This is a genomic window from Paenibacillus sp. FSL E2-0178, from assembly GCF_038593005.1.
Taxonomy (GTDB): domain Bacteria; phylum Bacillota; class Bacilli; order Paenibacillales; family Paenibacillaceae; genus Paenibacillus_AQ; species Paenibacillus_AQ phytohabitans.
This window is the reverse complement of sequence record NZ_CP151953.1, coordinates 1,153,430-1,384,115: the sequence shown is the minus strand read 5'-3', so window position 1 is coordinate 1,384,115 and position 230,686 is coordinate 1,153,430. Positions and strand designations below refer to the sequence as shown.

Sequence of the window (230,686 nt, the reverse complement as noted above, 5' to 3'; positions counted from 1 at the left end):
TGTAGCCAAGACCATGGCGGCATTCGTAGAAGTCCAGATCGCGTTTTACCGGCATCCAGCCCGGAGTCCAGAAATCACCGTCATCATACAGATAGTAGTAGCGGCCGCCTGTATCCAGCGGAATATTGTTATACCGGTAACGGGTAAGTCTTCTCATGCGCGCATCGCGGTAGAAGGTGTAACCACCGGCAGTATTAGAGATGAGGCCGAAAAATTGCTCGTTGCCGAGGTAGTTGATCCATGGATAAGGTGTTTTTGGGGTGTTGATTACATACTCTTTGCGGGTGTCGTCAAAAGTTCCGAATTTCATTAGAGACAAGTCTCCTTTCAATTGTGAACGCGCGTTTACAAAGCTGAGAAAAAATTCCCTCGGGGTAAGGGATTTTTCTGTACTAGAACATTACTGCTTCGGCGGCTGGCAGGAATCTCTTGCCACCAGACGTGCCGGGAAACTGATCGTGCTGAAGGTCGGCTGCTGTGAATCGCACAGCTCGATGACCTTCTCGACAGCAGCCTTGGACATTTCGTAAATCGGCAGACGGACGGAGGTCAGCTTGGGATGAATCCGGGAAGCGAGCTGCACATCATCAAACCCCGCGATTGACATATCCTCCGGCACGGAAATGCCATGCTCAGAGAACGCTTCCATGGCCGAAATAGCCATATCATCATTGGAAGAGAAGAATGCAGTCGGCAGCGGGCCGCGGGAATTCAGCAGCTTCTTCACCTCTTCATAGGCGGTTTCCTTGAGGAAATCACCCTGTAGGATGAAATTCTCATTCAGCGCAAGCCCATGACGCTTCAGCGTATCCTCGTATGCCATATAGCGTTCCCGTCCGGAGTACGTGTTCATCCGTCCGCAGATCATGCCAATTTCTTCATGGCCGAGACCGATCAGGTACTCGATGGCCTCAACCGTACCCTCATAGTCCTTGGAATTCACTATAGCCAGATGATTGCGGTCCAGATGCTCCGACATAATCTCCGAAATGTCATAATCAATCAGCACAAGCGGTGAGTCGAGACCGACCATTTCCCGGACAATCTCGATATCCTTCTGGGTGCCGACTATAATGCCGCCGTCAATCCGTTTCTGCAGGAAAGCCTGCTTCACCTTCAGGAAGTCGTCGGGAGAATATACGGTATGAATCAGAACATAACAGCCGCGGGCATTCGCTGTGTCGACAACGGCATCAACGAACGGTGCGAAGTAGTTATTCTGATAGATCCGTGTCGCGTTCTCTTTCTCGTTCATGCTGATGGCAAAAAGCCCGATCGTATCGGTCTTCTTGCCGGCCAGAGCCCGGGCGAAGCTGTTAGGCTCGTACTGATGCTGTTCAATGATCTTCAGCACCTTGGCCCGGGTCTCCTCAGGGACATTGGAATAGTTGTTGATCACACGGGATACTGTGCTTCGCGAAACCCCGGCTAGCTTGGCAATATCTTCGCTTCGCATGGTGTACCCCCTCTATTGTAAACGCGCGTTTATGAACTCATTGTAAAATAAACCGGCGCGAAAATCAATCGTCCGCCCAAATAATTTTGCCTTGAAATATAAGAAAGGTTAGTTATACGCCAAACTTTATCCTTCAATTGCTGGCTGAAAGTAATCCCGCCCTTTGAGGACGGAATAACCGTTTCCACTTGCCGGATTCTCCGATCTGCGTTACAAATAAATGCATCAGGAAAAAAGAGATGCTGGAGAGGACGAAACAGATGATTATACAGGAAATAGATTCGCAGACACGCAGGGAGAAGGAGGGATTGCCATCTTTTATTCGTTAAAAAACCGCCTGATCGCGTTCTTCGTTGTGCTGCTGGTACTATCCTTCGGCACGATGTCGCTGCTGCTGTTCAACCAGTCACGCTCCATTATCCGCTCCTATATCGAATCCTCGGCACTGGAGAAAATGGACGAGTACGGCTCATTTATTAACATGGCCCTGCAGCAGAGCTATGACTTGTCCTCTCTGGTCTACAACAGCGATATCACCCAGAGGTGGGATGCCCAGCTGTCCAATCCGGCTTCAACCGAAGGGCAGAAGATGCTCTCCAATATCACCATGAGCAAGTTCCTGACCCAGACTACCAACAATTATTCGATTGTCTCCTCAGTGACCATCTACCGTCAGGAAGGGATGCGGATCGGTGCCGATAACCAGGTCGTTACGGATGCTTCGTTCAAGCAGGAGACGTGGTACCGCAATTTCATTGAGCACAGCAATCACTGGGTTCCGGCCCATACGGATCAGGTGGAGATTAAAGGAGCCAAGCCGTATGAGGTGGTGAGCCTGCTGCTGCCGATCGGGATTTTTGAGCCGTCGCTGGCCAAGAATGTGATGAAAGTCAACATCAAGGCGGACTTCCTGCTGGAGCCGCTGAATCGTATACACCTTGGTGAAAGCGGTACCATATTTTTGCTCAACCAGCAGGGAAATCCGATTCTGTCACAGCAGGAGTACAGCACTTATCCTGAAGCAGCGGCGGAGGTCCGGCGGGTCCGTGCAGGCAAAGCCGCGCAAGGCGTTGTCTACCTGAAGGATCAGAAGGGCGCCTCACATATTCTGGTCTACAAAAAGCTGGCAATCACCAACTGGCTGCTGGTCGGCTTTGTCTCTGAACAGGATCTGTATGCCAAGCTGTTCAAGCTCCGCAACAGCATTATTGTATTCGCTTCCCTGATGCTGATTGCCGCCTTTGTACTGGCGTACTGGATTTCTTACGGTATTACCAAGCCCCTGTCCCGTCTGGTGTCAGCCATGCGGCATGTCCAGAAAGGGGATTTCGCCCAGGCCGAGCGGCTCACTCCGCCGGAACGCAGGATACGGAACGAGGTTGACTACGCTACCGACACCTTCCGGAGTATGGTCAAGCAGCTGAGGTATCTGATACGAACCGAGTTTGAACAGAAGCTGCTGCGCCAGCAGGCAGAATATAAAGCGCTGCTGATGCAGATCAATCCCCACTTCCTGTTCAATACCCTGGAGCTGATGAGCAGTCTGGCTATCCAGCAGCGGACGAAGGAGACGGTTACGGTCATTGAGTCACTCGGAAAAATGCTCAGGTTCTCGCTGCGCATTAGCGAGGATCTAATCCCGCTGCGCGAGGAGCTGAAGTATGTCCGCTATTATATGTCCATTCTGGACATCCGCTTCGGCCCGGGTCTCGATCTGCGGATCGAAGAGGCGGGGGAGCTTGACGATCTGGAAATCGTCAAGTTCCTGCTCCAGCCGCTGATCGAGAATGCGGTGAAATACAGCTTCATTCACCAGGCGAATGCCAGGGTACGGATCACGGTAAGACAAGATAAGGAGCGGCTGTATCTTGCTGTTGCCGATAACGGCATCGGAATGGCTCCGGAGCTGCTCCGCGAGCTGAATGATCAGGCCATGCGCCAGCAGCTGGAGCAGCTGCTGCAGAGCAAGACCCATCAGATTGGACTGCGCAATGTGCTGGCCAGATGCTGGCTGTATTATGGCGATTTATTCAGCTTCAGGATAGATTCTAGCGAACAGCAGGGCACCAGCATCGAGCTGAGTCTGCCCATTCAGAGGAGGAATGAAGATGTATCGCGTATTGATCGTGGATGATGAACCGGAAATCCGCCAGGGCTTACGCCTGAAGGCGGACTGGGCTGGCCTGAATCTGTCAGTGATCGGTGAGGCAGGGAATGGCATGGAGGCAATGGAACGGCTGGCTTGTGAGGCGGTTGACATCGTAATCACAGATATGAACATGCCTGTGATGAACGGCGTGTCTTTTCTTGAGGATTGCCGCAGGCTCTATCCGGAGCTGAAGCTGATCGTAATTACCGGCTATGAGGATTTTCATTACGCCAGAGCGGCTGTCCGTAATCAGGCGCGTGATTATCTGCTGAAGCCGGTAGCTGCCGATGAGCTGATGGCCGTATTGCAGAAGGTGAAGGAAGAGCTTGACCGGGAGCGTAATGACCGTGATCAGCAGGCCGTAATCCAGTGGCGGCTATCCCAGTATTACATGGAGATGAAAGAGCATTTCCTTGTTCAGCTTGTCAAGGAGGACGTAGAGCAGGTGGATGCGCTGAAAGAGCGTGCCGCACTCTTTGAGCTGGGTGAATGGGATTTGACGGGAATTCATGTTGCGACAGCCGGACTCAGAGAACGGACGGGGGAGGCTCCGCAGCTGCCTGAGCGTACGCCCGGCATGCTGCGCCTGCCGTTTGAACTGCTGGGCAGGGAATTCGCGGGCAGGTACGGCAGCGGCTGCCTGGTGTTCCGCGATCCGAACTACCCCGGACTGGTTCACTATATTCTGCGGGAGGGTCTGACGGATATACCGCAGTTCTGTGCAGATTTGGCTGCTTGTATCTCTGCACATCTGGGCTTTGCTCCGGTCATCGGCTACGGTGGCGTCAAGTACGGATTCCGGCAGTGGAAGGAAGGTTATATGGAGTCGCTTCTGGCCTGGAATCTCTCGGAGAATGCCGCTTATCCTCCGGCTGAAGGAAAGTCCGAGCCCGGAGCAGTGCTTACTGAGGAGCTGACACGGACTCTGCGCCGCCTGCTGATTCAGGGGGAGTGGAGCTGCTTCGGCCAGACGGTCCGGCAGGAGCTTCAGCAGGCCTTCTCCCAGTCACGTTCCCGTTTCGTGAAGCTGATCTTTCAGCTCTATCTGCTTGTGGACGGAGCGGATGGGGCGCCTGCACATGGGAACGGTCATGCCCAGCAGCTGTGGCTCCATCCGGAGATGGTCCATAAGCTTGACTCTGTAGACAAGGCGGAGCATTTCCTGCTGGAGCTGGCCGGACGCGCACACCGTCAACTGCAGGAAGCAGGTGACCCCGATGATTCGGTAATCCGCACAGCGACGCAGTATATCGATAGCAATTACATGTATGATCTGAATTTGACCCAGCTGGCCAAACGGTTCAATTACAATTCGTCCTATTTCTCGGAGCTGTTCAAAGCCAAGGTAGGCCGAAGCTTCATGGCCTATTTGACCGACATCCGGATGGCCCAGGCCACCCATCTGCTGGTGAGCACAACCCTTGGTCTATGGGACATTGCCGAGCTTACCGGATTCTCGAATGCCAGCTACTTCAGCTCCAAATTCAAGAAGATGTACGGGATTGCCCCATCGGACTTCCGCCTGAACCCACCTGAAAAATTCAATAGTGAGCAGCCGAAGAAATAGCATTCAAGCGGGCTGCGCTACTTTCTATAATGAGCCTATATCCATTAAGAAGGAGAAGGCGCATATGAAGACAGCATACAAATCGGCTTTATGGAGAAGGAGCGGCACCGCTTACCTGTTCCTGCTCCCCTGGCTGATCGGCTTTTTCGGACTGACACTTGGCCCCATGCTGGGATCCTTTTATCTGTCCCTGACCAAGTACAACCTGCTCAATGCCCCGGTATGGCTGGGCTTTGACAATTACAGGCACATCTTCACGGCAGACGAATACTTCTACAAATCTCTTACGGTGACTTTCAAATACGTGCTTTTTTCGGTTCCGCTCAAAATGGCCTTCGCCCTTCTGGTCGCTATCGTGTTGAACAAAGGCATCCGGGCGCTGGGCATCTACAGAACGGTGTACTACATTCCTTCCCTGCTGGGAGGAAGTGTGGCGATCGCCATCGTATGGCGGCAGATTTTTGACGGGGAAGGCCTGATCAACCACTTCTTAAGCTGGTTCGGGATTGAAGGTCCGGCCTGGATCGCCCATCCGAGCTACATTCTCTCCACCATCGTTACCTTGTCCGTCTGGCAATTTGGTTCCGCGATGGTCATATTCCTGGCCGGAATCAAGCAGATTCCTGCGGACCTGTACGAAGCGGCACAGGTGGACGGGGCTGGTAAGCTGCGGCAGTTCGGCAAAATAACGCTGCCCATGCTGTCACCGGTAATCTTTTTCAACCTGGTCATGGGGATTATCAACTCCTTCCAGGTGTTTACCCCGGGGTATGTCATTGGGGACGGACGCGGCGGTCCGGTAAATTCAACGCTGTTCTATACGCTCTATCTGTATCTAAAAGGCTTCTCATTCTTCGATATGGGCTATGCCGCCGCTCTGGCGTGGATCATGCTGATCATCATCGGCCTGTTTACCTCGATTGTGTTCGTGACCTCCAGGTTCTGGGTGTTCTACGGCGACGGAAAGGACGGGCGATAAATCATGGATGATCAAAAGACGATATTTAAGCTCGGCAAGCATGGTCTCATCATTCTGTTTGGGCTGCTGATGCTCTATCCGGTGCTGTGGCTGCTGTCGAGTTCCTTTAAACCGAATGAGCTGATCTTCTCTGATCCCGGTCTGTGGCCGGCGAGGTTTACTCTGGAGAACTATGTGAATGGCTGGAAGGGGCTTCAGGGTATCTCGTTCAGCCGCTTTTTCCTCAACTCTGCTACCATCTCCGTGCTGTCGGTGATCGGCAATATTCTCACCTGCTCTTTGGCGGCATACGCGTTCGCCCGGCTGGAGTTCCGTCTCAAGAGTGTGCTGTTTGCCTGCATGCTGGTGACGATTATGCTTCCTTACCATGTGCTGCTGATTCCGCAATATATTATTTTCAGCAAGCTGGACTGGGTGAACACCTACTTACCTCTGATCGTACCGAAATGGCTGGCGCATGACTCGTTCTTCGTGCTGCTGATGATCCAGTTTATCCGCGGCATTCCGAAGGAGCTGGATGAAAGTGCAACGATTGACGGCTGCGGACAAGGCCAGCTGTACTTCCGGATCATTATCCCGCTGCTGGTTCCGGCGCTGATCACAACGGCAATCTTTACTTTTATCTGGACGTGGGATGATTTCTTCAGCCAGATGATCTATTTGAGCCGCATCAATCTGTTCACCGTTCAACTGGGCATACGCTCACTCTATGATCCCTCCGGATCATCCGACTGGGGCGCGCTCCTGGCGATGTCAGTGCTCTCGCTTGTGCCGATCATGACCATCTTCCTTCTCTTCCAAAAGCATTTCCTGGAGGGCATCGCTACGACCGGTTTGAAATAACAGGGCTCTACTGAAATGCAGACCCGAAAAAACCACTAGCGGAGACCCGAAGAAATGAAATTCAACTCCGGTCAAGAAATGATTAGGATGGGAATGCAAGCGATTACAACTATTTTTGGGGGGGCATTTCGATGAGAAAAATCTTAGGTCTTACACTGGCCGCAATGCTGCTGGTCGCAACGACCGCCTGTTCGGGCGGCAATAACGGCAAACCTGCAACCGGCAGTTCAGACACTGCAGAGCCGTCTGTGGATCAGGTCGAGCTACGGATTATGTGGTGGGGCGATCAGAAGCGGGCAGACAAGACGAACGAGGCGCTGCGCAAATTCGAGGAGAAATATCCGAATATCAAAGTGGTCGGGGAGTTCGCTCCAAACTCCGGGTACTTTGACAAGCTGAACACCCAGTTGGCTTCGGGGACAGCACCGGATGTATTTTTCCTTGGAGGCAACGTAACGGATTACGCGGATAAAGGGGTACTGCTGGATCTTCAGCCTTATGTCGGCAAAGAGCTTGATCTGACGGATATGGATCAGACGATGGTGGAATACGGAACGCTGGGAGGCAAGCTGGTTCATATCTCTGCCGGAGCAAATGCCAGAGGGATGGTCATCAACACCGAGCTGTTCAAAAAAGCGGGAATGGACATTCCTGCGGATGGCTGGAGCTGGGAAGATTACGCCAGGATCAGCAAAGAGATCTCCGGGAAGCTGGGCAAGGGCTATTACGGCACCTACAACTTTACTGTTGAGGGCATGGACATCTATATGAAGCAGCGCGGCAAGCAGGTCTATGATATGGAGAAAGACGCACTTGGCTTCGAACAGCAGGATGCCGAGGATTGGTTCAACTACTGGAACGACATGTCTAAAAACGGCGGGATGGTTACACCGTCCCTCCAGGTGTCTAATCCTCCGGGAGATACGAGTAAATCACTGGTGGTCACCGGTAAAGTGGCGATGAGCCTGATTCCGTCCAACCAGTTCGCCGCCCATCAGAATCTGATCCAGGATACACTGACGATGGTTCAGGTCCCGCGGGGTCCTAAGGGAACAGGTGTCGTATTCGAATCCAGCCAGGGCTTGTCCGGGTATGCGAAGACAGAGCATCCGAAGGAAGTGGCCACATTGATGAACTACTGGATCAATGACCCCGATGCCGCGCAGATTCTCGGCAGTGACCGCGGAGTCCCTGTTACCTCCAAGATGCGTGACCTCCTGATGAAGGATGCCACTCCGCTGGAGCAGACCGTATACGACTTCACGAGCCGGGTATCTGAGGCGACGAAGAAAGAGCCTTTTGCCATCAGCTACAATCCGCCAAGCTTCACCGAATTCACCAAGCTGGCTGAAACTGCTGTGCAGGAGATCGGTTTCGAGCAGAAGGATGTGAAACAGGGAGTGGAGGATTTCTATAAAGGCGCTACGCAGATTTTTGGCAGCAAATAAGGAGTTTACCGGAAGCAGACTGCCCGGGCAGTCTGCTTCTCTGTGTAGGGAAGACTGCGAAGATACAGGAGGGAAGTACATGACCAGGGACTTATTACAACAGCTCCGCGAAGTAACGGCTGATGACCGGATTGGAGTGCTCAAGAAGGCGGCGGACCGTGGCGCTATGGAGCAATGGAGGCAGTCGGGAGTTGCTTTTGCCGCCTCATCGGAAGCGATGGAGAATGTCTATTACTCCGGATTGCATAAGCTTATGGATTGTATCGTGCCGATGGACGGCAACGGCCATGTTCTGCACGAAGGAGGTGTCTATCTCGGCAGCTGGCTGGAGAGTACGGGAACCATCAGCGCTGAGCTGCTGTCACGCTTTATGCCGGAGGTGGCGGAAGCGACCTTTTGCCTGTTCGCCGATTATCAGCGTGAGGATGGACTGATCCCTTACAAAGTAACCCCTGCGGGGCCGGCTTACCGTCAGATCCAGATGGTGACCCCGCTGGCCCGGAGTGTCTGGAATCATTATGTGCAGAACGGACGTAACAGGATGTTCCTCAGCTCGATGTACCAGGCGATGAGCAGATTCGACGAGTGGCTGGCCAGCTGGCGCGATACACGAGGAACAGGCTGCGTGGAGGCCTTCTGTACCTTTGATACCGGACATGATCTGTCCCCGCGTTTCTGGCATATTCCCGATACGCCACATCTGGACGATGCGGCGCAATGTAACCCGGATTCACCACTGCTGCCTTTTCTGGCCCCAGATTTAACGGCCAATGTCTACTGCCAGCGGCTGTATCTGTCCCGAATAGCAGAGGAACTTGGAGAGGATGGAACCGTGTGGGATGCCAAAGCTGCGGCCAGCAGACAGAGCCTCTTCAGCCATTGCTATGACGAAGAAGATGAGTTCTTCTATGACCGTGACCGCGGAGGCCGGTTTGTGCGTGTACAGTCGGATGTGCTGCTGCGTGTGCTGGCCTGCGAAGTGGGAGACCGCGATTTCTTTGATGCTGCACTCCGGCGTTATTTGCTGAATACCAGCAAGTTCTTCACCAAATATCCGTTCACCTCCATAGCGATGGACGACCCCCGGTTTGATCCGTTCTCCAGCTACAACACCTGGGGCGGCTCATCCAACTTCCTCAGTATCATCCGCGCGGCGCATGCCTTTGAGCATCATGGGCGTTATGTCGAGTTGACCTGGGTAATGCTGCCTATTCTCGCTGCGCTGTCGCGGATGACACGATTTGCCCAGACGTTAAGCCCTTGGACAGGAGAAGAGGGCTATACGGAAACGTATTCTCCGGCCATTCTGTGCCTGCTGGATTATGTGGAGCGGCTATGCGGGATTATGCCGGTTGCCGGGGAGGAGCTATGGTTCACCGGACTGCTTCCTTATGATATGGATCATGGCCAGGAGGTGGCCCATGAGATAGGATACCGCCGGGCGGTAGATGGAGCAGTCTATGAGCTGATCACTACCCGCCAGGGGGCGATAATCTACCGGGACATGGAGGAGTACATGGCCTTTCCGTTTGGAGTCCGCGTAATCACGGACCGGAGCGGACAGCTGCTGAAGCTTATCGGGATGAGTATCCGCGAAGTCGGGGGCAGCATCTGTTATCAGGGCAAGAGCCTCCCGTTCACGATTAAGGGCAATGAACAGCTGGAGTATGCGGATGGCGGATTCAGGAGCATCAGCGATATAGGAGTGGTGCTGCCGGAATACCGGTAATTAGGTTGAACTTTACGCATTCGCTCCTCCAGTTCCAATATTCACCTTTGTTCCTTATGACCTAGTGTACTTTCCTAAGTACACCTTATATAAATATTGGCTTGCAGCGTGTGTGGTAGAAAGGAGAGTTAGAAATGATAGATAACAACAGCTTACAGATCAGAGATCCGTTTGTGCTGCCGCTTGCCGGACAAGGACAAGGACAAGGACAAGGACAAGGACAGGGACAGGGACAGGGACAAGGCCAAGGACAAGGACAAGGACTCTACTATTTGTATGGCAGCACCGACAGCAATATCTGGGGCAAGGGAACGGGATTCGACGCCTACACAAGCAAGGATCTGGAGCAATGGGAGGGACCATTCCCGATATTCCGGCCGGAGGCGGATTTCTACGCCGAGCAGAATTTCTGGGCTCCGGAAGTCTATGCTTACGGCCAGAGCTACATCATGTTCGCCACCTTCCGGCGCAAAGACAATGACCTGCTGGGGACGGCTGTGCTTGCTTCGACACATCCGCTTGGTCCGTTTACCCCGCATAGCGAAGGGCCGGTGACCCCGAAGGACTGGAGCTCCCTGGACGGAACGCTCTATATAGATAAGCAGGACCAGCCATGGATGGTCTTCTGTCATGAGTGGCAGCAGACTGGAGACGGGGAGGTCTGCGCTATACGGTTAACGGAGGACCTGCGGAGTGCGGAAGGAGGGCCGGTTATTCTATTCCGGGCATCGGAAGCCCCATGGTCAACACCGTTTGTATCCAAGCGGTATGCGGATCAGCTCAATTATGTAACAGATGGGCCATTTCTGTTCAGGTCAAGTGACGATGATACGTTGTATCTGCTATGGGCCAGCTTCATTAATAACACCTATGCGCTGGGCATTGCCCGTTCCGGGAGCGGTGAGATAACCGGACCGTGGATTCATCAGGAGGAGGCACTCTATCAGAAGGACGGCGGACACGCGATGGTATTCCGGACCTTCGGCGATAAGCTGATGCTGGCGATCCATACACCGAATCAGACTCCCGACGAACGGCCGGTATTTCTGGAGCTGGAAGAGAGCGGCGGTGTGATGAGAATGAAGGAATAGGTGTTGGAACGCTTTTAAGCAATCTGATTCCACCAGCTCTACGCCGGACACCGTGCCAGAATGGCAGGTTGTCTGCTAAGAGACGCTCGCTTCATGTTTAACTGTATTTTGTACAACTAAAACGGGCAATTTTTGCCCCGTGGGAGTTTTAGCTGCACTTCATACAACTAAAATTAACAGCTACGCCCCAAACGAACACTTTTCTCAATCTTAGTTGTACAGAATACACTTATCCTAGCTCATCCGGCTTTTCGCCGTCTTTTAACTGCACGAAATACAACTATTCCTTATGTAGTAAGTATAAAACCTCGTTGCGAAGGGAACGTACGTTTTGCTATAGTGGCCTCATGATTAATGATTTTACTATAGAGGAGATGTATTCCAATGCAGCTGGGTTGTACGTATCTAATCGTCCGTGATATGAAGGGTTCCATTGCATTTTATGAAGCGTTGCTGAATATGAAAGCAGATTCCCGCAAGCTGGAGCGTTGGGCACAATTCCACTGCGGGAACACACTCGCGTTATGGAATCCGGAATTCGATAAGGAATTGATCCGCACGAACAGCGATGTGTCGGAGCATTTTAATGAGGCGTATTTGAATTATAAGCAAGAAAGTGAGGTTCGATACGGGAATAATGTGATCCTTAACTTCAATGTTACTGATTTGAATGCAGAGTATGAGCGGGTGAAGTCACTGGATATCGGAGCAGTATCTGAGATTTTCTATATCAATGTTGTGCGGCCTTATCATTGCTTCATGATTGAAGACCCGGATGGGAATCTAATCGAAATCACAGGAGATTATCATACAGAATCTATTAAATTCTAAATATTTACAAGGGAAAATATACCTGATATATTAAAAATGCTCATATAGACCGTTTTGAGAGGGAAGGAGACTTGCTTATAGACTCCAATCTGCCGGATAGTGTGAAGTGCAAATAGTCTGCTGCTCTGTTGAGCCGGACTTCGCCAAGCGAGTGCTGTGCGTTTCGTTCAGACCGATTCCCCTATACCCAAAGAATTAAGGAGGATATTAATAAATGCGAAAATTAAAAACATTGATCGTGTTTCTCTTCGCAGCAAGTTTCTTGTGGGTCTCCGCTCCTTCTGCGCATGCCCTTTCTCTGGCGCCGGGATTTAATTCGCCAGTAACTCTTACTCTGCAGCCGGGACAAACCACATATTTGCTCTGTACAGCCTCCGCCAAAACGATTAAAGCCGTTGTAGAGAAGCAATCGGATACGGGTAAAGTGACGGGTCCCTATTACTTTAATATTACCAACCGCGGCCAAATCCAAATGGGCACAATGAGTGGTGCCAGTGCTGTACAGGATCTGTATTTCAGCTATTGGGACGGCAGTGCCGGAAATGCGCTGCTCTACCTGAATGCAACGGATACTACGGTTCCCATTCAGGTGAAAGTGACCTTTTATAATTTAAGCAATTAGTATAATAGAGCTAGCGATACGCTGCCAAAAGAAAAAAGATTGCTATTCCATTGCGGAGTAGCAATCTTTTTAGGTTATAAGAGATTATTCAATGTTAATGCTCCATTGTCCGTCTGCTTCAACGGCAAAGACATAAATCCCGTCTGATTCAATGCTTTCGGCCGTAGAGCCCGAATAGTTGCCAACTTCATTGACCAGCAGGAGACTGTCATTCACCTTGACAACAAAATTGGATTCTCCTACATGCTTGGATGTGAACCGGGTCAGCTTGCTTTGCAGCCTCGCAAAAACAACATCATTCCCCTTGCCGGTTAATTTGACCGGAGCGCTCTTAATGTTATCAGGTATGCTCTGAGTAATATCAGCCTTCCATGAGCCATCTGATTCTACATTCAGCATGTATTTCCCGTCTTCCGGAATCACCACTAAGGATTTTCCCTTGTAAGGTCCAATTTCATTCACCAGCATCTCCTTGGAATTTCCTGTTTCATCGTATAGATAAATAACGAAATTCGAATCGCCAGCATCTGTTGCTTCCACAATTGCAATACCGCTCTTTAAATTGAAGAAGTCAGTAGCCTGATCGCTTTTTCCTTTGAGATGAATGATATCATCAGGTGCTGCCACAGGCTCAGGTGCAGCTGATGCAGCCGCAGCTGATGCAGCCGCAGCTGATGCAGCCGCAGCTGATGCAGGTATACCTTGGTATAAAGGCAACAACTCAGTATATAGTTTCTCAACAGTTGCCTTGTCATCCTTTTGTATGGCAATGGCCATTTCCTTAAATTTGCTTTGATTTTCTTTAGTTAGAAACTCAAGGCTTTTGAGAATAACTTCTTGAGCTTCGTCTCTAATTTCTTGGGACAGGTCTTTTTCCAGAAAATTCTTGGCCAAATTTAGTGCTCTAGCTCCAAATTCCTGATCTAAATCGGAATACGTTACAATTTCCCCGCCTTCTGCCGGTTCTACGGTCGGGACTGGTGTTGGCGTGGGATCTGGGTATCTGCTAACCACTGACGCCGGGATAACTCCCCCTATTTTCGTGAAAAGCTTCTTCACATTTTGTATATCATCTTTCTCGATAGAGTCAGCGATTTCCAGGTAAGTATATTTATCCTCTTCACTTTCTCTGGCCTTCACCCGGATCTTCTCGGCGATATCCTTGGATGCTTCAGTATTCCAGGAACTGGTGCCAAAGCTCTCTAGGTATTCCAGCGTCTTATCCTCCACTGAATAATTTGCAAGCGGCGGCGTAGGAGTAGTAGTAGCAGTTGCAGTTGCAGATTGGGTAACATCGGCAGGAGAACCGCCACATCCAGTTATTGCAACCGGTAAGCACAGCAGAGCAAAAGCCATAGTGATCTTAACTAAATTTGTTTTCATAAGTAATTTCCCCCAGATTCGTAATAAAGCAAAATCATTATAGCGAAAATGGATTATTATTACTATTAATTTTAATAGAACTCTAAATAGAACTCTCAATAGAACTTTAAATTACCCCATCTCCCCCGGCAGCTTTGTCACATGACTCATTTACAAATAGTTCCACAAGAAATATGCTATGCTTATTTAATACTGAGTAATCACAAGGAGGACAACTGATGAAAGGGGCTTACCTGAAGTATTTTGGCGTGGCGATCATCGTGCTGGGGGTATTTGCTTGTATTCCAGTGGGATTCCACTTGGGCGGTGTGCTTGGTGTTGTAATCTTTCTCGCCGTTTCCTGCATAGCCGGTATGTTTTTTATTGGCTTTGGTGAACTTGTCTATTCCCTGCAGCGCATTGAGCTGGAGATTGCCGGGGAACGTCCGCAGTATGATCCTTTGACCGGACAATCTCAGGTACCACCCAAAGATAACAGCCGCTAATCAGCCGCTGATCATGCATGCACAGTTTGAAATTTAATCTGATTTGTCCAACCTCATAAACTCCTCTAGCATATTCTATGAGTAGAAGATTAGAGAGGAGGAATCACCATGGCAACGATTATCGACACAGGGGCCAGTACTGCGACAACGGGCAGTCAGACTGTATCTATTCCAATTCTTTCACCTGCGGGCAATTTGATCTTGGCCGAGTTTGGCCTTGCTACTGTAACTTCGGGGGTTGTATTACTGAGTGCCTCCATCGGATTTCAAACTACGCTCGGCGTACCCAATGTGGTCTTCACATTGTACCGGGACGGGCAGCCCATCTTCAATATGGGCTCCAGCGGCCTTGCGCTTTTGGCCATTCAGCCTATTACTATTGCTTATATGGATAGAAGTGTACCCGCTGGTTATCATGCATACAGCTTGGGTGTCGCCAATAACAGTCTTAATATCCTGCTCAATGCAGCCAGTGTTACGGGACCCGTGACATTCTCAGGAACCTCCATCGGATAAAAGAAATGCATAGAACAAACCCGCTGAACTCCGGTCCGGCGGTTTTTTTGAGTGTATATACAATTTGTTCCAAAGCAATTATGATTTACTTAAAGATTCTGAATTATATACGAGGAGAGGGGCTGTAAGAAATGATGGCAACAGGTTTTGGGTCATTGCTTGCCGGTAGTTTTAGTATATTTTTCTTTTTAGTCTGGCTGGCATGTCTGGGGCTCGGTATTTATTTATTCGTTCTGGTAGTGAAGCTCGCGCGCAGAGGAATTGTTGCATTGGATCTGTACAATCATGCCAAGAATCTGGAAATCCGCAACCATTACGAATCCGTTCACAAAAAAGATGAGTTCTAAATGATACATAGCGGCATTGGAATTGGAATTGGAAGTATGGATGCCCTGCCGGAAGGCGGGGTGTTTTTTTGTATTTCGGCGGATTCTCAGCCATTTGCATATTATGGTAAGATTTATTATACTCCCAGTATGTAAGTTTTAAATTTGAAATACATGGAGAGGAGTTTGATCGGGTGAAAAAGAAATTAACCGCTGCGCTGACTGTTTTTGCTGTACTTGGAGGAATGGGGACGGGGGTATACGCCGGAGCCAATCTGCAGGAGATCAAAGCTTTTCTGAACCCGGGAATTAAATTCAAGGTAGATGGCCAGCCTGTGCAGCTGAAGAATAGCAGCGGTGCAGTGATCGCTCCGATTTCTTATAAGGATACTACGTATCTGCCAGTCCGGTCTGTGTCGGATCTGCTCGGAGTTACCGTTAAATTCGATGCCGCCTCCAATACCATTTCATTAGGCGAGCAGACGGAAGGAGTCTCCATTGCAGCCGGTTTTGACTCCTCATACCATACCAAAGATCCTGACAAAACTGTCTATAAAGATAAGGACTATAAAGATGTCCATTTCGATAATGGCAGCGGCACTCGCGGCAGCTCGTTCATGCTCTACCCGAACAAGAAATATCAGAAGCTGTACATTCAGGTAGCGGCGATCGGCACTGATATTAAAGACTTTACCGTGCAAGACAGCGATACGGATACGGTGCTTAAGAAGCTGAACATTACCCCTGAAGAAGGGCTCGTAACCGTAGAGGTGGACATTGCCGGAGTAAGCTCTATCTATGTAACCGGAGACGTACAAGACGGCTCATCCATGTTCGTTCCATTGACTACTTCCTATTATAAATAACTATAGAAGAACCCGGGAGACTTTTGTCTCTCGGGTCTATTTTTTGTTGGCAGGGGTAGCTGTGACAGAAGTGTCGTATCCCCGGTCGGTCACATAATTCTCTATGCTCCAAATCCCCAGCTTCGCAGACTTAGCCTTTTTCTCAGTGGCTCTGAGCTGATCCACATATTTCACATCCGGCGGATACACGGCAACCCTGGCCAGACCCTCTGCGACCAGCATTTCATTCACCATCTCATCACCGAGATAGACATAAGCCAGAACCCGGCCGTATTGATCACGTTCAGACACATCCATTTCGACCCTAACCGTTTGCCCGTTCAGAAGCTCCATTAAGTACTCGCTGGCCTCAGGGCCAAAGGGCTGAACCGGTGTATTGGCGCGCTTGGTTTCAGGAGTATCAATGAGCAGGAGCCGGATTTTGTCTACCGAACCATCTTCGAACTTAACTTTGAAAGTATCTCCGTCGGTTACCGATAGAACTTCTGCCTGAGAAGGATATGTAAGAACAATTGTGTCCAGTGTTTCAAAGTTATTGTCCGGTTCATCTTTCGACAGGACAGCTGTCACCAACGAAATCGTAAGAGCAAATACAATCAAGCCGTACCTGGTAAGCTTCTTACCGTTATTAGATTGGAACATGTGTTAATGACTCCTTTGCCGTGAATATATCATTCCGGTTCACTCAGCCGGAGGATCTTTTGGATCATTCTTAGATTTGCCGGGTCTAGAGAAAACAACTCCAAAGGCAATACCCAAGGCTATGCCCAAAGGCAAATTATCAAAAGCCATCCAAAACACTATACCAAAGCATAAGCCCAGGGCGATGCCTTGGGAGGAGTCTTTTTTCTTATCCATATCCATGTCTCCTTGAATAGATGTAATTAAATCAATCAGCTGATTGGCGGAATAGCATAAAGGGTATTATCCGGTAAGCCTGCATATCTTACTGGCAATGTTAGGCCTAGAACGCTTAAGGAGTGAAGCTGTGTATACCAAAAAACTAATCTTGACCTTATCGATGATGTTATCCATGTTGGCAGTGAATGCCTGCAGTAATCAGCCGGATGTGCCTGCAACTGATTCTATGCAGACCTCTGCACCGTCCGCCGGGAACAATGGAGTTACGGCTCAGCCGGATGCTTCTGCTGCTTCCCAAGAGCTGCCGGAGAATCTGCCGGAGGATTTCCCGCTGCCGGAGGATGTTCAAATCAAGCTATCCCATTCTGAAGAGAACGAAGGCAAAAAGACAGCTCTTCTGATCTTCACCACAACGCAAAGCATGGATACAGTATCGAAGCTCTATCAGGATTATTTCTCTTCAAGACTCGGAAGCGATTCTGCGCAGACCCTTGATGACAAGAACCTGATTATCCAGGGTACCACCAAAGACAATAAGCAGAGCTGGTCGATCATCGGCGGTTCTTTGGCTTCCCAGGAAGGTACTGTAGAGCTAAATGTAACATGGGCGGAATTATAAATTAACAATCCTGTTTAGCGATGAACATCCGTTGGTGTATGGTCAGGAGAGACCGGCGGATGTTCTGTTTGTATTAGTGTATTTTACCATACATTCCCCCGATATTAATCCCGCGTGGACCAGAGAAAGGCAGCAATAAGCCTGGATTCCCTTCACTTGTTACGCTTATCCCTAAGAGAAGCTGCAAAATAAAAGAGCCTGGCCATTAGCCAGACCCCTGAAATCCGGTCAATTACGCTGGAGTAACAAATATCCGCTGATGCTTGAGGTTTTTTTGCGGAACACGATTCTGAAACCGATGTCGTTGTCCTGAAGACAGGCTAAGGCCGTGCTAAGCAATCCGTTGGTTCTTAAGCTGGGCAAGCAGGGTTCGGCATTTCCGATAACCCGGCTGGCGGTAATTCTGCGTGCAGATCCGGGCACTAACGGGTTCCGGCTCCAATTGATTAACACCAAATCCGGCTGACGAGTCGCCATGCTAATCTACCCCTTTCTATTAAGGTTCTTTATATAGAATGCAGGGGAGAGAGTTTTGTGCTGGACAAAAGTACCGCCTCGCAGGAAATAAATAGTATACGCTATACCGGGTACAGTTATATAATTAATCTTGTGAATTATAATTATGTCAGGCGGTGTTGTGTTTTGTCGTGGGAACCTGTGGGGTTCATGTTTTTCTCAGGTATAGAGGCATTTTCTTTATATTTTTTAATCATGTGTTTGTTCAGATTTAGATTTCAGGAGCATGTATGGCAGGCTTTATCGTTAACCCTATTGATAAATCTTCAAAGCTATGTACTTCGCAATGATTTTACCTTAGGAAATATTATGCCTTTGGTTACAATAGGTTTCTTCGTTCTTTTCTTTGCTGTTTTTGTGAGAATGTCGTTGATCCTTTCATTATTGTCAACCATATCGGGTTATGTCATATTTGGTGTAGTGCAGACTGGGATTGCAATTCTTCTCTTTGGATCTATCGATGCTGCCAAGTCAGGTATAAGTAATGGGTACATACTGCAATCCGTAAGCGGGGTACTGATTATATCAGGGGCATGGTTAGTTTATCGCTTAGGTTATGGATTTAGTTTCGATTTGAATAAGCTTAAGTTTAAGTTTGAAGATATTTCGGTTATCCTGTTGATCATGCTTTTTCTGATCTCCATTTCATCAGTTCTATATTATAACGAGACTTACATTAATATTATTTACTTCGCGGTTACATCAGCTTACCTACTGTACTACGCCATCCGAAAGGATCAAAAAAGTGATTGAAAAACTATCTGCCCGCACAGCAAAAGCTATAAAAGAAGCGGTTCCGCATCATCCAACAAGTGAAGCAGTACTTAAATATGCGCTGGAAGGTATTTATAACGCTGTATTTATAATCGGCTTGACATTACTTCTCTCAATGATTACCGGTAATACCAAAGAAACGTTTATTATACTAGTAACCTTTGCGTTATTAAGGCAAACAAGTGGAGGAAAGCATCTTCAATCTGGCGTTCTATGCGTAGTAGTTACTACTTCGCTATTTACAGGAATGTCTTTTGTTAAGCCAGATGTACAAATGACGCAAATGCTAAACCTAATCAGTATTCTTCTTGTAGCCATGTACGCACCATCCAATATTGAGCATCAAAGTAGGATTCCTAAAAAGTATTACCCACTGTTAAAGCTAATAGCAGCTGTAATGATTGCGGCCAACTTCATTATTATATCTCCAACAGTATCGGTCAGTTTCTTTGTACAAGCGCTTACTCTGATTAAAACTCCACGAAGGGAGGTGAAATCCATTGACTAAAATTCTACAGAAGATGAATAAGAGCATCGTTTACGGATTGGCATCTTGTCTGTCGGTAGTAGCCTTGACGTTTGTCAGTACTGCAAGTATTCTGTATATTCATCAACCGAAAACTCCTTCAGAGTTATTGAAATAAGGAGCGGACAATTATGATTACATTATCAGTGACAAAAGATGTGAATGGCCAATCCGGTGTGGTTTCTCTGCCGATTGATGAAATCTTGTATATGCAGCACAGCAGCGGTTTGCGAAAAGTCGTTGTATACACAGAAGATGGAACCTATTATACGACAGGTCCCCTTAGCTATTGGTGTACAGCACTGAATAATAGCGGGTTCGAATTTTCGGTGGGAGACCGTACAGCGGCCATTAATGTGAGGAAGATCGTACGGATGAATGACTTTTTCAAAACAGCGTACTTTAATCTGACCAGCAAAAACGGCTGTATGCTGTCAAAAATAGGCTATGAGGATTTAAAGAAACAATTGGGAAGTGCAATTGAAAACATAGTATTTAACTAGCCACCCATTGGGTGGTTTTTTTAAGTATCAACCTAATCATCACTCAATCCCTTACCGTTCAAAATATGCGGCGTATACTTCTCAACCCGTGCTGTACGGGTTTTGGATTGTTTGGGGTCTGTGAAATAAGTGATATATTGTCTTTTTCGTCCGGGGGTTAGGGCTTCAAAGGCTGCTTGCAAATCCGGATTCTCATCGAGCTTTGTTTGAAACTCTTCAGGAATCTCATACTCCGTATCCTTCTTATAATCCACTTCCAGACCAGCGGTTTCAACCTCAATGGCATTATAGATATAGTCTTTAATAGTAGCTTCCCTATCGGCTATTTCTTGAACCGTAGTGAACCGGATCTGGCGCCCGGCCTGCACATTCTTGGTTTGCTGAATCAGAATGCCCTGGGGATCAGGCAGCAATGAGCCTTTGACGAACATAATCGCACAATATTCTTTGAATCCGTGGATTAGAGCGATATTCCCGCCTTGAAACGTATAACAAGGAACCCCCCACTTCAATTCCTCTGTCAGCTGACATCCAAGCAGGATCGTCCGGAGTTTCCCGTATTCTTCCTTCCATTGACTTGCTTTATTAAAGAAAAAATCCACTTTAGGATTCATTTCACTACCTGTCATTCAGGAACACCTCTCCTTATGATTTATATATTGTGATGGCTATCCTCACTGGCAACCTTACGCTCGAAGTCTGTGATGAAGTAACGGCCGGATTGAGTTAGCCTGCTGCCGGTAACAACGGCCATTTTTATGCGATTTAGTAAACCGCCCCGTTTAAAAGTAATATTAGTAGCCCAGTCTGCTTTATGTATCTCTTCCAGGGCAGCGTAGAAAGCTTTCTTACTAGTGCCTATTTCCCGGAATTCAGGCTCTTCTTCCTGCTCGATGTATTTTAAAATGAGATAGATGATGGCTTCATTTCTTTTGATGTTCATTAGATAGGTCCTCTCGGAGTAAGGAGTTTGTAGCAGGTGTCTGGTATAATATAACAAATATGAATAAATGCTATTCATACTACTGGCGGCGATTGGTATAACAATATCATTTTCGACTAGGAGGGTACAAGGATGGCTACTATTTTCAATGACAAGAACGTTTCGTTTGAACAAAGACAATCCCCGGTTCCTGAGTTTGCTTGGCATACAAGCAGGAAGCTGGCGGCGATGGCAGGGGCGAAGCAATTGCTTTTTGAGATCAGGTCGCTTGATCCAGGGAAGTATTCGTATCCATATCATTTCCATAGAAGTGTTGAAGAGGTATTTGTAATTATTTCAGGCCGGGCTACGCTCAGAACGCCAGCAGGGTTTCAGGAAGTGCAGGAAGGTGATACGGTGTTTTTTGAAACGGGGCCGGAAGGGGCACATCAATTATTTAATCATACCGCAGAGCCTTGCAGGTACTTGGATTTACGTACGAACCTGGGGATCGATATTTGCGAATATCCGGATTCCGGAAAGATCAACATTCTGCCGTACGAGGAAATCTATATGGCGGAAGAGCGGGTGGACTACTATGAAGGCGAGGACAATGTTGCGGAGAAATGGAAGTGAGCTGGCGTGCAGTCCGGGAGCAGGGTTAAAAGCCCTGCCGCCAGTAATGGTCCGCAGGGCTTTTTTTAATTTTTTAAATTACGCCTTCTCCTCCAATAGCGGTTGCTGTGAATGCTATAGGCCCAAAAAGATTTATAGGCAAGATACTATCATTTTGGATGATCAATTCATAGTTGTGGATTCCAAGATAAGGACCATCCACCCACAGAACATTTAATTGGATATCAGTGTTTGTAGTAAAACGAAAAAAGGAACTATAAATATCGACCCCGGCACGCCGGATGATAACTAAAAATTGACTATTAGCAAGTGCAGTAAGACTAAAGCTGCCTTTTAACTCGACTCTACTGGAGAAAGAGGCAGGATTAGCAGGACTAATATTTACTTGCGCTGTGGCTAGTGCCGCGCCTGCTCCAGGAATCCCCGCAACCGTTACAGCAGAATTGAACGGGTCTAACGGGATTTTTGCCTCTGAACCATAACTAATAATTGTCGCCATTTATCATCACTCCATTTCATCGGTATACGTTAATATATTGTAAATCCGCAAGTATATATTGGACGTAGTTCCTGATGATTATATACATTTAACTTAAAAAGAGAGAAATGAAATAACAGCAAGTAAAATCAAGTAAGGATCTTCCATTATCTTTAAAATAAATGTAGGGTGATTGAAACGGGGTGAAATGACGAATGTACGAGTGGCAGAAACAAATTCAAATCATCGTTGATGAAATAGACATATGTATTAAAAATTATAATGATGAAGCCTTGACACTACGCAATCTTTCCCGCAGGCTGGGTTATTCCGAATTTCATACTACGAGAAAATTCAAGGAAATATCGGGTATGCAATTTAGGGATTATCTGCGGCATAGAAAATTAGCCTTTGCGCTTAAAGAAGTTCGGGATAGTGAAAAAAGCCTTTTAGATATTGCCTTTAATTATGGCTTTTCATCACATGAAGCGTTTACCAGAGCCTTTAAGGGAACCTATGCTGTAACCCCAAGTAATTTCCGGAAAAATCCTAAGCCAGTCGTTCTTCGTACAAAATTAAACCCGTTTGACCGCTACTTTTTTGGATTGGGAGAGATTGGGATGATGAAATCTACAGATGATGTAAAAATTTATTTTGTAACCATTCCCGCTCACAAATTTTTGCACATTAAAAACTATGAGAGTAATGGGTACTGGGATTTTTGGCAAAAGCAAAATCTTATCCAGGGACAGGATTACGAAACCGTCTGCGGCTTACTCGATAGTATCAAGGGCAAATTGGATGACGATGGCGGGAGTGAAGCTAATGGGGGCAGCGGTCAGATTATGGCGTATATGAATGACCCGGACGGCAGACTGTGCGATTGGGGGATTCCGCGTACAGAGTGTTATGGTGCACGGCTTCCTTTGGATTATAAAGGCGAAGTACCACCACAAATGCTTATGGCTGATGTTCCGGAAGATAAATATATTGTATTTGAACATGGGCCATTCGATTATGAGCAGGAGAATCGTAGTGTGGAGGAAAAGATTGAACGGGTAATGGCAACTTTTGATTTTGCAGGCACGGGTTACTCATTTGATACTTCCCCCGGTAGAATGATTTACTTTTATTTTAATCCGGAACGGCATTTTAAGTACATCAGGCCCGTGCGGAGCCACCTTTAAAGAACACGCTCCCGCGGCTGGCAATATGCGCGTTTTGATTTATATGAAATAAAATAATTTCAGAAATTTAAAGGTCTCTGCTTTTAAAAGGGTGGCCTTTTTCTATGTCCTGGGATGTGGTTACGATAGGCGATCAGAGCGATTTACCCTAAGTGTGGATGGAACTTAAAAGGCATGAAGAATGACCGTTTCTGCACTTTGAACGGTGTTATCAACGTCTGCTGTTACGTAACAACCTCCAATAGTTTTGAGATAAGTTATGCAATTGCTCAAATCAATTCATCCGCGTGGTAGCATTCATTATATAGATCAATAGGGGCTGTTATAGCCCCTATTGATTACTTCCGTTTCTTACGGCCAATTAAGCCGCCAACTATCCCAAAGATCAAAATACCAACAAAGGCAAATACAATCCAAAAAGCTATACGCACAACAATCACTCCTTTGAATAAACAATACGATAATAGGTGGATTTTCGCAATGAAGGAGGCAGGAGCTATTGCCTTTTCTAGTCCATTTAAATCTACAGCATCGGAAAAAAGAATATGAAAAAGAGAAGAAGCATAATAATACTGCTTACTCTACTGATTACGAGATAAGCCTTACTTGGTTCGGAGTCGCCCTTTACCATCCAACCATAACGCGTGTACCAGCCCAATGACGGAAAGAAAATATTGATCAGTGAAAGTGCTATGAAAAGAATAGCGAAGCCCACCATCTTCACCAACTCCTTTATCAAATTTAGGCATGAGCGGAACCTCACTTATCTTTAGGGGGCTTTGGTTTCTCTGCCTCATACATGGAGACTCCAAATATAAGTCCTAACCCGCCACCAATGGCGATGTTATCAAAAACAATGGAGAATGCAATGCCAAAACTGATGCCTATAAAAAGCGCAGAGAGCAATCTTCTATTATATTTCAAAACGCAGCATCCTTTTCAATAATTTAACATTTGTACGCGGATCAGAGATTTTAGTTTCGAGGGGGCATAGCCCCAGGGAGGGAACAGACGTGAAGCACATAGTTCATCCTCTCTGCACCATCCGGATCAACCCAGGCGGACGAGAAGACACCGGCAGTAAGCTTCTCGGGGCTCAGGTGGAAAAGGCATAAAAAAAGAGCTGCTTTCGCAACTCTCTCATGAACTGCCATTTACTCTGGCATGATCCAAACGATCTCACAGATGCGTACAAAGAATTTTCTGCCTCTGGTATCCAATACAACGTGGTCTGGCTTTACATCCATCAAACAGCCGCTAATCCCGCCGCGAGTGGTTTCAAGTACCAACTGCTTACCTTTTACAGACATTAAGGTTTCAACGACATAGGGATCAATTGGATAGACCATGATGGCTTGCGGCATCTGTTGATGCATTGGATACATTTGATTATTCAGCACTTTGTTACCTCCCAAATGGTTATACCTCATGCTATGCAAACGCCTAATTAAAGAGCTAGGCGAGAGCCCATTTAAGATAGGTACTAAGCGATATGACACAAATACGTAAAAATAATAATTCAACGGAGGGAATGGTCTCGGACAATGTAGATTCTAATTGTATCGTAATCAGATCTATCACTCTGGAGTTGGGAAGGAGCACAACCATGAGCGAAGCAGGAAAAGTTTCCTTACCCACACCGGTTGAACATTTTACAGCAGGTTACTAAGGAGCTGTTGGCTGCTCTAGATTGAGCAAAATCATCGTCAATTATGTCACGAAAAGAGCATATTGTACATTCTGTCACTAGAAACTTCCGCAGATCGCAACCATGTCATTATTCCTCAATTTAACATTATGCATCAGATAACAAAGAAGATAGAGCAAAAAAGCCCCCAATGGATTAATCTCCAAAAGGGGGCTTAGTTTTAGTATTGCTTCTATCAACAATCTCAATTCCTTGTTCAATAATAATCTCGATTATTTTTACTTCTTGAATGCTCAGTTTTACTCCAAAATTCTCGCAAATGCTCTGGATCAGATTCAATGAAAGTGCCATTTTATCAGCTTTTGACATTGTGCCATTAGCATATGTATTCACATAGTCAATCACTTCGTCAGCAACATTCAAAACAAAGTTAACTTCATTTTTATACTTGTCTGCAATGGGTAGAATATCAATAACAAGCCTTTCAATATTGCTAAGACTCATGATCTGATCAAACTGTTTACTGGTTAGCAATCCTTTACGTTGAATCCAGGGAATAATAAAAAAGCCTGCTACAATGAGATTATTCTTCAGACGAAGCCATTAAGAGCATAGCTGTACATAATAAAGTGTTCACTATCCTTGAGAACGAAAGCGATGTTGATGCAGGTGTTATTGCTGCGAAAATCCATAGCAATTATCAGAATGAAATGTCTCATGATTACTTGATTGAGTGGTTAACCTTATTCCGAGAGGTTAGAGATACTTTTGCCAAACATATGAAAATACCCGAACTCAAAAATCGTGAACATGAATTCTGTTCAAAATGCAATTATCCTAAATACATTGATGAAGATTGTAGATTCGGCAGACTTTGCATCATCTAGTTTAGATATCTGTTGATAGGTCAGATCATACTTAGTAGCGAGATGTTAAAGTAGTCCCAAAAAGCACCCTCATTGTTCGTTCTATATCCATTGTCAACAGCATACTTAGCTGCTTCCATGGGTAGAAGAATAGTGTCGGTTAAGGTGCTAATTACCATTGCTAAACTGGTTGGTCCACAAGCCGAAGTCGCTATCGTTTAAGATTTATCATTTCGAATAGAATACTTGGTATTTTTCCAACGAGGATCTTTCAGACTGTAATATACGATTTCCTTCATTTTTTTAATATTCTCCTTTCAAATACTCCATGCTATAATCCAAGTGAGACGAGATTTTTGGGGATACTCTAGCCGGGTAGAACATTAATCCTCTTCTTTTTGCTGTTCTGTTTTGTCTTCTTGATTTGCTGTAGCCCGTTCCTGAAATATAGTGAACACCTTAGTGAATACTGGAGGGATTTTCAAATCCAATCTTCCGTAATTCTCAATAATTGAAACCCCTTCATTAGCCAACCAAAAGAAGATTGTTCCGTTCATAACAATTGTCATCCCTAGTGTTAAATCAATTCTGTGACCCAAAAACACCATAAGTAACATCATGCCTTTTTTTATCAAACCCCAGAATCCAACGCTACTTCTTAATCCTTTGCCGGATTTAATACTAGCTACACAGCCTGAGATATAATCAATTACAAACATCAACAATAAAATTTCCAACAAGCCACTCCAACCTCCAAATGCGTAAGATACTATTGTTCCAATAATGCCTGAAGCTGCATAGAGGAAGGTGTAGTCTCTATTGGCTAATAGTTTTAAATTTAAATCATTCACTTTACACTCTCCGAAATCAAAATAAAAAAGAGGGTGATAAAACCCCTCTTTCATCAACTCTTCTTATTAAAATAGTATTACAAAATTACGATTTCCTTGCCCTCGAACACTTATATAACTGTTCAAGTCTGCCACATTTCTTTTCTTAATCAATATTTCAGCAATAAGTTCATTTTCTCCGACTACTCTTGGAGAAAGATACCCAAATAACTCTGGACGATTAACACTTATCTCGCTATCGATTTGATTGACAGCTTTGACCATTAAATAACCGGAAATTTCATTGATTTTCTTTACATCGATTAATCCATCCAGATATTCTTTATCCTTTACGTACATTTCACCGTCTACCTCAGAGGTATACGTAACCGTTAGAACTGCACTTAAATCTGGATGTGAATACCCAAATGTTGAAGGTAGGTCTTCATAATAAGGAACCTCAATGGAACTATCTAGATACTCATTGCCAATTGCCCTAATGGTTATCGTTCCCTTTAAGTCAGGATGAGAATATCCAAGGGTAGAGTCTACGTCAAACTTATCGGGAACCTGGATTATACCATCCATGTCGATTTGATCTATGGCCCTTACAGTCAATAATCCCGCCATATCTCTTATCGATATGCTGAGTGTTGAATCCATAAATGATTCATACTCGGTTCGTACCGTCAACTCAGAATCCAGATAATTATTGGCTCTGGTGTGATCGGATACGGTCAGTGTTGAAGCTAAATCAGGTTTAGAGATTGCGAATAGAAAATTTATATCTTCCGTCATAGGTTTTGCAATAGTGATCAAACTTGCCAATGATATTTTAGGATCAATAGTTAATGAGGAGTCTATATCTGGTTTACTTGAACTAACATTTGACTCAACTTCCGTCATACTATGTACAGCTACAGTCAGTGTGGCATCGATTTCTGTATATTCACGTTTCTGGATCGTTAAAAATGAAAAGAGTTCTGGTTTTGAGATTGGTATCTTAGATGGAATGTCACTGTACAAGTAATCTGCTTGTCTATGTACATATAGATATGATTCTAAATTATATATTCCCACATCACTATCAACTGTCAACACACCAGAAATGTCATAGTTTTTTTTACCATAAACGAAGATACTTGATTCCATCTCAGAACGACCAATACTATAAACTTGGGAGGTTACATATTTGATGATTAATTGTGGTGATCGGTCAGATTCCCTGGTGAGGAATGTCAATCTGTTGTCGTCCGTAGTTGAGAGGATCAAACCATAGTTCTCCAACGTCCCTGATTGCCAACGTAACGCCGTTTCCATAATATCAAACTCAACATATCGATCAATGGTATTGATGGTGTATGAGTCATGCAGTAACTCTACAGAGTGTGGCTTATTAGCATCGGTGATTCCCAGTTCACGCCAGATCGTATTGGGTTGATGCAATGCAAGGTCGCTGTCTAAGGGGAAACTGGCATAATACAGTCTCAACTTTGCACTTTCAATGAATTTCAAATCAGGAATTGAATTTTGAAAATCTGCAAATTGCACAAAGGCACCAAATTCTTCGTCTGGGCTTTTTCCGGTTAACATACTACGTGTATCACCGTAGTTTATGGTTCTTAAATCATCTCTGCTTCGTGTGGTTGCGTCAGCTACAGGGGAGAGAGTAACTTCTACTCTCGGAGCCTCGAATAATTCAAATCCACCGAACATTTGATTATGGGGTCTAACCTCTATGTATGATTCCAAGAAATTCACAGCTATGGCTTCGATGCCACCTTGAATCTCTGTGTTCCCACGATACATCACATCTATCGAAGCATCGATGTCATGATGCTTTTCAACCTTAATCCCAATGACTGATCTTAAGTCATCACCATTGTGTTGTTTAATGACAAGATTGGCTTCGATGTCCTCATCGTTAGTACGGTATAAAACAAAACTGCCATCCATTTTATTGGATAGTCTATTTTTTATAGTGATAACACTACTAATATCATTTACTTCATCCACTTACACACTTCCTCTATCTCATTGTATTGAGATCTTGTTAAACTGGATCTGCTTTTGCTCTAATTTCAAACTGTCCATTGGCTGCTGTTGGTGCGGTTGCCTGGGTAACGATTCGAACATAAAATTCAAATTCTTCATCTGCATCAAAAAACATATTAAAAAGGAGTGGGTCTTCGGCGGAAAAAGGAAAGTTTGAACGTGATAATTCAATGGAAACGCCTGGAGGGAGTTTTTCCTTCACGATTTCTAAGAGGAGATTCTGCACTTTAACCCCTAACTGATTCTTAACGATAACTTTTTGTTCTAGGGTAGTCTGTCCTGCAAAGAGGGTTCCAAACTCTAACCGTTTTAAGATCTCTCCAAAGGAATTGGAGTAGAATTTCCCTGATTCGTCCTTAAACATAATACCTGAGTATGTCCCAACGAATGTCGTCTGCCAGGAATCGACTTGACCCCAATAATCTTTAAATTCGACCTTGAGCACATTTTCTTGCCCAAAGAGTACATCTTTTTCAGATAAATTAAGTTGGATGTTTTGTGGGGAGGGCAATAGGGGAGAGAATTCACCGAAATTTGGATAATAGTAATTCCCATTCAGTATGACTCTGTATTGTACTCTGCCTGTATCGGCATCATTTAATTGTCCAACCAATTTATTTCCCTGGAGTTGAAGTTGAATCGTTGCTGTCGTATTCAGTAGATAAAAAGCCACATCGTTAAACTGTACATCTTGAGTAGGAGCATTTGAAATCATCTTTAAATAATCCAATTGAGCCACTTCTCCGCTACGATGAATACTGTTGTCAAGGTAATAACCGATTCTTTTCAATCCAACCAAAGCACTTTCAGGAATCGAATTAATCGTATCTAGTGTCATGCCATTCTTTTTGATATTACTTTTATTCAATATATCAATGATTCTCCACTTTCCAAACTTATACACTTTCCATGTAGCTCCAGAGTCGAACGAAACAATGAACTTCATTGTACCTTCAGTCGTTTGGCTAATTTTACTTGCAACAAGTGATTTGATTGATCCATACGATACGATGTCAGCTGGACTAGCAATCAACTGTTCAAACGGTAAAGCTTCATAAGTTAACGTAGGTTCGCTGCCTACTCCAATATCCTGATTATCTGTCCAAGTTACCACTTCAAAATCTCCATTAATATCATCCAGTGGAGTATAGTTAGCTGTCACGGTTAAGTTTGCAGATGTTTTAGTTACATCATCCGTATAATATAAAACATCAACGGTATCACCTAGCTCATCATATAAACTAAATGGCTCAGTCTCCATTGTAATTACTGATTCCGTTTGAGTGGGGTTATCTGTATATTCAATGACCTTTATGGCTTTATTTTCCCATTCTTCTGCAAGTGTAAATGGTGTAGTTTCAATAGAAAATTGTGACTCTGTTTTGGCTGAATCATCGGTGTAATAACATAATTCAACATTTCCAGTGAGTTGAGACCATGCGGTCTCAGGTATTACCGACAATTCGCTGGCTGTATTGCCATTTAAATAATCTGTTTCCGTTGGAGTAAGTGTTGTTACAATTTGCCAAGCTGAACCAACATACTTCTTGTATGCGTTATTATTAAGTATTAAAACGCGATTAGCAAACGATACTTCCATTAACTCCATTTCCGTAAACCCAATGAAATTTGGACTTCCCTGATTTGCAGTTAAATTAATTCTATAATAACGAAACGATGTACCGTTTGAAAATGTGTAAATACGTTTAGTTTTTGCAGACCATGATGGCTCATTTATTCTGGTATCTAAAACAGTCCAAGCAGAACCATCATTTGAACCTTCGAAGGTCCAACTTTTAGGCATTGCTACATCTACACCACCCTCACTTCCAAGATACAACGTATATCTTCCTAAAACCTTCGCGACACCCAAGTCGATTTTAAGCCACCCCGTAGTTGTACCTACAGGAGTCAGCCATGTTGTAAAGGTTCCAGACATTCCTCTATCAAAAGCCCTCCAAGCGGGATAATTTGTAGCATCGTATTGCGATGATGCAGATATCACAAATGGAGATGGGACATTAGCTGCGGTCATCTGTGGAACTATATTTGCACTATATATTGGCATAAAATAATCCACTCCTATCTATTTTTTCATCTCAATAAAACAATCATTCTATTCAGATACATTTATGTGATTGACACGTTTTTAATCGGTACTTTTGAGGTATCTATTGATTGTTTAAATACTTTCCCTGATCCAAGAACAGTAGGGCTATCGTCAATAAAAACCCTTTCACTTATGCTCTCGCTCAAAGCAATTTCAGACCCATAGTCAATTCCATATTTCAAAAAATGACTCTCCGTAAGAGTAGAAACTTGAAGCAATTCTTTCTTATCAGCACCAAATATCTCCATTTCCATCACTCCTACATTGCTAGTTCCCAGATATGAAGTGATAATATTTAGTCGATAAAATTTATAAATATTTTTATTGCTGAATCTGTAGTTAATTACATCATAATTAAGATTAGGATGTGTTCCCGAGATTATATTTGTATAGTTCACATCGTCATTAGAGCCATAAAAAATGAAATCTTTTAATGAGGCCGATCCAGATGACACCAGAAATGCCATTAAAGAAATCCCATTAGTACGAATTGGTGCAGCAAATTCAAATTTTAGCCAATGCCCTCCAACCGGTGGTGCCGAATTTGTATACCATTGTGAGCGAGAAGCAACCGCGCCTCGATCAAATGCCTTCCATGGTTGATCATCACCATAAAAAATGCTGGAGGTAAGTTTAACAGAGTCTGATGTATTTGAAGCCATATGTGGCATAATATTGGTCGTTGATCTGATAGTTTTAAATGAGAAGAATTCATTATCCACCGACAATAAAAAAGAGTCGTGAAAGTCTCCTTCGCCTTCAACCCATGTTGTATTTACAAGAGTACCAACATTCCCATAAGTTGTAGTATCTGAGATGGTAAGGCCTCCGCCCTCATCCATTCTATAGTGAAGAATCAAACCATTCTCTTTTCCAGTCAAATAACTTCTCATGCTACTTTGTATTTCCAACTGTGTTTTCGCAACATTCCAAATTCTAAAATCGTCAATAGCACCATAGAAATAAGACAGCTCATTATAATACCAGTTACCAATAATCAGTGTTGCAAGGGATTGTGTAGCTCCTGTATAAGTTATGACTGTCGTTTGTTGCAGTACGCCATCCAAATACAATGTAATTTTCAAGCCATCACTAACCCCAGCCACATGATACCATTTATTCACATCTAGAGGACGAGTTGAGTATGCAGCAATGGTTGTTACTCCTTGTTTTGAAGCACCGAAAGTTAAAACGCCAGTCGCACTTATATCTATACCAATCACAAATTCATTAGTAGTATTTTTTTGTTTATTAAATACTGTCATTGTTGATCCGATTTTACTGATCTTTATCCAACATTCCAATGTAAATGCACTGGTTTGATTAAAATTCAGGACTGCATTTGTAGGCATGGTTACTTTGCTATTCCCGCTGAAATTAAGTGCATATGGATTACTTGTTGCCATTAAATCCTCTCCTTTGTATTTAAATAAAATAGAACACACCCATTAATTCAGATGTGTTCTATAAGTCATAATTAATAGTCACTACCCTAGCGTTATTTTGTTAATCTGACGCTTAGACATATCAACGATATGCTCATATATTTTTCCTGTGCTTAGAACAGTGCTGTCATCACTAACATGTAATAATTTCGAATAGTTCTTTGTCATTACTATGTTATCATTAACAATATTCCCATAAGTTATGAACGTATCTTCCTTATCGTTGCCTAGAAAGTTTGGATATTCTTCAATGATTTGTACGTTATATGCCAATCCATTGTCCCCGTTAGAAACTTGAGAGTTCCCCGTGTTTTTTACTATATTATCATTTAAACTTTTTTCAAAAGTGTAGAGACCATATACTAATTTCATCTCAGAATATAATTTGTTTTTGTAAGACTCTGCTGCTTCAGCATCGTATCCACTTTTAAATACAATATCTTTCAGATAGATTTCTCCAGCTGCACCTGATATGAGTACGTAAGCATTTGTAGCGGCAGCAGTTGCCATATTAGAACCAGTTATCGTAGCATTAGGCGTATTAAGATCGTCAATATATATGGAAAAACTATTATTACTACTATTTCTAGTCGTTACCAGATGTACAACAACATCATGCCAGCTTCCATCATTAATCCTTTTATTCGAGGTAACAGAGCTGTTTTTTGAGCCAATTGTCATGACTAAAAGTGTGCCATCTGACTGCAAAGATATCATGTATCCACCTGCGGATGAACCCGTACTTGTGTTAATTAACACTCCATATTTTGTACTTGTTGTTTTTATTCTAAACATTATGGCACTACCATGATTGTTCAATAATTGCGTGCTACTCGGAATAATGCTAATTGAAGAATTAGCATCTTTTAAATATGCCCCCTGATTTTGATTTATTGAAATGAATTTATTATTCCCTGTTGATGAAAGTAAGAACCTATTTGTTGGAACCCAATAGTCTAACAATTCTCCAGTATCGTTTATGTCTAGTGCATCCCAAGAAAACCCTGTTGAAGCGACAGGGTTATAAATTTCCACATAATGTTTTCCATCGACAAGACCCGTTTTTTCATATTGAAATATTTGTCGTGCTGTTGAAGAAGCGTATTGGGTGAAGCTTCCGACTTCAACATCGTCAATTTTAACCTTTAGTCCTGTTGAGAATGATGAGTATCCTGAAGCGATAACTCTAAATTTGGTTCCCTTGAACAAGAATTTCACAGAGCCATTTGATGTTGCTGTCTCCTGACTATTGCCTCCATATCCACTCGCGACATTCCCCCAAATTCCATAATAAATAAATTTACTATCTGTGTTGTCATATCTTTTCCAATCAGCTTCAGGGGCTGTTAATGCCTGTCCAATTGTTGCCATGATTGACCATCTCCCCTTTAATATATATTTCAACAAGTATAAATAAAAATGAGAAACGCTTTCAAACTATTAAATTTTTATATTCGTAATCTCAAACAACTTCTTCAAATCCACACTCTTTTTAAACACTTTCCCACTTCCTAATACAGAACCTGTTGCACCATTGTCACTCATAGCACTAACAAACGTTGTTGATTTTCTATCCATTATAGACAGATCGCTCATACCATTACTTTTAAAAGTGTCAGCTGAGGGGAAAGTAGTTGAGATTGTTTGCCAATGTGCTGGTGTTTCTGGAGTAGTAGACTCAACTGTGATTAATTGTAATTCACTTATTACAGAATATTGTGTTCCTGATTTCATAAGTATTCGATAATATCTATAATTCAAAGGATTATTAACTGTAAAAACCTTTGTTTCGCCAATGTTCCAAGCCGAAATTGTTTGCGAGTCAATCATGGACCATTCGCTTCCGTTAATACTCCCTTGAAAATCCCAATTGGACATATGTGACCCAACAGTGGCAAAATTATAGAGTACACTATATTTGTCAACTTTTTTCATTTCTCCCATATCAACCTGCAACCAACATGGATATTGCGATACACCATTTGCAAATGCAGTAGTAGACACTCCATCAAATGCGTAATATGCAGATTGAAATCCATTTACATTGTTTGAATTAGTTGATAGTGCGATAATACCATTTGCATCGGAAGCCATCTTCGGAATAATATTCTGTGTGTTTACTATTTCAGGAGTGCCCTCAACCCACTTTTTATATCCTCCATCAAACTTGAAAAGTGATCTTACCGATGTGGGTGTTTCTATGATTAATACGGGGCGGAAGGCGCTGTTACTTAAATTAGAAGATCCAACACTTGTCCAACCAGCTAAAGTCTTTCCTCTGACAACACGAGAAGAGGAAGAGGCTGTACTTGTTAATGTATAAAAATCGCCCGAGTTCCAATTCCAGACCCCATTATCTCCAGCTGTAATCATCCCATTTAGAGTAGAATTGACAATATATTTGTCCCATTCATTATCACTATCTGCTGACGAGACACCACCAGTTAGAAGACGAATGGAACCGCTAACCAACTCTTCATCTGTTTGATATCTTAGAAAGTCAATTTCAGATGTTCTCGCATATGCTCCTCCACCATTGGCAGTGATGACAATGCGATAAGAAGAATACGCTTCAGTATTTGAGATAGTATACGATCTAACTTGGTTATTGCTCCATCCTGTCACTCCTGTCTTTGTGTCTAAGGTTTTCCACGTTGAACCGTTGTTATTAGAACCCTCCAATCTCCATCCCTGCGGAGCATCTGTAGACATACTGCTTGCACCGCCCGTAATGACATAAGATTCAACAATATAAGGCGTTGGGGAATCATATCTGATCCACGAACCATTCCACGATTGACTAGTCGTTAACCAAACATTTGCAGTGGTTTTGTCAAACGCTTTCCAAGCAGGAGCATCCGTTGAGTAGACAGAGCTTGCCGAGGCCACTCCATAAGGTGTTGAATTGGAGGTCATCTTTGGAACAATACTCACGAGTTGTTTTGTAAGTGGTACACCCGATCCGCTTGCAATTCCAGCAGTATTCAACGTATCCCACGCAATTGCACTTTGCACATTTCTATCTGCAACTAATACTTTCTTTTTATTTACGTCCTCAACCATCAACCAATAAAAATCTCCGTTTGGCGTTGCAGAGCTTGCAGCAGGGATAAAATCAGAAGTCTCTATGCCTAAACCACTAAAACTACCAACGACACCGGATGTAGCTTGATAATGACAGCGGATACGCTTTCCTACTACAAGGTCGCTGATATTTGTAACTTCATCGGGGTGATATACCCGCGCATTTATATCTGTATCAAGAGCATCAAGGTAGATTGCTAAAGCTTTATTATTTATAATCTCAATAGTGTGAACAGAGTCAGATAATGCGAGCTTTTCATATACCAATGTCTGATATGCTGTTCCACTTGCACTGACGGTTGAAAACGTTTCTGCTACACCATCGATTTTGATAGTAACTTGATCAGTATAGGCGCTACCTGTTGCACAAATGATTCTCAATTTGGTACTCTGAAGCAGAAATTTCAGACTTCCATTCTGTACATTGGATAAAATTAAGGAGGCATTATATGCATTTGCTGGCGAATTGGATGACCACAATCCAGATGTCTTTAGGAAGGCGAATTGTGCATCATATCTTTTCCATCCACTTTCGGGGGTTGTTAACTGATCTCCTATAGTCAAATCAATGTCAATAGCGTCAAAAGCAATAACACCTGAAGTGTTAATTATTACTTCGTGTGTGCCCAATGCTAAGTCTAATATTTCATAGTTAACAACAGAATACTTAGCACTTGTAGAATATTGAGAAAAACCACCTCGATTAACCCCGTCAATAATAACATTATTTACATTTCCTGTAAGTCTGTCTAAGTTTACGTTGCCAATATATCTTAACTTTGTGCCATAAAACGAGAATATAATCCAATGGTTTCCGCTAGTTACATATTTTGAGGAACCTCCACTATTTGAACTAGTAGTATCAACAATCCAAGAAGAATCAAAGACAAAACGACTATCCGTTTCCTGAACTCTCTTCCATCCAAATTCTGGCGCAGTTAACTCTTGCCCAACGGCTCCGATATATCCGGTATCATCTATATCAATAGCGTCTATCCTTGTTCCAGTGCCCCCCACAGTAGAAACGATTGAAACTGTGTGCAACCCGAGTGACAAACCAGTTTTTTCGAACTGTAGTGCTTGGTATACGAGACTCCCATTTTGACTGAATGTATAGTCAGATCCGTCAATTGTTATGATAGTATTTGTTGGGTGATTTGTATAACGTGGCGCTATGAATCGCAACTTTGTTCCATAAAAAGAAAATGATATAGCAGCTGAACTTCCTATCGTAGCAGTGAATTTCATACTGCCACCATAGTGTGATGCATTGGTCTCAGTTGACCAAGTTCCTGTGTAAACAATCCCTAATGCTGTTTCATCATATCTTCTCCAACTAGCTTCAGGTGCCATCAATGATTCACCAATGTTTGTCATATATCACACCTCCTTATATTCTAGAACTGGCCGGAATCCATAAGTTGCTCCAGCTGAACTTGACGCTACAAACATAAGTCTTATGGCAGTAGTATTACTTCTCGAAATACGGATTGTTGCAGCTGCTAATGCCAAGGCAGGAGTGTCTTGTGTCCACGTAAAAACGCCACTCCAGTGAAATACATCATCCAGCGTCTTTCCAGTTTGAATTTTACCTACAGGGAAATTAACGATATATTTATCCCATTCATTATTTGTGGGCCATGCACCTTTAGACTGATCTGTGGTTGAGATATTACCATTAGCATCGGCATAAGCAACTCCACCAGTGAGAGAACGGAAGATTCCGGTCATTTCCATCAATTTAAACTCCCCGATACTCACAGGGGCATCACCATTATTATTCGAAAATATTTGCAGCCTGAATTTTGAATAGCTGGTCTTGTTTAAAAACAAAAAAGTTTTAGTAACACCTATTGTCCAATTTATAACTCCGACCCTCTCATCCAATACGACCCAATTAGAGCCATCCCAAGCTTCTAAATTGAAATTTTTAGGGGATTGTGCAGCTCGTCCCGCAAGGTCTGACGCAGGGGTTATTGAATAAGCTGTAATCAATTTAGAAGAAGGAAACTCATAGCTCAATGTGTGTGGCAACGAGGCTGTCCCTGTCGCCCATAACGTGCTAACAGACCCATCAAATGCTTTATATGCATCATTAGCTGCTGCGTAAATATTACTTGCACTCGCAACACCACTGGGAGCTGCATTAGAAGTCATTACAGGAATAAGATTTCCGCTATCCCAAGGTACTCCCTGAATTAATTTATTGGTGTTAAATGAATCCCAACTCCCCGTATTTTGCGTAACTCTATCCGCAATCAACAAACCTCTCGCTACCTTTATCATATAAAAGTAATAATTCGCAAAGCTATTTGCGTAAGGAATTCCAGCTGTTGGTAATTCTGTTGTTCCATTATTAAGCAGCCATGAGCCACCATTAAGTGACCCAACTTTGATATAATCTCCGACTTTCATTTCACTGACAGTTGTTCGAAGCTGCCCTGTAGTTGCTGGAGTCGCCATATACACATCACCCCTTTTCCAATAAACTTAATTTATCTATTTTTTTGAATGATGATTTAGGAATATTACCACTCATCATTTTTCCTTCACTAGTCCACGTTGTATCAAGATCATATTTATTTGCGTATACCGTTTTGAGTTCGAGAACACCACTTGTTGAATTGATGTAAGAATTATTGTATTTACCGTTTACATCAAACCCATCAATGGTAAATGTTTCATTACTTCTGATAGGAGAGATAACTATCTTTACACGAGCATAATAACCTACAGGTGTAGTAATAGCTCCTGTTGTTATACTTACCTGTTCCCAATCCGTCCAGGTAAAGCTATCTTGAGAGGACTGAGTATATATCGTATAATTGCCCGTTCCCGTAAGGGTTTTGGCAATATACTTAAAATGAGTTACTTTGTCTGCTATGCGGATTACTTCAGAGATCCAGTATCCTTCGGGGGGGAATATTGATATTCCCGAATCAGCTTTTGCTATCTCAACCAATTGGAGCTTTCCGTTTAAAAACTCCGTATTATTATGCGTTCCAAGACTGAGATCGAGGGGGATTCCTATTTCTTGTGTTGCCATTTATCTCACACCCTTAAATTGAGTTGAAGAAAGCATTATAAAAGGAACCCCTGATTTCCTCAATCTCTGAATCATCACTAAGCCTAAATACTAATGAATTATATTTGATATCTTTATGATTTCCACCCAAGAAGACTTCAATGGGGTAACTATTGGTTTGTATTACTGTTTTTATAGCATCAACTAATTCTGATTCCCCTCTGGCGTATGAAGAAGCGTATGTGCCAACAGGGATTGAAAACGTGTACTCATGAGAACCCGATAAAACAGTGATTTCATTGTTAGATGTGGTAACTACAGTTGTATCACCGATGGCTTTGTTGCCCCAAACGCGCTTATAATTGTCCGTATAAAAGTTTTCCACTACGTATCATTCCTTTGATTAAATTAATTCCCAGTTATAAATACCAGCTTGATTTTTGAGTAGGGGAGCATGGAGTTTATTTGCTACTGAACCATTGATCCTAAATACAAGTTCTCCATTCAGATCTTTATCCACGGATATTTTTATTTCTAAATAAGGTGGAATGTTTTTATCTTGTGGAATATGCAGTAGGTTTTTGAAGTTAATATTTACGTCTGACAAATCCATTGCCTTTTTGTAGCCTACGACATGAGCCACAATATTATTTCTGATTCTACCACTTGCGGTTTTTGATAAGAGCTTTCCGTCTCCAACAGCATCCTTGTATTGAATAATGTCATTATATAAAATTGTCCGACCTGTTAATGGATACTCAATACCATCCGCAATGTAAGACACTTGAATTCGATTTTTATTAATATTGAAGATTCCATTAGCAACATCAAAATAGATTTGCGATCCCATACCAATTAGACCGAAACGAATTAGTTTATTTTTGTCGATTCGGTAATAATCATTTTTTATTCTGGTATCAAATTCGTATTCTGCGAGGCATGAACCGTCCATATAATCCGCGATCCAGATGAAATTTTGTCCTTGTGGAACGGGGGAGAAGCGATATTGATTGTTTCCTAGAATCATAAATGACCTCCACATTGTATTGTTGAGAAATAAAAAAGAGACACAAAGTATGTGCCTCTCACAAATAGAATATAAAAATTATAGTAACCAATTAAACGTAACGGTAGCTGACACGAATTTTAAACGCTTGCTGCCCGGATTTTGCTTCCAGAGGTACATCCGCCTGAAGCGTGACTGTTACATAGTTACCAGCAGCATCTGCCGGAACACCATTGTTTTTAACCCCTAAAATCTCTTTTGTTCCAGGCTTAAGAGGTGTAGCGTACGTTGCACCTGTATTATCTTTTTTTGTCGTACCCGTTGTGCCGATTGGTTTTGTATAATCCTTACCAATACGTGAGGATTCTTGTGCAAGATCGGTTTCTCCAAGCGAATCGACCTGTGCATGGAACCAGTTATTTTTAACAACTTCAATTTCTGAGCCTACGGTATTACCGAGACCACCAGACATATCACGCGTTGTGATTGTACAGTCCTCCATTTTTGAAACATCCGTTGTTCCTCCGCCAGCACCATCGAATCTATTATTCCAAATGTTAAACGTATATGGTGTACTTACATCATCCGCATCGATGACACCAAAGTTGAAGGGCGTAGTAACAGGTGCAGAATGTGTTGCGTTCATCCAAGTTATTACAGGATTCATATATTTTTATCTCCTTCTATATTCTAATTTTTAAGCTAATCGTAATGTTGTAGATGCCTAACCCTTGAGTGTTCATATTAATCCTGAATATGTCTCCAGCACTTATAACCGTATTTTTAAACGTAACGAGTTTATCATCTAAATTTGCATTGGGCTCAAAGCGCAATCTCCGGTTCGTAACTTCAGCCCAATCCTTTAAATTCCTTGTTCGTTCCAGACTAATCTCCGTAACCATTTCTCCAGCAATCTCACAATATCCATTCATTTCAATGAGTTGACCCGCAAAAAGGAAGGGGATGAAATTTTCAATGACACCTTCTGTAAATTTGATCCGAACACGTCAATCTCAATCCATTGGTTGCCATCGTAACGATATCGCTTCCCATCCTTATGCAATACTCTCTACAGCAATTTGAATTTGCTTAATTACATCTTCGCCAGATTGAACTCAGACACGTGAATCGCTCCATGCAGCATATCACTGAGGTTGGCAACGATAATTTCAGTAATTTGATATTTTTGGCTGTATTCAATTGTTTTTGAAATGAGGGTGGAGAGACGATCACGGAATACATTAATATTGTAAGCATTGACCACAAAGAAATAGCACGATTTGTGCTGTTATCATTAGAGATTGGTGGAGAGGGGCGGAGAGGTTTCAATTTCTGAAGCTCTAAAATTGACTCGCTGATTTAATTTTTAAGGTTGTCAAAACGAGCTTCTTTGTAGATGAGTTGATTGTACTCTCTTTTTTGGTCTCGGAGACGCATAGTTTCTTTTTGGAGTTCAACCGTTGCATCGCGTATCTCCTGGACAACTACTTTGTTGCCATACTCAGAAAGGATAATTGGCTTAAATTCTATGTAGCTGTTATAGCGTTTACGCCAACGAGACTCGGAGTATTCTTCTTCACACTCGTCATTAAGAAGTTTGTCTGCTTGAGTCCAAGTAAGACCATATGCTTCTAGATTGTCACCAAGACGAATCAAAAAATCGTCTATAGTAGTATCAGACGATTCGCGTTTAATTATAATTGGAGTCATTCAATTACTCCTTCGGCTGGACAGGCAGATCCTCTTTAATAGAAATTGTTGCGTTTTTGCCGTTATAAGATTTCAGTTCCTCAAGTAAATCATAAACAAATACTCCGCTTTGATCTTCTTCGGTCACTTCCATAACCTCCGTATTAAGTAGCTCTTTAAACTGAATTGAATTGTTGCGCTTTGCTATATTTATCAAATCTCTCTTTCATGTTCTGATTTATGGTAAGTCGATAGCAGGGCACGTATCCAGATCTCTGGTAACTTACCACAGTAAGCGCGCGCGGAGCCTTTCCCACCTCTATCGACCTTCCAGTTGAGATATTTCATCTCTTGAATATGTATATTTTTTGATGAAACTATTGTTTATAAGATTAATTTACAGTTTTCTTCAATGCTGATGCTGGTTTAAAGGCCGGGGTTTTCGATGCAGGAATCGTGATGGCAGCCTGTGCTTTAGCGGTTTCTGGATCAATGCCTTGTTCTTTGAGATCTTTAAGGGTCTTTGGATTAAAACCAGGTCGTTCTTTACGCACACGTGTTTCGAATGTGCCGAATCCAAAGATACCGACCTTGCCACCTGCGGCGAGTGTGCTAGAAACTGTATCAAAAATGTTTTCTACCACTAGAGTTACATCTTTTTTATCCAACCCTGTTTTTGTTGTTACTCCAGTAATCAATTCTTGTTTATTCATTCTTATAAATCTCCCTTTAGTTTATGTTGTGGTTAATAGAGGTTTGATATACCCTTACCATATGTCTACCTCCGCACTTCATAAAAAACCTTTTATTATCAAGGAGGAAATGCATATATTTATTTTAAAGTGTGGAGTTTTTGGCTAAAAACGCCTTTAAAAATGTCTCTTTTTGAGTAGAATGAAGAGTGTTTAATAGTCTTGATGCAATATTTTCTTTCTTATTCTTAGTTAACTTACTTATCATTGAATACATCGTGTCTTCTCCAATAGTCAGCTTTCTAACAAAAAAACTGTAATATTTAATTATATCTTCAATCTTTCGTTCTCTTTCATTTTCGGTCATTTGTTTTGCATATGTATTATTTATCTTCGCATTCATGCTTTCGATATAATTATATATTTTTTGCTCTTGTTTCCTATCACTCTTACTAATTTCTTTCTTTAAAAGTAAATCCTCTAATGGAATATCATTTTTGCCGTTTCCTTTAGCAAGACTTTGCATTTCATTAAATAGAAAGTCCATAGGACATTTATAACTAGCTGTTAAGACATTATCAGACTGGCTTACATATTTCCAGAATAGAGGTTTCTCTTTTCTAAGTTCCTTGTATCTAGATATGTTTTCAATTTCTTTATTAATATTTATATCAAACATCTTTTTCGCCAGATCAATACATATACCAGACAACACCGTGACAACATCAATCTTTTTTAAAAGATTCTCTAATTGTTCTGTACCAAAGTTTTGATGGTACATGTCCCAATATCTAGACATACATAGTTGTCCAGTATTTACTGTTCGCCCTATGTACTTCTGACTATTAGATAACTCATTATCTATTGCAGCCATATCTTTATTACAAACATTATAATGTTTTTTGCTACTTGCTACATTGTTTATACAAACCTTGTATTTTCCGTATATTCGTTTAACGATGAATAATAGTTGTTCGTTATCGCTTAATAAAACCGTATCACTATCATAATCACAGCCTGAGAGAATATCCTGAAGGGGAAATCCAATTGCATTAACACAAACAATATTATCACTGAGATTAAAGTATCTGTCGATTTCGGGAGCTAGAATATTATTTGCAAGCAAGACGTTACTCGGACTTGTATGAGGATTTCTAAAACCTGTAATTTCTTTCTGGCCGAAAAGTTTTGTATATACTTCATTACTTTTTAATGCAATTGGTTTTGGATCTATGGTATCTAATAAGCCTATAGAATGATATAAAAATTCCAGAGGATTACCTAGCATTACACAATAGTCACCGGACAAACGAACCTTGCCATTTTTAATATGTGTAACATAACTGCTTATAATGTTCTTTCTAAAATTCCTAAATATCTTTGTGTTTACTAAATCGTGATTGATATCATATAGATCTGCAAACATTTCATTAGTATTCATGTCATTGGCATTATCTTTAATGTATTCAACAAATAATTCATCATTATTTTTAAGTTGTTCAATGTATGCTCTCTCGAATAATGTTAAGTAATGTATGTCTCTTTGAGTAAGGGGAAGGGAGTTTAACATTTGGTAGCTTATTTGTTGTAATACATTGCCACTCTCACCATAGCCACGTTTTGACCTTTTTTCACTTTTGCATACCCCAAATATACATTTATCTAATGAAATAATCTTTTTCCAATGATCCCACATTTTCTTATCTGTTCCCAATATTGAACTGAACTTTAAAGCCTTTAGACTACTCGGAGTAATGATTAGATGTACATCTTTTGCGAACATGAAGTCATTCTTAAACATAGTTGGGATTTTCCAATCGTTAAAAGGTATTCCCTCGGGGCAATTGTCTCTTAGAAAGTCTTGTATTTTACAATTGAAGGCTGCACTTTTAAACATGTGGTTTCTTAATAAGATCATTGATTTTCCATCTTTAAAGTACTTCTCGTCCAGAAGCGATTCACCATCAAAAAGACTGTTTTTGATATTCGATTCTTCCTCAAAACTGTCAAGGAAGCCATCGTTGCCAGTTCTAACTACACTGGTGTTCTGACGAAATATACTTTCAACATCATTAATGATAAGGATATTGCTGGAACTTATCTCAATGGTGCTCTCAATTGAAGAACCCACCAAGCTTTCATAAGCAAGAAGAGAGGGGTAATCAATTTTGTACTCTTTTGATCTTCCTCTGAATTCAAGTTTCATTCTAGACCACTTAATCATGGGTTCATAAAGCTTCTCTTTAATAAAAAGAACCTGTCCAATTCTTGATTTAGCACTTGATCGTTTATAAGGAACGTACTTGATTTTATTATATACAAATCCTTCAGAATACAACTTCAATCGCAAGTCGCTATAGGAGACTCCAGACCACTTTTCATCATTAATTTCAGAATTGATTAATTCAATGAATTCTTCAAGTTTCTCTTTATAATCCTTTTTGCTTTGCTCAAGGTTAGCTATTTTAACTTTAAGTCTCTTTATAATATTTAAGCCAGAATCAACTCTATGTTTGAATTTGATATTAATAATGTCGTTAGATAGAATTTTATCATTTGTTTTTTTCTTAAATGTTTTAATACCTAAATTGATTAGTTTATTAAGTTCTAAACTGGTTGGAATCATTCCTATGTATTTTAAATCTAATTCTCTACCTCTAACCATATGGTTATATATGTCACTCGCTTCAATGGAAGGGATGTATACAGGCTTGTGCAACTCAGTCAATAAATGCAACCTCCGATTTTAATTATTATGTTTATTAATTTGAGAATCTGATTTCTTCTTTCTTTAGTCGAGCATAATAATTATTATTTTTATGATTCTCTTTTTCATTCCAATAATCTCTATCATTGTATGTATTCAAATATTCTATACAGTCATCCAATCCCTCGAATATATAGGATGAAACATATCTTTCATCAATATATTCAGCTTCGCCGTCATAGTATTTCTCCTGCAGTGACTTCTTAATGTGCTTTATTTTTACCATTAATCGATTCTCCTCTTATGTATGTTTTGTTTTTATTCAGAAACATCGCCCCCAATATATTTTTGCTAAATGTTGTATGTGTGCTTCTGTGTGTAAAATATAACACCTGAACTTTTCTAAGTCAATAAATATTATTATATTTACTTTAAAAGAGAAAAACTTATAATTAAGACATGGTAATTGAGATATTAAAAACAACACTAAGGGGGATAAAATAAGAGTGCTGCAACTAATAATGTAGTGGGATTACACACCGGGAGTGTATGGGAGGATATTTAAGCTTTTATCTTAAAGTATGAAAAAGAAATGAATCGACAGCAACAATTTATGAGAGAGGATTACGCATGTTTTATCGATGGATAAAGATAAAAATGTTGAAACATTAATAGTTGATGATCTGGTTGTAAAAAACTCTGCTATAATTCGTTAGAGAAGAACACAGATTATGCAGCATCTACGATTAACAAGTATATGTCTCCAATTTTAAGTTTTACGAATTCCTGGAAATCAACGGCTACGAAATCAATGCAAAACATGTAAAAATTGATTTGCTAGATGTTGAAGTTAATAAAACTTGATCACAAGTCAAAAAGGTGGGGTATTAATGCAACTGGAAATGGCTGCAGATAAAATAATAAACGAAAAAATTGATAGAGTGAAAGAGGAGAGTTCTGAATAGTTGAATTCAGTTATTGAATTGGATTTACACCGATCGAAGGGTGTATCCTAAGAAAGAGGTATATAGTAGGAGATGTTGTATATCTATTTTCTTTGCAGAGAGCTGCTGTGATGAATGAGTAACATCCAGTGGATACATATGAAAAATGAATGCGTTAGAGACCCAACTTGTCAGCAATTGATTTTTGTTTACTGGTTTATTTAAAATGGTATTCTTTCGATAAGTTGGAGCGAATAGAATTCAATGTGGACAATAGCCATGTTAGATTTTACATCTCTATTCATGACAATAATACGCTCAAAAGATCCTATTTGAAACTACATAGCCATGGGTATATTAAAAATCCAATAAAAAATAGTTCAAAGTCAGCCTCTAAAGATAGGTTTATATAATGAAAAGATAAGTTCAGATTATGGATTTACGAGATTGCCGTTGTCTGTGCTATTCATGGTTAGGGATGGGGAAATTAACCAACAAGAGCTGAGAATGTTATATTACTTAGAGAGTAGAATTGCTAGACCTTCAAAATTATTCTGTTATCCCTCTAGAGAATTTATATGCAGTGAGTTAGGGATCAAATCTCCAAAAACAATCAGTACTATAACAGGGAGTTTATCTGAAAAGAAATTGATTAGAGTGGAAGAAGGAAGAGTAGGAACAACATTGCAATATGATGAAGAGGATAGATTGATTAGAACAAAGTTTAATAAAAACTATTTTGTTGAGGTAGATAAGATCGTTGATTACAACAATAAATTTAAAGACTGAACTACTGAGAGCGGTTAATAATATTGTGAAACAGAATGGTGTTAATTCTTTTACGACACAAGAAGTCTTGGATTTTATGAAAAGCAGAGGTGCTTTGTATAAAAATTCAACTATAAAAACTCATATCTGTTCCAAATGCTGTATTAATGCAAATAAAAACCATGCCACTGTATATAATGATTACAGAAGAATTGAAAATGGAAAGTATGAGTTAAGCAATGTGTAAACAATAAAGCGCTTAGTGAGAAATCACTTTGCGCTTTTCTTTGTTGTATAGGAAATTATACAATGCAAAAAAATGTGGATAACTCCGATGAAAAATAGAGGAGGGAGGAACGTGAAGAATCAGGGAATATGGAAGAAACTGCGAATCATCCAACAGATTCTAAAAGATCACTTTCATGGATTTATGGAAATGCACAGTCATCACCTGCCTGAGGGGCCCCATAGCAGCATCACGGAAACGGTGAATAAAGCGATACGCTGTGGCACCCGGGATATGGGCTATGCCAGATATGTGTGTAAGGGCTGCACGAAGGGAAAGCCGGAGCCAGTGTTTATTTGCTTTACGTGTAAAAGCCGTTTTTGTCATGGATGCGGGAAGAAATATACGGATGAGTGGGCGGAAAAGCAGCAAGAACGAATCCTAAATGTGCCGCATCGCCACATGGTGTTTACGGTACCTGAAGAATTACGTACGGTGTTCTTTCAAGACCGGCGAAAGTTGAATGAACTCAGTAACCGAGTCGCCAAGGTGATTCAATATTATTACCGGCAGAAAAACAAGAGTGAAAAATATAAAGTTGGTGTGATTACCGTGATTCATACCTTTGGCCGTGATATGGAATTCAACCCGTATATCCATGCGCTCATTACGGAAGGTGCGCTTGCCCGGAACAAAGAGTGGAAGAAGGTAGAATACATTTCGTATGAGTACTTGAGGAAATCGTGGCAGAAGTTACTCATGGATTTAATGCTAAAATGGTATCCAAAGGAAGAACGAGTAAAGGCACTGGTGAATGAGCTATACCAGCGGTACCCGAAGGGATTTTACGTGAATGCAGAGCAGCGAATGAACGATGCAAGGGGGGCCGCGAAATATATAGGGCGGTACTTAGCACGTCCGGGGATTGCAGAATACCATGTCGTGAGCTATGACTACCACAAGGTGCATTATTGGTACGAGGATCACCGAACGGGGAAAAGGGTGGATATGGTATCGCCGGTGATGAAATTTATCTACGATGTGGTGCAGCACATCCCTTCAAAGCATTTTCGAATGGTGGGGCGCTATGGTCTGGACAGCCGAGGGAAAAACAAAGAATCGCAGAAGGTCATTAATCTGTGGCGGTTCATGGTACATAAACAAATGGAGATGACTTTTCCAGCAGAAGAACGAAAGAAAAAGAGTTACCGCCAGCGGATGCTAGAGAGCTATGGTGAGACCCGATGCGCTGTCCATGCTGCAAGGAGCAAATGTTGCTTGTGGTGATTTGGGATGCAGAATATGGGCGAATTTATTATTATGACGAGGAGCGAGAATACGCAAACCAAAGAAAATGGGGGATGAGAAGAGATGGAAAAAGCACGAGGACAAGAGAACGAACAGGAACAAGCCAAAGAACTGGAACGATGGAATCCCTGGGAGGAATAAGAGGAGCCAGAGGTATGGATTGACTATGTGTGTGTGGAATGCGGAATGCTGGATCCCGTACCTGAATTTATAGTGGCCGAGTGTTCGTATGAACTGGAAGCCGGAGAATCCCCCGAGTTTTTCTGTCCGGCATGTAACGGAACGTTAGTAAGAAAAGAAGAGCCAGCGGACAAATAACCGCTGGCTAGAACGTTATTCACCCGTTAGGGTGATTTTGTTCTTATCCTTCGCTTTTCATTTTTATCATGAGTTCGATCATATCAATAATATTTTCTTTGTCGTCAGCGTTTAAGTGTCTACCTTTGAAATTAACCATGTCGTTACTATAGAGGAATGTTGTAATTTCATTCTCATGTCTTAATTGTTCTAACTTATATTTTTCTCTTGATTCATCAATGGTTGCGAATCTAATTTTACCGGGATTATCGAAATCTAAGTGCATTTGAGCGTCAACATAATTTGCAACTATTAACAACTCATTTGGATCTATATTATAGGTTTTTGCTAAGTTAATAAATGTCTCTGGTTTAGCTCTTACTGGCTTGCCAGTTGTGGGATGAAACCCTTTTTCTAGTGTTACTAGATAACTGTTACTGATATCACTAAGCTTTGCTGCGGTAGTCCTTGGCATATCTCCACGAAGTTTAATTAATAATCGCGCCATCTTCTCTGTGTCATATTCTCCAAACATTTGAAAGCCTCCGATTATAACACTGTAGAAATTTACTACACTGTTGCAATTTCAATTCAAGTGGTTTATATTACTAATATACTACATGTAGTAAATGTTTACAATGTAACAAGTGAAACATCTCCAAAACCACCTCAAAACATTCTAAGATTCTACTTTATGCGAACAAATGTTTGTGTTATCATTGCTATACATTATATCAAAGCTAAAAGGGGAACTGTCATGAATCAACATTTACCTGAAGTTACAATGTATTATGCTGCTGGAATTAGTGATGAGGGGATTATTAATGGCGAATACATATATGAGTCAATAGAGGCAGCAAATGCTTCAGGACTTGATTATACTACTGCAACCTGGGCGATTCTAAAAGATGCTGTAGGCAGAGGACAAGTATATCCTGAAAGAATTATTTTCACTCCGCAGGGGCGATTTATTTGGGAGGTCTTTTTTAACTGCAAGGAAGAGGAAGAATTTAATATTCCATATAAGTGTGTATACAGGGCTGTGGGTGCGCCTGTGTCGTTTTCAGAAGCTGTAGAGTACCATATGTTCTGGAACAAAGGATCTGAATTAGTTAGAATTAGAGTTGAAGCAGGAATGTATAAAGCCGTTATCAAGAATTGGAATGGTGATGTGGTGGTGATTAAGAGTTGACGCTAAGAGCGAAGACGTTAAAAGCTAAAAATAAAAATATGAATTAAATGATTCGTGTGATCTAATGATCTTAGTTAATTAGTACATAGTGTTCGGGCAAAAGAAGGAAAATGAATAGAAGTGATGAATAAAATATAGAATGAAATTTTAATTTCATTAAGAAGATGATATAGCTTTAGTATCGCGTGAACTAACTAATAGATTGAATAAAGGAGTGAAAATGAGCAATGCTCATTTAACAATTGTAAATGCAATACCAGAAACCAGCGAATATGTACAAAAAACTTAAATAAATATCAAAACGATAAGTTGTAATTTATAGATTACAGTGCTAACAAATACATGGAAAATTATGATTTTGATGATGAAGTTGCGCTAAAGCGTCATGCGAGGATCTATGAAGAACTGAGACAAGAGATTTTGATTACTGCAAGTTTCGTTGCCGAGAAATTACTCAAATAATTATGAGATGGCTATTTTACATAACACTCTTTAAGAGAGGATAGAGCTATGGATCAATTACAGACGATAGAAAAATTAGCTACCATGTATTTTACTATGGCCGAAGTACTCCAGCATCAACACATGATAATTCCTACCTAGATGGCTTAAATAATGCTTCATCTCTCCTGCAATCATTTATGCAAGAAATTAATGATTTGGGTTTAAGTTTTTCTGCTCCAGCAGATGCAGAGTTTAGTTCTTATGATTTAATTCTTAAACTTTGCCATAGATATCATATCATAGCCAGGCAGTTAAGAGCTAGGCACAGTATTAGACCTACTCTTGAAATCGAAGATAAATACGATGTTCAGGATTTATTTCATGCTCTAAATTTTACTTGATTTTGACGATGTAAGACCAGAAGAGTGGACACCAAGCTAAACAAGCAACTCTTCTCTAAAGGATGAAATGGAAGAGGTCATTTTTAATAAAAGATTTGAAAAACAAATTTATAGAAATAAATGAAGTTACACCCGAATTTGATTAATGACCTACTGGATCGGATATTAAAATACGAAAATGACTTAAAGTAAAAGGACTATTTTATGAGGTGACAGGTGACAGGATGAAGATTTCTTACAATTTGATTGGCTCTACTGGAGAATACCTTGTATGTGATGAGTTGGGGAAAAGAGGGATCTTAGGGCTTCTTACTCCTAAAAACAATCCCTTATTTGATATTGTTGCCACCAACGAATTAGGCACTAAACAATACTAATTCAAGTGAAGACTATGGCGAGTACTAATAAACAGGGCTGGAAACTCAGCGATAAAATATGTGTAAAGAAGAATATTGATAACTTATATGTGGTCTTAGTGAGATTGAAAGAGTTAAATAAGCCTGTTGAATATTATATCAATAAGTATGATGAATTAGCAGGAATAATTGATAGAAATTACTTAAAATACATGTCAACACCAAAAAGAAATGGAGAGTCTAAAGCAGATACTTCAATGAGGTGGCACAACTTCTACGATTTTTTGCCAGAAGACTATGTCAGATGCAATGCTTGGGAGTTATTAGGTTTTGAATAAAATTAAATACTCTTGAACAGGTGGTGAATTATATGAAAGTAAGGGTTGAATATGCTAAAAACAAACTCACAGGGACGGGTGGCATTTTACTAGAGAAGAGTTCTAGAATAATAGACATTGAATCTGATCCCTCAGATGAAAAAAGTGCTCGTGAAGAAATTAAGGAAATACTATGTGATTTGGAATCTTCTTGATGCTTTTAAAAATGATCTGGTAGGCCTATTGTCTTCGAAGGGTGAGTTTAAACAAGTAAATCGTGAAAAAGCAATAATTCTTATTAAAGCAATTGAAGGCATACAGCAAAAAAACAAGGAGTTGAAGGAGAGACTTTATCAAGTTAAAGAAATGTTAAGGTAGTATGAGTTGAGACAAGAGGGAGACAACTTTGTATGAAGATCTCACATTAACTTCCATTTGTGTTGGTGGTCCTGGCGGTTATCCTGTTCATACTATCTCAACCAATGAGCCAATAAAAATCAAATACGCAGATTATTACGCGATGTTGCTATTAAATTTAAAATTGAAGGAGAATTATCTAAGGGAGAGTGCAAAGATATCGGACATGGGAATAAAGCATATGATTACCTTTATGGCGACACTAAGTTGCTAGTATTGGTTAAGAGGCTTTCTATTATGGAATTTGAAAAAGAAAGTGATGATTTAAAGTTTGTGTCATTAAATCCTTATCTTTAGTAATCAAACTCTCTTAAGGTGGAGCAGGAATATGCAAAGAGATTTTATTAATTTAATTCAACACAGGCCGTGCAAACAATTTGGCAAGAAGATATAAAAGAAGATTTTAATATGAAGAGACTCTACAGAGAAGGTTCTTTGCAGAGTAGTTTTTATTATCATTTGAGAAGACGTATCGGAGATACTACACTCAATTATTATAATGCATTTCTTTATACTGAGTTTAGATATAAAGGCAAAAGAGTAGATCTTGCACTTGTAATTAGATACGATGATGACCAGTTTGTTCCTGTCGCTATATTTGAATTTAAATATCTTGCTATAGTTTCAGATGCTCTATTTATGAGAGATGTGGAAAAAGTATTAGACTTTATAGATTCTACAGATGAATGCATATATTATTTGGGCTTTATACAAGAAGCTGAATACTCAGATATGACTGATAATTTTAGTTGGCTAACTCAGGAACAAGCTGATATGTGTAAAGGAAGGTTAGTAGAGTTGACAGGCCTATCAAAGCCGAATGAAGAAGCTATGTGGATTGTAAGATAGTAAAATTGGCGTTTCATCATCATAACTCAATAGCTTTAAAATTAGAGACCCAATACATATTATAATCAAATATGTGGGTCTCTTTGTCGTCTTATTTTTATTTTCATCTTTGTCAATCCTTTTTAAAACGATGAAAATTGGTTGCTTTTTTTTATCTTTATAGTAAATTTAAAATTGGAGGTGAAAAGTGGATACAAAATTATATACAATGACTTATTCACTCAACAGTGGGATAAAAGGCACTGTGAACTTATCACCTAAACAAATTGAAGAGTGGATTAATTGTTACATAGAAAAGTCTAGCTATGTTACTATTATAGGTAAGGAATATTTTGGAATTAACTCCGTTCTAGTTGCTGATTTTAAAGTACATAATGCATACTCAGAACAGAGAATTGAAATTGAAGTTGTAAAGCAATTGTCAATGTTGAATGATGAATTAGTTGAAGCATATGATCAGAAAAAGTTAGAATAGTGGCCAAAGTTAATTGTAAATGCTGCAGTACGATTTATACTACAGAGCTTGATTATAAAATGCCTAGAACCTTATGTACAAAATGTAAACAAGAAGTTTATTTAGATAGAGATAAGGGAATAATATATACCAGCGAGGGCGAAGGCTATTTCTATTCAAATCAAGGGTTAGTGAAAAGTGAGGAGGAAATATGAAGCTTGATCAAGAATTAATATGCAAAATACAAAATATTGCAAAAGTCTCAGGCGGGTACTTGACAATTGATTTATATAATTTGAATAGAAAAGATTTACCATCTTGGAAAACTCTTAAAGCAAGACTGGATGGAATTGAGTTTAATGAATTAATAAAAAAATGTGATTCTTTAACGCAAGAAGAATTCCTGAAGATAAATTATCGTATTAAAGCAATCAGTAACATGAAGTTGTTAGGATTAGAATTTGGAGAAATTAGCAAGACACTTTATGATAGTCAAAATTTCGTTCCTAATTCATCATATATAACTAAAAATTATGGCTGGGAAGATATTGCAAAGGTTGCAAATGTGCGTTTAACAAATGGTTTTCTTAGTGAAGATGAACTTGTCAAACAACTTAAAGAAACTATTAAAGAGCTTGGATATGTTCCCACTAATGATGAGTATAGAACCTTAAACCTGAAACCAACAAGAAGTTCGTTAGAGACTATGAAATTATCATGGTCTGTAGCTATGCGCAAAGCTGGTTATAAACCCTATGGTCAAGCCGTAAAAGTGAAAGATAAAATATGTGCTGAACACAACTGTTATAGACAGTTCTCAGCAAATGATGAATCAGAGATATACTGTGAGAGCTGTTACAAACTAATTCGACAAAAGCTAGTAAAGCAATTAAAAACATATGATAAAAACGCATTAGAAAGCATCTGCCAAAAGTTAATATATACTAGCTCAAGTCAAAAGAGTATTTTAAGTATATTTTATGGAAACATCAAATAATTATATTAAATTAGAAATAAATTTAGTTTGTGATATACTTAAAAATAATCAGGAAAATGATTAGGACGGTGAAATGATGCTAAAAGATCGTGAAGAATTAGAATTAAACTTACAAGAACGTATACGTGAAATCAAACCATCTCGTAAGAAAACGAATCAAGTCAATAATATATTACGCGAATATGGTGTGCCACTTGGTACATACAGTGAGATTGTTAAAGGGGAGAAACCAATCTCAAATGTTCCAAGTTCCTTGTTGTGCCTAGTAACCGAAGCGCTACATATAACTACGGGTTACGGAGATATCGATCCTTTAGTTTGGTTTACAGATAAAGAAATTGACACTGCCAGAAAACAAACAATCAATATTTTCAAAGATGAGAGTAGAATTATGTTGCCATTAGCCATCGAAGATGTAACTTTTCTAGGCGATGCAAGCTACATAACAAAGATAGACATGCTATTCTTGGTTCAATTATTTCACTCACAACTAATAATTTATGATTTTGATACTCAAAGAAGCGCTAAATGGGTAAAAAGAAAAGATGGTGTCGTGCCAGTACCCGACATAAACATGAAAAGTGTTGAGGATATTGCATCGAGCATGGTAAATGAAACATATCTAGAGGATATGATTACTTTAAACATATACTCAGGCGAAGTAGAACCTTTGACATACAATCAAAAGTCTAAATTGCTAATAATTAATGAGGGAGCAGTAATAAGCATTCTGGATGGATTTCACCGCCTTCAAGGTGGAGTTAGAGCTATGACTATTAACCCTGAGCTTAAACAGACAATGATACTATCCATTAGATCTTATGATACTCAGACTGCTCAAAGATACTTTGGTCAGATTAATACAATCAATCCTGTTAAAATCGAAAGAAGAAAAGAGTTATTATCTGATCAACCATCAGACTTGGTGGTCCGTGATCTACAGCTGAAATCAGAGTTGAAAGGCAAAATTGCTTCTGCGTCAAACATCTCTGTTGCTGCTAAGCAGTTAACAACATTTGATATAATGTCCTACGCTATTGATAACGTGTTTAATCCAACTAATAAACTAGAGGCCAAGGAAACCGCAGAGTACCTCATCAACTACTATGATTACCTTCTTGGAAGTTTCGTTGATGAATTTCTTGAAAACCCCACAAAGTACCGAGAGACGTTTATTAATCATCCATTGATGTTTATTGGGTACACTGTGATCGCAAAGCATTTTCAAGAAGCGGATATAAACCCAAAAAATATTAAAGATTATGTAGAGAATTTAAACTTACGCAATGATGAGTTGACAGAACTATTTACCGATACACGTAGAGGTATCAACTCTCCAGTGTTAAGAAGAAAAGTGTTGAGTTATTTTAAATCACTTGTTGGTGGAGGAATAGACAATGTCGAATAAGATATATGATGAGAACTTTTTTAATGAAGAGCAAAAGGAGAGGTATCTCAAAGGATTACAAGAGTCTACATACAAAGCTTATTCTAGAATTTTAAAAAGGGCATCAAATATAGAAGAACAATTAAATAAAGATTTGTATAATTTCAATTTGTATGAAATAGGCCAGGTTATGAAAATGCTAGCCCCAACAACAATATCTGCATCAAATGTTGGCTTGGCATCGATGAAGGGTTATATTGACTGGGCAATAAAAAATGATCTCAGAGATGATAACATAAACCCATTGAGCGTAACGATGACTGATGAGTTTGTGAGGAGCTTTGTTGACACAACGAATCAATATTTATTTTCTTATGACGAGATAATTTCTATTATTGGGCGCATGGCAAACCCTCAAGATTCTGGGGTAGTTCTTTGTATTTACGAGGGGATAATGGGTAGAGAGTATAGTGAGATCAGAAACATCTTAAAAGATGACATTAAGGGTGAGGAGAATAAAATAACAGTTAAAGAAGAAACTTCAGAAGGATCACTTATACCTAGAGAGATCGAAATATCTGATCAATTAAAATCGCTACTTAGAAGAGCTGCATTACAGACCCACTATGACAAAAATAATGGAAACGCGGCAGAGAGATATGCTATTGGTTTATTAAACGAAACACCTTATGTATTTAGATCGATTAAATCAAATATTAGATATAATGATGCAATTCGAGGACCAGTCGTTTGGAATAGAATAAAGGCTGCTGCAGAGTGGTTTGGTTATCCATATCTCAATCCAATGAATATTCGAAATTCGGGTATGGTCAAATATGCAAATGATTTGTATATTGCAAGCGGTAAATTTGAGAGAGAAGAGATAGTTGCAGTATGTTATAAATTTGGAGTAACTTCGAAAATTACGACACGGCTAACAAAAAGTTTTCTGAATTTAGAAACGATTAATACGTTGTATCCAAAGGAATAAGCATTTAAAATCAAGGGAAGTGAGTTATAAAACTCGCTTCTCTTTTTGTTGTGAAAAATCATAATAAAAGAGTTGACTCTTTTCCAATCTGTGGTATCATAAATACATAAAGTGATTATCTTTAGTTTGATAAATGGACGGAGGAGTTAATTTGTTAGATGCTTTAGTATACATAATGTTTTCGATGGTTGATGGTTTAGCAATAATAATATTTGCCTTTGGTTCATTTAAGATTGATTTGAAAACTTATTGGAAGGAAATACCAATATCTTCTACTGTGATATCGGTTTGCAATTTTTTTCTGAGTCGTCATGATACTCTATCAAATTATTCACCAATCTTAAGTATGACTTTAATGTTTATATTTCTTCTATTCTTTTTTAGAATATCAGTTCTTTCTTCTGTTAGAATAACTGTAATTGGTTTTGTAGCTCAGACTCTAACCCAGGGAATTATGATTTATGCGACCTCATTATTAATCGGAAAAAACCTTGAAACTATTAAGAGCGATGATTTTCTAAGAAGCGCCTTGCAATTAATTAGTGGCATAGCTTTGGTATACATTAGTGTTTTATTAAGAAAGAATAGAAAATACTTTACAACACTACCCTATGATTATTCATATAAAATAAAATTCACCAAAACAAATGTAATTCTACTTTTTTCATCTGTCGTAGTTACTACAATAATTGTGAATCTTTTTAATTTTTCGAATTTTTTAATTGAATTGATAGTTTTATTATTTTGTTTCACTAATATTATAGCTTTAGAAACTAGAAAGGAGCTAAGAGAAGAAATTGATTAACCAACTTTCCGAAAACATTAGTGCCGCACTGGTAAAAAACTTCTCTGATCAAATGCCTCCACTTTCAAGAGTTAAGTATTCAATAAAATTACTGATTACAAACCTTCTTCCTGTATTATTACTTATTCTGTGCGTGGTGATTACTGGTGGTTTGGGACATTATTTGAAGGCGATCATAGCATTCTGTCTTCTTCGTCAAGTTTCTGGTGGATATCATATAAAAAATGCAGAATTGTGTGTAGTTGCTTCGACAGGGATTATTTATTTTATAGCAAACTATAGTTATTTGTTTGTTGGTTATGATAGTTTAATCAAAGCTGGCAGTTTGATTCTATGTCTATTGTTTTCTCCTTCGGGAATCAAAGACAGTACCAGGGTGGATAGTAAATATCATATTGCTTACAAGTTGATTTCTGTTCTTTTGATAGTATCTTCATATTTGATAAATGATATCACAATTAATTTGGCATTTTTTGTTCAAAGTCTTCTGTTAATTCGCTTGAAGGGAGGTGAAAAATCTTATGAAAAATAAATTCATTCTTAAATTTATGACCACTATTGGTGCATTTCTTTCGGCTGTTGCTTTGGTTCAAACAAGCACCGCAAGTTGGACCTTCTTGCATAGTGAACCCGTACCAGAAGATATGAAATAATAAACGAATTGCTTAGACGTACTTCAAAAAATATATATTAATTGAGGTGCGTCTTAATTACCCACACCTAAGAAGGGGGGATGTTTGTGTATGAGATCAATTATGGTCTGCAAGTGGGACGAAGAAAATATGGCTGATGAAGCAGAGTGGATTAATACAGAAGACATAGTTTTTTCAAATAGGGTCACCACAAAAAAAGAAAAACACGGTTTCATTATTTATAGAACCGCAAATGGACTTTATAGAAATTTTACCTCCATTGACAAGGAACATGCCTTGCTTGCCAAAGAAGACGGATTTATTAGAACCGATAGAGGGGTAATTGCAAATCTGAAAATGTCTCCTTCGCTAGACGAGAAGAACCGATTATTGGTCTTTAATATCGAAAATGAAAATGATGGTAATGATTTTGTAACAATTGCAGATAATAAACTTGATGTAGTTAAGGGTTACTTGAAGAAATTATTTAGTAGTAAGAAGTAAAAAGCGACATGATAATTTCATTTCGCGACAACATACGACAAAAGTTTACACTACTTACCAAATATGCATTATAGTCAAGAAAATTTGGTTACATAGTTAACTTGATTGCCAATAACTACTTATGAACGTAAAATATGGACAGGGATATTGTTAATCGAAATATCAAACATTAATTTTGTTTGTTAATATCCCTCCAATTTAAATAGAGGGGTTAGAAATTAGATGACTACAAACATAATTGAATCAATTAATATTGGAGCAAGTGCATTCGAATTCTGGAATCTGTTATTTTTTTTACTGAAAAAAGATAACGAGAAAAAGCAATTTGAGATCGAATGTACTGACAAAACGAGGGTTGAAATTGAAGAGCTTCTTTTTCGGCATAGATACAGATGTTTAGAAGAGGAGAAATATAATAATATAAATGAATTCATTATCTCTTATAATTTTAACATTAAAGATTCTCTGGAAAGACTTTTTCAGCAGCCACTGAATGACAGAATGCTCTCGAATTTTAACGGCGATCCTGAACAATTATACTTAATACATAGTGAGAGACCGAGAAGCTGGTTTATGGAATGCCTACTATACATGTAAGAAGTTTAGTTTAATGATGAGTTTTGTCGCGGGAATTCATCATTAAACTAAAGATATGTATTGACAATAATAAACTAAAGATATATATTTAATAAGCAGTCATGATGTTTATAAAAGAATACTTTTATCTAGAAAATTACCTGGGTCTCTCGTCTAATTGGTTAAGGCCCCTATCTCATAAATAGGATAATACCCGTTCAAGTCGGGTGGGACCCATAGAACCAAAAATACCATGCGATAATGCATGTTAAATATATAGCTTTACGAAAGTGAGGTTATAGATACTTTACTCTGTGAAGGTGGTGAGATGTTAAACTCAGCTTTGAACGATACATATAGAAGTGGGTAAGATCAATGCAACCAACATACGGGAATTTCGAAGTGAGAGGCATTGTGACCGGAATGTTAAACTCTAAAGCCTATAGCGTTGGAGATACACAGGAAGGGCAATGGAATAGAATTCAATTTGGTGTACGGGTTAGTAATAATGCATTCGTTTATGTTGAATTAATGGGTAATAAAACAAGTAAGTTGAAGATGTTTAAAGTTGATCCAATGACGAAAAAGTATGATAAAAATAATTACATAATGGTAAGCTGGGATGAAAAGTACAGTCAAAAGTATAAAAGATATAAATACCTTCAACCAGTGAAGATTAATCTTCTGGGCTTTGAGACTGAAGACGTTCAATTGATTGGATACGATGCTGCTGAATACCTCAGAGACAATCTGAAGGATGGTACATACATATTAATTAAAGGTTCGTTGCGATTTAATGATTATAAGGGAGATACGCAAGAAAGCTTTAATATCAATGAAATATATGTTATGGATGGTAGCGAATTATCAAATGAGGCTTATTTTGCTCAAGAGATTATTTATGTGGGGATTGAAGACATAAACAGATCGAAGTGCAAAGTAAATTCAAAAATGATTATTCGTAACTTTGACGGATTCGATATCATTCCATACTCTTTCATCATTAATAATAAAGATAGTAATATGAAAAGTGTTTTTGATTATTTTAAGGAAAATATTCAAATGGGATCGACTTTAAAAGTACATGGTCTAATTAGGAATTACGTTCCAATAACCTGGACAGATGAAGGACAAGAAATAATATGTGGTTCAGCCATCAAAGAATTAGAGATTACAGGCGGCAACACGTCTTCATTGATTCAAGCAAGATATAAACCGGAAGAATTAGAATCAAATGTTATTCAAGGATCACCGTTTGAAGATAATTCTCAGAAGCAAGATAGGGGAGTAAATAAGTTCGGCTTTTAATGAAAGGACGTGAGGGCATAAATATTTGTTCAATGCGAAGTCCACCGATGAAATGAAGTGCCGCAAAACTTATACTTAACACTATAAAACTTAATCTATACATATAGGAGAGATAATTTAAAAATGGCTAATGATAAAAAACAACTACAAGAGGGCATTAACACTATCCACATCGAGGGAATTGTCAAAGATATTCGAATTGAAGAAAAACCGATTAGTGGACAGGATGCTATTTCAGGAGAGGTTGATATTCAAGTAACTCCTGAGTCCATTCATACATTGAATGTATTTTCGTATAAGCTTAACCAAAAGAAAGAAGTGAGCGGACTATTTAAAACTCTAGTCACCATTAGAGATGAATACAAGACAATTGATGCTCATGGTATTGAAAATGCAGACAAAGTGCGGGTCGAAACATCTGGTGCGTTCGATAATGGGAAGGTTGGAAAGAATGAATATGCATCTCCAGACGGAGAGTGGAAATCATATCCGCGACTAACCGCTAAGTTTATTAATCGAATTAAGGCTGGAGAGGTTTTTGAACCACAGGCCAAGTTCACTCTTGAAGTTGCAGTTGCAGGAACAAAAGAGGAAACGCGAAATGGTGAAGAAACTGGCAGATTGATTTTGAAGGGGTACATTGTTAACTACCAAGAACAAAAGGATGATAGCAAGAAAATCTATCCATTTGATTTCATGGTCGAAAATCCAAAATCGGTGAGTTACGTACAAGATACTTATGAAAAGGGCCAGACAGTTAAGGTTTACGGAGATATCGTAAATACGAAGATTGTAACTAAGAAATTTGTTGAGGTTGGATTTGGTGAACCTCAAGAAGAGATCGAACGTAAAGAAGTTCGCGAATACATTATTATTGGTGGAACACCCCCATATGAGGATGACGATAAAAATGCGTACGATGTGGGACTTATTCGTGAAGCACTTAAAAAGCGTGATGCTGCTATTGAAAAGAAAAAGGAAGAAAAGAAAAAAGGGAATGCATCTTCTCAGAATAGCGGTTCGGGATTTGGGAAACCAGATCCATTCGCCAACTCAGATGCTAAAAAAGATCCGTTTGCTGATCCATTTAGTGCAGGTAAACCAATCGATCTCTCAGACGACGATCTGCCATTTTAATAAAATAGAAATATACATAAGATTTTAGATTGTGTTGGTGGTAGGTAATAAACTATCACCAATAATTTAAAACTAAAAACCAAATTATAGGGAGAGATTTTATACATATGTCAACATTAGATATTTTTAATCCACAGGTTTCTGTAGTAGCAAGAGGTCTTGAAGGAAAGATCATTACTATTTATGGGAGTAATAGTCTGGGAAAGACCAAACAAGCAACTCGACTAAAGAAACCATATTATTTGGGTTTTGAAAAAGGACTTAATGCGATTGCTGGTGTGCCTTTCGCCGCTATTAATTCATGGGCGGATTTCAAAAAGGTAAACAAACAGCTTACGCATAAATCAACAGTAGCAAAGGCTAGAGAGGTATACCAAACAATCATCTTTGATGAAGTGGAGGCTTCGGCACGTTATTGCTCGAAATACATCTGTGATAAATATGATTCAGATACTATTGCATCGGGACGCGAAGGCTTCGGTTTATGGAAGGAATATGAGACAGCTTACTGGGAAGAGATTGATAAGTTAATTGGGGCAGGATTTACGGTAGTATTTATTGCTCACCAAGAAGAAAGAAAAGATGGGAAGATTGTTCCTAAGGGCGATAAGCGCGCGCTGGCTCCCGTTATTGACAACAGCGATATTATTGTTCACCTCCGTTCTAATGGAGTAGACGAAAAGGGCAAGGTTATAAAGTCCTCGGCTTTCTTTGCTGAAACAAAAGATTTCTTTGCGAGAAGCCGTTTTGATTATATTCAAACTGGGCTGGAAGAGTTTACGGCTGAGGCACTTGAAGATGCTATCGTGAAGGCCATTGAACTTCAAGAGCAGGTGGAGGGTATTACTGCAGTTTCGTACATCCAACAAAAAGAAACTCTTAAATCTGAGGTTTTGGACTTTGATACTTTGAAAGCAAAAATCATTGAGGCCGGGAAGTTCTTACATGCTAATAACAAAGGTGATGTTGTTACAGAAATCATTGAGGACGGATTAGGTAAAGGCAGAAAAGTTACTGACTTTACCAAAAACCATATTGAAATGATGGTAGGCGTTCTAGATGATCTAAGCGATGTTGTGGACGAAGTTAAAGAGAAAATGAGTTCTAAAGTTGAATAATATATAGTTCCAATAAAAGACAGAGTTTATCAAGATTCAATAAAATAAAAATACATATGCCTCATCTTAATTGATGGGGCTTCATTTAAAAGTGGAGGTTACGATGCTAAAAGAGATCTTAACTTTAATGTTCACATTGGCTTTGCTGCATTCAAATATCCAAATCCAAAGTGAAGAAATTAAAGAAGCAAATAAAACAATTCCAATAGAGAAGAAAGTTGTTCAGACGGTCAAGGTCGAAAAAGAAAAGACGATTGCAAAAATTGAGCCAAAACCAGTAGTCAATGTAGAAGAAGAGAAGTGGGAAGTATACAACATAAGTGCCTATAGTAATGGGTACGAATCTACACAGAAGCAAAAGGGCGATCCTCTTTATGGAATTCAGGCCAATGGAGAGCGAACCGTACAAGGGAAATCAATCGCTTGCCCAAAATCTATGGAATTTGGAACCAAGGTTAAGATAAATGAATTAAACCATACATATGAATGCAGTGATCGAGGATCGGCAATAACAAAAGGCAAACTAGATATCTTCTTTGAAGATGTGAATGATGCTCTGGAATTTGGACGGCAATATCTACATGTGCAGATTATTAAGAAGGAAGTGGATTAATGAAAAAGTTTGTTTATATCTTAATGGGTTATAGCGGTAGTGGCAAGACAGAGATTGCCAAAGAGTTAGAAAAATATGGTTACAATGTATTGCAGTCATACACAACACGACAGCCGCGCTACAAAGGTGAATACGGGCATATGTTCTGTTCAGTCAATGAATATGAACAGTTTAAGGAAAAAGGCGAGGTAGCTGCATACAGTTTGATTGAAGGCAATCATTACTTTAGTACGAAGGAACAGATTTATAACACTCCGAAACTCATCTATATTTGTGATCCCGATGGAATTAAAGACTTGAAGGAGAAAATCACAGATATTGAATTCATCACAATTTATATCAAAGTAGATAAACATACTCGATGGAGACGCATGATTAGCCGTGGAGATGATGTTGTTAAGGTTATGGATCGTGTTACACAAGATGGAGAAAAATTCAAAAGAAAACGTTTCGACTATCAGGTCATCAACTATGAATTTGATAAGGCTGTCAAAATCATTAAGGGAATTATTGAGATTGAAAATGAACAGATTCTAAATTAAAGGGGGTGGTAATGATGTCAGTTAATTTGGATATTCTGAAAGAACTTCTTATGGATTGGGAGGATAATAATCTGACTTATAGTGACATGATCGAACTAAGAGATAAACTTAAAGATGCAAGAGAGGTAATTGAGGTTGAAATGGATAAGTACGAGGCTCAATAAAACTCAAGAATATACATATAAGAGTGTCAATTAATGCAATCAAATTCCTGTTTTATCAAGAGAGGAGAATACACAATTAATGGCCGAAGTAGATGCTGATTTGTATGAGTTTTTAAAAGAAAATGAAACTGGACTTTATCGGAAAAACGGCGAAGTGCTGAGTTACGTCTTGGTGGACTTTGATAGACTGTCCCAATTCGTAGAAGTGGTTGGCGAAGGATATTTTGATGAGAGTGGGGTAGGCGTAGTTATGAGGAATAGATACCTCGCAATTGAGTTAGATAGTTTCATTGAAGGATACAGCCATTATCTATCCAGTTACAAAAAATGTTTTGATGAGTGGGAAGAGTATGAGTCTGAAGTTTTAGAGATGGAGAAGCGATATAAATGAGCAAAGACCGTGACTTCGGTTTTGGCGTAAGCACTTGTACCAGATGTGGATCTGAAATGTATGAATCGGAAACATTGAGTAGATGTTTAAAGTGTTTGAAGTCAACACCTTGGGAAGTGCCAGTGAAAGAATATTATAAAAACAAAAATAATGATTGTGAGGAGAATGAATAAGTGAAATTCGGGCTGAAAACTATTGTGAACTATTTTTTATACAACAAAAAAACTGGCGAGAAATTGGTAGAGGTTGATATTAGCAATGATGAAACGCCGATCATTGAACTTGGAGATCAATTTAATATTAATGTTGATGTTGATGCGAATACATTTCTAAAGGCTGTTGCTTTCTCCGGCGAGATTGAACGCCTACATAAAATTCAAAGTCGAACAAAGAAACAACGCACAAAGAATAAACTACAGAAACGGATTGATACTTATGAAAAATAAATTTATTATTGTGAGTTTAGATGATTGGGAAGGTCTCTATTACAAGAATGAACTCCTTTCAGAGGGGCATGAGATCCGGCGAGATAAGTTGGTCAGACTAATGAAGCAGCATAAGGTATGGGATGTAGAATTTGAGTATTTGAATCAAGAGGGTGAAAACATTGTTCAAGCATACGCAAGTATGTTCAATACATATTCGGAAGCAAAGGCATACATAGAACAGTAAGGAGCGAGGTTATATGTGGACAAGAATGGTGTTCATGCTGCCCCTATTGTCATATGACTCCATGTGAATGCAGCACAGAAGGTGAGGAAAATAAAGATGAATCTATGTAATGGAACTGGTCAAATTGGTTATGCGATTGATTTAGATGATTACTGTCCATGTCCTGGTTGTGAGGCATGTGAAGATGATAATTGGAAACCAGGAGAAGATGCAGATGAGTAAACCAAGAGCAGTTAATAAGCATCATAAGATACCTTATGACGTTTATATTGGACGCGGATCAATTTGGGGAAACCCCTTTGTTATTGGCAAAGATGGGGATAGGAATGAAGTTATTTGTAAACATGCTGAGTGGATTTTGACGCAACCCCATCTCATGAGTAAAGTAAATGAGTTGAAAGGAAAGACACTTTGTTGTTACTGTTTACCCAAACCCTGTCATGGCGATACATTAATAAAACTAGCAGATGAGACTTGATATATCGTTGTTTGATTGGGGGTGTTGTTACGATGACCAATAAGAAAAGCGATCACAAGCATGAGTATGAGCTGATTGAGATTGAAAGTGATGGCTGGTTTACTCATGCAAAGACATGTAAAATTTGTGGTCAAGTTTACACTCGCTTGAGAATAATCAAGCTAGAAGACTTAAGATAAAATCATCAGTTTATTGGAAAGGACGAAGTTATAATGAACAAGACTTTGACAGATGACTTGTTGGAGATTGTCAGTGAGTATAAAAGATTATCTGAATTTATCGAGAATGAAGTACCATACAAATATGCTGAAGATATTAGGGGAGAACTGTATCTAGATACTTATCTTGATCAGGTTGAAGAGAGAATCAATAAGGCGATTATTCATGAGATTGAGGTGTAGGTCATGAATCGGAAATGGGAAATTGAAACTGTAAAGAATCTGGGAGAGCAAATTGGTTATGGTAATCTGATGGATATTGCTTCGGCCTTGTGGGGAATTAAACTTGAAGATGAGTATGGGATTAAGACTGGAGCATTTGTACCAACTATATTGCCCTGTCTGAAGAAAAGTGACAGAAAGAATGCTGAAGTGAGGTTTAACTCAATGATGGAGCATGTCAGAGAACTAATGAAATGAAACTTTCATAAAAAAAGACTCCCAAACTGGAAGTCATAAAAAGAATTTCTATGTATTTGCCCAAAAGAAGTTCTTAAATCCAGCATCTTGCTTACCTTTCTCGATTTGTTGACGTATAGCACTTTCTCCTCGATCGAGAATTTCAGCAATTACGGGAGCAATTTCAGTCATTTCCTGTACGCTGTTAATCTTCTTTGATACCCAGTCTAGCAAGGCAACTTCTTGAGGCGTATACGTTGATCCATGATTTGACATACATGATCCACTCCCCAATATTTGTATAAAGAAATTATACTACAAGCATATATAAAAAAGGAGATGAAATTTTGAATTATACTGCAATAGAACGCGAAGCAGTTTTAACCTATGATGAGGAATCGAACCAATACCACATCTTTTGCTCATCAGGAAAAGAACAAACCAGAATGCGTAAGGCAGGGTTTGAAGCATACAAAGAAGATGCAGAAGGCAATAAGTATTACCGTGTTGAACGTAATCAGATTTCATTTAGAGCCAAGAGCGATAGTAAGCGTGTATTAAGCCCTGAACGCAGAGCGGCATTGGCTGCTAACTTGGCAAAAGGCAGAGCCAATAAGAAAAAGTTAGAGGAGGAAAAATCATAGATATTGATACTAAAGTAAGGACTGAATCACAGCGATTAAAGATTCTCAACCTACTACGCTCTGCAGGAAGTAACGGAGTAACCAACATGGATTTAGTCAAGGTTGCTCTGCGATACAGCGCAAGAATCCAAGAGATGTATGTTGCAGGATACGAGATTAATGTTGAAGAATTGGCTGGCGGTTTGACTAAATACATATTGGTAAAAGAGCCTGAGACGAAAAAAGGTAAACCAGATAAGGCATTGAATGTTTTGATTGAAGGAATTAAAAATAAATATAATGGGAATGTGAGTATTGAACAATTGATTGAAGAGTTGAATAATAACAATTTTACTGTAAGACGGAATATTGGGACGTTTTGCTAAATTGAAAAGGAGATGATTAATTGAACGTAAAAGGTGAATTTATCAAAAGATTGGTCGATGAACTGAACGATGAAAATGAGAGAGGTAATCTTAATACACCTTTAAATGTATGCTATATGACTTCTGTTGTCGATCAACAGTTGGAAAAATGTAGTGAGTTTATTGAGGATATTACTATACATCGCTATGAAATAAATGGTTATGAATACGACAACACCGAAGGGTACACAAATGGCAAGATGAGAGTTCTCATTGAGAAACCGGACGAAGAGAAAAATAGTGAAATGACGTATGATGCATATTATGATTATTGCTATTACATTGAATTTGGTTATGATGAACGACACTGGGGTTACTGTGATTGCAATCCAGGGCATAAGGGTCTTAATGAAAAACACGGATGCTGTGGAAACGGGTGCGATTGGACTGCTCCTCAATTCTATCTAACTAAATCTGTATCTATGGGCGGTGGAAGATGGGATGGAATAGAGAGTGATTACTGGAGCTATGAAGAAAAATTTAATAATGACGAAAAGAATAAAAATACATATGTGGAAGAGATGAAAAAGAAGGCTGAAATCGAGAGATTAGAAACTTCGATCAAAGATGCTCAGGATCGACTAAAAGAGCTTCAATAGGATTTGATGAAAGGAGAATTTGATCAAGAAAAAAGAGCAACCATTAGAGTTGCTCCGAAGAAGAAAATTGCTTCAAATCATTGACTGAATAATTATTTGACTATAATAAAGACCTTTATAATTTGAAGCTTTAACTCTTGTGAGAGATTTATCAAAATACAAAATATGAATACGATTGGCTTCAGGAGTTAGTCTGATTATATCAAACTTCTCATTTGTTAATACCATTACTGCAATTCTTGTTCCGTCATGAAGCATATACATAGTACTTAAAATCATAAAATCTCCTCCAATAATAAAAAGTAATTTCTTTAAAAAAGTATTTACATTTTCTATTACTTTCAAACCTATTAGAGAGAAATATATGAAATTATTAATTGAAAAGGGGCATACGGTGAACAAATTCAAACGGCTTATGTTTAAATTAAATATATTAAAGAATACATACAAAACGCCTGAAGAAACACATGATGGAAAAATTAATAAGATCAATAATAATCTTCTATATGTTAAAGATGAACTCATTAAACTGCTACCCGAAGAATTGCAAAGAGAATTCCATGATAAGTCATACATATCTGGTGGCTGCATTTACAGCCTCTATCATGATAATGAACCAAAAGATTATGATTTTTTTGTGGAGTCGAATTATTTAGTTGAAAGACTTAGAGATTACTTTTTGAATCAAGCTACCTATAAAGGTGAACTTCGTAGCGGCGGACTGTACAAAGACATCAACGTGACTATTACTCAAAATGCAATTTCGCTAGGAAAATATCAAATCAATGGGTTGGAAAGCCCGCAGAGGTGATTAATCAATTTGATTTTAAACACAACATGACTTACTGGAAAGATGGCAAAGTTATTTGTTTGTGTGATTGGAAGTTTGTGAGAGGAAATAAGATCTTCTACAACGAGGGCAGAGCCAGGGACATTGTAGGAACTATTGTAAGGCTCCCACGTTTTGTTGAGCGAGGAATGACAGTAAGCAACAAAGAGATCAGTAAGATGCTTCTAAGGCTCAATGACGTTGGATTCAGCGAACGAGAGATTGAGATTCTAGAGAATAACCAGTTAGATCATTTTGGGTCATGAGAGGATTGAGTGTAAGATGAGTGTACTACGTTTTATTATTTCGGTTTTAATTATTTATCTAGTAATTGGTTTGTTATGGAGAGGTGTTGAAAAATTGATCTACGGACATGTGACACCAAGATACATAGACGATATTGTCTCCCTTATTTTATCCATTTCAATTTACTATAATATTAAATTCATTCACTTTGTAACAGCAATAAACAACCTTTTAAAATCCTGAATTTATCAAGAAAAGGAGTGAAGGAATGAAAGAATTATTGCCTGAACTGGGATCAGATATTCAATGGAATAATGGAAGATGGAGACTGGAAGATATCGAATTGTGTAATCCAATTGGCGTTAATTTGTCCTTTAAAGAGGGTGGGAGAATTCACTTCCATTTGCGTTCAAAGAATGGCTCAGCTAGAATTCCGGCAGTGAATTGCGAGATTATAAAATCATAAATTCAAGAGGAGAGAACTAATGAATATCAAGCATGTGACTAAAACATACGATTATCCTGCATCTACTGGTGATTTGGTTCTAACAAAAGATTCTAATGGAACGGAACATTATCTAATGTTTTGCAGTTCAGAGGCAAGTTCGGTGACAGATCCAGGTGGTTATAGCGTCTTTTATTTCACAAATATAAAAAGTGGTTATATCTTTGAACAGCAGATCCATGAAGACGATGAGATTGAAATAGGAACTGAGATTAACGGATGTGGTGTAGTCACAAAAATCATTCCCAACAAAAACATTGAGGTTTTACTGCATGAGACTTAATGAAATATAACTTTCATGAGAAAGGAAATGACAAATGTATAGATTAGAAAATCTTAAAAAAGATATCCTTGAACAACCCGAAGAGGTTGAGTTGATGTTATCTCATTTAGACAATATGATTACTCAAAGTGATGACGGCGATACATGGGTTACAGCAGAAGCAGCCGGAGAATTGATGGAAAAACTCAAAGATATTATTGATCATGGACAAATCGATAATGAGAAAGTGTATGGCTCCAATTCAAAGATTGAAAAGCTGGTTTTAGTTGAAGCAGATGATTGGTTGTATCCTGAAGAAATTGATAATACAGGTTTATGTTTAAGAATTCAATATTAAATCTATGTACATAAAAAGGAGCATTAAAAGTATGGATGTTAATCACTTTATTGAAACAACAATCAAAAATCTAGAGAGCAAAGGTCACAGGGAAATTCAATTCCTTAGTGCTCAGAATTGCACACTTGTTAAAAATGGAGTCCTTGAAACTTATTTAATTGAACATACCAATCTAGATAGTCACTATTATGAAATTAATCTAAATGAAATTGAACCTGGGATTGAGATCAAAGGAAGTAAAATCCGTATTTACAGTATTCCTAAAGGAAAACGAAAAGGAATTACAGCAAACTACAATATTGCATTAAAAGCGAATAAAAACTAAATTTTATCAAGAAACGAGGGAGTGATAGTTTGAATAGAGTAATGCGAAGACAAGGCAGATATTATCTGGGAGACCCAAACGAACAAGCATGTTACACCTTTACCTTTAGAGATGACGCTCCCGCTTCACTTGAGAGAAGTTTTATTGTCACCCTTGATTATGATACGGGTTGGAGTGGTTCTCCCTTAGAAATCGTAACTGAATTGGTAGAAATGTGGGGAGATTTCTTCATAGCACCGCAACTACCAAAAGCTATTGCAGTTATGGAGTACCTCAAAGCATGGGAGAGGCAAGATAAGATTGATTACTTGACTGAAGAGAAGAAACGAATTGAATCGCGAATCACAGAAATTATCGAAGAGTTGGAAGCGATGACTGAGATCTGATAAAACAGAAGTTTTATTAAAATGAAAATACATATAAATGGAGACGAGATTGATGACAAAACTATACGAGCTTGGAGATCAATACAGATCTTTTAATGAATTTGTAGATGCGGCATGGGATAATGTTGATATGACAGAAGATGACTTGCAAATGTATATTGATACGCTAGAAGCAATTGAAGACGAACTCAATAGTAAAGTTGAGAATATTACAAAGTTTATGAAAAACATTGAGGGTGATATTGAATCCTTTAAATCAGAGGAGGCACGACTTGCTAAGAAGCGCAGATACCTTCAGAATAAATTTGATGGGCTTAAAGCATATATGCAGAGTATACTTATTGCTAATAAGATCGATAAGGTAAATGCGGGTACTTTTAAAGTAAGTGTGCGTAAAACAAATCCGTCTGTTGGGATTTTAAATGAAGCAAAGATCCCGGCTGAGTTCAAAGTTGCACAGCCCCATAAACTGGATTCAAAGGCGCTTCTTGCTGCTTTGAAAAAGTTGGGCGAAGGTGAAACAATTGATGGAGCTACACTTATTACTGATAAAAAACATATCGTCATTAGTTAAAAAACTAAAAATAATAATATACATAATATACAAGATGATATAATTGACTCATGCAGGGTCAGTTATATCATTTTTCTGTAGAGGGAATACATAATGAGTGAACGAAAGCTCGGTCAAGATTTTGAAGAGCTGATTGAAAGGGCGAAGCAGAACCCAGAAATAAAAGCAGCTTTAGATCAGCCATATTATAAAAGTAGAGAGGAGATACTTGCATTAGCCGATAAGTGGGAAATTGAATATGAATTGGATAGCGACAACCCGGGGATTTTCATGGAAGACGAAGAAGGCATGGACAGGAAGGTTAGTATAGAGGATTTACTGTTTCTTTAAAATAGTTCTTTCATGGGGAAAAGGAGGTTTTAAACTTGTCTGAAGCAGAAGTTATTATGAGACGAAAAGCGAGAAGACTTAAGAATGCACAACTCAGACTTTCATACATAAAGTCGGATATAGCTCATTCAGATATGGATAAGAAAATGAAGGACTATGTTTTAAAACAAATTGACAAATTAAAGTTATATTTAAATAACGATGATAAGGAAGACAATCAATGGAACAGAAATAGATGATCAAAGGTCTATTTCATAAGGAGTGAAGAATGAGTTGAGAAAAATATCTGAGACGCAGTATAAGAAAATAATTGAGATGTTCAACGATCAAGTGGATAAAGAAGTGAGTGCTATGACAACAGTGTTATCTTCTTGGGGTAGAAATTCCGAAGTTTCAGGACTGGTTAATGCAGCAAATGATAAGAAAGATGAATTCATGAAGTTGTTTGAATAATATCTACTTCTGGAGGGTGTAAAATGAAGAAGGAAAAATTCGAAAGACAACAAGCACAGAAACTGGCAAAGAAAGAACATCAAAGACAAGACTACATAAATAATTTATCAACAGTGATGCTTACACCTGTTGATAATCAGATAATCAAATACATAAAAGAATATCGTTGGGAATGCCCTAATCATGATGGAACTTTTACTTTTTCTATGAAGATTAATGAGCAGTGGGGGCATCCTGTGGAGTTCGTATTTTGCGGAGTTTGTTGTAAGTATCACAATTATATTACTGAGGAGGAAGCGGTTTGATCTACATAACAGGTGACATTCATGGATCAGTTAGTGTAGCCAGTCGATTCAATACCAAGAACTTTCCACAAGGCAGAAATCTGACTAAACAAGATTACGTTATTATTGTCGGAGACTTCGGATTGCTCTGGGCCGATGATGCTGAAGATCGTTTCTGGATAAAATGGCTCACAAATAAACCTTGGACTACTCTATTCATAGATGGAAACCATGAAAACTTTAATCTCCTGGAATCTTATTCAGTCTCTGAATGGAATGGTGGAAAAGTTCATCATATTACACCGAGTATAATCCATTTAATGCGCGGCCAAGTATTTGAAATTGAAGGAAAGAAATTCTTCGCTTTTGGTGGAGCTGCTTCACACGATAAAGAACATAGAAAGGTAAACATATCATGGTGGGAACGAGAGATGCCCAACTATGCGGAGTATGAGGAGGGACTGAGAAACCTTGACAGGAATCATTGGGTAGTTGATTATGTCTTGACCCATACATGTTCTAATGACGCTCTACAATGGATTGTGCAGCGCTTTAAGATTAAAGTTGAAGTAGATAAAATGCATAAGTATTTCAATGAAGTTAAGTTCAAGTTGGAATATGATAAATGGTTCTTTGGGCATTTCCATCATGATGCCGAATTGCCTGATAATCAAAGATTGCTGTACAACGACAGGGTTAGAATTCTGTAATAAGGGTGGGGATAGTTTCATGGACGATTTTAAAAATTTGTATGACAACATTGAAGCAGAAGAGTTTAATATACAGACAATGATAAAAGAGTTTGAAGTGGTCTATGATAAGAAAACAAATGATTTTAGAAAGGAATTTGAAAGTAATGGTTGTGAAGGCAATGCAGACGAACAAATTTGGTATTTGATAAGTAGGTAAAAGGCACGTTTTATCAAGTTTTAGTTTCGAATCGCATATGCTAGTATAAAGACATATATTGGTATAGGGGGGATTTTGAAATGGAAATAGAACTGGTTAGCAAGGAAAGCCAATTGATAGAGAACGCGAAAAGGTTATATAGTTATCGAAATGGGATACATAGAGAATTTTATGTGAACTTGATCGCCAGAGGCGCAACTTTTGTAGTAGTTCAAGTTAATGATGAATTTATATTTGCTCCAAGTAGATTTGTTGGATATATAGATAACTCCTTTGAGAAATACGAATATGTTTCTCAAAAGACGGATAGTGGATTTGATGGTAGAACCACAAATCAGAAAATCTCAAAATTGCTTGGGAAAGACAGAGAAGACGCACTATTAGATGAGGAGTACTTGCGCTATTGTGAAAAGAATGAGATTGCACCAAACAATAAAAAACGTAAATATTGGCCCATGATAGTTGAGAATAATAGATCCATTGGTGATCCATTGGATTTATTTGATTCCTCGAATATTAAACCAATTACTAAACTTTCAGACATCATAAAAAACATTACTAGGGTACACAATGGCCTTGACTCAAAAATGACGGATTATTACAGAAATATAATTTATAAAGCAGAAAAAATTGTAGCTTTGAGTGTGAACGACTCATACTTTTTTGCACCTGCATTATACGCTGCTTTTACTGGTTATCAAGGCAATAACTTCATGTACTTAGAGTTGGATCAAGATGAATCAGAGAAAATTATTTCTGGACTACTAAACCAAAAGTTTAAAAAAAACCATCGTTTGGATGAACGGATTTTCATGTATTTGAAAAACACAGAAAAGAACTTTAAATATGCAATGCAAAGAGAATATTGTTACATTGATCTTGATGAATCAGACTACAAGTCTTTTGAACAATCATCTGAAACAGAAGAAAACCCAACAGAAAAAGAGAGAAATGTTAATACAAGAATAGGTCAAATAAAATTTAGATCGGCACTAATATCTAAATGGGGAGAATGCTCGGTCACAGGCTGTAAAACAATTGGTTTGCTTCGAGCATCTCATATCAAACCATGGATAGATAGTAATGACTATGAACGGCTAGATGTTTATAATGGCCTATTACTTATCCCTAATTTAGATTTGCTGTTCGACAAGGGGTACATTAGTTTTGACACAGAGGGAAGAATTCTTATTTCTAAAAAGCTTGATGAAAAAACAATGAAGATCATGAATGTTCATGATGGTATGTATGTATCTTTGTCATATGATCATCAGAGGTATATGGAATATCATAGAGAGTTTATATTTAAATCCTAGGCATTTTAAATGAAATTAAGGAGTGAAGTAAAGTGATAAAAATTGTTGAAGGCAATCTTCTTGAAGCGTCTGAGGATATCATAGGCCATCAGGTCAATTGTCAATCAGTGATGGGATCAGGCATCGCTAAATCCTTAAGAGATAAGTACTCTGAATTATACCCTTCCTATAAGCAGTTCTGCCAAAATCACAACTCACACGAGCTGCTTGGTAAATGTCAAATTGTTAAAACCGGCGACAAATACAGTGCCAATTTATTTGGACAATTGAATTATGGCAGACAGAAGGTTAGATACACGGATTATGATGCTCTGAGAAGCGCTCTAGTGAGCCTGAAGAGGCTTGCTGTAGATCACGATAGAACTGTTGCACTTCCCTGGATGATTGGTTGTGGTTTGGCTAATGGGGATTGGAATGTGGTTTATAAGATAATTGAGGAAGTATTTGAGGATTATGAAGTTAGTTTGTATAAATTGAAATGAGGGAGAAAGATGCCATACATTAAAAATAAGGATCTCGAACTATATCTGAAGTATTACTATTTTGCTGGATGTGTTACTGGCTATGGCTTTGATCATGAGTTAAGTCTAACGGAACAAGAAGAGAAAGCATTTGAGGAGTATCACAACAAAACAAAAATAGAAATATATAAGAAACGATGAAATGAACATTTCGTGGGGAAAAGGAGAACGAACATGAAGGACAAACACGGCTTAAGTCAGTATCGGCTAAATCATGCTAAGAGTTATGCTCAGAACTTTCTTGAAGCAGTAAATAAAATTGAGATGATGTGCCAGATGTCGGAACAAGGACTTGTTGATTATGGTGTTGCAGAAGGATTTATTGCTAGAAACATAAACGAACTCGATAAAAATTGGGAATATTTCAAAGGGTACATTGAACAGCGTGAAGACATGCGCTAAAGGAAGATAACCTATATATAATGAAAAGAGAGCGGGAATAATCCGCTCTCTATGAAACTTTAATATTTAGACCAAGATTCAAGGTTTCCATTATAAAAGTGTAAATAGGTATTTCCATAAATCCATTGTTCAATTCGAGTATTTTTACTGGTATAAGAATTTATATCATTTGGCCCGCCCCAGGATAACAGTACTTGCTCAGGGGTCATACCAACGGATATCTTTTGTTGAGCTATTTTATTCCACATATCCGTAGACCAACCAGGATAAGTTGATTTGGGATTCTCAGTGTAGAAATTGCTCTTTATACTTTCAAAAGGGTCATTCTTAATTGGGATTTTAAAAGTTACAGAAGCCCCACCATTACGTTTAGCAGCAATAAGTATTTCCCTGCCTTTAATTTTAACAGATGTAAAGTACACTTTTTCGATATTAATTAAAGGATTGGATGAGGGTAATTGTGTTTTATCAGCCCAATAATATTTCCCATTGTATCTAGCATTAATAAGCACGGTATCAAATTCAGTGCAAAACGAATCTGGAACTTCACTTATAGCCAACTCTTCAATAACTTTTCCATTTTTGAGTTGTATTTTAAAATTAGTTAAGCCAGAAATGGATTTTTCCATGCTAATAACCCACCCAGATATATCCTCATCGTAAACATACACTTTTTTACCCATAAATGATTTATGAAAGTCGTAAGTCACATTATTAATTTGATTGATTAGATTTTTTGATTTTGTCTCACCGTCAGCACTGCTCCACAAGAATAGAGAATTTGGATCATAAACATACTTTCCTGTAAAGCCAGTAACTTCGTATAACTTATTGAGAGTAATGTATGTAGTATTGTCATACAAAAATGTATCAGTCTGATTTATCGTCGATGTTTTGTTCTCTGTTTTTATAGTTATAGGGTTTGAAAAATTAACTGTTACTTTTGGTAATTCATTAAGCAGTTTAAGTGGAATATATGTGCCACTATATTTTGAAGTATCAATATTAAATGTTTTCTTAGGGGAAATAATAATTTGTCCATTAAAGAACACTGCTATCTCATCTGAGACATACGAGTCTGGGGGAATAACTTTTGATGAGGCTTCAATTCTAGTGGAGCAAGAGAAAAAAATAAGTATTATTAAGAAAGCAATGACTGAGGTAGGAATATTCTTTTTATACACTTGATTATCACTCCAAATGGTAATTTTAGTATGGTTATAAAATACCATATAATTTAGATTTATGAAATGAGATTGCAGAAAGGCGATGAAAATTGGGATTTTATAGGCTGAAAAGCCTCAAAATAGGCTCATTCAACATACTGCTGGACTGCTTCAACTAGCCTATTTAAAACTTCAATTGAGGTATTAATTATAGCTTGTGAAAAGTTTTCTAAAAATATGAGTTCATGATACGGATTAAGCGTTACAGTTCTTAAATCGCTCTTTCCAATGTCTTTTATTTTATAATGAAGCTCTTTATGGTGAACTGGATGTATCGATCCATTGTCATGAATTACTCTATTCCTTATTTTTATATAGAAGATTAAGTCTTCCCACGCAGAAATTTCATAAAGTGGTTTCATCGGGATTACTTCGTCTATGCTCTGAATAATGTTCTCAATTGTACTGTTTTTAAATCTCTTATTTTTGTATCCAGTGATTTTTAGGTTAGAGTTTTCTGTTATTGCCCTATGTATCTTGAGAAAAGTTTTTTCAAGGTTTGTTATGCTAGAAGTCAAAATTGAAGATCTGAGCAGATTTGGATATTCTGTATAGAGTTCCATTGCTCTACCACTATTATTATCCCAGAATTGTTCTTGCGCCTCTGGTGAATATTTTCTAGATATATCGTTTAATTGTTGCATGTAGTCATCAGTCATTTTTTTTATTAAGACTTCCATATCTTCCGAATATTCATTAAGTTTATCGAATTGAATTCGTGCCAATGCATACAAAAAACCTCTAAAAATCATATACTCAAAGCCTCCATTCATAATTTATATGTTTTAATATAACAGATAAGGAACGATAATAAAGGAAAACCCTTGTTTAGAACACTTGAAATATTATAAGTGATAAATTACCTTTTGCTTTAAGAACGTGTGTTCGGTGTATGATAATATTGACGAATACACATACACACGTTCTCACAAAGGGTTTTTTTGCATGGAAAAGAAGCAGAGGATCGTCATGCTGATTGACATGCAGAGCTTTTACGTAAGTATTGAAAAGTCAAAGCATCCAGAATACAAAGATAAGCCATTAGTTGTAGCGGGTGATCCAGCTAAAAGGTCAGGGATAATTCCTTAGCTAAGACTAGAGGTATAAAGACTGCAGAAGGTCTTTGGGAAGCTATAAAGAAATGTCCTGAGTTGGTTGTGGTGCGGCCCCACATGCAGGAGTACATTAATGTGTCGATGCAAATTGTTGAGATAATTGAATCATTTACTGACTTGGTTGAGCCATATAGTATCGATGAAATGTTTTGTGAGTTTCCAGGCTCGATGCATTTATTTGCTGATAATGCTTATGACTTGGCAAAGCAAATCCAAGCGAAAATATATAGTGAAACTGGAATTTACGCGCGCGCTGGAATTGGTGAGAACAAAATCTTAGCGAAGTTATGCTGTGACATGATTGCCAAGAAGATTCCTGGTGGAGTATTCGAGTTGAAGAAAGATGAGCTGGGTCAATGAATCTGGGATACTCCAGTTAGAGATATGTGGGGAATCGGCTCAAGAATGGAAAAACACTTATGGAAGATGGAGATTTTCACAATTGGTGATTTAGCTAAAACACCTTTAAGTGTGCTTCGTAAGAAGTGGAGAGTCAATGGTGAAGTCATTTGGAAAACAGCAAATGGCATGGACAACTCTCCAGTATCTGTTAACACTCACATCTGCAGAAGGATATAGGAAACGGCATGACACTGCCCAGGGATTACTATCTCGGGAGCGATATAGAAGTTGTGTTATTGGATATTTGTACGTAAGTTTGTCGCAGAGCAAGGAAAAAGGGGCTTATGGGGTCGGTTATATCGGTAGGCATAAGTGGCATTGATTTTGATCAGAAAACTGGTTTTCATCGACAAGTTAAGATAGCAGATCCAACAAATATTACTTTAGATGTATATAAAGTGGCTAAGAAGCTGTTTTATGATTACTGGGATAGACAGCCTGTTAGGAGAGTTGGAGTGTCCCTATCTGACTTGTTTGAGGATGAGACCTACCAGTTGACCCTGTTTGATAATAAAAAGCATATGAGGCCGTGGATAAGGTTATGGATGACATTAAGGACCGCTATGGAGATATAGCCATTCTTAGAGCTAGTCCATTAACGGACGCTGGTCAAGCCGTTGAAAGAGCAGCTAAAATAGGAGGTCATTACAAATGAGTAAGAAGCTGCAGGGCAATGGAATATGGGAATCAAGTAGAATGATGTTACCACAACATAAAGAGAGGATAAACGAACATAGGACGGCTTTGCAGAAGATTGTGAAGCCAACACTACATACAGACGAAATTGAAATAATTAATCAGAATATTTCTCTCTCCTTAAGTAATCGTGAACTAATTAAGGTGAAGATTTTTGGAGAGTATGAATATAGAGATATTATTGGAGTTGTAAAGTCAGTTAGTGGAATTTCAAACAAATTTAAAATTGAAATTGAGGATGGCTATGAATTTGTAGACTTTAATGAGGTCTTGTCGGTTGAGTTAATAGAATATGGGATAGATTTAATGTAAGGAGAGAATTATGGTGCAGATACCAACTGAAGAGGAACGCGAATTAATTAAATTACATTTAATAATGCCGTTTATGCTAGATGTACTCTAAGACAACATTAAGGCTACAAAAAACTCGCAGCTAAGATTTGGCGAGTTTTTTGTTTTGCATATGTAATTGTTAATGGATAAAGTGAGTCAGGAACACTTTGCAATCCGTCAGGAGCTAAGCAAAAGGGGAATCAAGATAATTGACCAGGCATGACAGAAATGAGCTTAGAGCTGATTTTATGCCGTGGATTTAAAGGAAGGAACGAAATGCTTATGGCTAGAATTAAGGCTGAACTAGAAATGAAAATTGCAGAGTATTTGAACATTGATTTATTGAGGTTAAGGAGGTAAAAGCTCGATCAAACTAAATATAGATATATACAATATAAAAATAATAGTGTATTGTAGTATATGAAAGAGAGGTAAAATTTAACTGGTTAACGAATACATATTGTGAGAAAACATTATATATCTGAGGTGATTTTTTTTGAACACGATGAGTTTTGATCACATATTTAATAATTTTGAACGCAATCTAATCGTAATTGATTATTGTAGACAGAACAGACATACTAGTGCGTTGTTGATTTTGGTCTATAGCAGTATTGATGCTATGGCTTCTTTGACAGTAGAGCTAGATAGAGAGGTACAACGTCAAGATTTTATTGACTGGATTAACAATTATTTTATTAATGAAATACCTGCACACAATATTGATGCTATTTCATTGTACGCAGCTCGTTGTTCAGTGCTTCACTCCCTAGGAAGCATTTCGAGGTTATCTAAAGACGGTCGAGCGCTTGAAGTAGGTTATTATTGGGAGAGTGGAGACTTGAAAGAACTGCCTGGAACTCTAAACAGGGTATTAGAGGGTGAACTGATTCTAATCGAAATTAACGATCTTGTGGAAGCTTTTAAAAAGTCAATAGAAAACTTCAAAAGCGCTATATTACAGAATCAACAATTGTCTACTACGGTTCAAAACAGAGGATTAAATGTTTTTTATGGTCATGGATTATAATGGTGATATAACCCGATCAAATAATACTTTCATGAGGAATGGATTATATGAAAAAGAACGAGAAGATGCCAGAAGAAATTAAAAGAAAGATCTCTAAAACACTAACGGGGCATGCAGTATCAGAATCAACACGTGAAAAATTGCAGATTGCATTTTTAGGTGTTCCAAGAGATCCAGCAGTTGTAGAAAACTTAAGGAAAAAGCTTAAAGGAAAACGTAAGGGGATAAAATTTTCTGAAGATCATAAAAACAAATTGAAAAAGGCTCGACAGAATTTATTGAATGATCCAGTTAAAGGTGCTGAGATAAGAAGAATAGCAAAGGAGACAGCCAGACTTCCTGATTCTGTTTGGGAAGAAGATAGTTTGGTTAAGCGGCGCGGAGAAAATCATGGTATGGCAAAGTTGAACTGGAATAAAGTTGATGAGATAAGAGATATGAAGAAAAATGGGATGACGAACTCTCAAATTCATGAAGAAGTATCAGCAACCTATGATGTTGCATTGTCAACTATTAAAGCAATAACCACCTTTAGGAACTGGAAACCAGAGAATAGACCATATAAGCATTAAAAGCGGATGAAACAATTCTTTTGTGAGGAGAGGAAAGATCGTGAGTAGTTCCTTTGACTGGTATGGAACAGGAATAAGTGCATTAATAAGTTTGGGATTGAGTTTAGTGACTTTTTCTCTAGGGGTTCGATCCGGGAAAGAAAGAACTGAGAGACTAAAGTTGAGAGAGAAATATAGAGAGATATTTGCTCATTTCAATAAGCTTAAAGAAGGAGTTGAAAATTATAAACCGATTAGCTGGGATAAGTTCTATGATTCGAAGACTCGGGAGTCAAAGCCATACTGTCGAGAACTCGTAAAGAACGGTGAGAGTTTAGAGCTATCAAGATCTCTATTTCCAAAAGTCGTAGACTTGGAAGAAAAAACATTGGGATTCGGATGGAAGTTTACTGAATTGTCAGAAAGCGCTGGCGATATTGTAATTGATGTATTGGAGAGAAGGGGAGTTTCTCTTAAAAAAGAACAATACAGAACAATAGTAGATTTTGAAGAAGGTAATAATGAAAGAGCCTCATACTATGAATTGAATCCAGTATTGTTAATGTCGGAAGAAAAACGTAACGAATGGAACCAAACGCTAGAAACGAGTGAAGCTGGTATCAACTTTACGTATTTGTATGAATCTAAAATCAAGTATTCAATTTATTTAAAAAAGAGCGACTTAATTAGGATAGGCTTACCTGATCTAATAAATCAAATCGGAGAACGAATATATAATGAAAATTTAGAACTAATTGAAGAGCAGAAGGCACTAATTGCAGAATTAAAAACCGTGCTTAAAAAAGTATCTAAATTAGCAAAGGAGCCGCACTCTTTTTGGGGAACGATAGGAAACACATTTAGAGACTTTTTTAGATGAAGTGAGTCTTTTACAAAAAAAGGAGTGGATTGTTTGCTGTGTGGATGGCTAGTTGTTGAAGAAAAACGCCCGAATAATTCAGACAGACAATTGCTTGTTGTGGCAAATGACGAAGACGAGGCACGAACTATTTCGGAGTTTGATCTAGATAAAATAGCCCATGTTATAAAATGGGATGGCAGAAGAAAGTTTTGGTACGGAGCAGGAGACTTTTCAATCGGTGAATATATTTCAAGGTTTAGCAATAGACCACATATTATTGATACTGATATGTTTTGTGATGTTGAATACTTATTAAAATCAAAGAAGAAAAAGAAAACAGTTAAAAAAACGGACAGTATTACTCTTGATGAAGCAATTAAGGAAATAAGGGGAATCATTAATAATACAGATGAATACATCAATGTTCCTGAAGAAATACAGAATGCAATTAGAAAAGCAGCGGAATATCGTGCGAATGCAGCCACTTATGAAGGTATTATTGAAGCGTGGTTCGATTCAATTGGTGCCTCTGAAGATGATGGGTTTAGAGATACATACATCGATTGTGTGCAACAAAACTATAACCCTGATGAGGCGATTAGACGCTTTGAAAATATGATTGAAGAGGATAACTATGATATCTGATGATCCTATTCTACATATTAATAAGGCTAAAGGTTACTTGAGGGTTGCTGAACATAATTCAAAAGAACGATCAAAATGGGCAATTGAAAGCATCGAAGAGGCAATATGGGAACTAGAACGAGCAAGAGATGCTCTTAAGAAAATACCACAAGATCATAAATGGGACATAAATTAACATGAAATTAGCCTTTCATGAGGAGATGAGCAAACATGTATAATGAAATTGCACTGTTTATTACCGATCATTTTCAAGTAAATAGAATTAATGTGGCCGCTACTATGGGAGTCTTCGCAGATGAAGATGGACTCTCTGAAATCATTGGAGAAATCGAAACCAGCTACTCTATCAAATTAAATGATTTAGAAAATGTTGCAGAAATGAAGATCCACGATTTTATCATTGCTGTTACAAATAGATTATAACATTGGGAGTGCTGATTAGATGGATATTCTTATTACTGTCTTTATTGCACCCGTAGTTGTTGCTGCCATTATTTCTGCCATTGTGTCAAGGTCGAATAATAACAAAACCATGTCTCTTAAATATATAACTGAAGAAAGAGCAGCGTGGAGAAAGGAAATTAAAGAAACGGTGTCGATGCTATATTCAGGAGATTATGGGAAAGGTGATCGTCCCACCCTGAAGGAATTAACAACTTTACTAATACTAAATCTAAATCCTCTCCAAGAAAAGGAGAATAGGCTTGACTTGCATATAATTAAATTATTAAAGGCTATAGAAAGTGGTAATGATAATATGGAAAACTTAGAAGATCTTAGAGATTGTGTTGGCATCCTGTTGAAACATGATTGGGAAAGATCAAAGAATGAAACCATGTCGTTTTTTACACGACTTCCAAAAAAGGAATATGAGAAGAGAACATTACGAGAATATTATTCAGAATGATAGCTCAAGATACAAACTGATAAAACCAATCTTTCATAAGGAAGGAAGCGAACAAATGATAGCAGGTATAGATAATCTCATGGATATAAAACCCCTCATTATTCGGATGCTGAACGAGGTCAATATCCCCACAAATAGTGAAGACATAAAGATAATTGATAGGGGAATACCTCACAAATCTACCTTTAAAGAAGGCAATATGTACATATACACATTTCATTATAATAATCAGTTTTTAAAAATCGGGAAAGTTGGGGGAAAAAGTAGGGCTAGATTCTATAGTCACCATTACAACCCTTCGCACACAGGCAGCAATCTGGCTAAGTCTATTTTAAATGACCACTTAATGAAGCAATATAATCTTACTGAAGCTACAGTAGGGGAATGGATTAAGAAGAATGTAGCGAGAGTAGATTTTGAAGTTAATTCGCAGTTGGGCATATTTGCGCTTAATCTAATTGAGTCGATCTTGCACTGTTTATTTCCGCCTAAGTATGAAGGCTTCGACAATCAGAGATTGTGAAATGTGAATTTCATTTAGATCATTAGGAGTGAATGAAAATGAAAAAAAGAAAGTGGGTTGTTAAATGCCCTGCTTGTAATGAAGAAGAAGAGGTAGAACTGGACGATGAATATACAGAAGAGGAACTGTATGAAAAGAAGATGTTGATTATTGATTCAAAAATAATCTCACACTGTGGGTCATGCCGAATTAATGGTAAGAGAGGGCTGTGATCCATTTATGAAGAAAATTAGAATCATAAATACAGACAATACCAAATGTTTTACTGTCGGAAAAGAGTACAATGTAATTGGGGAAAAAGATATTTCTGATGATGGATACAAATGTGAGGTTGTAATTGTAATTGATGATGAGGGAGACGAATTTCATATCTGCAATCAACAAGAAGCAACCTATGAAGTGATTAAATAAAATATGACTTTTACATACAAAGGAGAGAGTTTTCTGAAAAATAGCTCTATTGTACTTTATGGCCTTGCTGCTGGTTATATTTTGTTGGCCCTAGCTTCGTTAAAATTTGATGTTCCTAGTAACTATACTGCTGCTGCTGCCGTAATTGCTTTTTTTCTATCGGTTTTTGATTTTTTTAATATTACAAAAGAATTCACAAAGAATAATATAGGAAGAAAAATTCAAAGCATATTAGCATCTTCAACTTTGATATTTATAGTGATTTTAACGATTTGTTTATCATATTTGTTTGATGAGTTTCTCGATAAAGAATATGTAGATGTTATTAGTAACTATGTAACCTATGCAGCAATTGGAGTAGTGTTTATAACCAAGGGAATGGAAAATAGACATAAAAAAGATTGATAAAAGTGGCATTTATCGACTTGAGTTGAGTTTTACTATACTAAATAATAGGGAGACGATTTTATGGATAAGCATTCTGCATGGGAAAGACTGTATCTGGCCGTTGAATCACTAGCTAGTGGAGAAGGAGCAATTTTGTCACGACTAGAAAATGTCTATATGTCCCACATTCTAGCTTTGAACGAAAATGAATTTCAAGATGAAAAGGCAAAAACGTTATTCAAAGCAATAGTTAAGCCTATTGAAGATGGGAAAATGAGAAAAGGACAAATATTCGATCTTTCAAATGAAGAGGCGCGCCAAATTTCAAAAAACATTGTTTCATTGTTTATTAATATTATTGACCAAGATTGAAAACCTGATAAAACATACATTTTATGAAGAATGGTGGGGGGATATATGAAGAGAGACATGGATCTAATTATCAAAGTATTGAAGTACATAGAAGAACACAATACGGCTACCAATAGTATAGTTGTAGAAATCGAGGGTCACGAAAGTGTTGAGGATCGTGAAATTGTACAATATCAGGTCAAACTACTTAAGGATGCTGGATACGTTGAGGCTAAAGGAGGTCTAAATCCTTTTGAATTTTACGTTAGGAGTATGACATGGGAGGGGCATGAATTTCTTGATGCTGCTAGAAATGAAGTTGTTGTTAGTGAAGCTAAAGAGATTGCAAAGAAAAAAGGAATGGATTTTTTGAGTCTGCCTTTTGAGATAACAAAGGCATTGTTGGTAGATGTTGCGAAAAGATCTTTGTTCGGTTAAGCACGTAAATACTAAAATTAGCCTCGGAGGGATTGAGTGAAAATGAAAACAGTTATCTATTGTAGAGTCGGAAACAAATCACAAACAGTTGAAGTTCAAAAAAAATTCTGTATGCAAGCATTAGACCAAGGCGATGAACTTGTTGAATATTTGAGGATATAGGCTTCAGTGTTTAGGTTTTGATAGTCCAAGTTTATTGCAGCTCATGGAAGATGCAAGCGAAGATAAATTCGAAAAAGTTTTGGTATATGAACCCTCTAGGCTGTTTTGTAATACATCTAAGATATTGGAATTTAGAAACGGATTAGAACAAATGGGAATTGAACTGAAGTCTGCTAAGGGCGATTTTGAGGACTTGCATATCAGTATAAAATGAGGTGAAAATATGGGTGAGGAATTCAACTCAGAACAATTCTATATATTAGTGGGCAAGAACATAGAAAAATATCGCAAGCTTCAAAATGACACTCTGGAGTCTCTGGCTGGGAAAATGGGTCTGACAAAGAAAACAATCCATCGTTACGAGAACGGAGTCATTATGATAGATATTGAAAGATTAATACAAATTGCATCTGCACTAAACACATCTGTAGCGAAACTGACTGATGGGATTTTGATTTTTGACAAGACAAAGATGGTTAGATGAAATTTTCCTTTGACCAGAATATGGAGGTGAACGAATTGGTTACATACAAGTATATGCGTTCTGGAGGGTATGAAGAGATGCAAATCAAAACTATTGAGAGGGCTATGGGGTTGGCTGCTCTAAATTTTAGAGAGAATGTCGAACCAATTGAGATAGTTGACGACAACACAACATATTCAAAAGTAGAAATAAAGAACTATATTCGTCAGAACAACATTATTTAAGAGTTGATAAATTCTTTCTTTCAACAGGAATATTTTACCGCAAGATACTTTGAATTAAATAAAGTATTATTGAGAGGTAAAATAAACCAAATTGATTGGAGAGAATTACTATGAATAATAAGACAGCGAAGATTCAACTGGCTACATATAATCAATTTGGCGAATTTAGCTTCTATGTTGAGCGTGAACAGATCCAGAGTTACTTAGACAGTAAGTTGTCTGAAATGGAAGTCGATAAGTTTCTTGAAACATGTACATTCAAGGATACGAGAATGTTGTTTGATTGGATCAAAGAAAACTCTGTAAGAAAGGCAACAGAACAGGAGGAAGAATGAAAGTACACAACAGAGAGGCAGTTTTCAAAGCAGTATCTGGAAGCAAAAATAGAAATCTAAATGATGTGAATTCAGACAGAGATGTGAAATTCTTTGTGCTGCCAACATTTGAGGATCTGTATTTAGGTTCTCTTTATAAAAATTTTCAAGCCACAGAAGCCGAAGATATTGAAATTCATGATGTTAGGAAGCTAGGAAATTTGCTCATCAATTCAAATTTAACTTTCCTGGAATTGCTCTATTCGGTTGAAATAGATACGTATGGTTATCCAGAAATTGAACAGTTAATTAAGATGAGAGACAGAATTGCTACGATCAATTTAAGAAGCCTATTTAATAGCTGCTTTGGTATGTATAGAGGACAGATGAAGGATCTTACAACTCCAAACTCAGAATCACAGAAAGTTTTAATTGCTAAATACGGATACAATACGAAGAAGGCCATGATGTCACTCCATTTTTTATCGTTTTTAACAAAGTTTTATGTTTCTGATTTTAAAGATTTTAAGGGCGCAATCACATATGATGGCATTGGCAGAGAATGCATGATGGATATTAAACATGGGAAATATTCTCTCGATGAATTCAGAAAAATGGCAAACATTGACGAAGAGGTAGCTTTAGACCTAGAACAGAAATATTATGATGTACCTTTTGATAAGGAAACAGAACATCAACTTAGAACACTTTTACATAGGCTCGTTAAGAATCATTTGAAAACAATTTAAAAGTTTACTTTCACAGACAAAGGAGATATAAAGATGCAGCTTTATCAATTTTGGTGGTATGGAGCATATGAGGGAGAAACAGGAGAGCCTTTGGCTCATGAAAAGGTATTTTCCAGGGAAGACTTAGCAGGATTTATAAAAGAATCGAATTATATGTCAAGCATCGAAAAACTTGAGAAGTTCTTAATTGAAGAAAAAGGTTTTTACAAGCCCAATTGCATCAGGGTGGATGCAGATGATCCACTAAAAGATTGATAAAAGCTTGAGTTCATTAAAAATAAAAATATGTCATCAAACACCGTATTGTGTTATCTTGGCCTTGTGGCGATTCTATTACTCGGAGGTTAAATAAATTATGGCAACGGTTCAGAATTCACAACCACCAAAGGTCTTTATTTCTTACAGTTGGACAACACCTGAACATGAAGCATGGGTTTATGAACTCGCCCAACGTCTCATGGTTAGTGATGGCGTTGATGTTAAGCTAGACAAATGGGATTTAAAAGAAGGTAATGATAAGTTTGCTTTTATGGAGAGAATGGTTACATCTACAGAAATTGATAAAGTTCTTATCATATGTGATAAGGGATATCAAGAAAAGGCTAACGAAAATAAAGGTGGGGTAGGGACGGAGAAACTCTTAATCACTCCAGAAGTATTTGAAAGCGTTGAGCAGACAAAATTCCTTCCGATTGTTGCAGAACGCGATGAGACTGGCAAAGAATATCTTCCAAACTTTATCAAATCACGGATTTACATAGACCTGTCCCAAGAAGAGAAGTTTGAACAAAATTATGAACAATTAATTCGAAGTATATACAATGCCCCTTTGTATAAAAAACCTTCGCTTGGAACTCGCCCGACCTTTCTTGACGAAGAAGAAACTAATACTTATAGAACAACAAACATTATCAGACAGTTAAATAACGCCATTGATTCCAATCCTCGACGGGTAAAGGGACTGCTCAGAAACTTCAGCGATGCCTACATTGATGAATTAGATCAGTTGAGACTGTCGTATGAGGACTTTAAAGATAACATACAAGATGAAGTTATTGTGGAGAAAATCAATGAATCACTACCACTTCGAGATAATTTTATTAATATTGTAAAGATTATTTCTGATAATGAAAGTTTTGACGTAGAGTGGTTTGTAGATATTTTCGAAAGACTTCAACCATTTACATTCTTTAATGGTACAGGAACATTTTATGAGATACAATTCGATCAATACAATTTTTTGATTCATGAATTATTTATTTATACAGTTGCCATCTTATTAAAAAATGACGATTTTGATTCTTTGTCTTATATTTTAAATACGCAATATTACGTTCAGACAAGGAATCATGATGAAAAGGAAATCAACTATTTGAGGTTCAGACATTATCCTGCTAGTCTGGAGCAAAGGAATACAAGATTAGAGCTGAGAAAGGTAAGTCTCCATGCACTATTATACATTGAAAGATTGAATGAAAAAGTAATAAGTAAGAGTGAATTTACAGAAAGTGATTTGTTCCTGCATTATTATTCAAGCGTTCTTTTTAAAGACTTATACTACTCATGGTTCCCTGTGACTTATATTTATAGAGAACGCGAAGGTTATTCTTTGAAGTTCTTTGTGAAATTGAAATCTAAAAGAAGAGCCGAAAAAGTCGCTCCTCTTTTCAATAAGACTACAGTTGAAGAGTTGCGAACATTATTAAACTCATATGAGGAAAAAGGACGATACGGTTATAGTGAATCTTTTTCATCGGTTCCAAGACTTCAATCAATTATTAAACCAGATGAAATAGCTATTAATCCTTAGAGGTTAACTTATTGGAGAAGTAATAATGCTTTACTTCTCCAATGAAAGCCCGATTTTATTGAAAGAATGATGCAGTTAATAAAGGAGTGAGAGCAATTTACTACGAATTTATTGAACCTTATTATGCCATGATTAAGGCTGAATTCATCAATCATAGCGATAAAGCCGCTGAATTTACGGCTGTTCGAATTTATGAAGAGAATATTGTAAAATTGAAAGGATTTACCGACGCTTGTAATAGGTGACCGAACACTACTTTAATACAATAAAAAAGATTACAAAACCAAAAATAACTATATACATTACAAAATAAACATGGTATTCTAAAGGTGTAACAAAATACATAGGAGGATGATTATTTGAATTATCAATTTGAAAAGAATAAACTTTACAATTACTTGGGGCAGCATTTGGTCAATGTATTTAAGGAACAGAAGGTTTTTATTGCCGGAGGAACAATCAGTAGCCTGTTCAGTAACAGAGAAATAAATGATATTGATGTGTATTTTAGAAACGAAGACTCTCTAACTGAAATTATTGAAGCAGTTTGGGAAGATAGTGGAGATTGGATTAATGCACTAACTGAAAAAGCATTGCTTGTACGTGTTGCTGACACTGAGGTTCAATTTATCCATTTCAAATATTATGAGAAGGCCGAAAATATATTTGAAAGCTTTGATTATACGGTATGTATGGGAGCATTTGATTTTCAAACTGAGGAATTTATTTTACACGATGACTTCTTGAAACATAACTCTCAGAGAATTCTAAAGTTCAATAAGAATACGGACTTTCCTGTTGTTTCGCTGTTGCGTGTACATAAGTATAAGGAGAAAGGCTATAACATATCTAAGCCTGAGTTTCTGAGGGTTGCATTGAAATGTATGGATATGAAGATTAAAACTGTCGAAGAGCTGAAGAATCATCTTGGGGGAATGTATGGAGTTAACTACGACAAGCTGATCCAACTTAAAGAAGGTGAAGAATTCTCCATAGATCTAATCCTTGATAAAATCTCAGATATTACTCTAAGTGATGAGTATTTTATCGAACCTAAGAAAGTTGAATTTAAAGATATCGATGAAGTTATTCAACGAATTCAAAAGCAGCCAGTTAAGATTGTTCAAATCAATGAAAATACATATAGAGTCACCAGAAACGGAACCCTGAAAGAGATTGACTATAGTCCTAAAGAGACAATTGAAATTGAAGCAAGAGATTTTATTGAAGGTAGAAAGTTCTATAAGTTTGTGAATAAAGTTAATGGTAAGTACATGAGTCACTGGGATAAAGAATTTGAGTACAAAGTTGATAGTGCAGCAAAACCTAAAGAAGACAATTACCTTTACTTTAACGAAAAAGGTGAAATTCTGAAGTCTTTCTATCGAAATAACGGAGTTCTCTTGGAAGCATATATTCCGTTTGATTCGTTCCATTCTAAGAATTCAAGCTATGGAATTCTAACTAAGAAAGCATACATATTGCGTGAAGTTCCGAAGGAAGAATACGAAGCGTGGTCCCAGGATTAATAAGATAAAATCTCAGTTTTATAAGAAATGAAAATAATTATGTGGAGATGATTATTTGACAAAATTGGAATTTGAATTGACAGAACAGCAGGAGAAATTCTTAAAGGAATTTGCCGAGAAGCAGTATCCAGGAGCAGACGATAATGTGTGTACTGTAAACGCTATTCATGCAGTCGAAACTTATCGGCCACGCCATATTCCATATCATGAGGATTTTGTCGATTATTATGACGACCTTCCATTAATTTTTACAACTGATACCGATTATGACAATTGGCTTGATTCAGAAGTAAAAGCTGTACAAGAATGGTATGACGGTAGAGGGAAAGAGCCTGATATAAAAATTGTACCCTTTAAAGAATTAGAGTACAAAACAATTGAACTTAAGAATTCAGACGGAGACTTAGAAGAAGAGATTTTTGTTATGAATTATGATGACTATTTCAAAGCATATCGGATTAATTTTAGTGCTGCAGCTTGGTTGCAAGACAATTACGAGCCAGTGGCATTCTTCTTTATCCTTGATGAAGCAAAGCGATACATAGAATATCAAGGACATAATCTAACTAAGCCTAGAACATATACATATTCAAGCGGATAGTCAAATAACGGAGACTTTAATCATTTTAGAGATTTGTTGTTGAGTATGGGAGAGAAGTTGAATAAGGAGGCTAATGATAAATGAAATTAAAATTAATGTATGGGAATGTTGACGAAACTAGAAAAATATTGCAATCCGATCCATGCGCAAAAATATTTCAAGCCGAAACTTCCCAATATGGCGAAACTCTTTCTATTCAAGACGCAGAGGCAGTCATTGAATATTTTAAAGCCTGGATGACGGCGATTAAGTCCAACAATGAAACCAATTAAATCCCTCGATTTATCAAGAAAAAGGAGAAAATATGATACTTAGAAAGTACATTGAAAACCAAATGGCAGAGCTGAAGCAATCTCAAAAATATAAAGACGTTATATTCGCTCAAGCAAAAGATGTGGAGCTAAAAAGGTTTGGAACTAGTGAAGGATTCATTGCAATTAGTTCAGATATGGATAAAGGAGTAATAGGTACGAACCACAATTTTACGGATTTTACTGATGAATTCCAAAAAAAAGGAGTTAAAATTACTTATGTGGTATTAGAAAAGAGAAAAAGAAAATACACGGATCTAAATTTGTACGCAGTTTATAAATGAGGTATTTTATAAAGATGTTAAAGGAGTAAGAAGATGAGACGAGTTTAGAGAATGAAATTAGCCGACCATTAGATTGTGATCGGCGAGTTGAATCAATTAACTATTTAAGTTTTGCGATTAGAAATAACTGTATGTCTCTTTGCGCTGACGGGTTCATCACTGTAATTACCCATTGTTCTTTTGAACGCGGATAACTTTCTAACGCGAATGCGCGCTCTTCTCCTGCGATTGCGTATCCAGCACTTATGACATTCATTCCTTCAGAATTTAAAAAGTAAGTTACTGTTTCATTAGTACCAATCTTTCGATTTATCCACTTAAAGGAGAAAAATCCATGACCAAGGTCTTCATATGGTTCTGATGAACCTCTTCCCAGCTCAACTCTTCGAGCCACCCTGTTTTCCTGATCTTGTGGGCTGTAAGAATTAGGGTATTGATTTTGATGTGAATAATAATTAGTTGAATACATTAATTAATACACTCCTTTGCGTGATATTTGTAGTTTATTCTATTCTCGACTGAGAAAAATGGTGCATTGCCCATTGAATTTTCTTTTCTGTGAGGAATTGGTTTTTCATCTATTCAACTCTTTCTTCAACCTCCATAGACTATATTAGATCTTTAAAGTATGGGAAAGTACAAAATTTATATTTCAAGGTTGATTCAAAAAAAATGCAACATTAATGGTGACGAGGGTGTTCCTTTTAAATTTGTTATTCAATAGATACATAACTTACCTCTAAAATAGTGTATACGCAACTGATATACTATTAAGTGGGTGATAAATATGTTTGTATCTCCAATGCTTTTAAAATATGCGGAGGATAATAAACCATTTAATAGCGACAAATGGATTACAGAATTAAAGTTTGATGGGATCAGATTAATTCCCTCATATATAGAACGACCAAGATTATACACTCGCCATGAAAATGAGATTACTGCCAACTATCCAGAATTGATTGAGTCGTTTCCAGTACCCGAAGGAACAATTCTCGATTCAGAGTTGATTGTACTTGGTGAAGATGGTAAACCAGATCTTAAAGCAGCCATGGAGAGATTCAAATCCAGGAAGAGTAAGAACAAGTCTCATGTTGTTGTATTTGATATTATTAAATACAAAGGTAGGGACGTTACTGGTCTAACATTAACCGAGCGCAAAAAGATACTTGAAGACGCTTTTGAACCTAATGAATACTACTCTAAGTCAGTATATTGGCAGGGGATAGGTATCGAGTACTTTAAGGCTACTCAAAAACAAGGGCTTGAAGGAGTTGTTTTAAAACAAGCTGAGTCTAAATATGAGATAGGTAAGAAAAGCGGTAAGTGGCAAAAGGTAATTGCTTATGAGATGGATCAATTTTATTTGGCAGGATACAGTAAGGGCAAGAGTGGATGGTTACTATCTGATGGCAATAATGGAGTACGGGCCGAATCAGAATGAAAGAATTGCTGGTTATGAAATGATGAGAAAATACTTGACTAAAGAAACTAAAGATTATTTGTATTGTGAACCACTAATGCGCTGTCTTGTGAAACATAGAGGTTATTACAAGAGTGGTATGCTGCGTTTGCCTATATTTGAGAAATTCGTTATCTGAAGGAGGTGATATGTTGGCTGAACGTTTATTGAAGTGTCCAATTTGTAGTCAATACGGTAAGAAGGAGAATATGATCAGAGAGGAGGATAAACGGTATTATCATAAGGAATTCTGTCATGATAAGTGGAAAAAAGAGAAAGAGGCTACCAGGGTAGAAGTTCAACAGTGGGATGACCTCTATCAATACATAATCAAATTGCATGATGGTATTGTTCTTCCAAAAGGTAACATTACGCGGTTAAAGGACCTTAGGGCTGGGTTTGATACTAGATACGGTAAGAGGGAAAGACGGTATAGAACAGGGCCAGATTACGCACTGATGATTGAGGCATATAAATTGGCTGAAGACAGTATTAAAAGGTGTATTAATAATAAGCTAGATGGAAGCAATGACACAAGAGCTATCAATTATGGGATCAGTATTATGATTGATAAGTTGAACGATGCTTTTACAAGACGAAAAAAGAAAGAATATCATCGAGAACACCTTGAAAGAACTAAAGTGTCCAATCAAGATAAGAGCTTGAATACGGAAATGATAAAAAGTAAAAATAAAAATACTGATGAATTAGACATTAGTGCTTTTCTATAGGGGGATTTATTTATCAACTATATAGACGAATTTGTAACACCATCCAAGATACATGAATCTTTGTTTGTCGGATATTTATGGAGTTCACCAGCGCTTTATGAGAAATACAGAAATCATGAGATTACTAAAGATACTTTTACTGAGCCTATATGGTGGTTTTTTTACTATATCGGAAAAGAAATGTATCAAAATGGCATCAGAACCTTAGACGATACTACAGCATATTCATTTCTAACCTCACGCCCAATTGAAACAGGAAGAAAATCTTATTTTGAGTACTACAATCAATACGGTGGTTACAACTCTATTGAAGAGATTAAGGAAGAATGTAGAAGAGATAAAGGGAATGACGAATATCATTTTTCTGAAATTCAGAAATACGAAAGTTTGCGTAAGTTTCAAAGTGAAAGTTTGATCGATGTAACCAAGAAAGATTTAGTTATTAAATTAACAAAAATGACATTGAAACAATTGCAATCATTTTTTCAGTTTAAAACAAGTTCTATTTTCTCACATATCAACTGCGGAGAAGTGGTTGAATACAATCTCACTGACGATCTTGGAACAGCAATTGACAAGATGAACGAAGGTGAGGCAATGGGATTGCCACTTCATGACTCACCTAGACTTAGTAAGAAGATTAAAGGTTGGCGCAAAGGCGAATTGATATATTTAATCTTAAGTTCGGGAATTGGAAAAAGTTCGATTTTTATGGAGAAATTCATTATGGCCTTACTTGAGAATGATGAAAAGGGCATGATGTATGCCAACGAGGAGAATGTGTGGAAAGCACGAAACCTCATGCTGGCAACAATTTCATCTAAAATTCTACATAAACCAGTGAATCGTGAAAAATTAATCGAGGGCAATTTTGATCAAACGACGCTAGACAAATTAAACGCAGCAAAAGAATGGGTTGAGAAGAAACCTAAAGATATTATTAAGTTCTATGACCTGAAGAAGTACCGTGCAGAAGACGTTATAAGCCGAATACAGATGATGCGTCCACTTGGGTATGGATATGCCGGACTAGATACTTTCAAAGCTTCCTCATCGGCTGACATGGCTAGGTGGGAGGCGTTTAGTAACGATGCTCAAGCCATCTTTGACTGCATAAAAGCAGAAGCCAATAATGTAGGCATGCTTGCAACCGTACAATTGAAGATTGGTAAGGAATACCGCTACCTTGATATGAGCGCGATTGGAAAGTCACTTGAAATTGTTGAAGTTGCCTCTACTGTTCTAATGGGCAGATTGATTTTCGCAGATGAGTTTCCAGGACGTAAAGAAGCGCTGTTTACATACAACTGGAAGATTGATGATTTTGATGGCAAGTGGAAAAAAGAAGAATATAAACTCGATTCTGAAAAAACATATTTGATTCTCTTCATTAACAAGAACCGTTCAGGTGATACCTCCGAGCAAATCATTTTTGAAGTAAACTATGGCATAAATTCATTCAAGGAAGTTGCATACGCCCAGATGGGCAAGAAGTCAAATTCTCAGTTTTAATACACAGTTGTAAATACTCCTATGGGGGAGCTTAAATGAGTAACAATGATTTAAAATTAATTAAAGATAAGATCCTGGAAGATGGTAAAGTAGGAGAACTTCTTGATCTAATGGGTTGTGAGTATGTTGATAAAAAAAACAATCGATATGAAGCGCAATTACCTTTTAAATTTGAGTCTCCAAATAAACGATCTGTTCAAGTTTATCTCAATGAATCACTATCTAGCCGTATCCGAACATTGGGTGAATCAGATATAGATATCTATGGGCTAGTATCATACATAGTTTTTGATAGGTATTCTGAAGAAGAAAGACGAAATGACTTACCAAAAGCCAAACGATGGATATGTGAAAAATTGGGGTATGCGGAGTTCATAAATGGATCGTATACTCCAATGCCCACTAACGATCATCTTAAATGGCTTAGAGAGGTCAAGAAACAGAGAAAAAAGAAACGTAATCTTGAGAATGTTGAAAATCAAATTTACGAAGACGAAGTGTTAGATCAATACATAATGATGCCACATCAGGTCTATATTGATGAGGGAATTGCATACCAGACACAAGGTGAATTCCAAATAGGGTATGACCTTAAGAGCCAAAGAATTATCTTCCCGATCCATAATAGTTTCGGGGAGATTGTCTCTATAAAGGGTAGAACAATATTTGATAATTATGAGGAGCTGGACATTTACAAGTTCATGTATCTCATTAATTTCAACAAAATGATTGAACTTTACAATTGGCATCGTGCATTATTCTACATCCTTGAGACCAAGGAGGTGATTATTTACGAGGGCGAAAAAACATGCTGGTTAAGCAGTCAATATGGTTTTCGGAATTGTGTAGCTATAAGCGGAGACGACCTAAGTGAGTGGCAAGTATACATGATTAAAGGGCTTGGCAGCGATATAAACACGGTTATAGCTTTAGATAAAGACAAATCAATTGAAGCAGTAAAGAAGCAAGCTGCTAAGTTTGGCAAGACAAGAAATGTTTATGCTCTATGGGACAGTAAGAACTTGTATAGAGACAAAGAGAGTCCTACAGATCGTGGTGAAGATACTTTTAAGCAGTTCTATAATGAATGCAGATTTAAGATACATAATTGATGAAATATAGGTTTTATCAGGTCAGAATTGAGAGGAAGTGATTTTTATATTAACAAAATATCCGGTAGCTTCGGAATATGGAAAATATAGAGTAGATATCGAAGAATCATATAGTATCTTATCATATTATTCAGTTGTTCTGTTTCAAGAAAAGAAATTAAACAAAAATAAGATTAGGTTTGAAAAGGTGAGGGTGGATACTTATGATCTAAAAGATTGGGATTTTGATTTCGTTAGTATCGCAAAGGACATTGTGAAAAAATATGAGGAAATATCAGAACTGACAAGACAATTTAACAATAAGATTAATGATGCTGGCAAAAGCTTTGCTTTATGGAACGGGATTATTAATGAGTGAGGGGCCCTTAAAGCCTCTTTTTGTCATAGATATTTACTCAATAGTTGCCAACGTTTAACTTCTTCAAATTAGAGGTAAATATATAAGTTTATATAAACTAAAAATAAGCATTGACTTAATAAACTAAAGATATTAATATAATGATGTAACCGAGAGGAGATGTACCCTTGCATAATTCTCAAATTGAAATAAGCACCCAAGAATTTGAAGCTACAGAAATAGAGGAAGAAGCAGAATACGTCAAAATTATTAAGATACTGTTCCAGGGAGGGGATGTTACGACAGGAAAGATATATAAGGTTGAGAGGATGTACTACAATGATAATCCTTCAGACTTTCTTAATGGTGAGGCGTACGTAATAAACGATGTTGGAAAGCCATTCTTCGGAGCATTTAATATGTGTAGGACAGAAATGTATACATTAAAGAAAAAATAACTAAAACAACAGCAATATAAAAATAATACATAGCTTCACACCGAAGGTATTGCTGATAAATGGATAGAGGTTTTGTTGAAAACTACACATGACCTCTACTTTTATAATCAAAGATGGATTGCATCAAAATTAAGGGAGATGACTTGATTGTCAAAGACTTCAGTACAGATAGTAGAAAAGGTATCAAAGAAGAAAAAGCTTGAGACGAGTAAGAATCACCTTTATTGTTTGACTCACACATATGATAACGAACCGAGAAAGTATTGGGTGTCAGCGCCATATACACTTGATACATTCGATGTAATTGTGGCCTTCATTCAGTATGAATGCTCTGAGATTGAAGAGTCATTTGGCATGGATCAAGAAGATGTAATTAAGGTTTTAGAGAGATTCTATGGATGCAAAGAGCTTGAAACTCCTGATAGAATTTCTTACTACGAAGTTGATTTGTATGAGAATTGGGAAATGTTTTGTGGAACTGCCGACCAAATTCAGAGTATTGAGTTGCTGAAAAGAGAGGGCTTGAATGAGGTGCTTGCTGAGTTTGTAGAAGTATTTTATCAATCAAAACCAGAATGGAGACCTAAGAATGAATGCAGCACCGTTTAAAGCGTTGGAACCTGGAGATAAGGTTTGGTTTGAATCAGAAAAGCGACCATACATAGTCAAAGCATCGAACGAAATTTTCTCAATTTGTACTAAACCGTTTAATCTTCAGCACACTTGTCTTTATACGATCATTGACTGGCGGAAGGGAAAGCGAAATCGCAACAACATGATATTTAATCCCTACGATTACATGAGACAGACGGATATTGATGAATGTTTGCGTGATTTAACCAATCCTAATCATGGATGTGAGATCTCCCATAGAGGAGGATTAATTTAGATATTTTACATATTGAGCGTAAAAGGAAAGGAGATAAAATTTGTGTATTATCAACTCATAAAAAGGGGAATTAAAAATGGGATATATGACAACAATTACTATTCTGAATGATGGGTTTAGTCAAATCAAAGATAATCCAAAAGAATTTGTAGATAAGATTGGTGAAGGAATGAATGGAAATCGAAGATTTTTAGGATCTACTGAAATCAACAATGTTAATTCATTTGGTGTTGGAAACCATTGCAATAACGTAATCGTAGCAAAATCAAATCATGCCGATGATCCAAGATTGTTTATTTCATACCAGAACTCAATGGATACTATCGGTTGGGGAAATGATGATTCGACACATCTAGAATATCGCAAACGTTTAGTGAAGATTGCCAAAGGTATGATCCAATACGAGGAAGAGCAAATTAAGAAACTTGAGCAGCGAGAGTGCTAATCAAATTAGAATTTCGTGAAGTAATGATGAACAATGGAGGTGATAAATATGTGGGGAATGAAAGGAAATTGGTTCGAAGAAATTATCTTGGTTATACGGATTCTGCTTTTGTTAATGGTATGGGGCATTACCTACCCATTTCACAGAGGAAAGTGGATTATCTGACACTTGAATCTGAAGGGATGTGAGGCATTGGGAACATTCTGGACGATTGTTATTATCATTATCCTGGTGTTATGTGGAGTCGTTGTGATTACAGATGATTTTAACTGGTTTGATTGATACATAAAAATAAACAGAAGTGAAAATTGAGCATGAATACGTTAACTAAAGTTACTTATACCCCACCTTACGAGAGCGCCGAGCCTTACACAGTGTATGCTGTAAATTGTAAAAATCCTGAAAAGTCACATCTCGGTTGGTCACAGGGATATTATCACTGTACAAACTGCGGTGAAGGAAATCAATTTAGATTTTACGATGAATCCCCTTACCTATGTAAATGTCCAACTTGTAATACAGATTTCTTAGTGGTTGATGATACTGATTACGATGATTAATGATGAAGAATAGTTTTATCTGGAGGTTAATCAAATGAAAATCGATCTATCCGTTTTAAAGAATAAATTGTGGAGTTTGTATTATGAAGAATACCCAAATGGTAAATTGACAGATGATGAAGCAAGACTGATTTATGATTCAATGGTGGTGGTAAACTACGCTTTGAAGAATAATTATTGTATTGATATGACAGATTTATTGAATAGACCATGAAATAAGAGTTTGATCATGAATGGAGGTTAAATAATGGCAGTTACAGTTTACGTTTTGTATTTTAATGAGAGTCAATATGTTGATAGTCTTGACTTAAGCAGCAGAGAATGTAGCGTCATCGATGATCCAAAAAATGCTGAACATTTTAGCAAGTCAGAGGCTAGTTTTTATGCTGAAAGATTGGGTTGTTCATACAAGGCCATTGAAATTGAGGAACAGGAGGATATAAGTGAATGAATAAACCCACAAAATTAAATGATTTTATGTATGCCCTTATGAAGAAAGCATCTATGTATTCATTAAATGATTTTCTTGAGTATCAAGACATATCTCCAGAGGAATACGAAGAAATAGAGCAACACTTCTGGAAAGAATACGGTATTAGACTATAGATATAACCACACGAAAGAATAGTATTTTATTAAAAGATAAGGGAGAGTGCAAATTAATGGATGAAAATATGACCACAAGAAAATGTATTGAAAAAGCTAATACAGTGTTCTTTAAACTTGATAGTGGAATTTACTATGTATATAAAGATAGAAATGGGACTTTTTATGGAAAAGAGTGGGTCGGAGTAACCGAAGTCATTAACAAACTTCAAGTTACAGAGGTTTTAGTACTCGATAAGAATATGTCTGGTTCAGTCATTATTAAAAACTTTTAATAAATACATACTTTTATGAGAAGGGAGTGTCAGAATGTTATTGACGAAACCTTATACAATGAGTGTGAAGATATTTGAGTCAATTAAGAATTTAATTTATGTATAGAAAGGCAAAAATCATGTCTTAGATAGTAATGTTGTTTCAATGAACAATGGCTACTTGGTTACAGTTTGGGACGGAAGCAAGATCTTTGTGTCTACACAAGAACTGTATGGGGAAGAAGAAGCACCTAATCAAGTCGAGAAGGCATTTGCCTCAATACAATATCGGGTAGATGAGAATACTTCTAAGTTTCTTCTGAGAGCCAATTACAGATATATTTAAATGCCATAAAACTTATCTTTCATCAGAATGAGGAGGTGAACGAGGTAGTGGATATGAATGCCGTTGAGCAAACATTAAAAGATGTGGGAATTTACATTTACCATAAGGATGGTCGAATGAAAGAGTTTATTATGGTTTGGAGTGAGTTGTCGGACTTATGGATCACACTAAAAGATGATGAAAAAGCAGAGCTGTTGGTTAACCTGGAACTCAACTAATCCGTTGGAGAGTGATAGATTTGAACAGAAAAGTAAATATCAGAATCATCGACAAACTTACCGGACGCGAAAGCAAAGCATTGACGTATAAATTTATGGCAGCAATGAATAACAATGACAATATTACATTACCTGAAAAATTCAGAATAGCAATTCGATAAATACATAGAAAGGGTGATTATACATCGTCGCCTGGAAAAAGAAAATACCAATTATCCCATATGACGAAAAAGATAATTTGTATGCTAAGTTAGCCAAAATTAACGGAATTAAAGATATAGATGCATTCTTGAATCCATTGAGCAATGTAGTTCATAGTCCATATCTATTGAAGAACATTGATTTGGTCGCAGAAAGAATCATTAAAGCAATCAAAAACAATGAAAAGATATTCATTTATGGCGATGCCGACATGGACGGACTTTGCTCAGGAATCATCCTTTATAAATACTTATTGAATTTTAACAACAATCTTCAATTGCGTTATGTTGAGCGAAGTAGCGGACATGGAACTCAGTATATTATTAGTCAAATACCGGAAGACATTAATTTATACATAGCGGTGGATAGTAGCAGTAATGACATAAATGAAATGAAGCAATTAAGTGAAAATGGCATCGATTGTTTAATAATTGATCATCATACGATAATGAACGAGAATCCTTTTGCGACAATCGTTAACCCGCAACAAGAGGGATGTTTATATCCTAATAAGAATAGCTCAGGTGGACTCCTGGTCTGGAAACTATGTACTGTTCTTGATGATTATATGACCACTTATTATTCAAATGACTTCGTGGATCTTGCAGGATTCTCTTTGGCGGCCGATATGATGTCGATGAGAGAAATGGAGAACAGATATTTCTTCAAGAATGCTTTGAAGAATGTGAGACACGAAGGTCTGAAAGCATTGTTTACAGCGTTAAATAAAGAGATTAAAAACCTTTATGCAAATGATTTTATTTATGGTGTATCTCCTGCGATTACAGCAGCCACAAGAGCAAATAACATCCAGTTAGCAATTGATTTACTAATGTGTGATAAAGAATGTCCAGAGATCCCGAAACTGGTTAAAGAACTCATTAAGGTTAATGAGAAAAGAAAAGAGATTCAGTCTAAAGCATTAAGAAGGCTGAAGCCAATAATTAATTCTGAGAACAATTGCATAATAGTGCATGATCCTTCTATCGGAAAAGGATTTAATGGTCTTGTTGCACAAGATTTATCTAAATTCTACAATAAGCCAGCCATAGTGCTTGGTAATGGAACAGATGAAGGTACTTATGCAGGAAGCTTTCGTAGTGTAGATGAATTTCCAATGCTAGATTTATTGACTCAATGCAAGTATCCTACTTTCGCTGCAGGTCATCAGGGGGCAGGAGGAACTGGTGTAGAGATTTCTAATATGGACAATCTACAGAATGAACTAAATGAAGAACTGGAAAACCATACCTTTGATGATTCTCTGTTCTTTGATTTGGAGTTTCACGTCAATGAGATTGATGAAAAGTTTATTAAATACATAGCTGACTTTTACCGTGTCACAGGAAGCGGATTTAAAGATGGAAAGTTTCTAATTAAGGGATTGTTTATCTCTGACAAAAGACGTATGGGGGCATTAGGCAACACAATTAAAATAGATTGTGACTCACTAATACTCATGAAGTTTAAAGCAGAAGAAGAATTCCATGATTCTATTCCGGTATTCGCAGATATCGAAGCAATCGGTGCGTTGAATGTTAATGAATACAAAAGGTACGATAGACAGATGAAGCGATATCAAGTTGAGAAAACAAATCAACTGTTCATCGAAGATTTTAGAGAAGTGTAAAATAAATATAATAAAAGAACTTTTTTATAAAGAAAGGTGAGAAAATATGATCGTTAGTGAACCAGTAAAAGTAGAGGTTGAGATTGAGGATTTAACAACTGGCTGTACTTACAGATATAAAGGTAATTCTATAAATGATTGTGTAGGATATTTTCTTTCATTGTTTATAGGAAAAAGACCTTATAAAATAATACGCGCTAATGTTTTGTTGTCATAAGTAACGAAGAAGAAAAGCGTTGGTACTGAGATAAATAAAATACAAGATTTATCAAGAGTGAAGAAAGGATGGAATTATGTATTATTTACGTAAGGAACCAGAAGAAAAAAATATTCCTGAGATTACTAAGAACGATGGTTCAGTTATACCAGAAAGAAGGTTCATGAGCGAGGAAAGGGCTATCTACAAACACCATGACTTTTCACGTTTCTATCGAGGCACATTTAAAGGATTGAATGAAAAATATCAAGGCATGAAGGTCTATCAATGCAAGACACTTAAAAAAATTCTTGCACTAAGGGAGAGTACGTTCAACTACAGTGGCGAATACTTTGACGTTTTTGATGAGACCGGAAAGGTTGACATTGAATCAATGAAATAGTGGTTTTATCAAAGATAAACTTGAGGTGAAATTATGAAGAAAGCTTTAATTACAGTAACAATCACTCGGGAGGTTGAACTTGATCCAGAATTGTATTACGAGGGAATTACTGACGATGAAATGTTGAAGGAAGAAATAAAATATGTCTGAAATTGTTGCAGATGATGGATTTATGTGGTGGTTGGGTAGCTTTGGAAAGTCATCAGTTGAGGAAATCTGGAATGATGATGAACGGCTCTATATTCGATCTGTAGACGAAGATACCTTGGTTGAGAATGCCTGTGATAACTTGTGTGATGATCCAATCAATGAAGGCTTATCAGATGAAGAACTAGAGAAAAAAGCAGTAGCAACTGTTGATTTGTACGATTGGAAAAAAGTAATCTCGGTCAGAATCAATACACCGTAAAATGTACCTTTGATCAAGAAAGGAGTATTATATGAAAACACTTGGATGGTTTTTATCTTTGTTTTGGTTAGTAATGCTAATATTATTGATCGTTGGAGTTCAGCCGGATTATTTTGTAGTCGGCTGTGCTTTTCTAATATCTGCAATAAATAGTGTTCCAACAGAAAAATAATAGATGAGATGATCTTCTTTTCATTTTAGAAATTAATTAAATTATAGAAAGAACGGAGAAGTATTCATTTAGCAATGGAGACAATAGTTAGAACGACACAAAAACTCATTGACGGAAAGTGGCGACCAGTTGAATTTAAAGATATGAAAAGGGAAGATTATTTTCGTCAATTTGACAATATCGTCCCAGTCACAGATGAATCGGGGAACTCTATCTTTATTGCCTTAAGTAACCCATATTTCGGGAAAGATAATATATTAAGGATAGACTATGAAACTTGTTGACATAGTATAAATAACTAAAAATAATTATATATAAATTGTAGTTGAATTGATATTGCTGTATTAAGAAATAAAAATGATGGAACGTTGGGTACATTAGAGTATTCAATGTTTGGTGGCTCAGTTCATTTCTACGATGAAGAGAGTGGTGCTTTCGGTAAAACGTTGGGAGATCGCTTGGAAAACATTTATAAAGGGTGGGAAGTTGTAGATTTGCCCAATGGGTATGAAATTGGAGAATGGGGAGGAGTTAGAAAGACAAGTTGAAAACATACATAAGCTTAGCTGGAGCAATTTATGAAACATTTAAAGATGTGATTGGAACAAAAGAAGAAATACAATTACACGAAGATGTTTATGTAAAAAGAAAACTCAGAGATGTCATTGGAGCAAAGGAATTCAGAAGGTTCGATGAAATGGATGAAAAGTATTGGAATGATGCTTGGAGAGAATTTGATGTCATGACTTTTGAGAGGAGGTGAAAAATTGAACGAAGACATCAAGAATTATTTACTTAATGAGCCTTTAAACAGAGAATATGAAGCAATTAACACAATCGTTTCAACGCTATACTTTAATGATAACTCTGATTTTAAATCTGCACTTTGGGAAACATTGAACTATTTATTGGATGGAAAGATATCTGAGTATGCCGGAGACAGATTCCTAGCTGAATTGTACAGATTTATGAATGATGGCGATGACTAATAAAACAAGTCTTTCATGGGAAGTGAATATCAACAGGAGATGATAACTACGCTAGTAACAAAAAGAGATGGAACACAGGTTGAATTTAATAAACTGAAAATAGTTCAGGCAATATCAAATACGATGATGAGAACAGAAAAAGGTGTTGACGGAGAAGTCTTAAACAAAGTAACAGATAGAGTTATACATAGAATAAATGATTTAGAAACAGTCGATATCGAACATATTCAAGATGAAGTAATTACAGCTCTTATGTTGAGCAAAAGAAAAGATGTAGCGATTGAATACATAGGTTATAGAGAAGTACGAAGCCTTAAGCGAAGAGAACGAAGTGCTCTTGATAAGAAGGTGCAAGGGCTTTTGGATCGCACAAATACAGAAGTTATGAGTGAAAACTCTAATAAGGATAGTCAGACAATTCCTACTCAACGGGACTTGTTGGCCGGAATTATGGCTAAGGATTTTGCTCAAGCCTATATGATCCCTAAGCGAGTTGTAGAAGCACATAATAACGGAGACATCCATCAACACGACCAAGATTACTCTCCATATTTCCCATCTTACAACTGTATGTTAATTGACCTTAGAGAGATGTTGGAGAATGGATTTAAGTTAGGAAATGCACAAATTGAAACACCCAAATCTATTACAACCGCAGCGGCAGTAACAGCACAGATAATTGCTCAGGTATCAAGTCATATTTATGGTGGTAATACAATCAACGAGATTGACAAGGTATTAGCACCATATGTCAGCAAGTCGTTTGAAAAACACTTTAAGACTGGTATGGAATGGTTGTATAGCGCCGAAGCAGATCTTATCAATGCTCTCAATATTTCAGTAGATAATCTTGATATTGCGAGTCGCTTTCCAAGATGCTATGACTATGCTTTAAGACTTACTGAGAAAGAAACTCTAGATGCTTTTCAGTCACTAGAATATGAAATTAATACATTGGTTTCAGCTAATGGACAGACTCCCTTTTCAACTTTTGGATTCGGTAGAGGGACATCTTGGGAAGAGCGTCAAATCCAAATAGCTATTCTTAAGAACCGGATCAGGGGTTTGGGTAAAGAGGGTAAGACTCCGGTGTTTCCGAAGCTTATTTTCGCTCTTGAAGAAGGAGTTAATCTCAAACCTGAAGATCCAAACTATGATATTAAGAAGTTAGCTATTCGGTGCAGCACATTGCGCATGTATCCAGACATTCTTTCCGTACCAAAGGTTAAAGAGGTAACTGGGTCATTTAAGAACCCTATGGGATGCAGAAGTTTTCTTGGTAAATACATAGAAGATGAAAAAGAAATTCATGATGGACGCTTTAATATGGGCGTAACCACAATTAATCTGCCACGACTCGCTATTAAGGCGGACGGATCGGATTCGAAATTTTATAAGCTCTTAGATGAAATGCTTGAGGTATGTAAGGAAGCTCTGATGTATCGAATTGAACGACTTAAAGGAGTAAAAGCAAAAGTAGCACCAATTCTCTATATGGAGGGTGCAACAGGAGCAAGACTTCAAGCAGAAGATACAATTGATCGTTTGCTTGAGAATGGAAGGTCAAGTATTTCGCTTGGTTATATTGGAGTGCATGAGACTGTACTTTCACTGTTCGGGAAGCACATTTTTGATGATCTTGTCCTCAGACAAAAAGGTATAAACATAGTTAAATACCTAAGTAATAAAGCTGAAGAATGGAAAAGTGAAACTGGCTATGGTTTTAGTCTTTATTCGACTCCGGCAGAAAGCCTTTGCTATCGCTTCTGCAAATTGGATGGAGAGCAGTTTGGCGTAATTGACGGAATCACAGATAAGGGATATTACACAAATTCGTTTCATCTGGATGTAAACAAAAAAGCAACACCATTTGAAAAGATTGAATTCGAGCAAGAATATCCAAAGTATGCAAGTGGGGGCTTTATAACTTATTGTGAGTTTGATGCATTAGTAAAGAATCCTGAAGCGCTTGAAGCTGTATGGGACTTTGCTTATGAAAGAGTTCCTTACTTTGGAACAAACACGCCAGTAGATAAATGCCTTGAGTGTGGATTTGAAGGAGAATTTGCAGCAACAGTAACAGGGTTTGAGTGTCCTAATTGTGGTAATGGGAACCCGAAAACTTCTTCAGTTATTCGTAGATGTTGCGGCTATCTCTCGGAACCTTCGCAACGTCCCTTCAACAAGGGAAAGCAGCATGAGGTCATCTCAAGGATTAAGCATCAATGAACATTGCCGATTATAAACGTTTTGACGTAATAAATGGTCTGGGATTAAGGCATTCACTATACACATCAGGTTGCTCTCATCACTGTAAAGGATGTTTTAATGCTTCAATTTGGAACTTTAATTATGGAACGCCATTTACAGAAGAATTTGAAGATAGAATTATTGAAGATTTAAATATTGATTATGTTAAAATTTCTGGCCTTTCAATCCTGGGTGGGGAACCTCTACAAAATGTAGATGGTTTGCTTCCATTGGTAAAAAGAATAAAGGCTGAATGCGAGAAGAAAAATATTTGGATTTGGTCTGGTTATACATTTGAAGAGATAACCCAAAACAAGTTAATGAAAGAGTTATTGTCGTATTGCGATGTATTGATTGATGGACGGTTTGAACTTTCCAAGCGTGATTTAAACCTTAAATGGCGTGGCTCGACCAATCAACGCATTATCGATATTCAAAGTAGCTTATCAGAGAATAAAGCAGTTTTGTTTGCAAATTAAATTAATGGGTGGACGGATGGGGAATTTTAAACAATAGAGAGAAAGGAAGAAAAATTAGGTTGCAAAATTTGATTACGAAACGCAATGGAACGAGAGTCGATTTCAACGCAGATAAGATCACGAATGCTATTAAAAGAGCAGGAATTCAAACAGGAGAATTTGATATACCAGAAGCAAAAAGACTGACTCAGGGTGTCTTAGAATTAATAAAACTTAATGAGTACGATGAATTGACCGTTGAGAATGTGCAAGATTTAGTAGAAATGGTCTTGCTAAAATCAGAATATAAAATTACGGCGAAAGCATACATTATTTATCGTGAAAAACGAACACAGGCAAGAAAGCCCGATATTTTCAAATACCGTTTAAATTTGAAGCCATATGAATATCCCGAACTCATAGAGTACAAAGAAGCAATACAGCATTCGTACTGGCTTCATACTGAATTCAACTACACTTCGGACATTCATGATTTCAAATTTAGCGTAAGCAACAATGAGAGAAATGCAATCAAAAATGTAATGCTTGCCATTGCACAAGTTGAGGTTGCAGTTAAGACGTTTTGGGGAGATATATACCATCGTCTTCCGAAACCAGAGATTGGTGCGGTGGGACATACATTCGCAGAAAGCGAAGTTCGTCATCATGACGCATATTCACACCTACTTGAAATATTAGGATTGAATGAGGAATTCGAGAAAATCAAAGAGATTCCAGCTCTTAGTCAGCGCGTAGACTATTTAACAAAATCCGCTCAATTGGCTCGAACCGGTAATGATAAAGATTATGCCTTGTCCATCCTACTATTTTCATTGTTTATTGAGCACGTATCATTATTTTCTCAATTTCTGATTATCATGTCGTTTAATAAATATAGAAATATCTTTAAAGGTATGTCTAATGTGATTGAAGCTACCTCAAAAGAGGAGCAGGTTCATGGACTATTTGGAATTGAACTTATCAACATTATTCAAAGAGAGCATCCTGAATGGTTCGATAAGCAATTTGAGAGTGCAGTTTATCAAGCATGCCTTGATGCTTTTGACTCCGAAGAAATGGTAATAGATTGGATCTACGAATCAGGAGAATTAAGTTTTTTACCAAAAGAAATCGTTAAAGAATTTGTTAAGAATCGCCTTAACAACTCTTTGAAAAGTATCGGATATAAGCCTGTCTTTGATGTTAGTGAGAAATTGGTAGATGATACTGATTGGTTTGATGACGAGATAATTGGGACTAAACATGGTGACTTTTTTGTAAAACGTCAAATCAATTATACAAAGCGTACACGTAGCATTACTGGAGACGACTTATTCTAATACATAAAAAGATGGGATTGATAAAATATGAAGTGGTTAAATGAAAACAGTAAAAATTTCTTGTCTCGGGGTTATCTAACAGAAGGAGTTACAGCAGAACAGCGTATTCGTACAATTGCAAATACGGCTGAGAAGATTCTTGATATTGAAGGGTTTGCTGATAAATTTTACGGCTATATGGAAAGGGGATATTATTCACTCTCTTCTCCGGTATGGGCCAATTTTGGAATTGACAAAGGCTTGCCTATTAGTTGCTTTGGTTCTTACCTCTCGGATAATATGGGAGATATTCTATATACAACATCTGAAGTTGGAATGATGAGTAAATTTGGTGGAGGGACATCTGGATATTTCGGCAATCTTCGCCATCGAGGAGCACCAATCAAAGATAATGGAGAATCCTCTGGCGCAGTCCATTTCATGAAGTTGTTTGAATCTACTATGGATGTCGTTAGCCAAGGAAGTACAAGAAGAGGGAGATTTGCACCTTATCTACCTATTGATCATCCAGACATTGAAGAATTTTTGAAAATCGGAACCGAAGGCGACCCCATTCAAGAGTTGACGCATGGAGTAATTGTGACAGATAAATGGATGAATGCAATGGTGGCAGGAGACCCCGAAAAACGTGCTTTATGGGCAAAGGTTATTCAGAGACGCGTTGAGATTGGCTACCCATATATTTTCTTTGATGATGCAGTAAACAATAATACCGTTGATGTATACAAAGACAAGGAGTTGAAGATTTATGCGAGCAACCTTTGTTCCGAGGTTATGTTGCCAAGTAATGACGAATGGTCGTTCGTTTGCAATTTATCTTCAATGAATATTCTTCATTATGATGAATGGAAAGATACGGATGCAGTTGAAACTATGGTATTCTTCTTGGATGTAGTAATGACTGACTTTATTAACAAACTAGAAAAGATGCGTGACTCTGAAAGCAGAGAAGAAAACTTAGCATTTTATTTTATGGAGAAGACCTACAACTTTGCAAAGGCTAATCGTGCATTGGGAGTAGGAGCGCTGGGATGGCATTCTTACCTTCAATCAAAAATGATTCCATTTGAAAGTCTAGAAGCAGCCAAATTGAATTCTCGTATCTTCAGTTTGATTCAAAAGAGATCGCATGAAGCATCAAGAAAACTAGCGACACTTTATGGCGAACCAGAAGTATTAAAAGGATATGGAAGACGGAATGCTACCCTTACGGCCATTGCGCCAACCACAAGTTCTGCGTTCATTCTGGGTCAAGTTTCACAGAGTATTGAACCTATCTGGTCTAATTGTTATGTTAAAGATATTGCTAAAATCAAAGTAACAATTCAAAATCCATATCTAAAAGAAGTCCTGAAAACATATGACAAAGACATGAAAGAAGTATGGAATAGCATTCGAGATAATGACGGGTCTGTACAACACCTTGACTTTTTAAGTGATCATGAAAAAGAAGTGTTTAAAACGTTTAGTGAAATTGATCAATATGTAATTTTAGACCAAGCTTCAACTAGACAGTTGTTTTTGGATCAGAGCCAGTCTCTAAATATTACAGTTAACCCGAAAATGTCCGCTAAACAAATTAATGAACTCTATTTGTTTGCGTGGGAGAATAAGATTAAAACGCTGTATTATCAGCACAGTACAAATGCAGCGCAACAGTTTAGTAAAGATAAGCTATGTTCCTCATGTGAAGCATAATATATTCACATTTAAAAAAGAGGGCAGTAAAAAGCCCTCTTAATAAACATAAAAAGGGAGTAATCAATCAAATATGACAAACCAAATAAAACAACCATTTCATGAAAACAAAACACAATTTGAACAGGTAAGGGAGTTCCATGAGGCATTCAATTGTCCTGCTCCAGAGGTTCCAACTGAACTATCTGACAAACTAGCGGTTAACAGAGCATCATTCATTATGGAGGAGGTTATTGAGCTGCTTTATGCTACAGCAGGTAATGAAGAGCGGTTTGCTCAATTCTTCTCAGAGTTAATTTCTAATGCTGAAAAGACTTATGGTAAGCAGCTTACAAAGCCTTTTCCAGAGTACAAACTGATTGGTCAGATTGATGCTTTTACAGATATCCTCTATTTTGCTAATGGGGGCTTTGTTGAAACAGGAATTATTCCTGATGCTATTTTTAATACAGTACATCGAGCCAACATAGGGAAGATTTTCCCTGACGGTAAACCCCATTACAATGAAGTAGGAAAGGTTATCAAACCAGATAACTGGGAACAGGATCATGCTCCTGAACCGAAGATTTTGTCTGAGGTTGAACAGCAAATTGCATTGGGTAGTAAAAGATTTAAAAAAACAGAGGATTGACGGTGGATTGTTCCAACGTTTATCACATAATAAATCAAAAGGAGAGATTGAATGAACGTCCAACTTATTGCATACACACAACTATCAGATTCATTCAAAAAGCAAATTCAAAGCGACATCCAGTTTGAATACAATGAACGTGCAGCAATAGCGCTAACTGCTATTCGTACTTGTTATTCGCCAAATCCTCCATCAGAAATCCTTTCTCTTGAGGGTAATAAATACTTTGGCAATAAAGCTACCGATGGTAAAAGTGGGACTGAGGCAGACCGATTATTCCGCCATATCACTGGATCAGGCCACAGTAGTACGCTTGAACACCTTAACTATACTTTTGCGATTGAAGGAGTTAGCCGTGCCCTTATGGGACAATTAACGCGTCATAGACATCTATCTTTTTCAATTCAGAGTCAACGCTATGTTAGATTTGGAAGCGAAGATAGAAGTGGGGGATTTGCTTATGTAACTCCTCCAAGCGTTGAAAAGAATAAAGATGTTGTCGTTAATTACAATGATTTTGGCGACACAGAAACAGTGGGGGAAATATATGAAACATTAATGAAGAGATTGCAATCCGGTTATGACGATTTGAGGAAAGGAGGAGTGACGGCTGAAGACTGTCGTTCTATCTTACCCAATGCAGCAACTACAAACATTGTACTGACAGGCAATCTTCGCACTCTACTTGAATTTTATAATAAGCGAAAACCAGGAAAAGGCGCTCAGTATGAAATCACAGAATTGGCTGAAGGCATTAAATCAAAAATCATTGAGGTCGATGAATGGTTGACTGCATACTTTGAAGAGAAATAGAAAACAAACTAAAAATAACTATATACAAACAAACAATAATAATATATAATAAGACTCAGATAAGGCGCTAAGCCAGCATCTGAGTCTTTTCTTTAGAAAGGGAGCGATAAGATAAATTGCTAGTTCTACTCAACATTGTCCCAACACTAATTTTAGCCTCAATCCTGTATGTAAGAACTAAAAACATTTATTAGATCTATTGAGCCTCAATAAGTCTGCAGCCGTGACATTTTTTACTCATTCTGCATATCAATTATTGGATTCAATGTACTCACAGCATTATCAACTTCGATCATCACAAACATTGCCCCACAACCAGAGATAAGAACACCAATGATGTACATATACGCAGTTTTATTCAGCCCAGTATTTGAAGAATTAATCTGTAGAAAATATCTAACAAAGGTAATTAGTAAATTCTTTAACTGGTGGATTGCTGCTTTAATCAGTTCCTTGATATTTTCATCACTGCATTTTAACCTAACTGGTTTCCTGGGATACACATTTATTGGAATGGTCTGGTGCTATTATTGTCGCAAATCTAATAATATTCTTGTCCCAATCTTCAGTCATTTTTAATTCAACTACACGGCCATATTAATACAATCGCTGAAAGGGTGATCAATACATATATGAAATTAAGTAAAGAGGCCGAGATTCTTCTATCGCTTTGCTGGAAGAACGGTCAGAGAGCATCAACTACATTTATTATTGGTGACAGATACACATGGGAAGGTAAGGAATTTAAGCCAACTGAAAATACATATGAAGAACTTGAACGGTATCGTGAGAATGGAGAAAAGCAAGTTAAAATTTATCGCAATGGTAACTACGTAAATATTACTGGAGGAGTGTTGGAGAAATGAAAAAAATGTGGGTCAGATTTTTTCAAGAGCATTAGAGCAGAACATTATCATCTAGCATACGAGCAGGGACGATTTGACGAAAAAGTAGAGAGTATTTATGGGATTATCGATAATAAAACCGTGGAGGAATTTTATGAAAACTAAAGAGTTAAAAGTTAGTCATGTAGTAAGAGAGACGTATATGAAATATTGTTGGAGAAGTACAGCAAAATGTGAGTCGTTGTATGAGGTGGATTATAAAATTAGAAGAGCTGCCTACTTGGGAGCAGTTATTCAAACATATCCAGAGAAAGTTATTCATTATCACAATCTAAGGCTTGTCATTAAAGATAATAATATAATCGGTTTATCAATGAACAATGAAGAATACATAAAAGTCAGTGAGAAACGGAAATATACATATGATCAATTGAACGATAAAGTGTTGGTGTAGATTATGACAATGCTAACGATCAACAAAGAAAATACTTATAAGGCAACAATAACGGAAAAAGCAAACACTGGTTTCTACAGACTGACTATTCCTGCACCAGTTAGAAAAATCCTTCATGTTGGTCACGGTGACAAGGTGAGATTAGGAATTAAAGATAATGAACTAATTATGATTAAAAGTAATAATGGTTTAGGTATTGTAGTGAATAAAGATGGAAACATTCATCTTCCGATTCGCCTCAGTGAAAAATATATGATTGATACAGGGAATATTGCTTACTTCAATGTAGGGGAAGGTAGAGTTGTAGTTGAATTCTAGATACAGATTATACATACAGACGGAAGGTAGATGATATGTCAACTATACGTGAATATGAAGATAAACACTGGAAATGGATTGTGAGATATGAGTTCGATAAGAAGAGACTGTCTCGCAAGTCCAAGAAAGCTCTTAAAAGACATTTTGATGAGATGGCACAAGAGTATGAACACTCGGATGACTTCTTATTGATTGATCTTCCTGAGTGTGAAATCTGCAATGGAACTTGAAGAGATGACCTTAACGATTTAGACTGGTTATCCTTTGAAGATTGCTCGAATTGTTCAGGAACAGGGAAGATAGGCTGGAAATATGATGGATTCGGTAAAAAGCAACCGATTAGGCGTTTTTGAATAATAAGACTCGAAAAACACGCATGAAATAAGGCTTTTTTATTCCGAAAATGCTGATGAAATCCCAATTTTATAAAATCACTAAAAGGAGAAAAAAATGATGCAAATGATGCCGAGAGACTGGTAAAAGGATGAAGCACTCTTACAACTCTGTCAAAGAACAGCAGCAGATGAAAATGAAAAGCACGCTCTAAGTATTGGTTTGCACTGGCTCCAAGAAGCCAAGACATACAAACAGTCCTACGAGGCTGTCTTAAGGTATGCGGGCAGCGTTGAGGCCCGGGAACAACGGCTGAAAGAGGGGGTGGAGGACTTACTGGGGATATTTATTGATCACGGACATTGGGGCAGCGTTCCTGTAGATGGAGGATTTGTACACGCTCTTGAAGATTCGGACAGCGACACATTCCTTCGTGTAAGAGGCCTTTTATCCACCCTATACCCAGATACCCCAGCACCCACATTTAAGGAGGATAAGAACAATGACTAAGCTGAAGATTTCTGAACTTGAAAATGATTTTGAAGTCGGCCGGGAAGGATCTGAATATGAAAAATGGACTGTCGGGGAAATAAAGCACGAAATCATTAACCTTGGTGAACCGCATCATGAACACACAGACTGGTACACGCTTAAACCTGAGACATGGCGACCAGATGCTGAAAGTATGATTATCCAGTACATCGAAAATGAATATCAAGATATGTACGAAGATTGGGACGAACGGGCGAATGACTGCATAACGCCGGAACACATCGCAAAGATTCAAGCTGTACTGGATGATGCGTTTAAAGATGGCCATGCGACACAGTATTGGAGCTAGGATAAGCCAGTTGAAATTGATATCCTGCCTACCCCAGCACCCAAGGAGGGCGCACCTGATGATGAACCTATTTGATGATGTGAAGTGGTACGAATGGCTCTGGATATTTCCCGCCATGCTCTTCGTTGAAGTGGTAGTACGTCCAATCAGAAACCGGATCAGAAGAAGGGGATAGCTAATGTCAGATATTCTATATGCAATTCAGCAGCAACAATTAAATAAGACTTACGGTGAACTTAATGCGTAATTGGCTTTGCACTATGACCCAATGAAAGGAAATTCAGATGAAAGATATACTGAATTATGCGTATTGATAGAACGTTTTATCAATGATTTAGGGAATTTAATCGGATGAAAGACAAGTTTCATAAAAAAGCGGGAGTAATATTTACTCCCACCATCACGTTATAGGGTTAGTAATGATTAACTCTAGATTTTATTACAATCTCAGAGTAAGTGATGAATGTTTTCTAGAATCTCTATCACCTCCAACAGTTTGTCTTGATGTTCGTACAAGAAGAGCAATGTACGGTTTTTATTGATACTTCTCACCCAAAACTTTCTGCATACATTGTTCCAACCGTCTGAGACATTTTGTTTTTTCATCCCTGGTCCCTCCTACTTTTTAGAAGCGACCAATATATCTTTATCTCAAGTGAAATTTAAAAAATGTTCTGAACTGTACAGTCATCTCCGTCAAATAATTAATTGTTTTGTCTGCGCCTTCAGGTCGGCTACGCAGAAAATCCCAATCATCATTTTAATCAAGGAAGTGAGGCTATTATATGTTAAGTCAACAAAGGTTTAATGAAATTGAGTCTGACTATGGTTGCGGATACTATCAATTGTGTTGGGAAAAAGCCTGTCCTTGCGCAATAACGACTGAAAATAGAGGGCTATCAAAAGAAATATATGATAGGTTCATTGAAGAAAATGAAAAACTGACTGAAGATTTGTACGAAGATGGCTTCTATGATTTTTATAACGAAGAATACAACTGAAATATGATCAAATACCTGTTTCATCAAAACCAAAGAAAGGATTTAATTATGCATCTTGGAAGCAAAATGACCTATCCAACACATCGTGTTTATCTGTTCGGTCTCATCCCTGTAGGCTCTACTTGGATAGGCTATGGAAGTCGTAAAGACATTCGCCCCTGGATTAGATGGGCAGTTACAGTACGAAAATTTGAAAAATAAATATAAATAAAGGAGTAATACATGCAGCAATTTGAAATGAGAAGTTTTCTACAAAGGTTCACTAATGATGTCGATGATCTTCAAATTTATGATGTACTCAATGCATTGCCTTCAATCCGAAGCGGAGTATGGCTTGCAGGTGGTGCAATTAGAAAGACGCTACAAGGAATAAAAATTGATTCGGATTTTGACTTCTTCTTTAGAAGTAAAGAACAGTTCGATACATATGAGAAAGAATTGATTGCATTAGGAGCAAAATTAACACGCAAAACAGAGCCAAATCATACATATTGCCTTACGTTTAAGAACGAACCAGTCATGATTCAACTTATCAAAATCAATTACTACAAAGACGCAGAAGCAGTTATAGATTCATTTGATTTTACTATCACTCAATTTGCTTATGACGGAACCAATTTATATTGTGGTGATTACTCATTGTGGGATCTTCCAAGAAAGAAGCTGGCACTCAACAAGATGCCTTACGGTGTATCAACCATGCGGAGACTTATAAAGTATACCAATCAAGGGTTCACAGCCTGTGCAGGAGTAATGCAAAGCATTCTTCAGTCTGTAGTGGATGATCCTTCTGTAATTAATTCAGATGTAGTATCAATTGATTAGAAAATTCTCAGTAAACTATCTATTTCATAGGGAGAAAGGTTGGAGTGTAGTGGCTGATATTAATGATTTCGTTAAGAAACACGAACGGAGAGTGAATGAGATTATTCTAAAGGCTAAGGATGAAGATTTAGGTTCTATGTTGGCATATATGAGTGGATTTGCGGGCAATAACGAGTTTTTCGATGAAGTCTTCTGGAATGCCGTAGAGAATTATTTGTTTTAGTGGGGGGCTATTATTATGAAATTAGATAGTTGTGTTGGCTGTGGTAAAGAAAAACCTAAATTTGAATTAAGACCTTATGATAACGAATTACTGTGTAAGTGGTGTAGAAATCAGGAAGCATTGAATAAAGAGTTCAGTATACTTGAAGACAAAACCGAAATTATCACTGATAAAATTGTAGATGCTCAATCAGATCTTCTTTATTGGGAAGAAGGATTAAAATTGGCGAAAACAAAGCTTGAGGAAGCAAAAAATACACAGTTGTTTAATGAGCTGGATATTTTAAACTTTGATTGGAGTCGATGGATTATTGATGAACAAAAGGAGGAAACTCATTGAGCAAATTCGAACTAAGTTTGTCCAAGGAATATGTTCCTGATTGGACAGTTGTGGATGCTGTACGCGAATTATTTCAAAATGCTCTTGATCAACAGACTACAACCAAAGACAATACAATGTTTTTTAACTACGATGAACTAAACGAAACGTTATACATAGGTAACAAATTATCTGTACTTGATGTTAAAACGTTGCTCCTTGGCTCTTCAACTAAAAGAGATGATCCAAATACTATTGGTCAATTTGGCGAAGGTTATAAGATTGCTACACTCGTTTTAACACGGCTGAAAAAGAAAGTAACTTTCTTTAACTATGGAGCAAAGGAGGTTTGGGAGCCTCGATTTGTAAAATCACGCCGATACAATGGAGAAGAGATCCTTACATTTTTCGTAGATAAGAAGTACCCCTGGGCTAAGGTTCCAGACAACAATCTCACAATTGAAATCCAAGGTATCTACCCTCATGATTATGAACAGATTGTGGAATCCAACCTTCATCTGCAAGATGTTGGTAAGGTTATTGAAAGTACATATGGACGAATTCTTGAAGACGAACGATATGAGTCAAAGGTATTTGTAAATGGCCTCTTTGTGTGCGGTTATGAGAAGTATACGCAAGGGTATGACTTCAAGCCTGAATATATAAAGATTGACCGAGACAGAAAATTAGCAGATTCGTTTCAATTGGAATGGTTATCTTCAAAAATGCTGAGTGGGGTGGTCTCTGATAAGACTATTGATTTAATAAGGCAAGGAGCAGCAGATACGACATACATTCAACATAATTGGAGCTACAACACAAGAAAGGAATTGCCTGATAAGACCTTTCAATCATTTATTGATGAACACGGTGATAATGCAATTCCCGTAACAAATCAAGAAGAATTTACAAGGATAAATTCTATCGGCAAATACAACCCGGTCTTCGTTAATGAAACGTATAGTACAGTAATTAAATCAAGCGATGAATATGAGGAGCCAATATACGAACCAGCTCAGAGACAATCGACCAAATCAAAGTTAGAACTGTGGCTGAAGAATCATAAACAGAATCTAACCAAACGGTCAATCGGGAAGCTACAACATATCATTGAAGAAGTGACAGACTAAATTCGATATTCTAAGAAAAAATAAAGAAGGAAGGAAAAATAATGAATTTAAAGCAACTCAAGAGAGATCCGAAATTTAATAATGAGAACGCCATTGCCCTATATCGTAAAACATATGACCATGAGCTAAGAGAAGGTTTTTTCAAGAATAATGCTCCGCTTGTACAGCAACTCGCTAGAAAATGGTTTAATCCAAACTCCTTTCTGTCATATGACGATCTGATCAGTTTTGGTTTTGAAGGACTTTTAAAAGCCTTCAACTCATTTGATCAATCTAAAGGGATTAAATGCATTTCTTTCATTACACTATGCATTGAACGTGAATACATAAAAGCTTTAAGTAAACAAAAATTTAAAGGAAGAAGCAAATATAATATCGTTAGTCTTCAAAGTGAAATGAAAATAGATAAGAATTCAGGAGTTGAACACTATTTAGAAGATATTGTTAGCGATACAATACTGCCATCTTTAGAAGATGAAGTTATTCAATTAGTGTCTGAAGACGAATTTAATAAGATTCTAATAAACAAAATGAATGACAAGCAAAGAATGGTGGCATATAAGTTTTTTGTTGATGGCAAAACTTTTGAAGAAATTGGGCGTGAGGTTGGAATTACACGACAAAGAGCACACCAAATACATAAGAAAAACATCGATTTAATTAAATCAGATTTTAACAAGGAGATGGCATTATAAGAACATTAGTTATTAGTGATATTCACGGTTGCTATGACGAATTCAATGCTCTACTCACTAAAGCCAACTATGATCCACCCAATGATAAGCTCATCCTTTTAGGAGACTATGTAGACAGAGGCCATAAGAGCAAGCAAGTAATCGACCAAGTTATGAACATGATTAACCATGACAATGTTATTGCACTTCGCGGAAACCACGATCAGAGGATGCTGGACGCTATGACTCAGACAGATGCAACTTATGCTGCTCATTGGATTAGAAATGGAGCTATAAGCACGTTAATCAGTTATTGCGGAATGGATCTATTTGAAGAAGGTTTTGATTGGGATAAATTTGATGAGGCGAAGCGATTGATCAAAACTCATTCTTCGGAGCATCTTAATTTCCTAAGTGAGCTGCCTTACTATCACGAAACGGAGACACACATATTCGTTCATGCTGGAGTTGATCCATATAAGCAATCCTGGAAGGAAACGGGCAATGAAGACTTCATATGGATTCGAGAAATGTTTTATAAGCAGCCAAACATGAACACAGATAAGACAGTTATATTTGGACACACTCCAACACTTCACCTACAAGATAGCGCTGGAATTTGGTTTAGTGAAAAGGGAGAAAAGATAGGAGTGGATGGAGCTTGCGCATACGGCAAGCAGCTCAATCTTCTTGAGATTAATGAAGAGGGCTATAAAACACATTCGATAAATAAGGGAGAATCACTATGAAATGGCTAATCTGGTCTATTAGAACATGGTTCTGTAAACACAAATGGGAAACGTGAAGAAAAAATGTTTAGCACATATCACGTAGACTACAAACAGACAACAAGTAGAATGAGGGTTTCGGAAACGTGTAAGCATTGCGGTTGGCATCGTAAATATAACAAGTTTTGATGATATTTAGATGTTGTGAAGAAGAGCAAGAAACAGTAGAACCATATAGAACGTGTTTACTATTTGACTTTCCTAAATTCCAACATATAATAATCCTACCAAACTGGAAGGGGAGTTAAATAAATGAAAAAAAGAATGCTATCGTTAAATGAAATGAATTGGGCTGTCTCAGTAGTCATGAGTGTTTTTCTCTTGTTGTCTTTTGTAAAAGTTGAGTTTTATTTTCTGAGTCTTGCTTCAGTTTTATTGTGGGTGATTAAATACTATTATTTGAGATTTAAGTCACGTAAGTTACCTGGAAAGTCAATCTACAGGTCACGAATGTTAATTGAGATACACATGGGAAACAAAGCAAAGGGAGACTTTGATGTTTTTCTGTCAATGGTTGCTCAATCTGTTTTGTTTGCGCATGATAAAGGTTTAGATTGCGTTTTTTATGCTTATCATTTATCACCAAGAGCAATAAAAAAATATCTGGGCAATGTTGGAGAAATTAAGAAGACTACTGGATTCGAACGTTTTGCTCAGTTAGTTGGTAATAGGTTTTATAAAGATTATCTATCAACAAGGAGCAACAAACCAGTAAATCAATTATCGAGAGTATATATTAAGTGGAATAATATAAGTCCACAGGACATTACTCAGTTAAAAGCATTGGCTCAACTTGAACCCATTGTAGAAAAAGGAACAAAGAAAGATGCCTCATAAAATTCCAAATAAGGGGAGGTGTTAGTCTCCCTCAAAGAATTAATAGGAGAATAGCACATGAAAGATGAATTTCATGATGAAAGGAAGTGATTATATGATTATTAAATTTACTCAAGATGAAGTTCGAGAAATCGTTAAGAAGCACGTAGACACTCTTGGATTTAATTCTGTTGGAGTTAAAATTGTTTATCAAGATAGGAAGGATTACGAGTATTTCGGAGACCCCACACGACAAGATCGCAGGGAAATTAAAGTTAGACACTTTGATTGTATTGAAGTAGAAATTAAACCAGAAGAAATGTCTAAAAGATAGCGGCTGCTTTTATCAGGAGGAGGAAATGATGGACAACAAAAATGAAGTTATTTTTCAATGTAGAAAATGTGAACATAATCTATTTATTGAGGGTATCGATCTGAAATTGATTGATCGAATCTCAAAGATGGAATGTCGAAGCTGTGGAGAAGAGCCAGAAGAGAATTGGATTCTAGTTGGACTGGGAAACTCGGAAGAACAAAAAGATGATTATAATTGGCGATGAAATGTGACTTTCATAAAAAGTTGGAGGGAGAAATGAATAAAGAGCAGTTTGAAAAAGTGTATTGTTCAATATTTACTGAGCAAGACCACAATTATACCTATGCTTTTAAGAGATGGCTTGAATACTATTACGCTACAGAATTGTACGATAGAAGAGTATGCAGTGGATTTAACGAAAATCCCTTTAGGAGTAGAAGAACACGGAGCCATTTGTCGAAATGCAAAACTTCTCCACAACAATGTATTGTCTGACTTGAGAGCAAGAAACATTAAAGAGGATATATGGCGGTCTGCAAGAGATATGGCATTGAGATATTCACACGATGAGATTGAAAGATTGCTTACTGAATTAGCAGATAAAAACTGAATTTTATAAGGGATTAAGATTGACTGCTTAACCCCTCATGTCTGTTAGTTGTCGTTTTCCTGGTTAGAAAAGTAGTCTCTGAGCCTGTCCTTAACTGGTCTAATTAGTTCTGAGGTGGATGACTTAAGATCAAATAATTTTTGAACTTCGGCATTTAATTCTGGATCAGATAATAGGGGGTTAATTAGTTCAATGTTTAAATCTGCTGCAATCTCATTTGCATGCTTCAATATTTTAAAATAGTCTCTTTCAAAGCACACAAAAGATTGCTTACACTCTATCCCAGTGAGTATCTTCATATCTATACCATATGTATCATGCTTTGGTGAATATTTGATTTCTAGACTAAACTCAGTGATATCTTTATACATAATGAAACACATCCTTTCGATTTTATATAGAGATAAGCTTACAAATTATTAGTATTATTAGCAATAATTAAAATCTAATCAATTTTATATTTCGAATAAAACTTTGATTTCATATGAAGAGGTGAATTTATGATTGCTTTAACCAAGACTCAAATCTTAGAAATTGTCAGAGAACAACTGAGTATGCAACTTGGTCAGACACCAACAACAATTAAAACTAATATCAACTGGCTCAGATACGATAAATATGTTTTAGAGTGGACATATCGAAGATCTTGATGATTGCATTTTTAAATATCCTATTCTTGATAACTATGGTCAGATAGTAACTAAGTATATTACCTATCAAAAACTTGGGGGGGTTATTTCGAGGCAGCATCTAGAACTGATAAGGGTTGAATTCAAATTTAAGGTTCAAGATGGTGAGAGATTAAGAAATACATATAATAATAATGAGGTAATGGAATTAATTGATTTCAGCGCAAGGTATTTCATGATGATATAGCTAAATTTAAGAGTGATGAGCTAAGGGAATTAATAGATATGTCTTTGATGATAGGTGATAAAACTTGGTTTGAAGAACTAACAAATACATGCAGAAGCTTTTAAAGACAAAAATAAATATATTTTATTAATAATGACATTGTTATTTATATGTCAAAATAGTGAAATAAATACCTTAATATGGTTAAGATAAAAAAAGAATGGTATAGTTTGGATGTAGGCGCTTACAAATTTAGGAAAGGAGAATTTCTTTTTAAGATATTGGTGTTTCATAATAACACAAAGGAGAATGATAGGAATGAAATTTCGTAAAGGGATATTTCTTGCTGTCTTAACACTGGTGCTTATGATAACTTCATCTGCATATGCAGCCGGAGAGAATGTCCAGGGCATAGAAAACAAAGATCAAAAAAGCGCAGTTAGCATTCAAACTGCACAGATAGTTGGAGAACGTTTTCTTCAAGAATCTGGAATAGAAAATTGGAATCAATCTACTTTAGCATACTCAGAAACCTTTTATGATTTAGATGAAACAGAATCTGCATATTATTTCTTAGTTAACTTTGATAATAAACAAAATGGCTATATTGTTGTATCAGCCATTAAAGAGAGAGGGCCAATACTTCAATTTGGTCTAGGAACTCTCGAATTCGATAAAACGAAAGGTTCAAAAGGATACTTCTTAGGTCTGCAAATTATATATTCGGATAGCGGCAGTGAATTATTATCAAAAAGTGTTAACATTGATAATAAGTCATCAGAGCAAAACTCAGGATTGCGAACTCTCAAAAAGACACCGGAAAGCAGTGTCCCTGTCTGGGATAAATACCTATCTTCTGAAAAGTCAATTACTCCTATGGTCGTTTATCCTACATCAAAAGAACTTGCCTTAACACGTGTTTGGCAAAGAACTCCTGGAGTTAACCACCCAACAACTTCATGTGGCCCTGCTACCGCTGCTATGATCGTAAATTATTATAATTATGTAAGGGGATACTCCTTAAAAGGCTCTTATTATTATTTCGGAGATGCTGCCTTTATTAATCATTTGTACACTGACCTGGGTACGGGGAGTATAGGAACTTCTCTTTCATCTGCGTATACTGGTTTGTTAACTCATTTAAATCATGATTACACTCTTTATTTTAGAGGGATGTCATATAATTCTGGAGTTGGAAACTACGGAGTATATAAAGATGCAATTATGAGTAATAATCCAGTTGCAATTCGATATAATTATTTTGTAAGTAGTGATTCTTACACTAATTATCATTTTGTTGCCGGAAATGGATTCAAAACAGTTTCAGGTGTAGATTACTTTGGCGTCAAAGACCCAGATTATGGCGAAAACTATACTGCTACACAATGGATCAACTGGTTAACGAATGATGACGACTTTGGTATGATTCTAACATTCCCACAAACGTAGTAGTAGCCATCTCCGCTAGATAATAAATACTACTTATATCTTATATTTGTTTAGCGGAGTACCCATTTAAATGGAGGTATACTTATGAAACTGAAGCACTGGGTAACACTAATAGGTCTGATACTTTGTATTCTCTGTGTTTTTGCAGTAGACATTACTACCTTCAAGTACAGAGTAGGACGGGGGATTTCCGGAAATGGAAATCCTGGATTAATAGCATTGTCATTATCGTGGATATTTTTGTCTATAACTCTAACATTCCTCGTATTCATATTTGTGGGCTACATGAAAAGAATATCAAACAAATTAATTAAAATTGTAATTACAACTCTTTCTGTAATTATCCTAATCTCGATGGTTTTTGCAGAATTAAGAGTAATCAATATATTAGAAAAAAATTTAAATGGATTCTCAAGCGAAAGAGACTCCGTTGTTTTTCGTTTTAGTTTGATCAACCAATATACTAATACTTTATTCTATAATTGGCCCATCTTAATTTTTGGGATTTCATTGGCGTTATTTGTTTCTTGTCTTATTGTTTTAATTTGTAATAGGAAAAGTGGTAATTATTGAGTGTTTCTACTTATCTGCTGAGTGTTGATTGGTATGTCATTGATGAGAGTGATAAAGTGTGTTTGAGGAATTATCCAATATATATGATTTAATGTAATGTTTAAATAAACAAAAAATAACTATTCAAATATAAATAAAAGTGCTATAATTGAGTTAGTTAGAGGCTACATATAAGCACAAATAGCCTCATCTATACACTAAGGAGGTTATAGCATTGCTGCCACATTATGAATTAGACTTAGGATTTAGTTGGACAAAGGGAAGGTTTGGGAATAAATCTTATCTGCAGCCATCTATAATAGGCGAGTCAAAACCCATGTTTGAAATGAATGTTAGGCCTGATGATCATGTATTTAACGACAAATTATTTGTTGGAAACTTAGCTTTAAGACATAGCGATATCAAGTACTTTTCAATGCACAATAATAAATCGGAAGCTAAAACAAGTGAAGTAATATTAAAGACTGCCATTGGAAGTCTTGCGAGGTCAAATCCTATTAATCTACTTACGGGATTACCATTAAACTTCTACTTTAAGCAAAGAGATGAATTTGTGCAAACAATCATGAAACTCAACGATGCTCCACAATTTAAAGTTAGAAAAGGTAAGAGTAAAAGTTATGAATCGAAAATAACTATAAATGAATGTAAAATTGTCCCGCAGGGTTATGGAATTGCGATGGATTACATACTAAAAGCAGATGGAAGTATTGAACGACATAAAATAGCCAAATCAAAAGTACTAGTTGTAGATTTAGGTTTTTATACATTGGGATTAATTGGGCTGGATAAAATGGAAATAATGAAAGAATCTTCTGCTCATCTTTTAGGTGTTGATAATGCTTATAAGTTACTACAAACCTATTTGCAATCGCACATCGGAAAATCTCCTGCAAAATATGAATTAGATCCCTATGTTATGTCTGGAGTATATGAAGGGAGAAATATTGGGCATTTAATAAATAGAGCATTCAGAGCATTGGCTCAACAAATTCAAAATGAGATTGAAAGTTTAAATATTACTTTTGATTATTATCTGATTGGTGGTGGAGCAGCTCACTTAATTTATGAATACTTAGATCTTCCAAATAAAATACTGTTTGATCAACTTACTCAGCTAAATGGTTATGGAAAGATAAGTGCTCGCCTATGGAAATAGTAGCTAGAGCAAGGCTGAGGCCAGGAAAAGACAAAGATTTGATTAGAGCTTTTGAGGAGTTACCAGAGCACGAGGATAAAAGTGATGTAGTTAGAAAAGCATTAAGGTTATTGTTCTTTGGTACTCCCATTGAAAAGAATATAGAATTTACATGCCTCGTTGAAGGAGAAGAATCTGACGTTAAAATATTGATTGATGATGATAAATCGCTTGATGACATTTTAGATTCATTTTTAGGTGGAATATAAAAGTAGGCTAAGCCTACTTTATACATATAAGGATGCTCATATTTCGTCTAGGGGGTGGTGAAAAACGTTGATTTTAAAGGGTTTTTTGAGTCGAATTTGCTGATAATATCATTATTTTATCAAATGTTTAGAAAGGGGAATTTTCTATAGATAATTATGTAAAATATCATCTTCATTCTCATCTAAGCAATCCGTCCACATCGATGAGCGTCGATTCGGTTACTAAATTTGAACAATACATAGAAGCAGCAGAACAGGCACAAATGAGAACAATTTGCTTCTCTGAGCATGGTAATATCTTCAACTGGGTAAAAAAGAAACAGGCGCTAGAAAAGAAAAATATGAAATATATCCACGCTAATGAAGTATATCTCACTGAATACATAGATAAAGAAAAGGGCTTAATCCGTGATAATTACCATTACATGTTAATTAGTAAGAACTGGGATGGAGTACAAGAGTTGAACAGACTCACGTCTCTTTCTAATAACCAAGAAGATGGTCATAAATATTACAATCCGCGATTATCGTTCGATGATTTGTTTAACACTTCAGACAATATTATTATGACATCCGCTTGCCTCGCGTCCCCCCTGTGGAGAGCCATCAAGAACGATAACAAACAGATGATGAACAAGTTAATGGATTTCTTTGTAAATAATAAACATAGAATGTTTTTTGAGATTCAATATCATATGCATCCCGAACAAAAGCTATTCAATCAACATCTTTATGATCTATCAAAAACAACAGGTATCCCGCTTATCGCAGCTACAGATACCCACGCCCTAAATCAGTCTCATGCTGAAGCAAGAACAATACTAATGAAGGCTAAAAAGGCAACTTATGGAGACGAAGATGCTTTTGATTTAACATTTAAGACTTATCCAGAAATGGTTAAGATGTTTCAAGATCAAGATTCCGTTCCAAGAAATGTATATCTTGAGGCGATTCATAATACAAATGTGCTTGTAGATATGATTGATGAATTTAAAATAGATGATTCGCCTAAATACCCAAAGTTGCACGATGACTCAGAGAGAGTGTTTAAAGAAAAGATTAATATCGGAGTTGTAGATCGAGGCATAAATAAATTTCCTCCAGAAAAGAAACAGCAATATTTTGAACGAATAAGAGAAGAGTTTGATACATATAAGAAAGTCGGAGCAATAGATTACATGCTTCTACAAAAGGAAGTCGTGGATTGGGCGCATAAAAATGAGATATATCAGGGATATGGTAGAGGATCTGTTAATGGCAGTTTAATAGCATATCTGCTGAAGATTACAGAAATGGACAGTATTAAACATAAATTAAACTTTTTCCGATTCTTAAACCCCGAACGTATCTCACTTGCCGATATCGACCTGGATTGGCCCCCATCAAAGCGGCAAGAAGTTATAGATTATGTATCGACCATTCCAGGTATTCATTTTTCAGAAATCATTACTTTCAATACTGTAGCGCTCAAAGGAGCAATAAGAGAAATTGGTCGAGCATTAGACATGGATTTGTCAACCATAGATCAGATTGCAAAATCAGTTTATAAAAATGAGAAAAAAGAAGATGCGGTTGATTCAAAATACATAGAAATGTATCCAGAATTATTTAAATACGTTGAACTTGTCAAGGGAGTAATAGTAAGTATAGGATCTCACCCATCTGGTTATGTTGTTTCGCCAATCAGTCTTGAAGGGAATATCGGACTTTGCTTCACGAAGGAAAGTAAGTACCCTGTAAGTCAAATTAATATGAAAGAGCTTGACAGTTTAAATTATGTAAAACTAGATATTCTTGGACTGGATAATATTGAAATTATAAATGAAGCCTGTAAACTAACTGGGATCGACAGGCTAGTACCCGATAATATGAATGTTAACGATGAAGATGTGTGGAATTCAATTAGAGAGTCAGGCTTGGGTATATTTCAGTGGGAGAGTGCATCTGCTCAAGCATATTTGAAGGATTTACTTAGCGAAACAACCATAAAAAGAATTAAAGAACAGTACCCTGATTTTAACTATATTGAGTTGTTTTCTATTGGCAATGGTGCTATTCGTCCTTCTGGTGATTCATACAGACAGGCTTTGGCAAATGGCATTTTTAAAGACCATGGACACAAGGCGCTTAACGAATTCTTGAACAACACACTGGGCTATTTAGTCTATCAGGAACAAATTATGAACTTCTTAGTAGAGTTCTGTAATTTTTCTATGGCTGAGAGCGATTCTGTTCGTCGTGGGTTGTCAAAAAAAGAAGGCACTGAAGAATTTTTGCCTGAAATTAGAAAGCGTTTCGTCGATAAATTGAAAAGCGAATACAATGAAACTGAACAATCAGCACTTTCTATTCTCGATCCTTTTCTGCAAGTTATTGACGATGCACAGCGGTATGGTTTTTCAGATAATCACTCCAACCCTTATTCCCATATTGGATATGGAAATGGATATCTTAGATATTATTATCCATTGGCTTTCCTTACTGTCATGTTGAATATCAATAAAGACGACATTGATAAAACGGGACAGATCATAAATTATGCTAAAACAAGAGATATCAAGATCTCTCCGATTAAGTTTGGTAAATCAAATGCGAATTATTCTTATACCGAAGAAGACAGAACTATATATAAAGGTCTTGAATCAATCAAATTCCTTAACGCTAAAATAGCCGAGGAGCTTCTGTTGTTGAGAATAAATACTTATGAGTACTTTATTGATTTATTAGTTGATATCACAGAAAAAACATCAGTAAATACTCGACAACTTGATATCCTTATCAGGCTCAACTTCTTCTCGAAATTTGGAACGTGCGGATTATTACTTGCCATCTATAATGAATTTTCAAGTGGAAAAGTTCAGTATAAAAAGACTTATGTTGAAAAAACAAAACTTAAACGCCTAGAAGAGTTGAGGTCGGCTGAAGAAAGTATCCGATCATTAAATAATTACCTAGAACTACTACCAAATGAAGTCGTAATGTTTGAATCAGAGGTAACGGGATACATAACTACAACTTATCCAAATGTAGAATCAAACTGGTGTGTTGTAACGGACTTGGATACTAAATATAGTCCTAAATTGAAATTGTATCGTCTAAAAACAGGAGAAGAATACAATTTCAAAATGGACAAGAAAACCTTTAATAATAAAGATAAAAAGCTCGTCATTCAGAAAGGCGATATGATTGAGATTACAAGTCACCAAAAGAAGCAGCGTCAAGTGCCTGATGGTGCGGGAGGATTTAAGCCAACAGATCAAACCGATGTTTGGATTACTGGTTACACAAAATACATTCAAAAGGAGTCCGGTAAAAAATGAATGAACAAGAGTAATTCATAAAACTATCTAAGACATCTGTTGAGAAACTACTCGACCGCTCAATCTCAGACAATTATTATAAACTATTACTGACCGAATCTATGCATTATCTCTTAGAAACGAGAGATAATGAGATTTATGAATAAATATAATGATAACTACAATTTAGATATGTACCAAACTGCATATCACATTCACCACTTCCCCGATTCACAAGAAAGGGAGGTAATTGAATATTCAACTTGTGCGGGTTGCGGAGAGGTCATTACAATTTTTGAAATAGAATGTGGTGAGATTTTAGATATCTATGGTTTATCGGTACATGATGAAAGAGATTGCGTTAAAAAGGCAGTAGAAGCAAGAATATTTACGTTAACTGATAATAAAGGAGAATGATAGTTTGAATTTAGTAGGACATAACATGGCATTGGTAGAAGAATTGAAGAAATTTATGATTAAGCGAATTGAAGGGTTTAATAATAAAGGGTACATAAAAGAAGATAAATATGAAAAAATGCTGGATGAAGAAATAAAGTCATTTGATGAGCGATTGGAGACAATGCGCGAATGGCTGTAAAAGAAGGAAAGAAGTTTGAGGAGAACTTTCAGTCATCTGCTGAAAATGTTGATGAAAAAATTTTCTTTACGAGAATTAAGGATACTTTTATACCTCCAGATCTTCGGCAACGAGTAAAGGTAACTAAAAACGATTACGACTGTATGATGTTCGCTCGATCTCATTTATTTACACTGGAATTGAAGTCAACAAAAGAGAACAGGTTTAGCTTTGATGAAAGTATAATTAAGCAGCATCAAATTGATAAGTTAGTTGAAGCAAATACATATGAAGGTGTTATTTCAGGGTTTGTAATGAATTTCCGTGAGCCGCAAAATAGGGTGTTTTTTGTACCAATTCAAGAGTTTGTCAAATACCAATACATAGCACAAAACCAGATCAAAGAAAATAAGTATAAAGTAAAGATAAACAAATCGAGTATTCCAATTGGAATCTGCGAAGAGATTGGTATTGAGATTAAGGGATTTAAGAAGAAAGTAAACTGGCATTATCACATAAAGGAGTTTATCACGGAGGCAATTAACTCATTGCCCCAAACCGTTTGAGGACGCTGCAGAAGAGTCAAAGGAGGATTGGGGCAATTGTAGCACAAAGCTGAGAAAGGGGCTTAGAAAGCCTCTTATTACATTACAAGAGGGTGACAAACATTAATCTATAATTAGACAAGAAAGTCGTGAAACGGCTTCGTAATTTACCCGAACCGATGGAACCAAAAGATATTCAAGAATTCTTGGGATTGAGCAAGAACTCTACATATAATCTAATTGAATCGAAACAGTTCTACAGTATACGAGTCGGGAAATTGTATAAGATACCAAAGAGAAACTTCATAAAGTGGTACTTGGGTTAACGAACATAGGTGGCAGAAAATGCCCCCTATTTTTTTATTTTGAAAAGTTGCATTAAGGAAAGAATGTTGGACAGCTTTTTGCGCACCCCAGAATGCCCCCTGCTAATATGATATATGAAAAAAGTAAGTATAATATTGAAAGTAAGCAAACAAAAAACCCTTATGTATCAAGGGTTTTAAGCTGAGATATGGTATTAAACCTCTATAGGACGGATGGGGTTCGAACCCATGACCCCTACCCTGTCAAGATAGTGCTCTCCCGCTGAGCTACCGTCCTGCAACGAAATTTATAATACCATATGATGTGAGGGAATGGCAAGAATTTTTTATAACGAAGAAATAGGTTGGCTGATATATGGAATTTATTAGAGAATAAATAGGAGGCAGTACTATGCTACTCTGGGGAAGCGGATCACGGCGGAAGAGAAGAAGGTGGGCTGTGATTTGACAGGTTAGATTAACCCCTTTACTGGTGGTAGATGATAAGATAAGGTGCAGGTCCCGCTGAATGTGAGTGGGGCTTTTTTGCAGCGAAAAAGTTGAGCGACACAGAAAAGATTTTATAATATAATGATGGCGGTTGTCTGGGAATATCTCTCAATCATTCCATTATACATAATGAAGCCGAAGGAGTTCTTCTAATGATCGTAACTTTGCATGAATCTGAAATGCCTGAGGTTAGTCTTAAGTATGTTGTGATTGTCATGAAGCAAGGTGAAGACTGGGTTCTGGTGCGGCACCGCGAGCGGTCCACATGGGAATTTGCCGGAGGACATATTGAAGCAGGAGAGAGTCCTGATGAAGCTGCCGCCAGGGAGCTGTATGAGGAAACAGGCGCTGAGGCGTACAAGTTATACCCTATATGCGTATATTCGGTGAGAAGTGAAGAAGTACCCGCGAGCTACGGGATGCTGTACTTTGCAGCTGTAGATAAGTTCGGCCCCCTGCCCCCATATGAAATGGAGGAGATTCGCAGATTCAGAGAAATTCCGGAAACGGTTACGTATCCAGGGATATATCCGACGTTAATCGCGAGAGTAACAGAATATATCAAGCAACTGAGCGGAAATGCCAATGAAAGCAGATCTATTGAACAAGTGGAATTTGGTGCGCAATAATCCTACCATTGAACGGAGTGATTGCCGTGTCTATGCCTACTCATATTGTGGCGGTCGGCGGGATTGTTGAGAATGGGCAAGGAGAAATTTTGCTGGTCCGAACGTTTCATGGCGGCTGGGTGTTCCCCGGAGGTCAAGTGGAGTCAGGAGAGAACCTGATGGATGCGCTAACCCGTGAAATACAGGAGGAAAGTGGCATCCTCACTGTGGTTGACCAGCTGATCGGCGTGTATTCCAATACGGGGATGTACAAATGGCATGACGGTGTAACCGATGTCCCGACCAAAGTGATGCTGGACTATGTGTGCCGGCCAATCGGCGGGGCATTAGCAACATCGGATGAAACAGCGGAGAGCTGTTGGGTCAGCCGGGATAAAGTGCTTGAGATGATTACCAGCCCTGCTATCCGCACCCGTTATGAAGCTTATCTGGCATTTGACGGTACAGTCGCTTATATGGCCTACCAGACCAAGCCCGAATTTACAGTAAGTCTGAGCAGGAAGATATGATGCAGTACCATATAAGGAGATTATAGATGAACGTAGAATATGGGAAATTAACTTTTCTGGAGATTAAGCAAAAAGCAGCCGAAGGCTATATGGCTATTATTCCAACCGGCTGCACGGAGCAGCAGGGGCCGCATGCGACGGTGGATTTTGATATCTGGCTGGCTACCGAGCTGTCTATTGAAGCAGCAACTATGGCAAATTTGAGCTACGGTGTGAAGTCGCTGGTAATTCCGACGATTCCATTTGGTCCAACTCCTGAGCACCGTAATTACGGCTATGGCTACATCGACATCCCGCAGAAGGTGTATGAGGATGTGATCTATGCGGTTCTGGTTTCACTGGCTGACCAGGGCTTCAAGCAGCTGGTGATTATGCGCGGCTGCGGCGGACATATGCTGAACCAGGTGGCTGTGAAATTTAATCAGGATTATGCAGGAAAAGCCAGGGTTCATCTTCCGCATCATCCGTTCCATGAGGTCTGGTGTACACATGCCAATCCGCATATTCCGGGTGGTCATGCCGACAGCTTCACCACATCTCTGGGGCTCTACAAACATCCCGAGTGCATCCGTGAGGAGCTGATTGAGAATCCCGGCAGTACTGAACCGGATTGGGACGATCCCGGACTCGACTTCACCAGGTACTCGGCAACGGGTGTCATTGGCGATCCGACTCATGCCAGCGAAGAATTAGGACGCAAGCTGTGGAAGGGCTCTGTGGAGACTATCGCAGCCGAGCTGCAGAAGATTGCTGCACAGGCTGTTGAGATTAGTCAGGCTGAAGCTTCCAGGCAGTAATGGAAACATAGGCAAGCAGCAGAAAGAAAGACACGTGCGAGTTAGTTAAGCCCCATAGGCTTCGTCCAATTAACCGCGACAGCGGCTTGGAGAAGCAAGTGGGGTTATTTCTATTGATCGCGGTGCGACGCGAAGGGTGTTCTGCAGCTTTTTTTGCGAGAGATTATGTTATAGCTTCTCAAGTCCGAGTTCCGTGTAAGTTTGTGAACGGCAGAGAATAAGGTAGAATAGGGACACCAATTGCTGTGAGAAGAGGTTAGTTTATGAGCGATGAGAATTCGAAGTTCAAGCGGCTTGGAGAGTATCTGAAATCACGCCGGGACCGGCTGCAGCCTGAAGCTGCCGGGCTTAAGGAAACGAACAGCCAGCGCAGAACACCCGGACTACGGCGGGAGGAAGTGGCGATCCTGGCGGGTGTCAGCAGCACCTATTATACGTGGCTGGAGCAAGGCAGAGAAGTTACTGCTTCCCGAGAGATTATGGAGAGTCTAAGCCAGGCCCTGCGCTTGACGCCTGATGAGCGGACGCATCTGTTCGAGCTGTGGAATCCAGGGAATCCGGATCCAGTTCCTTCTATTAATACGGTGAGCCCCGGGCTGAATCCGCAGTGGCGGGATATTATCAGCCAGCTGTCTTATCCGTCTTTTATTACGAATGAGCGGTCCGAGGTTCTGGCCTGGAATGATAAGGCGGGTGAAGTTCTTAGCAATTTCGGGAAGCTGCCTGCTTCCGAGCGCATTATGCTCCGTCTATTGTTTCTCGATCAGGGGCTGCGCCGCCGGATGCTGAATTGGGAGGAGTTCGCGCTCTATTCAGTAGCTGTGTTCAGAACCTATTATGACATGCATCTGCACGATCCCTGGTACAAAGACATGGTAGTGAAGCTCTGTGAGGACAGTATGGATTTCGCAGAGATGTGGAAGCTGCACAACATTCAAGGCAAAAAAGTAAATCGCGTAGTCATACAAAGTCTAAGCACGAATCAGTCTGTGACCTATGACATCAACTCCGTTGCAAGTCTGGCCGATCATCCAGGTCTGCATATCTGTATTTATACACCTGTGGTGGCAGAGAGCTGAGAATCGAATGGAGTCACCTGGACGGCCGGTCTGCTTCTATTTCTGTGCTGTGCTGTTCTGTTCCCTGGTAATGATCTTACTAGCATAAACGTACTGTGGCTGCTCCATGGCAGGAAGGTTAGAATAGGGACATATCCGAAGAATCTTTCACCGGGAAAAGAGGGAGGCAACCAAATGCAGACAAGAACACTCGGAAACGAAGGGTTGACAGTATCGGCTCTGGGACTAGGAACAATGATGATGCCGGAGAACGAAGAGTCGGTAAAAGTGATCCATGGGGCACTCGACCTGGGAGTAACCCTGCTGGACACAGCAGATATCTATGGAGATTTCGCGCAGCAGCGTTTTGGCAGCAATGAGAGGCTCGTGGGCCGCGCGCTTAAGGGCAGACGGGATAAAGCGGTTATTGCGACCAAATTTGGCATTACGCATACTCAGGGCCCCAAGGGTGATCCGGCTTATATCAAAAAATCCGTAGATTCCAGCCTATACCATCTCGGTATGGATTATATTGATCTGTATTATCAGCACCGTCCTGATCCGAACACACCAATCGAGGAGACTATAGGCACGCTGGCTGAACTGGTCAAGGAAGGGAAAATCCGCTACATTGGCTTATCGGAAGCTTCGCCTGAGCTGATACGCCGTGCACATGCGGTACATCCCATTACGGCACTGCAGACAGAATATTCGCTCTGGAGCCGGGAGGTAGAGGATGAAATACTGCGGCTGGTCAAAGAACTGGGCATCGGATTCGTTCCTTATAGTCCGCTGGGCCGCGGATTTCTGACCGGTCAGATTAAAAGCTTTGACGACCTGCCGCCGGACGATTACCGCCGTAGCTACCCGCGGTTCCAGGGAGCGAATTTCGCCAGGAATCTCGAAGTGGTCTCGCTGATCGGGCAGATGGCAGCCGAGAAGGACTGTGCTCCTTCGCAGCTTGCACTGGCCTGGCTGCTTGCGCAGGGTGAGCAAATTGTGCCGATCCCGGGAACAAAGCGGCTGGATCGGGTGCAAGAGAATCTCGGTGCGTTGCAGGTAGTGTTGTCAGCGGATGATCTGGCCCGGATCGAGCGGATCTCCCCGCAGGGTGTTGCAGCCGGAGGGCGCTTTCCCGGCCATTAAGGGCTGAATAGTTGAGAGTTGCAGCAGCAGCATCAGCTACGCATTGAAATGCAATAACGTTCTTATCTGCACCGCTTGTTTTGTAAGCGGTCTGCGGATAAGGACGCTTTTATGAGTTGCACCGGCACATCACCAGTGTTCGGATTCTTGCGAAAACGGAAATAGGTAACAAGTAAAAGGTAGCAGGTGACAGGTGACAGGCGACAGGTGACAGGTGGCAGGTGTACTGGAGCAAGTGTTCATCGCAAAAGTGAAGCGGACTGAGATTCCGTTATTTTGTTCATTCTGCCCCAAAATGAGGGGCGGCGGGGCATATAAGAGATTCTCAGTCCGCTTGACCGGCGAATCTGCCTGATTTGCAGGAATAGAGGAATCTCAGTCCGCCTCATCAGCCAGCTGACGAGGAGATGATGAAGTTTTCCGCCTCAGCGCTGCAAGCTCTTAAGCCGCTCGGTTTCCTCCTCAATCCGCGCCACATCAATCCGTTCGAACAATAATTCCAGCCCCTGCACCCGCTGATGCGCCTGAACGGCTACCGGCTGCCAGACAGGCTGTTCAAGGGACAGAAACTCCCTGATCTTGCCGCAGGAGAACGGAATGAACGGGTTCAGCAGGTTGGACAGATTAGCGATGTTCTGTACACAGGTATACAGCGTGCTGGCACAGGCGGCGGGGTCATTCTTAATCTGCAGCCACGGCTGCTGCTGATCGAAATATTTGTTAGCCTGGCGGATATGGGTGAAGACATGCTCGAGCGCTTCTTTGAAGCTGCCCCCCTCAATAAGTCTCCCGGTCTCGCTGTACAGAGTATTAATGCTGCTGGCCCATGCGGCATCCAGTGTACCCTCAGGCACCTCGCCATTCCAGAACTTATTCACGAATACCAGACTGCGGTTGACGAAATTACCGAAGGCACCCAGCAGCTCGCTGTTATGGCAGTAGATGAATTCTCTCCAGGAGAAGTCGGCATCCCGTTTCTCGGGGCCGTTCGCTGTCAGGAAATACCGGATGGAATCCGGATTGTAGCGGCTGAGAATATCCGGCACCCAGACGGCCCAGTTACGGCTTGTGGAGAATTTCTCCCCTTCGAGAGTCATGTATTCACAGGAGAAGATGCGGTCCGGCAGATGAAGGTCTCCAGCACCCAGCAGCAGAGCCGGCCAGATCAGGCTGTGAAAAGGTACATTATCCTTGCCGTGCACATAATAGGCGGTAATGGGAGGGCTCCCGGCGTCCTTGTCCTCAGTGGATTCCAGCCAGAAATCCTCCCAGCCGTTGCCGGTCCCGGCAGCCCACTGCTTGCTGGCGGACAGATAGCCGCTCACGGCTTCGATCCACACATAGATTTTTTTGTCCGTGAAGCCATCGACGGGAACATCCACCCCCCAGTCCAGATCCCGCGTTGCAGCGCGGTCCTGCAGTCCTTCCAGCAGATATCTGCGGGTTAAACGCACAGCATTGTCTCTCCAGCCTTGCGCAGAATCTACGTATTCCGAGAGTGCGCTTTGGAAGCTGGATAGTGACAAATAATAATGCAGGGTGGAACGCAGCACCGGCGGGGTTCCGCAGATTTTGCAGGTACGCTCCAGCAGGTCAACCGGGTCGAGTATCGTAGAACAGTAATCACATTGGTCACCCCGGGCCTGCTGTCCGCAGACCGGGCAGATTCCCTCTACATAGCGGTCCGGCAAGTAGCGCTGATCCTGCTCACAGTAGCATTGGAGCGTTGACTTCTGGTACAGATGGCCGTTATCCAGCAGCTTAAGGAACAGCTCCTGCACCACACTGTGGTGATGCTCCTGATCGGTCCGGGTGTATAAGTCATAGGTGAATCCTAGTGTGCGGAAGCAATCTGTGAATTCCTGATGATATCTGCTGGCGAATTCACCAGGGGATACACCTTCCTGCGCTGCCTGTACAGCAACTGGAGTGCCGTGGCAGTCACTGCCGGAGACATAGAGTACAGCGTCTCCATTGGCACGGTGATAGCGGGCCAGGATATCTCCCGGCAGAAGACTTGCAAGCCTGCCCAGATGCAGGGAACCATTGGCATACGGCCAAGCCCCTCCGATAAAAATGTTTGTCATGTCATTGTCCTCCTATAAGTTTTGTTGACAGATGTTTCCTTGAAACGGCTTCGGGCAAAACCCGTTTCTGAGAACATGTTTAGGTTTCTAAGCGCACAAAAAAGACCCTCATCCCCAAAGGGACGAGAGCCTGTGCTCACGTGTTACCACCCAAATTCATCAATGCCTTGCGGCATCCACCTCTTCAGGTACGTCCGCATAAGCTTGCGGGTATACCCTAGCATGGTAACGGATGCGGGTTCCGGCGCAGCCTACTTCCCGTTATGCGGGCTTCGATGCGCAGCTCTGAGACCATATTCCCGTGGGTTTTCTTTGCTCCTTTTCAGCGGCCGGAGCTCTCTGTGAAAGAATTGCCAAGGTACTCTTTCTCTTCATAGCTATTGTGGTTATGCTAATTACTGGATATCATATATGCAGGTGATGGCTTATGTCAACACCGGATATAGAGATAAAGGAGAATGAGACTTTTGCCGGAAAAAAAGCAGGAAAAGAAAAGCTCAGGCATAATGGGGTGGCTTGGTAGCGTAGGGGTCCTGCTGCTGCTGAAGGGCAAAACTATTCTGTCTCTGCTTAAGCTGGGGAAGATAGCGGGTCCGTTAATTTCTATGGCGGTATCCATCTGGGCCTATGCACTGATCTCACCATGGCAATTTGCAGTGGGCTTCGTTGCCTTATTATTCGTTCATGAGATCGGCCATGTTATAGCAGCCAAACGGATCGGACTGCCGGTGAGCGCACCGCTGTTTGTTCCTTTTATGGGAGCACTCATTACGATGAAAAAACAACCGCTGGATGCCAGAGAGGAAGCCTACGTTGCTTTTGGAGGCCCCATTCTGGGGAGCATTGGCGCGGCCGCAGTATTCGGGGCAGCTTATTATTATCACAGCCCGCTGCTGTATTCACTGGCTTATGTCGGATTTTTTATTAACCTGATCAACCTGCTGCCGATTCATCCGCTGGATGGGGGAAGAATTGCCACTGCGGTTACCCGGTGGTTATGGCTGGTGGGTCTGGTTGGAGGTCTGGCAGTGATCATCTATCTGAAATCTATTCTGTTCGGTATTATCTGGCTGTTATTTGCCTATGACATGTACAAGAAATATATCAGCCGGCGCACGAAGAATCAGATGCATGCCGTATTGAAGAGCTTCCTGATACCGATTGAAGATTTGCAGGATCAAGGGTATCTGATTCCCGGACCTGAGCACAAAAGGGAACTGCCTTTTACCACCTACAGTGATTTGAACCGCCAGCAATATCTTGGTGTCCGCTGGGACAATCTGGACTACTACGGTACAACGACTATGCCAGTACAGTCTATTATCAGCAAAGTCCGGATCGTGCAGCTCGACCAGCTGTATGTAGATACTAAGCTGCAGCTGAAGATGCAGTGTGAGGTCAGTTTTACAGTGTTTGATAATGATAAATATTATGATGTGCCGGCCGCGTCACGCTGGAGATATGGTATTGCTTATTTTGTACTCGCAGGCTTTCTCGGCGTCATGATGTACCTTGTGCATATCGTTGGCAATGTAAATCTGTAAGGATTCGTTTATGAAGCCCCTGATTCGTCAAAGCTGTATAGAATTAAGAAGAACAGGGGGGGTACAACTATGCGCAAGTCATTCGTGTGGTGCGGGATCATTGGAGTGTGTGTGATGCTGGGGACGGCCGGATGTGCGGCTGGCGGTGAGGCTCCCGGATATACGGGGGTTCATAAGATGAGCGGGCTGGATGGCAGACTGGATACACCGGATGGTCTAATATCACCGGTTATGCAGGATGTGTACGACCGTTCGATTCCGGAAGAGGTGTATTCCATTCAATAGTCCGGAGGACGCGGCTTATCCGTCTTCCCTATCCCTGAAGACCTGAGGCTCTATACAGGATATTAAAAATTCTGTATAATGGCTCAATGTTGATTGGACCTACAGAGAGGGGCTAGAGGAGAATGGCAGTGGAAATCGTACATGTCACTACAGAGGAGCAGCTCCAGATGGCGCTTGCGATCCGCAATAAGGTATTTGTGGAGGAACAGAAGGTACCGGCCGAAGAGGAGATTGATGAATATGATGTGATCGGTGACAATGCGCATCATTTCCTGCTTAAGGAGAACGGGGAGCCGGCAGCTACCGGAAGACTGATTTATTACAAGGCACAGACCGCTAAAATGCAGCGGATTGCTGTTCACGAGCATTACCGGTCCAAGGGTTTCGGACGGATTTTGCTGCTCGCTATGGAGGGGCATGCCCGTGAACTAGGCCTGGTAGCCTCCATTCTCGACGCCCAGTGTCATGCAGAAGCCTTTTACAGCAAACTGGGCTATGAAGTAATTTCCCCGGAGCCCTTCTATGATGCCGGTATTCTTCACGTGAGAATGCAGAAAACGCTGTAATCAGCCCGGGTACATACTCTTTCGATTCTATGGACAAGCTATCTGTGAGCCAGATTGATGGCTAATCCTAGGCGCGAAGGAGAAGATCCTAAGTGATGAACAACGAACGTGAACGCTTTATTGCAGCTCAAAGAAACGGTGATGGTGATCTGACCAAGTTCCAGACCTCTTCCGGCCGTGTGCTGGATTATCAGCAGGCACTTCAGGAGGTTCAGTCCGGGAGTATTGCCGGAGTCAACGCATTCAAAGGGAAAGACGGCGAAATGTATATTCGCGGCGATGCAGATGGGGATCCTACCAACAATCTGGATCAGCTTCCGCAATTTTAACCAGGCATAGATAACAGGATGAAACGATGAAACGGCCGGACAAGCGTCTATTTTGATGCTAATGTCCGGCTTTTTTGTGTTGTGGAGTGGGCATATCTCCTCGGTATTTCTTAGATTGCACGCCGAAACCGGTTGCATAATGGTGTGTTTTTCTTTTCTACTGCAAAAAGAAATAATTCCCTGAATTCTGCGCAACTTGTAGAAGGGTTGGTAGTATACATTAACAGCATGAATTATTTGGAGGGGCTCTACAATGAGATGGAGAAAAATTGCTCTATGCGTGGTTGTGTTTTCCATGATGGGAAGCTCATATTTGTTCGCTGACGCTGTAAACCAGAAAATCAAAGTGTGGAGCAATGGAAAGGAAATAGCCGATGGGGGCTATTTGATTGACGGCAAGGCCTATATCCCTGCGAGAGAAGCGGGAGGTGTCGTCAGCTGGGACGGTTCAGGCAAAGTGACGATCCTCAAGCCTAATGTGCATATTGTGCTGTTCAAGGGCGATACGGTTTTCGGCAATGTAAACACAGGCAAGCTGAAGATGAAGATCCTTACCCAGGTTGACAGCCTGAAGGACAGCGTCTCAGCTGTGAAGGTGGCAATCACCGATCCGTCAGGGAATGTGAAGGATATTCTGGAGGATGCCGGCGGCTCGAAGAATGAGGACTTCTGGTTTTCCACCCCGGAATTCACCTATGATTTCAAAGAATCCGGCAAATACAGTGTTGGGTTCTTCATCAAGTCATCCAAGAGCGGAGATTACGTTCTTGTGTCAGAAAAGGTAGTTACGGCTTCGGCCAAGAATTAACCGGGGTCTGCAAATTGACCTGAACTTATCTTACGTGTTACGATACCAAATGTAGGATAATTCAATTTAAAGTGAGGTATTTCAATGAGCGATCACAAACATGAGCATGGCCATGAACATGGTGAAGCATGCGGTTGCGGACATGATCACGACCATGAGCACGAGGAGTTTGTGCTGACCTTGACGAACGAGCAGGGCGAAGATGTAGAGATGGTGCTGGTAGAAACGTTTGACGTAGGCGAGAAGTTATACGCACTGCTGCTCGAGCGCGAAAACCCTGAAGCAGACGGCATCATTCTGCGTATGGAAGAAGAAGACGAAGAAATGGTACTCTACAACATTGAAGATGAAGCTGAATGGAAAGCTGTTGAAGAAGCTTACAACGAGCTGCTGGCCCAGCAAGAATAGATTTCAGTGAATCAAGTACTTAGGCTTGCTGTCTTGGACAAGACAGCATCGCCTAATACAAAACCCCGATACTGTTACAGTATCGGGGTTTTGTATTGCTGCAGGGCCTGAGCCGATTAAGAAATCGGCTCAGCCTCTACAATTACTTTGATGTTGGTGATGCTGCGGTCCTCAGGGCCTTTGACCGGCAGGCCGATTTCCACATGGTCGATGATATAGTCAATGTTATCTTGGGTAATAACTTCACCAGGGAGAAGAATCGGGATGCCCGGCGGATAAACATAGATGAATTCTGCAATAATGTAGCCTGCAGACTCCCGGAAGGGAACCAGCTGTGTATCGGCGTAGAAGGCATCTCTCGGAATCAGGGCCAGCTGCGGAATATTCGGCACCTGCACCTTCATCTCATAGATCTCACCTTTGCTGTAATGGATCGCTGAGAGCACGCGCAGAGCGGCTAACAACTTATCTACCGATTCCTGGGTATCTCCAGGGGTAATCAGGCAAAGAATATTATACATGTCGCTGAGTTCTACTTCGATGTTATACTTCTGACGCAGCCAGTTCTCGGTTTCGTATCCGGTAATGCCCAGATGGCGGACGTGAATGTTAAGCTTAGTCGGGTCGAGATTAAAGGTTGCCTCTGTACCGAGAATTTCTTTACCGAAGCTGTACAAGCCTTCAATGCTGTTAATAGTGTCCCGGGCATAGTTGGATAAGGCGATGGTTCTTGAGGCCATCTCATGCCCGTTTAGCGCCAGATTGCGTCTGGAGGTATCCAGAGAAGCAAGCAGAATATATGAAGTTGAAGTTGTGGTCAGCATGCTGAGAATGGTTTGTACCCGCTGAGGGTTAACAAGACCTGTCTTGGCATTGAGATTCAGTACCGAGCTCTGCGTCATGGAGCCGCCCAGTTTATGCACGCTGGTTGCTGCCATATCCGCACCGGCCTGCATGGCCGATACCGGTAACTCCTCATGAAAATGAATCAATACTCCATGTGCCTCGTCCACAAGTACGGGAACCCCGTAACTGTGGGCCAGGTCGACAATCGAACGCAGGTCGGCGCACACGCCAAAATACGTCGGATTGATAACGAGGACACCTTTGGCATCCGGATGGCGCCTCAAAGCCCGTTCGAGCGAGCTTGTGGTTATGCCGTGGTCTATCCCAAGATTCTCATCCTGTACAGGAGAGACGAAAATAGGCTTGGCTCCGGAGAAAATAATGGCCGACATCACGGATTTGTGAATATTGCGCGGCACAATAATTTTATCTCCTTCTGAGCAGACAGAGAGGATCATAGTCATGATGGCATTGCTCGTGCCTTGTACACTGAAATACGTGTAATCGGCGCCGAAGGCCTCTGCAGCCAGCTTCTGAGCTTCAAGAATAACCCCGGTGGGCTGATGAAGATCATCAAGCGGTGCAATATTGATCAAATCTATGGATAGAGCGTTATCGCCGATAAACTCACGGAATTCGGCATCGGTCCCTAGCCCCTTCTTATGTCCCGGAATATGAAATTGAACTGGGTTTCCGGCGGCATGCTTTTTGAGAGCTGTGAAGAGGGGAGTTACATGTTGATCCATTTAATGCTGTCACAACCTTTCGCGAAGATTAGTTTTTTTCAAGCAAGCATCAGTATAACAAATCAATCAACATAATACTAGGATGTGATGAAATGTCTGGCAAAGTAGCGCAGCGTATGCATATCAATTTGGCCTCACCGTTCATTGTGGAGATGTGGGTCATTATTTTTCTGGTCGAATTCGTAAAAGGATCGCTGCTGGTAGCCCTGCTGCCAGTCTACATGGAGAATATTCTGGGCCTGTCGGTGACGGTGGTCGGCTTCGCCTTTGCCCTGCAGTATCTGGGAGATAATCTGTTCCGCAGCCCGTTCGGCTGGGTGATGGAGCGGATAGGCTACCGCTGGACGATGACAGGTGCACTGCTGCTGATTCTGGTGGCTGTCGGGCTGATCATCTATGCCAAAGATGCAACCACATTGTCTATTGCCTGTCTAGTCCTGGGCATCGGGACTTCGCCGTTATGGCCTTGTACTATGACAGGGATTACTGAACTTGCCGGTTCTACGGAAAGCGGCAGCAGCGGGGCGGCGATGGGCGCTGTGGAGATGGCGTCGCTGGCCGGCACCGGGATCGGCCCGATCATCGTCAATTTCATGATGGACCATGGCGGACAGAGCTACCGTACGGTCTTTCTGGTGCTGATGGGCTTCGCAGCTGCTGTAGTGGCTGTAGCGCTGCTGCTGCCTTCTAGAATTGGCGGCCATGCGCCTCATGTAGTCCGTGAGATGAATGCTGATGGAGCGGGTGCGCCACGTACGCCGCTGCGGCCGCTGCAGAGCCTGAAGCGGACTTGGCATCAGGTCAGAACTTCCCTGAAGGTAAGCCGGCTGCTCTTCCCGGCGCTGTTCCTGCAGGCTTTTGCCATCGGGCTCATGACCCCGGTGGTCACTTTGTTCGCCCGCTCCGAGCTGCATGTGACGCCTAACCAGTTCAGCCTGCTGCTGATTGCCGGGGGAGGCATCACCGTGCTGGCGCTGATTCCGGCGGGCAAGCTGGTTGATAAGATCGGGACATCGGTCTTCCTCAACATCGGCTTCCTGCTGGCAGCCTGTTCCCTGGCATTCTTCTCGCAGGTCCGCTGGCTACCGCTGGCCTTCGTTGCCGTGGCGATGGTCGGAATAAGCTATGCGCTTATTCTGCCGGCATGGAATGCCTTCCTGGCCAAGCAGGTTCCCAAGGGTGAGCGTGGGACGGTCTGGGGCCTGTTCCTGACGCTGCAGGGCTCAGGAATGGTCGCAGGTCCCGTGTTGTCCGGCAAGCTATGGGATTCCGTCAGCCATAGTGCGCCTTTTCTGGCCAGTGCAGGTGTAATGATCCTGCTCTTCGGCCTGCATCTGCTGATTGTCCACCGGACGAAGCTGAAGCAAGGCAGAGCGCATTAAGTGCTGTTTTTATTAAAGTATTAGAGGAAACACTAAAGCCGCAGACAGACCGGTAAACCTGGCTGCCTGCGGCTTTTATAGAGTTTGTTTTGCCAATTGATCAGGGAATGACGTCAAAAGTAGGGTCTGGCGTTTGGAAAAGGCGCAAAGCGGGTAAAAATAGTCAATAAACCAAGTTACCGCTACATAAAATGAAGTATAAAATAAGTGTAAGACGAATGCAAAATGATGGTGCGTATGTGGAGGTCCGGCAGTCAGTTCTACTTCTTAAGTTAGGCCATGAAACTGGCTATGCTGTAACCAAGCAGTTAGGGGGGAGTGCCGTGAACAAAAATGACGAAGTGGAGTACTGCAATCTGGAGCTCCGGTTTGACAGACAACATATCCAGGACTTGATTAAGGATCTGATAAAGGAAGGCTATTCCCTTTACTGGAGTGAGAATGAGAATGTTTTTCTTATTTCGGTGCGCACCGGACGCAAGCTTGTGAAGCTGCGCTTCCAGCGGATTAAGGATGGCTTCAAGCTGGTGGGAGATTATATGATCCGTGATGCGCGCCTGGCTGAATGGATGGAGAAGCTGATTGGTGATATGCGCGGCCATGCTGTAGTCAAACGTTTCCGCGACCGCCAGATTATTATTGAGAATATTCTATTCGGCGAAGTGATCCGCCTGGTGGAGATTTCCGGATATCAGCAACGTGTCCTGTACCAGAAGGGTCCGCTGCTATCCGACCAGGAACTGACGAAGCTGTTCTACTCTATTGAAGGCGAGGAGCGGATCCGTGACCGCCGGCTGGAGGTTGATGAGCAGCTGGACCGGCTGAGTGAAGCCATGCGCAATAAGGATTCTGCCGGAGTGGAGGCTTGCACCGCCAGGCTGAACATTCTGACCAGGGAGCTTGCCGCGCTTGAATGGTGAAATTGAATTGATTATCTTCTGTTCAAGGCATCCCGCTATGGGGTGCCTTGAACTTTGTAATGCAAGTTGCGTGCAGGGGTTCACTTCTGCGCTCAAAACCGTTAAAATAGTCATTGTGAGCAATTTCCCTGATTCTTAGGACTTTGTCAATGAAATTGATCTCTCTTTCGCAGGCGGAACTTTGCTGTCTCTGACAAAGGGTGGTATTCTTATACTGCGAGAAATGGATTTCACAAAAAATACAGGGTGCAAAGGGTGGAGAACCAGATGTCAAAACAACAAATCGGCGTCATTGGCTTGGCGGTAATGGGCAAAAATTTGGCTCTTAACATCGAGAGCAAAGGCTTTAGCGTATCCGTGTTTAACCGTTCCCCGGAGAAGACACATGATCTGGTCGCAGAAGCAGCAGGCAAGAACCTGGTAGGTACTTTCTCAGTTGAGGAGTTTGTACAATCCCTGGAAGTGCCGCGCAAAATCCTGATTATGGTTCAGGCGGGCAAAGCAACCGATGCTACCATTGAGCAGCTGCTGCCGTTCTTGGATCAAGGCGATATTATTATTGATGGCGGTAACGCTTATTTCCCTGACACCGTTCGCCGCAGCAAATATCTTGAGGACAAAGGCTTCCGTTTCGTAGGTACTGGCGTATCCGGCGGCGAAGAAGGCGCACTGAAAGGTCCTTCCATTATGCCTGGCGGTCAAGAAAGCGCGTATAAGCTGGTTGAACCTATTCTTACGGCTATTTCTGCCAAAGTGGACGGAGAGCCTTGCTGTACATATATCGGACCGGACGGTGCCGGGCACTATGTAAAAATGGTGCATAACGGCATTGAGTACGGCGACATGCAGCTGATCGGCGAAGCGTACCATTTGCTGAAAGATGTGCTGGGCCTGGATGCCAAGGAACTGCACAACACCTTCGCAGAGTGGAACAGCGGCGAGCTGGACAGCTACCTGATCGAAATCACAAAGGATATCTTCGCGCAGTATGACGAAGAAACCGGCAAACCAATGGTTGACGTCATCCTTGACGCTGCCGGACAAAAGGGTACCGGCAAATGGACAAGCCAAAGCTCGCTGGATCTCGGCGTGCCACTGTCCATGATCACCGAATCCGTATTCTCCCGCTTCCTGTCTGCAATGAAGGAAGAACGCGTTGAAGCCAGCAAAGTGCTGAGCGGTCCTGCTGCTGTAGCCTTCGATGGTGACAAGGCTGAATTCATCGAGAACGTGCGTAAAGCATTGTTCGCCAGCAAAATCGTATCGTATGCACAAGGCTTCGCACAGCTGCGTGTAGCTTCTGATGAATACGGCTGGGATCTGAAATATGGTGAACTGGCCAAGATCTGGCGCGGCGGCTGCATTATCCGCTCCCGGTTCCTGCAGAACATCACGGATGCCTATGCCAATAATGCAGACCTGAAGAACCTGCTGCTTGATCCGTTCTTCAAGGATGTTATGGATAACTACCAATCCGCATGGCGCAAAGTTATTGCCTCGGCCGTAACTCTGGGTATTCCGGTTCCCGGCTTCTCCAGTGCGCTTGCTTACTATGACAGCTACCGTACAGAACGTCTTCCAGCGAACCTGCTGCAGGCACAACGCGATTATTTCGGCGCCCACACCTTCAAGCGCGTGGACAAAGAAGGCGTGTTCCACCACAACTGGCTGGCTGAGTAACAGTAACCGCCCAGCTTAGGCTATAGAGAGCCCGAAATGCTTTTCGCTTCCTGCGGAGAGCTTTCGGGCTTTTTTGCACCTCTGCTGCATTGTGCAAACTTTTCACCCTGTGTTATGATATGACAAATGTCGCGGTTGGAGGTAGTTATGGCTGGGGATCAGGAAGAGCAGCAGAATATACGGGATATCACAGAGAACAGAAATATTATACTCGTCGGAATGATGGCTACGGGGAAGTCAACGGTAGGCGCTATGCTGGCTGAGGAGCTTGGATATGAACTGGTTGATCTGGATGCAGTGATTACGGAGAGTGAAGGCCGGAGTATTGCGGAGATTTTTGCCGCAGGCGGCGAAGAGGCCTTCCGGAAGATAGAATCGGCCGTACTGAAGCGGATGCTGCAGGGTGAACGCAGAATTATCTCTACAGGCGGAGGCGCAGTGCTTGCACCCGGTAATGCTGAGGTTATGCTTGAGCAGGGGCTTGTTGTGGCACTTACAGCCACTGAGGAAGCGATTATCGCCCGTGTCAGCGGGGATGAGAACCGGCCGCTGCTCGCCGGCAATGCCGCAGAACGGGTCCGCGCTATTATGGAGCAGCGCAGGGAAGCTTACCGTTTCGCGCACTGCACGGTCGATACAACGGAGCTGAATGTGGCCGAAGTCTCACAATATATTTTAATGCATTACCGCGCTTGAGCTTTTAAGTGTGTTTGCGTTCGTGATATAGACTAGGCTTGTTCGGTTTCATTCCATTCAATCATGCCGCCGCTCAGATTCGAGCCCTTAATGCCGAATTGCTGCAGATATTCGCAGACACGCTGGCTGCGGTTACCGGAACGGCAAATGAAGATGATCTCGGTATCAGCCGGAAGCTCTTCAGTCTGCTGCGGGATGAGGCCCATCGGGATATGCTGCGCACCGGGAATCATGCCGAAGGCAACCTCATCATCTTCGCGGACGTCGATCAGAACAAGCTCTTCGCCTGAAGCGATTCGCTCACGCAGTTCCTGCGGTGTAATCTGTGGGATTTCATTCATGGTTGTACCCTCTTTTCTGTCCTAATAGAATGTATCAATGATAACACAACTGCGGATTACCCTGTCAAACGGGGCCGTACATACAGAAACTATATTACTTTAAGGAGCGCTTAGATTATGGACGTTATTGTTAGGCCAACGCCGACGCTGCAAGGGGAATTCGGAGCTCTGTCATCCAAAAATTACACAACACGCTACCTGCTGGTAGCTGCCCTGTCGGAAGGTGTCAGCACGATTTATCATCCTGCGCACAGCGAGGACAGCGATGCCATCCGCAGATGTATCGCCGATCTCGGGGCTGTACTGACCGAAGATGAGGAGAAGATTGTAGTTCAGGGGTTCGGACGTCACCCGCGTGATGTCAAGGAACTGAATGTCGGGAATGCCGGTGCCGTGCTGCGCTTCCTGATGGCGGTTGCCGCGCTCAGCCCGGAGGTCACTTTCGTGAATACGTATCCGGATTCGCTCGGCAAACGCCCGCATGATGACCTGATTCAGGCGTTGGGCCAGCTAGGTGTAGAGGTGGAGCATAATAACGGAAGGCTGCCGATCACTATTCGCGGCGGCAAACCGCAGGGCGGACGGATTACCGTATCCGGTGCTGTAAGCTCACAGTATCTTAGTGCGCTGTTGTTCCTCACGCCGCTGTTAGAGGAAGATAGTGAAATTATCGTACTGGATGATCTGAAATCCAAAGTGGTCATCGGACAGACACTTGAAGTCATGGAGCAGGCCGGCATTACTGTACATGCTGCTGACGATTACATGTCCTTTAAGGTGCCGGGTAGGCAGGCTTATGCGGCCAAGTCCTACACGGTTCAGGGGGATTACCCGGGTTCGGCAGCCGTACTGGCTGCCGCAGCAGTGACGAAGTCGGATGTGACGATTCACCGTCTGGCTGAGAAGAGCAAGCAGGGGGAACGGGCGATTGTGGATGTGCTGCGGATGATGGAAGTGCCGCTCACGCATGAGAATGGTACCGTGCATGTGCAGGGCAACGGTATTCTGAAGGCGGTGGAATTCGATGGTGATGCCGCTACGGATGCTGTGCTGGCCATGGTGGCCGCTGCCGTATTCGCTGAAGGAACCTCGCGCTTCTACAACGTGGAGAATTTGCGTTATAAGGAATGCGACCGCATTACCGACTACCTGGCCGAGCTGACACGTGCCGGTGCAAAGGTGGAAGAGCGCCGAGATGAGATCATTGTCCATGGCACGCCTGAAGGTGTTGAAGGCGGTGTAACCATTAACGCGCATTATGATCACCGCGTAATTATGGCGCTTACTGTAGTGGGTCTCAGAGCCCGTCAGCCGCTGCGGATCAAGGATGCCCATCATGTCGCGAAGTCGTACCCGCAATACTTCGATCATCTGCGTTCGCTGGGTGCGAATGTGGAATGGGTAGAATAACAAAGGTGGGTCCGTTAAATATCAATCCGCTCACGGAGGATGATATTTCTCCGGTATCGGATCTTTATAAGCTTGCGATTACGGATGCGTTTGAAAGCGAAGGACTGGGTCACCTGCAGGGGGACATCCAGCAGGAGAGCGAATCCAAGATACGAATGGCAGCTGCTTCCTTGAATCCGCCGAATTCAGACACCTGGTTCTGGGTCGCGAGAATTGACGGTAGGGTTGTCGGCACCATTTCTTATGCTCCATGCGGAGAGGACATCAGGGTCTGTACCGGAAATCAGCTGGATGCTGTAGGCGAGCTGGGCAGTCTGTATGTTTTGCCTGAATATCAGGGGCAAGGGATTGGGTCGGCTTTGATTGAGGAACTGATGGTGTTTCTAAGGAAGCAGGGCATCACTCAGTTCTGCCTGGACAGCGGCTACAGACGTGCACAAACCAGGTGGCAGCGGAAATTCGGAGAACCCTATGTGATAGTTAAGGATTATTGGGGTCCGGATTCTGTCCATATGGTCTGGCTGTGTACGGTGAGCTGAGGGTTCTGCCGCACTAACGGAACCGCATCTCCGGCCGCCCGGCTTCTAACCGGCCTGTTTAAGAATGGATTCGGCCGTTGCGGGAGTCATGTGAATTTGGAACTTGGTACGCTCCGCTGTATGATGTATTTATAACGAACATCTAACCACGGGAAGGGGAAATACACATGAGCTTTGAGAATCCAAGCAGGGAAGAAATCGGAGATATTCTGGCTGGAGCAGGCAATATTGCCGTAGTCGGCCTATCCGACAAAACCGACCGCACCTCTTATATGGTCGCAGGCGCCATGCAGAGCCGGGGCTACCGGATTATTCCGGTCAATCCGTCGGTAGACGGAGAGATCCTGGGCGAGAAATGCTATCACACGCTGGCGGAAATTCCTGAGCCGGTGGATATTGTGAATGTATTCCGCCGCAGTGAATACTGCGCGGCTGTAGCGCAGGAAGCCGCGGATATCGGCGCGCGCGTGCTCTGGCTGCAGCAGGGCATCATCAGCCAGGAGGCGGCTGACATCGCCGCTGCACACGGCATGATCGCCATCATGGACCGCTGCATCAAGGTGGAAGAAGCGATTACGGTGAAGGGTCGGAGCCGGGGATAAGTGCTCGGTTGCAGCTGGTTGAAGGAGCTCATAGGGGAGCCGGAGTAAGCTCCGGCTTCTGGTTTTCATAATCCGGAATGCTGGAACGGTGCGAAGCCTTGGAATCCGAATGTTACTCATGCAGAATATAGATTTTATTGATTGCGATTGCTATACTTGAAACAGACGAAGAACGTCCTTTACTCCATTTCATGGGGGAAGGGCGTTTTTTTATTTTACGGGAGGTCATTCATATGGACTTTGAACAGGCACATTGCACGTTTATTGAGATGCATACTAATGAAAGAGCTGGTGAACGGCGGGGGAGGCTGGTGCGTGGACACAATTATGCGGAGAAACTGTTTTTACAGAATGTATGGTGGCCGCTGTTTGAGTCGCTGGAGCATCTGCATCCCGAATACGAAGTGTATGACTGGAACCGCAAGTCGCAATTTTTGGATTTTGCTTTTCTGCCTGCAAGCGGCAGCCGTTTCGGAATTGAATGCGATGGTTTTCAGAGTCATGTTAAAGACGTGGACCGTGAAAAATTCAGCTATGCACTTAACAGGGATACCTTCTTAACGGGAATGGGCTGGAAAATGCTACATTTCTCATTCGACGATATCCAGCAGCGTCCGGAGGTATGCCGGATGCTGCTGCAGCTGGCGTTAGCACCTTATTTAGCCCGGAGTACTGCCGCTCAGCATTTGATTTCTGAAGAGATGGATGTGTTAAGACTGGCATGGCGGATTGCACGGCCGCTTCGTCCCAAGGATGTGACTGAATATTTACACATCAATTTCCGGACGGCGCGCAAGCTGCTGATTGCCTTGAGTGATAAAGGACTGCTTAAACCTGTATTTTCAAAGGAACGGGTACGGTACTACGAGGTTAGCACAATGCGGTCCGATATCGTATGGTGACTTCAGAACACTCAGAACACTCAGAACACTCAGAACACTCAGAACACTCAGAACACTCAGAACACCCAGAACACCCTTCCTTTGCGTGACAACTAGTAATGTTTTAGATTAAGGTTACGCCAATGACAGCTGATCAATGCTGAAGTTCCTACTTTTACTGCTAAAGTTTTTAGGCCGTCCGTTGTACTAGGAGATAAGTGTATCTAGTACAACTAAAATGCGCTCTACAGGGGGTTTTTCAGGAATAACTGCACTTCGTACAATTAAAAAACCGATTTTTGCGATTTTAGCGGAATTGGACCTGAATAGTTGTACAGAATGCAATTAAAATAAAATATAAGATCTCCAAGTCAAATATAGTTGTACAAACTACACTTATTCAGTCGCAGAAGTCGCAGAAGTCGCAGAAGTCGCAGAAGTCGCAGAAGTCGCAGAAGTCGCAGAAGTCGCAGAAGTCGCAGGAGTCGCAGCAGTCGCAGGAGTCGCAGGAGTCGCAGCAGTCGCAGGAGTCGCAGGAGTCGCAGCAGTCGCAGGAGTCGCAGGAGTCGCAGGAGTCGCAGGAGTCGCAGAAGTCGCAGGAGTCCTGTGACTGACCTCTATTGCAGAGGATAGTTTGTGTCAGGTATAAGTATCCGGGTAATCGCCCCCGGGCCAGGCTATCCTTGCTGTGTTTGTTTACACGTATTCTTTTGACAAAAACTGCTGCAGCGCTTACCATTCAATATAGAAAGAAAGGAGAGGGTCACCTTGAATTGGCTCGGATCTTTGCAGCAGTTAGGCAGAGCCATTATGCTTCCTACCATGGTGCTTCCGGCGGCGGCCATCTTGCTGAGTCTGGGCAGCTTACCGTGGTCTGCATGGGGACTTTCTTCGGTATCCGAAGTGACGACATACGCGGGGCAAGGAATATTCTATTTCATGCCTTATTTGTTTGCTGTCGGTGTGGCGTGGGGATTGTCCAATCAGGCCGGACCGGCCGGACTGGCGGCGCTCGCAGGGATGTTCACTTATGACCGGATTGTTTCCAACATGGGAGACGGGGCTGTACAGCCTGCAACATTAATTGGTATTATCCTCGGGATTGTAGCCGGCGTAGCGCATAACCGGTTTAAGAATATCAAACTGCCGGAGGCGATCCAGTTTTTCGGAGGGTCGCGTTTTGTACTGCTTTTTATGGGTTTGTTCTCCGCACTGTTCGCCTGGGTGATGCTTGGCGTATCCCCGCTGCTCCAGGAGCTGCTGAATGATCTCTTCAGGGGCGTGCAGGTTACCGGCGGATATGGAGTATTTGTCTACGGGGTATTATACAGGGTGCTGACGGCCTTTGGCCTGCATCATATTCTCAATAATGTATTCTGGTTTCAGCTGGGCTCCTTCACGACGCCTGACGGAAGTGCGGTCGTGCAAGGGGATTTGCCGCGTTTTTTTGCGGGAGACCCTACAGCGGGAATCTTCATGGCCGGGCTGTTCCCGATCATGATGTTTGCCCTGCCGGCGATCGCCTTTGCTATTATTCAGGAAGCGCGCGAGGACCTCAAGCCGAAGATTAAGAAGACTTTTTTGCGTGCCGCTTTGGTCTGCTTTCTGACCGGGGTGTCGGAACAGATTGAGTTCGCGTTTCTGTTCGCTTCACCCTATTTGTTCGCGCTGCATGTAGTCATGTCCGGCCTTGCCATGGTACTGACCTACTCGCTCGGCATTCATCACGGGTTCTCGTATTCGGCAGGTGCGATCGATTTCTTCCTCAATCTGCATCTGTCCCAGCGGGCCTGGCTGCTGATTCCGATCGGGATCGGCTATGGCATTGTCTACTATAATGTGTTCCGCTGGGCGATACGCCGCTTCCAGATTCCTACACCGGGCCGCGAAGAAGGGTCCGAGCTGGGGGACTGGGCGGGGAATATACCATATCAGGCTCCGCTGATTCTGGAGGCGCTGGGCGGCAAAGAGAATATCGTACAGGTACAGGCCTGCATCACCCGGCTAAGATTAACTGTGCATAACGACCGTTTGATAGATACAGGAGCACTCAAGGGGCTTGGCTCCGCAGGCATCATCAAGCTGGGCGGCGGCAACGTGCAGGTCGTCTTCGGTACATACTCGGAGCTGATCCGCGAAGAGATTGACAAGCTGATGCTGCGCGATTTGCCTCAGGTACTGTTCAGCTCGCCCATCCAGGGCCGGATGATGCCGATCGAAGAGGTGCCGGATCATATTTTCGCCGCGAAGCTGGTTGGGGACGGAGTAGCCTTTTTCCCGGAAAAAGGAGAGCTGGTCTCGCCCGTATTCGGCAAGGTGATGCATGTATACCCTACAATGCACGCAGTGGGCATTTCTACACCCGAAGGGCTTGAGGTGCTTATGCATATAGGGATTGATACTTCGCAGCTTAAAGGGCCGTTTGAGGCGCTTGTACAGGAGGGTGACAGCGTGGAGCCCGGGCAGCTGCTGGTCAGATTTGATCTGGCTTTCCTGAAGGAGCATGCCGCTTCACTCGCTACACCTATGGTCATTACCAATCCGGACCGCGTAAAATCCTGGAGCTATGCTCCATTTAAAAATGTTAAAAAGGGGCAGTCATCAGTCATGTCCGTTGTTCTACACGAAAGTAATGTTGGAGGGATCGAAGCATGATACAAGGCATAGGCGCCGCAGCAGGTGTTGCCATCGGGAAGGCCTTTGTCTTGCCGAACTGGGAATGGAGTCTGCCGGACACCCAGGTGAATCCGGTGGATCTGGCTAAGGAGTTTGAACGTTTATACGAAGGGATCCGCACCTCCAAGGATGAGATCGAATTTATCAAAAGAGAATTCCGGGAGGTCGTCGGGCCGGAGGAATCGAGTATTTTTGATGCCCATCTGGCGATCCTGGACGACCCTGTGTTCATGAGCGAAATCCGCGGCATTATCGAACGCCAGTATAAAGCGGCCGAGGTGGCGGTTAAGGAAGCCATTGACCATTTTGTAGCTATGTTCGATCTGCTGGACGATGAGTATATGAAGGAGCGGGCGGTGGATATCAAGGATGTCGGCAACCGTCTGCTGAAGCATCTGCTGGGTGCGCCGGAAGTTACCCTTCCGTCGGATACACAGCCTTATATTCTTGTGGCGAAGGAGCTCTCTCCGTCCCAGCTGGCGCATTTGAACCCGGCCTATGTGCTGGGCATTGTCACGATGATGGGCGGCAAGACTTCGCATTCCTCCATCATGGCCCGGGCGCTCGGCATTCCGCTGGTCGCGGGCCTGGAGAACAAAATCATTACCCCCATTCAGACCGGGGACATGCTGGTGCTCGACGGGGAGACCGGAGCTGTGATGCTCCATCCGGATGAGTCCACCGTGCGGGATTTCACCTCCAGACGTGCCAAGCAGCTCAAAAAGCGGGAACAGCTGGAGCTGCTCGCTACCGTTGAAGCGTTCACCAAGGACGGCGTATCCCTGCGTCTGGCCGGCAATATCAGCTCTGTGAAGGAGCTTAATATGGCGCTGAAATATGGAGCCGAAGGTGTGGGGCTGTTCCGTACGGAGTTTCTGTATATGGACCGTAATACGTTCCCGACGGAAGATGAACAGTTTGAAGTCTATAAGCTTGTAGCTGAAAAAGTCGGCAAGGAATCTGTCGTCATCCGCACCCTGGATATCGGAGGAGACAAGCATCTGGATTACTTCCAGCTGCCGGAGGAGCAGAATCCGTTCCTCGGCTACCGCGCCATCCGCATCAGTCTGGACCGCAAGGACATGTTCAAGACTCAGATGACGGCCATTCTGCGGGCCAGCCATTACGGCAATGTCCGCATGATGTTCCCGATGATCTCCTCCGTAGAAGAGGTTCAGGCTGCCAAAGCCGTGCTGGAGGAAGTGAAAAGCGAGCTGGACAGCCGGGGGATTCCATATGACCGCAAGCTACCTGTAGGCATTATGATTGAGGTACCAGCCGCTGTTATGATTGCCGATCTGCTGGCGGAGGAAGTGGATTTCTTCAGTATCGGCACGAATGATCTGGTGCAGTACGTACTTGCTGTGGACCGGATGAATGAGCAGATTGCCCATATGTATCATCCCTACCATCCGGCAGTGCTGCGCATGATCAAGATGACCGTGGATGCGGCCCGCAGCGTAGGGATCGATGTCAGTGTGTGCGGTGAGATGGCCGCAGATGAACGGTCATTACCGCTCTGGCTGGAGCTCGGAATCAGTGTGCTGAGCATGTCGCCTCAGGCGCTGCTTAAGGTGAAGCACCGTACCCTGAACACGCTGGCTTCCGAAGCCAGAGAAGTTGCCAAGCTCTGCTTCCGTAACCGGACCAGCTCGGAGACAGAGGAGCAGCTGAGTGCCTTTGCCGGGCGCAGCGGAATTACGCTGGGTGCAGGCGGGGACTCCAAAGAAAAAACGTCATAACCATTAACGGGCACACATAATGAGCTTATCTAATATAAAGTCCGGCGTGGTGGTCAACCCATACACGCCGGGCTTTTTGCTGTGAATCACAGCTGTTACAGACTCCTCAAAGAGAGAATTTCTAACCCGTTTATCTTATTTGTCCCAAAAAAGTAAAACCGTTTGCGGCGCTGCGCAGTCAGTATATACAGAAATCAAAAAAAACAGAGGGAGGATGCGGGATGGAGAATGTTTGGGAAGGCGAGCGGATGCGGGTCTTAAATGAGCAGGAGCAGCTGTTCATCAGCCGGGTGCTAGAGCAGAAGAAAATACTGTACAGCATAGCCTATAGCTACTTACGGAGCGAGGCGGAGGCACTTGAAGTTGTGCAGGAAACTACATATAGAGCCTGGGTCAAGCGTGGGAGTCTGAAGGATACGGACCGGTTTGCGCCCTGGCTGACAAGAATTCTGATCAACTGCTGTAAGGATGAATTGAAGCGGAGGAAACGTCTTGCGTCTCCTGGTCCGGTTCCGGTTAGCGGCGGCCTGCAGGAGATGACCAGTGACCGTAAGCTGGATATGGAGCAGGCGCTGAATGGGGTCAAGCCGAAATACCGCCAGGTGCTTGTACTGAAGTATTACCGGGATATGACACTGACCGAAATCGCCGAGGTGCTGGGCAAGCCTGAAGGGACGGTCAAAACTTGGCTGAACAAGGGACTGAAACAGCTGCGCAACAAAATGAGAATTAGAGGAGGACTATAGGATGGCTACGAGTGAAGAAACACTGCTGAAGGAGTATTATCACAGTCTGTCAGTCGAAGCGGATGAAATTGCTGAGCTGAAGCTGAATGCTGCAATTCGCAAGGGGATAACCCGGTCGCAGAGATTCAATATGTCTCTAAAAGCGCGTTATGTTTTGGGTTCGGTGGCTATGCTGGCGATTCTGCTGCTGTTCGTTTTTCCTTGGGGGAGCGAGGCTTTGAAGCCGCGAAGTGGTGCTTTGAGTTCGCAGGTAACGGTGCAGGATATGAAGTGGTTCGAAGCTTACAGCAAAGTTGCCGGAAGTGATTCTACAGTTAATTCAGCATTGGCGGCAGGTCTCATTAAGCCGATAAGCGGCGCAACAGCAGAGACGGATGGGTATGTTCTGACAGTGGAAGCCGTTGCAGCAGACAGGATGGGAATCCTCTTTTTCTATAAGCTGGAGAATAAGAACTTAAGTGCATCTGCTTATTCGCTCTCAGTGACTACAGTCGCAGATATAGAACTAGGACAAGGGGCTTACTTCAGCAGTAATCCGAAAGCTGTATCTGGAGTAACACGAGGATACCAGAAAGCACTTTGGAACCGCAATTATACGAAGCTGCCGGAGCGGATGGCGGTAAAGCTGAGTGTGGTGGGGCCGGTAGGCGGGGTGGTCGATGGCATACAGAACTTTGCGACAACCAATGAGGTGTATGTCCCGATCACCATTGAGCAGAATGCTGTTGCACAGTCCGGAGAGACCGTATCCATTAACCGGACTATGGAAATCGCTGGCCAGGATGTTGAGATCGGAGACGTATATATAGCTGCAACTGGCATCTATGTGGAAACTGCATACAGCCCGCAGAATTCCGTGGAAATATTCGGTCTGAACAGCCCTCATATTCTGCTTGGAGGCGGTAATGATTTCACTGCATTGTATTCAAAAGCAACGATTAATGTTGAGGGCAAACAGTTCCTCATGTTCCCGGGAAGTGAATTATCGTTAGGCACCATGAAGCTGCAAATTGATGGTGTCGTCGGTCTTGAGAAATCCGCCCAGGAGCTGATAGTAGATACGGATAAGAAGCAAATTATCAAAGGACCTGACGACCGCCTGCGGATAACCGCTGCGTCTAATACTCATAGCTTGATTATGGAATACCAAAGACCCAGCAATAAAAGCGCTGGCTATATTGCAAATGTAATTCTGGATCGAACATTTAAGGACGGAGCAGGCAAATTGCATACGGCTACGTATAATTCCGCGGTGCCTACTATTGATCCTGCTCATGCTGATGAGAAGGTTCCTCCGATTCAGTATGGATACAAGCTGGGAACGGCTGAGCTGCCGCAGCCTTTGACTTTCAAGATCATCAGTTACCCGAATCTGATAAAAGGGTCAGCAGAGCTTACTCTTCGCAAATAACACAATGTAATTTAAAAAGCCCTGCTCGCCGCTACAGCGGAGAACAGGGCTCTTCATGTATCTTCACGTATTAGTATCACTTAATTTCAATAGGTTACATCTTATTCCCCCGCCAGCGCATCGCAGAAAGCCTTGCCGTAAGGCGGCAGATCTGGCGGACGGCGGGCGGAAATGATATGTCCGTCGGTTACCACAGGCTCGTCCTTCCAGATGGCTCCGGCATTCTCCATATCATCACGGATGCCGGGAGTGGAGGTGACGGTTACACCCTCCAGTATTTTGGCAGAGATCAAGACCCAGCCGGCATGGCAGATCTGCCCGATCGGCTTCTTGGCTTCGTTGAAATCCTGCACCAGCTTCAGTACTGCGCTGTAACGGCGGATTTTGTCGGGAGCCCAGCCTCCGGGTACCAGGATGCCGTCATAATCGGCTGCGTTCAGTTCATCCCATGAATATTCAGCGGTGGCGGGTACGCCGTATTTGCCCACATAGGTCTTGTTTTTCTCCAGTCCGGCCAAATGAACCTCGGCGCCTTCTTCCCGCACGCGGTACACAGGATACCAGAGCTCCAAATCTTCAAACTCATCATCTACAAGCGCTATAACCTTTTTGCCAGCCAGTCTCATTCCATGCAGCTCCTTCCGGTTAATAACATCTCGGTTCTAAGCCATTCTATCAAAAGAAAAAGTTGAAGTCACTTTTCATATGGTAAAGTCTAAGTATTTTGCCAATTAAATCATTATATGCAAAACGGCAGGGATTCGCAGGAGTAAGGTCGAATATAGCATCTGAACAGGTAACCTTACGTGTTTTTTGAAAGATAATGGATAGGCTTCACGCAATAATTGTTCCAGGACGGCGTAGCTGTTTCTGCTTGGATTATTAAAAGATCATTCTGAGGTGTGGGAGATGTATAAAGATAATTTAATGAAGAAGTCATGCGGCTGCGGCGGGATCATGACCATACATATGCATACGCTGATTTATAGTGCAAAGATCAAAATTACTCATGTACCGGTATATACCTGCAGGCAGTGTGCCCGCTATGAACCTTTGCCCGTGATCAAACGGGATCTGGGGAAGCTCATCGGTGAGCTTGCTGCTAATCCGCCTGTCCGGAAGCAGCTCTCGTTTGCAGAGCGCAATGAGTGGGCCAGTGTGCTGAAGGAAACGTTTGCTTCCGGTTTATTTGCCGGCGGGTTGCCTGAACTGGAGGAGTCCATCCGGAGTGCGATTCAGGGGCGGATTGATCTGCTATTGGACATTTACCGCTTAGCTGTGGATATGTCCGACAGGTCATGGATGGGTGAAACTGGACTTAGACTGTCCCAATTAACGGCTCAATCGGCAGAAAGTGCCAAATAAATGGCGTTTTTTGGCGTTTTGAAAAATTTTTCTGCAAAATCAATGAAAATCTTTCAACGAATGTTGGATTTTTCACGCACTTTTTGATACGATAGAAAGAGATTACAGGATTGCTGCAGCTGTCCGGTGGTTGGAGCGCAATATCGGCTTTGATCCGCCGCTGCATTTCTGAAATTTAAAGCGGTTTACGGCTGGGAGTTATTGGAGTATCAGGAATTGGCGGAAGGCGTAAAAGCCGCGCCAGGACTGGCGTTTCAACCTTTGAAAGAAATTTTGAAAGGAAAATGAAGCGTTATCATTGCACAATTGTACAAAGTGTCGTATCATAATTTTAATTAGTCGAACGATAAAATTTATCGCAATGGAGAGAGTAATTTGACGGTAACCATTTACGATGTAGCTCGAGAAGCAGGCGTATCTATGGCTACGGTATCACGGGTTGTGAATAATAACCCGAACGTGAAACCGCAGACCCGGAAGAAGGTTTTTGAAGCGATTGAGCGTTTGGGCTATCGTCCAAATGCCGTGGCGAGAGGTCTCGCCAGCAAGAAAACGACAACCGTTGGGGTTGTTATCCCTGATATCTCCAACTCGATTTTTGCGGAAATTGCACGCGGGATTGAAGATATTGCCAATATGTATCACTACAATATCATTTTGTGTAATGCGGACAAGCGCAAGGAGAAGGAAATTCGTGTTATTAACACGCTGCTTGAGAAACAAGTGGACGGGCTGCTCTTCATGGGCGGAACCGTTACGGAGGAGCATATTCAGGCCTTCCAGACCTCAGCAGTTCCAATTGTGCTCTGCGCCACTCGTGATGAGAAGGGCACCTACCCTTCCGTCGATATCGATCATGAGACGGCTGCGTTTGATGCAGTGAACACGCTCATCCGTCACGGCCACCGTGAGATTGCAATGATCAGCGGAACACTGCAGGATCCCGCGAACGGCTATGCCCGGTTCCACGGCTACAAGAAAGCGCTGGAAGCGGCAGGCATTGAGTACCAGGAGGATCTGGTCCGCATCGGTAACTATCGTTACGAATCCGGTGTCGAAGCCATGAAGTATTTCCTCGGTCTCAAGAAGAAACCGACTGCTATTTTTGCAGCAACCGATGAGATGGCCATTGGGGCAATTCACAGTATTCAGGACGAAGGATTGAAGGTTCCAGACGATTTCTCGATCATCAGTGTCGATAATATCCGGATGGCATCTATGGTTCGTCCTTTGCTCACTACTGTGGCACAGCCAATGTACGATCTGGGCGCAGTAGCGATGAGACTGCTGACGAAACTGATGAAGAAGGAAACGGTGGAGAATTCGCGGGTTATTCTGCCGCATGAAACCATTCTTCGCCTGTCCGTCAACCATGTTAACAAATAAGATTTGTCCGTTCAACAAGTGAATATAAGGTACGTAGAAAGCTCCTTCGGGAGCTTTTTATGTTTCAGGGAAGTTATAAATGGGAGGGTTAAGGATGAGTGAAGTTCTGGGTCTGATTGGCGCAATGGATGAAGAGATTATGCTGCTGCTTGAGGAAATGGAGAATAGAGAGACAACCGTGAAGGCGGGGATTACCTTCCATTCGGGAACTGTATTCGGCAAAACAGCGGTGCTCTGCAAATCGGGGGTCGGCAAGGTGAATGCTGCAGTAACAACGCAGATTCTGCTGGACAGCTTCGGCGTCTCGCGGGTACTGTTCACTGGTGTGGCAGGAGCAGTGCATCCCGATTTGAATATCGGGGACATTGTCATTTCATCGCAGTGCATCCAGCACGATATGGATGTGACAGCGCTTGGTTACGCCAGAGGGGTGATTCCTTACCAGGAGACCTCTTCATTTCCGGCAGATCCGCAGCTGGTGAAGCTGGCGGAGCAGGCGTGCCGGGAGCTGAAGCAGAAGTCTGTGACAGGTATTGTACTGTCTGGAGACCAGTTTATTGCAAGTAAGGATACCGTTACCGTGCTGCGTGAGCAGCTGGACGGAGCGTGTGCCGAGATGGAGGGGGCCGCTGTCGCCCAGGTCTGCAATATGAACGGGACGCCGTTTGTGATCATCCGTTCGATGTCTGACAAAGCGGATGGTTCGGCCCATGTCAATTACCGTGAGTTCACGGTGACTGCTTCGGAACGTTCACACGCCATACTGGAGTATATGCTGAAGGCAATGTAAGCTCTGCGTAATGCAATCCCGGCCCTCAATACATGAACCGCTGTCTGAAGCGGACCCGGTCGAAGGTCTCGCGGGAGGACAGCGGAACAGCCTGGCCCATGCGGACCATCAGGCAATTGGCCGGATGGGAGCAGATTTCCGGGTCATCCGTGGCATACCACACCATATCTACGGTCTTCATCAGCTTCTCCATCATCTGCCTGTATTCCCAGACTGTGAGGCCGCTGCCCTTCAGATCCCAATGCCAATAATATTCCGTAGTGAATACGATGCAGTTCTCCAATTGCCCTTTTTCAAAAGCGCTGGAGACCAGCAGCTTCGCAAGCCCGCATCCCCGGTATTCATCCGCGACTTCGATGGCCCCCAGCTCTACGAGATCTTCCATCCCTCCCTGGGACCACAGCTCCAGCTCATCCGGATAATGAAAGGTGACATACCCTACTATAACGCCTGAGACCACTGCAGCGACGATCCGGCCCTCCGGCAGTCCTGATATCTCGATCAATGCTTCCAGCTGCTCCTGCGGCTTCCGGAAGGCATCCAGATCGCGGTGCATAGCCAGGAGCTTGAGAGTATCCGGCGATAAAGGTCCTTCAACGGATATAAGCCTGTCTTTATGCTCTAAGGTATGGGACACGGGGATTTTGCAGTGCTCCATGATTGGGCTCCCTCCGGTTCACTATATTATGGAATGTAACCGCTTCCTGTGATATACTGGTTCCGACACGAAAAATTCACATTTGGCGCGTTGACATCATTGCAGTTAAGAGATTCTTACCCTTAAAGCTTAAATCAAACCAGTAGGGGAGGCAAGAGTAATGGGGCAAGTCCACAGCGAAATTTTGCCGGGCCGTGTGCAGCACTCGAATATGAAGGATTATTCAAGGGCTGTTGACGAATTCCGGTGGGAGGATGTCGAGAGAAGCTTCTCCTGGCATGGGACAGGTAAGGTGAATATGGCTCATGAAGCCGTAGACCGTCATGTGCAGGAAGGGCGGGGAGCATCTACTGCTTTGATCTATAGTGATACTGTGCGCGAGGAGAGGTACACCTTTGCCGACTTGCGTGAGCGGTCGAACAAGTTCGGTAATGTGCTCCATAAATATGGGATTGGCAAAGGGGACCGGGTATTCATCTTCATGCCGCGCACGCCGGAGCTGTACTTCAGCCTGCTGGGCATTCTGAAGGTGGGAGCCGTAGCAGGACCGCTGTTCGAGGCGTTCATGGAAACGGCAGTGAAGGACCGCCTGGAGGATAGCGGAGCGGTGGCTCTGGTGACTACGCCGGATCTGCTGCAGCGGGTGAAGCGCGACCAGCTTCCGGGGCTGCGCCACATTATTCTGGTCGGAGGTTCCGCAGCTGAAGATCCGGGGCTGCTGAGTTATGAAGCGGAAATGGCAGCAGCTTCAGCAGAGCTGGAACCGGAATGGCTGAGTCTTGAGGATGGCTTGATCATGCATTATACCTCCGGGTCCACAGGCAAGCCTAAGGGCATCTATCATGTGCAGCGGGCAATGATTCAGCATTATTATACAGGCAAGGTTGTACTGGATTTGCGTCCGGATGATGTGTACTGGTGTACGGCAGATCCCGGCTGGGTGACCGGAACCTCTTACGGGATCTTCGCTCCCTGGCTAAACGGAGTAGCCAACGTGATCCGGGGAGGCCGCTTCAGTCCGCAGGACTGGTATAAGACCATTGAACGCTATGGGGTAACGGTGTGGTACAGCGCGCCTACGGCTTTCCGTATGCTGATGGGCGCAGGGGAAGGAAGCCTTCAGGATATTGATCTGAGCAGTCTGCGCCATGTTCTGTCTGTAGGGGAACCGCTCAACCCGGAAGTCGTGCGCTGGGGTGATAAATTCTACCAACAGCGGATTCATGACACCTGGTGGATGACGGAGACAGGTGCGCAGCTGATCTGCAATTATCCGGGGATGGCTATCAAGCCCGGCTCCATGGGGCGGCCGCTGCCCGGAATTGAAGCCGCGATCCTGGATGATCACGGCAATATTCTGCCGCCGTATTCGATGGGCAACCTGGCGATCCGCACACCCTGGCCGTCGATGATGGGCAAGGTATGGAACAATCAGGCCAAATATGATGAATACTTCCGGATTGCCGGATGGTATATTTCCGGGGATTCTGCTTATATGGACGAAGACGGTTACTTCTGGTTCCAGGGCAGGATTGATGATGTAATCAATTCTTCCGGAGAGCGGATCGGTCCGTTCGAGGTGGAGAGCAAACTGGTTGAACACCCGGCGGTGGCTGAGGCTGGAGTGATCGGCAAGCCGGATGTGATGCGCGGAGAGATTATCAAAGCGTTCATTTCACTGCGGGATGGCTACTCCCCGACTGCAGAGCTGAAGGACGAGATTGCTGCTTTTGTCAAAGCGGGCCTGTCTGCCCATGCTGCGCCGCGCGAGATTGAATTCAAGGAGAAGCTTCCGAAGACCCGCTCCGGCAAAATTATGCGCCGTGTCCTGAAGGCCTGGGAGCTGCATCTTCCGGCAGGCGATTTATCTACGATTGAGGATTGAAGCCTATATCAGCCAGCCTATAGAAAAGACCGTTCCCTCAGAAACAGGGAACGGTCTTTTGCAGTTCATTCAATGGGTGCCATCCATAGACTATAACTTATGGCGTGGTTGCACCGGTATTGCCGCCAGCTCCGTTACTGCTGCCAGACGGCGTTGCTTCATTGCCGCCCGGCGGCTGGACAATGATCATTCCCGGATCATCGCTGCTTTCCGGGATAATACCCGGATCCGGCGTTGGCTCCGTGCCGTCAGAGCCCGGCACTTCCTCCGGAGGCAGCGTCGGCTCTGGTGTAGGCTGAGTCCCGGCTACACTGCCGGAGGCTGTCTCATGCCCTGCAACGTCTACAGCAGCCACATAGAAGGTGGCATTGGCGCTGGCAGGCGTGCCGGGCTTGAAGACGGTACTCTCACCGGCTGATAGCACGGCCTGCTTTTGGAAGGAGCCGCCGTTCAGTGAACGGTATAACCGGTAACCCGCAACATCGGATGATCCGCTTGGAGTGAAGGTAACTACAGCTTTGCCTGTACTGTAGGAGACCATCACTTCACCCGGAGCACTAGGCGCGTTGCCGTCATCCACCCGGGGGTCCACCTCGGTCGGGAAGTCAGTCTTGGCATCTTCCGGCATGTAGTACGACAGAGATTCATGATCTTTCATGGCCGGGAAGGCCGCAAGCAATTCCTTGACCAAGCTCTGAATCGGCTTCTCGCGCTTGACGACAATCTTCTCTTTCAGGAAATCCTCCGGCGTTCCTTCCAGCGGAAGGTAATTCACCCCGTTGTAGGTGATATATTTGGCCTTGGAGATTCCGTCATCACTTTCTGTGGGTACGAACTTGGCGTTGAACAGGTCCGTGGTGAATTTATCCGTCAGCTCCGACGGCTTCTTGCCGCTGTAAGCGGAGACCGTCGCTTTGACGATGCCCTCCGGCTTCGGGAATTCCTTCGTCACGAACAGCTCCGGACGTTTGTCGATCACGGTATTCATAACCTTGGTCCACAAAGTCTGTGCCTGCCGTTTCTGCGTATCTCCCTGCAGGGTGTTAATCTGTTCTTTGTATCCAACCCACATGCCCAGGGTAACATCCGGGGTATAGCCCATGAACCAGACATCCCCGTAGTTCTGCGTAGAACCGGTTTTGCCGACAATCGGAACTTCTTTGAAGTGCTCATATTTGCTTTTGACTGTACTTGCCGTACCGTCTGTTATTACTGTGCGCAGCATATCCGTCATCAGATAAGCGGTCTGCTCGGAGAAGACCTGCTCCGGATTCACTTTGTGCTGATAGATGATCTTGCCTTGGGAGTCTACAATCTTCTCAATCATATAAGCATCATTGAATGCGCCCTGATTGCCGATTGAGGAATAGGCATTCGTTAATTCTTCAACGGAAACCCCGTAACGCAGCCCCCCGATTACTCCGGTCTGTGCGTTATAATCATCGTCCTGAATCGTGGTAATCCCGAGCTTTTTGGAAAAAGTCCAGGCATTCTCAATGCCAACCTTGTCATTGAACAGCTTCAAGGCCGGCAGGTTGAGGGATTTATTCAGGGCATAACGGGCGGTAACCAGCCCCTGATAGCGGTTATTGGCATTCTTCGGAATGTGGAAGCCCTTGCCGCCGTCCTTCATTACAATCGGGGCATCATCCAGGATGCCGGCAGGCTGGATTAATCCGGCATCCAGCGCAGGCAGATACGCGGCAATCGGCTTCATGGTGGAACCAGGCTGGCGGACCATCTGGGTAGCATAATTCATCTGCTCGATGTTGAAGTCACGTCCTTCAATCATCCCGAGAATCGCTCCGGTCTTGTTGTTAATCATGATGCCGGCCGTCTGTTCCTTGCCTCTGGCCTTGCTGTCCTTCGTGAAGTTATCACTGTCTTCCGAGATGCTGTGCATCGCGCTGTACACTTTCTTATCAATGGTAGTGTATACCCGGTAGCCACCGGTCATCAGCTGCTGGCGGGCTTCCTCGAGAAGCAACGTGTTGTCGGTGGTGGCAGCAGAATCCGAAGCAGCACCTGTGTTGTCTTCGTTCAGCGTCAGCATGATTTCAGCCGCTTTGCGCTCTGTCTCCAGCATCAGATAAGGGAAGGTAGCATAAGCCTTCTTCGTATGCGGAGCAAGCGAGCCCTTGATATCAAAGAGCAGGGCTTCATCATATTGCGACGTAGTAATCTTGTTCTCTTCCAGCATCCGCCGCAGCACCAGGCGCTGGCGGTCCATGGCCCGGCCAAAGGCAGTCTCATTGAATTCGCCTACGCCGTTGAAGGCGGAGTATTTGGAGGGGAGCTGGGGCAGGCCGGCCAGATAAGCCGCTTGTGCCACATTCAGCTTTTCCAGATCATCAAGACCGAAGATGCCTTTGGCGGCAGCCTTGATGCCGAATACATTATAACCGTTCGAGCCGTTCCCGAAAGGAACCTTATTTAAGTATGCCGTTAAAATTTCCTGCTTGGACAGAAAACGTTCCAGCCGCAGTGACAGCAGGATCTCCTTCACCTTGCGGTCTTCTGTGCGGTCCAGATTCAGGAACACGCGGCGTGCCAGCTGCTGGGTCAGTGTACTGCCCCCGGTCTGAACGGATTCGTTCAGCAGCCTCTGCTTGACTGCACGCAGGGTGCCGTTGAAATCCACCCCTTTATGATTGTAGAAATTATTGTCCTCTATAGCGAGAACGGCATCAATCACAAGCTGTGGAATATCGTTGAATTCAATAAGTCTGCGGTCTTCTTCCGTCCGGAGCTGGCCGATCGGCTGCCCGTCACTGAAATAGGCAAAGCCGGTAATGGCATTCTGGCTGACTTCCTGTTGAATTAATTCTTCGGTGCGGACAGGGTCATCTTTCACTATCGAAGTCACGTAGCCTGCCACAGCGCCACCGGCAAACAGAATGCCGAGTATACCGAGTATAAACATCCACTTCACGACTGAACCGAACCTGCGGAGCCAGGATCTGCGCGGTGGACGCTGTTTTGCGGTCTTCTTCTTATTCTCCTCAACCATCGACGATTATCCTCCTTTTAACGGAACTATTATAGCACAATTTGGCGATTTTGAATGCGCTTCTGCCGCAGGGGATTTACTCTGGCGCTGCTTTTGCCAAAGATTCTGAGTACGGAATAGTCCTAAGCGTTGTTTCCGGGAGCAAACTATAGGAGTGCTGGCATGCGGAAAGGGGGTATAGAACAAAAAAAAGCTCCCGGATAAAGTATCCGGGAGCTTTGATCAGATTCGCTGGAAGCAGAATCTTAACGGTTGTAGAATTCGACGATTTGTTTCTCATCGATATCTTGGGACAGCTCGGCACGTTCTGGCAAACGAATGTATTTGCCTTCGAATGAACCATCAGCATATTCCAAGTAGCCTGGAAGGTGGGAGCGGTTGTCAAGAGCTTCTTTGATAGAACCCATAGCGCGGCTTCTTTCGCGAAGTCCGATAACGTCGCCCACGCTTACGCGGTAAGAAGCGATGTCGACTTTTTTGCCGTTAACGGTTACGTGGCCGTGGGATACCAGCTGACGTGCGCCTGCACGGGAGTTAGCAAATCCAAGACGGTAAACCAGGTTGTCCAGGCGGCTTTCGAGCAGGAACATGAAGTTTTCGCCCGCGATACCCTGGAGCTTTTGTGCTTTGGTGAAAAGAGTTTTAAACTGCTTTTCGCCCAAGCCGTACATGTGACGCAGTTTTTGTTTTTCCAAAAGCTGCATTCCGTAGTTACTTACTTTTCTGCGTTGGTTAGCGCCGTGCTGTCCTGGTGGGAAAGGGCGTTTCAGGTCTTTGCCTGTACCGCTTAGGGAAATGCCCAGACGGCGGCTGAGTTTGAATTTAGGTCCGGTGTAACGTGCCATTATAGTAGACTCCTTTTAATTTGCAAATGTATTGTAGGGCCTATTTGCGCCGCAAATCGTATCCGTGAAAGCGTTAGATGGTTTCACACTGCCGAGGGAAGTTCAGCCGCTGCCCTGGCAGTAACGAAATGCGTAGAGGGTGACACAACGTTACGCCCATTAAGACTTGTTACAGTCTTGTTCAACAATAAATATTATATGAAAATGACAGTCAAAGTCAAGCGCAACTTAAAAGAGTTTTTGTCTATCTTTGTCGTTAGTTCTTTGGTCCTAAAAAAAATCCCGGTTTTGAGGAAAATATAATGCAATACCTAAGAAAAGGGAGTAAAATATAGCTAATTAGATGTTATCGGGAATATTTGATATCAAATAGCAAAGGGGATCCTCTTTATGTCGGAGCAGGAAGCATACGACCGCAAGGGCAGTCGTATGCTGTTACAGGACACCAAGCAATCAGGCGGAGATTATGAAGATCCCGCTGCTTGGCTGAGGGAGACGGACATAGTGTCCCATGATTTTCCTTATGCAGCCAACCTGATTGCCGAGAGTTTCAATGAATGGCTGGGACAGGCCGTACCGTCCTTCGCCAAGACCTGGAACTGGTGTGTACTGAACTATGAAGCGGAATGGATTGATCCCATATACGAATTCCGGCAGGGGCGCTGGAAGTCAGAATGGGAAGAGGCGGCGGGAGCCTGCCTGCGCTCTGGCGGGATGCATGCCATTGAGGTTCAGGAGGATGGACAGGCGCGGACATTATTAGCTATGCCGATTTTTACACGCGGACACGGGGAAATATTCGCGGTCCTCTGCTGTGAGATGCCGTCAGAGCAGTATGCCGAGGGCGGAAGACATACGGCAGAAGCGATGTCGATGCACTTTCAGACCTGCTTTTATCATAAATTTGAGCATGTATTTGTTTCGGATCTTGCAGGTGTGCACCTGCATGCTGAGCGGGAGAGCAGCCGCCGTTCACTGCTCTTTCAGATTGTCCAGCGGATGCATGACAACATTGATGTGGATGCTGTGCTTACCGAGGTGATCGACAGTATTGCGGCGATGTATCCCGGAGCGCGGCTGGACCTGTTCATGTCGCAGGACCACCGCAGTACGCATCCCCAGGTCAAACCGCTGCCGCTCCACTGGGCCATTAATGACGTCTGTGCCAGAGCCTTCAAGGATGGCCGGGTTGCGCTTCATGCCGGACGTGAGGACAGCTGTACGGTTGAGGTAGGTCTTCCGCTCGGGGGCAAGCAGGGTGTCTATGGTGTCTTTCATATGGTAATGGACAAGCCCTCCTTCCGTGAAGTAGATCTGCGTTTTCTGACCATGGTTGCGGATACGGCCGGCACAGCATTCGAGAACGCCAAGCTGTATGAACGCTCCAATCAGCTTATCCGGGAGCTGCGCATGAGTAATGAGCTTACGCAGCGCCTCAATCAGAGCCTGCGTCTTGGGGATATTTTTCAATTTGCCTTTGAGGAGCTTCTGGGGATGTTCGAGGCCGATTATTGCTGTATCCTCCATATGAATGAAGAAAGAGGCGGACTCGAAGTCATTGCCTGTAATCATCTCCCGCTGCTGGGGGAATTGGTGGAAGCCGGGCAAGGACTGGGCGGGAAGGTCTATACTTCAGGCGAGCCGCTGCTTCTATCCGACTATAAGTACGCCGCAGGAGTGACCTCTAAGCTTTTGGATGCGACCGGCTCGCAATCGCTGATCGCCACTCCGCTAAATGTAGGTGGAGAAGTCCGGGGGGCTATTATGCTTGCCCATAAGGAAGCTCACTTCTTCTCCTATGACAGCTACAGGCTGCTGCAGGCTATGGCCGGGCATATCGGGCTTGCGGTCGGCAACGCGCGGCTGCATGCTGAAGTGCGGCGCCTGGCGAACCGCGACAGCCTGACCGGACTCTTCGCCCGGCATTATCTGGATGAGGAGATCAAACAGCGGCAGTCTACGGATTTCTGCGGAACGCTGATTGTTGTTGACATCGATCAGTTCAAGGCGGTCAATGACACTTACGGCCACCAGAAGGGTGACAAGATACTGAAGCAGGTAAGTGAAATTGTGAAGTCCTCGATCCGCCAGGGGGATATCGCGGCCAGGTGGGGCGGAGAAGAGCTTGCCGTGTATCTGCCCCAGCTTGGGGTGCAGCAGGCAGTATTTGTGGCCGAGCGCATCCGCAAGCGGGTGATGGGGGAGACGGAGCCGCGTGTAACTGTGTCCTGCGGTATTGCAGAGTGGAGCTGGACAGATGAGCGGGTGAGTGTAGAATCGCTGTTCTACCGGGCAGACATGGCGCTGTATGAAGCCAAGAACAACGGCCGGAACCAGGTAGTGATTGATAACAAAATCGTTGAGAATACCGCTAAGAATCCTTGGGCCTAAGCCTCAAGGGTTCTTTTATTTAGTTGGGGCCCCCGCAAAGTACTTGGGTCATCATCGAAGCCTAAGCTCCACTTTGTGGGGGGGATTTGCGTATAAGCCTTGCAATCAGGGAGACCCTAGGAAGAATGAATGATAATCCGACCGGAGGTCTTGAATGCCATGGTGAAATTATTGCTGTCCCGCGCAGGAATCCTCTCCCTTGTCCTGCTGATCTGTTTGATTCCTGTAAGCGGCTGCGGCGTCATGAATGACAGGCCGGCTGACGAGGATCTGAGTCTCGTGCTGGCCGGGATGGACGGCAGTGACGGCGTTTCCTTCGAAGGGGCGGCAGCGCTGCTGGTCGGCGGCAAGGCGGTTCCGGAATCCTCACTCTATTATGGAGGAAAGGTGGCGGACCATAACAAGGTCAGCTTATATTCCCTGCTGCCGGACGGGAGCCAGCCGGGTACCGCCGCCGGATCAGCTCCGCATCCTCTTGAGCAGGGCTCAGGGGATGTTCCGGTCTACTACACCAGACTGGTGAAGGAAGACGGTGAATGGAAGGCGCAGCAGGCAGCGCAGCCTCTGCAGGAGAGCAATCCGCTGGAGGCGCTGAACCCGCTCCGGCAGCTGGAAGAGCTGGAGGGGCTGGAGAAGACGGTAACCGAGGAGGCGGGGAGTGCCAGGGGAACCCGCGTGCTGCGCATTGAACTGACGCCGGAGGAATCGCGCAGCCAGCTGTCGGCGGAGCTGGAACGGGAGATGCAGGCGATACGGCCGGCTTGCCAGGTTGCCGCTGGAACGGCTGCTGGGAAGCCCGCTAAGGAGCTGGAGGCACGCGCAGCATTATGGGAGCAGAAGCAGGCTGAACTGCAGCAGAGACTGAAGCAAGCCAGTATCAGGACGGTTTATTATCTCAAGGTAGATGCGAAGCGCAATCTGCCCGCGCGGCTGACCTGTAACCGGACGACAACCTCCCCCGGCCGTGCGGGAGTGGTTACTGAAGAAACCTACATTACACAGGTTGATTTCTATGGCTATCAATGAAAGCTCACATGCCGTAAGAGCTTGCGCTCTTTAGCGGGCGTGCTACAATATAACGGTATATTTATTTTCAGCATGAGGAAGGAAGAGAGAAACATGAATGATCCACGAATTCAGAAGCTTGCGGCGAACCTGGTAGGGTATTCCGTAAACGTACAACCCGGCGAGAATGTGCTCGTCGAAATGATCGGCAGTGAAAGAGATTTAATTAAAGCAGTAGTGGAAGAAGTGGGCAAAGCCGGAGGCCGTGCATTTGTACAGCTGACGGATCGTACCGTTCTGCGCAGCATGCTTAAATATGCAACACCTGAAGGCATCCAGACCTGGGCAGAGATCGATTTGAACCGGATGAAGCAGATGGACTGCTATATCGGCATCCGTGCCGGTGAGAATGTCAATGATCTGGCTGATGTGCCCGAAGAGAACATGAAGCTCTATAATTCACTCTATTCCCACCCGGTACATAGCGAACAACGCGTCAAGCATACCAAATGGGTAGTATTGCGTTACCCTAATGCCAGTATGGCGCAGCTTGCCAATACGACAACCGAGGCTTTTGAAGACTTTTACTTTGCGGTCTGCAATCTGGATTATGCCAAAATGGACAAAGCCCAGGATTCGCTGGCTGAGCTTATGCGCAGAACAGACAAGGTGCGGATTGCCGGTCCCGGAACGGAGCTTACCTTCTCCATCAAAGGCATCGGCGCAGAGAAATGCTCCGGCCAGAAGAACATTCCCGACGGTGAAGTCTACAGCGCACCGGTGCGTGACTCTGTGAACGGGACGATCAGCTACAATGCTGCGACGCTCTATAACGGCGTGACTTTTGAGAATGTGAAGTTTACGTTTGAGAACGGCAAAATCATCGAAGCCTCCAGTAATGACACGGTGCGGTTGAACGAGATACTCGATTCCGATGACGGCGCGCGCCATATCGGCGAATTCGCCATTGGCTTCAACCCGTATATTCTGCATCCGATGAAGGACATTCTGTTCGATGAGAAGATCGCAGGCAGCCTGCATTTTACACCGGGCCAGGCTTATGATGTGACTGACAACGGCAACCGTTCGTCCATTCACTGGGATCTCGTGCTCATTCAGCGTCCGGAGTACGGCGGCGGAGAGATTTACTTTGACGATGTGCTGATCCGCAAGGACGGGATTTTTGTGCTGCCGGAGCTTGAAGGTCTGAATCCCGAGAATCTGAAATAAAATGTAATACAAAGCTCTGAAATGCAAGCCTGCAAGCTTGTTTTCAAGAAACACCTTGCGTGAGTAAGCGGATTCAATGTATCATGGAATTGGTTACAAATGAACTTAAGTTTATTATCAAGTTGCGGAGGGATTCCTATGTCCAGTAACAATGCGGCAATCGTGGATATTGCACAAACAGCCAGCCAGTTTAATTCATCTATCGTTCTACAAGCGGACAACAAGTACATTGATGTTAAGAGTATCCTTGGTCTGTTCACTACTCTGGTATCCAGCCAAAGCTACGAGCTTCATGTACATGGCACAGATGCCGAGGAAGCCAAGAAAGCAATGAGCGAAGTATTTGCTAAGCACAATTTGAACTTTACAGTTGTAGCGGAGTAATCCATTATTACCGAAGACGTCCGGCCTTGCGGCAGGGCGTTTTTGCTGTGTGACCCGTAATATTTGTCCGTTCTTCACGAATCGTAAACTGAATTCTTGTATTAGGTCCTGATTTCGACTAATATTAAGTATAATAAGCAGTAGAAGCTGTAACTTTTGGACATAGGGGGGATAATGCATGACTTCATCGGATTTGCAGGAACAGCTTAATATCAAAGCAATCAATCTTCTACAAGAAGATGCCAATAAAATTGAGAAGCTTATTGAAGTGCAGATGGAGAATTTGGCGACTCGTTACTGCCCTCTCTATGAGGAAGTGCTGGATACCCAGATGTATGGTTTCTCCAGAGAGGTTGATTTTGCGGTCAGAGCCGGGCTGGTGCCTGAATTCACAGGCAAGCAGGTCCTGAGCAAGCTGGAACGCAACTTGGCTGTACTGTACGAAGCACTCAATAAGAAGGCTGAGGAGCGGGAGATGTAATTCCGGTCATTCATAAAAACGCACACGGGGACCCGGGAGGCCGCTCATGTGCGTTTTTTTTGTGCAGAGTTGTTATACCAGATAGAACGATACACCGAGAATCAGATATACCGCGAGCAGCAGCAGACCTTCGTACCAGTTGGTTGAGCCGTCCTGAATAATCGACTTGGCGATAAATACCGATACAGCAATAGCTACAATCTCGATGGTGGTGAATACGATGGACATGGTGTTGCCCATGAAGTAGCTGGCAAAGATCAGCACCGGTGCAACGAACAGGGCAATCTGCAGACTGCTTCCTACGGCAATCTCTACCGCAGCGCCGATTTTGTTCTTCATGGCCAGCATAATGGCTGCACTGTGCTCGGCGGCATTACCGATGATTGCCACCAGGAATGCACCGACGAACAGCTCACTGAAGCCGAAGCGTTCTGTCAGGGTCTCCAGGGTGCCGACCAGCCATTCGCTGACGAAAGCGACCATAACCGTAGCGATCACCAGGTAGAGGATCGAACGGTTTCTGGACCAGACCGGAGCATGCTCATTAGGCAGCTCTTCTGCACTGTCATCCGTTACATCAGCGAGATATTTCTTGTGCGTAATCATAGAGAAGACGAGCCAGGCCATGTAAGCGGCAATCAGGAGGCCGGCGACGACAAGGCTGAGTACATCTGTATCCTTCTCTGTGATAGAGTGGGTGTTGAAGAACATGGCGGGCACGAACAGGGCGATAACGGCAACAATCATCAGCGATCCGTTCAGCCCGGCGAGCGTGACATTGAAGTTCTGAACCTTGAACTTCATACCGCCGGCAAAAATACTGAGTCCCAGCACCAGCAGAAGGTTACCGATGATCGAGCCGGTGAGACTGGCTTTGACCATGTCGAAAAGTCCTTCTTTGACCAGGAAGAAGGCGATGATCAGTTCGGCAGCGTTGCCGAATGTGGCGTTAAGGAACCCTCCAAGCCGCTGACCGGCATAGTGGGCTACGCTTTCTGTCGCCCGGCCGAGGAAACCGGCCACGAAGATAACCGAGATAGCGGACAATACGAACTGCAGGGTATGGTCCCAGTCCGCATAATGTCCGATGGCGCTGAGGAGGAAGGTGATGACCAGCAGCGCCGGCGAGATCCATTTTTTCAAGGTAAAGCACACTCCAGTCTCTGTATGTAGGTTGAATTCATAATCAATATACCCAAATTGTTCCTGACTGTAAACGGGAATGCGAGAAAGTCATTTGCTTTTTAGCCTGTTTTCGAATTACAATAATTGATAATGAGTGTAGGGGGGATATGGCATGGCAGAACAACTTCAACTTGAAATGGGAAATATACGGATATCGAATGATGTTGTCTCGAAAATTGCAGGATTGGCAGCTTTGGAGACTCCCGGAATTGCAGCCATGTCTGGCGGTTTGTCTGAGGGCTGGGCGAAACGCCTGAGCGGTAAGAATGTGCAGAAGGGCGTTACTGTTGAAGTGGGCCAGCTGGAAGCGGCAGTGGATTTGCGCATTATTGTTCTCTATGAAACGCCGATTCACGAAGTGTGCCGGATGCTGCAGCAGAATGTCCGCGAGGCTGTGGAGAGCATGACAGGGCTTCATATCGTAGAGGTGAATGTTAAGGTAGAAGGCGTGGCCTTCAAGAACGATGAGATCTCGTAAGCGCTAACTGCTTAAGGAGCATGGCGGGTACACAAAAGGCAGTCCGGGGAGTTCATCCGGACTGCCTTTTGTTATACCCTATTCAACCGGTCAGGATGCAGCCTCTTAACGGGCACGCGTGCTGGCACGGCTATTCGCACGTACCTGTCTGACAGTAGTGACGGACTTGACGACTTCCTCTTTGGAGGGACGGTTGGTTTCCCTGGAGATGCTGAGCATAATCCCCATACAGAGCATGGTGACCAGCAGGGAAGAGCCGCCGTAGCTGATGAAGGGTAACGTAACTCCCGTAAGCGGAATGGTGTTGGTCACACCGCCGATATTGATAAAGGCCTGAATCGCAATCAGCCCCATCACACCTATGCCGACCAGTGTGCCGAAGGGGTCTGTACACCGCAGCGCGATCAGAATGCCTCTCCAGATGAAATACAGATAGAGCAACAGGAAGACGGAGGTTCCTACAAATCCGAGCTCTTCACCGATAATGGCAAAAATAAAATCCGTATAAGGGTACGGCAGATAGTGCAGCTTCTGGATGCTTTGGCCGAAACCGGAGCCTTGTGTCCCGCCTTCGCCTAAAGCGATCAGTGACTGCATAATGTTATAGCCGCTGCCTTCCGAGTTATTCTCGGGGTCCAGGAAGGCCTCAATCCGGCCTTGTCTGTAATCCTGATTGGCCGCTGCCTTCTCGGTCGGCGGCGACAGGGAGTCGATGGCAGTCTTGGCTCCCATGACAAGTGCGACACCCAGGACCAGCAAGCCGATTGAGCCGAGAATATGCTTCATGCTCGCACCGCCGGCATAGATAACAAGACCGCTGGTAGCCACGAGAATCATACAAGAGCCCAGATCCGGCTGCATCATGATCAGTCCGGCCACAATACCGACGATGATCATCACAGGAATGTATCCGGTGCGAAGATCCCGCAAACGTTCACCTTTTTTGGTGATGAGTGCTGACAGGTACAGAATGATAGAGATCTTGGCCAGCTCGGTAGGCTGGATGCCAAGGCCGCCGATGTTCATCCAGCTCTTGGCTCCGTTAATTCTCTCGGTGGTAGCCACGAAGAGCAGGAGCACCAGCGTGATGACGAAGATCGGAGCGTACCATTTCTTGAACTTGCTGTAATGGATATTCATCACAGTGAACATGACGAAGCTTCCCAGCACGGCCCAGACTAACTGGCGTTTCACGAAATAAAAAGCGTCATAGCTGAATTTCTCACTGGCCAGGGTTAAGCTGGAGCTCGCGCTGAAGACCATGACCAGACCGAAGCCGACGAGCAGCAGGGTAAGAATAAGCAACTGGAAATCGGGCGTTCCTCTTTTGGGCAGGCTGGCTTTGGAGGCTGTTTTTCCCTTCGCGGTACTCAAGCTTCCAGCAGCTCTTTCAATTGATGAATATGCTCTGTTGCAGTATCCAGTACCGCCTGAGGCACCTTAGATTCATACTCCAGACCGTGGGGGAAAGTGGCTTTGCCCAAGTAGACGGCTTCAATGGCCAGTATGGCATCCGCCTTTTCCAGCTTCCCTTCCACAGCGCGGGTGTTGATCCGCAGGAAGTACTCGCCGCCGTTCTGGCGGTCTTCTATCTTGCAGTCGTATGTAGCGCGGTAGTATTCCCACTGCCAGCGGATAAACCCGGCCTTGGTTGCGCTCTCGTCCAGATAAAGAAGGTCACTCTTCAATCCTTCGAGGCCCGTGTTCTCAAATATCATAGCGCACAACTCCCCTGTATGAAGTATAATGATACATTTGTAATTAAAATTTGCGATGTTCCTCCTCATGATAGTATGTTTCACGGGGTTGTGCAAGGTAGAGCGGGCCTATTGATACCCACTTTTTTGTGTTTCTGCTACAATAAAAGATATATGGCATGCTGCGGCCGGTCTTTACATAGAAGAGTCAGACTGCAGGCTTGTCCGAAGTATGCTGCCGGAGAAGGGAATGGAGAATTATGGAGAGGTTAGCGGTAGAGGAGCTGCTGCCGGAGATGGTGAAATGGCGCCGCCATTTACACCGCCATCCGGAGCTGTCTTATCAGGAGAAGGAGACATCCGCCTATGTCGGGGCAAGACTGTCCGAGCTGGGGATTGAAGTTAGAAGAAGCGGGTCCGGCTACGGACTGACAGGTATACTTACAGGGGCACTGCCGGGCAGAACAGTCGTTCTGCGCGCAGATATGGATGCCCTGGCGATTACTGAAGAAAATGGACGGGAATATGCTTCGCAGAATCCCGGGGTTATGCATGCCTGCGGACATGACGGGCATACGGCTATGCTGTTGGCTGCGGCTGCCTATTACAGCGCACGCCGTGAAGATATCCGCGGCGAGATCCGTTTCCTGTTCCAGCCGGCGGAAGAGGTCTGTCCGGGCGGAGCAATGGGGATGATCGCAGAAGGGGTGCTGGAAGGTGCAGATGCCGTCTATGGACTGCATCTGTGGACGCCGTTTCCGCTAGGAACCGTGGGCAGCGCGCCAGGCCCGCTGATGGCCTCCGCCGATGAATTTTTCATCGATATTATCGGCAAGGGCGGCCACGGCGGCATGCCGCACCGTACGGTGGACAGCATTGTGGCAGGGGCGGCTCTTGTCACCCAGCTGCAGAGCATAGTCAGTCGGACTGTAGATCCGCTGCGTCCTGCAGTGGTCAGCGTAGGGACGATACAAGGCGGATCTGCCCAGAACATTATTGCCGAGCGCTGCCGGATTACCGGGACTGTGCGCGCGTTCGATGAAGAGACGCGTTATCTGATCCGCCGCAGAATCGAGGAGATGACGGCGTCCATCGCAGCAGCGTATGGTGCAGAGGCGACTGTCGATTATCTGATGGGGTACCCGCCGCTGGTGAATGATGAAGCGGAATTTAACCGCTTTTACCGTGTCGCCCCGGAAGCACTGGGAGAAGGCGCAACTGTCATGCTGATGGAGAAAATTATGCCTGCGGAGGACTTCTCCTATTATGTTAAGGAAATCCCCGGCTGCTTCATCTTTGTGGGCGCTGGCAATCCTGCCAAGGATGCCGTCTATCCGCATCATCACAGCAAATTTGACTTTGACGAGGATGCCATGCTCTATGGGGCGAAGCTTCTGGTAGCCATGGCCGATTCCTGTCTGAATGAACAATAATGTATTTGTATAATATTTGACGCTTGAGGAAAAACTACTCACAAATGGCATGGTGACATGGCAGACAGGAGGGTTCATTCTTGAAGACAGTCAAGGAAGTAATGACCGCCAATCCGGCTTCGGTCACGCTGCTCGATAATATCTATGAGGTTGCCGTCAAAATGAGAGATTACGGGACGGGCTTCATTCCTGTAGTAGATTCGGCCGACGGGGCAACGCTGCTGGGTGTAATCACGGACCGTGATCTTGTACTCCGGGGCTATGCGGACAAGCATCCCGGCTCCACAGCCGTTGAAACCGTCATGAGCCGGAAGGTTATCTCCATTTCGGAGACGGCTTCTGTTGATGAGGCTGCGGAACTGATGGCTTCAAGGCAAATCCGCCGTATTCCGGTGACCCGTGACAAGAAGCTGATCGGAATTGTGTCGCTTGGCGACTTGGCGGTGAAAAGGATTCATGCGGATGAGGCAGCAGAGGCGTTAAGCGGTATTTCCCAGCGGCAGCTGCATTAAATAGGGTTATGGAAAGCTCATGTCCGTTACGCGGAGGTGGGCTTTTTCAAAATTGAAATTAATATGCAGAAAGCCCCACGGTGTGGGGTTATTTTGTGCTACCTGTTTAAGGGGATAATCCATTTCCTGCTGTATTAAAGCTTAAACACTGTAGATCACAAGGAGGGAATACTATGAATGCTGATGGAAAGGGTGCGTGCATTACCAGAAACGACCGGACCATTCTGCTGGAATGCGGCCATCCCGGATATGAGGAAGCCCGGGCAGTCCTGGCTGATTTTGCCGAGCTTGTCAAAAGCCCTCCGGTCTATCACACCTACCGGATAACGCCGTTGTCCCTGTGGAATGCAGCGGCTGGAGGCCAGGAGGCAGAGGCGGTTATTGCTAAGCTCCGCAGGCTGTCACGCTGGGGAATTCCCTCCGCCCTTGAGGGTGAAATCAGGCAGCTGATGGCCCGGTACGGAAGATTGCAGCTGCGCACGCATGAAACTGATCCGCTGCTCATTACGCTCTCGGCTGATCAGTCCGGACTGCTGGATGAACTGGAGGGCAGCCTGATTCTGAAAGAGCTGGGCTGGTACAGGGCAGGCTCTTTGCAGAGCCATTGTCCGAAGAGCAACAGGGGGCTGCTCAAGCAGGAATTAACAGGACTTGGTTATCCTGTACTCGATTATGCCGGTTTCCGGGACGGGCAGGAGCTGAAGCTTGCCTGGACGGAGGAAGCGGGGAAGGGGGCCGGAATTAGCGGTGAGGCTTTCGGGCTCCGGGATTACCAGAGGGATGCTGTACAGCAGTTCCAGGGGATTGGGGGCATCGGCGGCAGCGGTGTTGTTGTTCTGCCTTGCGGTGCGGGCAAAACGGTAGTAGGGATTGCAGTACTGGAGCATCTGCAGTGTGAAACGCTGATTCTTACCTCCAGCACCACCTCGGTCGAGCAGTGGCGGGGTGAGCTGCTGCAGCGGACGACCCTGAACGCGGATGAAGTCGGGGAATATTCCGGTGAGAAGCGGGAGGTACGGCCTGTCACGGTCGCCACCTATCAGATTCTGACCCACCGTACAGCCAAGGGAGGACCGTTTGTCCACATGAATCTGTTCAATGAGCGCAACTGGGGACTCATAATTTATGACGAGGTCCATCTGCTCCCGGCTCCTGTCTTCCGGGCAACGGCAGACATTCAGGCTACGCGCCGCCTGGGTCTTACAGCAACGCTGGTCCGGGAGGACGGCCGGGAAGGTGATGTGTTCTCCCTGATCGGGCCCAAATGTTACGATCTGCCCTGGAAGGTGCTGGAGAGGCAGGGATGGATTGCGGCAGTGGACTGTACGGAAGTGATAGTCCCGATGGATGAGCGGTTGCGGCAGCAATATATCTATGCCGGGGCGAAAGAACAGTTCCGCCTGGCGGCAGGCAATCAGGCTAAGGCTGCGGCCGCGGCATCGATTGCTGCGGCACATGCCGGGGCGGCGATTTTGGTGATCGGCCAGTACCTGGACCAGCTGGAGCAGCTGGCGGAGACTCTGGGCGCGCCGCTTATTACCGGCAAAACTACACAGAAGGAACGGAGCGCATTGTATGCCGCCTTCAACGAAGGGCGGCTGCCCCTGCTGGTCGTCTCGAAGGTGGCTAATTTTGCCGTCAATCTGCCGGATGCTTCGGTAGCGATTGAGGTATCCGGAGCCTTCGGCTCGCGGCAGGAGGAGGCTCAGCGGCTGGGGCGTATTTTGCGGCCTAAGCCGGGCGACAACAAGGCGTATTTCTATACGCTGGTCTCGGGGGACAGCAGGGAGCAGGAATTTGCCTTGCGGCGCAGGATGTTCTTAACCGAGCAGGGCTACGATTACGCAGTCAGAATGCTGGAATCCGCGGAGGAGGCTATTCTATGATGAGGCAGAAGCCTGATCCAGATGTGCAGAAGCTGACGCCGGAAGCGCAGGCAGTACTCCAGGCGATTTGTGCGGAACATGCAGCCAGCCCTTGTGCGGCGGATAGCATTGAACGGCTGCGGCCGGCATTCCTGTGCCGCGCTGAGCAGGAGCTGGCGCTGAACGAGCTGCTCATGGCAGGAATGCTGGAGCTGCGCCAGACAATGTGGGGAGAGAAGCTGTATCAGATCCCGCAGCAGAGGTTCCCCCGGATCGGGCGTAGCTTCTGGCCTGCCTGTCCGCAGAGTCTCGGAGAAACAGATGTACAGGCCCAGCTTGCTGCCTGCACGGGTCTGGCTGCCGAGCTGTTCCGGGGGCTGTTATTTACAGCGCGGGAGGGCTTGCCGCTGACGGCCAAGGGACTTATACACAAGAAGCAGCTCGGTCTGCTGGCAGGCCAGCTGTCGTTGCAGGAGGAGCATCTTGCTGGACTTAAGCTCAACCAGGCCAGTTCTGAGCCTTACCCGCTTCCGGTAACAGTTATCGTAGATTTAATGGCTGTTTTGGGTCTGATCAGCCGCAGCAGCAGCGGATATTTAATAGACATAACGAAGCTGCAGTGCTGGCTGGAGATGACCGAGCAGGAGATGACCGATACGCTATACCGTATTGTAATCAGCCGATACGGCTCACCGGAGCCTGCCGGACAGCATTTCAGACATCTGATCTCCACGGCGGAATTCCCCCCGGGAGAATGGTTTGCCGTGCCGCCTCTTCTGGATTGGATGATACAGAGAGGCCTTGCCAAAGAGCAGTCCGTTGCCGGGCCGGACGGTCCGGAGCTGCAAGCGTCCGCCATTGCCTGGCTCCGCTGCCTGGCAGGCTTCGGCTGGTGTGACCTGGGTTATTCAGCCAAGGGAGAGCCCTGCTTCCGGTGGAAGGCAGTGAAGCCGCAATTGGACAGAGCTTCGGCAGGTACAATAGAACCGGAGATAAGCGGAGAAGATACAGGTATTGTGAAAGCGGAGGAATCGCAACCAGATAAAGTCTTCGGCGGAACTGCTGTACCAGAAGGCTGGCCAGAACATGAGCATGATTATGAGCAGGAGCAGGAGCAGGAGCAGGAGGAGGAGCAGGAGGAGGTGCAGAAGGAGGAGATACTCTCCGGCAGCTCATTGAAGTCAGGGCAGACTGGCGCGGACTGGGGTTTGCCTGCAGAATCTGTTGTACCTGCGGCCGGCAGGTTCGTTGTCCAGCCGGATTTCGAGGTGCTGGTCCCGCCTGAAGTTCCGTATACCATCCGCTGGACCCTGGCAGGATACGCCGAGCTGCTGCATAATCAGGACCTCTGGAGCTTCCGGCTGACCCGGGAAATGCTGGAGTCCGCAGCGGAGCTGGGGTGTCCTCCAGGGAATGCCATTGCTTGGCTTACCGCGCATGCTCAGGGAGGGCTGCCGGAGCAGGTGGAGCTGTCGCTTCGGCAGTGGGCTAAGGGAATCGGGCGGACATCATTGTCCGAGGTTATTCTGCTGTCCTGTGCAGGTGAACAGGAGAGCGGAGATATTGCTGCGCATCCCCGGCTGCAGGATATTCTGACCCGGATTGGCGCGCTCCACTTCATCGTTCGCCCGGAATCTGTCGGCCAGCTGCGCAAGGAGCTGGCTGCAGCCGGGCTGGCTCCGCCAAGAATCATCGGCGGCCGGGAGGAGGCCTTGAAGCCGCACAACCCGTTCGGACCTTTTGAACGGTCCGCAGCATCACTCCGTTATGAGCTTCCTTCTCCTGCGGGGGAACGGGGACTGCTTGGTGCTGCAGCGTATCCGAAGCTCCTGCCATTGGCGGGGACAGCGCAGGATCAGGAGCTGCTTCCGGGTGAAGATGCCGTTCCACAAATGTGGTTCAACCAGTGGAGGCAATACCATATGACAACGGCGCAGAAGGTGATGGAGCAGGCGCTGGGCTGGGGAATCAAGGTTAGAATTTCCGTGCAGGGCCAAACTGCAGACTTCATTCCGGAGCAAATAAGCGGGCGCCCGTGGAGAGTACGGGGAAATCTGCTGCGTTCAGGTTCAGGGACAGTAGAGCAGATTCAGCTTGCCGCCGAAGACTGGCAGGAAATGAAGCTGCTACATCCGGTCAAACAGAGAAATTCCTCTTCTTCTGGAGCAGCCGGATATGTTATGATAAGGTAGTCTACCGTTTGCGGTAGAACATTAATGCAGAAAAGAGTTGAAGTTCATGAGCGTAGCGGAATTAAATACGGTCGATATGGCCGAAGTGCTGACATACGCCTATGAATTAGGCGATATGATTAATCAATCCGCCGAAGTGTCGGATTACTTATACTGGAAAGGGCGGGTCGATCAGAGCCCCGAAATCCAGGCCATGGTCAGACGGCTGCAGAGCAAGAAGGAGCTGTTTGAGGAGACACAGCGGTTTGGACATTTTCACCCGAACTATCATTCGGCCAAGGATGAGGTTGAGTTAGTAGAGCGGGAGCTGGAACAGTTCGAAGAGGTTGTCCGCTTCAAGAATGCGGAGAAGACGCTGGATGATATTCTTCACTCCATGTCTGAAGCAATCGCCTTCTCGGTATCGGACAGCATCAAGGTTCCGAGCAATGACCCGTCCCCCAAAGGCGGATGCGGCAGCGGAGGCAAATGCTCTTGCGGATAAGCTGGCCGTATAGAGAATAGAGAAAGAAAGGCGGATGAGCTTATGTTTGCGGAACGGACAGGTTATATCGTTTGGGTTAGCGACGTCAAGGCAGCGCGTAACCTGGAGAAATACGGAACACTGCACTATGTTTCCCGAAAGATGCACTATGCGGTAATGTATGTGAACGCGGAACGCGCCGAGGAAGTTATGAAGAATGTCCGCAGACTTTCCTACGTGCGTAAGATTGAGCGTTCCTACCGCAATGAACTCAAGACTGAATACACCAGCAATGGGCCGGACAAGTCCCGTTATTACGGTTTGTAAATTCAAATATAGCCATTTTGGACAGGCGCCGCTGGCGTCTGTTTTTTTGAATTTAATATATTTTATGATCACGTAAACAATGTGCCAGCGGTAGGACAGATGAGCCAAATGTATGTGAAAAACCGAGTACAATGTGCCAAGAATAGGGTAGAGGATGAGCCAAATGTATGCAAAAAACCGAATACAATGCTCCAGAGATAGGGCAATGAACCGAATGGGGTATGATTACCTTGGAATCTGCCGAAAGCGGGATGGATGACATTTTCCCGGGGGAATGTTAACTAAATTGACAGCTAATCGCCGGTGACTTACTATATCCTCAAGGAAAGCAAGCTGATCCCGCTGGGATTATCTGCAATAGATATATACAATAAATACAACACAATAAATACAACACAACGAGTTCAACAGAGGTCTCAGACGTAATAGGCACGCATGGCAGAGCGATGCAAGGCTGATAAGGCGTCTTTTTTTATACTTTGGCAATTATTTTGGCCACTGCAGCAGGCGGGAGGGAACGGCATAGAACCGAAGCGCGAGATCACCAGTGTCGGAATTGATATTGGAACGAGTACGACTAAAATAGTCTTCAGCAGACTTACGGTCGGACGGAGATATGGTCTGTCCATGCTGCCGCAATATCAAATCACGGAGCGGAATATTATCTATGAGAGCCCGATGCATCTAACACCGCTGATAGGCGAATCGCAAATCGATCTTCCGGCGCTACAGCAGATCCTGTCGGCAGAGTACCACAGCGCGGCACTGAAGCCTGAGGAGGTAGATACAGGGGCTGTCATTATTACTGGAGAAACGGCGGTAAGATCGAACGCGGATTCCATCCTCCATCAGCTGGCGGGGGAGTCGGGAGAGTTCGTGGTTGCCCAGGCAGGCGGGGATCTGGAGGCTGTCCTTGCAGGCAAAGGCGCTGGAGCGGAAGCTCATTCGCAAAGAGCGGCGGGGACGATAGTCAATGTGGATATCGGAGGCGGTACGGCAAACGCGGCATATTTCAATAGCGGAAGTTGCATAGGAACCTTGAACTTTCATATCGGCGGCCGGCTGATCATGCTGGATAAGGCTGGAACCGTAGCGAAAATATATCCCGCAGCCCGGCAATGGCTGAACCGCGAAGGGCTGTGGCTGCAAGAGGGGGAGCAGGCGGATTGGCCTGTGCTGCAGGAGATCACCCGGAGATGGAGTGAACTGCTGCTGGAGGTCCTGCTTAAGGGCAGTGATCCGCAAGCCTGTCCATTAATCTATGGTCACCCGGACCTTCCGGCTGCATTTGCAAGAGAGGCTACAGTTACGGAGCTTTGGATCTCCGGGGGTGTGGGTGCATTAATGGAGCAAACCGCTCCCCGCAATATCGCGGAGACTGCAAGATATGGGGATATCGGGCCGCTGCTGGCTCATGCCATTAAAAAGGCGGCCGGACACTACCCGGTGAAGCTGCAGGCCGCTCCAGGCGCGCAGCGGGCTACAGTAATTGGTGCCGGTGTTCATACCCTGCAGCTCAGCGGCTCAACGGTTTATGCAGACCCCAACCTGCTGCCGCTGCGGAATATTCCCGTTATAGAGCTGGTCTGGCCTGTACAGGTCCAGGACGTTGAGCAGCCGGATGCGTTTTTAGCCTCTATACAAGCGGCTTTTGCTGCGGGAGCCATAAGGCATGGTTCAATTGAAACGGAAGCAATGCAGTTTGCAATCGCCATCCCGGAAATCACCCCCTGCTCCTATGCTGTGTTACGCCGGATTGCTGAAGCAGTGACCGGGTGTTCCCGGAAGTATAAGCTGAAGCTTTGCATCCTGATCTGTGAGAATGACATTGCCAAAGCTTTGGGCAATTGTATCTATCTGCTATCCCAAGGCCGGCAAGCCTGCGTCTGTCTGGACCAGATTACTGTGGCGCATGGCGATTATATTGACATTGGAATCCCGGCGGACGGGAATTATATACCGGTTGCCGTCAAGAGCCTGGTTTTCAATTCAACAAATTAGGCGGAAAGGAAGTGATAACCGATGAAGCTGACAGTCTCCCTGCTTGGCGAGAGCTATCTGTTTCATGATCTGAAGGAGCTGTTCGCCAAAGCGAATGAAGAAAAGTCCGGGGACCAGCTTGCCGGAATCGCTGCAGCGGACGACCGCGAACGGATGGCAGCCAAGCTTGTGCTGGCCGATTTGACGCTGGCGGATATCCGCAGCCACCCGCTGCTGCCGCCCGAGACGGACGAGGTGTCCAGAGTGATCGAAGAGGGAGTCGAAGAAGCGGTCTACGAAACGATCCGCAGCTGGACGGTTGGAGAGCTGAGAGAACAGCTGCTTGCTGCCTCTGAGAGTGAGTTGCGCCGGATCGGCAGTGGCCTGAATAGTGAGATGGCTGCTGCGGCTGCCAAGCTGATGTCCAATCTGGATCTGATCCAGGCCGCGGCCAAGTGTGAAGTGATTACCCGCTGCAATACTACGATGGGAGAACGCGGCCGGCTCGGGAGCCGGGCCCAGCCCAATCATCCTACGGATGATCCGCTGGGGATGAAGGCCTCAATCTATGAAGCGTTGAGCTACGGAATCGGGGATGCGGTAATCGGTATCAATCCTGTCATTGATACAACAGACAATATTATCCGCCTCCTCCACGAAACCAAAGAGGTCATTCACAGATGGGGCATACCGACGCAGAACAGTGTGCTTGCCCATGTGACCACCCAGATGAGAGCGATATCCAAGGGGGCTCCGGCGGATCTGATCTTCCAGAGTCTTGCCGGTACACAGAGCGGTAACCAATCCTTCGGGATTGATCTGCGGCTGCTGCAGGAGGCGGATCAGCTGATCCGGGAGTCCGGCACGGCCAGCGGGGAGAACCGCTGGTATTTCGAGACGGGGCAAGGGTCTGAGCTGTCAGCGGGCGGTCATCACGGTGTGGACCAGCTTACACTGGAATCCCGCTGCTATGGACTGGCCAAAGCGTTCAAGCCGTTTCTGGTGAACACCGTCGTCGGTTTTATCGGACCCGAGTACCTGTATGACAGCAAGCAGGTAATCCGGGCCGGGCTTGAGGATCATTTCATGGGCAAGATCCAGGGACTCCCGATGGGTGTGGATGTCTGTTATACGAACCACATGAAGGCAGACCAGAATGACATGGATAACTTAGCTGTCCTCCTGGCGGCCGCCGGAGTAAACTTCTTCATCGGGGTACCGATGGCGGATGACTGCATGCTGAATTACCAGTCGACCAGCTTTCATGATATTGCTACTGTACGGGAGCTGCTGCGTCTGCAGCCGGGGGCAGAGTTCTCAGCTTGGGCGGAAAAAATGGGCATCCTGAAGAATGGCCGACTGACTGTACTTGCCGGTGATCCGACGCGGTTCATTTAAACAATGAAGGAGGAGCAAGCATGGTATTCCACGATCCGGAGGGAATGGAAAGATTGCGTAAGGCTACACCGGCGCGGATCGGCACAGGCCGGGCAGGAACACGGCCGACGACCCGTGAGCAGCTGCAGCTGCGCCTGGATCATGCGGCTGCAGTCGATTCAGTATACGGCAGCGTCAGCAGCACCTTGCTGGATGAGCTGGAGCTGTTTGCAATTGACTCAGAGGTGACAGACAAGGAGCTGTACCTGAAACGGCCGGATCTGGGCCGGCAGCTGCCGGAGAGCAGTATCCGGCTTCTGCGGGAGCGCTGTATCCAGGCTCCGCAGGTGCAGATTGCGGTGTCAGACGGACTAAGTGCCTATGCCATTGAGAGCAACCTGCGGGATATTTATCCGGCGCTGCTGGACTCTCTGGCAGTTCACGGGCTTACTGCGGGGACGCCGTTTTTTGTGCGGAAGGCCAGGGTCGGCTGTATGAATGCTATTGGAGATATTCTGGAGCCCGAAGTGATTGTAATGCTGATCGGAGAACGTCCGGGACTGATCACCTCCCGGTCCATGAGTGCTTATCTTGGCTACAGGCCGCGTTCCGGAATGACAGATTCCCAGCGGATGGTTCTATCTAACATTCATCAGGGAGGTACTCCTCCGGTAGAGGCCGGCGCCCATCTGGGCAGCCTGATCGCCAGGATGCTGGAGCTCAGAATGAGCGGAGTCGGCCTGGAGCTGTAACTGAGCTTTAATTCTAACGTATCCTATAAGTCTCATGTTCTTTTGTGTTGCTAACCTAACCTCATTCCGCCAATGCGGGCCTGAGGTTATTTGCTGTACCTGGAAATACCTTAAGTATGTTCCGGTTAGTACGACAGCTCATTTAATGCAGCAATTTGTGTATCCAGTTTCAATTGGATAATCAGTGATAGTTGTACTTTGTACAGTTAAAAACCGCGAATAGATGTGTTTGCTCCGTATAACTGTATTCTGTACAACTAAATCTGCCAGAATCGGTGGAAACCTTCTGCTACAGCCACTTTAATTGCACGAAATACAACTAAATAGAGAGGGGGGGGGAGAATCAGAGGATTTAGTTGTACAAAGTACAATTAAGCATACCGGATACTCCTAGGCATATACCATAACCGGATCACTGCAGACCCTCAGCAGACGTTTTGCCTAAGTGATTTTTACTAGTGTGAATCTGACGCTATACCAGTCCGGGCCTGTCCTAAATTACTGCCGGAAACCGTTGACTGCCGCCAATAGTTTATACCTGCTTAATACTTCCGGACTATGCTGGAGAGAGGGTGACAAAAATTCACGAAGAAAACATACAGGTGATAAAATGAATAAATCAGGGACACTGTCCCGCAAGCTGGCGGCGCTGCCGCAATACTTTCAGCATCTGAGCGGAAGATTCAGGGAAGAAGCCAGGGAGCTGGGCAGATTATCGATGCTGCTTGATATTATGGATAAGGAGATGCTGGATACATACTTTCAGCCGATTCTGCATTTGCGGAGCGGAATAACGATCGGACATGAAGTGCTGAACCGTCCGCCCAGTTCCCCGCAGTTTCCGAGCACTGAGCATTTCTATGATTTTGCCGGAAGGACAGAGCAGATGTTCAGATTCGAGCAGTATTGCCGGAGAATGTCCTTGTCCCGTTATATGGAGAGGCTGCCGGAGGCTGATGCTGCGGGTGATACACTGGTATTTGTTAATGTGCATCCGGGGGTGCTGAATGATTCCCGTCACAAAAGCGGTGAAACCCTTACCCTCCTGAAGGAGCTGGGGCTTGCGCCGGAGCGTGTGGTGTTTGAGCTGACGGAACGTCAGGCTGTGCAGGATTATATCGGATTCGAGAAAGTGTTGTCCCATTATCGCGAACAGGGCTTCAGAATTGCGGTGGACGATGCCGGCTCCGGCTACAATAGTCTCAAGACGCTGGTCTACCTGAAGCCGGAGTTCATTAAGCTGGACAAGTCGCTGATCCGCGGGATTCACAGCAGCAGGGAACAGCAGGAGCTGCTGGAGCTGGTCCGGGAATACGCGGAGCGCTCGTCTACCCGGGTGATTGCCGAAGGCATCGAGACGGCGCAGGAGCTGCTTTTTTTGCAGATGGCGGGAGTGGAGTTTGGTCAAGGTTATGCGCTTGGAAGACCGGCCCATCTGCCTGAGCATGGAGGATTTCCGTCTTCGGCACTGCCGTTTCCAGTAAGAGGAGGGTATAGGCATGTTTCTTCAAATTGGTGAAATCGCCGAACAGATTCCGGAAATTACGATCCATCACAAATGTGAGTACGTAGATCAGATTTTCAAAAAGAATCCACAGCTCCAGGGCGTCGCAGTAACTGACAATGGCTGTACGGTAGCGCTCATCATGAGAATCCGTTTTTATCAGCAGATCGGTACGCTGTATGGTTATACGCTGTATATGGGCAGATCCGTGGAGCTGGTGATGGATAAAAATCCGCTTGTGGTGGACTATAAGACGCCGATCATTGAGGTGAGCAGGCTGGCTATGGCCAGGAACGAAGAGAATCTGTACGACTATGTGATCGTCACCCACGGGAACGCATTGTCCGGAGCGGTGAGCGTGCGGGATCTGCTGCTTAATTTTGCGGAAATCCAGGCGGTGGCGGCCAGCTTTCTGAACCCGTTAACGGGACTGCCGGGCAATGTCAGTATTACAGAGTGGATGGTTAAGTCGCTGCTGCAGGAGCAGTTCAGTGTTCTTTACATTGATCTGGATCACTTTAAGGCCTACAACGATACATACGGGTTCAAGGAAGGCGACCGGATGATTCAGGCTACGGCGGAGCTTCTGAAGCATGAGGCGCTGCGTCTGGACGGTTTTTTGGGACATATCGGCGGGGATGACTTTATTATCTTCATCAGACATTATCAATATGAGGAGTGCTGCAGGAGCATCATCAGGGCGTTCGATATGGTGGTACAAGATTTCTATCATGCCGGGCATCTGGCCCAGCAGTTTGTGCTGACCGAGAGCCGTTCAGGACGGATGGAGGAGATTCCGCTGGTCTCGATCTCCATCGCCGTTGTAACCAACCGCAGCCGCAGATTCGCTTCGGTTGAGGATCTGTCCGAAGAAGCGGCCCGCTTCAAAAAAAGCTGCAAAATGATCAAAGGCAGCAGCTATGTCGATGACAGCGATATCAGCCTGTACAAGATCGGACACTAAGACTCACGCCTGTACACTTCACAGGGAGGGCGGAATGCTTGAACAACAGACATCAATGCGGTAAGATTGACAACAATAAGAGCATGCCAAGACCCTTTTACGTGGAGTGTGATGACAATGCATGGCAAGGGGATGGAATGGTGGGGGGCGTATGAGCCCTTCCATATCGTGCTGAATAACTACGGGATTGCCGATATCGTGCTTACCCAGCATGCGAAGAGCCGCTATGCGGACCGGGTCGCTGAGGAGAATAACGGGAACGGCGAAGTGACGGCATGGATCTGGCAATGCTTGAAGCAGAACAGGGTTAGACCCTATTCGCACAGTGAGTATAATGCCTATCTGATCGACGATGATACGGTGATTGTGGTCGATTTCAGGCAGCTTGAGGGCGTAACCACGCTCTCCGGTGAGCCGCTGTACGTCATGGTGGTGGTGTCGTTTCTCGGCCGGATTTCGGCGACTCCCCAGCTGCGGGATCTCAAGAAATACTATTCGTGGCTGCGCCACTCCCGCCGCATGAAGCTGATGAAGAAGCGCCGCAGACGCAAGTAGAAGAGAGTATGGCAACGAAGGCATGCGGCTTATGGCTGCGTGCCCTTTTTTGAAGAATTGCCATTCATTCGAAGCAAATCGCCACTTTGAGTGGTTATTTTGAAAAGGAGTCAGAAAAGCATGAACTTTCACCAGCTACATATTTTTTATACCGTATCCGAACGGGGCAGCTTCTCGGCGGCGGCACTGACGCTGCATATGACACAGCCCGCAGTGACGATGCAGATTCAGGCGCTGGAGGATTATTTCGGAGCCAAGCTGTTTGACCGGTCGACTAAAAAAATAATGCTCTCCGAAGCCGGCCGCACGCTGATGCCATTCGCGCTGCGCAGTATGCAGCTGATGCGGGAGACGGATCAGGCGATGTCAGCCTTCACCCATATGCTGGAGGGCCGGCTGCAGCTGGGCGCAAGCCTGACGATCGGCGAATATGTGCTTCCGCGCCTCCTCGGCCCCTTCGGCAGGGAATACCCGAACATCTCAATCATGATGAAGGTGATGAACACCACGCAGATTATGGAGGAGATTAACAAACACCAGCTGAACTTCGGGCTGATCGAAGCGCCGGTGTCCCATCCGGATATGGTCATAGAGCCGGTCATGGGCGATGAGCTGAAGCTGATCGTTCCGCAGGGTCATCCGCTGGCGGACCAGGCTGAAGTTAGCCTAAGTGATGCGCTCGGCTATCCGTTCGTGCTGCGTGAGCAGGGCTCAGGGACACGGAGAGTGATGGAAGAGCAGCTGGTAGCGAAGGGGCTTGATCCCGGTGCCATGCGGATTGTGATGGAGCTGGGCAGTACAGGCGCAGTGAAGTCGGCAGTGGAGGCCGGGCTTGGAATTACGATTATTTCAACATCATCGGTTAAGCATGAGGTGGCGCTCGGACTGCTGAAGATTGTCAATCTTACAGATGCCTCATTCAAACGGCAGTTCTACGCGATTCATCTGAAGTCGACGCTGCTGCCGATATCGGCTGTAACGTTCCTGACCTTCCTGCGCCAGCATGCGGACGGGCAATAGAACGGCTAAGGCGTCTGTACTGGGGCGGGGTCCGGGGCAGGAACCCGCAGACAAGATATAACTTGGAGAATGGAGGGGGATTCATATGGAAGAGAAGAATAATAACAGTGAACATACGCAGGGAATCGAAGAGGGGCCCGCGCCGGGAAGATGTGATCTGCATAGCCACACACAGGCTTCTGACGGTATGCAGCCTCCGGCTGAGAATGTGCGTCTGGCTTATGAGAAAGGGCTGGCAGCGGTAGCCATTACCGACCATGATACCGTAAGCGGTATTGCAGAAGCGCTGGAAGCCGGTAGGCGGCTGGGAATTACGGTGGTTCCCGGTGTAGAGATCAGTACGCGGGCCGGAGGGAAAGAGATTCACGTGCTCGGCTATTATATCGATACAGAGCAGGAGCTGTTCCTGTCCCGGCTGGAACAGCAGCGGAATACCCGCCTGGGGCGAAATGAGGCAATAATAGACAAGCTTCGCGGGCTGGGGATTGAGATCAGCATGGAGCAGGTGTTATCGGGCATGGGCCGGGAGCTGAAGCCGGATGAGAGTGTCGGCCGGCCGCATATTGCCGATGAGCTGGTGCGCCTGGGAGCAGCAGCGGACATGCGGGATGCGTTCGATAAATATCTGGCTGAAGGTGCAGCGGCGTATGTATCGCCTCCGCGCATCACGCCGGAAACCGCCTGCCGCTGGATACAGGAAGCGGGCGGTGCGGCGGTGCTGGCCCATCCCGGCATTTACGGGGATGATGAACTGGTGCGGAAGATCCTGGAGACCGGTGCTCTGCGCGGAATCGAGGTCTACCATTCCGATCATGGTCCGGCGGAGCATGAGCGTTATCTTGCGCTGGCTGAGGAATTCGGCCTGCTGGTCACCGGCGGCTCGGATTTCCATGGGGCGCGGCAAGGCGTGATTTTCCACGGGGATATCGGCAGTGTCCATGTCTCCACAGCTGTGCTGGAGCAGTTGAAGGCAGCCCGAAGCTGAGCCTGAACCTGAATGGTAAGCGATCCGCTTAAGGAAGGGCCGGCAGCCTGTGAAAATACCTGCCCTATGAAATTAGAGGGCGGCAATACCAAAAACAACCTCCATTCCATTGGCGATGACGCCAGTGGATGGAGGTTGTTTGGTTAGCCGGGACTAGCTTCGCAGAACACTTGCCAGACCTTTGATACGCTCTTCATCCGGTGTGACGAATAGCGTCCGCTGATGATCGTAGATGACGAAGCCCGGTTTCGCCCCGCTTGGTTTGCGGACGTACCGGATCAGGGTGCTGTCTACCGGAACGCTGCTCGACTGCTTCGCCTGGCTGAAGTAAGCGGCGAGCTGGGCAGCTTCTTCTAAGGTTGCATCGCCGAATTCCTCGCTGCGGATGACTACATGCGAACCCGGAATGTCCTTCGTGTGCAGCCAGGTATCGTTCGCCGAAGCCAGACGGTTGGTGACATATTCGTTCTGCAGGTTGTTTTTGCCTACATAGATGTCGATGCCTTCAGAAGAGGTGAACACTTGCAGAGTAGGGCGGGTGGCCTTTTTCTTCTTTTTGCCCTTTTTGCTGCGGTCCCGCAGGTAGCCCTGACTTACCAGCTCCTCACGGATTTCCTCGATATCATTCAGTGAGGCGTGGGCGAGCTGCTGCTGCAGCGTCTCCATGTAGGCAATCTCCTCATGGGTCTTGAGCAGCTGTTCGCCAATGACCCGCAGGCTGTTCTTATATTTGTTGTATTTCTTGAAATAGCGCTGCGCATTGTCCGTAGGGCTTAAGAGCGGATCTAGCGGAACAGTGATTTCTGCCTGATTCTCATCGTAATAGTTTACTAGCTTTGCCGTCTTATCCCCTTTGTTCAAAGTGTGCAGGGAAGCGAACAGCAGCTCGCCCCAGATCCGGAACTGGTCGGCGTCCTGGGCCTCGTCCAGATCCTTCTGCAGATTGGCAAGCTTCTTGATGTTTTTGCCGCGTTCATTGCCGAGGAAACGGATCAGGTCGCTTACCCGCTGCTTCACGGTATCCTTCTCCGCTTTATCCCCGTAATAATCCTCCAGGCATGTGCTGATGGAGCTGTACTGCTTCACATTCCCGCCCATCAGCTTCAGCGGTATGGCGGAGAAGATGGGCTTGCCTTTGGCATTCAAGCCGGAGACCGGCGAGAACCGGAGCTCCCTAACCGGCTCCATTACAGAATTGAAGGCTTCCCACAGCTGGTCCGGGTGGTTTACCCCGCTGCTGAACTCCTGGGCATCGCCCCCGAGTGCCTTGTAGCGGTGGACGATCTCACCGGCAATGAGCGGACTCAGGCCGTTAAAAGCATGCACCAGCCAGCCCGCCGGGTCGGCTGATGGGGAAGGGCCGCCAGAGCCGTCGGCTTTCGGTTCTTCCAGTGAGGCCAGAAGCCCCGCAATTTCGCCCTCGATCATATCCTCCTCAGGCTCCTCCGGATGCTCCGCAGCATACAGGGCATCTTCTTCTGCCGAAGCCATCAACGAGATGAAAGCGGCCTGGCTTATGCCGAGCGGATTCAGCTTATGCTGCTGCGGCGGCTCGGTATAGGCTGCTCCAGGCATAACGACCCGGTAGCTGCTGATTGACGGGGTGACGTGATGAATCCCGTCGATAATCGTGCCGGTGGACAGCTCGGTCAGAATGATGTTGCTATGCCGTCCCATCAGCTCAATGATGATCTTTTTGGCGGAGACATCTCCCAGCTCATCCCGGGTCCTGATAGTGATATGAATGATCCGCTCCATGCCCACCTGCGTGATGCTCTCGATGGTGCCGCCTTCACAATGCTTGCGCATCAGCATGCAGAACATGGGCGCTTCCGCCGGATTGATAGTGCTTCTCTCGGTCAGATGCAGCCGGGGATAGGTCGGATTCGCTGACAGCAGCAGCTTGCCGCCGCCGCCCGCACCGCGAAGGGTGAAGATCAGGTCATGTGTGCTGGGTTGATATATTTTGCTGACGCGTGCACCAATGAAGGATTGAAGCTCATGCACGATCGCTTTGGTAACGATGCCGTCTAATGCCATGATAAAGTTCTCCTGTCGCCTAAAAATAATGTACTCCCCCTATGATGCCATACTTTCACTCGTTTGCGCAAAAGGAGAAACCCGATGCGGTGATAATTTGGGACGACCATGAATACACTTGGACATGAACAGGTGGAAAAGCTGTGCGCCGCCGGAAGTCAAGAAACGACCGGGAGGGGAAAGATAAGTCATGGAACAAAAAAGTTGGCACCGCCTCGGTGCAGAGGAGCTGCAGGAGATGTTCAGCGTTCATCCGGGAGCGGGTCTGAGCGCGGAGGCTGCTGCAGAGAGACGTAAAGAGAGCGGGTACAATGAGCTGTCGGAGGGCAAAAAGGTATCGCCTGTTACGCTCATGCTCAATCAGTTCAAGGATTTCATGGTGCTGGTGCTGATGGGTGCGACACTGGTATCCGGCCTGCTCGGCGAATATCTCGATGCGATTACGATTATTGCCATTATTCTGCTTAACGGGGTGCTCGGTTTCGTACAGGAGTTCCGCGCCGAGCGTTCGCTCCGGGCACTGAAACAGCTGTCTGCCCCGTCTGCCAAGGTATTGCGCGGAGGGAAGCAGGAATTGATTGCAGCCAAAATGCTGGTCCCCGGTGATATCGTCCTGCTGGAGAGCGGTGACCGTATCCCTGCGGATGTCCGCTGGCTGCAGTGCAGCGCCCTCTACGCCGAAGAATCGGCACTGACGGGGGAATCCTTACCGGTCTCCAAGCATGCGGAGGCGATTCATGCCGAAGAGATTCCGCTTGGCGACCAGAAGAATATCGGCTTCATGGGCACGATGGTGACCCGGGGAACAGGCCGGGCAGTCGTCATCCGCACCGGTATGAATACCGAGATGGGCAAGATTGCCGACCTGATCCAGAATACCGAAACCCAGGAAACGCCGCTGCAGCACCGTCTGGAGCAGCTTGGCAAGATTCTGATCTATGTCTCCCTGGGTCTCACGATTGTCGTTGTTCTTGCAGGGATTCTGCATGGACAGCCTGCACCGGCGATGTTCCTGGCAGGTGTCAGTCTGGCCGTAGCAGCCATTCCGGAAGGTCTTCCGGCGATTGTAACCATTGCTCTAGCCCTGGGTGTCCAGCGGATGATCAAGCGCAAGGCTATCGTCCGGAAGTTGCCGTCCGTAGAGACCCTGGGCTGTGCCTCGGTCATCTGCTCGGATAAGACGGGGACGCTCACTCAGAATAAAATGACGGTAACGCGGGTGTGGAACGGCGGACGGAGTCTGGAAGTGACCGGAGAGGGTTATTCGCCTGCGGGACATGTACTCCATAAAGGCAAGCCTGTAGATCTGAAGAATGACCAGAGTCTGCGGCGGATGCTGCAGGTGGGCGCTTTATGCAGCAATGCTGAGATTTTTGAGACTATTGCTGATACACGCGGCAAGAAGAAGGGCAAAGGCGCGGAAGCCGAAAAGGTTGCAGACACCCAGTCTGTGTGGGAGCTTAAGGGAGATCCGACAGAGGGTGCGCTGGTAACCCTGTCTGCCAAAATGGGGTTAACCGCACAAACGCTTGCTGTTACCTATACCCGGGAAACGGAGTTTCCGTTTGATTCAGAACGCAAGCTGATGTCTGTAATCGTCAGCCATCCCGGCGGACGGATGATCTGCACCAAGGGCGCACCTGATGTGCTGCTGAATTGCTGCTCCTATATGCTGTGGGAAGGCGGAGTAGTTCCTTGTACGCCAACCTTGCGCCAGAAGGTGCTGGAGGCCAATGAGGAAATGGCCGGAGGTGCGCTGCGCGTACTGGGGATGGCATACCGCGAGATGCGTACCGGAGAAGTGGCCGGCAGCGAGAAAGAAGCAGAATGCCAGCTTGTCTTCGTAGGGCTTGCCGGAATGATTGACCCGCCGCGCCGTGAAGTGCGCGATGCTATTCAAGTTACCCGCCGGGCCGGAATCAAAACCGTGATGATTACCGGAGACCATGGAACGACTGCGGAAGCAATCGCCCATCAGCTCGGCATTCTGCAGCGTGGGGGAACTGTCCTGACCGGCAGCCAGCTTACCCGGATGGACGATGATGCACTCGACAAAGTGTCCGATAACGTCTATGTATATGCCCGGGTATCTCCCGAGCATAAGCTGCGGATTATCAAGTCGCTGCAGCGCCAGGGCCATGTGGTGGCGATGACCGGGGATGGTGTGAACGATGCTCCGGCAATCAAGGCGGCCGATATCGGAATCTCCATGGGTATCACCGGCACGGATGTAACCAAAGAAGCATCATCACTTATCTTAGGGGATGACAATTTCTCGACGATAGTTGCAGCCATTGAAGAAGGCCGGAATATCTATGAGAACATCCGCAAGTTTATCCGCTATCTCCTGGCTTCGAATGTCGGCGAGATACTGACGATGTTCTTCGCCATGATGCTGGGGCTGCCGCTGCCGCTGGTGCCGATCCAGATTCTCTGGGTCAACCTGGTCACGGATGGACTGCCGGCGATGGCGCTGGGGGTAGACCAGCCGGAGAAGGATTTAATGGAGCACAAGCCCCGCGGAGCCAAGGAGAATATCTTCGCCCGCCGTCTGGGCTGGAAGATCGTCAGCCGCGGTCTGCTGATCGGCCTCTGCACTCTGGCCGCATTCTGGCTGACGCTGCGTATTGCTCCGGATAATGCACAGCAGCTGGTGCGGGCCCAGTCGGTTGCTTTTGCCACACTGGTTATGGCCCAGCTCATCCATGTCTTCGACTGCCGCAGCTCCCGGTCGGTATTCCACCGGAATCCGTTCCAGAACAAAGCACTGGTGCTCGCCGTTCTGTCATCCGTGATCCTGATGCTGGCCGTTATGTACCTGCCGTTCCTCCAGCCGGTATTCAAAACCGTTCCGCTCAGCTTCCGCGAATGGTGCCTGGTGCTGGTGATGGCCGGCGTTCCGACTTTCCTGATGGGTGCAGGCAGCGTCTGGGGCGGCAAGAAGAACCGCAGCCGCAGCGGCGGACGGCAGATGATAAAAAGTACAAAGTTTTCGGCATAAAATCAATAGCATCACTCCACTCCTTTAAGGTATGCTGGTTACACTGGGAAGCTTGGTTTACGATGAACCGGCTGGCATATTTCAAACAAAACTTTTAGGAGTGGACGATACAATGGAATTTACTAAGATGCACGGACTAGGCAATGACTTTATAGTTGTATTCGGCGAAGAGGAGCTGCCGGGCAATGCTTCGGAGCTGGCAGTTACGCTGTGCAACCGGTTCTTCGGCATCGGCGCTGACGGGCTGGTGTACATTCTGCCTTCAGAGCGCGGTGATTATATGATGCGTATCATGAACTCTGACGGCTCGGAAGCCGAGCAATGCGGCAATGCCATCCGCTGTGTCTCCAAATATGTGTATGAGCACGGACTGGTGGAATCGGAGCAGATTGTGATTGAAACGATTGGTGCCGGTGAACAGAAAGTGTCCCTGAAGGTAAAAGATGGTGTAGTGGAGACTGTTACGGTGGATATGGGCGAGCCGGTTCTGTCAGGACTGCAGATTCCGGTAGCTATCGATGCGGTGCCTGTGCTCGATCAGCCGATTGAGGCGGACGGAACGGAATTCAAATTCACCGCCGTATCCATGGGCAATCCGCATGCGGTTATTTATGTAGATGATGCTGTATCCTTCGACCTCGGAACATGGGGACCGAAGCTGGAAGTTCATCCGCTCTTCCCGCGCAAAGTAAATGTGGAGTTCGCTACCGTTGTGGACCGCGGACATGTGGATATGCGCGTCTGGGAGCGCGGTGCCGGACCTACACTGGCCTGCGGAACCGGAGCCTGTGCCACTCTGGTCTCCTCCGTACTGAACGGGGTAACAGACCGTTCGGCCTGGATCAGTCTGAAGGGCGGCGACCTGTTCATCGAGTGGAATGAGGAAGATAACCATGTGTATATGACGGGTCCTGCTCAGGTTGTGTATACGGGCTCGGTGGATATTTAAGCCGGATTAAACCCCATAGCAATAGATATGGAATCCCCCGCGAGCTGCGAGCTTGCGGGGGATTTCTGCATCCGCCGGGCCTTCACCCGGTGGAATTTGAACTTTTTAGCTGCTGCTGGAGCACGAGTTCCCTGATGAACTCCGCCAATTGCACCATAGCCCTCCACTTTTTAAAAATCCTGCCCAAAATACAACATTTCCTACTTTAATCAGCTCCAAATCCGGAATTGTTGTACGAAATACAGAATTTCTCCTCCGCTAAGCCACTTAGCGAGATAATTCCTGTATTTCATACAACAATCCTCTAGAATGCCCGGTTATCTATGAGCCAAAGCTGTAATACGTACAGTATTTTACCGGTTTGGCGTGAATTCAAGTGACGTGAACTTAAGTGGCGTGAACTTAAAAATCTCCATTCTACCCATGGATACCCCCGACCTCCACCCGGAGGGAAGCCAGCCGAATAATGGCAAGGATATCCGCGAATAATAGAACTCTGCATGAGCATGGGAGGGATGAGGCGGATATGAAGTCATGGTCCAATAAACATAAACAGGCAACAGCTGCAGCTCCGGCGAACCAGCCAGCTGAAGGCGGAGCTCCTTATCTGTCCGATAACTTTGCCCGGAATCTGGATAGTATGCAGTCTGAGCTTGGCGGCAGTCCGGATCTCAAAGTCCGCAGAATCCAGATCGGGGGAGAACGCCGGATTGAAGCGGCGGCAATTCATCTCAGCGGATTGGCTGATACGGTGGCCGTTAACGAATTTGTAATTGGCTCGCTGCTGGGCAATACGGAGGACCTGTTCCCGGACGATACGGACGACATGGTAACAGCCAGCGATCAAGCCGCACCGGAGACCAGCCATGGCGATACAGCAGCTTCCGGCACCGCCGCTCCGGCAGAAGCTGCAATTAACGCCACAGCCGAGTCTGCTGCTAACTCCGCCGCTAAGTCTGCCCCCATATTCACCGCAGAGCCCGGCACCGGACGCTCCCCCCTCCCGCAGCTGATTCTAAACCGCGCCCTGGAAATCGGCGACGCGGTATTGCAGGAGGAATGGAAGGATATGATGTTGGCCGTTCTCTCAGGCGACACCGTTATATTGCTGGAGGGATACCGGACAGCTATTATCTGCGAGACCCGGGGCGGGGAGCAGCGATCGGTCAGCGAGCCTTCCTCGCAGCTTGTGGTCCGGGGGCCGAAGGATGGTTTTGTAGAGTCGGTGGCCACGAACATCTCACTGATCCGCCGCCGGATCAAATCGCCCAAGCTGCGTCTGGAATACATGAAGATAGGTACAGAAACACAGACTCATGTGGCTCTGATGTATATGAAGGGGATAGCCGGGGAAGATCTGATCCGGGAAGTCAGGGAACGTCTGCGTAAGATAACCCTAGATGAAGTGCTGGAGTCGGGTTTCATTGAAGAATTAATTCAGGATAAGACGTTCACACCGTTTCCTACCATATACAATTCGGAACGGCCGGATGTGGCGGCAGGCAATCTGCTGGAAGGCAGAGTGGTCATTATTGTCGACGGCACCCCGTTTGTCCTGATCCTTCCGGCGGTGTTCACGCAATTTTTTCAGTCTGCAGAGGATTATTCCCAGCGTTTTGATATCGCCATTATGATGCGGGTCATCCGTTATGTCAGCTTTCTGGTCCTGATTCTCGGCCCTTCCGTTTATCTTGCACTGACTACCTTTCATTATGAGATGATTCCGACAACACTGCTGATCAATCTGCTCTCCCAGCGGGAGAATGTGCCTTTCCCGGCTTTTGTGGAGGTGCTGCTGATGGAAACGGCTTTTGAGATTCTCCGGGAAGCCGGAGTGCGGATGCCCCGTGTCATCGGGCAAACGGTATCCGTCGTCGGTGCGCTTATCCTGGGAACCGCTGTGGTGGAAGCGGGGATCATTACACCGATCATGGTTATCGTGGTAGCGTTGACCGGGATTGCCAGCTTTGCCATTCCGGCGTATAACATGGCGATTGCCGGGAGACTTATCCGGTTTGCTTTTCTGATCATGGCAAGCATGTTCGGCTTCTACGGGATTACGCTGGGACTGATTGTACTAGTGGCACATATGAACAGCCTGCGTACCTTCGGCATTCCCTATCTGTCCCCGTTCGTGCCTCTTTCGGTCAAAGGGCAGAAGGATACGATTCTCAGGCTGCCGCTCTGGCTGATGGGCCCCCGCAAATCACCGCAGCAGATGCGCGCAGAGCTGCCTGAATACATGCAGCTAACGACGGGCTATGACGAGCAGCTGTCTCCGCTCATTCTCAAGAATAATACCGCTGCCAGGCAGCAGGCCGAAGGTGAACAACATGAAACTGATGAATAAGATATCCGTCTTCCCTGCACTGCTGCTGGCTCTTCTGCCGCTGCTCCTGCTTACCGGCTGCTGGGATAATGTGGAGCTTAACCGCCGGGCCATTGTCTCAGGGGTAGCCATCGACCGGGGGCCGACCGAGGCTGAGAAATACCGGCTGTCTTTTCAGGTCATCGTTGCTGAGGAAATATCAGGGGAGAATGCCCGGGGGATTTCCCCGGTTGCCATGTACACAGGTACCGGCCGGACGATGTTCGAGGCACTGGCCGATGCTTCCCGGCAAACAGCGCGTTTCTTATCACTTGGACATGTACGGGTGCTGGTGGTTTCCGAGGAGCTTGCCCGTGAAGGGATCAAGGATATCCTGGATGTGCTGGAGCGGGAGAGTGATACCAGGCTCACCAGTCTGATCTTTATTGCCAAAGGTCAGCCGGCGCATGAATTGATGTCAACGATGACCGTGTTCAGCAAAATCCCTGTAAATGATCTGGTAGAGAAGCTGGAGACGACTTCGAAGCAGTTCGGCTACAACTTCCGGATGGAGGTGGATGATGTGATCCGCGGGGTTCAGCTCACAGGAGGCGGACCTATTATCAATGGGGTGTTTACGAGCGGAAGCAGGGAGGGAGCAGACACCAACGATAACCTGAAAAGCATTTCACCCAAGAACATTCTGAGAATTTCAGGACTGGCAGCGTTCAAGGACGATAAAATGAAAGGCTGGCTGGACGGCGACGCCGCGCTGGGCACCGTTCTTTTGCATAACAAAATCAAAGAGTTTCCCGTTGTAATCAAGGACAAAGAAGGCGGCTATCTGTCTTTCAATGTCTATCAGTCACAGGTAACCTTGAAGGCGGCTGTTACAGATCCGGAGCATCCGGTCATTATCGTGAAAATCAGACAGCAGGCTGCGATTAAGGAATCTGCCAATTCCCTGGACCTTACTTCACCAGAGGTACTGGAGGGATTGTCTGAACAGCTGACGGAGGAAACGATTAAGCAGATTAAGACAGCGATTGCTTCAGCACGGGAGTTCAAAAGCGATTATCTCGGCTTCGGACAGGTGCTGCAGCGGAACCATCCGCACGGCTGGAAGCAGGTCAAGGATCATTGGGAGGATATTTTTGCAGTCTGCGAAGTCCAATTTGACGCAGATGCCGTCATCCGGCATACGGATATGCGCAGCAACTCTTTTCAGATCAACAAATAGAACCGGGGAGGTCTACATATGGGGACGATCAAAATCGGACTGGGCCAGTTCTTCTGCTTGACCGTTTTGTTTGAGCTGGGAACGGCACTGGTTGTCAATCTGGGTATGGAGTCCGGCAGGGATGCCTGGCTCTCGATTCTGGTCGGCTGTGTGGCCGGTCTGATCGTGTTCACGGGTTATGCCTATCTGTACCGCAAGCACCCCGACATGCCTTTTACCGCCTATACGCGGCAATTGCTCGGCAAATATATCGGAACTCCGGTGGCCATACTGTACATCATTCTCTACATTAATCTTGCCGCCCGGGATTTGCGCGATGGCAGCACTATGCTCGCTATGGCAACCATGCACAACACTCCGCTGTTTATTCTCAGTACGCTGATGCTGCTCTCGGGGGCGTATGTGCTGCATAAAGGCGTGGAGGTGCTGAGCAGGACTTCGGTGGTTTTTGCGCTTGTGGTGATGCTGATCGGCTTGTTCGGCACAATTATGCTGGTGCTCTCGGGGTCTATCAATTTGCACAGACTGCTGCCCGTGCTCGAGAATGGCCTCCAGCCTGTGCTGGTCTCGGTGGCGCATCAGAATTACATGTTTCCGTTCGGGGAGATGGTTTGCTTCACCATGCTGATGCCCTATTTGTCCAGTGTCAAAAAAGGACCATGGGTCATCGCCGCCGGTATCCTTTTCTCCGCCATTCTGCTCAGCTTCACTATGGCCTTGAATATTTCAGTTCTGGGTGAGGATATTGTGGAGCGCTCGCCGCTGCCGCTGATGCCGACGATCAGCAAGATTTCGATCTCGGATTTCATCCAGCGTGTGGATATATTTGTAGTGATGGTGCTGATTATCGGGGTGTTTTTCAAAATGGCTGTGTTCTTTGCCGCTGCACTGGTCGGTATTTCGGAGCTGTTCCATATGCCTTTCCGCCGGATGCTGTATCCTTGTGCGCTGATTATTCTGTTCACCTCCATGCTGGATGCCCGCAGCTTTACAGAGCATCTGGATGAGGGCGGAGGTCTTTTATATTTGGTGTATCCTTTTTTCATGCTGGTTGTTCCGGCGGTGCTGGTGGTGATGGCGGCAGTCCGGGCTCATTTCTCTGCACCGCGTCCGGGCTGAGTTCCCCGTATCCAGTAGACGGCATCCGGCACGATCATGCAGAGGATCAGCACTGTTGCAGTCAGCTTCTCGGAAGCAGTATAGAGCAGGTAATCGAAAATGTAGCCGATATTATCCAGCCCGTACCCGAAAAGCCAATCCCCCAGATACAAATACAGCAGCGAGAGGGCGGACAGCAGCAGGATGACGGCATATTTGCGCAGCAGCAGCTTACGGGTGTTTTTTTTCATTGGACAGGCTCCTCTGTAAAAGAATAGGAGTAGTATGAATCATTTGCCGGTATGCCATGCAAAGGGCGTCTGTTTCCGCTGATCAAAGCTTATCATCCATCCCGTTTTATGTTACATTAGTATGAAACTAATGACAAAAAAGGGGAGGTTCTTACGGTGAAGCCGGATTTGCGCTCTGCATGGGAGAATAACGTATTGGTCGGAGACGGGGCGATGGGAACCTTTTTATATCAAAAGGGTTTTCCTGTAGGCATCTCCTATGAGGAATTGAATCTGACCTCTCCGGAGGTGATTGAGGATGTCCACCGGAGCTACATGGAAGCCGGTTCAGTCCTGCTGGAGAGTAACACGTATTCGGCGAACTATGATAAGCTCTCCAAATTCGGGCTGGAATCCAAGGTTGCCGAGATCAACCGCGCCGGGGTGAGCATTGCCCGCCGTGCAGCCGGAGAGACCGGCTATGTAGTCGGGGCTGTGGGATCTATACGCGCCGGCAAACGGGCTAATTTGTCCTCGGCTGAGCTTAAGCGGTTTTTCTCGCAGCAGATTGCTGCGCTGCTGGAAGAGCAGCCGGACGGTATCATGCTGGAGACCTTTTATGATGTGGAAGAGCTCCACCTGGCACTCAGAACCGTCCGCAAGCTCAGCGGGCTTCCTGTAATCTGCCAGCTGGCTGTAGATGACTCGGCGCGAACACTGGACGGGCTTACTCTGCCTGAGGCGTTCCGCATTCTGGAACAGGACGGTGCGGATGTCATCGGCTTCAACTGCAACACCGGGCCGAACGGCATCAAGCGTGCGCTGGGCACTCTTCAGGGGCGGCTTGTGCTTCCTGTATCGATCTATCCCAATGCGGGGGTAGCAGATTATGTGGACGGCCAGTACCGCTATGGGGCATCACCGGAATATTTCGGCCAGATGGCTCCGGTCTTCGCGGATATGGGCAGCCGGATCATTGGAGGATGCTGCGGCACCACTCCCCGGCATATTGCGGAAATTTCCGCTGCACTCAAGGAGTATGCGGTTACGCCGCTTCCGGAGCCTGATGAACATAGAATGGCAGAACGGATTTCTGTGCATGAGCATTTGAGCGAGGATGAAGGACAGGGCGGAGCAGAACCGACGCTTGTGGATCTGGTGAAGGAACGGCATACAGTGATCGTAGAGCTTGATCCGCCGCGTGATCTTGACATTGCGAAGTTCATGCGGGGAGCGGAAGCGCTGCGCAGAGCCGGCGCGGATGCGCTGACGCTGGCAGACAACTCGCTTGCGGTTACCCGGATGAGCAATATGGCACTGGGGCATCTGGTTCAGGCCCGTACAGGGCTGCGGCCGCTGGTGCATATTGCCTGCCGGGACCGCAATCTGATCGGTACCCAGTCGCATTTAATGGGCTTTGACGCTCTTGGCATTGACCATGTACTGGCTGTAACCGGTGATCCGGCACGTTTCGGTGATCTGCCCGGGTCCAGCTCTATTTATGATCTGACCTCTTTTGAAATTATACGTATGATCAGACAGCTGAATGACGGTGTGGCCTTCTCGGGCAAGCCGCTCAAACAGAAGGCGAAGTTCGTGATCGGTGCTGCGTTTAATCCCAACGTCAAGCACTTGGACAAGGCGGTGGAGCGGCTGGAGAAGAAGATCGCATCCGGTGCGGATTACATTATGACCCAGCCTGTCTATGATCCTGAATTAATTGCCCGGATTGCCAAAGCCACAGAGCATCTGGATATTCCGATCTTTATCGGAATCATGCCGCTGGCCAGCGGCCGGAACGCTGAATATCTCCATAATGAGGTTCCGGGAATTCAGCTCTCCCCCGAGGTCCGCAGCCGCATGCAGGGACTGGAAGGCGAAGCGGGGCGCGCGGAAGGCGTTCTCATCGCCAAGGAGCTGCTGGATGCGGCGACTGCGCATTTTAACGGCATCTATCTGATTACACCCTTTATGTTCTATGATATGAGTGTACAGCTGCTGGAGTATGTCTGGGCGAAGCAGGGACGCAGATTGTCCCCCTTGTTTCGCTAGTAAGAATCAATTACAATAGTGTAATGGATGTGATTCCGTTGTCATTTAGTATGACCGGATACGGTCAGTCATCCCTGCAATTCGGTGGACACAAGATTAGTTTCGAAGTCAAATCGGTGAATAACCGTTACTGCGAAGTTGTGCTGCGGATGCCCCGGGATTGGACGGGTTATGAGGATATGGTGCGGCGGCTCGTTCAAGCCCATATCAAACGGGGACGGGTAGATGTCATCATTAATAGGGAACTCACCGAGGGTGCGGCTGACGCGCATGCGCTGAACCGTACGCTGGTGAAGTCCTATCTGGACGCAGCAGAGGCCTTAAGACGGGAGTATGGATTCCAGGGAGAGTTGACTCTCCGTGATATACTTTCTATGCCCGGTGTTATGGAATTCAAGGAAGAGATTCCGACTGCTGCTGCGTCTCCCTCTGAAGAAGTTGCAGAGCTCCTCGAGAAGGGGCTCCGCCTTAGTCTGGAGGCCCTGCTGGAGATGCGTGCCCGCGAGGGCGGTTATCTGGCTGCTGATCTGTCACGCCGGGTTGACCGGCTGGAGGAGCTGCATGCCGGGATAACCGGGCTTGCGCCTCTGGTTGTGCATGAATACCGCGAGAAGCTGCGGCAGCGGCTCAGCGGACTGAATGACGGGAACTTCCCGTGGGATGAGCATAAATTCGGCATGGACATTGCTATTTTCGCCGACCGCTGCAGTATAGATGAGGAGCTTACCCGGCTGTACAGTCATTTCGGGCAATGCAGGGCTTTGCTGCTTGGCAGTGAACCTGCAGGACGCAAACTTGATTTTCTCATTCAGGAGATGAACAGGGAGACCAACACCATCGGGTCCAAGTGCAATCATCTGGACATCGTGAATCTCACGCTTGACATGAAGGCGGAGCTTGAGAAGATACGCGAGCAAGCGGCGAATTTAGAATAACAGGGACCTGAAACAAGCAAAGATGTAACTTATGGGGGGAACAACCGGAACATGGCAATCAAATTAATCAACATCGGCTTTGGGAATATCGTGTCGGCCAACCGCATTATTTCCATTGTCAGCCCGGAATCTGCACCGATCAAACGAATTATTCAGGAGGCCAGAGACCGGCATATGCTGATCGACGCCACCTACGGAAGACGGACGCGGGCCGTCATTATTACAGACAGCGACCACGTCATTCTCTCGGCCGTTCAGCCGGAGACCGTTGCTCACCGCCTATCCAGCAAAGATGACGATAACGACGAATAACAACAAATGGAGTGTACTATGTCAAAAGGATTGCTGATCATACTATCCGGCCCATCCGGCGTCGGCAAAGGTACGGTATGCACTGCGCTGCGGCCGAAGATGCCTGAACTCGTCTATTCCGTTTCCGCCACCACGCGTTCACCGCGTGCAGGTGAAGAGAACGGCGTCAATTATTTTTTCAAATCCAGAGAGCAGTTCGCGGACATGATTGAAGGTGACCAGCTGCTCGAATATGCGGAGTACGTAGGCAATTATTACGGTACTCCGCGTGACTTTGTGGAGAGAACACTCGAGAGCGGAAGAGATATTATTCTGGAAATCGAGGTTCAGGGAGCTCTCAAAGTCAAAGACAAATTCCCAGAAGGCATCTTTGTCTTCCTTCTTCCTCCGTCGATGGACGAGTTGAAGGACCGTATCCGCGGACGCGGTACGGAGCATCCTGATGTGATTAATCACCGCATGTCTGTTGCAGAGGATGAAATCGGCCTGATCCGGCATTATGATTACGCAGTAGTGAATGACGAGATCGATCTGGCCTGCAAGCGAATAGAAAGCATTATTATCGCCGAACATTGTAAGGTGAGATGATAGGTTCTACAGGATTGGTTCATATTTATAGTAAAAGATGAAGAGGTGTTCTACATGCTATATCCATCCATTGACGAACTGGTGACCAAGGTCGACAGCAAGTATTCCCTGGTTGTCGCTTCAGCCCGCCGGGCTAGAGCACTCCGTGAAGGCGGAAAGACTGATATCAAGAACCCGAGATCGCACAAGTTTGTTGGTGTTGCGCTTGAAGAGATCTATGAAGACCGCATTATCGTAACACGCGGCGACGAAGAATAGTCTCAAGGTTCCGGCTCAAGGCTCACAGCAGAAACGGAAACCATCCCGCTTAGGGATGGCGCAGCCGTTTCTTCTTGAGTTAAGCCAGTTAAGCTGCACAATGAAATAGATAATAGCCCGCACCGGGCTGTTCCTGACAACCGGAAGGTTGTTATTTTTTTCTCTATTTATAAGGAAATAATGAAGCGGGATAGATTGAACTTGAAATTTTGAGTGAAGTGAACGGAGCAGCGGAGGGGATTTTGGAACTGTAGGAGCGACAGCGACCGCCTGAAAGCTTTCCGCAGGAAAGCTAGCCTCGGAAGCATAATCAGTCACCGGATTTCTACCGCGATATGCGGTATAAATCAAGAAATCTGGGGATGGGCAGCGGCCGGAAGTCCAACTATCACCGCAGTGGCGATAGTTCCTTTATTCAAAAAAACTAAATGAAATCTATACAGCTTCCTTTTGACGTAAATATGAAGATTTTCATTTCTTCTTTTCATAGCGGCATATACAATGGCCACAGATTGAGGAACAGGGGGGAGATCAGTTTGAAGAGTTTACAAGGAAAGTCGATTATACTCGGAATCACAGGAGGCATTGCTGCTTATAAGGCGGCGGCCTTGACCAGCAAGCTTACCCAGCAAGGCGCCGAGGTTCATGTCATCATGACAGCGTCGGCCAAGCAGTTCATTACGGAGCTGACACTGCAGTCATTGTCGAAGCAACGGGTATACAGCGATACTTTTCAGGAACGCGACCCGTCCTCCATCTCACATATTGATCTGGCGGATTCGGCCGATCTGGTCCTGATCGCACCGGCTACCGCGAATATTATTGCCAAAATGGCGCACGGGCTGGCAGATGATATGCTGTCTACTACACTGCTTGCCGCCACAGCTCCTGTAATGGTGGCTCCTGCAATGAATGTTCATATGTATCAGCATCCGGCGGTATTGAGCAATATCGATACACTCTACAACCGGGGGGTACATTTTATTGAACCGGGTGAAGGACTGCTGGCCTGCGGTTACGTGGGCAAAGGGCGGCTGGAAGAGCCGGAAGCCATCGTGAAGGTTGTGGAGAACTTCTTTGCGTTGCAGAACGACAAGAAATCCGGACCGCTCGCTGGTAAAAAGGTAGTTGTTACCGCTGGCGGTACGGTTGAACGTATCGACCCTGTCCGTTACATTTCCAATGATTCCTCCGGAAAAATGGGCTTCGCGCTGGCACGGGCAGCACGCGCCATGGGGGCAGAGGTTACCTTGATCGCCGCGCGTACGGATGAAGCGCCGCCGCGCGATGCCGATATCCGGCTGGTCCGCGTTGAATCGGCGCAGGATATGTATGAAGCGGTCACGGAGCGCTGGGCCGATTGCGACATTCTCATTAAAGCGGCAGCTGTCGCAGATTACCGTCCGAGACACAGCGCGGAGTCCAAGATCAAAAAGAGCGGTGACACCATGACCCTTGAACTGGTGAAGACTACCGATATTCTGGAGAGTCTCGGCAAAATGAAGGATAAGCAGTTCCTGATCGGGTTTGCCGCCGAAACCGGAAATGCGGAATACTACGCCAAAGACAAGCTGGTGCGCAAGAATCTTGATCTAATCGTAGCCAACGATGTAGCATTGGAAGGTGCCGGATTCGGCACCGATACCAACATTGTGTCAGTCTATGATGCAGACGGCCTGGTACTGGATCTTCCTTTAGCTTCCAAGGATGAGGTAGCGCGCCGGGTGCTGCAGCTCGCCGCTGAGCGTGTTGCCGGAGCCTTGTTATAATGGATATTGCCAAGGTCATTGTCGATGTTCCTGTGCGCAGCACCGACCGGCCGTTTGATTATTTGATTCCCGATTCATTGAAGCTTTGGATTGAAGTAGGCAGCAGAGTGGCGGTTCCGTTTGGACCCCGGACCGTTCAGGGCTTTGTTGTATCCCTGGAGTCGGGAGAGACCGGCAGCGTTTCAAGAATGAAGCCGATTGTGGAAGTGCTCGATCTGCTGCCTCCGCTGTCGCCGGAGCTGGTAGAGCTGGGCGACTGGATGAGCCAAAGATATGCCTGCAGACGGATCTCCGCACTGCAGGCTATGCTTCCGACTGCCCTGAAGGGCAAAGCCGAGCGGCTGATCTCGCTGGGTGATGCAGAGGCAGCAGCCCATACTCCCGGAGATGAGCTGTTTCCGCTTTTCCTGGAGGCTGACAACGAAGAGCAGGAGATTACTGACTTCGTCAGACGCCACGGGGAAGTATCGATGAAGCTGCTGACCCGCACCTTCCCGGAGGCTGCTGAGACTGTAAAGTTCATGGTGCGGCGCGGTGTGCTGGCGGAGAGCCAGTCGATCAAGGACAAGATGGGCAAGAAGAAGCTGAAGGCCGTTGATTTGGCCATAGGCCTCTCGGCAGCACGCGAATCCCTGTCCGGCTTCCCGGCGCGTTCGGCGCGCCAGAAGGAAGTGCTGTCCTTCCTGATCGATATGGAGGCAACACTTCCCATGCCGCTCAAGGATGTGCTGTCGGTTCTTCAGGTTACGGCCGGCACGGTGAAGGCGCTGGAGGACAAAGGGTATATTGAGATTAGTGAAATTGAAGTATACCGCGACCCCTATCAGGGACGCGATTTCAAGCCGAGTACACCCTTGCCGCTGACAGCGGAGCAAGAGGTTGTGTATAAGCGGATTGTGGGAACTGTAGAGCAGCAAACGCATGAAGTCTTCTTATTGCACGGGGTAACGGGCAGCGGGAAGACGGAGATTTATCTGCAGTGCATTCAGCGCTGTGTGGAGCAAGGGCGTCAGGCCGTAGTGCTGGTGCCGGAAATTGCCCTGACTCCACAGATGGTTGAACGGTTCAAAGGCCGGTTCGGCAGCGGGGTGGCAGTAATGCACAGCCGGCTGTCTGTCGGCGAACGCTACGACGAATGGCGCAAGATCCGTGAGGGCAAAGCGATGGTTGCTGTCGGCGCACGCTCGGCAGTGTTTGCTCCATTCGCCAATCTGGGCCTCATTATTATGGATGAAGAGCATGAGGGCTCCTATAAGCAGGAAGAAAATCCGAAATACCATGCCCGTGATGTCGCGGTCCGCCGGGCTGAACAGGGCGGGGCAGTGGTGATTCTGGGCTCGGCTACGCCTTCGCTGGAGAGCTATCACGCAGCCAGATCACAGAGCGATATTCATTTCTCACCGATTCTGCTGGAGATGCCTAGCCGCGCACTTGGCAACGAGCTGCCCAAGGTGGCAGTGGTCGATATGCGCGACGAGCTGAAGGAAGGCAACCGCTCGATGTTCAGCCGCAGGCTGCATGCTGCGCTGGTGAGCAGGCTGGAACGAGGGGAGCAGACGGTACTCCTCTTGAACCGCAGAGGGTTCTCTACCTTTGTCATGTGCCGGAGCTGCGGATATGTCGCCGGTTGTCCCGAATGCGATATCTCGCTGACATACCATAGCCGCAGCGACAATCTGCGCTGCCATTACTGCGGCCATGCCGAGCCCGCGCCTAAGCTGTGCCCCGAATGCGGCAGCGAGCATATCCGCTTCTTCGGGACAGGGACCCAGCGGGTCGAAGAGGAGCTGGGCAAGCTGTTTCCCGGTATACGTGTCATCCGTATGGATGTGGATACAACCACGGAGAAGGGTTCACATGAGAAGCTGCTGAACCAGTTCAGGGATAAGAAGGCCGATGTACTGCTGGGAACGCAGATGGTGGCTAAGGGACTGGATTTCCCCGATGTTACACTGGTCGGTGTCATCACTGCGGACTCGGCGCTGAATCTGCCGGACTTCCGGGCGGCGGAGAAGACGTTCCAGCTGCTCACACAGGTTGCCGGAAGAGCGGGCAGACATCAGCTGCCCGGCGAAGTGGTTGTGCAGTCTTATACACCGGAGCATTATTCGATCATCCATGCCAGCGGACATGATTACAGATCGTTCGTACGGGATGAACTGAAGCACCGTAAGGAGCTGCATTATCCGCCGTATTGCCGGCTGATTCTGGTTACGCTGTCGCATGAGCAGCTTCCGCTGCTGCTGAAGCTGGCGGAGAATTATGCCCTGAATATCCAGGGCAAAGCAAGGCAGCTGCGCTGGTATGGCAGTCTGGACAAGCTCTCCTCGGATGCACTGGATCTGCTGGGTCCGGTAGCGTCACCCTTGCCTCGGCTCAAAGGCCGTTACAGATTCCAGTGTATTATCAAATGGCGCGGTGCGATTGATGCGATCGGACTGGCCCGTCAGGTGGCCGAGGAGCTGGAGGACTCTGTCCGTGACAAAGGACTGCAGATCAGCATTGATGTGGACCCGCAGATGTTGATGTAATCTCCCGGCGTGTTACAATGGGTAAGGTGTTTTACTATGAAATGAAAGAATGATTTCATTTTATATACTATAGACATGTTCAGAACAAGGATGGTGTTTTTGTAATGGCAATCAGGCTGATCGTGAAAGAACCGGATGAAGTATTACACAAGAAAGCTAAGACCGTAACAACCGTAACCCCGAATGTGCAAAAACTGCTCGACGATATGGCGGATACGATGTATGACGCGGAAGGCGTTGGTCTCGCAGCTCCGCAGGTTGGAATTCTAAAGCGTCTGATCGTAGTCGATGCCGATGAAGAGCATGGATTGATCAAGCTGATTAACCCTGAGATTATCAGCATGGACGGGGAGCAGTTCGGACCTGAAGGCTGCCTGAGTATCCCCGGTCTGAACGGCGATGTACGCCGTGCAGAGACAGTAACCGTACGCGGTCTGGACCGTGAAGGCAACGAAGTTACAATTACCGGAAGCGGATTGCTTGCACGGGCTTTTCAGCATGAAATCGATCACCTGAACGGTGTGCTGTTCACGGATATCGCCGAGAAGGTATATGAGTATACAGCAGAACGCAGTGAAACTGAGGAGTGAATGAAATGAAGATAGTGTTCATGGGAACGCCGGCTTTTGCGGTACCCTCCCTGCGGATGCTGCTGGAGGAGGGCTATGAGGTAGTCGCTGTGGTTACCCAGCCGGACCGTCCGCAAGGACGCAAGAAGACGCTTGCCCCTTCACCTGTGAAGGAGGCTGCACTTGAACTGGGCTTGCCGGTTCTTCAGCCGGAACGGATGCGGCGCCCGGAGGCGGTAGCTGAACTGGCTGCCTATGAGCCGGATCTGATTGTTACAGCGGCTTACGGGCAGATTCTGCCGAAGAGTGTGCTGGAGCTGCCGAAGAACGGATGTGTGAATGTCCATGGCTCACTGCTGCCGAAATACCGCGGCGGCGCCCCGATCCAGCGCTGCATCATTAACGGTGAGAAGGTAACGGGTGTGACGCTGATGTATATGGCGGAAGGACTGGATACCGGAGATATGATCTCGCGGGTAGAGGTGCCGATTGAGGACGAGGATACCTCAGGCACCATGTTCGGGAAGCTGAGCATTGCCGGACGTGATTTGCTGAAGGCGGAAATGCCGCGACTTGCGGCTGGACGTGTAGAGGCGACGGTGCAGGATGACAGCGAAGCAACTTATGCGCCGAATCTCAGCCGCGAGGATGAACGGATCGACTGGACGGCCGGGTCACTGGCAACCTATAACCGTATCCGCGGGCTGGTGCCATTCTCGGGTGCCTTCACCCTATGGAATGACGAGACCTTCAAGGTATGGGCGGCGGCGAAGCCGGATAACGGCAGTTCCGCCGGCGGTAATGCTGCTCCGGGTACAGTGCTGTCTGTAAGCGAACGTGGAGTTGAAGTGAAGACCGGCGACGGGATTCTCCTGCTGACAACCGTACAGCCTGCCGGCAAAAAAGCGATGAGTGCGGCAGATTTCAGCCGCGGCGCAAGTCTTAAGCCCGGCACGGTGCTGGGTTGAGCGCGGGCGGCAAAGGCGGCGGACCGCGTAATCCCTCTGGAGGCAACACGTCAGCGGCTTCCGGGAGCTCAGCTCCGGGTGGTCAAGCCAGAGGAGCAGGCAAGAAGAAGCCGGGCGGCAAACCGCCGGCGGCAGCTTCTGCACGCGAGGTTGCGCTTGATGTTCTTGTCCGCGTAGAGCAGCAGGGGGCCTATAGCAATCTGCTGCTCGGCAGCAGCCTGCAGAAAGGCGCTCTCAGCCGTGAAGATACCGGACTGGCTACGGAGCTGGTGTATGGCACGATCTCACGGATGATTACTCTGGATTATGTTCTGGAGGGTTTTGTGAGCAAGGGAGTAGCTAAGCTTCAGCCCTGGGTGCGTAATCTGCTGCGTCTGAGCCTGTACCAGATTATGTATCTGGACCGGGTTCCTTCGCATGCAGCCGTTAATGAGGCTGTGAATATAGCCAAGAAACGCGGCCATCAGGGGATTTCCGGCATGGTTAACGGCGTGCTTCGCAGCGTGCTGCGGGCTGGGGAACTGCCGGTGTTGCCGGAGGGGCTCAGCAGGGAAGATCGGATCTCTATTGTTCATTCCCATCCGCTCTGGATGGTGCACCGCTGGTCTGCGGAATATGGCACAGACACGGCGGAGGCCATATGTGCTGCGAATAACGAAGCGCCTGCGGTCAGTGTCCGCGTCAATACAACTATGATCAGCCGTGAGGCGCTGCTGGCCGAGATGCTCGAAGCGGGTCTTGAGGTCTCTGAATCGAAGGTTAGCCCCTTCGGGCTGATTGTTAAGGGCGGCGGCAATATGGCTCTGACTTCCTGGTACAGGGACGGATATCTCTCGGTGCAGGATGAAAGCTCCATGCTGGTGGCTGAAGTTGTAGCCCCTGAAGCAGGAATGAAGGTGCTGGACTGCTGTGCCGCTCCCGGAGGCAAAAGCGCGCATATGGGCGAGTTGATGAAGGACGAAGGATCTATACTGGCCAATGATCTGCATGAGCATAAGGCGAAGCTTATCGCAGATCAGGCGGCCCGTCTGGGTCTGGAATGCATCGCTACCTTAAGCGGCGACGCACTGCAGCTGGGTGCCGCTCTTCAGCCGGAATCCTTCGACCGGATTCTGCTGGATGCCCCTTGCTCGGGGCTTGGGGTGATCCGGCGCAAGCCGGATCTGAAGTGGCGGAAGCAGCCCGGAGATGTGGACAGCGTAGCTGCGCTGCAGCATGAACTGCTGCAGTCGGTTGCCGGGCTCCTTAAGCCTGGCGGTGTGCTGGTCTACAGCACCTGCACTACCGAGCAGGCGGAGAACGGCCGGATTATCGGGGATTTCCTGGAGCGTAATCCCGGGTTCGCTCCGGTCAGCTTCAAGACCGCCGTCTGGGAACGGCTTGAGGGAACCGCAATTGCCGCAGGCGCTGGAATACAGCTGCTTCCCCATCATTTCGGAAGCGACGGATTCTATATTGCCCGGCTGGAGAGACTCTCGTAATATAGTGATTTCTGCATGGAATTACAGCTTCCCGCCCCGCAGAGGTTTTGCGCGGCGGGCTTTTCTTTTACCGGCTCTGGAATTTGTGTTAAAATAGGAAGAATGAGAAATAATACGCATATAATTTACGAAAGAACAGGTGCTAATAACAATGAAACCTTTAATATATGATTTTTCTTTAGAAGAGTTGCAGCAGTGGGCCAAGGATAACGGAGAGCCGGCTTTTCGCGGCGGACAGATTTTTGACTGGCTGTATGTGAAGCGGGTCAATGATTTTGAATCCATGAGCAATCTCTCCAAGGCACTGCGCGGCAAGCTGGTGGAACAATTCAGTATTTCGGCTCTGACTGAAATTACGAAGCTGGAATCCAAAGACGGTACTGTGAAATTCCTGTTCGGTCTGCATGATGATCATGCGATTGAGACAGTTATTATGAAGCACAATTACGGCAATAGCGTATGTGTAACTACCCAGGTGGGCTGCCGGATCGGCTGTACCTTCTGCGCGTCTACGCTTGGAGGTCTGAAGCGCGATTTGACCGCAGGGGAGATTGTGGCCCAGGTAGTGCGTTCCCAGCAGATTCTTGATGCCCGCGGCGAACGCGTCAGCAGCATCGTTATCATGGGCACCGGCGAACCTTTCGAGAACTACGACGCAACCATGAGATTCCTGCGCCTCATGATCCACGAGAAGGGTCTGAATATTGGCCAGCGCCATATTACAGTATCGACCAGCGGGATTGTGCCGAATATTTACAAGTTTGCTGACGAAGATACACAGATCAATCTGGCGATCTCGATTCATGCGCCTAATGATACGCTCCGTTCCAAGCTGATGCCGGTTAACCGCCGCTATCCGTTTGATGATGTAATCGAGTCATTGCGCTATTATCAGGCCAAGACAGGCCGCCGGATCAGCTTCGAATATGCCTTGATCGGCGGCGTGAACGATCAGCCCGAGCATGCCGAGGAATTAGCGGGAGTGCTTAAGACCATGCTCTGCCATGTGAACCTGATTCCGGTTAACCATGTGCCTGAGCGCAAGTATGTACGGACTTCCCGCAATGATATCTTTGAATTTCAGCGTATACTGGCCGATCATGGCGTGAACGTTACGATCCGCCGTGAGCAAGGCCATGATATTGCGGCCGCATGCGGTCAGCTGCGTGCCAAACATATGGAGTTGGGGTGAGGATATTTGATCAGAACAGTTCAAGCCAGCGACATTGGCCGGGTACGTACCGTCAATGAGGATTCGGTCTGGATCGGCGCTACGCGCCACGGTTATACCCTCGGCATTATAGCCGACGGGATGGGGGGACATTTGGCTGGCGATACCGCGAGCAGGATTGCGCTGGAGACGGTCAGGAACATTCTGGACCAGCTGCAGCCTGATCTTCCGGAGGCAGAGCTGAAGGAGGCACTGTCAGCCGCCATATTAGAAGCCAATCACACGGTCCACAAAGAGGCTCAAAGCGATGAGAAATACCACAACATGGGGACTACCATCGTAGCTGCTCTACTGAAAGGGTCAGCGGGATACATCGGCCATATCGGAGACAGCAGGGCATATCTCATTCAGGACGGTGCTGCAATACAACTAACCGAGGATCATACGCTGGTCAATGAGCTGTTCAAGAACGGCCAGATCAGCCTGGAGGAGCTGGGCAGCCATCCGCGCCGTAATGTGCTGACCCGGGCCCTGGGGACGGATGCCGTGGTGTCTGCGGATCTGGCTTCTGTTACGCTTGCACTTGGGGAGCTTCTGCTGCTGTGCAGCGACGGACTCAGCAATTTCGTCAGCCCCGAGCATATGGCCAAGGTAGCCGGAATTCATGAGATTTCTCTGGAAGAAAGAGCGGATCGATTACTTCAGCTGGCATTGCTTGCCGGCGGCAACGATAATATCAGCGTTGCTATGTTAGAACACCAAGGAGAGGCCGCAGTGCCCGAGACAAAGGAGTGGGATAGATGATCGGTCACGAATTGGGCGGCCGCTACCAAGTCATCGAACGGATCGGTGGAGGTGGCATGGCGCTCGTCTACAGAGCCCATGACATTCTGCTCAACCGGAATGTTGCTATCAAAGTATTGCGCAACCAGTTTGTGCATGATGAGGAATTCATCCGCCGGTTCCGGCGGGAGGCGCAATCAGCGGCATCGTTATCTCATCCAAATGTAGTCAGCATTTACGATGTCGGCCAGGAAGATGAAGTCCATTATATTGTTATGGAATATATTGAAGGCAAGAATCTTAACGAAATCATTAAAGAGCGGGCTCCGCTGCAGGTTGACGAGTCCGTGCGGATTGCATCACAAATTTGTGATGCACTTGATCATGCGCATTTGAATCAGATTATTCACCGCGATATTAAACCTCATAATATTCTGATCGGCCGTAATGGCCGGGTTAAAGTAACGGATTTCGGAATTGCCCGGGCGGTTACGTCCACTACCATAACCCAGACGGGTTCCGTGGTCGGTTCTGTGCATTATTTCTCGCCTGAGCATGCCAAAGGCGTGACCACAGGAGAGAAGTCCGACCTCTATTCTCTGGGGATCGTGCTCTATCAGATGCTTACCGGGGTGCTGCCTTTTCTGGGGGAAAGTCCTATTAGTGTAGCGCTGAAGCATCTTCAGGAGGAATTTGAGGAGCCGCGCCTGCTGAATCCGCTGATTCCGCAAAGCGTGGAGAATGTAATCCTGAGATCAATGCGCAAGAATCCGGAAGAACGGTATCAGTCCGCTAAGCAAATGCTGCAGGATCTGGAGACCTGTCTGCTGCCAGAACGGCGGAGCGAGTCCAAGGTCTTATTCGATGACGAAGAGGACGAGGACAGAACGCGGGTAATTCCTGCAATCAAACCGCTCCAGCGGGGTCTGGGCAGCCGTGGCGGCGGCGGAGAGGAACGTGTCCGCAGTATGGAGGATGCTCCGCCTCCTCCACCCGGCAAGCGCAAATCGGGCCGTGCAGCACTGTGGATCAGTCTTACCCTGATACTGCTGATAGCCATGGGCGGGGTCGTCTGGTATGTCAACTCCAAATTGTCCGTGGATGAAGTGGCAGTGCCGGTTGTTACCGGTATTTCTTTTGAGCAAGCCAAAGCTGCCCTTGAAGAGGTGGGCTTGTTCGCAGAGGAGCCGCCCGTGCAGGAGTACAACGCGAATTTCGAAGAGAATATCGTCTGGAAACAGAGCAAGACTGACACGATGGTCAAGGAAGGGACGCATATTATTCTGACGGTAAGTACTGCTAAGGTACTGCCTAAGCTTAAGGATGTTTCTAATATGAGCTATGATGATGCAGTCAAGGAGCTAATTGCACTGGGTATTGCACAGGATAGAATCGGCAGTCCGGACGAACGTTTCAGTGAGGAATTTGAGAAGGGCAAAGTAATCAGCTCTGAGCCTGCAGCAAATAGTGAGTATGATCCTGAGACTGTAACGGTTAAGCTGATCGTGAGTAAGGGGAAAGAGAGCACGAATATGCCGGGCCTCCTTGGAATGACGGAGAAGGAAGCCAAAGCAGCGATTGAGAAAGCCGGCCTTGTGCTGGATGAAATTAAGGAAGAGCCAAGCTTCACGTATGAGAAGGGCAAAGTCACGAAGCAGTGGGCGTATGAGGAAGGGGATCAGGTTCCCCCCGGTGAGAAAATAACCATTTACCTCAGTTCAGGTTATCCTCCGGAAGCACTGGAATATACCTTTAACGTACCGGTTGCACCAGCAGTGGACGGACAGAAGAGCAAAATCCGCATTGTCTTTGCAGATGCGCGTAATAATGGCGAGAACCAGGAGTGGGGCACACGCACAATTGGCAAAAGTCAGACCTTATCCGTGAACATGTTGCTTGCTCCCAACAAGGATGGGATGGTATCCGTATACCGGGACGGGGATTTCCTCGAGACTTATCCTATAACTTACGTGGATGTCAAGAATAATAATGTGCAGACGCCTGAACCGCCTCCGGTTCAGACACAGACACCTGAGCCGACCGTTGCACCGACCGAGACTCCTGTTGAGCCGACAATCGAACCGGAGATTCTGCCGCCGGGCAGCGGAGAGGGCGAAGAGACAGGTGCAGGTGACCAGACGGGCTTCGTACCAGGTAAAGACAACAATAATAAACTGCTTGCCGCTTCCCCTGGAAATGGCAAGGGCAAAGGCAAGGACAAGAATAAATAAAAAGAGATAAGCTTCAGCGGGGCGGTGGCAACACCATTACAGCTGGAGCGGCGAAATGACCCGGGGATATAATCTTGGGTCATTTGCGCAAAATCAGGAGAGGAAGGCTTAATATGTATGCCTGAAGGAATCATTATCAAAGCGCTGAGCGGATATTATTATGTGAAGCCGCTTAAGGATGGACTCATCGCAACGGAGGAACAGGCTGTACAATGCCGGGGACGCGGAATACTTAAGAAAAGAGGAATAGCTCCTCTGGTAGGTGACCGGATTATCTATATGCTGACCGAGAACGGGGAGGGGATGGTGGATGAACTGCTCCCCCGTGATTCTGAACTGATCCGTCCGCAGGTAGCGAACGTGAAGCTGGCCGTACTGCTGTTCTCTGTACGGGAACCGGATATGAACCTCAACCTGCTGGACAAATTCCTCGTTCATATCGAGCATTCCGGACTGGACACGCTGATTGTACTGACCAAGCAGGATCTGGCGGATGATGAGGGCCAGGCTACAGAAGCAGTCAAAGCTCTCTATGAACAAATTGGCTATGAAGTAATGGTTACGAGCTCACTAAACGGATCAGGCGCCGATGAGCTGCGGAAGCGATTGGGCGGAATCATCAGTGTATTCTCAGGCCAGTCCGGCGTAGGGAAGTCAACCCTGCTGAACCGCCTCGTACCGGGCCTTGAGCTGGAGACAGGTGAAATCAGCATGCGGCTTGGCCGCGGGCGTCATACGACACGTCACGTTGAATTGATGGATATCGGGAATGGCGGTTTCGTGGCCGATACACCGGGGTTCAGCCAGCTGGACTTTCTGGAGCTGGGTGTGGATGAATTGTCCGAATGCTTCCGTGAGTTCGCTTCCTATGCGGAGAATTGCAAATTCCGCGGCTGCAGCCATCTTCACGAACCGGGCTGCAAGGTGCTAGAAGCATTGCAGGCTGGAGAGATTGCGGACAGCCGCTATGAGCATTACAAGCTGTTCTACAACGAAATGAAAGATAAAAAGCGGAGGTACTAAACACATGGTTATTATTGCTCCTTCCATATTGTCAGCAGATTTTGCCGCACTTGGCGCAGAAGTCGCGGAAGCCGAAGCCAGCGGTGCGGACTGGATTCATGTAGATGTGATGGACGGTCATTTTGTGCCGAACATTACCCTGGGTCCTGCCATTGTGGCAGCGGTCAAAGCCCATACTTCCCTGCCGCTTGATGTTCATCTGATGATCGAGAATCCGGAACGGTATATCGCTGATTTTGCCGCCGCAGGGGCGGCTGTAATTACCGTCCATGCAGAAGCTTGTGTACACCTGCACCGGGTGGTTCATCAGATCAAGGAGCTCGGCCTGATGGCCGGTGTGGCGATTAATCCGGGTACTCCGGCAGCTGCTGTGCGTGAGGTTCTCGAGGATGTTGATCTGGTGCTGGTCATGACAGTGAATCCGGGGTTTGGCGGACAAGCCTTCATTCCGCGTACGCTGCATAAGATTACACAGCTTAGAGAATGGGCCGGTGAGATCAATCACAAGGGGCTGCGCATTGAGGTGGACGGAGGAATTGCCGAAGCTACAGCACCTCTCGTGGCTCAAGCAGGGGCTGATGTATTGGTAGCGGGCAATGCGGTCTTCGGACGCAGTGACCGCGCAGGTGCAATCCGGGCGATCCGCGAGGCGGCGGATGGTGCTGTCCTTTAATCGCGAGTGCTTAGGTATAGGCCAAGTTATACCCGCATAAATATGGTTACATGAGCAGAAATCTCATGTAGCCTTTTTTTGTACAATAAGGGAGGTCTGCAGTTCGTTGGCATACACATCATGACAGGATAGTCTCCTACTGCATGGCATGAATTGATGGGAGGGTTAATCATGAAATTTTACACGTTCAAGCTGCCAAGATTTTTGGGAGGTTTTGTTAAAGCGATTTTGAACACTTTTCAGAAGAGCTGAGCGAGGCAGAACAGAAAACATGAAAAAAAGCACCTTACGAATGTAAAGGGTGCTTTTTGCTTCATATGAGATATCGCTAGGTCTAGGATAATCCAAGACTAAACGCGTTCAACTTTACCGGCTTTCAAAGCACGGGTGCTGACGTACACGCGTTTCGGTTTGCCGTTCACTAGGATACGGACCTTCTGAACGTTAACTCCCCAAGAGCGACGGTTGCGGTTGTTTGCGTGAGACACGTGGTTGCCGCTGCCCGGTTTCTTGCCTGTTACTGTACATTTGCGGGACATAGATTACACCTCCTTGTTACTTACACCTGCGTAAAACAATACTTAAATATAATATCACAGCAAAATTTGCTACGTCAACCGATTCAAAAACATTTATTTCTTTAGACTCTTATAGTACAATATAAATTAGTGCATTATGTCCAGTTAATCATAGAATTGATTAGGCATGAAGTTAGGAAGGGGAATTCTCATTGAGTAAGCGTTCTATAAACGGGACAGATTTTACCGCAATGGTACTCGCCGGTGCGGAAAAGCTGCAGCAGCATGCGGAGCATGTCAATTCTTTAAATGTTTTTCCGGTTCCGGATGGAGACACGGGAACAAACATGAATTTGACGATGACCGCTGGCGCGAATGAATTGAAGAAAAATAATACTGCCTCTGTAGGCCAATGTGCAGGAGTACTCTCCAAAGGACTCTTGATGGGCGCGCGGGGGAACTCCGGCGTTATTTTGTCGCAGTTATTCAGAGGTCTTGGACGTTATGCAGCCCAATATGAAGAATTGAACACGCAGCAGTTCGCTGCAGCACTGCAGACTGGCGTTGATACAGCCTACAAAGCAGTGGTTAAACCGGTTGAAGGCACGATTCTTACCGTCGCCAAGGAAGCTGCGAGACATGCAGTGTATTATGCGCGCCGTACAACGGATGTTACTGAGCTGATGACCGAGGTTTTGGCCAAAGCCAAGGAAGCGCTAGCCAATACACCTGAACTTCTGCCTGTGCTCAAGCAGGTCGGTGTTGTGGATTCCGGCGGTCAGGGTCTGGTCTACATCTATGAAGGTTTCCACCAGTATCTGACCAGCGGATCAGCCGCTGTACAGACACCTGTACAAGGACAAGCCTCAGTTCCTGCACCAATTCCTGCAGCAGTACTGACTAAACCTGAGAACGTATTGTCCTCCGTACAGTCTTCCGCCCAATCCCAGCTTTCTACGGAAGACATCGAATTTTTATATGATATGGAATTTTTCATCAACCGCCAGCTTGGCGCATCTGTGAAATCAGATTTTGATGAGGAAGTTTTTCGGAAAGCGTTGTCAGTTAACGGTGACTCCATTATCGTAATTTCGGATGATGAGACCATCAAGGTGCATGTGCACTCGAAGACTCCCGGCGAGGTGCTTAACCTGGCGCTGCTGCATGGTGAGATCACACAGATTCACATTCTTAACATGCGTGAGCAGCACCGCGATCTGTTGACAGCCGGAATGGATATTGCTCCAATGCCGGATGTATTCGCCGATATTCCGGAAGAGAAGGCCAGCATACAGTCGCCGGCAGTTCCTCCTGCGGATGATCTGGCGCCATACGGCTTCATCGCAGTCTCTTCGGGAGATGGAATCTCTGATATCTTCCGCAGTCTTGGCGTGGATGCCATCCTGGCCGGCGGCCAGACGATGAATCCTAGCACGGAGGATTTCGTTAATGCGATATCTTCTATTTCAGCGAAGCATATCTACATTTTGCCGAATAACTCCAATATAGTACTGGCTGCGCAGCAGGCCAAGGAGCTGCTGGAAGGCGAACGTGACATCACGGTTATCCCTAGCAAGAGTATTCCCCAGGGAATCTCGGCCGCCTTTGCTTTCCAGGAAGAGGAAGCGGTAGATGCCAACACGAGCAATATGCTGGAGGCAATCGCACAGGTCAAATCGGGACAGGTTACCAATGCCGTGCGCGATACAGTCATTGAAGAGCTGGAGATCAAAGCCGGGCAGTATATCGGAATCTCGAACTCCAAGATCGTTGCTGCCGCCGATGAATTGCTTGCTGTAAGCAAGCAGCTGCTGGCTAGCATGCTGGTGAACGGTGACGAGATTGTAACGGTGCTGACAGGTGCAGATGCCGAAGCAGACGTTACAGATTCCCTCAGCACATGGCTGGAAGAAACGTACCCGCAGGTTGAAGTAGAAGTTCATGATGGAGGCCAGCCGCTGTATTACTATCTTTTCTCAGTGGAACCATAGACATCTTAGACCTAAGCAAGCAGAGTGGATCAGCTAAATCATAGTAAGGGGAGGAAATCCATGAATCGTACCGTAATCGTTACCGACAGCACTTCCGATATCCCGCCTGCCTTGGCGGATCAGTACGGCATTGAAGTCGTTCCGCTGACACTGATGTTCGGCGAAGAGGCTTTCCGGGATAATCTGGATATGACTCCGGAGCAGTTCTATGAGCGTCTTCCCCGCTCGCCGCAGTTGCCGACCACCTCACAGCCGTCGCCGGTCGAATATATGAACGTGTACCGCAGTATTCTGGAACGTTATCCGGGCAGCAAGGTCCTGTCCTTCCATATCTCCTCCGGACTTAGCGGAACCTATCAATCTGCTGTCCTGGCCAAATCCATGCTGGAAGAGGAAGGGGAGTCGGTCACCGTGGTTGACTCCTTGTCCGCTTCCTACGGATTCGGGTTCATGGTAGTGGAAGCCGCTAGATTGGCCGGTCAGGGCAAGACGCCGGAGGAAATTCTGGAGCAGGTAGAGAGTCTGCGCAAATCGCGCAAGCTGTACTTCCTGGTGGATACGCTGGAATATCTCCAGAAGGGCGGCAGAATCGGCAAAGCGTCCGCCATCCTGGGTACGCTGCTCAATATCAAGCCGATCCTGTCAATTGATGCAGAAGGAATCATCTATGCGGTAGAGAAGGTTAGAGGCCGCAAGAAGGCAGTTGCCCGCATGATCGAGCTGTTCAAGGCAGATCTGCCGGGTGTGAACAAAATCAATGTGGCCGTGGGTCATACGGCTGAACCGGCTTCCGGCGAAGAATTCCTCAAGGAATTGTCCGGGCATTTCACCTTGGAAGAGAAGGTACTGACCAACATTGGACCTGTCGTAGGCAGCCATGTAGGCAACGGGACCTTAGCCGTATTCATCTGGCCCGCCTAGTATAGGGGATGAACATGGTGCTGGCTTTGGAATCAATTGAAGTGAAACAAATAACTGGCGTGAGCGCTCAAAAGCAAGGCGAGCTTCACGCCTTTGGCGTCTTTACAGTGAAGGATTTGCTGGAATACTACCCGTTCCGTTATGAGGATTTCCGGCCAAAGTCTCTTAGTGAAGTTAAGCATGGCGATAAAGCAACCGTCGTAGCTAAGGTAATCGGCATTCCGGTGCTGCAGCGCTTCGGGGGCAAATCACGTATGAGCTGCAAGATGGTGGCCGAGCCGTGGATGTTCACGGCAACATGGTTCAATCAGCATTATGCACGTGAGCAGCTGACAGTGGGCCGCGAAGTAGTATTAACCGGAAAATGGGACCAGAAACGCAATCAGATTACCGTAACCAATTATGAATTTCCGGACCGGGGAGAAGGCAAGACGGGAACCTTGCAGCCGGTGTACTCTGTAGGCGGCAAGATCACACAATCCTGGATCCGCAAAATCATAGGCCAGGCCCTGCAGCAGTATGGAGAGCTGATTCCGGAAATCCTCCCGCACAGTATTATGCGCAAGTATGATTTCATGTCGCGTAAAAAGGCAATTGCCACGATCCACCAGCCGGAGGATACACGCGAAGGACAGCAGGGAAGGCGCAGGATGGTCTATGAGGAGCTTTTCTTGTTCCAGCTCAAGGTACAGGCCTTCCGCGTACTGAACCGCGGCAGAATGGACGGTGTGGTCCATACAGTGGATAACGCCACAGTCCGCCAGTTCGTGCGGAGTCTGCCGTTTGAACTGACGGACGCCCAGAAGCATGTGGAGCTGGAGATTCTGCATGACATGCGCTCAGGGTACTGTATGAACCGGCTGCTGCAAGGGGATGTAGGCTCCGGCAAAACCGTACTGGCGGCTATTGCGCTGTATGCGACCGTACGATCGGGATTTCAGGGGGCACTGATGGTGCCGACTGAGATTCTGGCCGAACAGCATATACGCTCGCTCACCAGAATGTTTGAACCGTTCGGCATTACAGTCGGTCTGCTGACCGGCAGTGTGAACGGACGCAAACGTAAGGATCTGCTGGCTTCTCTGCAGCTGGGAATGCTGGATGTGGTCGTCGGAACCCATGCCTTAATTCAGGATGATGTCTTCTTCCGCAGTCTGGGACTTGTAGTCACAGATGAGCAGCACCGGTTCGGGGTGAACCAGCGCAGTGTCCTGCGGCGCAAGGGCTATAACCCGGACGTGCTGACGATGACGGCGACCCCGATTCCGCGTACGCTGGCTATCACTGTTTTTGGCGACATGGATGTGTCTACGCTGTCCGAACGGCCCAAAGGGCGTGTACCGATTACGACCTACTGGGTGAAGCCTGATCTGATGGAGCGGGTATTGAATCTGATCAGCCGTGAGATTGACCAGGGGCGGCAGGCCTATCTGATCTGTCCGCTTATTGAGGAGTCGGAGAAGCTGGATGTGCAGAATGCGATTGATCTGCATGTTCAGATGTCGCAGGCTTTCCCGAACTATAAGGTAGGGCTGCTTCACGGGCGGATGACGCCTGCAGAGAAGGATGAAGTGATGCGTGCCTTCTACAGCAATGAGCTGCAGCTGTTAGTCTCTACTACGGTCGTAGAGGTGGGTGTGGATGTACCGAATGCCACATTGATGATCATTATGGATGCCGACCGCTTCGGCCTCTCACAGCTGCATCAGCTGCGCGGACGGGTCGGCAGAGGAGAACATGCGTCCTACTGCGTGCTGATGGCAGATCCCAAATCGGAAATTGGCAGAGAGCGGATGACGGCGATGACGGATACGGATGACGGCTTCGAGGTGTCCCGGCGTGATCTGGAGCTGCGGGGACCGGGGGATTTCTTCGGGACGAAGCAGAGCGGGCTGCCGGAATTCCGGCTGGCGGATATGACGGCTGATTTCGAGACGCTGGAGCTGGCGCGTGATGATGCGGCAGAGCTGCTGCGGGATGCCGCGTTCTGGACATCGGCGGATTATGCTCCGCTGCGCGGGTATTTGCAGCAGGAGCAAATATTCCAGGGAGATTTAATTGACTGATTAGGCACATGCGGAGACCGGCCCTCATATACTGTGAATGATTGGATATGACGGGAGGTGCTATGCTTGGGTTATCAGCAATTCGGAATCAGTCCTGCGCTGGTGGATCGCATTAAGCTGAAGATGAAGAATCCGGCGGTTAAGGAACGCATCAAGAATATGATCAACGGAATTTCCAAGCAAGAGCTGCAGGACACTGCCGTTGTGCGCAGGCTGGTGCGCAACGCTTCTGCAGTGATGAATGAGAAGCTGACGTCCTCGCAGGAAGAGCAAATTGTTAAATTTGTGATTGCCCAGAAGATTGATCCGGGCAACACCTTTCACCTGATCCGCTTATGGGGAATGTTCCGCTGAAAGGGCGGAGCCTGCCCTTGACTGATCTAACCAAAAAGCGTTCCCGCAACTAAATGCGGGAACGCTTTTTGGTTGATCAGGGGCTGTAAGCTGTCCGCTGAATACCATCGGTCAACCTGGCGGGTGATTACGGAAGAGCGCGGAAATCCGGCTGTTCCGGGCCGCATTGATGACGATCTTACTGTCCTGGTCGCATCCGTGGACGATGGAAGCCAGCTCCTCTTCCTCCAGCCTGCTTGCCAGGCAGAAGACGGTGCCGGGCTGTCCGTCAGGTCCGGTGGACCTGACGAGTTTAACTTCGCGGTCAAGTGACTGCTGGAGCCTGCGGCGGATCTCTTCACAGTTGCTGCTCGTAATCCAGACAGCCTGGGAGAGGGATAGGTCTCTTAACGAGAAGCGCAGGGCTTCAAAGGCAAGCAGGTAAGCAATGATGCTGTACATAGCCTGATCCCAGCCGAACAATGAACCGCCGAAGAGCAGAATGGCACAGTTGAACAGCATAATGCCCATTTCAGCAGATTTGGGCGGACCGCCGTTCAGCAGCCGGACTCCCTGCTTCTCGCTTCCGCTGGTGATGCCTCCGAAGCGGACAGAGATGCCAAGCCCAAAGCCCAGACACAGTCCGCCGGCAATAGCGGCGGGCAAAGGTTCACTGGTGGCTGCAGGGAAGTGATGCAGGGCCAGCGAGCCCGCCGTCAGACAGATTAATCCAAGCATCGTATACAGGGCAAACCGGAGATTAATCTGCCTGCGCGACATTAGAATGAACGGAAGGTTGAGCAGGAACAGAAATAAGCCCAGACGCATTTCGGTTAAATGTGACAGCAGAGCAGACAATCCGGCGATTCCGCCAGGCAGCAGCTTATGCGGCATCAGGAACAGTTCCAGTCCCACAGCAGCGAGCAAGCCCCCGCCTATAACGGAGAGCAGGCGCAGGATTTTGGAATGGCGCAGGGGGGCAGCCCCTCTATATCTGATTTTCAATGGATTTCCTCCTTTCAGCAGGAAACCTGAATTTGTAGGTTCGATTGCTATAGATAATGCGTTGTGCGCTCAAAGGATTTATTGGAAAGCCTTTACCTTATAAAGTGTGATGTGCATTTCAGCGGATACAGCAGCAGCCGCTTCAGAATGATGTAAATGATGGGGAAGAACGACACACAGAGCAGAGGCGGGGACGCTTCCGGATGAAGCGCCAGCAGGTTCTCAGGATGGGCCAGACGCGCGGAAGGAATGTAATGGAACGTTGTGCTGTGCGCCCGGACCGGCTGAGCCATTTTATGCTCATAACGCTCCAGTCTGGCATGCTGCACTTCGGAAGCCTCCTGTTCGTTCAGCAGCTGGGAAGAAGCAGCCAGAAATGTCAGGAGAAGCACTGGTATGAAGGCCGCCTTCAGCAGCTTAGAAATGGACAAGCGCGCTAGATATGTCATCAAGAGAACACCTCCTTACTGTATATTGTAGTTAAAGCATAACATATGATTCTGGGCAGGACCAAACTTCCGGCGCTGTTTTTTTGAGGTAAATGTCTTGAAAACACGAAACCGGAGCTGTTACACCGCGTATTCTCTAGTAAAATGAACATTTTATAATTATTTTTACCAAAGGAGCGTTTAATTTGCATAAAGAGAGCATTTTTAACGGATTTCTGAATTCGGCTGTAGCCAGTTCCTCCCGCGGCTTCTTCTCCGAAGGGCCTTATTTATTACAGCTTGTGCTGCTGCTGATCGCAGTTTTTGTTGCTTACACTATTGCCAGAGCCCTGAAGATCTGGATGACCAATAATGCCAGTCCGCTCGAGTCGAGGGTGGCGACAGCTGTTACGAAACGCACAGAGGTCTGGGGCGGCAGAGGGCATGCGGGTACACATACCAGCTACTATGTAACCTTTGAATTCCAGAACGGGAGCCGGAGGGAGCTGGAGGTGAAGGCCAAAGCGTATGGTCTGATCGTTGAGGGAGACAGGGGGGAGCTGTCCACCAAGGGGACCCGGTTCAAAGGATTTGCCCGTTCGGGCAGGCGTAACCTTTGATAAATCTACATATGTTTTTAGAATTCTCCTGCTATTTTTGGGTAAAACTCCATATAAGGGTTTGAACTAAATAAATTATAGAAGGAGCGGATGACTTGAACTCAGATTCTGCTAAAAGCAAAAGTAAAGAAGGTGTATTGTTCCATACTCTGGATACGGCCGAGGTGCTGAAGCAGCTGGAGAGCAGGGAAGCCGGACTGACTGCAGAAGAAGCGGCAAGGCAACTGGAACGTTACGGCAAAAACATGCTGCAGGAAGCCAAGTCCAAATCGCTGCTGGCTAAATTCATTGAGCAGTTCAAGAATGTAATGATCTTCATCCTGCTGGCGGCTGCCGTACTCTCGGGAATCCTCGGAGAGTGGACGGATACCGTTATTATTTTGCTGGTGGTGATCCTGAACGCGGTGCTGGGTGTCATCCAGGAGAACAAAGCGGAGCAGGCGCTGGAAGCGCTCAAAAGCATGTCCTCTCCGCAGGCGAGAGTCCGCCGGGGCGGACAGGTCACAGAGATCAAAAGCGAGGAGCTGGTGCCAGGCGATATTGTGCTGCTGGAAGCCGGCAACGTGGTGCCTGCTGATCTGCGTCTGCTCGAAGCGGCGTCACTGAAGACCGAGGAGGCGGCGTTGACGGGCGAATCCCTGCCCTCGGATAAGCAGTCGGGAGTGCTTGCGGGCAACGATCTTGTGATCGGTGACCGGACGAATATGGCTTATATGAGCAGCAGCGTTACCTATGGCCGGGGTGTGGGTGTGGTAACGGCTACGGGAATGCATACCGAAGTGGGCCGGATCGCCGGATACATCTCGGAGGCGGAGAATGAAGTTACCCCTTTGCAGAAAAAGCTGGATGAGCTTGGCAAATATTTCACCTTCATTATTCTGGGTGTCTGTGTCGTTATCTTCGTGGTCGGCTGGCTGGAGGGCAGAGAGCTGCTTGATATGCTGCTGACCTCCATCTCACTTGCGGTAGCGGCGATTCCGGAGGGTCTTCCGGCCATCGTAACCATCATTCTGGCGCTAGGCGTGCAGCGGATGGCTAAGCGCAAGGCAATTATCCGCAAGCTGCCTGCGGTGGAGACACTGGGCAGTACAGAGATTATCTGTTCTGACAAGACGGGCACATTAACACTTAACAAAATGACCGTGGAAAAGCTGTATGTGGGCGGAGAGACGGTTGAGGCCGATGCGAAGCTTAACGAAACGCCGGGCGATGATTTGCTTCTGCAGGCGATGACCCTATGCAATGATTCCAGCATAGACGAAGGCAAAAGTGCTGGAGGGAAAGCTACAGATGGAGCCGGGGCAGAGGCGAAGCCTGGTTCAGCAGGCGGGACCCGGAGCGGTAAAGCCCTTATCGGCGACCCTACCGAAACGGCGCTGGTTGACTTTGCACTCAGCATCGGGACTGACAAACGGGAGCTGGAGCAGCGTTATCCGCGGGTGAATGAGCTGCCTTTTGATTCGGACCGCAAGCTGATGACGACGATCCATAAGCTGGATAACGGCGGGTTCAGGGTGCTGACCAAGGGAGCGCCGGATGTACTGGTGTCCAAATGCAGCCATATTCAAGAGAATGGCACTGTGGTGCCCTTGACGGAGGCACATATCAGCCGAATCACAGCCAGCAACAAAAGTCTGGCAGACGAGGCGCTGCGGGTGTTGGCGTTTGCTTACCGCGACCATGCAGAGCAGCCCTCCGATCCTTCAACGGAGGGGACGGAGAAGGATCTGGTGTTCATCGGCCTGACCGGGATGATCGATCCGCCGCGTGAGGAGGTCCGGGATGCGGTTGCCGTATGCCGACGGGCGGGCATCCGGCCGGTGATGATCACCGGGGACCACCGGGACACGGCTGCAGCCATTGCTAAGCGGCTTGGAATCATCGACGATGACAAGGCAGTGCTGACCGGCCGCGAGCTGGATCAGATCAGCGAGGCGGATTTTGCCACAAGAGTGGCCGATTATTCCGTGTACGCCCGTGTATCGCCTGAGCATAAGGTACGGATCGTCAAGGCCTGGAGACAAATGGGCAAAATTGTTGCTATGACCGGTGACGGAGTTAATGATGCGCCTGCGCTGAAATCAGCGGATATCGGTGTTGGTATGGGCATCACAGGAACAGATGTGGCCAAAGGCGTATCCGACATGGTATTGGCCGATGATAACTTCACCACGATTGTCGTTGCTGTCGAAGAAGGCCGCAAGGTATACAGCAACATCCGCAAAGCGATCCAGTTCCTGCTGTCGGCCAATTTGGGGGAAGTGGTGACCCTGTTCATTGCGACACTGATCGGCTGGCGGATTCTTGAACCGATTCATATCCTGTGGATTAATCTGGTCACAGATACCCTGCCGGCGCTCGCGCTCGGACTGGAAAAAGCGGATAATGATGTGATGTCGAAGAAACCGCGTAAATCAAGCAGCAGTATTTTTGCCGGAGGCGTGGGGATCGGAATCATCTATCAAGGGCTGCTTGAGGCGGCACTGACCCTGCTGGTGTATTACTGGGCACATACCCATTACGATGAAGGTGTTGCAGTCACGATGGCCTTTGCTACGCTGGGACTACTGCAGCTTACCCATGCATTCAATGTCAGATCCAATACGAAGTCATTGTTTCAGATCGGCTTGTTCAGCAACCGCTACATGCTGGGGGCTTCGGTCATCTCGGGACTTCTGCTGGTGCTGGTTATTATCATTCCCGGGCTGAATGAATGGTTCGGAGTGGAGCATCTGAGCGGTCTGCAGTGGGGAATTGTCTGCGGGGCTGCAGTGGCGATAGTGGTTATTGTGGAGCTGGTGAAGCTGGTTCTCCGCTTAAGCGGGCGCAGTAAGAACTGGGAATAGTATACTGCCGGATAATGGCGGTGGCATAAAAAAATGCAAGGAGGTA

267 protein-coding genes, 2 tRNA genes, 1 pseudogene and 1 other annotated feature (1 of these 271 only partly in view) are annotated in these 230,686 nt (G+C 44.4%); of the genes and pseudogenes, 219 read left to right on the top strand and 51 right to left on the bottom strand.

The genetic code is table 11. The features are described 5' to 3' along the window. A protein-coding gene (locus MHI42_RS06525; RefSeq protein ID WP_171716501.1) for a glycosyl transferase crosses the window boundary here: on the bottom strand, positions 1-310 show its 5' end (the start). The gene continues 2,126 nt to the left of window position 1, outside the view; the window shows 310 of its 2,436 coding nt (coding positions 1-310); its start codon is at positions 308-310; the stop codon falls past the left edge of the window. Positions 311-400: 90 nt separating this feature from the next. Then, entirely contained in the window at positions 401-1,456 is a 1,056-nt protein-coding gene (locus MHI42_RS06520; RefSeq protein ID WP_342423219.1) for a LacI family DNA-binding transcriptional regulator, read from the bottom strand. Between the two features lie 220 nt (positions 1,457-1,676). On the opposite strand from MHI42_RS06520, the gene MHI42_RS06515 reads away from it, so the two are divergent. The 9 genes from MHI42_RS06515 to MHI42_RS06475 all read left to right on the top strand — a co-directional run bounded on the left by MHI42_RS06515 (position 1,677) and on the right by MHI42_RS06475 (position 12,715). Next, the gene (locus tag MHI42_RS06515) at positions 1,677-3,590 is read left to right on the top strand and encodes a sensor histidine kinase (RefSeq protein ID WP_342423218.1); all 1,914 of its coding nucleotides are present in this window, start codon (positions 1,677-1,679) and stop codon (positions 3,588-3,590) included. Beyond that, positions 3,565-5,172 (top strand): response regulator, encoded by a 1,608-nt coding sequence (locus MHI42_RS06510; protein WP_342423217.1) that lies wholly within the window; start codon positions 3,565-3,567, stop codon positions 5,170-5,172. The genes MHI42_RS06515 and MHI42_RS06510 overlap by 26 nt, the downstream gene beginning before the upstream one ends. 64 nt (positions 5,173-5,236) lie before the next feature. After that, positions 5,237-6,151, top strand: coding sequence for a sugar ABC transporter permease (locus MHI42_RS06505; RefSeq protein ID WP_342423216.1), 915 nt, complete (start codon positions 5,237-5,239; stop codon positions 6,149-6,151). A 3-nt stretch (positions 6,152-6,154) separates the two neighbouring features. Next, entirely contained in the window at positions 6,155-6,994 is an 840-nt protein-coding gene (locus MHI42_RS06500) for a carbohydrate ABC transporter permease (protein WP_342423215.1), read from the top strand. A gap of 131 nt (positions 6,995-7,125) precedes the next feature. Continuing rightward, complete coding sequence (locus MHI42_RS06495) at positions 7,126-8,442, top strand: extracellular solute-binding protein (protein WP_342423214.1); 1,317 nt, start codon at positions 7,126-7,128, stop codon at positions 8,440-8,442. A gap of 79 nt (positions 8,443-8,521) precedes the next feature. Further along, the gene (locus MHI42_RS06490) at positions 8,522-10,171 is read left to right on the top strand and encodes a hypothetical protein (protein ID WP_342423213.1); all 1,650 of its coding nucleotides are present in this window, start codon (positions 8,522-8,524) and stop codon (positions 10,169-10,171) included. Positions 10,172-10,305: 134 nt separating this feature from the next. Further along, complete coding sequence (locus MHI42_RS06485; protein WP_342423212.1) at positions 10,306-11,262, top strand: glycoside hydrolase family 43 protein; 957 nt, start codon at positions 10,306-10,308, stop codon at positions 11,260-11,262. Positions 11,263-11,646: 384 nt separating this feature from the next. Then, complete coding sequence (locus tag MHI42_RS06480) at positions 11,647-12,093, top strand: VOC family protein (protein WP_342423211.1); 447 nt, start codon at positions 11,647-11,649, stop codon at positions 12,091-12,093. Positions 12,094-12,307: 214 nt separating this feature from the next. Continuing rightward, positions 12,308-12,715 carry a hypothetical protein gene (locus MHI42_RS06475; protein WP_171716495.1) on the top strand — a complete coding sequence of 136 codons (408 nt, stop codon included), beginning with the start codon at positions 12,308-12,310 and terminating at the stop codon, positions 12,713-12,715. Between the two features lie 84 nt (positions 12,716-12,799). On the opposite strand, the gene MHI42_RS06470 is transcribed toward MHI42_RS06475, so the two are convergent. Beyond that, positions 12,800-14,098: a hypothetical protein gene (locus MHI42_RS06470; protein ID WP_342423210.1), complete on the bottom strand. Its 1,299-nt coding sequence runs from the start codon at positions 14,096-14,098 to the stop codon at positions 12,800-12,802. A gap of 218 nt (positions 14,099-14,316) precedes the next feature. Here MHI42_RS06470 and MHI42_RS06465 point away from each other — a divergent pair, with 218 nt between their 5' ends. From MHI42_RS06465 to MHI42_RS06450, 4 genes are all read left to right on the top strand, one after another. Continuing rightward, complete coding sequence (locus tag MHI42_RS06465) at positions 14,317-14,583, top strand: hypothetical protein (protein WP_342423209.1); 267 nt, start codon at positions 14,317-14,319, stop codon at positions 14,581-14,583. 108 nt (positions 14,584-14,691) lie between these two features. Further along, positions 14,692-15,099 carry a hypothetical protein gene (locus MHI42_RS06460; protein ID WP_076245352.1) on the top strand — a complete coding sequence of 136 codons (408 nt, stop codon included), beginning with the start codon at positions 14,692-14,694 and terminating at the stop codon, positions 15,097-15,099. A gap of 131 nt (positions 15,100-15,230) precedes the next feature. Beyond that, positions 15,231-15,446 (top strand): hypothetical protein, encoded by a 216-nt coding sequence (locus MHI42_RS06455; RefSeq protein ID WP_039297855.1) that lies wholly within the window; start codon positions 15,231-15,233, stop codon positions 15,444-15,446. A 173-nt stretch (positions 15,447-15,619) separates the two neighbouring features. After that, positions 15,620-16,291 (top strand): stalk domain-containing protein, encoded by a 672-nt coding sequence (locus MHI42_RS06450; protein ID WP_042136296.1) that lies wholly within the window; start codon positions 15,620-15,622, stop codon positions 16,289-16,291. A 36-nt stretch (positions 16,292-16,327) separates the two neighbouring features. Here MHI42_RS06450 and MHI42_RS06445 read toward each other — a convergent pair whose 3' ends face one another. Further along, positions 16,328-16,933 carry a thermonuclease family protein gene (locus MHI42_RS06445; RefSeq protein WP_342423208.1) on the bottom strand — a complete coding sequence of 202 codons (606 nt, stop codon included), beginning with the start codon at positions 16,931-16,933 and terminating at the stop codon, positions 16,328-16,330. Positions 16,934-16,972: 39 nt separating this feature from the next. Then, positions 16,973-17,149, bottom strand: coding sequence for a hypothetical protein (locus MHI42_RS06440; RefSeq protein WP_171716491.1), 177 nt, complete (start codon positions 17,147-17,149; stop codon positions 16,973-16,975). 130 nt (positions 17,150-17,279) lie between these two features. On the opposite strand from MHI42_RS06440, the gene MHI42_RS06435 reads away from it, so the two are divergent. The 6 genes from MHI42_RS06435 (at position 17,280) to MHI42_RS06410 (ending at position 20,090) form a co-directional block, all read left to right on the top strand. Then, positions 17,280-17,771, top strand: coding sequence for a hypothetical protein (locus tag MHI42_RS06435; RefSeq protein ID WP_052769994.1), 492 nt, complete (start codon positions 17,280-17,282; stop codon positions 17,769-17,771). A 328-nt stretch (positions 17,772-18,099) separates the two neighbouring features. Then, the gene (locus MHI42_RS06430) at positions 18,100-18,237 is read left to right on the top strand and encodes a hypothetical protein (RefSeq protein WP_342423207.1); all 138 of its coding nucleotides are present in this window, start codon (positions 18,100-18,102) and stop codon (positions 18,235-18,237) included. Between the two features lie 176 nt (positions 18,238-18,413). Further along, the gene (locus MHI42_RS06425) at positions 18,414-19,040 is read left to right on the top strand and encodes a hypothetical protein (RefSeq protein WP_042212760.1); all 627 of its coding nucleotides are present in this window, start codon (positions 18,414-18,416) and stop codon (positions 19,038-19,040) included. Continuing rightward, positions 19,033-19,569, top strand: a complete 537-nt coding sequence (locus MHI42_RS06420) for an accessory gene regulator B family protein (RefSeq protein ID WP_342423206.1) — start codon at positions 19,033-19,035, stop codon at positions 19,567-19,569. Before MHI42_RS06425 ends, MHI42_RS06420 begins: the two co-directional genes overlap by 8 nt. Positions 19,570-19,582: 13 nt before the next feature. Further along, positions 19,583-19,705: a cyclic lactone autoinducer peptide gene (locus tag MHI42_RS06415; protein WP_156123117.1), complete on the top strand. Its 123-nt coding sequence runs from the start codon at positions 19,583-19,585 to the stop codon at positions 19,703-19,705. A gap of 13 nt (positions 19,706-19,718) precedes the next feature. Further along, complete coding sequence (locus MHI42_RS06410; protein WP_342423205.1) at positions 19,719-20,090, top strand: LytTR family DNA-binding domain-containing protein; 372 nt, start codon at positions 19,719-19,721, stop codon at positions 20,088-20,090. A gap of 32 nt (positions 20,091-20,122) precedes the next feature. On the opposite strand, the gene MHI42_RS06405 is transcribed toward MHI42_RS06410, so the two are convergent. Continuing rightward, positions 20,123-20,719 carry a YdeI family protein gene (locus MHI42_RS06405; protein ID WP_342423204.1) on the bottom strand — a complete coding sequence of 199 codons (597 nt, stop codon included), beginning with the start codon at positions 20,717-20,719 and terminating at the stop codon, positions 20,123-20,125. A 23-nt stretch (positions 20,720-20,742) separates the two neighbouring features. After that, a complete protein-coding gene (locus tag MHI42_RS06400; RefSeq protein WP_342423203.1) occupies positions 20,743-21,033 on the bottom strand; it encodes a hypothetical protein in 291 nt (96 codons plus the stop codon). A gap of 132 nt (positions 21,034-21,165) precedes the next feature. Here MHI42_RS06400 and MHI42_RS06395 point away from each other — a divergent pair, with 132 nt between their 5' ends. After that, a complete protein-coding gene (locus tag MHI42_RS06395) occupies positions 21,166-21,648 on the top strand; it encodes a cupin domain-containing protein (protein WP_342423202.1) in 483 nt (160 codons plus the stop codon). A gap of 73 nt (positions 21,649-21,721) precedes the next feature. On the opposite strand, the gene MHI42_RS06390 is transcribed toward MHI42_RS06395, so the two are convergent. Further along, positions 21,722-22,147: a hypothetical protein gene (locus MHI42_RS06390; protein WP_076245366.1), complete on the bottom strand. Its 426-nt coding sequence runs from the start codon at positions 22,145-22,147 to the stop codon at positions 21,722-21,724. A gap of 194 nt (positions 22,148-22,341) precedes the next feature. On the opposite strand from MHI42_RS06390, the gene MHI42_RS06385 reads away from it, so the two are divergent. After that, positions 22,342-23,313 carry a helix-turn-helix transcriptional regulator gene (locus tag MHI42_RS06385; RefSeq protein WP_342423201.1) on the top strand — a complete coding sequence of 324 codons (972 nt, stop codon included), beginning with the start codon at positions 22,342-22,344 and terminating at the stop codon, positions 23,311-23,313. A 523-nt stretch (positions 23,314-23,836) separates the two neighbouring features. Here MHI42_RS06385 and MHI42_RS06380 read toward each other — a convergent pair. The 20 genes from MHI42_RS06380 to MHI42_RS06285 form a co-directional block, all read right to left on the bottom strand. Beyond that, positions 23,837-24,031 carry a DUF6199 family natural product biosynthesis protein gene (locus MHI42_RS06380; RefSeq protein WP_076245371.1) on the bottom strand — a complete coding sequence of 65 codons (195 nt, stop codon included), beginning with the start codon at positions 24,029-24,031 and terminating at the stop codon, positions 23,837-23,839. A 41-nt stretch (positions 24,032-24,072) separates the two neighbouring features. Continuing rightward, entirely contained in the window at positions 24,073-24,237 is a 165-nt protein-coding gene (locus MHI42_RS06375) for a hypothetical protein (RefSeq protein WP_179093550.1), read from the bottom strand. 230 nt (positions 24,238-24,467) lie between these two features. Further along, positions 24,468-24,698 carry a YuzF family protein gene (locus MHI42_RS06370; RefSeq protein WP_342424689.1) on the bottom strand — a complete coding sequence of 77 codons (231 nt, stop codon included), beginning with the start codon at positions 24,696-24,698 and terminating at the stop codon, positions 24,468-24,470. A 458-nt stretch (positions 24,699-25,156) separates the two neighbouring features. After that, positions 25,157-25,465 carry a hypothetical protein gene (locus tag MHI42_RS06365; RefSeq protein ID WP_342423200.1) on the bottom strand — a complete coding sequence of 103 codons (309 nt, stop codon included), beginning with the start codon at positions 25,463-25,465 and terminating at the stop codon, positions 25,157-25,159. 745 nt (positions 25,466-26,210) lie between these two features. Continuing rightward, positions 26,211-26,678: a phage holin family protein gene (locus tag MHI42_RS06360; protein ID WP_342423199.1), complete on the bottom strand. Its 468-nt coding sequence runs from the start codon at positions 26,676-26,678 to the stop codon at positions 26,211-26,213. 66 nt (positions 26,679-26,744) lie between these two features. After that, on the bottom strand, positions 26,745-28,673 hold the full coding sequence (locus tag MHI42_RS06355) for a DNRLRE domain-containing protein (RefSeq protein ID WP_342423198.1): 1,929 nt from the start codon (positions 28,671-28,673) through the stop codon (positions 26,745-26,747). A gap of 37 nt (positions 28,674-28,710) precedes the next feature. Continuing rightward, positions 28,711-30,780 carry a discoidin domain-containing protein gene (locus tag MHI42_RS06350; protein WP_342423197.1) on the bottom strand — a complete coding sequence of 690 codons (2,070 nt, stop codon included), beginning with the start codon at positions 30,778-30,780 and terminating at the stop codon, positions 28,711-28,713. A gap of 62 nt (positions 30,781-30,842) precedes the next feature. Then, complete coding sequence (locus MHI42_RS06345; protein WP_342423196.1) at positions 30,843-32,228, bottom strand: LamG domain-containing protein; 1,386 nt, start codon at positions 32,226-32,228, stop codon at positions 30,843-30,845. A gap of 81 nt (positions 32,229-32,309) precedes the next feature. Then, positions 32,310-33,638, bottom strand: a complete 1,329-nt coding sequence (locus tag MHI42_RS06340; RefSeq protein ID WP_342423195.1) for a LamG domain-containing protein — start codon at positions 33,636-33,638, stop codon at positions 32,310-32,312. A 69-nt stretch (positions 33,639-33,707) separates the two neighbouring features. Then, the gene (locus MHI42_RS06335; RefSeq protein WP_342423194.1) at positions 33,708-36,728 is read right to left on the bottom strand and encodes a discoidin domain-containing protein; all 3,021 of its coding nucleotides are present in this window, start codon (positions 36,726-36,728) and stop codon (positions 33,708-33,710) included. Between the two features lie 3 nt (positions 36,729-36,731). Continuing rightward, positions 36,732-37,814 carry a discoidin domain-containing protein gene (locus tag MHI42_RS06330; RefSeq protein WP_342423193.1) on the bottom strand — a complete coding sequence of 361 codons (1,083 nt, stop codon included), beginning with the start codon at positions 37,812-37,814 and terminating at the stop codon, positions 36,732-36,734. 7 nt (positions 37,815-37,821) lie between these two features. Further along, positions 37,822-38,397: a hypothetical protein gene (locus MHI42_RS06325; protein WP_342423192.1), complete on the bottom strand. Its 576-nt coding sequence runs from the start codon at positions 38,395-38,397 to the stop codon at positions 37,822-37,824. A gap of 13 nt (positions 38,398-38,410) precedes the next feature. After that, positions 38,411-38,761 (bottom strand): hypothetical protein, encoded by a 351-nt coding sequence (locus MHI42_RS06320; protein WP_342423191.1) that lies wholly within the window; start codon positions 38,759-38,761, stop codon positions 38,411-38,413. Between the two features lie 18 nt (positions 38,762-38,779). Then, the gene (locus tag MHI42_RS06315; protein WP_342423190.1) at positions 38,780-39,403 is read right to left on the bottom strand and encodes a hypothetical protein; all 624 of its coding nucleotides are present in this window, start codon (positions 39,401-39,403) and stop codon (positions 38,780-38,782) included. A 91-nt stretch (positions 39,404-39,494) separates the two neighbouring features. Beyond that, entirely contained in the window at positions 39,495-40,049 is a 555-nt protein-coding gene (locus tag MHI42_RS06310; RefSeq protein WP_342423189.1) for a hypothetical protein, read from the bottom strand. A 692-nt stretch (positions 40,050-40,741) separates the two neighbouring features. Continuing rightward, entirely contained in the window at positions 40,742-41,092 is a 351-nt protein-coding gene (locus MHI42_RS06305) for a hypothetical protein (RefSeq protein ID WP_342423188.1), read from the bottom strand. 4 nt (positions 41,093-41,096) lie between these two features. After that, positions 41,097-41,288 carry a YonK family protein gene (locus tag MHI42_RS06300; protein ID WP_342423187.1) on the bottom strand — a complete coding sequence of 64 codons (192 nt, stop codon included), beginning with the start codon at positions 41,286-41,288 and terminating at the stop codon, positions 41,097-41,099. A gap of 175 nt (positions 41,289-41,463) precedes the next feature. Beyond that, positions 41,464-41,784: an HU family DNA-binding protein gene (locus tag MHI42_RS06295; protein WP_342423186.1), complete on the bottom strand. Its 321-nt coding sequence runs from the start codon at positions 41,782-41,784 to the stop codon at positions 41,464-41,466. A gap of 124 nt (positions 41,785-41,908) precedes the next feature. Then, complete coding sequence (locus MHI42_RS06290) at positions 41,909-44,491, bottom strand: hypothetical protein (RefSeq protein ID WP_342423185.1); 2,583 nt, start codon at positions 44,489-44,491, stop codon at positions 41,909-41,911. A gap of 34 nt (positions 44,492-44,525) precedes the next feature. Continuing rightward, positions 44,526-44,756 carry a hypothetical protein gene (locus MHI42_RS06285; RefSeq protein ID WP_342423184.1) on the bottom strand — a complete coding sequence of 77 codons (231 nt, stop codon included), beginning with the start codon at positions 44,754-44,756 and terminating at the stop codon, positions 44,526-44,528. 1,165 nt (positions 44,757-45,921) lie between these two features. On the opposite strand from MHI42_RS06285, the gene MHI42_RS06280 reads away from it, so the two are divergent. Further along, positions 45,922-46,203, top strand: coding sequence for a hypothetical protein (locus tag MHI42_RS06280; protein ID WP_342423183.1), 282 nt, complete (start codon positions 45,922-45,924; stop codon positions 46,201-46,203). 337 nt (positions 46,204-46,540) lie between these two features. Next, positions 46,541-47,695, top strand: a complete 1,155-nt coding sequence (locus MHI42_RS06275; protein WP_342423182.1) for a transposase — start codon at positions 46,541-46,543, stop codon at positions 47,693-47,695. 382 nt (positions 47,696-48,077) lie between these two features. Here the strand turns inward: MHI42_RS06275 and MHI42_RS06270 are convergent, their stop codons facing one another. After that, positions 48,078-48,548, bottom strand: coding sequence for a hypothetical protein (locus MHI42_RS06270; RefSeq protein WP_342423181.1), 471 nt, complete (start codon positions 48,546-48,548; stop codon positions 48,078-48,080). Between the two features lie 222 nt (positions 48,549-48,770). On the opposite strand from MHI42_RS06270, the gene MHI42_RS06265 reads away from it, so the two are divergent. From MHI42_RS06265 to MHI42_RS06125, 29 genes are all read left to right on the top strand, one after another. Continuing rightward, positions 48,771-49,205, top strand: a complete 435-nt coding sequence (locus MHI42_RS06265; protein ID WP_342423180.1) for a hypothetical protein — start codon at positions 48,771-48,773, stop codon at positions 49,203-49,205. Between the two features lie 641 nt (positions 49,206-49,846). After that, positions 49,847-50,050, top strand: coding sequence for a hypothetical protein (locus MHI42_RS06260; RefSeq protein WP_342423179.1), 204 nt, complete (start codon positions 49,847-49,849; stop codon positions 50,048-50,050). Positions 50,051-50,441: 391 nt separating this feature from the next. Beyond that, entirely contained in the window at positions 50,442-50,744 is a 303-nt protein-coding gene (locus MHI42_RS06255; RefSeq protein WP_342423178.1) for a hypothetical protein, read from the top strand. A 32-nt stretch (positions 50,745-50,776) separates the two neighbouring features. Then, positions 50,777-50,938, top strand: a complete 162-nt coding sequence (locus MHI42_RS06250) for a hypothetical protein (RefSeq protein WP_342423177.1) — start codon at positions 50,777-50,779, stop codon at positions 50,936-50,938. A gap of 568 nt (positions 50,939-51,506) precedes the next feature. Beyond that, positions 51,507-51,989 carry a hypothetical protein gene (locus tag MHI42_RS06245; protein ID WP_342423176.1) on the top strand — a complete coding sequence of 161 codons (483 nt, stop codon included), beginning with the start codon at positions 51,507-51,509 and terminating at the stop codon, positions 51,987-51,989. A 187-nt stretch (positions 51,990-52,176) separates the two neighbouring features. Then, entirely contained in the window at positions 52,177-52,464 is a 288-nt protein-coding gene (locus MHI42_RS06240; protein WP_342423175.1) for a hypothetical protein, read from the top strand. Positions 52,465-52,654: 190 nt separating this feature from the next. Then, a complete protein-coding gene (locus MHI42_RS06235) occupies positions 52,655-53,440 on the top strand; it encodes a hypothetical protein (RefSeq protein ID WP_342423174.1) in 786 nt (261 codons plus the stop codon). A gap of 73 nt (positions 53,441-53,513) precedes the next feature. Then, entirely contained in the window at positions 53,514-54,848 is a 1,335-nt protein-coding gene (locus MHI42_RS06230; RefSeq protein ID WP_342423173.1) for a DNA sulfur modification protein DndB, read from the top strand. Further along, on the top strand, positions 54,838-55,818 hold the full coding sequence (locus tag MHI42_RS06225) for a hypothetical protein (RefSeq protein ID WP_342423172.1): 981 nt from the start codon (positions 54,838-54,840) through the stop codon (positions 55,816-55,818). Before MHI42_RS06230 ends, MHI42_RS06225 begins: the two co-directional genes overlap by 11 nt. 151 nt (positions 55,819-55,969) lie before the next feature. Further along, positions 55,970-56,623 (top strand): hypothetical protein, encoded by a 654-nt coding sequence (locus MHI42_RS06220; protein ID WP_342423171.1) that lies wholly within the window; start codon positions 55,970-55,972, stop codon positions 56,621-56,623. Beyond that, positions 56,616-57,155 carry an accessory gene regulator B family protein gene (locus MHI42_RS06215; protein ID WP_342423170.1) on the top strand — a complete coding sequence of 180 codons (540 nt, stop codon included), beginning with the start codon at positions 56,616-56,618 and terminating at the stop codon, positions 57,153-57,155. The genes MHI42_RS06220 and MHI42_RS06215 overlap by 8 nt, the downstream gene beginning before the upstream one ends. Next, positions 57,145-57,276, top strand: coding sequence for a cyclic lactone autoinducer peptide (locus tag MHI42_RS06210; RefSeq protein ID WP_342423169.1), 132 nt, complete (start codon positions 57,145-57,147; stop codon positions 57,274-57,276). The genes MHI42_RS06215 and MHI42_RS06210 overlap by 11 nt, the downstream gene beginning before the upstream one ends. A 90-nt stretch (positions 57,277-57,366) precedes the next feature. After that, on the top strand, positions 57,367-57,759 hold the full coding sequence (locus tag MHI42_RS06205) for a hypothetical protein (RefSeq protein ID WP_342423168.1): 393 nt from the start codon (positions 57,367-57,369) through the stop codon (positions 57,757-57,759). 222 nt (positions 57,760-57,981) lie between these two features. After that, the gene (locus MHI42_RS06200) at positions 57,982-58,356 is read left to right on the top strand and encodes a hypothetical protein (protein ID WP_342423167.1); all 375 of its coding nucleotides are present in this window, start codon (positions 57,982-57,984) and stop codon (positions 58,354-58,356) included. 142 nt (positions 58,357-58,498) lie between these two features. Then, positions 58,499-58,572: transfer RNA gene (locus MHI42_RS06195), tRNA-Ile, on the top strand. Between the two features lie 138 nt (positions 58,573-58,710). Next, positions 58,711-59,643 carry a hypothetical protein gene (locus MHI42_RS06190; protein WP_342423166.1) on the top strand — a complete coding sequence of 311 codons (933 nt, stop codon included), beginning with the start codon at positions 58,711-58,713 and terminating at the stop codon, positions 59,641-59,643. Between the two features lie 123 nt (positions 59,644-59,766). Further along, a complete protein-coding gene (locus MHI42_RS06185) occupies positions 59,767-60,780 on the top strand; it encodes a hypothetical protein (protein WP_342423165.1) in 1,014 nt (337 codons plus the stop codon). A 107-nt stretch (positions 60,781-60,887) separates the two neighbouring features. Further along, a complete protein-coding gene (locus tag MHI42_RS06180; protein WP_342423164.1) occupies positions 60,888-61,898 on the top strand; it encodes an ATP-binding protein in 1,011 nt (336 codons plus the stop codon). 103 nt (positions 61,899-62,001) lie between these two features. Next, a complete protein-coding gene (locus MHI42_RS06175; protein WP_342423163.1) occupies positions 62,002-62,511 on the top strand; it encodes a 3D domain-containing protein in 510 nt (169 codons plus the stop codon). Continuing rightward, complete coding sequence (locus MHI42_RS06170) at positions 62,511-63,053, top strand: AAA family ATPase (RefSeq protein ID WP_342423162.1); 543 nt, start codon at positions 62,511-62,513, stop codon at positions 63,051-63,053. Before MHI42_RS06175 ends, MHI42_RS06170 begins: the two co-directional genes overlap by 1 nt. An 11-nt stretch (positions 63,054-63,064) precedes the next feature. Beyond that, a complete protein-coding gene (locus MHI42_RS06165) occupies positions 63,065-63,217 on the top strand; it encodes a hypothetical protein (protein ID WP_342423161.1) in 153 nt (50 codons plus the stop codon). 79 nt (positions 63,218-63,296) lie between these two features. Beyond that, positions 63,297-63,608: a hypothetical protein gene (locus MHI42_RS06160; protein ID WP_342423160.1), complete on the top strand. Its 312-nt coding sequence runs from the start codon at positions 63,297-63,299 to the stop codon at positions 63,606-63,608. Positions 63,609-63,781: 173 nt separating this feature from the next. Further along, positions 63,782-64,054, top strand: a complete 273-nt coding sequence (locus MHI42_RS06155; protein WP_342423159.1) for a hypothetical protein — start codon at positions 63,782-63,784, stop codon at positions 64,052-64,054. Then, a complete protein-coding gene (locus MHI42_RS06150) occupies positions 64,044-64,280 on the top strand; it encodes a hypothetical protein (RefSeq protein WP_342423158.1) in 237 nt (78 codons plus the stop codon). The genes MHI42_RS06155 and MHI42_RS06150 overlap by 11 nt, the downstream gene beginning before the upstream one ends. A gap of 63 nt (positions 64,281-64,343) precedes the next feature. After that, positions 64,344-64,502: a hypothetical protein gene (locus MHI42_RS06145; RefSeq protein ID WP_342423157.1), complete on the top strand. Its 159-nt coding sequence runs from the start codon at positions 64,344-64,346 to the stop codon at positions 64,500-64,502. Further along, positions 64,495-64,758, top strand: a complete 264-nt coding sequence (locus MHI42_RS06140; protein ID WP_342423156.1) for a DUF4326 domain-containing protein — start codon at positions 64,495-64,497, stop codon at positions 64,756-64,758. Before MHI42_RS06145 ends, MHI42_RS06140 begins: the two co-directional genes overlap by 8 nt. Positions 64,759-64,790: 32 nt before the next feature. Then, positions 64,791-64,937 (top strand): hypothetical protein, encoded by a 147-nt coding sequence (locus MHI42_RS06135; RefSeq protein ID WP_342423155.1) that lies wholly within the window; start codon positions 64,791-64,793, stop codon positions 64,935-64,937. A gap of 33 nt (positions 64,938-64,970) precedes the next feature. Next, positions 64,971-65,159, top strand: coding sequence for a hypothetical protein (locus MHI42_RS06130; protein WP_342423154.1), 189 nt, complete (start codon positions 64,971-64,973; stop codon positions 65,157-65,159). A 3-nt stretch (positions 65,160-65,162) separates the two neighbouring features. Then, on the top strand, positions 65,163-65,396 hold the full coding sequence (locus MHI42_RS06125; protein ID WP_342423153.1) for a hypothetical protein: 234 nt from the start codon (positions 65,163-65,165) through the stop codon (positions 65,394-65,396). Positions 65,397-65,444: 48 nt separating this feature from the next. Here the strand turns inward: MHI42_RS06125 and MHI42_RS06120 are convergent, their stop codons facing one another. After that, positions 65,445-65,651, bottom strand: coding sequence for a hypothetical protein (locus MHI42_RS06120; RefSeq protein WP_342423152.1), 207 nt, complete (start codon positions 65,649-65,651; stop codon positions 65,445-65,447). Positions 65,652-65,722: 71 nt separating this feature from the next. Here MHI42_RS06120 and MHI42_RS06115 point away from each other — a divergent pair, with 71 nt between their 5' ends. The 3 genes from MHI42_RS06115 to MHI42_RS06105 all read left to right on the top strand — a co-directional run bounded on the left by MHI42_RS06115 (position 65,723) and on the right by MHI42_RS06105 (position 67,022). Beyond that, positions 65,723-66,019 (top strand): hypothetical protein, encoded by a 297-nt coding sequence (locus MHI42_RS06115; RefSeq protein WP_342423151.1) that lies wholly within the window; start codon positions 65,723-65,725, stop codon positions 66,017-66,019. 86 nt (positions 66,020-66,105) lie between these two features. After that, positions 66,106-66,384 carry a hypothetical protein gene (locus MHI42_RS06110; RefSeq protein WP_342423150.1) on the top strand — a complete coding sequence of 93 codons (279 nt, stop codon included), beginning with the start codon at positions 66,106-66,108 and terminating at the stop codon, positions 66,382-66,384. 20 nt (positions 66,385-66,404) lie between these two features. Beyond that, the gene (locus tag MHI42_RS06105; RefSeq protein ID WP_342423149.1) at positions 66,405-67,022 is read left to right on the top strand and encodes a hypothetical protein; all 618 of its coding nucleotides are present in this window, start codon (positions 66,405-66,407) and stop codon (positions 67,020-67,022) included. A 72-nt stretch (positions 67,023-67,094) separates the two neighbouring features. On the opposite strand, the gene MHI42_RS06100 is transcribed toward MHI42_RS06105, so the two are convergent. Continuing rightward, complete coding sequence (locus tag MHI42_RS06100) at positions 67,095-67,367, bottom strand: hypothetical protein (protein WP_342423148.1); 273 nt, start codon at positions 67,365-67,367, stop codon at positions 67,095-67,097. A gap of 19 nt (positions 67,368-67,386) precedes the next feature. Between MHI42_RS06100 and MHI42_RS06095 the strand changes: the two genes are divergently transcribed. From MHI42_RS06095 to MHI42_RS06020, 16 genes are all read left to right on the top strand, one after another. Continuing rightward, positions 67,387-67,833 carry a hypothetical protein gene (locus MHI42_RS06095; RefSeq protein ID WP_342423147.1) on the top strand — a complete coding sequence of 149 codons (447 nt, stop codon included), beginning with the start codon at positions 67,387-67,389 and terminating at the stop codon, positions 67,831-67,833. 532 nt (positions 67,834-68,365) lie between these two features. After that, on the top strand, positions 68,366-68,563 hold the full coding sequence (locus MHI42_RS06090; RefSeq protein ID WP_342423146.1) for a hypothetical protein: 198 nt from the start codon (positions 68,366-68,368) through the stop codon (positions 68,561-68,563). 19 nt (positions 68,564-68,582) lie between these two features. Next, entirely contained in the window at positions 68,583-68,885 is a 303-nt protein-coding gene (locus MHI42_RS06085) for a hypothetical protein (RefSeq protein ID WP_342423145.1), read from the top strand. Positions 68,886-68,919: 34 nt separating this feature from the next. After that, positions 68,920-69,222: a hypothetical protein gene (locus MHI42_RS06080; protein WP_342423144.1), complete on the top strand. Its 303-nt coding sequence runs from the start codon at positions 68,920-68,922 to the stop codon at positions 69,220-69,222. A 31-nt stretch (positions 69,223-69,253) separates the two neighbouring features. Next, on the top strand, positions 69,254-69,547 hold the full coding sequence (locus MHI42_RS06075; RefSeq protein ID WP_342423143.1) for a hypothetical protein: 294 nt from the start codon (positions 69,254-69,256) through the stop codon (positions 69,545-69,547). A 29-nt stretch (positions 69,548-69,576) separates the two neighbouring features. Then, entirely contained in the window at positions 69,577-69,933 is a 357-nt protein-coding gene (locus tag MHI42_RS06070) for a hypothetical protein (protein WP_342423142.1), read from the top strand. 52 nt (positions 69,934-69,985) lie between these two features. Continuing rightward, on the top strand, positions 69,986-70,507 hold the full coding sequence (locus MHI42_RS06065) for a siphovirus Gp157 family protein (protein ID WP_342423141.1): 522 nt from the start codon (positions 69,986-69,988) through the stop codon (positions 70,505-70,507). Between the two features lie 93 nt (positions 70,508-70,600). Further along, entirely contained in the window at positions 70,601-70,837 is a 237-nt protein-coding gene (locus MHI42_RS06060; RefSeq protein WP_342423140.1) for a hypothetical protein, read from the top strand. A 35-nt stretch (positions 70,838-70,872) separates the two neighbouring features. Further along, complete coding sequence (locus MHI42_RS06055; RefSeq protein WP_342423139.1) at positions 70,873-71,076, top strand: hypothetical protein; 204 nt, start codon at positions 70,873-70,875, stop codon at positions 71,074-71,076. A gap of 34 nt (positions 71,077-71,110) precedes the next feature. Then, a complete protein-coding gene (locus MHI42_RS06050) occupies positions 71,111-71,290 on the top strand; it encodes a hypothetical protein (protein ID WP_342423138.1) in 180 nt (59 codons plus the stop codon). A gap of 23 nt (positions 71,291-71,313) precedes the next feature. Further along, a complete protein-coding gene (locus tag MHI42_RS06045; protein WP_342423137.1) occupies positions 71,314-71,595 on the top strand; it encodes a hypothetical protein in 282 nt (93 codons plus the stop codon). After that, on the top strand, positions 71,592-72,284 hold the full coding sequence (locus MHI42_RS06040) for a metallophosphoesterase family protein (protein ID WP_342423136.1): 693 nt from the start codon (positions 71,592-71,594) through the stop codon (positions 72,282-72,284). The genes MHI42_RS06045 and MHI42_RS06040 overlap by 4 nt, the downstream gene beginning before the upstream one ends. 19 nt (positions 72,285-72,303) lie before the next feature. Continuing rightward, the gene (locus tag MHI42_RS06035; protein WP_342423135.1) at positions 72,304-72,483 is read left to right on the top strand and encodes a hypothetical protein; all 180 of its coding nucleotides are present in this window, start codon (positions 72,304-72,306) and stop codon (positions 72,481-72,483) included. Between the two features lie 80 nt (positions 72,484-72,563). Then, positions 72,564-73,799 carry an HNH endonuclease signature motif containing protein gene (locus tag MHI42_RS06030; protein ID WP_342423134.1) on the top strand — a complete coding sequence of 412 codons (1,236 nt, stop codon included), beginning with the start codon at positions 72,564-72,566 and terminating at the stop codon, positions 73,797-73,799. A gap of 32 nt (positions 73,800-73,831) precedes the next feature. After that, positions 73,832-74,281, top strand: a complete 450-nt coding sequence (locus MHI42_RS06025) for a macro domain-containing protein (RefSeq protein ID WP_342423133.1) — start codon at positions 73,832-73,834, stop codon at positions 74,279-74,281. A 213-nt stretch (positions 74,282-74,494) separates the two neighbouring features. Beyond that, positions 74,495-74,722, top strand: coding sequence for a hypothetical protein (locus tag MHI42_RS06020; protein WP_342423132.1), 228 nt, complete (start codon positions 74,495-74,497; stop codon positions 74,720-74,722). A gap of 59 nt (positions 74,723-74,781) precedes the next feature. Here the strand turns inward: MHI42_RS06020 and MHI42_RS06015 are convergent, their stop codons facing one another. After that, a complete protein-coding gene (locus MHI42_RS06015) occupies positions 74,782-75,906 on the bottom strand; it encodes a hypothetical protein (protein ID WP_342423131.1) in 1,125 nt (374 codons plus the stop codon). A gap of 128 nt (positions 75,907-76,034) precedes the next feature. Next, the gene (locus MHI42_RS06010; RefSeq protein WP_342423130.1) at positions 76,035-76,700 is read right to left on the bottom strand and encodes a hypothetical protein; all 666 of its coding nucleotides are present in this window, start codon (positions 76,698-76,700) and stop codon (positions 76,035-76,037) included. Positions 76,701-76,893: 193 nt separating this feature from the next. On the opposite strand from MHI42_RS06010, the pseudogene MHI42_RS06005 reads away from it, so the two are divergent. The 25 genes and pseudogenes from MHI42_RS06005 to MHI42_RS05885 all read left to right on the top strand — a co-directional run bounded on the left by MHI42_RS06005 (position 76,894) and on the right by MHI42_RS05885 (position 91,067). Beyond that, positions 76,894-78,120, top strand: a pseudogene (locus MHI42_RS06005) (DNA polymerase IV). Further along, complete coding sequence (locus MHI42_RS06000) at positions 78,117-78,473, top strand: YolD-like family protein (protein WP_342423129.1); 357 nt, start codon at positions 78,117-78,119, stop codon at positions 78,471-78,473. Before MHI42_RS06005 ends, MHI42_RS06000 begins: the two are co-directional and overlap by 4 nt. A gap of 526 nt (positions 78,474-78,999) precedes the next feature. After that, entirely contained in the window at positions 79,000-79,524 is a 525-nt protein-coding gene (locus MHI42_RS05995; protein ID WP_342423128.1) for a hypothetical protein, read from the top strand. Between the two features lie 47 nt (positions 79,525-79,571). Continuing rightward, positions 79,572-80,096 carry a hypothetical protein gene (locus MHI42_RS05990; RefSeq protein WP_342423127.1) on the top strand — a complete coding sequence of 175 codons (525 nt, stop codon included), beginning with the start codon at positions 79,572-79,574 and terminating at the stop codon, positions 80,094-80,096. Positions 80,097-80,136: 40 nt separating this feature from the next. Next, on the top strand, positions 80,137-80,955 hold the full coding sequence (locus MHI42_RS05985) for a hypothetical protein (RefSeq protein WP_342423126.1): 819 nt from the start codon (positions 80,137-80,139) through the stop codon (positions 80,953-80,955). Between the two features lie 33 nt (positions 80,956-80,988). Then, positions 80,989-81,582: a hypothetical protein gene (locus MHI42_RS05980; protein WP_342423125.1), complete on the top strand. Its 594-nt coding sequence runs from the start codon at positions 80,989-80,991 to the stop codon at positions 81,580-81,582. Further along, positions 81,572-81,757 (top strand): hypothetical protein, encoded by a 186-nt coding sequence (locus tag MHI42_RS05975; protein WP_342423124.1) that lies wholly within the window; start codon positions 81,572-81,574, stop codon positions 81,755-81,757. The genes MHI42_RS05980 and MHI42_RS05975 overlap by 11 nt, the downstream gene beginning before the upstream one ends. A 35-nt stretch (positions 81,758-81,792) precedes the next feature. Further along, positions 81,793-82,005, top strand: coding sequence for a hypothetical protein (locus tag MHI42_RS05970; RefSeq protein ID WP_342423123.1), 213 nt, complete (start codon positions 81,793-81,795; stop codon positions 82,003-82,005). Positions 82,006-82,024: 19 nt separating this feature from the next. Continuing rightward, entirely contained in the window at positions 82,025-82,489 is a 465-nt protein-coding gene (locus tag MHI42_RS05965) for a hypothetical protein (protein ID WP_342423122.1), read from the top strand. Between the two features lie 55 nt (positions 82,490-82,544). Further along, positions 82,545-83,012, top strand: coding sequence for a hypothetical protein (locus MHI42_RS05960; protein WP_342423121.1), 468 nt, complete (start codon positions 82,545-82,547; stop codon positions 83,010-83,012). 38 nt (positions 83,013-83,050) lie between these two features. Further along, the gene (locus tag MHI42_RS05955; RefSeq protein WP_342423120.1) at positions 83,051-83,224 is read left to right on the top strand and encodes a hypothetical protein; all 174 of its coding nucleotides are present in this window, start codon (positions 83,051-83,053) and stop codon (positions 83,222-83,224) included. A gap of 7 nt (positions 83,225-83,231) precedes the next feature. Next, a complete protein-coding gene (locus tag MHI42_RS05950; protein ID WP_342423119.1) occupies positions 83,232-83,423 on the top strand; it encodes a hypothetical protein in 192 nt (63 codons plus the stop codon). 3 nt (positions 83,424-83,426) lie between these two features. After that, positions 83,427-83,828, top strand: a complete 402-nt coding sequence (locus MHI42_RS05945; RefSeq protein ID WP_342423118.1) for a hypothetical protein — start codon at positions 83,427-83,429, stop codon at positions 83,826-83,828. A gap of 63 nt (positions 83,829-83,891) precedes the next feature. After that, positions 83,892-84,182 carry a hypothetical protein gene (locus MHI42_RS05940; RefSeq protein ID WP_342423117.1) on the top strand — a complete coding sequence of 97 codons (291 nt, stop codon included), beginning with the start codon at positions 83,892-83,894 and terminating at the stop codon, positions 84,180-84,182. Between the two features lie 45 nt (positions 84,183-84,227). Continuing rightward, entirely contained in the window at positions 84,228-84,599 is a 372-nt protein-coding gene (locus MHI42_RS05935; RefSeq protein WP_342423116.1) for a DUF2513 domain-containing protein, read from the top strand. Between the two features lie 385 nt (positions 84,600-84,984). Next, positions 84,985-85,245 (top strand): helix-turn-helix transcriptional regulator, encoded by a 261-nt coding sequence (locus tag MHI42_RS05930; protein WP_342423115.1) that lies wholly within the window; start codon positions 84,985-84,987, stop codon positions 85,243-85,245. Between the two features lie 35 nt (positions 85,246-85,280). Further along, positions 85,281-85,469: a hypothetical protein gene (locus MHI42_RS05925; protein WP_342423114.1), complete on the top strand. Its 189-nt coding sequence runs from the start codon at positions 85,281-85,283 to the stop codon at positions 85,467-85,469. Between the two features lie 110 nt (positions 85,470-85,579). Further along, a complete protein-coding gene (locus MHI42_RS05920) occupies positions 85,580-85,804 on the top strand; it encodes a hypothetical protein (RefSeq protein WP_342423113.1) in 225 nt (74 codons plus the stop codon). Beyond that, positions 85,801-86,532: a nucleotidyltransferase domain-containing protein gene (locus MHI42_RS05915; RefSeq protein WP_342423112.1), complete on the top strand. Its 732-nt coding sequence runs from the start codon at positions 85,801-85,803 to the stop codon at positions 86,530-86,532. Before MHI42_RS05920 ends, MHI42_RS05915 begins: the two co-directional genes overlap by 4 nt. Positions 86,533-86,565: 33 nt before the next feature. Continuing rightward, entirely contained in the window at positions 86,566-86,787 is a 222-nt protein-coding gene (locus MHI42_RS05910) for a hypothetical protein (RefSeq protein WP_342423111.1), read from the top strand. Between the two features lie 100 nt (positions 86,788-86,887). Next, on the top strand, positions 86,888-88,342 hold the full coding sequence (locus tag MHI42_RS05905) for an SEFIR domain-containing protein (RefSeq protein ID WP_342423110.1): 1,455 nt from the start codon (positions 86,888-86,890) through the stop codon (positions 88,340-88,342). A 359-nt stretch (positions 88,343-88,701) separates the two neighbouring features. Continuing rightward, positions 88,702-89,871: a hypothetical protein gene (locus tag MHI42_RS05900; RefSeq protein ID WP_342423109.1), complete on the top strand. Its 1,170-nt coding sequence runs from the start codon at positions 88,702-88,704 to the stop codon at positions 89,869-89,871. Positions 89,872-89,926: 55 nt separating this feature from the next. Next, complete coding sequence (locus MHI42_RS05895; RefSeq protein WP_342423108.1) at positions 89,927-90,472, top strand: hypothetical protein; 546 nt, start codon at positions 89,927-89,929, stop codon at positions 90,470-90,472. An 80-nt stretch (positions 90,473-90,552) separates the two neighbouring features. Next, positions 90,553-90,744 carry a hypothetical protein gene (locus MHI42_RS05890; protein ID WP_342423107.1) on the top strand — a complete coding sequence of 64 codons (192 nt, stop codon included), beginning with the start codon at positions 90,553-90,555 and terminating at the stop codon, positions 90,742-90,744. Between the two features lie 32 nt (positions 90,745-90,776). Beyond that, positions 90,777-91,067, top strand: coding sequence for a hypothetical protein (locus MHI42_RS05885; protein WP_342423106.1), 291 nt, complete (start codon positions 90,777-90,779; stop codon positions 91,065-91,067). A 100-nt stretch (positions 91,068-91,167) separates the two neighbouring features. On the opposite strand, the gene MHI42_RS05880 is transcribed toward MHI42_RS05885, so the two are convergent. Further along, positions 91,168-91,536 (bottom strand): hypothetical protein, encoded by a 369-nt coding sequence (locus MHI42_RS05880; protein ID WP_342423105.1) that lies wholly within the window; start codon positions 91,534-91,536, stop codon positions 91,168-91,170. 333 nt (positions 91,537-91,869) lie between these two features. Here MHI42_RS05880 and MHI42_RS05875 point away from each other — a divergent pair, with 333 nt between their 5' ends. The 42 genes from MHI42_RS05875 to MHI42_RS05670 all read left to right on the top strand — a co-directional run bounded on the left by MHI42_RS05875 (position 91,870) and on the right by MHI42_RS05670 (position 120,679). Then, a complete protein-coding gene (locus MHI42_RS05875; RefSeq protein ID WP_342423104.1) occupies positions 91,870-92,511 on the top strand; it encodes a DNA ligase in 642 nt (213 codons plus the stop codon). 167 nt (positions 92,512-92,678) lie between these two features. Next, complete coding sequence (locus MHI42_RS05870; RefSeq protein WP_342423103.1) at positions 92,679-93,260, top strand: hypothetical protein; 582 nt, start codon at positions 92,679-92,681, stop codon at positions 93,258-93,260. Positions 93,261-93,320: 60 nt separating this feature from the next. Next, complete coding sequence (locus MHI42_RS05865; protein ID WP_342423102.1) at positions 93,321-94,772, top strand: replication protein; 1,452 nt, start codon at positions 93,321-93,323, stop codon at positions 94,770-94,772. Between the two features lie 35 nt (positions 94,773-94,807). Then, positions 94,808-95,884 carry a DNA primase gene (locus MHI42_RS05860; protein WP_342423101.1) on the top strand — a complete coding sequence of 359 codons (1,077 nt, stop codon included), beginning with the start codon at positions 94,808-94,810 and terminating at the stop codon, positions 95,882-95,884. Between the two features lie 37 nt (positions 95,885-95,921). Further along, entirely contained in the window at positions 95,922-96,242 is a 321-nt protein-coding gene (locus MHI42_RS05855) for a hypothetical protein (RefSeq protein ID WP_342423100.1), read from the top strand. A 167-nt stretch (positions 96,243-96,409) separates the two neighbouring features. Further along, entirely contained in the window at positions 96,410-96,679 is a 270-nt protein-coding gene (locus MHI42_RS05850) for a hypothetical protein (RefSeq protein WP_342423099.1), read from the top strand. A gap of 147 nt (positions 96,680-96,826) precedes the next feature. Then, on the top strand, positions 96,827-97,288 hold the full coding sequence (locus MHI42_RS05845; RefSeq protein ID WP_342423098.1) for a hypothetical protein: 462 nt from the start codon (positions 96,827-96,829) through the stop codon (positions 97,286-97,288). 356 nt (positions 97,289-97,644) lie between these two features. After that, on the top strand, positions 97,645-98,013 hold the full coding sequence (locus MHI42_RS05840) for a hypothetical protein (protein ID WP_342423097.1): 369 nt from the start codon (positions 97,645-97,647) through the stop codon (positions 98,011-98,013). 594 nt (positions 98,014-98,607) lie between these two features. Next, positions 98,608-98,787, top strand: a complete 180-nt coding sequence (locus MHI42_RS05835; protein ID WP_342423096.1) for a hypothetical protein — start codon at positions 98,608-98,610, stop codon at positions 98,785-98,787. Positions 98,788-98,820: 33 nt separating this feature from the next. After that, positions 98,821-99,024 (top strand): hypothetical protein, encoded by a 204-nt coding sequence (locus MHI42_RS05830; protein WP_342423095.1) that lies wholly within the window; start codon positions 98,821-98,823, stop codon positions 99,022-99,024. Next, positions 99,021-99,179, top strand: coding sequence for a hypothetical protein (locus tag MHI42_RS05825; protein ID WP_342423094.1), 159 nt, complete (start codon positions 99,021-99,023; stop codon positions 99,177-99,179). Before MHI42_RS05830 ends, MHI42_RS05825 begins: the two co-directional genes overlap by 4 nt. Before the next feature lie 56 nt (positions 99,180-99,235). After that, positions 99,236-99,454 carry a hypothetical protein gene (locus MHI42_RS05820; protein ID WP_342423093.1) on the top strand — a complete coding sequence of 73 codons (219 nt, stop codon included), beginning with the start codon at positions 99,236-99,238 and terminating at the stop codon, positions 99,452-99,454. A gap of 372 nt (positions 99,455-99,826) precedes the next feature. Further along, entirely contained in the window at positions 99,827-99,997 is a 171-nt protein-coding gene (locus MHI42_RS05815; protein WP_342423092.1) for a hypothetical protein, read from the top strand. Positions 99,998-100,235: 238 nt separating this feature from the next. Continuing rightward, the gene (locus MHI42_RS05810; RefSeq protein WP_342423091.1) at positions 100,236-101,828 is read left to right on the top strand and encodes a DHH family phosphoesterase; all 1,593 of its coding nucleotides are present in this window, start codon (positions 100,236-100,238) and stop codon (positions 101,826-101,828) included. Between the two features lie 46 nt (positions 101,829-101,874). Continuing rightward, positions 101,875-102,045 carry a hypothetical protein gene (locus tag MHI42_RS05805; protein WP_342423090.1) on the top strand — a complete coding sequence of 57 codons (171 nt, stop codon included), beginning with the start codon at positions 101,875-101,877 and terminating at the stop codon, positions 102,043-102,045. A gap of 76 nt (positions 102,046-102,121) precedes the next feature. Further along, complete coding sequence (locus tag MHI42_RS05800; RefSeq protein ID WP_342423089.1) at positions 102,122-102,427, top strand: hypothetical protein; 306 nt, start codon at positions 102,122-102,124, stop codon at positions 102,425-102,427. 142 nt (positions 102,428-102,569) lie between these two features. Then, positions 102,570-102,836: a hypothetical protein gene (locus tag MHI42_RS05795; protein WP_342423088.1), complete on the top strand. Its 267-nt coding sequence runs from the start codon at positions 102,570-102,572 to the stop codon at positions 102,834-102,836. 31 nt (positions 102,837-102,867) lie between these two features. Next, complete coding sequence (locus MHI42_RS05790; protein ID WP_342423087.1) at positions 102,868-103,008, top strand: hypothetical protein; 141 nt, start codon at positions 102,868-102,870, stop codon at positions 103,006-103,008. Between the two features lie 368 nt (positions 103,009-103,376). After that, a complete protein-coding gene (locus tag MHI42_RS05785) occupies positions 103,377-103,556 on the top strand; it encodes a hypothetical protein (RefSeq protein ID WP_342423086.1) in 180 nt (59 codons plus the stop codon). Then, positions 103,553-103,771: a hypothetical protein gene (locus MHI42_RS05780; protein ID WP_342423085.1), complete on the top strand. Its 219-nt coding sequence runs from the start codon at positions 103,553-103,555 to the stop codon at positions 103,769-103,771. The genes MHI42_RS05785 and MHI42_RS05780 overlap by 4 nt, the downstream gene beginning before the upstream one ends. Before the next feature lie 4 nt (positions 103,772-103,775). After that, complete coding sequence (locus MHI42_RS05775; protein WP_342423084.1) at positions 103,776-103,997, top strand: hypothetical protein; 222 nt, start codon at positions 103,776-103,778, stop codon at positions 103,995-103,997. A 15-nt stretch (positions 103,998-104,012) separates the two neighbouring features. Beyond that, on the top strand, positions 104,013-106,226 hold the full coding sequence (nrdD, locus tag MHI42_RS05770) for an anaerobic ribonucleoside-triphosphate reductase (protein ID WP_342423083.1): 2,214 nt from the start codon (positions 104,013-104,015) through the stop codon (positions 106,224-106,226). Next, positions 106,223-106,726: an anaerobic ribonucleoside-triphosphate reductase activating protein gene (nrdG, locus tag MHI42_RS05765; RefSeq protein WP_342423082.1), complete on the top strand. Its 504-nt coding sequence runs from the start codon at positions 106,223-106,225 to the stop codon at positions 106,724-106,726. The genes nrdD and nrdG overlap by 4 nt, the downstream gene beginning before the upstream one ends. A gap of 8 nt (positions 106,727-106,734) precedes the next feature. Next, complete coding sequence (locus MHI42_RS05760; RefSeq protein ID WP_342423081.1) at positions 106,735-108,045, top strand: ribonucleotide-diphosphate reductase subunit beta; 1,311 nt, start codon at positions 106,735-106,737, stop codon at positions 108,043-108,045. 27 nt (positions 108,046-108,072) lie between these two features. Continuing rightward, positions 108,073-109,743, top strand: a complete 1,671-nt coding sequence (locus tag MHI42_RS05755) for a ribonucleoside-diphosphate reductase subunit alpha (protein WP_342423080.1) — start codon at positions 108,073-108,075, stop codon at positions 109,741-109,743. Between the two features lie 73 nt (positions 109,744-109,816). After that, positions 109,817-110,374: an HAD family hydrolase gene (locus MHI42_RS05750; protein ID WP_342423079.1), complete on the top strand. Its 558-nt coding sequence runs from the start codon at positions 109,817-109,819 to the stop codon at positions 110,372-110,374. 51 nt (positions 110,375-110,425) lie between these two features. Then, a complete protein-coding gene (thyX, locus tag MHI42_RS05745) occupies positions 110,426-111,187 on the top strand; it encodes an FAD-dependent thymidylate synthase (protein ID WP_342423078.1) in 762 nt (253 codons plus the stop codon). Positions 111,188-111,819: 632 nt separating this feature from the next. Next, on the top strand, positions 111,820-112,053 hold the full coding sequence (locus MHI42_RS05740) for a hypothetical protein (protein ID WP_342423077.1): 234 nt from the start codon (positions 111,820-111,822) through the stop codon (positions 112,051-112,053). Between the two features lie 133 nt (positions 112,054-112,186). Next, positions 112,187-112,486, top strand: coding sequence for a hypothetical protein (locus MHI42_RS05735; RefSeq protein WP_342423076.1), 300 nt, complete (start codon positions 112,187-112,189; stop codon positions 112,484-112,486). A gap of 9 nt (positions 112,487-112,495) precedes the next feature. Then, complete coding sequence (locus MHI42_RS05730) at positions 112,496-112,804, top strand: hypothetical protein (protein WP_342423075.1); 309 nt, start codon at positions 112,496-112,498, stop codon at positions 112,802-112,804. Positions 112,805-113,639: 835 nt separating this feature from the next. Next, positions 113,640-113,978, top strand: a complete 339-nt coding sequence (locus tag MHI42_RS05725; RefSeq protein ID WP_342423074.1) for a hypothetical protein — start codon at positions 113,640-113,642, stop codon at positions 113,976-113,978. Between the two features lie 785 nt (positions 113,979-114,763). Then, complete coding sequence (locus tag MHI42_RS05720) at positions 114,764-114,979, top strand: hypothetical protein (RefSeq protein WP_342423073.1); 216 nt, start codon at positions 114,764-114,766, stop codon at positions 114,977-114,979. Positions 114,980-115,201: 222 nt separating this feature from the next. Further along, entirely contained in the window at positions 115,202-115,804 is a 603-nt protein-coding gene (locus MHI42_RS05715) for a hypothetical protein (protein WP_342423072.1), read from the top strand. Positions 115,805-115,895: 91 nt separating this feature from the next. Beyond that, the gene (locus tag MHI42_RS05710) at positions 115,896-116,027 is read left to right on the top strand and encodes a hypothetical protein (RefSeq protein WP_342423071.1); all 132 of its coding nucleotides are present in this window, start codon (positions 115,896-115,898) and stop codon (positions 116,025-116,027) included. 15 nt (positions 116,028-116,042) lie between these two features. Further along, positions 116,043-116,366 (top strand): hypothetical protein, encoded by a 324-nt coding sequence (locus tag MHI42_RS05705; protein ID WP_342423070.1) that lies wholly within the window; start codon positions 116,043-116,045, stop codon positions 116,364-116,366. Then, complete coding sequence (locus MHI42_RS05700; protein ID WP_342423069.1) at positions 116,363-117,475, top strand: hypothetical protein; 1,113 nt, start codon at positions 116,363-116,365, stop codon at positions 117,473-117,475. The genes MHI42_RS05705 and MHI42_RS05700 overlap by 4 nt, the downstream gene beginning before the upstream one ends. Before the next feature lie 41 nt (positions 117,476-117,516). Continuing rightward, positions 117,517-118,170, top strand: coding sequence for a sigma-70 family RNA polymerase sigma factor (locus MHI42_RS05695; protein WP_342423068.1), 654 nt, complete (start codon positions 117,517-117,519; stop codon positions 118,168-118,170). Then, positions 118,164-118,898 carry a metallophosphoesterase family protein gene (locus MHI42_RS05690; protein WP_342424688.1) on the top strand — a complete coding sequence of 245 codons (735 nt, stop codon included), beginning with the start codon at positions 118,164-118,166 and terminating at the stop codon, positions 118,896-118,898. Before MHI42_RS05695 ends, MHI42_RS05690 begins: the two co-directional genes overlap by 7 nt. Positions 118,899-119,189: 291 nt before the next feature. Then, positions 119,190-119,774 carry a hypothetical protein gene (locus MHI42_RS05685; protein WP_342423067.1) on the top strand — a complete coding sequence of 195 codons (585 nt, stop codon included), beginning with the start codon at positions 119,190-119,192 and terminating at the stop codon, positions 119,772-119,774. Positions 119,775-119,868: 94 nt separating this feature from the next. Further along, a complete protein-coding gene (locus tag MHI42_RS05680) occupies positions 119,869-120,087 on the top strand; it encodes a hypothetical protein (RefSeq protein WP_342423066.1) in 219 nt (72 codons plus the stop codon). Positions 120,088-120,112: 25 nt separating this feature from the next. Beyond that, the gene (locus tag MHI42_RS05675) at positions 120,113-120,313 is read left to right on the top strand and encodes a hypothetical protein (protein WP_342423065.1); all 201 of its coding nucleotides are present in this window, start codon (positions 120,113-120,115) and stop codon (positions 120,311-120,313) included. A gap of 48 nt (positions 120,314-120,361) precedes the next feature. Then, positions 120,362-120,679, top strand: a complete 318-nt coding sequence (locus MHI42_RS05670; protein ID WP_342423064.1) for a hypothetical protein — start codon at positions 120,362-120,364, stop codon at positions 120,677-120,679. Positions 120,680-120,723: 44 nt separating this feature from the next. Here the strand turns inward: MHI42_RS05670 and MHI42_RS05665 are convergent, their stop codons facing one another. Further along, positions 120,724-121,050: a hypothetical protein gene (locus MHI42_RS05665; RefSeq protein ID WP_342423063.1), complete on the bottom strand. Its 327-nt coding sequence runs from the start codon at positions 121,048-121,050 to the stop codon at positions 120,724-120,726. A gap of 802 nt (positions 121,051-121,852) precedes the next feature. On the opposite strand from MHI42_RS05665, the gene MHI42_RS05660 reads away from it, so the two are divergent. The 7 genes from MHI42_RS05660 (at position 121,853) to MHI42_RS05630 (ending at position 129,405) form a co-directional block, all read left to right on the top strand. Next, positions 121,853-122,983: a hypothetical protein gene (locus MHI42_RS05660; protein WP_342423062.1), complete on the top strand. Its 1,131-nt coding sequence runs from the start codon at positions 121,853-121,855 to the stop codon at positions 122,981-122,983. A gap of 787 nt (positions 122,984-123,770) precedes the next feature. Continuing rightward, a complete protein-coding gene (locus tag MHI42_RS05655; protein ID WP_342423061.1) occupies positions 123,771-124,715 on the top strand; it encodes a ParM/StbA family protein in 945 nt (314 codons plus the stop codon). Next, positions 124,706-124,963 carry a hypothetical protein gene (locus MHI42_RS05650; RefSeq protein WP_342423060.1) on the top strand — a complete coding sequence of 86 codons (258 nt, stop codon included), beginning with the start codon at positions 124,706-124,708 and terminating at the stop codon, positions 124,961-124,963. The genes MHI42_RS05655 and MHI42_RS05650 overlap by 10 nt, the downstream gene beginning before the upstream one ends. Before the next feature lie 146 nt (positions 124,964-125,109). After that, entirely contained in the window at positions 125,110-128,283 is a 3,174-nt protein-coding gene (dnaE, locus tag MHI42_RS05645; RefSeq protein WP_342424687.1) for a DNA polymerase III subunit alpha, read from the top strand. Positions 128,284-128,421: 138 nt separating this feature from the next. Continuing rightward, entirely contained in the window at positions 128,422-128,679 is a 258-nt protein-coding gene (locus MHI42_RS05640; RefSeq protein WP_342423059.1) for a hypothetical protein, read from the top strand. A gap of 4 nt (positions 128,680-128,683) precedes the next feature. After that, positions 128,684-128,860: a hypothetical protein gene (locus tag MHI42_RS05635; RefSeq protein WP_342423058.1), complete on the top strand. Its 177-nt coding sequence runs from the start codon at positions 128,684-128,686 to the stop codon at positions 128,858-128,860. Further along, positions 128,851-129,405 (top strand): Holliday junction resolvase RecU, encoded by a 555-nt coding sequence (locus MHI42_RS05630; RefSeq protein WP_342423057.1) that lies wholly within the window; start codon positions 128,851-128,853, stop codon positions 129,403-129,405. The genes MHI42_RS05635 and MHI42_RS05630 overlap by 10 nt, the downstream gene beginning before the upstream one ends. Before the next feature lie 510 nt (positions 129,406-129,915). Here MHI42_RS05630 and MHI42_RS05625 read toward each other — a convergent pair. Next, positions 129,916-129,987: transfer RNA gene (locus MHI42_RS05625), tRNA-Val, on the bottom strand. A 364-nt stretch (positions 129,988-130,351) separates the two neighbouring features. On the opposite strand from MHI42_RS05625, the gene MHI42_RS05620 reads away from it, so the two are divergent. The 5 genes from MHI42_RS05620 to MHI42_RS05600 all read left to right on the top strand — a co-directional run bounded on the left by MHI42_RS05620 (position 130,352) and on the right by MHI42_RS05600 (position 134,338). Then, complete coding sequence (locus tag MHI42_RS05620; RefSeq protein ID WP_342423056.1) at positions 130,352-130,828, top strand: NUDIX domain-containing protein; 477 nt, start codon at positions 130,352-130,354, stop codon at positions 130,826-130,828. A 26-nt stretch (positions 130,829-130,854) separates the two neighbouring features. Beyond that, positions 130,855-131,337, top strand: a complete 483-nt coding sequence (locus tag MHI42_RS05615) for an NUDIX hydrolase (RefSeq protein ID WP_342423055.1) — start codon at positions 130,855-130,857, stop codon at positions 131,335-131,337. A gap of 26 nt (positions 131,338-131,363) precedes the next feature. Then, positions 131,364-132,134 (top strand): creatininase family protein, encoded by a 771-nt coding sequence (locus MHI42_RS05610; RefSeq protein ID WP_342423054.1) that lies wholly within the window; start codon positions 131,364-131,366, stop codon positions 132,132-132,134. Between the two features lie 263 nt (positions 132,135-132,397). Next, positions 132,398-133,213, top strand: a complete 816-nt coding sequence (locus tag MHI42_RS05605; RefSeq protein WP_342423053.1) for a helix-turn-helix transcriptional regulator — start codon at positions 132,398-132,400, stop codon at positions 133,211-133,213. Positions 133,214-133,387: 174 nt separating this feature from the next. Next, entirely contained in the window at positions 133,388-134,338 is a 951-nt protein-coding gene (locus tag MHI42_RS05600; RefSeq protein ID WP_342423052.1) for an aldo/keto reductase, read from the top strand. A gap of 425 nt (positions 134,339-134,763) precedes the next feature. Here MHI42_RS05600 and metG read toward each other — a convergent pair whose 3' ends face one another. Next, positions 134,764-136,425, bottom strand: coding sequence for a methionine--tRNA ligase (metG, locus tag MHI42_RS05595; RefSeq protein WP_342423051.1), 1,662 nt, complete (start codon positions 136,423-136,425; stop codon positions 134,764-134,766). Between the two features lie 115 nt (positions 136,426-136,540). Then, positions 136,541-136,809: a binding site (T-box leader), on the bottom strand. A 122-nt stretch (positions 136,810-136,931) separates the two neighbouring features. Here metG and MHI42_RS05590 point away from each other — a divergent pair. The 6 genes from MHI42_RS05590 to MHI42_RS05565 all read left to right on the top strand — a co-directional run bounded on the left by MHI42_RS05590 (position 136,932) and on the right by MHI42_RS05565 (position 140,365). Then, entirely contained in the window at positions 136,932-137,969 is a 1,038-nt protein-coding gene (locus MHI42_RS05590; RefSeq protein WP_342423050.1) for a site-2 protease family protein, read from the top strand. 69 nt (positions 137,970-138,038) lie between these two features. Continuing rightward, entirely contained in the window at positions 138,039-138,254 is a 216-nt protein-coding gene (locus MHI42_RS05585) for a hypothetical protein (protein ID WP_342423049.1), read from the top strand. Between the two features lie 122 nt (positions 138,255-138,376). Continuing rightward, entirely contained in the window at positions 138,377-138,820 is a 444-nt protein-coding gene (locus tag MHI42_RS05580; RefSeq protein ID WP_342423048.1) for a GNAT family N-acetyltransferase, read from the top strand. Positions 138,821-138,912: 92 nt separating this feature from the next. After that, a complete protein-coding gene (locus MHI42_RS05575; RefSeq protein ID WP_039297904.1) occupies positions 138,913-139,149 on the top strand; it encodes a DUF3892 domain-containing protein in 237 nt (78 codons plus the stop codon). 253 nt (positions 139,150-139,402) lie between these two features. Next, a complete protein-coding gene (locus MHI42_RS05570; protein WP_039297906.1) occupies positions 139,403-139,957 on the top strand; it encodes a hypothetical protein in 555 nt (184 codons plus the stop codon). 84 nt (positions 139,958-140,041) lie between these two features. Next, the gene (locus MHI42_RS05565) at positions 140,042-140,365 is read left to right on the top strand and encodes a DUF1292 domain-containing protein (protein WP_019911532.1); all 324 of its coding nucleotides are present in this window, start codon (positions 140,042-140,044) and stop codon (positions 140,363-140,365) included. A 116-nt stretch (positions 140,366-140,481) separates the two neighbouring features. On the opposite strand, the gene MHI42_RS05560 is transcribed toward MHI42_RS05565, so the two are convergent. After that, complete coding sequence (locus MHI42_RS05560) at positions 140,482-141,957, bottom strand: aminotransferase class I/II-fold pyridoxal phosphate-dependent enzyme (protein ID WP_171716470.1); 1,476 nt, start codon at positions 141,955-141,957, stop codon at positions 140,482-140,484. Positions 141,958-142,049: 92 nt separating this feature from the next. Here MHI42_RS05560 and MHI42_RS05555 point away from each other — a divergent pair, with 92 nt between their 5' ends. From MHI42_RS05555 to MHI42_RS05540, 4 genes are all read left to right on the top strand, one after another. Then, positions 142,050-143,339 carry an MFS transporter gene (locus tag MHI42_RS05555; protein ID WP_342423047.1) on the top strand — a complete coding sequence of 430 codons (1,290 nt, stop codon included), beginning with the start codon at positions 142,050-142,052 and terminating at the stop codon, positions 143,337-143,339. Between the two features lie 323 nt (positions 143,340-143,662). Then, positions 143,663-144,259: a hypothetical protein gene (locus MHI42_RS05550; RefSeq protein WP_171716468.1), complete on the top strand. Its 597-nt coding sequence runs from the start codon at positions 143,663-143,665 to the stop codon at positions 144,257-144,259. A 267-nt stretch (positions 144,260-144,526) separates the two neighbouring features. After that, entirely contained in the window at positions 144,527-145,939 is a 1,413-nt protein-coding gene (gndA, locus tag MHI42_RS05545) for an NADP-dependent phosphogluconate dehydrogenase (protein WP_039297916.1), read from the top strand. A 147-nt stretch (positions 145,940-146,086) separates the two neighbouring features. After that, positions 146,087-146,635 carry a shikimate kinase gene (locus tag MHI42_RS05540; protein WP_171716467.1) on the top strand — a complete coding sequence of 183 codons (549 nt, stop codon included), beginning with the start codon at positions 146,087-146,089 and terminating at the stop codon, positions 146,633-146,635. Between the two features lie 32 nt (positions 146,636-146,667). Here the strand turns inward: MHI42_RS05540 and MHI42_RS05535 are convergent, their stop codons facing one another. Next, positions 146,668-146,976, bottom strand: coding sequence for a rhodanese-like domain-containing protein (locus tag MHI42_RS05535; protein WP_171716466.1), 309 nt, complete (start codon positions 146,974-146,976; stop codon positions 146,668-146,670). 117 nt (positions 146,977-147,093) lie between these two features. Here MHI42_RS05535 and aroA point away from each other — a divergent pair, with 117 nt between their 5' ends. The 8 genes from aroA to MHI42_RS05495 all read left to right on the top strand — a co-directional run bounded on the left by aroA (position 147,094) and on the right by MHI42_RS05495 (position 156,983). Continuing rightward, positions 147,094-148,386 carry a 3-phosphoshikimate 1-carboxyvinyltransferase gene (gene aroA / locus MHI42_RS05530; protein ID WP_076245392.1) on the top strand — a complete coding sequence of 431 codons (1,293 nt, stop codon included), beginning with the start codon at positions 147,094-147,096 and terminating at the stop codon, positions 148,384-148,386. After that, positions 148,374-148,925: a GNAT family N-acetyltransferase gene (locus MHI42_RS05525; RefSeq protein ID WP_342423046.1), complete on the top strand. Its 552-nt coding sequence runs from the start codon at positions 148,374-148,376 to the stop codon at positions 148,923-148,925. The genes aroA and MHI42_RS05525 overlap by 13 nt, the downstream gene beginning before the upstream one ends. A 167-nt stretch (positions 148,926-149,092) precedes the next feature. Next, complete coding sequence (locus MHI42_RS05520) at positions 149,093-149,527, top strand: CoA-binding protein (protein WP_342423045.1); 435 nt, start codon at positions 149,093-149,095, stop codon at positions 149,525-149,527. A 233-nt stretch (positions 149,528-149,760) separates the two neighbouring features. Continuing rightward, the gene (locus tag MHI42_RS05515; protein ID WP_342423044.1) at positions 149,761-150,429 is read left to right on the top strand and encodes a hypothetical protein; all 669 of its coding nucleotides are present in this window, start codon (positions 149,761-149,763) and stop codon (positions 150,427-150,429) included. A 747-nt stretch (positions 150,430-151,176) separates the two neighbouring features. Next, positions 151,177-153,063, top strand: a complete 1,887-nt coding sequence (locus tag MHI42_RS05510; RefSeq protein WP_171716463.1) for a glucose PTS transporter subunit IIA — start codon at positions 151,177-151,179, stop codon at positions 153,061-153,063. Then, positions 153,060-154,826, top strand: a complete 1,767-nt coding sequence (gene ptsP / locus MHI42_RS05505; protein WP_042136523.1) for a phosphoenolpyruvate--protein phosphotransferase — start codon at positions 153,060-153,062, stop codon at positions 154,824-154,826. Before MHI42_RS05510 ends, ptsP begins: the two co-directional genes overlap by 4 nt. A 221-nt stretch (positions 154,827-155,047) precedes the next feature. Next, positions 155,048-155,572 (top strand): sigma-70 family RNA polymerase sigma factor, encoded by a 525-nt coding sequence (locus tag MHI42_RS05500; protein ID WP_342423043.1) that lies wholly within the window; start codon positions 155,048-155,050, stop codon positions 155,570-155,572. A 1-nt stretch (position 155,573) separates the two neighbouring features. Then, positions 155,574-156,983, top strand: coding sequence for a hypothetical protein (locus MHI42_RS05495; RefSeq protein ID WP_342423042.1), 1,410 nt, complete (start codon positions 155,574-155,576; stop codon positions 156,981-156,983). A 101-nt stretch (positions 156,984-157,084) separates the two neighbouring features. Here the strand turns inward: MHI42_RS05495 and MHI42_RS05490 are convergent, their stop codons facing one another. Further along, complete coding sequence (locus MHI42_RS05490) at positions 157,085-157,609, bottom strand: type 1 glutamine amidotransferase domain-containing protein (RefSeq protein WP_039297933.1); 525 nt, start codon at positions 157,607-157,609, stop codon at positions 157,085-157,087. Between the two features lie 301 nt (positions 157,610-157,910). Here MHI42_RS05490 and MHI42_RS05485 point away from each other — a divergent pair, with 301 nt between their 5' ends. The 3 genes from MHI42_RS05485 to MHI42_RS05475 all read left to right on the top strand — a co-directional run bounded on the left by MHI42_RS05485 (position 157,911) and on the right by MHI42_RS05475 (position 160,524). Continuing rightward, on the top strand, positions 157,911-158,348 hold the full coding sequence (locus MHI42_RS05485) for a hypothetical protein (protein ID WP_342423041.1): 438 nt from the start codon (positions 157,911-157,913) through the stop codon (positions 158,346-158,348). Between the two features lie 375 nt (positions 158,349-158,723). Then, a complete protein-coding gene (ccpA, locus tag MHI42_RS05480) occupies positions 158,724-159,734 on the top strand; it encodes a catabolite control protein A (RefSeq protein WP_342423040.1) in 1,011 nt (336 codons plus the stop codon). A gap of 94 nt (positions 159,735-159,828) precedes the next feature. Further along, complete coding sequence (locus tag MHI42_RS05475) at positions 159,829-160,524, top strand: 5'-methylthioadenosine/adenosylhomocysteine nucleosidase (RefSeq protein ID WP_342423039.1); 696 nt, start codon at positions 159,829-159,831, stop codon at positions 160,522-160,524. 25 nt (positions 160,525-160,549) lie between these two features. On the opposite strand, the gene MHI42_RS05470 is transcribed toward MHI42_RS05475, so the two are convergent. After that, entirely contained in the window at positions 160,550-161,182 is a 633-nt protein-coding gene (locus tag MHI42_RS05470) for a GNAT family N-acetyltransferase (RefSeq protein ID WP_342423038.1), read from the bottom strand. Positions 161,183-161,342: 160 nt separating this feature from the next. On the opposite strand from MHI42_RS05470, the gene acsA reads away from it, so the two are divergent. Further along, the gene (gene acsA, locus MHI42_RS05465; RefSeq protein ID WP_342423037.1) at positions 161,343-163,067 is read left to right on the top strand and encodes an acetate--CoA ligase; all 1,725 of its coding nucleotides are present in this window, start codon (positions 161,343-161,345) and stop codon (positions 163,065-163,067) included. A 97-nt stretch (positions 163,068-163,164) separates the two neighbouring features. Here acsA and MHI42_RS05460 read toward each other — a convergent pair whose 3' ends face one another. Together MHI42_RS05460 and rpsD are read right to left on the bottom strand one after the other, a co-directional pair. Next, complete coding sequence (locus MHI42_RS05460) at positions 163,165-166,077, bottom strand: transglycosylase domain-containing protein (protein ID WP_171716456.1); 2,913 nt, start codon at positions 166,075-166,077, stop codon at positions 163,165-163,167. 245 nt (positions 166,078-166,322) lie between these two features. After that, complete coding sequence (gene rpsD / locus MHI42_RS05455) at positions 166,323-166,922, bottom strand: 30S ribosomal protein S4 (protein ID WP_039297946.1); 600 nt, start codon at positions 166,920-166,922, stop codon at positions 166,323-166,325. 390 nt (positions 166,923-167,312) lie between these two features. On the opposite strand from rpsD, the gene MHI42_RS05450 reads away from it, so the two are divergent. From MHI42_RS05450 to MHI42_RS05430, 5 genes are all read left to right on the top strand, one after another. Then, a complete protein-coding gene (locus MHI42_RS05450; RefSeq protein WP_342423036.1) occupies positions 167,313-169,313 on the top strand; it encodes a diguanylate cyclase in 2,001 nt (666 codons plus the stop codon). Positions 169,314-169,472: 159 nt separating this feature from the next. Further along, complete coding sequence (locus tag MHI42_RS05445) at positions 169,473-170,339, top strand: hypothetical protein (RefSeq protein WP_342423035.1); 867 nt, start codon at positions 169,473-169,475, stop codon at positions 170,337-170,339. 93 nt (positions 170,340-170,432) lie between these two features. Then, complete coding sequence (locus MHI42_RS05440; RefSeq protein ID WP_042136541.1) at positions 170,433-171,548, top strand: aminopeptidase; 1,116 nt, start codon at positions 170,433-170,435, stop codon at positions 171,546-171,548. Between the two features lie 138 nt (positions 171,549-171,686). After that, positions 171,687-171,932 (top strand): HPr family phosphocarrier protein, encoded by a 246-nt coding sequence (locus MHI42_RS05435; protein ID WP_042136544.1) that lies wholly within the window; start codon positions 171,687-171,689, stop codon positions 171,930-171,932. 178 nt (positions 171,933-172,110) lie between these two features. Further along, entirely contained in the window at positions 172,111-172,413 is a 303-nt protein-coding gene (locus MHI42_RS05430) for a YlaN family protein (protein WP_039297956.1), read from the top strand. Positions 172,414-172,485: 72 nt separating this feature from the next. Here the strand turns inward: MHI42_RS05430 and cax are convergent, their stop codons facing one another. Next, on the bottom strand, positions 172,486-173,556 hold the full coding sequence (cax, locus tag MHI42_RS05425) for a calcium/proton exchanger (protein ID WP_171716452.1): 1,071 nt from the start codon (positions 173,554-173,556) through the stop codon (positions 172,486-172,488). 154 nt (positions 173,557-173,710) lie between these two features. Here cax and MHI42_RS05420 point away from each other — a divergent pair, with 154 nt between their 5' ends. Beyond that, positions 173,711-174,076 carry an Asp23/Gls24 family envelope stress response protein gene (locus MHI42_RS05420; protein ID WP_019911482.1) on the top strand — a complete coding sequence of 122 codons (366 nt, stop codon included), beginning with the start codon at positions 173,711-173,713 and terminating at the stop codon, positions 174,074-174,076. A gap of 105 nt (positions 174,077-174,181) precedes the next feature. Here the strand turns inward: MHI42_RS05420 and ftsW are convergent, their stop codons facing one another. Then, entirely contained in the window at positions 174,182-175,450 is a 1,269-nt protein-coding gene (ftsW, locus tag MHI42_RS05415) for a putative lipid II flippase FtsW (RefSeq protein WP_171716451.1), read from the bottom strand. Continuing rightward, on the bottom strand, positions 175,447-175,794 hold the full coding sequence (locus tag MHI42_RS05410) for a YugN family protein (protein ID WP_042136549.1): 348 nt from the start codon (positions 175,792-175,794) through the stop codon (positions 175,447-175,449). The genes ftsW and MHI42_RS05410 overlap by 4 nt, the downstream gene beginning before the upstream one ends. Positions 175,795-176,033: 239 nt before the next feature. On the opposite strand from MHI42_RS05410, the gene MHI42_RS05405 reads away from it, so the two are divergent. The 14 genes from MHI42_RS05405 to MHI42_RS05340 all read left to right on the top strand — a co-directional run bounded on the left by MHI42_RS05405 (position 176,034) and on the right by MHI42_RS05340 (position 191,702). After that, positions 176,034-177,206 (top strand): amidohydrolase, encoded by a 1,173-nt coding sequence (locus MHI42_RS05405; protein ID WP_342423034.1) that lies wholly within the window; start codon positions 176,034-176,036, stop codon positions 177,204-177,206. Positions 177,207-177,286: 80 nt separating this feature from the next. Further along, positions 177,287-177,718: a CBS domain-containing protein gene (locus MHI42_RS05400; RefSeq protein WP_342423033.1), complete on the top strand. Its 432-nt coding sequence runs from the start codon at positions 177,287-177,289 to the stop codon at positions 177,716-177,718. Between the two features lie 173 nt (positions 177,719-177,891). Beyond that, positions 177,892-179,604, top strand: a complete 1,713-nt coding sequence (locus MHI42_RS05395; protein ID WP_342423032.1) for a DNA repair helicase XPB — start codon at positions 177,892-177,894, stop codon at positions 179,602-179,604. Next, a complete protein-coding gene (locus MHI42_RS05390; RefSeq protein WP_342423031.1) occupies positions 179,601-181,775 on the top strand; it encodes a helicase-associated domain-containing protein in 2,175 nt (724 codons plus the stop codon). The genes MHI42_RS05395 and MHI42_RS05390 overlap by 4 nt, the downstream gene beginning before the upstream one ends. Before the next feature lie 46 nt (positions 181,776-181,821). Beyond that, complete coding sequence (locus tag MHI42_RS05385; RefSeq protein ID WP_042136559.1) at positions 181,822-182,259, top strand: YlbF family regulator; 438 nt, start codon at positions 181,822-181,824, stop codon at positions 182,257-182,259. Between the two features lie 42 nt (positions 182,260-182,301). Beyond that, entirely contained in the window at positions 182,302-182,565 is a 264-nt protein-coding gene (locus MHI42_RS05380) for a YlbG family protein (protein WP_020432997.1), read from the top strand. Between the two features lie 435 nt (positions 182,566-183,000). Further along, positions 183,001-184,566, top strand: coding sequence for an ethanolamine ammonia-lyase reactivating factor EutA (locus tag MHI42_RS05375; protein WP_342423030.1), 1,566 nt, complete (start codon positions 183,001-183,003; stop codon positions 184,564-184,566). A 21-nt stretch (positions 184,567-184,587) separates the two neighbouring features. Then, positions 184,588-185,943 carry an ethanolamine ammonia-lyase subunit EutB gene (locus MHI42_RS05370; protein ID WP_342423029.1) on the top strand — a complete coding sequence of 452 codons (1,356 nt, stop codon included), beginning with the start codon at positions 184,588-184,590 and terminating at the stop codon, positions 185,941-185,943. A gap of 20 nt (positions 185,944-185,963) precedes the next feature. Then, the gene (gene eutC, locus MHI42_RS05365; protein ID WP_342423028.1) at positions 185,964-186,674 is read left to right on the top strand and encodes an ethanolamine ammonia-lyase subunit EutC; all 711 of its coding nucleotides are present in this window, start codon (positions 185,964-185,966) and stop codon (positions 186,672-186,674) included. Between the two features lie 610 nt (positions 186,675-187,284). Further along, positions 187,285-188,193: an EAL domain-containing protein gene (locus MHI42_RS05360; RefSeq protein ID WP_342423027.1), complete on the top strand. Its 909-nt coding sequence runs from the start codon at positions 187,285-187,287 to the stop codon at positions 188,191-188,193. Next, positions 188,174-189,142 carry a GGDEF domain-containing protein gene (locus tag MHI42_RS05355; RefSeq protein ID WP_342423026.1) on the top strand — a complete coding sequence of 323 codons (969 nt, stop codon included), beginning with the start codon at positions 188,174-188,176 and terminating at the stop codon, positions 189,140-189,142. Before MHI42_RS05360 ends, MHI42_RS05355 begins: the two co-directional genes overlap by 20 nt. 117 nt (positions 189,143-189,259) lie before the next feature. Further along, entirely contained in the window at positions 189,260-189,697 is a 438-nt protein-coding gene (locus MHI42_RS05350) for a hypothetical protein (protein ID WP_171716548.1), read from the top strand. Positions 189,698-189,817: 120 nt separating this feature from the next. After that, positions 189,818-190,717, top strand: coding sequence for a selenium metabolism-associated LysR family transcriptional regulator (locus MHI42_RS05345; RefSeq protein ID WP_171716441.1), 900 nt, complete (start codon positions 189,818-189,820; stop codon positions 190,715-190,717). Between the two features lie 85 nt (positions 190,718-190,802). Next, positions 190,803-191,702, top strand: a complete 900-nt coding sequence (locus tag MHI42_RS05340) for a PHP domain-containing protein (RefSeq protein ID WP_342423025.1) — start codon at positions 190,803-190,805, stop codon at positions 191,700-191,702. A gap of 153 nt (positions 191,703-191,855) precedes the next feature. On the opposite strand, the gene MHI42_RS05335 is transcribed toward MHI42_RS05340, so the two are convergent. Beyond that, complete coding sequence (locus MHI42_RS05335) at positions 191,856-193,742, bottom strand: NFACT RNA binding domain-containing protein (RefSeq protein WP_342423024.1); 1,887 nt, start codon at positions 193,740-193,742, stop codon at positions 191,856-191,858. Between the two features lie 190 nt (positions 193,743-193,932). Here MHI42_RS05335 and MHI42_RS05330 point away from each other — a divergent pair, with 190 nt between their 5' ends. From MHI42_RS05330 to MHI42_RS05310, 5 genes are all read left to right on the top strand, one after another. Continuing rightward, positions 193,933-196,743 carry a calcium-translocating P-type ATPase, SERCA-type gene (locus MHI42_RS05330; protein ID WP_076245435.1) on the top strand — a complete coding sequence of 937 codons (2,811 nt, stop codon included), beginning with the start codon at positions 193,933-193,935 and terminating at the stop codon, positions 196,741-196,743. Between the two features lie 112 nt (positions 196,744-196,855). Next, positions 196,856-197,692: a diaminopimelate epimerase gene (dapF, locus tag MHI42_RS05325; protein ID WP_342423023.1), complete on the top strand. Its 837-nt coding sequence runs from the start codon at positions 196,856-196,858 to the stop codon at positions 197,690-197,692. A 526-nt stretch (positions 197,693-198,218) separates the two neighbouring features. After that, a complete protein-coding gene (locus MHI42_RS05320) occupies positions 198,219-200,042 on the top strand; it encodes a spore germination protein (RefSeq protein WP_342423022.1) in 1,824 nt (607 codons plus the stop codon). Further along, on the top strand, positions 200,026-201,240 hold the full coding sequence (locus MHI42_RS05315) for a Ger(x)C family spore germination protein (RefSeq protein WP_342424686.1): 1,215 nt from the start codon (positions 200,026-200,028) through the stop codon (positions 201,238-201,240). Before MHI42_RS05320 ends, MHI42_RS05315 begins: the two co-directional genes overlap by 17 nt. Positions 201,241-201,258: 18 nt before the next feature. Next, entirely contained in the window at positions 201,259-202,359 is a 1,101-nt protein-coding gene (locus tag MHI42_RS05310; RefSeq protein WP_171716437.1) for a GerAB/ArcD/ProY family transporter, read from the top strand. Here the strand turns inward: MHI42_RS05310 and MHI42_RS05305 are convergent. Next, the gene (locus tag MHI42_RS05305; protein WP_042136582.1) at positions 202,332-202,589 is read right to left on the bottom strand and encodes a hypothetical protein; all 258 of its coding nucleotides are present in this window, start codon (positions 202,587-202,589) and stop codon (positions 202,332-202,334) included. The two genes, MHI42_RS05310 and MHI42_RS05305, sit on opposite strands and share 28 nt — an antisense overlap. Positions 202,590-202,745: 156 nt before the next feature. Between MHI42_RS05305 and MHI42_RS05300 the strand changes: the two genes are divergently transcribed. The 16 genes from MHI42_RS05300 (at position 202,746) to spoVM (ending at position 220,164) form a co-directional block, all read left to right on the top strand. Continuing rightward, positions 202,746-204,620 (top strand): bifunctional homocysteine S-methyltransferase/methylenetetrahydrofolate reductase, encoded by a 1,875-nt coding sequence (locus tag MHI42_RS05300; protein WP_171716436.1) that lies wholly within the window; start codon positions 202,746-202,748, stop codon positions 204,618-204,620. Positions 204,621-204,658: 38 nt separating this feature from the next. Further along, entirely contained in the window at positions 204,659-205,555 is an 897-nt protein-coding gene (locus tag MHI42_RS05295; RefSeq protein ID WP_342423021.1) for a YicC/YloC family endoribonuclease, read from the top strand. A gap of 51 nt (positions 205,556-205,606) precedes the next feature. Then, entirely contained in the window at positions 205,607-205,867 is a 261-nt protein-coding gene (locus tag MHI42_RS05290) for a DUF370 domain-containing protein (protein ID WP_006209218.1), read from the top strand. 18 nt (positions 205,868-205,885) lie between these two features. Next, positions 205,886-206,455, top strand: coding sequence for a guanylate kinase (gene gmk, locus MHI42_RS05285; RefSeq protein ID WP_039298007.1), 570 nt, complete (start codon positions 205,886-205,888; stop codon positions 206,453-206,455). A gap of 54 nt (positions 206,456-206,509) precedes the next feature. Then, entirely contained in the window at positions 206,510-206,713 is a 204-nt protein-coding gene (gene rpoZ / locus MHI42_RS05280; protein WP_042136588.1) for a DNA-directed RNA polymerase subunit omega, read from the top strand. 536 nt (positions 206,714-207,249) lie between these two features. Then, positions 207,250-208,482 (top strand): bifunctional phosphopantothenoylcysteine decarboxylase/phosphopantothenate--cysteine ligase CoaBC, encoded by a 1,233-nt coding sequence (gene coaBC / locus MHI42_RS05275; RefSeq protein ID WP_342423020.1) that lies wholly within the window; start codon positions 207,250-207,252, stop codon positions 208,480-208,482. Next, a complete protein-coding gene (gene priA / locus MHI42_RS05270) occupies positions 208,482-211,013 on the top strand; it encodes a primosomal protein N' (protein ID WP_042136592.1) in 2,532 nt (843 codons plus the stop codon). Before coaBC ends, priA begins: the two co-directional genes overlap by 1 nt. Positions 211,014-211,117: 104 nt before the next feature. Continuing rightward, positions 211,118-211,603, top strand: a complete 486-nt coding sequence (gene def, locus MHI42_RS05265; protein ID WP_042212916.1) for a peptide deformylase — start codon at positions 211,118-211,120, stop codon at positions 211,601-211,603. Positions 211,604-211,608: 5 nt separating this feature from the next. Then, positions 211,609-212,550 carry a methionyl-tRNA formyltransferase gene (gene fmt / locus MHI42_RS05260; RefSeq protein WP_042136595.1) on the top strand — a complete coding sequence of 314 codons (942 nt, stop codon included), beginning with the start codon at positions 211,609-211,611 and terminating at the stop codon, positions 212,548-212,550. Then, positions 212,547-214,031, top strand: coding sequence for a 16S rRNA (cytosine(967)-C(5))-methyltransferase RsmB (gene rsmB / locus MHI42_RS05255; protein WP_342423019.1), 1,485 nt, complete (start codon positions 212,547-212,549; stop codon positions 214,029-214,031). Before fmt ends, rsmB begins: the two co-directional genes overlap by 4 nt. Before the next feature lie 151 nt (positions 214,032-214,182). After that, entirely contained in the window at positions 214,183-215,223 is a 1,041-nt protein-coding gene (rlmN, locus tag MHI42_RS05250) for a 23S rRNA (adenine(2503)-C(2))-methyltransferase RlmN (protein ID WP_042136599.1), read from the top strand. A gap of 6 nt (positions 215,224-215,229) precedes the next feature. Then, positions 215,230-216,006: a Stp1/IreP family PP2C-type Ser/Thr phosphatase gene (locus MHI42_RS05245; protein WP_039298018.1), complete on the top strand. Its 777-nt coding sequence runs from the start codon at positions 215,230-215,232 to the stop codon at positions 216,004-216,006. Continuing rightward, positions 216,003-218,216, top strand: coding sequence for a Stk1 family PASTA domain-containing Ser/Thr kinase (pknB, locus tag MHI42_RS05240; protein ID WP_342423018.1), 2,214 nt, complete (start codon positions 216,003-216,005; stop codon positions 218,214-218,216). The genes MHI42_RS05245 and pknB overlap by 4 nt, the downstream gene beginning before the upstream one ends. Before the next feature lie 117 nt (positions 218,217-218,333). Further along, positions 218,334-219,239, top strand: a complete 906-nt coding sequence (rsgA, locus tag MHI42_RS05235) for a ribosome small subunit-dependent GTPase A (protein WP_342423017.1) — start codon at positions 218,334-218,336, stop codon at positions 219,237-219,239. Between the two features lie 4 nt (positions 219,240-219,243). Continuing rightward, positions 219,244-219,912, top strand: a complete 669-nt coding sequence (gene rpe, locus MHI42_RS05230) for a ribulose-phosphate 3-epimerase (RefSeq protein ID WP_039298023.1) — start codon at positions 219,244-219,246, stop codon at positions 219,910-219,912. A 171-nt stretch (positions 219,913-220,083) separates the two neighbouring features. Beyond that, on the top strand, positions 220,084-220,164 hold the full coding sequence (gene spoVM / locus MHI42_RS05225; protein ID WP_020431362.1) for a stage V sporulation protein SpoVM: 81 nt from the start codon (positions 220,084-220,086) through the stop codon (positions 220,162-220,164). Positions 220,165-220,262: 98 nt separating this feature from the next. Here spoVM and rpmB read toward each other — a convergent pair whose 3' ends face one another. Then, on the bottom strand, positions 220,263-220,451 hold the full coding sequence (gene rpmB / locus MHI42_RS05220; RefSeq protein WP_019911441.1) for a 50S ribosomal protein L28: 189 nt from the start codon (positions 220,449-220,451) through the stop codon (positions 220,263-220,265). A gap of 191 nt (positions 220,452-220,642) precedes the next feature. Here rpmB and MHI42_RS05215 point away from each other — a divergent pair, with 191 nt between their 5' ends. The 4 genes from MHI42_RS05215 to MHI42_RS05200 all read left to right on the top strand — a co-directional run bounded on the left by MHI42_RS05215 (position 220,643) and on the right by MHI42_RS05200 (position 225,762). Then, positions 220,643-222,421: a DAK2 domain-containing protein gene (locus tag MHI42_RS05215; RefSeq protein WP_171716430.1), complete on the top strand. Its 1,779-nt coding sequence runs from the start codon at positions 220,643-220,645 to the stop codon at positions 222,419-222,421. Between the two features lie 60 nt (positions 222,422-222,481). Beyond that, complete coding sequence (locus MHI42_RS05210) at positions 222,482-223,342, top strand: DegV family protein (protein WP_171716429.1); 861 nt, start codon at positions 222,482-222,484, stop codon at positions 223,340-223,342. Between the two features lie 14 nt (positions 223,343-223,356). Beyond that, positions 223,357-225,408, top strand: coding sequence for an ATP-dependent DNA helicase RecG (recG, locus tag MHI42_RS05205; RefSeq protein ID WP_342423016.1), 2,052 nt, complete (start codon positions 223,357-223,359; stop codon positions 225,406-225,408). A gap of 66 nt (positions 225,409-225,474) precedes the next feature. After that, entirely contained in the window at positions 225,475-225,762 is a 288-nt protein-coding gene (locus tag MHI42_RS05200; protein ID WP_039298036.1) for a stage VI sporulation protein F, read from the top strand. A 111-nt stretch (positions 225,763-225,873) separates the two neighbouring features. On the opposite strand, the gene MHI42_RS05195 is transcribed toward MHI42_RS05200, so the two are convergent. Next, positions 225,874-226,746: a YitT family protein gene (locus MHI42_RS05195; protein WP_342423015.1), complete on the bottom strand. Its 873-nt coding sequence runs from the start codon at positions 226,744-226,746 to the stop codon at positions 225,874-225,876. Positions 226,747-226,838: 92 nt separating this feature from the next. Next, positions 226,839-227,198, bottom strand: coding sequence for a hypothetical protein (locus tag MHI42_RS05190; protein ID WP_342423014.1), 360 nt, complete (start codon positions 227,196-227,198; stop codon positions 226,839-226,841). A 182-nt stretch (positions 227,199-227,380) separates the two neighbouring features. Between MHI42_RS05190 and MHI42_RS05185 the strand changes: the two genes are divergently transcribed. Together MHI42_RS05185 and MHI42_RS05180 are read left to right on the top strand one after the other, a co-directional pair. Continuing rightward, positions 227,381-227,794, top strand: coding sequence for a DUF2500 domain-containing protein (locus MHI42_RS05185; RefSeq protein WP_246354182.1), 414 nt, complete (start codon positions 227,381-227,383; stop codon positions 227,792-227,794). Between the two features lie 95 nt (positions 227,795-227,889). Beyond that, positions 227,890-230,640 carry a calcium-translocating P-type ATPase, SERCA-type gene (locus MHI42_RS05180; protein WP_342423013.1) on the top strand — a complete coding sequence of 917 codons (2,751 nt, stop codon included), beginning with the start codon at positions 227,890-227,892 and terminating at the stop codon, positions 230,638-230,640. The last annotated feature ends 46 nt before the right edge of the window (positions 230,641-230,686 follow it).

What these genes read in the sequence shown, in the direction of transcription:
- fmt (WP_042136595.1), top strand. Translation starts at nt 211,609, where the DNA reads ATGAAGATAGTGTTCATGGGAACGCCGGCTTTTGCGGTACCCTCCCTG.
- MHI42_RS05975 (WP_342423124.1), top strand. Translation starts at nt 81,572, where the DNA reads ATGATATCTGATGATCCTATTCTACATATTAATAAGGCTAAAGGTTAC.
- MHI42_RS06485 (WP_342423212.1), top strand. Translation starts at nt 10,306, where the DNA reads ATGATAGATAACAACAGCTTACAGATCAGAGATCCGTTTGTGCTGCCG.
- MHI42_RS05420 (WP_019911482.1), top strand. Translation starts at nt 173,711, where the DNA reads ATGGCAGAACAACTTCAACTTGAAATGGGAAATATACGGATATCGAAT.
- MHI42_RS06305 (WP_342423188.1), bottom strand. Translation starts at nt 41,092, where the DNA reads ATGACTCCAATTATAATTAAACGCGAATCGTCTGATACTACTATAGAC.
- MHI42_RS05565 (WP_019911532.1), top strand. Translation starts at nt 140,042, where the DNA reads ATGAGCGATCACAAACATGAGCATGGCCATGAACATGGTGAAGCATGC.
- MHI42_RS06175 (WP_342423163.1), top strand. Translation starts at nt 62,002, where the DNA reads ATGCTAAAAGAGATCTTAACTTTAATGTTCACATTGGCTTTGCTGCAT.
- MHI42_RS05290 (WP_006209218.1), top strand. Translation starts at nt 205,607, where the DNA reads ATGGCAATCAAATTAATCAACATCGGCTTTGGGAATATCGTGTCGGCC.
- MHI42_RS05860 (WP_342423101.1), top strand. Translation starts at nt 94,808, where the DNA reads ATGAGTAACAATGATTTAAAATTAATTAAAGATAAGATCCTGGAAGAT.
- def (WP_042212916.1), top strand. Translation starts at nt 211,118, where the DNA reads ATGGCAATCAGGCTGATCGTGAAAGAACCGGATGAAGTATTACACAAG.
- MHI42_RS06295 (WP_342423186.1), bottom strand. Translation starts at nt 41,784, where the DNA reads ATGAATAAACAAGAATTGATTACTGGAGTAACAACAAAAACAGGGTTG.
- rpsD (WP_039297946.1), bottom strand. Translation starts at nt 166,922, where the DNA reads ATGGCACGTTACACCGGACCTAAATTCAAACTCAGCCGCCGTCTGGGC.
- MHI42_RS06345 (WP_342423196.1), bottom strand. Translation starts at nt 32,228, where the DNA reads ATGGCAACAAGTAATCCATATGCACTTAATTTCAGCGGGAATAGCAAA.
- MHI42_RS05495 (WP_342423042.1), top strand. Translation starts at nt 155,574, where the DNA reads ATGGCTACGAGTGAAGAAACACTGCTGAAGGAGTATTATCACAGTCTG.
- MHI42_RS05640 (WP_342423059.1), top strand. Translation starts at nt 128,422, where the DNA reads ATGAATAAATATAATGATAACTACAATTTAGATATGTACCAAACTGCA.
- MHI42_RS06455 (WP_039297855.1), top strand. Translation starts at nt 15,231, where the DNA reads ATGATGGCAACAGGTTTTGGGTCATTGCTTGCCGGTAGTTTTAGTATA.
- MHI42_RS05755 (WP_342423080.1), top strand. Translation starts at nt 108,073, where the DNA reads ATGAAGTGGTTAAATGAAAACAGTAAAAATTTCTTGTCTCGGGGTTAT.
- MHI42_RS05955 (WP_342423120.1), top strand. Translation starts at nt 83,051, where the DNA reads ATGAAAAAAAGAAAGTGGGTTGTTAAATGCCCTGCTTGTAATGAAGAA.
- rsgA (WP_342423017.1), top strand. Translation starts at nt 218,334, where the DNA reads ATGCCTGAAGGAATCATTATCAAAGCGCTGAGCGGATATTATTATGTG.
- MHI42_RS06090 (WP_342423146.1), top strand. Translation starts at nt 68,366, where the DNA reads ATGAAAGAATTATTGCCTGAACTGGGATCAGATATTCAATGGAATAAT.
- MHI42_RS05995 (WP_342423128.1), top strand. Translation starts at nt 79,000, where the DNA reads ATGAGTTTTGATCACATATTTAATAATTTTGAACGCAATCTAATCGTA.
- MHI42_RS06415 (WP_156123117.1), top strand. Translation starts at nt 19,583, where the DNA reads ATGAATAAGAGCATCGTTTACGGATTGGCATCTTGTCTGTCGGTAGTA.
- MHI42_RS06270 (WP_342423181.1), bottom strand. Translation starts at nt 48,548, where the DNA reads ATGTTTGGAGAATATGACACAGAGAAGATGGCGCGATTATTAATTAAA.
- MHI42_RS05475 (WP_342423039.1), top strand. Translation starts at nt 159,829, where the DNA reads ATGAGTGAAGTTCTGGGTCTGATTGGCGCAATGGATGAAGAGATTATG.
- MHI42_RS05795 (WP_342423088.1), top strand. Translation starts at nt 102,570, where the DNA reads ATGTCTGAAATTGTTGCAGATGATGGATTTATGTGGTGGTTGGGTAGC.
- MHI42_RS05830 (WP_342423095.1), top strand. Translation starts at nt 98,821, where the DNA reads ATGGCAGTTACAGTTTACGTTTTGTATTTTAATGAGAGTCAATATGTT.
- MHI42_RS06380 (WP_076245371.1), bottom strand. Translation starts at nt 24,031, where the DNA reads ATGGTGGGCTTCGCTATTCTTTTCATAGCACTTTCACTGATCAATATT.
- spoVM (WP_020431362.1), top strand. Translation starts at nt 220,084, where the DNA reads ATGAAATTTTACACGTTCAAGCTGCCAAGATTTTTGGGAGGTTTTGTT.
- MHI42_RS05660 (WP_342423062.1), top strand. Translation starts at nt 121,853, where the DNA reads ATGAAATTTCGTAAAGGGATATTTCTTGCTGTCTTAACACTGGTGCTT.
- MHI42_RS06365 (WP_342423200.1), bottom strand. Translation starts at nt 25,465, where the DNA reads ATGAGTCTTAGCAATATTGAAAGGCTTGTTATTGATATTCTACCCATT.
- MHI42_RS06130 (WP_342423154.1), top strand. Translation starts at nt 64,971, where the DNA reads ATGAACAAGACTTTGACAGATGACTTGTTGGAGATTGTCAGTGAGTAT.
- MHI42_RS05705 (WP_342423070.1), top strand. Translation starts at nt 116,043, where the DNA reads ATGAAATTAGATAGTTGTGTTGGCTGTGGTAAAGAAAAACCTAAATTT.
- MHI42_RS06480 (WP_342423211.1), top strand. Translation starts at nt 11,647, where the DNA reads ATGCAGCTGGGTTGTACGTATCTAATCGTCCGTGATATGAAGGGTTCC.
- MHI42_RS05360 (WP_342423027.1), top strand. Translation starts at nt 187,285, where the DNA reads ATGAATAAATCAGGGACACTGTCCCGCAAGCTGGCGGCGCTGCCGCAA.
- MHI42_RS06250 (WP_342423177.1), top strand. Translation starts at nt 50,777, where the DNA reads ATGAAAGTAAGGGTTGAATATGCTAAAAACAAACTCACAGGGACGGGT.
- nrdG (WP_342423082.1), top strand. Translation starts at nt 106,223, where the DNA reads ATGAACATTGCCGATTATAAACGTTTTGACGTAATAAATGGTCTGGGA.
- MHI42_RS06280 (WP_342423183.1), top strand. Translation starts at nt 45,922, where the DNA reads ATGTTATATTACTTAGAGAGTAGAATTGCTAGACCTTCAAAATTATTC.
- MHI42_RS05470 (WP_342423038.1), bottom strand. Translation starts at nt 161,182, where the DNA reads ATGGAGCACTGCAAAATCCCCGTGTCCCATACCTTAGAGCATAAAGAC.
- MHI42_RS05500 (WP_342423043.1), top strand. Translation starts at nt 155,048, where the DNA reads ATGGAGAATGTTTGGGAAGGCGAGCGGATGCGGGTCTTAAATGAGCAG.
- MHI42_RS06120 (WP_342423152.1), bottom strand. Translation starts at nt 65,651, where the DNA reads ATGTCAAATCATGGATCAACGTATACGCCTCAAGAAGTTGCCTTGCTA.
- MHI42_RS05590 (WP_342423050.1), top strand. Translation starts at nt 136,932, where the DNA reads ATGGGGTGGCTTGGTAGCGTAGGGGTCCTGCTGCTGCTGAAGGGCAAA.
- MHI42_RS05460 (WP_171716456.1), bottom strand. Translation starts at nt 166,077, where the DNA reads ATGGTTGAGGAGAATAAGAAGAAGACCGCAAAACAGCGTCCACCGCGC.
- MHI42_RS06405 (WP_342423204.1), bottom strand. Translation starts at nt 20,719, where the DNA reads ATGACAGGTAGTGAAATGAATCCTAAAGTGGATTTTTTCTTTAATAAA.
- MHI42_RS05915 (WP_342423112.1), top strand. Translation starts at nt 85,801, where the DNA reads ATGAAAGTACACAACAGAGAGGCAGTTTTCAAAGCAGTATCTGGAAGC.
- MHI42_RS06210 (WP_342423169.1), top strand. Translation starts at nt 57,145, where the DNA reads ATGAAAAATAAATTCATTCTTAAATTTATGACCACTATTGGTGCATTT.
- MHI42_RS06340 (WP_342423195.1), bottom strand. Translation starts at nt 33,638, where the DNA reads ATGGCAACAATTGGACAGGCATTAACAGCCCCTGAAGCTGATTGGAAA.
- MHI42_RS06165 (WP_342423161.1), top strand. Translation starts at nt 63,065, where the DNA reads ATGATGTCAGTTAATTTGGATATTCTGAAAGAACTTCTTATGGATTGG.
- MHI42_RS05310 (WP_171716437.1), top strand. Translation starts at nt 201,259, where the DNA reads ATGGGGACGATCAAAATCGGACTGGGCCAGTTCTTCTGCTTGACCGTT.
- MHI42_RS05720 (WP_342423073.1), top strand. Translation starts at nt 114,764, where the DNA reads ATGTTAAGTCAACAAAGGTTTAATGAAATTGAGTCTGACTATGGTTGC.
- MHI42_RS05490 (WP_039297933.1), bottom strand. Translation starts at nt 157,609, where the DNA reads ATGAGACTGGCTGGCAAAAAGGTTATAGCGCTTGTAGATGATGAGTTT.
- MHI42_RS05665 (WP_342423063.1), bottom strand. Translation starts at nt 121,050, where the DNA reads ATGTATAAAGATATCACTGAGTTTAGTCTAGAAATCAAATATTCACCA.
- rlmN (WP_042136599.1), top strand. Translation starts at nt 214,183, where the DNA reads ATGAAACCTTTAATATATGATTTTTCTTTAGAAGAGTTGCAGCAGTGG.
- MHI42_RS05910 (WP_342423111.1), top strand. Translation starts at nt 86,566, where the DNA reads ATGCAGCTTTATCAATTTTGGTGGTATGGAGCATATGAGGGAGAAACA.
- MHI42_RS05675 (WP_342423065.1), top strand. Translation starts at nt 120,113, where the DNA reads ATGATGGACAACAAAAATGAAGTTATTTTTCAATGTAGAAAATGTGAA.
- MHI42_RS05210 (WP_171716429.1), top strand. Translation starts at nt 222,482, where the DNA reads ATGAATCGTACCGTAATCGTTACCGACAGCACTTCCGATATCCCGCCT.
- MHI42_RS06490 (WP_342423213.1), top strand. Translation starts at nt 8,522, where the DNA reads ATGACCAGGGACTTATTACAACAGCTCCGCGAAGTAACGGCTGATGAC.
- MHI42_RS06395 (WP_342423202.1), top strand. Translation starts at nt 21,166, where the DNA reads ATGGCTACTATTTTCAATGACAAGAACGTTTCGTTTGAACAAAGACAA.
- MHI42_RS05330 (WP_076245435.1), top strand. Translation starts at nt 193,933, where the DNA reads ATGGAACAAAAAAGTTGGCACCGCCTCGGTGCAGAGGAGCTGCAGGAG.
- MHI42_RS05680 (WP_342423066.1), top strand. Translation starts at nt 119,869, where the DNA reads ATGATTATTAAATTTACTCAAGATGAAGTTCGAGAAATCGTTAAGAAG.
- MHI42_RS06520 (WP_342423219.1), bottom strand. Translation starts at nt 1,456, where the DNA reads ATGCGAAGCGAAGATATTGCCAAGCTAGCCGGGGTTTCGCGAAGCACA.
- MHI42_RS06035 (WP_342423135.1), top strand. Translation starts at nt 72,304, where the DNA reads ATGGACGATTTTAAAAATTTGTATGACAACATTGAAGCAGAAGAGTTT.
- MHI42_RS06390 (WP_076245366.1), bottom strand. Translation starts at nt 22,147, where the DNA reads ATGGCGACAATTATTAGTTATGGTTCAGAGGCAAAAATCCCGTTAGAC.
- MHI42_RS05430 (WP_039297956.1), top strand. Translation starts at nt 172,111, where the DNA reads ATGACTTCATCGGATTTGCAGGAACAGCTTAATATCAAAGCAATCAAT.
- MHI42_RS05740 (WP_342423077.1), top strand. Translation starts at nt 111,820, where the DNA reads ATGAAATTAAGTAAAGAGGCCGAGATTCTTCTATCGCTTTGCTGGAAG.
- MHI42_RS05450 (WP_342423036.1), top strand. Translation starts at nt 167,313, where the DNA reads ATGTCGGAGCAGGAAGCATACGACCGCAAGGGCAGTCGTATGCTGTTA.
- MHI42_RS05320 (WP_342423022.1), top strand. Translation starts at nt 198,219, where the DNA reads ATGAAGTCATGGTCCAATAAACATAAACAGGCAACAGCTGCAGCTCCG.
- MHI42_RS06225 (WP_342423172.1), top strand. Translation starts at nt 54,838, where the DNA reads ATGTCGAATAAGATATATGATGAGAACTTTTTTAATGAAGAGCAAAAG.
- MHI42_RS05905 (WP_342423110.1), top strand. Translation starts at nt 86,888, where the DNA reads ATGGCAACGGTTCAGAATTCACAACCACCAAAGGTCTTTATTTCTTAC.
- MHI42_RS06255 (WP_342423178.1), top strand. Translation starts at nt 50,442, where the DNA reads ATGGCGAGTACTAATAAACAGGGCTGGAAACTCAGCGATAAAATATGT.
- MHI42_RS06170 (WP_342423162.1), top strand. Translation starts at nt 62,511, where the DNA reads ATGAAAAAGTTTGTTTATATCTTAATGGGTTATAGCGGTAGTGGCAAG.
- gndA (WP_039297916.1), top strand. Translation starts at nt 144,527, where the DNA reads ATGTCAAAACAACAAATCGGCGTCATTGGCTTGGCGGTAATGGGCAAA.
- MHI42_RS05800 (WP_342423089.1), top strand. Translation starts at nt 102,122, where the DNA reads ATGTATTATTTACGTAAGGAACCAGAAGAAAAAAATATTCCTGAGATT.
- MHI42_RS05580 (WP_342423048.1), top strand. Translation starts at nt 138,377, where the DNA reads ATGGCAGTGGAAATCGTACATGTCACTACAGAGGAGCAGCTCCAGATG.
- MHI42_RS05650 (WP_342423060.1), top strand. Translation starts at nt 124,706, where the DNA reads ATGGAAATAGTAGCTAGAGCAAGGCTGAGGCCAGGAAAAGACAAAGAT.
- MHI42_RS05375 (WP_342423030.1), top strand. Translation starts at nt 183,001, where the DNA reads ATGGCAGAGCGATGCAAGGCTGATAAGGCGTCTTTTTTTATACTTTGG.
- MHI42_RS05410 (WP_042136549.1), bottom strand. Translation starts at nt 175,794, where the DNA reads ATGATATTTGAGAACACGGGCCTCGAAGGATTGAAGAGTGACCTTCTT.
- metG (WP_342423051.1), bottom strand. Translation starts at nt 136,425, where the DNA reads ATGACAAACATTTTTATCGGAGGGGCTTGGCCGTATGCCAATGGTTCC.
- MHI42_RS05820 (WP_342423093.1), top strand. Translation starts at nt 99,236, where the DNA reads ATGGATGAAAATATGACCACAAGAAAATGTATTGAAAAAGCTAATACA.
- MHI42_RS06400 (WP_342423203.1), bottom strand. Translation starts at nt 21,033, where the DNA reads ATGAACATCAAAAGAAATGAAGCCATCATCTATCTCATTTTAAAATAC.
- MHI42_RS05620 (WP_342423056.1), top strand. Translation starts at nt 130,352, where the DNA reads ATGATCGTAACTTTGCATGAATCTGAAATGCCTGAGGTTAGTCTTAAG.
- MHI42_RS06230 (WP_342423173.1), top strand. Translation starts at nt 53,514, where the DNA reads ATGATGCTAAAAGATCGTGAAGAATTAGAATTAAACTTACAAGAACGT.
- MHI42_RS05940 (WP_342423117.1), top strand. Translation starts at nt 83,892, where the DNA reads ATGGATAAGCATTCTGCATGGGAAAGACTGTATCTGGCCGTTGAATCA.
- MHI42_RS05735 (WP_342423076.1), top strand. Translation starts at nt 112,187, where the DNA reads ATGAAAACTAAAGAGTTAAAAGTTAGTCATGTAGTAAGAGAGACGTAT.
- MHI42_RS05335 (WP_342423024.1), bottom strand. Translation starts at nt 193,742, where the DNA reads ATGGCATTAGACGGCATCGTTACCAAAGCGATCGTGCATGAGCTTCAA.
- MHI42_RS05875 (WP_342423104.1), top strand. Translation starts at nt 91,870, where the DNA reads ATGCTTTTAAAATATGCGGAGGATAATAAACCATTTAATAGCGACAAA.
- MHI42_RS05435 (WP_042136544.1), top strand. Translation starts at nt 171,687, where the DNA reads ATGTCCAGTAACAATGCGGCAATCGTGGATATTGCACAAACAGCCAGC.
- MHI42_RS05560 (WP_171716470.1), bottom strand. Translation starts at nt 141,957, where the DNA reads ATGGATCAACATGTAACTCCCCTCTTCACAGCTCTCAAAAAGCATGCC.
- MHI42_RS05725 (WP_342423074.1), top strand. Translation starts at nt 113,640, where the DNA reads ATGACTAAGCTGAAGATTTCTGAACTTGAAAATGATTTTGAAGTCGGC.
- MHI42_RS05605 (WP_342423053.1), top strand. Translation starts at nt 132,398, where the DNA reads ATGAGCGATGAGAATTCGAAGTTCAAGCGGCTTGGAGAGTATCTGAAA.
- MHI42_RS06330 (WP_342423193.1), bottom strand. Translation starts at nt 37,814, where the DNA reads ATGGCGACTCCAGCAACTACAGGGCAGCTTCGAACAACTGTCAGTGAA.
- MHI42_RS05935 (WP_342423116.1), top strand. Translation starts at nt 84,228, where the DNA reads ATGAAGAGAGACATGGATCTAATTATCAAAGTATTGAAGTACATAGAA.
- MHI42_RS05990 (WP_342423127.1), top strand. Translation starts at nt 79,572, where the DNA reads ATGAAAAAGAACGAGAAGATGCCAGAAGAAATTAAAAGAAAGATCTCT.
- MHI42_RS05970 (WP_342423123.1), top strand. Translation starts at nt 81,793, where the DNA reads ATGTATAATGAAATTGCACTGTTTATTACCGATCATTTTCAAGTAAAT.
- MHI42_RS05440 (WP_042136541.1), top strand. Translation starts at nt 170,433, where the DNA reads ATGAATGATCCACGAATTCAGAAGCTTGCGGCGAACCTGGTAGGGTAT.
- nrdD (WP_342423083.1), top strand. Translation starts at nt 104,013, where the DNA reads ATGGGAAGTGAATATCAACAGGAGATGATAACTACGCTAGTAACAAAA.
- MHI42_RS05520 (WP_342423045.1), top strand. Translation starts at nt 149,093, where the DNA reads ATGAGCTTTGAGAATCCAAGCAGGGAAGAAATCGGAGATATTCTGGCT.
- MHI42_RS05750 (WP_342423079.1), top strand. Translation starts at nt 109,817, where the DNA reads ATGACAAACCAAATAAAACAACCATTTCATGAAAACAAAACACAATTT.
- MHI42_RS05340 (WP_342423025.1), top strand. Translation starts at nt 190,803, where the DNA reads ATGGAAGAGAAGAATAATAACAGTGAACATACGCAGGGAATCGAAGAG.
- MHI42_RS06095 (WP_342423147.1), top strand. Translation starts at nt 67,387, where the DNA reads ATGAAATTATTAATTGAAAAGGGGCATACGGTGAACAAATTCAAACGG.
- MHI42_RS05960 (WP_342423121.1), top strand. Translation starts at nt 82,545, where the DNA reads ATGATAGCAGGTATAGATAATCTCATGGATATAAAACCCCTCATTATT.
- MHI42_RS06080 (WP_342423144.1), top strand. Translation starts at nt 68,920, where the DNA reads ATGTATAGATTAGAAAATCTTAAAAAAGATATCCTTGAACAACCCGAA.
- MHI42_RS05825 (WP_342423094.1), top strand. Translation starts at nt 99,021, where the DNA reads ATGAATAAACCCACAAAATTAAATGATTTTATGTATGCCCTTATGAAG.
- MHI42_RS05695 (WP_342423068.1), top strand. Translation starts at nt 117,517, where the DNA reads ATGAATTTAAAGCAACTCAAGAGAGATCCGAAATTTAATAATGAGAAC.
- MHI42_RS05685 (WP_342423067.1), top strand. Translation starts at nt 119,190, where the DNA reads ATGAAAAAAAGAATGCTATCGTTAAATGAAATGAATTGGGCTGTCTCA.
- priA (WP_042136592.1), top strand. Translation starts at nt 208,482, where the DNA reads ATGGATATTGCCAAGGTCATTGTCGATGTTCCTGTGCGCAGCACCGAC.
- MHI42_RS05305 (WP_042136582.1), bottom strand. Translation starts at nt 202,589, where the DNA reads ATGAAAAAAAACACCCGTAAGCTGCTGCTGCGCAAATATGCCGTCATC.
- MHI42_RS05485 (WP_342423041.1), top strand. Translation starts at nt 157,911, where the DNA reads ATGAAGAAGTCATGCGGCTGCGGCGGGATCATGACCATACATATGCAT.
- MHI42_RS06110 (WP_342423150.1), top strand. Translation starts at nt 66,106, where the DNA reads ATGGATTTAGTCAAGGTTGCTCTGCGATACAGCGCAAGAATCCAAGAG.
- MHI42_RS06495 (WP_342423214.1), top strand. Translation starts at nt 7,126, where the DNA reads ATGAGAAAAATCTTAGGTCTTACACTGGCCGCAATGCTGCTGGTCGCA.
- MHI42_RS05370 (WP_342423029.1), top strand. Translation starts at nt 184,588, where the DNA reads ATGAAGCTGACAGTCTCCCTGCTTGGCGAGAGCTATCTGTTTCATGAT.
- MHI42_RS05395 (WP_342423032.1), top strand. Translation starts at nt 177,892, where the DNA reads ATGAATGCTGATGGAAAGGGTGCGTGCATTACCAGAAACGACCGGACC.
- MHI42_RS06500 (WP_342423215.1), top strand. Translation starts at nt 6,155, where the DNA reads ATGGATGATCAAAAGACGATATTTAAGCTCGGCAAGCATGGTCTCATC.
- MHI42_RS05890 (WP_342423107.1), top strand. Translation starts at nt 90,553, where the DNA reads ATGAAATTAAAATTAATGTATGGGAATGTTGACGAAACTAGAAAAATA.
- MHI42_RS05540 (WP_171716467.1), top strand. Translation starts at nt 146,087, where the DNA reads ATGGCTGGGGATCAGGAAGAGCAGCAGAATATACGGGATATCACAGAG.
- MHI42_RS06285 (WP_342423184.1), bottom strand. Translation starts at nt 44,756, where the DNA reads ATGGTAAAAATAAAGCACATTAAGAAGTCACTGCAGGAGAAATACTAT.
- MHI42_RS06385 (WP_342423201.1), top strand. Translation starts at nt 22,342, where the DNA reads ATGTACGAGTGGCAGAAACAAATTCAAATCATCGTTGATGAAATAGAC.
- MHI42_RS06065 (WP_342423141.1), top strand. Translation starts at nt 69,986, where the DNA reads ATGACAAAACTATACGAGCTTGGAGATCAATACAGATCTTTTAATGAA.
- MHI42_RS05570 (WP_039297906.1), top strand. Translation starts at nt 139,403, where the DNA reads ATGAGATGGAGAAAAATTGCTCTATGCGTGGTTGTGTTTTCCATGATG.
- MHI42_RS06510 (WP_342423217.1), top strand. Translation starts at nt 3,565, where the DNA reads ATGTATCGCGTATTGATCGTGGATGATGAACCGGAAATCCGCCAGGGC.
- MHI42_RS05965 (WP_342423122.1), top strand. Translation starts at nt 82,025, where the DNA reads ATGGATATTCTTATTACTGTCTTTATTGCACCCGTAGTTGTTGCTGCC.
- MHI42_RS05535 (WP_171716466.1), bottom strand. Translation starts at nt 146,976, where the DNA reads ATGAATGAAATCCCACAGATTACACCGCAGGAACTGCGTGAGCGAATC.
- MHI42_RS05610 (WP_342423054.1), top strand. Translation starts at nt 131,364, where the DNA reads ATGAACGTAGAATATGGGAAATTAACTTTTCTGGAGATTAAGCAAAAA.
- MHI42_RS06010 (WP_342423130.1), bottom strand. Translation starts at nt 76,700, where the DNA reads ATGATTTTTAGAGGTTTTTTGTATGCATTGGCACGAATTCAATTCGAT.
- MHI42_RS05585 (WP_342423049.1), top strand. Translation starts at nt 138,039, where the DNA reads ATGCGCAAGTCATTCGTGTGGTGCGGGATCATTGGAGTGTGTGTGATG.
- MHI42_RS06370 (WP_342424689.1), bottom strand. Translation starts at nt 24,698, where the DNA reads ATGTATCCAATGCATCAACAGATGCCGCAAGCCATCATGGTCTATCCA.
- MHI42_RS06180 (WP_342423164.1), top strand. Translation starts at nt 60,888, where the DNA reads ATGTCAACATTAGATATTTTTAATCCACAGGTTTCTGTAGTAGCAAGA.
- MHI42_RS06140 (WP_342423156.1), top strand. Translation starts at nt 64,495, where the DNA reads ATGAGTAAACCAAGAGCAGTTAATAAGCATCATAAGATACCTTATGAC.
- rpe (WP_039298023.1), top strand. Translation starts at nt 219,244, where the DNA reads ATGGTTATTATTGCTCCTTCCATATTGTCAGCAGATTTTGCCGCACTT.
- MHI42_RS06310 (WP_342423189.1), bottom strand. Translation starts at nt 40,049, where the DNA reads ATGAATCCTGTAATAACTTGGATGAACGCAACACATTCTGCACCTGTT.
- MHI42_RS05390 (WP_342423031.1), top strand. Translation starts at nt 179,601, where the DNA reads ATGATGAGGCAGAAGCCTGATCCAGATGTGCAGAAGCTGACGCCGGAA.
- MHI42_RS05600 (WP_342423052.1), top strand. Translation starts at nt 133,388, where the DNA reads ATGCAGACAAGAACACTCGGAAACGAAGGGTTGACAGTATCGGCTCTG.
- MHI42_RS06075 (WP_342423143.1), top strand. Translation starts at nt 69,254, where the DNA reads ATGGATGTTAATCACTTTATTGAAACAACAATCAAAAATCTAGAGAGC.
- MHI42_RS05515 (WP_342423044.1), top strand. Translation starts at nt 149,761, where the DNA reads ATGGACTTTGAACAGGCACATTGCACGTTTATTGAGATGCATACTAAT.
- MHI42_RS05920 (WP_342423113.1), top strand. Translation starts at nt 85,580, where the DNA reads ATGAATAATAAGACAGCGAAGATTCAACTGGCTACATATAATCAATTT.
- MHI42_RS05345 (WP_171716441.1), top strand. Translation starts at nt 189,818, where the DNA reads ATGAACTTTCACCAGCTACATATTTTTTATACCGTATCCGAACGGGGC.
- MHI42_RS05805 (WP_342423090.1), top strand. Translation starts at nt 101,875, where the DNA reads ATGATCGTTAGTGAACCAGTAAAAGTAGAGGTTGAGATTGAGGATTTA.
- MHI42_RS05930 (WP_342423115.1), top strand. Translation starts at nt 84,985, where the DNA reads ATGGGTGAGGAATTCAACTCAGAACAATTCTATATATTAGTGGGCAAG.
- MHI42_RS06150 (WP_342423158.1), top strand. Translation starts at nt 64,044, where the DNA reads ATGAAAAATAAATTTATTATTGTGAGTTTAGATGATTGGGAAGGTCTC.
- MHI42_RS06505 (WP_342423216.1), top strand. Translation starts at nt 5,237, where the DNA reads ATGAAGACAGCATACAAATCGGCTTTATGGAGAAGGAGCGGCACCGCT.
- MHI42_RS05885 (WP_342423106.1), top strand. Translation starts at nt 90,777, where the DNA reads ATGATACTTAGAAAGTACATTGAAAACCAAATGGCAGAGCTGAAGCAA.
- MHI42_RS06460 (WP_076245352.1), top strand. Translation starts at nt 14,692, where the DNA reads ATGGCAACGATTATCGACACAGGGGCCAGTACTGCGACAACGGGCAGT.
- MHI42_RS06085 (WP_342423145.1), top strand. Translation starts at nt 68,583, where the DNA reads ATGAATATCAAGCATGTGACTAAAACATACGATTATCCTGCATCTACT.
- MHI42_RS05835 (WP_342423096.1), top strand. Translation starts at nt 98,608, where the DNA reads ATGAAAATCGATCTATCCGTTTTAAAGAATAAATTGTGGAGTTTGTAT.
- rpmB (WP_019911441.1), bottom strand. Translation starts at nt 220,451, where the DNA reads ATGTCCCGCAAATGTACAGTAACAGGCAAGAAACCGGGCAGCGGCAAC.
- MHI42_RS05380 (WP_020432997.1), top strand. Translation starts at nt 182,302, where the DNA reads ATGTTTGCGGAACGGACAGGTTATATCGTTTGGGTTAGCGACGTCAAG.
- acsA (WP_342423037.1), top strand. Translation starts at nt 161,343, where the DNA reads ATGGGGCAAGTCCACAGCGAAATTTTGCCGGGCCGTGTGCAGCACTCG.
- MHI42_RS05840 (WP_342423097.1), top strand. Translation starts at nt 97,645, where the DNA reads ATGGGATATATGACAACAATTACTATTCTGAATGATGGGTTTAGTCAA.
- MHI42_RS05525 (WP_342423046.1), top strand. Translation starts at nt 148,374, where the DNA reads ATGGGTAGAATAACAAAGGTGGGTCCGTTAAATATCAATCCGCTCACG.
- recG (WP_342423016.1), top strand. Translation starts at nt 223,357, where the DNA reads ATGGTGCTGGCTTTGGAATCAATTGAAGTGAAACAAATAACTGGCGTG.
- dapF (WP_342423023.1), top strand. Translation starts at nt 196,856, where the DNA reads ATGGAATTTACTAAGATGCACGGACTAGGCAATGACTTTATAGTTGTA.
- MHI42_RS05945 (WP_342423118.1), top strand. Translation starts at nt 83,427, where the DNA reads ATGACTTTTACATACAAAGGAGAGAGTTTTCTGAAAAATAGCTCTATT.
- MHI42_RS06020 (WP_342423132.1), top strand. Translation starts at nt 74,495, where the DNA reads ATGAAGGACAAACACGGCTTAAGTCAGTATCGGCTAAATCATGCTAAG.
- MHI42_RS05790 (WP_342423087.1), top strand. Translation starts at nt 102,868, where the DNA reads ATGAAAACACTTGGATGGTTTTTATCTTTGTTTTGGTTAGTAATGCTA.
- MHI42_RS05950 (WP_342423119.1), top strand. Translation starts at nt 83,232, where the DNA reads ATGAAGAAAATTAGAATCATAAATACAGACAATACCAAATGTTTTACT.
- MHI42_RS05385 (WP_042136559.1), top strand. Translation starts at nt 181,822, where the DNA reads ATGAGCGTAGCGGAATTAAATACGGTCGATATGGCCGAAGTGCTGACA.
- MHI42_RS06515 (WP_342423218.1), top strand. Translation starts at nt 1,677, where the DNA reads ATGCATCAGGAAAAAAGAGATGCTGGAGAGGACGAAACAGATGATTAT.
- MHI42_RS05355 (WP_342423026.1), top strand. Translation starts at nt 188,174, where the DNA reads ATGTTTCTTCAAATTGGTGAAATCGCCGAACAGATTCCGGAAATTACG.
- MHI42_RS05405 (WP_342423034.1), top strand. Translation starts at nt 176,034, where the DNA reads ATGGAGAGGTTAGCGGTAGAGGAGCTGCTGCCGGAGATGGTGAAATGG.
- MHI42_RS06000 (WP_342423129.1), top strand. Translation starts at nt 78,117, where the DNA reads ATGAGTAAGAAGCTGCAGGGCAATGGAATATGGGAATCAAGTAGAATG.
- MHI42_RS06265 (WP_342423180.1), top strand. Translation starts at nt 48,771, where the DNA reads ATGAATCAACATTTACCTGAAGTTACAATGTATTATGCTGCTGGAATT.
- pknB (WP_342423018.1), top strand. Translation starts at nt 216,003, where the DNA reads ATGATCGGTCACGAATTGGGCGGCCGCTACCAAGTCATCGAACGGATC.
- MHI42_RS06185 (WP_342423165.1), top strand. Translation starts at nt 59,767, where the DNA reads ATGGCTAATGATAAAAAACAACTACAAGAGGGCATTAACACTATCCAC.
- MHI42_RS06045 (WP_342423137.1), top strand. Translation starts at nt 71,314, where the DNA reads ATGAAGAAGGAAAAATTCGAAAGACAACAAGCACAGAAACTGGCAAAG.
- MHI42_RS05630 (WP_342423057.1), top strand. Translation starts at nt 128,851, where the DNA reads ATGGCTGTAAAAGAAGGAAAGAAGTTTGAGGAGAACTTTCAGTCATCT.
- MHI42_RS06030 (WP_342423134.1), top strand. Translation starts at nt 72,564, where the DNA reads ATGGAAATAGAACTGGTTAGCAAGGAAAGCCAATTGATAGAGAACGCG.
- MHI42_RS06200 (WP_342423167.1), top strand. Translation starts at nt 57,982, where the DNA reads ATGACTACAAACATAATTGAATCAATTAATATTGGAGCAAGTGCATTC.
- MHI42_RS06325 (WP_342423192.1), bottom strand. Translation starts at nt 38,397, where the DNA reads ATGGCAACACAAGAAATAGGAATCCCCCTCGATCTCAGTCTTGGAACG.
- MHI42_RS06410 (WP_342423205.1), top strand. Translation starts at nt 19,719, where the DNA reads ATGATTACATTATCAGTGACAAAAGATGTGAATGGCCAATCCGGTGTG.
- eutC (WP_342423028.1), top strand. Translation starts at nt 185,964, where the DNA reads ATGGTATTCCACGATCCGGAGGGAATGGAAAGATTGCGTAAGGCTACA.
- MHI42_RS05715 (WP_342423072.1), top strand. Translation starts at nt 115,202, where the DNA reads ATGCAGCAATTTGAAATGAGAAGTTTTCTACAAAGGTTCACTAATGAT.
- MHI42_RS06440 (WP_171716491.1), bottom strand. Translation starts at nt 17,149, where the DNA reads ATGGATAAGAAAAAAGACTCCTCCCAAGGCATCGCCCTGGGCTTATGC.
- MHI42_RS06160 (WP_342423160.1), top strand. Translation starts at nt 63,297, where the DNA reads ATGGCCGAAGTAGATGCTGATTTGTATGAGTTTTTAAAAGAAAATGAA.
- rpoZ (WP_042136588.1), top strand. Translation starts at nt 206,510, where the DNA reads ATGCTATATCCATCCATTGACGAACTGGTGACCAAGGTCGACAGCAAG.
- MHI42_RS06060 (WP_342423140.1), top strand. Translation starts at nt 70,601, where the DNA reads ATGAGTGAACGAAAGCTCGGTCAAGATTTTGAAGAGCTGATTGAAAGG.
- MHI42_RS06205 (WP_342423168.1), top strand. Translation starts at nt 57,367, where the DNA reads ATGAGATCAATTATGGTCTGCAAGTGGGACGAAGAAAATATGGCTGAT.
- ptsP (WP_042136523.1), top strand. Translation starts at nt 153,060, where the DNA reads ATGATACAAGGCATAGGCGCCGCAGCAGGTGTTGCCATCGGGAAGGCC.
- MHI42_RS06125 (WP_342423153.1), top strand. Translation starts at nt 65,163, where the DNA reads ATGAATCGGAAATGGGAAATTGAAACTGTAAAGAATCTGGGAGAGCAA.
- MHI42_RS05555 (WP_342423047.1), top strand. Translation starts at nt 142,050, where the DNA reads ATGTCTGGCAAAGTAGCGCAGCGTATGCATATCAATTTGGCCTCACCG.
- aroA (WP_076245392.1), top strand. Translation starts at nt 147,094, where the DNA reads ATGGACGTTATTGTTAGGCCAACGCCGACGCTGCAAGGGGAATTCGGA.
- MHI42_RS05350 (WP_171716548.1), top strand. Translation starts at nt 189,260, where the DNA reads ATGCATGGCAAGGGGATGGAATGGTGGGGGGCGTATGAGCCCTTCCAT.
- MHI42_RS06235 (WP_342423174.1), top strand. Translation starts at nt 52,655, where the DNA reads ATGAAGCTTGATCAAGAATTAATATGCAAAATACAAAATATTGCAAAA.
- MHI42_RS06445 (WP_342423208.1), bottom strand. Translation starts at nt 16,933, where the DNA reads ATGTTCCAATCTAATAACGGTAAGAAGCTTACCAGGTACGGCTTGATT.
- MHI42_RS06135 (WP_342423155.1), top strand. Translation starts at nt 64,791, where the DNA reads ATGACCAATAAGAAAAGCGATCACAAGCATGAGTATGAGCTGATTGAG.
- thyX (WP_342423078.1), top strand. Translation starts at nt 110,426, where the DNA reads ATGAACGTCCAACTTATTGCATACACACAACTATCAGATTCATTCAAA.
- MHI42_RS06190 (WP_342423166.1), top strand. Translation starts at nt 58,711, where the DNA reads ATGCAACCAACATACGGGAATTTCGAAGTGAGAGGCATTGTGACCGGA.
- MHI42_RS06335 (WP_342423194.1), bottom strand. Translation starts at nt 36,728, where the DNA reads ATGACAAACATTGGTGAATCATTGATGGCACCTGAAGCTAGTTGGAGA.
- MHI42_RS05870 (WP_342423103.1), top strand. Translation starts at nt 92,679, where the DNA reads ATGTTGGCTGAACGTTTATTGAAGTGTCCAATTTGTAGTCAATACGGT.
- MHI42_RS05880 (WP_342423105.1), bottom strand. Translation starts at nt 91,536, where the DNA reads ATGTATTCAACTAATTATTATTCACATCAAAATCAATACCCTAATTCT.
- MHI42_RS06465 (WP_342423209.1), top strand. Translation starts at nt 14,317, where the DNA reads ATGAAAGGGGCTTACCTGAAGTATTTTGGCGTGGCGATCATCGTGCTG.
- MHI42_RS06475 (WP_171716495.1), top strand. Translation starts at nt 12,308, where the DNA reads ATGCGAAAATTAAAAACATTGATCGTGTTTCTCTTCGCAGCAAGTTTC.
- MHI42_RS06350 (WP_342423197.1), bottom strand. Translation starts at nt 30,780, where the DNA reads ATGCCAATATATAGTGCAAATATAGTTCCACAGATGACCGCAGCTAAT.
- MHI42_RS06315 (WP_342423190.1), bottom strand. Translation starts at nt 39,403, where the DNA reads ATGATTCTAGGAAACAATCAATATCGCTTCTCCCCCGTTCCACAAGGA.
- MHI42_RS05315 (WP_342424686.1), top strand. Translation starts at nt 200,026, where the DNA reads ATGAAACTGATGAATAAGATATCCGTCTTCCCTGCACTGCTGCTGGCT.
- MHI42_RS05445 (WP_342423035.1), top strand. Translation starts at nt 169,473, where the DNA reads ATGGTGAAATTATTGCTGTCCCGCGCAGGAATCCTCTCCCTTGTCCTG.
- MHI42_RS06260 (WP_342423179.1), top strand. Translation starts at nt 49,847, where the DNA reads ATGCAAGAAATTAATGATTTGGGTTTAAGTTTTTCTGCTCCAGCAGAT.
- MHI42_RS05730 (WP_342423075.1), top strand. Translation starts at nt 112,496, where the DNA reads ATGCTAACGATCAACAAAGAAAATACTTATAAGGCAACAATAACGGAA.
- MHI42_RS06470 (WP_342423210.1), bottom strand. Translation starts at nt 14,098, where the DNA reads ATGAAAACAAATTTAGTTAAGATCACTATGGCTTTTGCTCTGCTGTGC.
- gmk (WP_039298007.1), top strand. Translation starts at nt 205,886, where the DNA reads ATGTCAAAAGGATTGCTGATCATACTATCCGGCCCATCCGGCGTCGGC.